Origin of the sequence: Halocatena marina, from assembly GCF_023276375.1 — an archaeon.
Lineage (GTDB): Archaea > Halobacteriota > Halobacteria > Halobacteriales > Haloarculaceae > Halocatena > Halocatena marina.
Map to the genome: position 1 here is coordinate 1 of NZ_JALLPK010000002.1, position 230,686 is coordinate 230,686.

The window sequence follows — 230,686 nt, forward strand, 5'->3', positions numbered from 1 at the left end:
CGAGGTGCGGCGCTTCATTGGCGATGATCTCTGTTGTAGCGAGCCGAACAGCGTTTTCGCTTCCAGGCAGCACGAACACTGGCACGTCACGGGCGATCCCCGCGATTGCACGAGTCGAGACGACACGTGTCCGGACTTCTTCCCACGAGAGCCACCGGAACGCCTCGCCGAATCCCGGCAATTCGCGGTCGAAGAGGTCCCCAACCGCATCCGGTGTGACGTCGTCGACAGTAACACCCGTCCCGCCTGTTGTTATGATGACATCGACATCCTCTCGATCAAGACACTCGCTCACAGTTGTCTTGATCTGGACGTAGTCGTCCGGGACCATTCGACGTGCTGTGACAACGTGCCCCGCGTCGACGAGGATACTGGCGATGACGTCACCACTAGGATCGGGCGGTGCTGTTTCGGCGACATCGCCGCGAGACGTCGACACGGTGACGATAGCCACACCGAGTGGGTCGATACAGTCGTGCCCGTCGGTATCAGTTGTCCGTCGGTCCTCGGTCGATGGGAGTGTAGCGTTCTGGGTCACTAGTGCTCACCGACCACGAGGCGTTGTTTCATCGGGGGTTCGGACCACTCAATTGTCCCTGGGAACGGATTCTCGAACGTATCCCAGTCGTCGTCCATCTCCATTTCTGTCTCCGAGAGGAGGCACTCGTCAAGCGCTTCGGTGAGATGAGATTCGCTCATCCCTGCACCGATGATGACGAGTTTCGTCTCCCGATCACCCCATTGCTCGTCCCAGTGGAGGTCCGACCGCGAATCACGGTATGATTCGCGCTGGAAATCCGGAAGCGTAACCGCCCATCGACCATTGATCTCGACGTGAGTCTGTGTGCCCGCCTGACTTAGGTCGAGGGCGTAGCGCTCGCGTCCAGCGACCCACAGATGTCCTTTCGCGCGGACGATAGAATCGGGAAATGAGCAGAGCCACTCGTGGAACCGCTCGGGATGGAACGGTTGGTGGCGCTCGTAGACGAACGAATCGACACCGAACTCATCGGGCGGGTGGAGGTGGTCGTGTTCGTGGTTGTGCCCGTGTTCGTGATCATGGCCATCTGTCTCTGCGACAACGCTGTGCTCGTGAAGAGCATCGTCTGTGGTGGCGCCGTGATCTGAGGAGATGAGCTGTTTCCAGCGGGCGGCGTTACTCGCCTCGTCCTTGTCGAATCGTCCCGTCCCGAGGATTCGCTCAGGGTCGACGGCACTGTCGGTCGTCCGGATGATGTCTACTCCGGGGTGGAACGTTCGGATGACACGCTCTACCCCTTCACGCTCTGCGTCAGAGACGAGATCGCACTTGTTGAGGACGAGAACATCACAGAACTCGACCTGCTCGGCGAGCAGATCCGAGAGTGGGCGAGCGCCGTCTTCGGTCGGATTGATCGACTCACCGATGACGAACGTCTGGTGGAACTGGTGGGCGTCGACCACGGTGACCGTCGTGTCGAGTTCGTACAGCGACGAGGCCCGTGCAGACGAGACGAACCGCTGTGCAATCGGAACCGGATCACTGATACCCGAGGCTTCGATGACCAGGTAATCGAATTCCTCGTCAAGTGCGAGACGCTGTAGCTCTTGATCCAGTTCGTTTTGCAGTCCACAGCAGATACACCCGTTCGACAGTTCCGTGACACCGCCGTCGTCCATCGAGAGGTCCGAACCACTCTCGATGAGATCGGCGTCAACGTTCACCTCGCCGACGTCGTTGACGAGGACAGCGATGTCGTACTGTTCGCCGCCGACAGTGAGGAGGTGGTTGAGCAGCGTCGTTTTTCCCGCCCCGAGCCCACCACTCAGGATCGTGACCGGAGGTTGGTTCTTGTTGATCGGCATGGATGGATTGTGAATTGAATCAACTAAAATATTAACTATTGCTCATCTGTTGGGAGATACTTAATATAGGGTAATAGTCATGAGTGGAGGTCTGAATGTCGACGTTCTTACTGTGTCCTCAGCGTATTTCGTTTCGACAATCTTCGAGACCAAACTCTCAGAGACGTTATAGGTTGTTGCTCTTGGGCGCTGATTGGTTCGGTATCAGCCCTGTACGTTTCTCTTGTCGAATCTTCACTGTCACCACTGTCGCCAATATCGTGCGCGAAACAGCGCCTGCAGCTGCAACCTCGTGTGCCGGGGAAACGTGTTCGGTGGTAACCACTCACGACTGATTCGATCGGCTGAGTTTGTACAGGACCAGCGAACAAGCGATGAACAGTGTGGCCGTTGAGCTATCTAGGACGACTGGCCACGCGACGACTGGTTCAATGTTGGTCGCGACTACCCACGTGTGCAGGGCAACCATCTCGATCCGCTGAGAAAGCGGCGCGAAATACCGAAGGAGGCTAGCAGTCGTGTTCGCTGCCATCCAGAGCGTGTGTCTGTGCGGTTTCCACATCGTTGGCTTCTGTGAGAAGCGAAATGAGATCAGCTTCCGATACTGGCTGTGCAGTCGCATTCAACCCTGCTTTGCGAGCCACACGAACTGCACTTGGCGGGTGGAGGTTCGCTTCCTTTAGGAGTGCGTCGTCGTAGAACACTTCCCGCGGCGTACCGTCTCCGATAATGTTGCCGTCGGCCATCACACAGACCCGGTCGGCGACTTCGACGGCGAATTCGAGGTCGTGTGTCGAGAGGACGACGCTGATTCCCTCCTCGTAAATCTGCCGGATACGGTCGGCGACCAGTTGCGACCGTTCTGGATCGAGTCCAGCGAGTGGTTCATCCAGCACGACCACGCTCGGTTCGAGGACCAACACACCAGCGAGACCGATGAGGCGTTTCTCGCCACCGCTCAGGTAGTGTGGAATCCGGTCTTCGAGGTGGCTCGCGTCAACGGCCGCGATCGCCTCGCGAGCGCGCTGTTTCGCTTCATCACCGGGGACGCCATAGTTCTGGAGGCCGAACATCACGTCATCGAGGACCGTGGGTGCAACGAGTTGCGTATCAGCGTCTTGAAAGACGAAGCCAACTTCCTTCCGTGCGTGTGCCTTGTTGTCTTCGGTGATCGGGGTGCCGTCGACGACGAGGTCGCCGTCGTCGGGAACGAGTGTCGCGTTCAGGTGTTCGAGCAGTGTCGACTTCCCCGCGCCGTTGCCACCGACGAGCGCGATGACTTCGTCAGGGTAGATGCTGAAGTCGACGTCATGCATTCCGACCGTCCCGTCGGGGTAGGTGTGCGCCTCACACTGGAGATCAATGAGGGGAGGCTCATCTCGGCTCACAGTCCCACCCCGTAGACCACGACCGCCCCGTAGCCAACGACTGCGACGTACGACCCGACCACGATGAGTAGTTCGTGGATCGGTGGCCGCGAGACGTCGCCGTACAGCGTGATGTCACCGTTGTACCCACGGGCTTCCATGGACTTGACGAGCCGTTCGGACTGCTCAATTGCCGACAGCATCGTCATGCCGAGGATTCTCGCGTACAGCCGTTTGTTCGACCAGAACTCAGAGAGGTTCGCTCCCCGAGAGAGCGCGGCTTTCACCAGATCCTCAAGCGTCTCGATCATGACGAAGGTGGTCCGATACGTGAGCAACGCGATCTGGTCGATCGGCCGTGGAAGCATCCGCCCAAGCAGGTATGCGACATCATTGTATTTGGTCGTCATCGACGCCGCCAGCGTGAACGTGACGACGGTGAGTGACCGACAGCTGAGTTCGGCGAAGAGGACGACCCCCGCCCACGTGACCGAGAGCTCACCGAGCGGTGTCGAGAGCGCGCCACCGATCGGCGTCCCCGGTTCGAGAAACGCAAGCGGCCCGGCGACCGAGATGATGAACAGCAGTGGGAGGCTGTACCAGCCAGCGAGCCGACGGTACGGAAGTCCCGCTATTCCGTAGACGAGGAGAACGGCACCATACAGGCCGGCCAGGAGCACGAGTCGGTCGAACACCGTGACCGCGAGGACGAGTGCGCCAACGATGCCGACTTTCGTCCAGGGGTTAACGTGGTGTAGCGGCCCGTCTTGGCGCTCGGCGAACGCCGTGATGAGCCGCGGGTCGGGGACGTGATTCGAGAGTGTCGCCACGGTTACCGTGCCAGACGTTCTCCGTTCCCGGAGCCACCGTAGCGGTCGACGTAGACGTACAATCCGATGCCGAGGACGAGTAGCAGGACGACGAGTCCGCCGAATTCGAGCATCATTCCGCCCTTTCGGATGGGACCGGCCACGACGATGCCGCGGTTGAGATCGATGAGCGCGCCGCCGCTCTGCTGGACGCCACGTTGGAGGGCCTGAGCGGAGCGCTTGGCCCACGGGAGTGCGCCGCCAGTCGAGGTGAACCCCCAGAGGCCGGCAGCGAAACAAACCACGAACAGACCGACGAGCCCGCCGTACTGCTTCCAGCGCTGCATCAGACCGTCACCCCGGTGGACTCCCCGCGAGTGTCACGGTCGGCCAAGCCGACGAGGTCGGGGCGAACCGACGCGAGGAACTGGACGATGAAGCCCGTCAGGATGCCTTCGATGATGGCGACACCGAGATTGAGGCCAACGAGGCCGGCGACAGCAATTGCCAGATCACCACGGGGCAGCGCGCTCCCGTTCACACCACTGATGACGATGACTACACCCATCAGGACCGCTCCCGCCGAGAGGCCGAGTGTTGCCGCACTCGCACTGGCGGGAAAGACGTCCCAGTCCATCCCTATCAGCGTCTTGAACGCGTAGTAGGCGACGATGGCTTCGCTCGCATTGACGAGCGTGTTTGCACCGAGCAGACCGACCGCACCGTGGCCGAGCGCCGCCGAGAAGATGTTCACGACCAGCGCGATGAGCGCCCCAAGCAGCGGCCCGGCGAGAATCCCTACGAGGCCGGTGAGGTTCATGTGGATGCCACCCCAGACTGGAATGTTCAGCTGGAAGATCGCGAAGCTTGCGGCCGCGGCGATTCCAGCAAGCGCGATCTGGTGAGTCTTGATACCGCCTTTCCGGACCCGGTACACCACGCCGCCGATTAGCCCCACGGCAAGCAGGGTCCAAAGAACCAATGCCCACAGCGGGAACGCGCCTTCACCGAGATGAATGTGTGCCATAGTTGGTTTGTCAATTTCGGTGCTGATTATAATAAAGTTACTGTACTGGATCAGAGGAGATAATAACTGTGGGGCAAAATAACGTTATGTATTGATAGAGTGGGGTTAACATGTCTGTCGATGCCAGCGATCTCGTGTTTAGTGCTCGCCGATCTTTGCGTTCATCACATCGACGGGGACGACCGTATATTCGACCGAGATTGACTCATCTGCTCCGCGGATGGTCCCAATGAATCGCAAAGCGTCCTCGTACGCAGCTTCGACGACGAACGTTTCGACACAGCCAGCATTGTCCTCGAGACAGTTGTGTGAGTTCGATCGAATCGACGATTCGAATTCGTGGCGAATGTCCATCATCCGGTGTTCGATCTCCGGTTCGTCGTATCCGAAGACAGCAGTTACTGTCGCCAACACCTGCCGATCCTCGTAATCTGTCTCTTGGTACTCTTCGAGCAGTGACTGGCATGCTTCGCGGATGACCTCACTCCGTCCAGTATAGCCGTATTCTTCCACAAACGTATCGAGATCGTTCCGGAGTCGCTTCGTCATTGAGGAACTCACGATGGGCATATATTAAAAATAGAGTCAGAGATAATAGAGGTGGTGGTATAGAGAATCTCTGTTAATAATCTCCTTGTAAGAGTGTATCAGCGACTAGTGTCATTCGAGCTCCCAAGCTCGTCTCTGATTCGCGCAACGTACTCCACGAAGTCGTGCGCTGTCCGTTCTCGAGGGCGCTTCAGGTCTATGGAGACAGTCGATTGCACTGCTCCTGACTCGGTGTCCATGATGGCTACTCGATCAGCGAGCGTCACTGCCTCGTCGATGTCGTGCGTGACAAACACGACGGTCTGTCCGGTCTGCGTCCAGATATCCAGTAATTCGGTGTGTAGACGGTCGCGGGTTCGCGCGTCGACACTTGCGAACGGCTCGTCCATCAAGAGGATCTCAGGATCGACAGCAAGCGCGCGAGCGATCCCGACGCGCTGTTTCATGCCGCCGGACAGCTCCTTCGGATACGCGCCCTCAAAGCCGTCGAGTCCGACGAGGTCGATCAGTTCCCTGACCCGTGCCTCGCAGTCAGGACAATCACATGCGGGCCGGTCGAGGCCGAATCGGATGTTCCCACGGACGGTTCGCCAGGGGAACAGCGCGTACTCCTGGAAAACCATTCCCCGATCCAGACCCGGGCCAGTAACCGGATTGCTGTCAACCAGAACCGAACCACTGTCTGGCTCATCAAGGCCCGCTATCGTCCGCAGCAGTGTAGTCTTTCCACAGCCCGACGGACCAATCACACAGTAGAACTCGCCCTTTGACACCGAGAACGAGATAGTGTCGAGCACTTGCGTCGATTCGTACGCCTTGCTGACGTTCTGTACACAGATCTTCTCTTTTGACTCTCGATTGGTGGACGACTCCGAACTCATCGCCACACGAGCACCCTCCGTTCGACGAGTCTGAACCCGACGTCCATACAGAGGAACGCCAAGCTAATCAGGAACATGTACGCAACGCTGGTGGCCATCGCGAGGTTGTTCGAGGCGTTAATGATCTCGTAGCCGACGCCCGGTGCGCCGAACAACTCGGCACCGACGACGATCATCCAGCACCGACCGATGCTCGTCCGGAACCCCGTCAACACTTGGGGTGCGGCACTCGGGAGTGCAACGAGTTTCAGCATCGAAAGGTCGCGCTCCACGCCGAGCGTCGACGCCGCGTCGGTCAGTTCGGTCGAGACGCCCTCGACGCCACCGTAGGCTCCGTAGAAGTTGATCCAGAACGCACCGACGAAGACGATGAACGCTGCGCCGGCGTGGTGGATGCCGAACCAGACAATCGCGAAGACGATCCACGCAAGTGGCGGGATCGGCCGGAGCACCCGGGTGAGTGGCCGCAACCAGTCGTCGAGCGCTCCGTTCCATCCCATGGCCAGTCCAAGACTGATCCCACAGCTCGCACCGAGGAGGAGACCGGGAACGTAGTGAAACAACGTCTCTGCGAGGTGTGCGAGCCCGGTCGGTAACACCAGACGTGACCCTAGGGGGACGACGATCGCAGTCGAGGTTGCGAACAGGTCGACAAACGCACGCGCCGAATCGAGCGGCCCCGGCACCAGATAAGACGGCTGGGTCGTTATCGCGCCGATCCACCAGACGAGCAGGAACGCGAGGAGACCGCCCAGTCCGCGCAGACACCGGCGCAGGTCTCCCGTGAAACTCCCGTCGATGACCGTATTGGAACTAGTGTCGATGCGCGTACTCATTACTGGATTGCGTCATAGGGCCCGAATGCGAACAGGTTCTCCGTCGCAAGCGGTTTCTCGATGTTACCGACGTTTGCGACGAACTTACCCATCGTCGCGGCCTGGTCGGTGATTGCGTGCGGGTCCGAGATAAATTCTGACGCCTTCGAGTCCAGTGCGGCCTTCGCGAGACCCTCGCTCACTCCGGAGCCGATCACCGAGGCAGCGTAACGAGCGGCTGCGTTCGGCGAGGCTGTTGTGAACTCGGTTGCCGCGATGTGCTGTTCGACGAGCGATTGCGCGACCTCACTGTCGTCGATCACGTGTTGGCTCGCGAACAGCACCGTGACGGGATGGTTGTCAAGAATGCTGCCGGACCAGACGAGTTCGCCGAAGCCGTCGTTCTGACCGATGATTGTCGCGAACGGTTCCTGGATGATCGTCGCGTCAATGTCACCGGACTGGATCGTTTGAACCGCTTTTGCCGGCGGGACTTTCGACTTATCGATGACAGACTCTATCTTACCGACGTCGAGATCTTCTTGAATCCAGTATCGAAGCACGATATCGGGGACGCTTCCGTCTGGTGGTGCACCGAACCGGACCTTGCGGCCGCGCTCTTCCTCGAAGCGCTCGAACGTGGCTGCCCCCTCCTGTTCGTAGCGAGCGGCGAGTTCGGTCGTTCCCATAACTTTGAAGCCGTTCCTTGAGTTCGCTGCGAGGATACCGGCGTTGGTCCCCTTATCGACGAGGACCATTGCGGGAGTAATGCCGAAAAGCGCGACGTCGACGTCGCCGCTGGCGAATGCCTTGACGACGCTCGGTCCGGAACTGAACCGTTCGATGGAGACATCTGCGGGGACGTTCTCGTAGAAGCCCTTCTGTTCCATCACGTAGTGCTGCATGTTCGGATAGATCGGGACGTATGCAACGGTCAGCGAGTCGAGCGACCCGCCTCCTTGACCGAGACAGCCAGCGATTCCCGTTGCAGCCACCGTGGTTGCGCCTGTGACATGGAGCAATCGTCGGCGCGTGAGTTCGACCATTTGTATTACTAACTCTAAACCCAGTTATAATAATAACTGTGATTTTCCACAGTGGGGTTAATATTAGTGGGTGTTCAAGGATGTGGCTGTTGCTAGAATCGATCCGTACCCAGTCGGAGCGAAGAAATCAGAAGGCACGCATTAGTTCCATTCTCTGAGGTTGTGAATAGCGGGGATCACCGGCTAAATTCGCAGTTCAGTGCGTGAATATCCACTCGGTGTCCGTCCCATCTGGGTTGACGTGGTCTCAACAGAGATCGTTTGGCGCGCGCAAGTACCTGTTGACCCAGTCGTACATCTTCTTCAGCCAACTGAACTAGTATTACTTTTTGTTGTTATTATCGGTCAGTCGGCACAGATGGTGCTCCAGTTCTGCTCCGGAACGGTCGTAACGGTATTTCGATCGTTGTTCCAAGATGCTTGTAAGAAGTGACACACGTAGCTGTACGGCTTGCCATCCTGATGTGGGTAGCGTTCCAGATACAGTCGCGAATTTTCCTTGTAGAAATATTTCTGAGGAGCATCGTAGGCAGCGACTGCCCGTTCGACTGATGTAGAATCATCAGCGTGTTTTGGTCATTTGTGCTAGTCTTTTGTGTCGGTTTACTAAAGAAATTTCATTTCTATCGGTAGTCTGAGAAGCAATACGAAACCTGTTCCTGCCCCAATTTTCTAGAGTACGTTTCGTCGGTTGCGGCACCGATCTCCACGAGGATGCCGTCGTCGGAGCCATCTCTGTCGCGGGACCAACGGTTCGGCTTCAGGAGGTACGTTAGGACAACCTCCGGGAACTGGCCGTCATCGGCGTACGACATCGAACTGCGCCTCGATAATTAGTGATGGATCCGACCGCGAGCGTCCAATGAGTAAAGCTGTAGCGGTTACCGAACAGGATCTACGAAGGTGTACAATAGGTTCGGAACGGCTTCACGACTCTGACACTCCAATGTCATACAACGTTTCTATATATTGGAACAGCTATTTATTCGATAAGATGTATGTCGGTAGTATGGAAAAATCCGCCAAAAATCCTGTCGAAACGACGAAAAAGTCGTTTCGCCTTGTGGAGACCCTCAAGGATTGTGACGAGGCCGGGGTGACAGAACTCGCTGACCGCCTCGGGATGAGCAAGAGTGTCGTCCACAACCATCTGAGCACGCTCCGCGAAGAGGGTTACGTGATCAAACGTGATGGGGTATACACATTGAGCCTCAAATTCCTTGAATTGGGCGGGTATACGCGCAAGCAGATGGACCTCTACCAAGCGGCACGTCCGGAGATCAACCAGTTGGCCAGTAAGTCAGGAGAACTTGTAAATTTATTGACTGAATGTCAAGGGAAGGGTGTCTACCTCTACCGAGCGAAAGGCGACCGTGCAGTCGATCTAAACACCCACACGGGCTTCCGGACGTACCTTCACAGCACGGCCCTAGGAAAGTGCTTATTGGCGAATATGACCGACGAACGTGTCGACGAGATCATCGACGAGCACCACCTCCCGGCGGAGACGGAGAATACGATCACCGACCGAGAGGTGCTCTACGATCGCCTGAATGAGGTTCACGAGCAGGGCTACGCTGTCGACGACGCCGAACGACTAGAGGGGCTACGATGCGTCGCTGCTCCCATTGAGGATACCCAGACAGTGCTCGGAGCGATCAGCGTCTCTGCCCCGATCGGTCGACTCTCTCGGGAAGAAGCCGAGGGCAAGATCAAGGATCTGATTCAGGATGCGGCGAATGTCATCGAACTGAAAGTCCGGTACTGAGCTCCGTTCTATCAAATGAAATCCTCAATCAGATATCCGGAATCCAGCTCGATAGTCTGTCACACTCTCACGTCTGCGGTGGTCGAGGCAATAGGGGGGATCGAACAGTTCTCTGCGGACCAGCATTCGAAATTTTGGAACGCGGAACCCGTCAGGCGACCCGGTTCTTGAGGCTCTCGCCGTTGCGGTACCGTTGTACATTTTCCTTCACGAGATCAGCGATGTCGAGGTGATAGCGATTGGTCGCGGATCCCTTATGTGGCGCGATGATGACGTTTTCGAGGTCCCACAGCGGGGAGTCCTCGAGTAGCGGTTCCTCCTCGAAGACATCGAGCGCCGCACCCGCGATTTTCCCGTCTTCGAGGGCCACGATGAGTGCATCCTGATCGACGATCTGCCCGCGGGCGACGTTGATCAGGTAGGCGTCCTCACGCATTGCGTCGAGTTCCTTGGTGCCGATCAGTCCTTCCGTGGCGGGCGTATGTGGCGTGGCGACGACGACAAACCGCGCGTCCGCGATGGCTGTCTCTAGTTCCGTGGGATCATAGAGCCGTGAGACACCCTTGACGGGATCGTCCGATCGTCGCACACCCACTACGTCCGCGCCGAGAGCGTCGGCTCGCTGGGCGGTCCCGGCGCCGATGGTCCCTAGACCGACCACACAGACCCGTTCTTCCTCGATGGTGAATGGTCGCTCGTAGTCTGGTGTATGCCACTCTGAGTCGTTTTGATGGTCGCGGTAAACGTGCAACAGTCGAGCGAACGAGAGCATGAATCCGACGACCATCTCGCCGACGGTAGCACCGTGAATGCCCGTGCTGTTGGTCAGCGGAACACCCCTTTTCTCGTAGGCGCTGGTGTCGAACTCGTCGTAGCCGGCGCGGGCGCAGTGTACCCACGCGGCGTCGAGAATCTCCGGTCGGGAAGTGTAAGTGATCACTGCGTCACCTTCGCCGTAGGTCTTGCTGTCGCCGACGAGAGCGGTTGGGATCGGGATGTCGTCGAGTGTCTCGACGAATGCCTCTTCGGGGATCACGTTTCCGATGGAGGTGTGGACGTACAGCTGCTCGAGTTCCATACGTTCGGTCATGATGAGGGGTTGTGTACCGGAAGCGATTGAACCTTTTGGAGACGGCAGTGTTCTGTGTGTGCACGCCACGTCGTGGAAGGATTTATGTCGCTCTCGGTAACTGATTTAGATGCGTAGAGAGGGAAGTGTATCTATGGATGTTAATCACGCGATCGTGAACGCATTGCGAGCAGAGGGCGTAGAGTATCTGTTCGGATTCCCCAGCAACCCGTTGTTCGACACGGGGGCAGCTGAGGACGCGGGAATCCGGACAATCGTCACCAGACAGGAACGAACCGCGGTTCACATGGCTGATGCGGTTGGCCGGCTGACTTCCGGCGAGGAGATCGCCAGCTTTGCCTGCCAACACGGGCCCGGCACTGAGAACTCCTTCGGAGGGATTGCACAGGCATTCGGGGAGTCAGCGCCACTGGTCGCGATTCCAGCGGGTTACGACGCCGCGAAGACCGACACCGACCCCAAGTTCAACTCACTAGTAAACTACCAGCAAATCAGCAAATCCTGTGAACAACTCACTGATCCGGGAGCAGTCGACGAGACAATGCGTCGTGCGTTCAGCGCGGCGCGCAACGGGCGTCCGAGACCGGCCGTCGTCGAGGTCCCAAAGGACGTGTTTTACGAGGAGGTGCCTGAATTCGACTACAGCCCCTCGTCGTCCAACCGGTCCGGTTCGGACCCGGCCGTCGTCGAGAGGGTCGCTGATGTGCTCGTTCAGGCAGACCAGCCCGTGATCTACGCTGGTCAGGGAGTCCATTATGCGAAGGGGTGGGATGCACTCCGGGACCTCGCAGAGACCTTGGAGGCGCCCGTTGCGACCAGCCTCAACGGCAAGAGTGCGTTCCCGGAGGATCACCCGCTCTCGCTGGGGGCTGCGAGCAAGAGCGAACCGGGTCAGCTGTCGCACTTCATGCGGGAGGCGGACGTGCTCTTTGGGGTGGGCTGCAGCTTCACCGAGACGGCCTACGGGCTCACTTTCCCTGACCCCGAGGAGACAACGATTGTCCACTCGACGCTCGACCCTACTGATATCGACAAGGACCTCACCTCCGAGCACTCGCTGGTTGGCGACGCCCGACTGACGCTGGAAGCGCTGGTCGAATCCGTCGGAGACCGCGTCGCAGACGACCGCGGTCGCTTTGATGAAGTCGTCGCCGAGATCGAGGAAGTCCGCGAGGAGTGGCTTGCGGAGTGGCTACCGAAGCTTACCACCGACGAGACGCCGATCAACCCCTACCGGGTGATCCACGAACTAACGAATGTTGTCGACGCTGAGGACGCGATCATAACCCACGACGCCGGCAATCCGCGGGACTTTCTGGCGCCGTTCTGGGAGTCGACTGAGCCGCTCTCGTACATCGGCTGGGGAAAGACCACGCAGTTGGGCTATGGACTTGGACTGGCGATGGGTGCAAAGCTCGTCCACCCTGAGAAACTCTGTATTAACCTCTGGGGGGACGGCGCCATCGGCATGACCGGCATGGACTTCGAGACCGCCGCCCGTGAGAACATTCCTATCCTCACAATCCACCTCAACAATTACGAGATGGCGTCCTACGACACCCCTTTCTCCGGGGACTTTGCGGCGGTCGGCGAGGCACTGGGCGGCTATGGCGAGCGTGTCGAGGACCCAGGGGAGATTGCACCGGCTCTTGAACGGGCCATTGAGAAGACTAAGGAGGGAACACCAGCGCTGCTCGAGATCATCACCGCCAAGGAAACCGACCTCTCCCGGCCGGATCTGCAGGAGTAGCGTCGATTTCTACGTTCTCACCACGCTCCGATTTTAGTCAAATAGATCAACCACGCAAAGCCGCGACCGGAGGCGACGGTCCACGATACGAGCATTATTCGGAAAAAGGAGACGCGTCAGAAGAGATTCGAGGCGTAGACGCTTATTTCTCTGAAGATCCCGTTGCCGTACGGGAGTGCGATGTTCATTACGTTCCTGAACGTAAAGAACACAATGGCAGCGACGGCGACACTGAACACGGCCAACTTTCCGAGGTCGCGGTAGCCGATCGTATAGGCGAACACGAACATGAAAAGCGGCGACGCGACGAGAAATCCAACGTGTTCGAGAGACACGAAGAAAACGACCGAGATACCGATTGCTAGCAGGTACTGGCGTTGGTTCTCCGAGAGGTCGAGGTCGCTGCTGTCGAAGCCACCGAGACTGATCGTCTCGCCGTTCTTTTTCGCGCGCCGATACAGAATGACGAAATTAAATAATCCGGACACGAGGATGACGATTAGCGTTGCCCGCGGCCAAAAGGAGGCTCCGGGATCGTACTCGGAGATACGGTTTCCAGCAAACTGCTGGGACACCGCAAAGAATCCCACAGCGAGCAGCATGAACAGGGCGGTGATCCCCATGTCCCGGACCGTACTCGGGGGTGCTTGCTCGCGCAGGGTGGTTTCCTCCTCGTTGGCTGGTCGGTCCTGTTCGCTCATTGTTCCACCCCCGCCAGGCCGAGGCGATCACGGATTCGGTCGCCGAACTGCGTACTGTCCATGATGAGCGGTATTATGAACGTCAAGATTGCCAGAATGATCAATACGGCCGAGATGGGTCGATTGAGAAACACCATCCAGTCTCCTGATGCCTTGGTGAGGCTGCGCCGGAGGCTGGGCTCGGCGAGCGGACCGAGCACGAGGCCGATCACCATCGGTGCCACGGAGTAGTTGTACTTTTCGAGGTAGTATCCAGCAATACCGAAGATCATCATCGTCCAGATGTCGACTACGATGTTTCGGGTAGCGAACGCACCGACGACAGTGAAGACCATAATCAATGTGAGCAGCAACTCACGGGGGATATGACGGACCTGGAGGAACATCCGGACGATCGGCTTATTCATAAGGAGGATCGCCACGTTCGCCATTAACAGTGCGGCAAAGATGGTGTACACCAGCGGCCCTTGTGTCGAGATGAGTGACGGACCGGGTCGAATCCCGTGGAGGATGAACGCCGCCAGGATAACTGCTGTCGTCGCACTGCCAGGGATACCGAGCGTTAACAGCGGCACGAATGCGCCGCTACAGGCTGCGTTGTTCGCCGTTTCGGGCGCGGCTACACCCTCCGGAACGCCGGTTCCGAACTTCTCGCGGACGCGCTTGGGAACAAGTCGCTGGCCAAACGTGTAGCCGAATAGCGCGCCAGTGGTTGCACCAGCGCCGGGCAAGACGCCAATGAGCGTCCCCAGAACTGAGTTGACGCTCAGGATGCGAGAGAACCGTTTGAAGTATCCGAGTGGAGGGAAAATCGACCCCGAGGTCGTATTGTCAAGGTTCGAGTCGTCCCCGGTGCCGATGAGGCTCCCACCGCTTTGGATCTGCTTCAGTACCTCTGAGAAGGCGAACACGCCGAGAATGACTGGAATGAAGTTAATCCCGCTGGCGAGGTAGTTGCTTCCGAAGGTAAACCGAGTCATGCCAGTTAGCGGATCGAATCCGAAAACGCCCAGAAACAACCCCAATGACATCATCATGGTCGCCTTCGTCACGTTGCCAGCACCGATCGTCGAGACAAGCGCGAGTCCGAGCAGGATGACGGCGAAGAACTCCGGGTCTGAGAGCTGGATAGCGAATTCGGCGAGCATCGGTGAGAAGAACGTGAGGATGAGCGTTCCGACGATCCCGCCGAATGCCGACGCGAACACCGCAGTACTGATCGCCTCACGGAGCTTTCCCTGTTGGTTCATCGGATAGCCATCGAGCGTCGTCATGATTGCTTCGGGCGCACCGGGGACTTTAAACAGTATCGCGCTGATTGACCCCGCGTACACCGCGCCCACGTAGATGACCGAGAGCATCATGATGCCCGCCGCGGGTTCCAGAACGTAGGTGATCGGGATCATCAGGACCACTGTCATTGTCCCATTCATCCCCGGAATTGCACCGCTCAACATCCCAAGCGTGATCGCCACCGCAAATAGGAGGAGGTTGAAAGGTGTCAGGATATTCCCGAATCCGGCGAGAAGATTCTCTATGATCATGGTTCCCCATGGACCGTCAGTGGATGGTGTAAAATTGATGCGTGGCAGTGATCCGTCTGGTGGAGCTCGGCTTGTCGCTGTTCGGATCGAATATGATCGGTACTCATGCGTTGTCTCCTGTCATAGGCGGTCGGTATCATTTTCTACAATGGTACTGTATGGATGTAATCGTCTGTTCTACATGTCGGAGTTCAATGGTTTAACGACCTGTTCATAGGTATTGACTTCGTCTTCCATCGTCGCTCGCCACTCGTCGGAGCCCTGGTATCCCTCACGGAGGTACAGCAGCGTTTCCTGTTCGAGTTGCTGGTATGAGTCGGTTTGCATGGCTTTCTGAATGACGTCATCCCAGAACTGAATGGCCGCATCGGGGGTGCCGGATTTCACGTTGAAACCACGCGAGACGCCGTAGGTGACATCCCAACCGTTCTCACTGGTCGTGGGAACGTCCGAGAACTTCTTGAGCTTATCCTTGACGCCGACTAGGATCAGGTTGATGTCACCAGCTTTGTGCTGTTCCTTGAGCTCTTGGATCTCGCCGAATGCGGCGTCTATCTCACCGGAGATTGTGTCGGTACGCATCCGACCCGCGTCTTGGTAGGTCGTGATACTGGTGTTGTTCAGGATGCCCGCTGTGTCGGCCCAGAGGATGGAGAACGCGGCCCCAGTGATCCCACCGACAGCGCCGATCTGAACCTCGTTCCCGTTCTTGGCTTTCTTAACAAGCGAATCGATACTATCGTGTTCAGCAGCGTCCCGACCACTGGTGTAGATCCAGCTGGTGTCGTGTTGAACACGGCAAATGTATCCCCAGTCGTCGAGTGTGAAGTCAGCCTGTCCTGTGGCGATATTCGGTGAGATGGCGTTAGTACTCGGAAAGAGTGTATGACCGTCAGCCGGTTGATTTAACACTCGTCGGGCTGCATTGAGACCGCCTGCGCCAGTAACGTTCTCGAACGTGAACGTAACGTTGATCCCGCGTTCGGACAGCATCTTCTCGGCGGGATTCAGGACGCCACGCGTCATCGTGTCTGTGCCACCGCCAGCCGCCCAGGGAATGATGACCCGAACGTTCCGGGACGGTTCCCAGCCGCTCGCGCCACCACCTTCTGTTGTCTCATTACCGTCGCCGCTCGTACACCCGGCAAGGCCGACGATACTGACGGCTCCTGCTGCTTTGATGAACTTCCGTCGGTTGATGTTGCTAGTCTCTTCACTGGACATTGCTACCGAATAACAGAAGAGTGGTTATCAGGTTTATAGATTATGATTGTATATTGTCACGATGGTCCAAAACTGACCATTGCGGGCCGACATGGAGGCTGTTCAGCGCTACTCGGGCACCTCGTAGTTTCCACTGATCCGTTCGGCGGCGTCGGTCAGCCGCTCCAAATACGTGGTCAGATCCTCGCTGTCGATCGGGTTCCCATGAATCGGCGCAACGTTGTCGATCGGGTACGCCGCGAAGATGTCGTCGAGGGCTGCTCGGAGCTTCTCGGGATCAACGTAGCGCAGCCAGACGAGTTCATCCCGGTGGAATTCGTAGATCTCGTCAGCGGGAATTCCGTCTCGGAACTCAGCGGACGTGTAGCGACACTCGTCGGGCTGGTGACGGTTCCCGAGTCCGTCGGCAGTAAACAGCACGCGGTCCCCGTGGTCGTAGATCCAGGTCGTGTGCGACCGGTCGGCCAGCGGCGGATCGATGAAGCTCAGCGTTCGCCCGAGTACGTCCATCTGCCCGCCGATTTCGCATTTCGTCGCGTCGGGCAGCCCTTGGGACGCTGGCGCCTCCGAGGACGCGACAAGTTCCACGTCGCCGCTCTCAATGTTGAACTCGCCGACGTTCGCCGAGTGGGGATAGTCCGAATGGGAGAGAACGATGGCGTCGATCCCGTCGCCACCGGTCGCTTCGCGGAGCTCAGCGGTGATCTCATCGCGGTGGTAGAACGATCCCGTATCGATCAAGAGGTTGCCTTCCTCAGCAGCAATCAGATACACCGACACGTGGCGGTGACGCCCGCCGATGTCGTAACACTCCTCAATCCAGTGGACGTCGTGGGTGAGTTGGACCGTCACGGTGCTCACCCCAGTGTCCCCGTGCGTCCCTCGGTGGCGATCCGTTCGACGACGGGCTTCATCATTTCCATGTACTCGGCCGGGTCCTCTCTGATCACGTTCCCGTGGGCTGGCGCAATCATTGCAGGACTGAACTCCCGAATGAGACGGTCGATCTCGTCATGGACCGTCTCGACGTCGACGTATTGATACCAGAACATAACTCGTCCGTGAAACACCACGAGTCGATCAGGCGTAATTGGTGCGTCGAGTTCATCGGCGAAGGCCAGCCCCTCGCTCCCGTGGTGGGGGTAGCCCAGCCAATCAACCGGGAACAGCGTGTCCGTCGTCCGCTCGGTCATCCACATGTGCAGCGACGCGTCTGGGAACGTCGCCTCGTGGAACTCAACGGTCCGCTGGCCGAGGTCGATGCGGTCGCCGGCACCAACGTGCGTCGCATCGTCGAGGTGATAGAGCTCATGGGCGTTGCCGTACCGTGGCGCGACCAGTTCCGCCTCCGGATGAGCGTCAAGAATTCGAGCCGTGTTTCCTGCGTGCGGGACGTCCGGGTGCGAGACAACGAGGTAGTCGAGGCTGTTCTCGAGGAGGTCATCGATAGCGTCGAGGATTCGGTCGGTGCTCGCTGGTGAGAGTGTATCGAACAGCAGTGACTGCTCGTCGTCGATTAAGTACGTGTTCTGGGCGATGTGGAGTGTGTCGGACTCGTCGTACCACGGGGGTGGCGAGTCGTCGACGAAGCCACTCCGATCGGTCCCGTTCTCCTGTATCCAGAATAGATCTGGAGCAATCTCTCGAGGCATCCAATACGATTGAACGGACCGGGAACGCTTAAAGTTGTAGGACGCCGACCCCGTCGCCTCTTCTGGCAGTCGTTCCAGCGAGAGAAACGCGCATTCGAATACGGAACCGTCAGGTGAGCGCCGCCGCGAGCGCCTCGACAGGATGGAGGATCCCGTCGTTGTACTCATCGCCCAGTTGCGTGCGACAGGACGCCCCCGGAGCGACGACTTGCTCGCCGTTACTGGCCTCGATCTGATCAAACAGGATCTTCCCGATCGCCCGGCTCATCGAGTAATGTTCGGCCTCGTATCCGAACGAACCAGCCATCCCACAACAGCCGGAGTCCAGCGGGTCGACCCGATAGCCCACCCGTCGTAGCACTCCCACTGCGTGATGGTCTTTCTTGAGCGCCTTCTGGTGGCAGTGGCCGTGGTAAGTGAGGCTCCCCTCGGCGTCGGTCGGGAGATGCTCGACGAGCCGGAAGACGTCAAGATACTCACAGACTCCGTAGGTGTTGGCTGCGACCGTCCTGACAGCCTTGCCGTCCAGCAGATCGGGATAATCCGATTGAAACATTGCCGCGTCGGAGGGTTCGACGACGACGGCGTCCCAGTCATCGGCTAGCCGTGGGGCGAGAATGTCGACGTTGCGCTCGGCGTCAGCGCGGGCCTTCTCGATGAGCCCCTTCGACAATGGCGGCCGACCGCTGCCCCCAGTGCCATCGGGGATCTGTACGTGACAGCCCGCGGCTTCGAGTACTTCGACGGCATTCTTCCCTGCTCCCGGCTTGTTGTAGTTGGTGTAGGTGTCTGGGAACAGCAGCACCTTCCGCTCGGCCTCTTGTGGCGGAACCTGCGGGCCGCCGCGATCCGTGAACCAGTCCACGAGACTCTCACGGTGGAACTTCGGCAGCGATCGCTCGCTGGCAATTCCTCCCAGTCGTTCGAGGGCCGTTCGCCCGCCGGGGATCCTCGTCACCCAGTTCGTCACCGGCGCGAGCGCGCTCCCAACTGCCGAGAGACGATCAATGTGACCGAACGCCCGCGTCCGCAACGAGGTACCGTGGCGCTCGTGGTACGCATTCTCCACCTCGACTTTCAGTTTCGCCATATCGACCTCGCTGGGACAGTCGACAGAGCACCCCTTGCAGCCGATGCACATGTCCATTACCTCGTGCATGAACGCAAGGTCGAACTGCTCGCTCTCGGGGAGATCACCGCTCATCGCCTGGCGCAGCAGATTCGCACGGCCACGGGTCGACTGAATCTCCTCCTGCGAGGCGCGGTAGGTGGGACACATGACGCCGCCCGTCGTCGACTGTCCTCCCCGGCACCCCCCACAGCCGTGACACAACTCGGCCATTCCCTGAAACTCGTTTTCATTGTCCCAGTCGAGTTCAGGCTCGAAGCCTGCGTCGAACTCATAGTCCGGATCGAACCGAAGGTTCTGTGTCATGTCCCAGTCGCCACAGACGCTTCCGGGGTTGAGGAGCCAGTCGGGATCGGCGGCCGTCTTCAGTCCGCGGAACACCTCCCACAGATGCTCACCGTAGAGCTTCCGATTCCACTGGGTCCGCGCGCGCCCATCGCCGTGCTCGCCAGAAACTGAGCCTCCATACTTCACTGCGAGATCAGTCGCCGCGTCAGAAATGGATTCCATGCGCTCGACGCCCTCGGTCTCCTTCGTGTTGATCAGCGGCCTGACGTGGATACAGCCCGGGCCAGCGTGGGCGTAAAACGAGCCGAACGTGTCGTGCTCCTCAAAGACGTTCTGGAAGTCCGCGATGTACTCTGGGAGGTGCTCGGGCGGAACCGCGACATCCTCGATGAACGCGATGTGTTTTGCGTTGGTTGTCCGCGAGAGGAGGATCGGCGTCGAGGCTTTTCGCATCTTCCAGAAGGCCGCCTGCTCGGCCTCTTCGTACGCTTCGAGTCCCTCGAAGGCGATGTCGCCAACCCGGTCGTCGAGCAGTCCTTCCACTTTCTGGCGGGCATCAGCCTCACCTTCAGCGTAGAACTCTACGAGCAAGAACGTGTCTGTTCGCTCGGGGAGGATGCCGACGACATCTTTGAATTCTTCGAGACTCCGTGCGAGGTCTAAGAGAACACCATCGAGGACCTCGACGGCGGCAGGGTCGTGTTCGAGGATAGGACCGACGTCCTCCATCGCCTCGACGAGGCCGTCGTAGGTCAAGAGGCCGATAGCCTTCGTTTCGGGAAGTGGTTCGAGTGACACCTCGGCCTCGGTGACGATCGCCAGCGTTCCCTCGCTCCCGACAATCAGCTTCGCGAGGTTCAGCGTCTCTCGATCGCCGTTGGCGACGGCATGGGCCTGCTCGACGAGGACGTCAAGGTTGTACCCTGAGACGTTGCGCTTGATGCTCGGGAACGCCTCCGCAACGGCCTCACTTTCCTCTTCTATGATTCGCAACGCCTCGGCGTAGAGTCGCTCCTCAAGGTCCCCCTCTGGATCGGCGCGTTCGTAGACTTCGTCTATCGGCGTTTCTCCTAGCCTCGTAACGGTGCTGTCCGCGAGGACTACCTCCAGTTCCTCGACGTACGCGTCGGTCTTGCCGTACTTTAGTGAGTGGGCACCGGTGGTATTGTTGCCGATAGCGCCGCCGAGCGCGCTCCGGTTGGCAGTCGAGGGATCGGGGGCGAACTTCAGTCCGTGTGGAATGAGCGCCTCGTTGAATTCCGCGAGGACTGTCCCCGCCTGTGCCCGGGCGCGGCGACCATCTGGATCGATGGCCAGAACGCTGTCCATATGGCGAGTGAAGTCCAACACAACCGCCTCATTGACGGTCTGGCCCGCTAGGCTCGTCCCTCCACCCCGCGGGAGCACTGGAATGTCCCGGTCGGCACAGTACTCGACGACCGCGCTCACGTCGGCCGTCGAAGTCGGGAAGACGACCCCGATTGGTGTCATCTCGTAGGCGCTGGCGTCGGTCGCGTACAACTGACGGGAGTAGTTGTCGAACCGCACCTGACCGTCAACGAGATCCGCGAGGTCATCGCGCAACTCTGGCCGGACAACCTCTCCCCGGTAATCGTAGTTCGCGCGGTCGTCGCTCGCGGGGTCCTGCTCGGACCCGGAGTCATTCGTAGCCATGTGGATTCTATCTATCACATGAACGAGACGGATCAAAATCCTTCTGCCCATCCAACACCTGTCGCATCGACGTAGGGGTAGACTCATCTCAGGGAGGACTTCCGGTTGACGACCTGCTCTCGAATGACAGTCGCCAGCGGGGACCGAGTTGCCGACGCCGGTCCGCTCAATCTTGGATACGTCGTCGAGCAACCTCCGCAGATCGGCCCTGTACGGTGGACCGCTCCGACGATACCGGCCATTCGACAGCAGTCCTCCATTAGTCATAGTGCCAAGCCACCAACACGCAGGAGATATGCCCGCGGGATCGAACTACTGGTCCTTGAGATACTCCAGCGCGCCCTCGACGTCGATCCGGGCACGCTCGGCTGCCACCCCGCCGTTCCATCGAGCAAAGTGTGGAGCAGTGTCGCCTTCCACGATCGACCGAGCCACCTCGCGGCCATCGAGGCAGGCTCGCCAACGCTCTTCGACAGTTTCGACCCATTCCCGAAGCACACTGTTGTACTCTGTAAACGCACCCTCGATATCGTACCGCGGCCCATAGTGTGCGTACAGCAACGTCTCGACGTCGTACTCTGTCAGCCGGTCCAGCGAGTTGAGATTCTCATCAAGGGCAAAGTTCGGTGGCGGTGTTGTCGGTAGCATGGTTCCGGCAATGTACTCGCCGCACTCATCGCCAGTGAACAGCACTCCGTCGTCGGGACCGTACAGACAGATGTGATGGGGCGCGTGGCCGGCGGTGGCGATCACTTCGAGTGCTCGGTCGCCAAGATCGATGCGCTCGCCGCCACTGAGGGCGTCAAAGCGGCCGTCTGGAATCGGCTGTGCCGTTCCGTAGTCATCTGCGAGTGCGCCAGCGTTCTGTCGGACGCTCGTGAGGAGCTTCGAGAGTTTCGCCTCGTCGCTCAAGAAGTGTGCCCCGATCTCGTGGCAGTGGACGGTCGCTCCCGGACAGCGGTCGGCGAGAAAACCTGCTGCCCCGGCATGATCGAGGTGGATGTGCGTGAGGATGATGTGTTCGACGCTTTCCGGGGCGAGACCAAGTTCATCGAGCCCCGCAAGCAGCCGGTCAGTGGCTGTTGACAGTCCTGGATCGATGACCGTCGGCTCGGTACCATCGATCACGTAGGCGGCCATCCGTTCATCGTGACCGAGCATGCCGGTATCGACGTAGTGCAGATCATCGTGTCCGCGGACGGAATGGATAGTCATTGGAGGTCGGATCTACTCTCGTTGAACGCATCGACCAATGCGTTGCGCTCGCCGGACGCAGACTGCACCCACCGACGCCGAGCTTCGAACTCGTGGGCAGTCTCCGGATTCGGCGCTTTGGCGCTGTCGTTGATCGCACGCTTGGAGTGCTTCACAGTCTCGGTGCTTATCGACCGATTCACGTCGACATCCCGGTTGACGACCACGGTGTCTCGTGCCTCGTTGGAGTCGATCATCCCCGTAAAGACGCGGGTGAGGTTATTATAGACGGCGATGCTGAGCGAGTTATTCGTCGGTAGGCGCTCAGGTGTACCCTCGATGATTCCGTCAGTTGGCGCTTCATCGATGGTCTCGTATGCCTCATTTGCCATACTCTATCAAGCCGAATCTGTTCTTGAAAGCTCACCTAAACAGGAGATAATCTCCGGTATGTGGTCGAGGTTCGAATCGATTGCTTCCGTGCCGGCTCTGCTTTGCTCTTCACTGATTTCTTTGTACCCATTTGCTCACAATCATAGAGGCGGTCTAACGTGCTGATGCTTGCCGTTGTCAACAGCAACTTTCTCGATATCGAGCTTTTCGCGTACAGTTCGTTCATCAACGCTAATGAGATGGCCGATTACGGTATCGAGATGATCGAATTTGAGCGACTCAGTGAGCGTTCAGATGGCTTCGACGAGTCATGTGTCTCGTCTGTTCAACTTCATAGAACGACAATCGACCAGCTGAGTGGACGACGTGAAGGTCTTAATCCGAATGTTAACAGTGGCCTGACCTTTCGGCCGATCGCTGTCTCGCCTTCGTCTCGATCGACCGCTGCGACGGCCGCCATACCGAGAGCGATCACACAATTATTGTGGGCCCGGCGGAGTGCTGAGGGGTGTTGTGGAAATTGGACGGATTCCATGTGTTAGAACGTCTCGTCGTTCTTGACGGTCAACTGATGCTGGGATACGAATCAGCAGACTAACTCGATCGATTGATGATGCCAACACGTGGAATCGATCCAGAGTCGTCTCAAGAAATCACCCCAACGTTCTAATATGTGGAACGGACACCGTCTGGACCGTTGCTCGCGTCCGTCTCTCCTCAGACGGCCTCAAGCGTTCTACTGAACAGAACAGTCAATCGGGCACCGTTTACACTCGTACGCTTGTCACAGGATCATGTAAGATCCGGTTGGACGCTCCTGAGTCCCGTTACACCAGTATTTTCGGAAATCTCCTGCCGCCTGACTGGTTGAACACGGGTGCGAAGGTCTGTTCACTGATTGCGAACGGACGGCTACGAGTCAGTGAAGATAGTTACACGAGACGATCGACCAGTTGCCACAGCAAGTAGAGCAGACAGATAAACACGAAATAGAAAAATCACAGCACGAAGCTTGTGGAAGTCGTCTTCGACTGTGAGCTTAACTATCCTCTTGGTCGGTTCGTATGTCCCCGAATTTATATTCAACAGCGTCGAGAGAGATGCAGTGTTATGGATGTGATCGTCCTATCCCTCACATTTGTACACACAGAATAATCACAGATGTCTAAAAGTAATCACCCATTTTCAGGTGGAGTTACGTGAGTGATACTGACCGCGATATACGCAGAGTCAGATATACGTGTGTTCTGTGTTCCGCTGTGAACCAACTCTTCTCTGTCTGGTAGTATACGCTAGCTATATCGACGGAATTTACAGATTAGTGTTCTAAATCTTTTATTCAATTACTGTCTACTACTGTCGGAAGTTTGCTAAAATATCGCATAGTACGATTACTGTTTGGGGCCAGTTCTTGCAAAGTATCAGACAGAAGTGGTTGATCTGATAGTAGACATCGTGTCATAATCGAAACAGACATCATTATTGACGGATAGCCACTTGTGCTAGTTTGTATGATCAGCCTTTGTCCCCAATTGCTTCAAAAGATTGTACGTTGATGGGTGTGTGATCTCCATGTCTGACACATCTCTCGTCACCGAACTTGTTCTACTATCAATTAGTCATTGAAAATCATCAATATTGAGTGTACATACAATTGATTAAGTTATGACCTAATGAGCAGATATTTTTACTGCAGCCTATCTAAGAGATGTGACCTATGTTAATAACTGTGTGTCTGGCAATCCATGACTCAATTTTATCGGGATTGAGCGAGATAACCAGCAACGAAATTCTAGTCACATGAACACGACAAAGAGGTCAATATAGACGTATGATTGAAAGATTGCATTACCCAACTAAAGTCTGCCAGATGGCTTCTGATGCACAATTACTCAAAATCTATCCTAGTAATCTATCTTTCTCTAAGAGGTGAGCAGGATGAATATATCTGATCAGCGTCAGCTAGTGGAAAAATGTCTAATTTTCTGATAGTTCACCATTTTTGTGCTTCCACATCCCCCACAGAAGAAGAGTGTAGACGCCGGTGAGTACAACTCCCTGAACGACTTCGCCGGCATCAAATCGTAGCAAGACGCTGAAGGCGGCGATTACTGAGAATAAACCGAGCACCCGACGACTTGGCTTTGGCATTCGCTATCAATAGATAGTGTATTGTAATAAGATTGATTGCGCTGATTAACATGCGGTACACCTCTCGGTGAGTCGTCACCCACGTTTCAGGTGAAAGAAAAACTGGTCGGGATCAAAAGGAGTGAACGGATCGGCGTGTCACCGCTCAATCGGCTCAAAGGCAGCGACCCGCTTATTGACGGTCGATTTCTGGCATAGATACTACAAATCAGCCCCGCTTTCTTTTCACGCGTAGTTAAACTTCCGTCTTGAGAGGTCCATCCTTTTGTCCGTAAGCCGGTTATGTACAGTAATGAGTTCAGTCGATACCGCCCAAGAAACCGAGCGCGGCTTCGGGCTCTCAAGTCGTGATGCCCGAATCATCGGCGGAGCGAGCGCACTGATGGGGATCAATGTGTTCTTGATGTACGTTTTCGTCGTGACACCGCTCGCAACCATCAACGAGTACCTGTTCTCGGTGCCAATCATCGGCGTTGCTGTGTACGGTGCGGCGATCATGGCTGGACATCTGCTCGCCGAGCGCGGCGTGAAAGGTGGTGACGTGGGCGTCGCGTTCGTCGGCGTGGTCCTACTGCAGCTCGCGTTTGGCATCTTCGGGGCTGGCGTGCTCTCGTTTGCCCCTCGCGGTGACCAGCCGACGATCCTTGTGGTGACGGCAATCGTTGTGACGCTGCTCACGGCCGTGATCGGGGCGTACGTTTATGCGCGTTCGAAGACGTTCGAATCATGGGGTACGGCCGCCAATGTCGCATTCATCGGCGGAATCATCGCAATCGCCATCGGATCGTTTATCCTGCCACTCCTGCTCACGGTCGGCTTTGTACTCATTTTCCTCGGCTTCCTCCTTCGGTTGGGATGGGAGATCTGGCGAGTGCGCGATCAACGGCGGGCGTCGATCGCGCTTCAGACGATCGGCATCTACATCGCCGTCGCTGGTGTCTTCGTCCATGTATTACAGCTCGTGATGCGAGCGTGGAGCCGTCGCTGAGCGATCATTCAGACAATCCACTTGCGGCTCGATGCCAGTACGAACTGCAATCGAGGTCGACGAGCATGATCAGGAGGGTGGCTCGATCGTATTACTCTCGTCGACAGCGAGAATCTGGCTGAGTGTCCTCTGAACGTCATTTCTCGAATTGGTAGAGAGTGGACGATTGAGTTGCTTGTGTGCTATATGAACGTGTACTGCTGCCCGATTTGAGATCTACAGACGTGAGAGGGACAACCCTGTTATTATCCTTGTGAGATATATTCAAAAATATTGCAAAACATGTTACTCCACATTTATTCTTATTCGATATTGTTTATTACTTGGTAGAAAGCGCTTTGTAAGATGCTGATTATGCTGATGTGAGGGTAGTTGATACTCTCGCTGGAGATAACAGATGTCTGTAACGAGAATAATTACGAGCACGATTGGATCGATTCTTGGCCGCAAAATAGGTGATATACTCGGACAAAAGCTCGAAGCGGCTATTTCATTCCAGAGTACGGACGAATCAGACAAGGAAGAATCTGAAGCCGAAGACGAATCGGACAACGAAGTATCTCTGGAAGAGATGTCGAGATATCTTGATGATATGTCTGATGAAGAACTTCAATTGCTTGCGAATCAGCTCGCTGATGAACTCAACGGACGAGAGTCTGAGTGAATGCGGTGTCAAGTCACCGAAAAGACATTAATTTAATCCTCCTGTATAACTTTGTATAAATGACTGCCACGACACTTGTTCACATTTCTCGCTGCAGATTATTCTCTCCAGTGGTTTCACCATGAGCTCGATGCCGGTATCGCCAGTCCCACTCTTCAAAAATTCCGTATTCAGTCATCGTGGTCATGCCCGCAATCGCTGCCCGAAGTTTGAGCCCGACGAGTGGGATGTCAGCAACGGTGATGACAGCGTCGGCTTCAAGAACAGCTCCGTCACGGAGAATGACGTCGAGAAGGTCGACGACCGCATCATCGTCCCGTTTAGTTGGTTGCATCTTCACTCACCCGTTCGTCTCCGATCGCTGGTGCAAATGTATAAGGTGGCCACGGACCAGTAAAGCGGACCGTAACCCCAGGCTCTGCAGCGACATCGTCGAGTATGTCACCAATCTCCTCCTCGCGGTCTTCATGTGCAAGCAGCGTTAGTCGAGCTAGCTGAGTGGTCATTTGATCGTCTTTATCATCCTCACTGTCTGTGAGGTCAATCGACTGTTGACTGATGTCTCGATCGTGTACTTCATAAACAATGTCTGTGAGACGATCGCAAAGAGCTCTTGCTCGTTCGTCGCACCGGCGGCGCTTCAACACGGTGAGACGCTGGTTGTATTGCTTTTTGAGCAGAAAGTTCGTCCCGCCACCAGCTTCCGACTCGTCCATACGCGTCGTGATTTCTCGGAGTTGCTCGTCTTTCGCTTCGAGACCGTCTTCAAGTTCGTGTTCTTCGATCGTGGCGTCGACGTGATACTCCCAGAAGCCCGAAAGCATATCGAGATGATGGGAGAGCGCGTCCACCTGCTCACGTACCCATTCGCGAACGCGATCGTCGTTCCCCTGAATAATCGTATCGAACCGAAATGGCAGTGGCGTTCCAAAACGTTCGCCTACAGCATCGACCACCTGCTGGTGTTGAAGCAGCCATTTACGAAGGAGATCCACCTCATCAGTATCGTATAAGTCATTGCATTCGTGAACGACTAATCCTACGTCGTCAACGGCGATGAGTTCCGTTGGCTCGTCATCGATACCCGTAACCGAAAAATCGGGCTCTTCATTGGGAATTGATACGGCACAATAGAGGTAGCGACCCTCTTTGATAGTGGCGTCATTCATTCTTGAATAGGCTGTGACCGGGGTGTGGTTGACGCGGGTCGTCGACTTGGTGGACAAGATCGTTGACAAGCCCGTTTAGCTCGCCACGAAGGTCATCGACTGGTCCATCGATTCCCTCGTCGGTTTTCAACCGGTCAATCTCTGCTTCGAGCGAAGCGAGCTGCGCACCAAGGCGTTCTACCTCCTTGTCAGTGAGCATCTCAGACTCCATTCGACGGATTGCTTCGCGCTCCATCGCATCGACCAGCAACTCAACGATCGTTACGACGAGTGTCATGAGGCCGTCGCGTGCGTTCTCGCCGTCGACATTAATCCTCGTCATGGCTCTTCTGCGGATTCGTTCCGTTCGTCGGTGCTCTCAACGTCGTCAAATTCAGACGCCTCGGACTCGTTAGATCGGATTGATGTGATATCGGTGCCCAAGCGTCGCGGTCGGGGTCTCGTCGATACGCCAGAATCAATCCGAGGATAGTTCGTAGTGTACATCTTCTCTCCCGTTTTGAAGTCGTCACGATCCCTGGTGATTGGTGGTGTTTTCAGCCACGGAGCGTGTTCTGTGATCGGCGGTTCGGAAAGCGGTGCAACGGGCGTGCCACCGTCCGCTTCCTGTTCCCGTTCTTGCTCCTGATCTTCGAGTTCAGAAGTCTGGGCTTCCTCGTCTTCGTCGCTCGTTTTGCGAGCGTTGATTGCGTTCTGTCCGGAGGCTTCCGCAACGCATTCCATATCAGTTCCTGTGGGGAATTCGAGACCGTACTTTGCGGCCGTCTCAAACGACGCGAGTGCTGCCCGGAGCTGAATTCCTAAGAGTTCCGTGTCACCAATCGTCACCGCAATGTCGGCATTGATAACGACACCCTTCTCCAGTAGCATCTCGACGATGTCTGCTAAGTCGTTGTGTTTTCGGGTCGGACTACCGCTTCGGCTTCCACGTTGATTAGTCATTGATATCACTTTGGTTACTCATTGGCATCACTTCGATTGATTTCAGTTCGGTCACCGTCGATGCGTCGCTGGTCTTTCGCAGTCGAATATTGTCCCGTCTTAGTGACTGTCGAAATCCGGATAGTTCCCGCAACAACCGACGGGGACAACGATGAGTAGGCTGTTGGATTCGCACGGAGAGTCGGTCGACGACATCGAATAGCTTTTCGGTCCGCTCGTATACATTATTTAATCGAACATTTAGTGAACTTTTTATGAATTCGTTGATTTGATCGATCAGACGCGATTGTATCTGGACTTGAATCGCCTCTGACGAATCGATGATACGATCGCCACCGGACAACGACGAAATTGCAATGTTCACTCGTCGAAACGGGTTTGATAGACAGAGCCGGTCCCTGATAGTCCCAGCTCTGTTCCCTCCGGTCTCTGCTTCGTCCTTAGCTCCATCCAACGTACTTAGTGTTGCTTTGTGTCGCCTCCGTGTTTCTGACAGGCACGAATCACCCACCTGCTCGTTGCTATCGCTTTCACTATCGGCTGGTGTACCGATCCCAATTGAGAACTCGTGACCGACGCGTGCCCATCCGAATTCTCTGTGATCACTATCCACTCCCCGACAGCTTCTATTCTTATTTGTGAGTACCCCGAGTAGGTCATTGAGCAGCGAGTCGATGCTGCTGTCCGGGTAGTCATCGTTCGCCATTACTGTTTTACCTTGACTTTGCCGCTGATCGTCTTGCGGGCCTGTTCTGCGACATCGAGTTGGCGCTCCAATTCGACTCGTCGCTGGTCGTACTCCTCACGTGAGCGTTCGCCGATTTCGTACAGAAGGCGATTTTCCTTGATGTCATCTTGAATCTCGTCAATGTCATACAGTTCGTCGATTGCCGTTGACCGGATGATATCGGCGAGTGTGACGAATGGTCGAAAGAGCAGGTCGTCAATGATGAATGTCATTATTGTGTTCCAATCTCAATATCGATGAAGTTGTACGGTGCCCAAGGGCCGCTATACTGGACGGATAGATGATCGTCGTGTTCTTCAGTGATCTCGTCGATCGCTGCACCGAACGCGGCCTGTTGATCGTGATCGACGAGGTATGATCGATTCATCACGAGACGGTCGCTGAATAGTCCGTTTTCTGCCTCTTGTACGCTCATATCTCTGAGCCGATCAGCGACGTCTTCGCGAATTGCCTCCCGATCGAAGGTGCCATCCTCATTGGCAATGAGTTTCACCCCGAGCTCGACTGTCCCGTCGATCTCGTATAGCGCGCGATTGAACATTCCTCGGCCCCCCCGGAGCACGTTCTTGAGCGTCCGTTCGTCCTTAAATACCATCCCGAAGCGCATCGGAACGACCGTTCGTCTTCCGTCCTCCATGACCGCCCTAAGGACATTGTCGTGCGCACGAAGGTTCTCGTCCGTCTGCTCTGGCTCAAGCGTATCGATATCACTTACGACAGCTGCCAGCGGCCGATGATTAACCGTATACACGCGGTCCGCGCCACCGACGCCGGTAACCTTGAGATTATACTCTTCATTCTCGATAATCCCGTACGCGTAGTAGTGTGAATCGCTCATGATTGACCTTCCTCAATCTACTAGTCGTTGTTTACATTCTCTACAAATCGGGATGCAATAATATGATGCCGGCAAATGAAAGCCCGATTCGAGATTTCTGAAGGCGCTTGTATTTGCCACCCCAAAGCGTAAAAATGGTTACGGAATAAAATTATGAAGAAATGAGTGTGAATACAACAAGCCAATGTCAAAGTCAGCGTCCAGATACGTCGAGCCTTGTCGAGGTTATTGATCGTATCCTTGATAAGGGGGTGGTCATCGATCTCTGGGCACGAGTGTCGATCGTCGGCATCGAGATCCTCACGGTCGAAGCACGGATCGTCGTTGCATCGGTTGATACGTTCCTTCACTATGCAAAGCATATCTCAATACTTGAGGAAGTGTGTGAGTCCGGTGACTTGGAGGATCTCAAAAACCTCGAGATTGGAACGTCGCCGATGGTGCAGTCAGCACCGGACAAATCCGATCCACAGATCGAGCAATCCGAGTCGGAATAAAGGTATGACGATAACCAAGTGGCTGCCCAGATCGAACGCACGGTGTTTCACTCTTCAGTAGTATGACCAGCCAAGTGATTACTGAAGTGTGCTCCACTCAATCATAAAAGACAAACGACGATGACAGCCATCGAGCCGAGCGAACATACGATAGACGAGCTGGAAAACGAGATCGAAACGATCGATGATCCAGATGAGCTCCAGTCGATGTTCAAGGCCGAAGCTGACAACAAGGATCGAAAAGGTGCGAAGGTACTCATCGAGCGTCGACTGAGTGAAGTCGAGGACGGTGAAGAAGAGAGCGAGACGACGACAGATACCGACCCTGGAATGGATGAGTCGGATTTTGCGGACAGAGAAGCAGACCTCATCGCTATTCGCAACCGTGTTAGAGAAGTTGCGGCGGATCTCATCGGCCGTGACCTCGACGGAATTAGTTCGATTCGACGCGAAGAGGACAACTGGACAGTCGTCGTCAATCTCGTCGAGCGTCACTCAGTACCGGACACTCAGGATATCATTGGTCGCTATGAGGTCCACCTCGACTCTGACGGCGAGATTACCGGCTATCACCGGTTGAGTCGGTATCGTCGTAGCTATACTGATTACGAAGGATGGTGCTGACTGATCCGAACCATCCCTTTAGATCCTTCAGTCGGCTCGCTGAGTGCCTGCTAGGCCAGCCTACAGTTAGCCAAATTCCAGAAGATACGAATGAGAGTATACTTTGAATCGCAGTCGACCTTCGGAAACGTTCAGCAACGAGCGCCTCCGACTGGTACCGGCCGAACACAGCGTTGTCCGGTCCTACTGTCGATCCAATGTTTATCTCAGTTGTGCCGATCGTACGGTTACAGACACCCAAACAATAATGATTCCCCCAAACCAACGGTCCGCGAATGACGAACCGAACAGCGAAGACAGTGTGGCCGAAACTGCGACGAAACTTAGATCCACGCTCGATTCCCTGAATAGCGCCGACGATAGAGACGAACGCGAAAGCAACGATGAAGACCACGAATCGGTGGATGAAAACAGTAATACAGAAATGACTGACAAAAGTGATAACGAAGAATCTGAGAATGGAAAACAAATTGAAGACAGTGAGACAAAAAACGAAGGCACAGAGGATGAGGAAAAGTCAAGTGAAACAGACACTGACGAAATCAGCACGGATGAGGCGGAGTTGATCGAAATTCGAGACCATGTCCAAGAGGTAGCGGCTGATCTCATCGGCCGCGACCTTGACGGCATTGCGGCAATACACCGCAACGACAGTACCTGGACGGTCGCAGTTGACGTCGTTGAGCGTCACTCGGTACCGGATACTCAGGACATCATGGGTCGCTACGAGATCCATCTCGGGTCGAATGGTGAGATTCGAGAGTACAACTGCTCGAGTCGGTACCGTCGCGGTGACACCGGATACAATGAATGGTAATCGCATACCACTGAACCGTTCGAAGTGGAAGGGAGTAGTTATGTCTCCTTTGCTTCGTGCTCCTCCAAGGGAAGGAGGGACGTTGGTAAGACTCTGAAGAGGTGAGGATTCACTCTGATTTGTCTCTATTCACCTTCACTGGAATTTATTCGACAATTGGACAATTATAGGCGATGAAATTAATTGGGTGTTGGGTCGTCGAGCACAATGTGAACGCCTGAGACCATTCGCCGTACTCTTCTTTCTCGATATTCGAGGTCCTCCTGTCTCTATGCATCTGGTAGTAAGCATCGAATAGACTCCATTACAAATGTATGTCTGTAACAGCAAGAAACATATACAAATTCTTACCGACGAACCGGATTGAATGAATTAACGAAACAGTCATCGACTGCGTCCACACACGAGCTCAGGTGTCCCTTGAACTGTGTCCGCGGGCTTATTATCTCCATCTACAACGATGAATGCAGGGACAATCCAGAGAGCACGGTCACCACGGGTGATATGAATTCTATGATATCTCGAGCAGTCATGTGCAAGCAAAGAGTACAGACTGAGTAGTAGCGTAGGTTGATCCTGGTAACCCGAAGAATTCGCACGAAGCCAGTTCGTCGTAACGTATATGATGGGAAAGAATACGTGACTGGATGGCATAAGCTGGAGGAATAACTCAACGAAGTGCACAAAGCGCATTGAAACAGTCACCAACAAAGTGGAGAAAACTGCTAATGACAACAGACGACTCCAAAGCAAATCAGGAAGAAAGGGTGAGTGAATGCGAACTTGTCCATATAGCACTCACCGACCTGTTCGAAACCATCGTCGACACAGACGACCGAAACCAGCGACCACGAATCAGAAGCAGAAGTGCACACAGCAGTAATACGATGTACGACTACGAGTTTGTCATCAGTATCGGTCCCCAATCTGCAGAACGCGGCAACACCCCCGAAACACTGTCAGCGTCGGCCAGCACAGACCATGCTGTGACCATTTACTCGATAGATGAAGATTATGAAATCACGCTTGATCTTCCGATCGACAATCTAACCGATCTTTCAACAGGTGTTGATTCAGGCACTCATAATCGGATACGATGGCGAGATCGCATAATGCGTTCCTCTTTATCGCGGCGACCTCGGATTTGGGATACGTTGTTCAACACTAATACACTAAATAACTGTCTCTACAGGAGAGTAGCCAAATGAATAGCTCTAGGTCGAGCGAGGAGATATCTGAGACCGTAGCGAGACTTGAGTCCGCAATTGATTCATTGTCTGATGGTGAAAATAACACGACAGAGAGTGAGGAATCAGACGGACAGTCCGACAGTAACGCTTCCTCCGAATTCATTCGAGGGATTCAACACGGAGTTCAGGATGGACTGTTCGATAGTTTCAGTGACGAAACCGAACCGGCTGAAAGTACACTCTATGAACAGTTTAGTCGGCTACTTGGTGAAATGGTCGTGCGAAAACTCACGGAGCAGATACGAGAAATGCAGAGTTCCGAAAGCGAAGTGAATGCGGACGATCATGTCCTGTCTGCATTGTTAGATCGTGAGGACAGCAAATCGTTTTTTGAAGGATGGGACCTCGACAGCATGTTATCGAAAGATGACAACAAGGATAGTCAGAAAATCATCAAAGAATCCAAAGAATTGCTCGAAACGGTTGACGTCTCAAAGTTGTTTGAATTTATTAATATACGGGAATTGCCTAACGTTATCAATTTTGAGGAAGTCCCGGCAGCGATTGCGAACGCTGATCCCAAGCGAGCGGTCGAACTTAAACACCTGGCGTCACTTATCGAGTTCGATGAGCTCTGGGATGCAGTCGAGATTCGAGAGTTCATGCGGAAAAAAGACGAACTCGAAGACGTTGTGGACAGTAAGGAGAGCGATGAGGAAGGTGGGACAGATGGTTCGTCTCTGACTGATTCACTCGAGCCGTTGAATAGCGGAGGTGGCGAGTTGGGCGAGGAGATGACCCAAGCAATACAGGTGGCCATTCAGTCAAAACTCCGGGATGCTGTCGAGGAATTCCGTAGCTCTGTTCTCGATGCGCGCGAGCAGATAAAACAAGCACGCGACGAGGCACAAGCAACTATCGAGGAGACAACTGGTGGCGGAACGGGCCAACCTTCTTCCCGAAATCCGACCGCCTACTCAACAATGGTCTCGGGCTGGAAGAAGAGCGATTGGTCGTCGGCGAAGGTTTCAACCGTTCCCCACAACGTGCGTCGTTCAAGCGCACCGGGTCATACCCGACTGTATGGCTCGCGATTCGACAAAATGGAGAATGACGATGAATGACATCCTCTCCGGCGCAAACACAAAGAGTCCTCGTGAGGGTATCGCTTGCCGACCCACGAAAGCATCTTGCGGGTTCGTATGCTTCTCATTGGAACGGCAAGAGCGTGGTACCTTCGTCTCGGTCGATCTTCAGTACGCGAACGCAACCGATGAGAGCAAATAGCTGAGTGGCCGCTCTTAACCTCAATTCATCCACCGAGTAAATGACTATTCGTCCGGTGGATCGACGCCTGTTCGGCGCGGTCACATGTGAACACAAGGAGATATGTCATTGTGTCTGCGTCGTCCTCCCTGTGATTTTATTGTCTATTATGTTATACTAATGGGCCAACTATCGCATCGAGGGCTTATTCGAGTGTTTGAATTTTTAAGTGTGGGTGTCGGTAGCGGCTGTATGTCTGTACCGTCTCTCAATCAGAATAATAAACTCAATATTGGATCGACTGCTGTAGAACATCAACATTCAGTATTACATGTTGTTAATGTGTCCGAAACTGCTTTCGATTCATCAGCAAGCGAAACCAAGAGTAGTGAAGCTAGATTAACTCAGAACTCTGATCTTGAATCCCAGATTCATATCGAACCATGAGAAGCAGATATACCTGACGTTTCTACCGGGCAATGAGTTTTACACAGTGGAAATATGGACCGATGCTGAAAAAGCAGGCAGTGATCCGGCTGACTCTGAAAATAATAGAGAATTAGAGGAAACACTCAGTCCTGAGGCATCGGAGTATTCGGAGGCTTGGGGTGTTAACCGTAATATAGTAATAGAGTATGAAACAGTTACAGCAAGTAGATTATCTCTACACTAGCGCTACAGTCAGCCAGGTCGATATGTCATGGATATTTACGACGAAGTTTATGCCGTACTGGTTTCGCTACCTATGTTTATTCAAACTTTTCGAGAAGAGTATACGTGCTATTCACGAATCTAGCAGAAAAATTGCAACTAGCAATACAAGGATCTCAATCTGGAAAGGGACGCAACGCCTCAATTCAGCCAAGGACGTGCGCATCTGCTCATCATGTGCTACCAATGATGGGTATGAATTCAAAGCGGATGTGATCCTTCGATTCCCAATGAAATGGCTGGTTTCAGAGCAGGTAAGCTTCTTCGCCGTCCCAACTACGTGGGGAAATTTAAATGACGCCGAAGAACGAACTCGGGGATATGAACAATGAGGCCGCGAACGAGTCGCTGTCGGACGACTCTCATTCAGCCGCCGCAAAGGCATTTGTCGACCGCGCGCAGTCTCTGTGTGGTGACAAATTCGCTGAGCTGTACGCCTTCGACTCTCCTGGCCGTGGCGAGGTCCACGACCTTACCTACGGTGTGATACTCGAATACGGGTCCGCCGTCGGACTCACCCACTCAAAATCAATATTCGAGCAGTCTCAAGAGCAAGGTAATCCATATTTTCGAAACGTCCTTCGTGAGGCCTGTTCGTATGTCTAAGGATGACGATCCTACCAGAAACGAAGGTCACAGACCAGCTACGACAGGCTCGGTAAGTACTTGCCAACGCCGAAGACGCACAGAGAGCGGAGCTGTTCAATGCGGTCGTCATCTTAAATAATTATGCCCCACTACACACGCTTTGAAACGCTTGAGGACTTCGCGGACTTTTACCGCAGGGAAATAATTCCAGCGCTACGTACAGATCCCGATATTGACGTTGACCCCGACTCCGAGACACCGACGTATCGCTGGCTGAAATCAAACTATTCGGGCTTTGTCGCACGGCTCCGACGTGATCACGACCTCTCTCCCGGCGACTTTTACGACGCTGTTGGCATCCCGCCCACCCCCGACGACGCAGAGGACGCATGGGGAATCGGCCACGAACCAACAATTCAGGGACTTGAGGACTACCTCGAAGAACTCGACCGCGACCGTGGGCGCGCTGGGACTACCGTTGGTCCGCGTCGATCCAGATTGAACACCTACGTCACGGCTTATTGTGACGTAAACGGTACAAACGACCTGTTAACACCGCTGCTCGACGAGACGGCCAAGCCCGACGAGATAGCACGCGTGCGCGACACCTTCCGGGTGCTCGACGAACAGTTGGGCACTCTCGCCTCGAAAAAGAAGTATGTCTCGGCGGTGCAGAACTGGTATACGTTCCTCGAAGAGATGGGGCGCAGTCTCTATAACCCGGCCGAGAATCTTTTGAACCGCTTCGGCTGGGACGAAACGCCGCTCTACGACCATCCTGCACTCTCACGCGAGGACCTCGATGCGCTGCTCGCTGTTGCGAATGCCGATGAGCGGTTTCTTCTGCTCGCACTTGCTGGTTGGGGGTTGCGGCCTGTCGAGGCGTGTGAGCTTCACGTGGACCAGCTGGTACTTGATCCCGGACAAGATGAAGTGCCGTATATCGCATTCGACGCTGGCGAGCGGAAGAACGCCCGCCGAACACGCAATACGGTCGAACTTCTTGTCGGCATCAATGCGATTCACGACCGAATCGACGTGCTCAGCGTGAAGGAAGAGTGGACAGGATACCTTCTGCCAGGTCAGTCGATCCAACGGCCCATGTCGACACAGACCGCACGACGGTGGTTGCGAGATCTTGGTGATCGGGCGAACGTCCGGATTGACGGAGGGCATCCGCTCCCGAAGATGGGACGGCGGACGTGGTACCGTCTCTATCGCCAGCAGCGTCCTTCGATCGAGGCAGGCACCGCTGCAGTCGCGGCCGCACAGGGGAGCCGCGATGCTTCGGTGTCCAAGCGCAATTACCTCGACGAACGAACCCGTCGACAGGCGCGTGCTGACGCAATGCGCGAACTTGTCCAAGCTGAGCTTGCAGAACTCTTCGAGACATACCTCTGAGTAGTCGAAATGCTTACAAGAAATTCATTAGTTGTGGCTATAGCTGATGGCCCTCACGCGATCACGACATAAATGCCGACAAGGCTGCTTCGCCGGATCGTCCGGACGGCGTCATCCAAGCGGGTCATCTGTAATACTAATGTTGCCGCGGTCTTTCTCCTCGCCTAAATTCCCTGGAGAGATGTCGAAATCGAACACGCCTTTCGGGAGGGCGAGCGTCGAGCAGGCATTAGGGACATCAACGACTCCGCTCTGTCGTCCTTCGATGGGGACCGTCCCCAAGATGTGGTAGGCCTGTTGGCCGGTGTATCCGAATTTCTTCAGATAATCGATTGCCTGGAGCGAAGCGCGCCGATACGCGGTGTGCGAGTCGATGTAGTGTTGCTCTCCGTCTTCTGTGACCGAATACCCACAGAAGGTAACGTAGTCTTCGAACGTTGGCCCACGATTCCCCGGCTCGAATATTGGATGATCGACGCCGTGCTTGTCCATGCCATCTTTAATGAGATCAAACTCGAGATCGATGTACGCAGCCATCTCGATTGCCCCACAGAATGAGATTTCACCATCACCCTGAGACGCGTGGAAATCCCCAACACCGAACTTTGCCCCCTCTACGTAGACCGGAAAGTATACTGTGGATCCAATCGAGAGGTCCTTGATATCGTGATTTCCACCGTGCTCACGGGGTGGAACGGTCCGTGCTGCCTCTTCGGCAGCCGCTTCGGCTTCGTCTGCGTCCATCTCACCCATCAGCGCGCCTTCCTTCGTCGGGGGATTCGCCACCGGCGGTTCCGCTTCGCCAGTCGGATGATTCTGGATCGATTCTGGATCCTCTTCGTGTTTGTCGATGAGTGCTTGTTCGCGCTCGTTCCACTCTTCGAGAAGTTCGTGATCTGGAGCACACCCTGCCAATCCGGGATGGATCTTCCCCTGATAGCGGACGTCCGGAATGTGACGAGATGAGACGGTGTAGCCGTCAAGGTCCCAAATCGATTTCGCTGCGTTGGGAAAATGATCAGTGAGGAACCCGCCGCCGTTCTGTTGTGAGAATGTTCCAGTGAATCCAAACTCAGAACGGTCGTTGAGTGGTCCCATGTCGAGGAATTCCACTTTCAGCAAGTCACCAGGTTCAGCACCGTTCACATGAACTGGCCCTGCCAGATAATGCACCTGACTTAGATCTACGTCACGGACCTCGTTTGCGTTGTCGTTGTCTTGAATCTGGCCTCCTGTCCAGTCGAGTGCTTCGAGGCGCATGGGTTCTCCCAATTCGGCCTCAACGACGGCAGGTATGTCCGGATGCCACCGATTGAATGGGTTGGCACCGGGTTGTTCATCAGGCGGACTGTCTACGTCAACTTCGAATGTTACTTCTGGCATAGCTATCTCCGGTCAGTTGACTCCGCGTATATGTTCTCTCCGTCTAAGCTTAATAGTTATGAAAAATATAATTCATTTCATTTTCGAATGGTATTCGGAATTATAACATAGCACATATTCATACGCTGATGGACCTGACCGCTCAGGCCCACGGCCAAAATCCGGCGGCCATCAGATAGCCAGCAGCGCCAGTTAATATACCGACAATTGCCGTGAATCCGCCGATTGATCCGGTGTATTCGGTGCGTTCTAGCCCGAGAAGGATGAAGAACGTGGCCCAAAGTACGGCCCAAATCCACCACAGAACTGCAAGCCCGACATCCCCTGTTTGTAAGACGAGAAACCCGGTGGGAACAGCCACAACGGCCACGAAGGCACAGTACCAGCCGAATGACCGTTGGTCTTCAATCCCTCGATATGCGTTCACCCCGAGCCAGAGATAGGTAAACGAAAAGAGCATCGTTCCAGCTGCTTCGAACGGTGTCCCCGCTGAAGCTTCCCCTCCAAATCCCCACCAGATCACGATTGCGAACGTAATAATTCCGGTGAGGAGATTAAACACGGCGACATCAGAACCGTCGCCGCGTCCAAGTAACCAAATCCCATTAACTATGAGGACCCCCCCGACAAAGAGAAGCCCCATGCCAAGAACGTCATACAACGCCATGTCATTTCACCCTCTGATTTCCATCTTTAGTCATTAACTATGACAAAGGCTTGTAGTGCATTATAATTTTTTATCGTAGTTTGTCGAGAAGCACTCTCTGATGACGAAAAATGGTAGCTGCAGGCGGACGATGAAGCATACTTTCTTATTTCCACTGTCCTTGACGTAGATATGTTCTTCTGCAAGATGCCTATCGATGACGTAATACGAATCTGAAATCGCACAAAAAGTGGGCGCGTCGGGATATTTTCAGTGTTGATGAGGTTCTTTCTTACCTTGGCAGCTACCCACAAGCAGGTAAGCAATACTAATTGGCAAACAAGTCATTACAAACGTATGCTTGTAATGGAAAGCATCGCGTTTTTAGAAACATAGATGCCATCGGGAGGATGAACAGAGGAATTGAATCACCAAATCCTCAGAGTTTCTCTACCACTGCCTCTGTACAGAGGCACTAGCTGTTCACCACCGCAGTAGAGTGACGAAATGTTGGGTGACAAAGTCGATAGGTCTGTGATACAGGTGGTGTCGAACGTGCGTCGGTAGCCAATCATTGGCTGGTGAAACTGTCGGACGCACCAATCTTGGGAGTGTCGTCGAACCGTGGCTGCTATCCTGAGTCTGGTCGCTCAACTCTAGCCCTGTGACCTTCTATCTTGACGGGATATAAAATATCTATAACAAATATAAAACGAATTCAATATATATCTAATTTTTCCTTTTCCACTACGTTAGTTATAGCTATCTATAATTACCCCTGCGTTGTATGTAAACATGTATCATGCCAGAATCAGTGTTTGAGGTTGACGTCGATGCAGATATCGACGAACAGCCCGATCCGATTGTCAACCGCTGGCATCCTGACGTGCCGCCAGCCGCGAGTGTAGCGCCAGGGGAGACATTTAGGGTGGAGCAGTTAGACTGGACGGGGAATCAAGTGAACAACGACGACAGTGCAAACGACATTCGAGATATGCGTCTCGATCCGAACCACCACTTGAGTGGACCGATCGAGGTTAAAGGGGCCGAACCGGGCGACATACTCGTCGTTGATATTCTCGATCTCGGTCCATTCCCGGACAATGAATGGGGTTTTACCGGGATTTTCGACTTGGAGAACGGTGGCGGATTCCTGACTGATCATTTCCCTGAAGCTCGAAAAGTCATCTGGGATTTCGATGGCGTCTACGCGTCGTCCAGACACATCGATGACGTTCGGTTCCCGGGGCTCGCACACCCTGGGATCGTCGGGACCGCACCGTCGCACGAGCTTCTTGATGAGTGGAACGAGCGCGAGCAGGCGCTTATCGATCGAGGGCCTGAAGCAGAGACGGGCGTGAACCACGAAACCCGCGAGGATCAGCCCCCGCTTGCTCTTCCACCCGAGCCAAACGAAGTCTTATTAGGAGATATGCCCGAGGATGAGACAGAAGAAGCCGCCGAAAAGGCCGCTCGAACGATTCCACCGCGTGAGAACGCTGGGAACTGTGATATCAAGAATCTGAGCCGTGGGTCACGAGTCTACATACCAGTGTTCGTCGAGGGGGCCAACTTCATCGTTGGCGATCTCCACTTCTCGCAAGGCGACGGTGAGATCACGTTCTGTGGAGCCATTGAAATGGCTGGTTTCCTCGATCTCCAGGTTGACCTCATTAAGAACGGCGTCGAGAAAATGGGGACCGATTACGCCATGTTCAAGCCAGGCTACCAAGATCCTCACTTTTCAGAGTACGTCGTGTTCGAAGGCTACTCGGTCGATGAGGACGGTACCCAGCACTACAAGAATGCCAACGTTGGCCTTCGACGTGCGTGTCTCGACGCCATCGACTATCTCACAAACTTCGGGTACACGCGTGAGCAGGGATATTTCCTCCTGAGTACGCTGCCTGTCGAAAGCAGGATTGCAGGTATCGTCGATCTCCCGAACACCTGCGTCACCGTGTCGGTTCCACAGGAAGCCTTCGATATCGACATCGACCCAGATACGCTCACCGACGAAGCCGGTGTCTCAGACCGTGGCAGCGTCGCCAAGACATCGTGAGCGTACACCGACACACCCTATCATACTTTCTTGGAATCGTTCATGACGAACATGAGGGGTGGCTGACGATCTTACAAGATGTGTACCAATAGTTTGATCATGGTCCCTGCTCTCGCTGACTACTCGTCTCTCACCTGTATCCACCAAAGATGTTGGTGGACATTCCACTTCCCACTTTGAAGATTCTGCGAGATCGTATACTCATTGCCCTGTGAGTCGACCACCGTGACAGAATAGCGATTTGTGTCGACTATCTCTAATGGTTCATCTTGATCGTTGAACAGCAGCTCATCCCCTATCGAGGCGTCCTCGATACGCTTTGAGAGTGTCGTAGATGAAAGTGCTTCGCGCGCCGTTTCGTCAGTAGGGTCGTTCGAGTCCATCTTCGATCACCTGATGCACGTTTGGTTTGTGGATGAAGAGACCATGTCATTGTTGGTCATCTCTCCGCTCCTGTCGATTCTACACTCTGTGGCAGGAAATGTAAGGATTTCCAAGGGGTAACGAAGGCGGGAATGACTCGAGTGCCCGTGCCATGCTCCCCATCTAATGTCCGATTGCCCATGGATATCCTCCCGTCGATGCGTGGACGGTATCGGAATCATGTTCGTGACCGTGATCGTGATCGTGTTCTTCTCCGTCGACATTGCGATCGGGCGACGCCGCGATGATGTCATCTATACGAATGATTATATTCGATGCCTCCTGAGCACTTGTTATCGCGCGCTGTTTGATTGCGGGAGGCTCCAGTACTCCCGCGGCGACCATGTCCCGGACGTTTCCTGTCAAGACATCAAGTCCGGCGGTGTGGTCGCCTTCATGCTGCCGGGTGCGAAGGTCGATGAGACTGTCGATCGGATCAATTCCTGCGTTCTCCGCGAGTGTTCGGGGAATGACCTCAAGTGAGTCAGCAAACGCCGTAACTGCCAACTGTGATCGCCCACCGACACTCGCAGCGTAATCGCGGAGATCAGCAGCAAGCATAACCTCGGACGCACCCCCACCGGGAAGCACTTCCCTGTGTTCGATAGCCAGTTCGAGCGCAGAGAGACAGTCATCGAGAATCCGCTTCATCTCGTCGTTAACGTGTTCAGTCCCGCCACGGAGGACGATTGAAACTTGTCTCGAATCAGAACCACCCGTAACAATCGCTAGCGCTCGGTCGCCAACTCGGCGGCGCTCGACCATTTCTGCGTGGCCGGTGTCGGTAGTGGTGAGATGAGCAACCGACCCAACGTGCTGAGCGCCGGTTGTGCGCCCGAGTTTGAGCAATTCATCCTTGCGCGTACGCTCGACCGCGAGTATACCTTCACGAGCAAGGAGATACCGGATTGGATCGTCGATGCTCTTTTGACAGAACACAACATCGGCGCCAGCGTCTGCAATCGTCGTAACGTACTCATCGTATATCTGGTCTTCGTATTCGAGCAATGCCGGACGTTGCTCAGGGTCATCGAAGCTGACGGTCCCGAAGGTGGCTGCCTCGATCGTCAGTTGAGCGTCGATGAGCGCGATCGTGGCGTCCGCTATCCGTCGTGGAAACGCCGTGTCTGGAGAGACCAGCGATGTTGACGACCGGTCCATATCGATCACCAGACCGTCAACGACGTTCGAGTCGCGAGGGCCACTGCCAGCTATGGCCTGATGGGTAATATTCCGACGGTCGATACTCTCATCGTGTTCGATCGCTTTCACCGCTTTGACAGCGAGGTCGGCGAGAAACTGTGCATCAGGGTCTTCCCACTTTCCCGTAATGACCGTTCGGGCGATCTCCCTAAGTTGATCGAGATTATCGGTATCGATCTCGATTGTGGCTCGTCGTAGCGTTTCATGCACGCGCTCGGTTGCTACGTGATAGCCATCAGAGATAGTGGTGGGATGAAGCCCCTGTTCGATAAGGTCTGCTGCATTTCCGAGCAGTTCGCCTGTCAAGAGTACAGCAGTCGTGGTTCCATCACCCGTCGCATCCTCCTGGGTTTCGGCCACACGAACCACCATCTCAGCTGTCGGGTGATTGATGTCCATCCGATCGAGGATGCTTGCCCCATCGTTTGTGACGACAATTTGTCCGTCTGAGCTGATTAGCATCTTATCCATACTCTTCGGTCCGAGCGTGGTTCGAATCGTCTCCGCAAGCGCCTGTCCTGCGGAGAAATTGGTGTGTTGGGCATCGTGACCTTTGAGCCGTTCAGCGTTCTCGTTTACTGCCGGATACAGTTGATGTATACTGCCTCTACCCATTGTAACACCTTCTATCTTAACGATGCGGTCTCATAAAAATATACCACACAATCACCTACCGACGAGCAAATGATTGTTGTTGGAATTGCGGTGGAGGCCATAGGTACCTAAGACTGATGAACCCCAGTCGTGGATGCAACTGAAAGCTACGATCAGAATCACAGCCATATTTAATCAATCACCCCGCCCTAATGGACACGTTATGGCTGAGGAGACATCATCAGATATTGAGGACAGCATTGGTCTTTACTTACGTGTCTTGGATATCTTCGGTACGGATTCGTTTGAATCTGATCTGCTAATTGAACAGTTACTCGAAGACGATGTCAGCCACGTCACCGACGGGCACGAGATTGAGCACCATCTGGATGTGTTAGTTGAGCAGGGGGTGCTGAATCGGGGAGATGGACAGTACCGGGTTCGTTGTACTCCGGAAGAGGATCTTTCAACGTGGCGCGAGCGTACCTGCTCGGCAGAGACGATCTACCGGCTGATTCACCAAGCAAAGCGGCAACGGGAGGGTGAGTTAAACGGCAACGCTGTTGAGGTCTTCGAATACAAAGGTGAAGCGTTCGTAAGCATTCTAGCCAACGAAAAAACCACTCTCCCGGATCTCGTGACGACGATGACAGAGCGATTGGGTCAGTCTTCGACGTATGAGGGGATTGTCCTCCGATCGCCGGCTGCCCAGCTTGGGCATGTTCAGCAACTGACCGATAAACTGTGCAATGAAAAGAGAATTGCCGACACTGACCTCTCTTATCACTTTGAAAAAGTGGCCTCCAACATTAGAGGAGAGCACAAGGACGACCTCGAATACCGACTCTACCTTCGAGCAATTCGGTGACGACTCTGCCGACATCGTTAGCTACACGACACCGAAACAGTAACATTTTTAGTGAACGTTTGTTCGGACTGTATGTCGTCTCGTCCAAGCATTATCGAACCCGGAGAATCGACCGACGAAAACATCAACAAGTTGTTGTACGAGTCCGAGGAGGACTGGTATGGCGATGCTGCGTTCTTCGGTGCGATGGCTCATCAGCCGACACTGCTTACGCGGATCGTGTCTCTGTTCGATGCGTTTTCGCAGGGTGAGCACATTGACGCAGAGACCTTGGAACTGATGCGACTCAAGGTTGCGGAGACCCACCAGTGCGCCTACTGCGCAACCGTCCGCACGCAGGACGTGCGCGATGAGGTTGCACCTAAAGAGGCGTCTGTGTTCGGAGAAGTCGATACCGATGCCTTGACGCGGCGTGAGTACCTAGCTGTGCGGCTTGCTGAACAGCTATCAGCGGATCCTCACCGCATGACCGATGGATTTTTCGAAGCACTTGGGGAGGTGTACTCAGACAGAGAAATCATCGAACTCTTGTTATTTGCCAGCATCGAGGTGGGGCTTGATCGCTTTTGTATCGCACTCGCACTCGACACGACCGAACGGAGTCCGTATCCAACTGGACTGGAGTATCCCTTCGAAAACTTCGACTAGAAACGGAGAGTAAACGAATTCGGCGAATGGGGTACACGCACGAATTTATGTGAATCTGATCATCCGAACGTCGACTGTGGCATGGCTTTGTTGTCGAGTTTATCCAAGTAAGCGGACAAGGACCCATGCTAATCCAATCGCCATGATGGCTCCGATAAGAGTTCCCACGCTATTGAGAATCGCCCACGTTCGATTGTCTGTTGTCCAGAGATGGACAGTATCGAACGAAAAGGTTGAGAACGTTGTGAATGATCCACACGCACCCGTTCCGAGAAGCAATATCATCTGCTCATTCGCCCCGATGAACGTGAGTACCGCCAGTACGAAGCTCCCAACGATGTTTACTGTGAACGTTCCGAGAGGAAACGATTCTATATCAACTAATTCGACAACGCCATACCGAAGAAGCGCTCCGATTGTCCCTCCGATCCCGACGAGGTGAGCTGGCTCAATCGGTACCATCTTACTCGACCTCCATCAATCGCGTGACTGCTCGACCGAGGAGGACACCACCGAAACCGAGTACGTAGTTGGCGAGTACGTTTATTCCCATCAAAACTGGTGTAGAAGCGAGTGTCGTCTGGAGCGCAAACGTGCTGTACGTGGTAAACGAGGAGAGAAACCCCGTTGCTGCGACCAGATGTGTTTCGTTGGATAACATATTCGTGTGCATCGCCTCGTACAGCATGAACCCGAGCATGAGACTACCGGTCGCGTTAGCGATTAGGGTTCCCGGAAGACCAGGAAGTACCCCAGCGACAAAATACCGGAGATTCGCTCCCGCAAAACCACCGATTCCGATGAGGACCACCGTTTCCAGCCAAATGAGTGGCGGATCATCTGATATACGCATTGCTATACCTAATGGATAATTCAATATCTGCAAGGCTAGATTTCATACCTATTGTAGACGATTTAATTTACGCACTATTATATTCATTGGATACAGTAGAACAATAATCATGTATGGGATTCGATATAAATCAAGATAGCTGACGAGTTGAGCAAGTGCAGCCACCATTAGATCCAAAAAGAAAAGTACAAAATAGCCATAGGGCATAATTATATATTATTCATATCATGTGGTCCCGTATGGATGGTTATAGGATGGCTGATACAGTAACGGTCTGATACGGACGACTTAGATACGAACCACTGACAACTCTCAAGCAGTTATCCAATACGGGATCAGATGAGATAAAACACAATCATGTAATTTGAACATTAAACCAAAAAAAAAAACAATTAGTATAAATTTCAATGTGATAATTGATATGAGATATGACAATATTGAGTTGCCATCTTCTACATTATCGATTGAACACAATAGATTTTGATGGCGATGTGCTATCTATATTCTGTCCGAATAAATCCACTCGGAAATTTTTCATAAAAATCGGAAAAATATCATATTTATTTCCGGCTACGCTCATCGTCTGATGACAGGTACAATTATGACGGTCTGTGCAATAGCGTACACACATGTCGTCCACGCTCGATCCGCAAGTCGAGGGGTATCTCTACGAATTGTCTGAGCAGGGACTTCCTCCACTCTATCGACTCTCAGTACAAGACGCTCGTGAGACGTACCGAAATCTCAGCATACCTGATGAACCGCCGGACACAGTCGAAGACGTAGCCGAACGAACCGTCTCCGGCCCAGAAGGTAGCATTCCGATTCGGAGCTACACGCCGGAGGGAGATGGTCCCCACCCGGCACTCGTGTTCTTCCATGGTGGTGGTTGGATGCTGGGTGACCTCGAAACCCACGACGCCCTGTGTCGGGCACTCACGAACGCGACCGAGTGCGTCGTGGTCTCCACCGACTACCGCCTCGCACCCGAACATCGATTCCCTGCCCAAATCGAAGATTGTTATGCCGTAACCAACTGGGTTGCGAACAACGCTGAGGCTATCGGCGCGAGACCCGACCGACTGGCAATCGCAGGGGACAGTGCAGGGGCGACCTTGGCTGTGGGTGTCGGATTACTCGCTCGTGACAGAGATGGGCCAGAAATTCACTATCAAGTACTCGCGTATCCAGCCACGAACTACGCATTCGATACGGACTCGTATGAGAGGAACGCACAGGGGTACTTCCTAACACAAAAAGATATGAGACGCTTCTGGGACGGGTACATCCAAGCTGAACTGGATGGAGAACACCCATACGCCTCTCCACTCCGTGCTCAGAATCTGTCGGGCCTTCCGTCCACATTCGTGTTGACGTGTGAATTCGATCCGCTTTGTGACGACGGGTATGAACTAGCAGCGCGTCTCTCTGACGCTGGCGTCCCAACGCACCACACCCATTATGAGGACATGATCCACGGATTCTTGACTATGCTTGTTGACCCAGAACTGGACCGTGCACGAGAAGCCATTAATGAGATCGGAGACAGCGTGCGAACGAAGATACAGTAATCCGGATTTCGGTCTACACAGGTCGCTTCACCTACACTCCTGCGAGTAACGATTCATTGAACTGGCAGGAGCGTTCAGAAGCGGCTTGCAGGACGACGTGTATCTAATTGTAACCAGATCTCTCTGTCGAAGAAATACGTTTTTGTATCCTGGTGCGTATGAACTGCTTACAGTGGCATATATTATCAAGATGGCAAAGCTTGGCCTTGAGATGGAAGCGGGGACAGTGCTCAAGTGGTACGCCGAACCGGGCGAAGAAGTCGCAGAAGGGGACATGCTCGCTGAGGTCGAATCGGAGAAGAGTATTGGGGAGATCGATGCCCGTGAAGACGGAGTCCTCCGGCAGATATACGTCGCGGAGGAAGAATCAGTCCCGCCCGGGACACCGATCGGTATCCTCGCGGCACCCGACGCCGATATTAGCGATCTGAAGACCGAAGCTGAAGCCGAACTTGAAAGCAATGTCCCCGATGCTGTCAGCGCGAAATCGGAGACGAACAACGAACGAGCAGAGCCGACAGCCACAACGACGGCGAGCAACGAAAGAACGGACGAAAATGATGAATCGGTCACAGCGACGACCGTCGATACACAGAGTGATGGACAGAAAGCCTCTCCTCGCGCAAAGAAGCGTGCGGAGGAACTCGGCGTCAACCTCGCCTCCGTCGATGGAACGGGATTCGACGGCGCCATCACTGAGGAAGATGTCGAATCGGCTGCTGAGGGCACATCAGCGACGGGAGCGGCCGAGACTGATGTGGAGCTCACTGCCGAGGAGCGACTGAACAGCTATCGCCGGACTACGGCCGTGGCCGATCCATCTACCGGCGAGACACTTTTCGAAACGATGGAAGCTGTCAAAACGGCCTTCGAGGAGCGAGTCACGATGACTGACGTGCTGGTCGTCGTGGCCTCAGCAGCACTAACTGATCATCCTCTGCTGAACGGGACGTACGCAGAGTCAACTCACCAAGTCCAGCAGACGCAGAACATCGCACTCGTTGCAGACGACGATGGCGAACTACACGAGAGCATCATTGATGATGCTGAGGGGCGGTCACTGACTGAGGTGGTTTCAGCACGTCAACAAATAGATAAGGATGATGAGAATGGCGGGGCCAGAGCAACGTTCACGCTTGCGAACGCTGCTGATACCGACACAGAGGGACGATTGGTGAATCCACCGGCAGTCGCAGCCCTGACCGTCGACGCTACCGGCCAGCGAGCAGTTCCAGTGGACGACGGTGTCAACCTCCAGTCGCTCGTGACAACCAGCCTCACTTACGATACGCGTGCAGTAGGCGAGGACGAGGCACGAGCGTTCCTCGATGCCTTTTTCGAACGAACAAAAGAGGCTTCAGAGCTCGTTTTGAGTTCGTATCGCAAAATGGAGTGACGTGGCAAGGCTGGATTATCGGTCCGTGACCGACGCTTCATCACGAACCAGCACATCAGCGTCGGTGGCTGCACTGAGTGCGCTCTTGATATCGACGAGGCGTGGACCGTCGGCCATTGGCGTCATCTCGACTGTCGCATCGGTGAGTTCAAGTTCTCGCTCACCGTCTGCGCCGACGACTCCGTCAGCGACCTCGAAATGCGCTGGTTCATTCCACGATAGAACGTCGTGATCCTCGACACCGATCGTAGTTGTCATCCCCGGCGCAACGATTGCTCGGACAGTCTGTGAGGCTGTTTTGGGATTTCCGAGTCGGAGCGCGATCCCACCGGGGGTATCCGGTGACAGCGACTCGATACAGCCAGCCACACTACCGAGCCCTATATCCGACGGATGGGCCCGCGAAACGACGCCACCGAGCAGCTCAGTTGGGTCGACGACGGCTCGTGTCCCAATGAACGGTCGGTCGATGATCTCGACCGTCGCCAGCCCTGTGAGCTGTTTTTCACCGTTAACGTCGTCGGCCACGGCATCGATTCGGCCGTGCCGATCGGTCACCGACTCGACATCGACGAGGTTTGCTGCAACGACGGCTGCGGCCGCGCCCGCCACTGTTCCATCGACTGGTGTTGGGACGACATTGTTCGTTCCCGTTGAGACCGAAATGAGAGGCACGTCAGCGAGTTCGAGGGCTACGTCACGACTCGTTCCATCCCCACCAAGGACGACCACCGCGTCGGTATGTTCTCGGAACTGTTCAGCCGCCCGCCGTGTGTCAGTCGCTGACCCCTCTACCGTCATGTCGACAGACTCGATGCTGATACTGTTTGGGGCTTCCCTGACAACGTAGTCTGTAATACCTGTCTTGTCTGGCATCATCGAGACGTGCAAGGGAGCATCCACGAGCGTCATTCCTTCGAGGACACATTCGGCAACGCGGCGTTTCGCGTAGTTGTCGACGACGCTCGCGCCGCCAGTAAGACGGCGAATGTCTCGTCCCGCTGCCGGGTTGACGACCAATCCAATGCGTGCCACGTGTTAGGAGATCCTCTCGATGGCAGCTTGGACGTCCGCACCGTCCGGTAAGACTTCCTGTTCGAGCGGCGGGCTGAACGGCATATGCGTGTCCGGCGTCCCGACGCGCTGGATCGGCGCGTCGAGGCTGAAGAACGCGTTCTCCATGGCCCGCATCCCGATCTCAGCTTGGACTCCATATGAGAGGGGACTCTCGTCAGCCACGACGAGTCGGCCGGTCTTTTCGACGCTCTTGGTGATGGTGTCGGTATCGAGTGGGTACAGTGAACGCGGGTCGATGACCTCGACGTCGACGTCACTCGACAGATCTTCGGCGGCATTCAGCGACTCACTGACGAGTCGCTGTGTCGCGACAACAGTAACGTCCTCACCTTCGCGCTCGATGCTGGCTTCGCCGAGCGGGATGGTGAAATCCTCATCGATTGGGACCTCGCCTTCCTGTTCGTAGATCATCTTGTTTTCAAAGATGAAGACAGGATCGTTAGAGCGAATAGCGGCCTTCGTCAGGCCCTTTGCGCTCGTCGCCGTGCCTGGTGCGACAGCTTTGAGCCCCGGAAAATGCGCAATCCATGTGTGAACAGTGCCAGAGTGCTGGCTTGCGGCACCCATACCACCACCCTCTGTGGTGCGAACGGTGACTGGCATTTCTGTTTTCCCGCCGAACATGTAGCGCATCTTCGCCATCTGGTTCATGATCTGTTCCATCGAGACGCCCATGAAGTCGCTGAACATGAGTTCGACGACCGGGCGGGTTCCGGTTGCAGCCGCACCTGTTGCGGCTCCGACAAAACCAGCTTCGGCAATAGGAGTGTCACGGACCCGCTCTTCGCCGAACTCCTCGAATAGGTCGCCAGTCACTTCGAGGACGCCACCGAAGAGCCCGACGTCCTCACCCATGATATACACGTCTTCATCGCGGCGTAGTTCCTCACGGAGCGCCAGCCGAATGGACTCCCGAACAGTCATCGTCTCGGTCTGTGCTTGTTCGAGATCGGCCTGCGCCGTCATCGTGAATCACCTCCTGGCGTGCCACCGTCGGCACACGATTGGATCGCAAACTGTTCGATCTCGGGGACCGGTTCGGCGAACATGTCTTCGTATGCTTCTTCGGGTGCCGGTAGATCGGCATCTTGAGCGAATTGAATGGCGTTTTGAATGGTTTCTTTGACCTCAATTCGCATTTCCTCAAACTCGTCTTCTGTGAGTTCACCACGGTTAATTAGTCGTTCCTTGAAGATCTCGATGCAGTCATTGTCCTTCCAGCGTTCGATTTCTTCACTATCACGGTAGGGCTGTTCGTCGCCTTCGTAGTGTCCGCGGTAACGGTAGGTCTCTGCTTCGATGAACGTTGGTCCGTCTCCGTTGCGGGCCCGTTTGCGAGCCTCCTCAACGGCTTCAGCGACTGCCGTAATGTCCATCCCGTCGACGGTCACGCCAGGGATGTCATAGGCGTGTGCAGTGTCGCTGAGGTTGTCGACGTTATGCTGTTTCTCAACTGGTGTCGCCTCTCCGTACTGGTTGTTCTCGATGAGGAAAATCGCCGGTAGGTTCCACGTCGAGGCTAGGTTCACTGCCTCGTGGACCTGTCCCTGTGCGACTGCACCATCACCAAGGAATCCCAGCGCGACTTGGTTTCGGTCCTGATAGTCGATTGAGAGCGCAGTCCCCGCTGCCAGCGGCGGTCCGGCACCGACAATACCGTTAGCGCCGAGCATCCCCGCGTCAACGTCGGCGATGTGCATCGATCCGCCTTTGCCGTTACAGTAGCCATCGCGCTTGCCGAACAGCTCAGCCATCATGTACTTGGGATCGAGACCTTTCGCGATACAGTGACCGTGTCCTCGATGGGTACTTGCAATATAGTCGTCTGACTCGAGGGCGGCACAGGTCCCAACACCAACTGCTTCCTCGCCGATGTACAGATGGACGAATCCTGGGATCTCTCCGTCTGCAAAGTACTCACCAGCTGTTGTGTCGAACTCTCGAACGGTCAACATTCGTCGCAGCGCCTCCAATCTGCCGTCTTCTGTCTTAAGTGTGTATCCTGCCATACTGCGCGAGAGAATAACACGCTTAGAGGTGATAATATTACCGATTTTTTATGTAGTATTACTCGGTGGTAGGTCAGCCATAAATGCGGAGAGCCAAACGCGTGGTTTGTGTGTGGAATAGAACCACGTTGGTATACTAATACTCGAGATTTCCCCGAATGATGTTCGCGTATTCCTGAACAATAGGAGGGTATTCTTCGAAAAACACGTCATCATCGAGGCGGTTCGGCGGACCGTACAGCGCGATTCCGCCGAGAATGTTGTCCGTCTTGCTCGTGATCGGAACGCCAATACCTCGCATTCCCTCGAAACACTCCTCGTCGTCAAACGCGTACCCGCGTCGGCGAATACGATCCATTTCATCGAGTAGTGGATCGAGCTCCGTTATCGTGTTCTCTGTTCTCGGATTGAGGCCGTGCTGTTCGACGATGGTCCGGATCTCAAAATCGGATAACTGAGAGAGAATCGCTTTCCCGAACGCTGTCGTATTGAGTCGGGATTTGACGCCCGGATACGTTCGATTGACTTGGAGGCGCTTTACCTTATCTCCTTTTTTCATCGATAATAGGACTCCTAAATTGTCTTCTTTGATCATCAATCCGGCGAATTCGCCTGTTTGTTCGGCCAGTCGCCGAATCTCCGGCTCTGCAACGTTGAACATTCCGTAATTCCGTCGAACTTGGTTACCCATTTTAAGAAACGTCGAACTCACACAGTATCGCTTATCTGATCGCTTTCTAATATAATCGATCTTCTCAAGCGTGTTCATATATTCGTACATAGTACTGAGAGGCATATCGAATTCGTCAGCCATCTCGCTTACAGATGCTGATTTCATCTCGATAAGTCTCTGAACAATCCGATTCGCCCGGCACAAAGATTTGAGGGGTTGCGTTGAAGCCATGATGATATACTAGTAGTTGGACGTAATTATAGTTCCGGATATATCGGAGAAGGGAATATCTAAAACTAGTTCATTAGATTTGGGTAGCATCGAATCAGACTAGATTCGAAATAATCGGAGTGGTCTTAACATGTGAAAGTTCAACAGTGTTCGAATCGACACACCTCTATTTCTATCTCGGCAATATCGAACTCCGATCAAAAAATAGAGTCTACTGAATCCCAGTTGTCGGGAAGTCATGTCGTCGTTCGATAATCCATACTGCTCGGAAAGTCGCTGTTAATTAGTTTGATCCGCCGTCTGGTTCGGGCAGTGACCAGTTCTTCCCGATGACTATAAGTTATATGGTAGCATATATCACTGTGAAGGATCATGGTCGCTTTCGATCAACTCATCACCATTCTACTCGTCGCCTTCTTGAGTTACGCGTTTATCTTTGTTCTCCTGTACCGCTCTGTAACTAACGACGACGAAAAACCAGATGTTTCGTCGACCACGACCCCCCATCCTGACCCCGCTATCCTTCTAGAAAATAGTCCTCGAAAAAGCGGACCTCCTTCGACGATTGAGTGCTGGCACTGCGGGACGGAAAACGACCGTGAATATACTTATTGTAAAAACTGCATTACAGTACTTGCGAGCTATGAGATTCAGTCCTCTTCGATGTGAGATCACGTCAGTCGGTCTCTTTATTGTTCGCAGCCATTCTGAATTGGTGACGTTTTCGAGATTGATACTCACTTGCCGTGCTCTGTGTCTCTGTTGAACTCTTGGCGGAGTTCGTAACGGACACAGACGTGGTCGCCAATTCATTGTCCATTATTCATTGTCCATTGTCGCTATCTCGTGACTATCCAGAACGTGTCAGTAGTTCCGATCTCGCTGGTCCATCATTCGTAGAACACAAGACAGATCAAATCACCGAAGCTGGATTCACGAATGCCGGTCTCGCGTATTTGTGCCAATTCGTCGTTCAGCGTTCCACGATCTGTGATTGTATTTGTTGTCGCTGCAGTGAGACCATGCATTTCAACGATCTCATCGACTCGTTTATAGGTAAATGTGCCATTATCGCTAACTGGTTATTGTACATGTACATTTAATCCAATAACATCAGATAGTCATTATTCACAATGGATCTATCGGAAAACAGATCAACGATAATGAATATCGGTGTATTACAAAGGTAATATTGTAATCTCTCAGAAATCGAAACGGGAGGTGCGTTGTATATATGAGATACACGAACTCTAAATAACACTTCTAATCTGAATAATGAAACCTTGTTCACTACAGCAGAACAGCACGCTTTTTAGCATAACTCCACTCATTATATCGGGACGGTCATTACTCGTGATGCTTAGTTCGCTCCAACAACACGACGTGACAGCATGTTCGGAAAAGATCGTCTCGTCGGGTTGAAGTTGAGGCGATATCGTACGATGTTGGAGACGTTGGGGCAGAACGCTTTCGAATTGAGTGAGTGAACGAAATAGAATTCGTTCGTCAGACGATAACGGCATTCACAACCGGAGAACTCAATTTTGATTTATTCAGATACCTACGTATACACTCGACTAATCCAGTCATCTCTCGTAGGTTTTACTTGGAGATGAAACACCAGTCTGGTATCGAAAGAAGAGAACCATTAAGTCCGATACGGAGGAAAGTCGATCATGAGTGAGTTACGATCCAGCCTAGCGTTCGTGGGAACCTATACCAGCAACGAGAGCGAGGGAATCTACGGATACCGACTCAACAGTGAAGCTGGCGAATTCGAAGCACTGGGGACGACTATGGTCGGCGATAACCCGTCTTTTCTCACGATTCATCCGAGTGGCGAGTTCCTGTACGCGGTCAACGAAACCGACCCGGGAAACGTAGCGGCCTGTGAAGTTGACCAACGCACTGGCGAACTATCGACACTCAACCGTCGCCCAAGCGGCGCGTCCGGACCATGCCACTGCAGTGTGGATGCCACTGGCCAGTTCCTATTGGTAGCTCACTACGGCGGTGGCAGTATCTCCATGCTCCCAATCGAGGACGATGGTCATCTCGGCAATCCTACAGAACTTATCGAACACGATGGCACACATATCGATTCCAGCGATCCGCCCACTCCGCGTCCGCACGCCGCCATACCTGGTCCTGACAATCGTTTCGTATACGTTCCAGATCTCGGATTAGACGAAGTCGTCGTCTACAAACTTGATCTCGAACGAGGGCGGTTGAGTCGCGCTTCAGCTGTGCAAATGAGCGCTGGGACCGGTCCTCGTCATCTCGTCTTCCACCCCAACAACCAAGTGGGATACGTAATCAACGAACCAGATTCGTCGCTCACCATATTAGATCGGGACACACGGACCGGCGAACTCAATTTCGTCGAGAGTCTTCGGACGACTCCGTCTACCTTCGATGGAGAGAATCACTCCGCTGATGTTCACGTTCACCCCTCCGGTCGGTGGGCGTATGGCTCAAATCGGGGTCACGACAGCATCGCCGTGTTTGACATTAAAGACGAGAATGGTCGTCTCGAACCGATGGGGTACGTCTCAACCGGAGGCAAGTATCCCCGGAACATTGCCATTGACCCGACCGGAAGGTTCCTTGTCGCCGAAAATCGACACACCGACGATCTCGTTCTCTTCCAAATAACCGACGAAGGTCATCTCAAAGCGACTGGCGAGAAAACTTTGGTTCCCGATCCCAGTTGCATGCAGTTCTTAGCCGATTCGTCGCCCGAGTGAATAACTACCAGATCACGCAGTCAAAGTCCTTATCGGCGGTCACTGAGCCGCGGTATTTTGTCTTTACACAGGAAGATTGACGGTATCTCACCGTTTCTTTTACTGCATGAGGGAACTTGTTTGTCGTCAGCTTTTCTACGCTTGTCTACTATGAGTTGCTCGTACATCTCCGCTGTGAATGGTTCTCGCTCGTCGACGAGCAGGAGTAACCGTAGCTACGGTACTTCAGCGGTATTGACGACGCGGGTAAATCCCTGCTGTCAAATCACTCATCCGATGTTCTCAGTCAACTCAGTTGATCGAACCGCTTCGTCAGCTCCTAAACGTTCGAGATGGGAATATACCTCGTCTGCGAGTTCTTGATGGCATGTTGATATTTCCATAGAACTACGAAAGATCTCTCACAATTTCTCGCCGATCGAGACCACACTTCCAAATAATGAAGAGATTGGCCCTCCAAATACTACTCGGGATGTATGACAGCATTGTGATTGCTGTGGATGGGAGTGACGAGGCGAGACGAGCAGCACAATATGGTCTCCGACTCGCTCAGGTCTTTGACGCGACCGTTGATGTTCTCTCTGTTGTCGAACGAAAGGCACTCTGGCTCACAGAAACACCTGACGAGAAAACTCAACTGCGAGAGCAAGGGGAGAATGCCCTCACAGAAGTTGGGGAGATCGCATCGGAACTCGGGTATCCTATTAGCACAGAACTGACCGAAGGCAAACCCACTGTCCAAATTAGTGAATATGCGGATGAGCAGGACTCTGACTTGATTGTCCTCGGAAGACAGGGATTGACCGGGCTCGGTCGCCGTCTCTTGGGAGGCGTTACCGAACAGGTCCTCTCTCGAAGTGACGTCCCCGTGCTCGTTGTCCCGGACATAGACCACAAAGGTAAAACGGAAATTGACTATTCCCGAGTTCTCATCACGACGGACGGGAGCAAAAACGCCGAAGTGGCGATCCCCCATGGAATAGAAATCACTCGGCGCTATGATTCGAACGTTCACGTTTTGAACGTCGTGGATCTTCAGGCTGCAGGAGGCGTATTTAATGCGGGGGGACTCGAAAAGGAGTTCATCGAACGGCTCGACGCAAGAGGGCAAGAAGCCGTCGACAGTGTTGCAGACAAAATCGAGGAATCCGACTCAGATCTAACCGTGAAGACTGCCGTCAAGCAGATGGCGTCATTTGAGAGAACCGCTGCCGGTGTCTGTGAGTACGTTGAGGAGAACAAGATTGATTTTATCATAATGGGTTCTCACGGCAGGTCGAATCTTGAGCGTCAACTTCTCGGAAGTGTTGCTTCTACTGTGCTTCGCACCGTTGATGTCCCAGTACTTGTAATAAAGCGAACTGGTTAACTCCAATACGAAAATATTATTTGTGATTTTCAGTAGGAAGGAATAATGTGGGTCACTTCGTTGCTCATTCTCGATGTATGCAATCGTCAGATCCATCGTTATCGCTACTTACTCTTGGTGCGAAGCTGCTGATTTCAACAAGCCAATTCCGGTGGAAGTGTTTTCCCGTACTGGAGGTCAAACCCTAATTGTAATGAATGATGAGATATCGATTGTGACGTCCGAACAAGCTACTAAATCGCTCAATGTATCAGAACGATCCTCATCTATATTCAACTGATAGTGCCATTACTTTTGATTAACTTTGAGATTCGTCCCGTCATCTATTCGCACAGTGTTAATCCACTATTAGTGAAAAGTTAATTATTTATGATTATTGTGAGTAGAGAGAGTTACGGACGAACAACTGTAATTCGTAGTGATCGTTGTCGCTCGTAGTCATACCGAATTGTATTGATATTCACAGAACCGTGCAGCTGGTTATGAAGGGAATTGTCGATCAGTTTGTAGTCGAGACTGGCTTTTGATCATGGGATCTAGATCGAACCGGTAACATCTGAATCTACGCTGAATGTAACCATGACGAATCGGATATTCCTTCATGGCGCTTTTCATCTTCAAACGCAAGCACTCGTTCACGGACAATATCGAGTTCTGTGTGTTGTTCTTCAGCGACAGTGAGGGTGTGTTCAGTCATAGATGAGAGTTCTATTCGTGATTCGAGCACGCGGGGGAGTGAAATAGAAGGAGATTACTGAAACAAAAGCTGTCCAGATCCGTACTGCAAGAGTATGAGGCTGGTAATTGGACAGCAGAGAAAGCGCATGGCACTGAGTAAATCCTACGCCAAAGCGTACCAATATGGGACCAAGCCCGACTGTTATGCGGTTCACGAAAAGAAGGAATTCGCTATGATTAGACAATCTGGACGATGTAATCACTGCAAATTGATGGTGTATATTACTTTCTCTGATGTAACAATCGTACTCGTTAAAATAGATAAGATACTCTCGTAAGTGTCACTGACTAGCTAATAATCCCACCATAGTGGATACCACTATTTGTATTACAGATTCCGTTTTGAGAAATGCAGTAAGTGAGTCTTAATCACCCGTTCCCACCGAAATAGATATTGGGTTGTTCCTAGTGGATAGAGTTGATTGATATTCGTGCATTTCACAGAACTCAATAGTGAGTTGAGATCATTTACAGACAATGGGCTATCGAACTAGTGGATCATTACAATAGTACGGACGTAATGGTGGTCTTGGTTGTTTGTTGAAATATCGTTGTAGACGTTTCAAAGACCAAGAGCTGTATCTGTCCCTGTATACGGGACACATCAAATCTGTCCTACTAACACTCTGTGGTGGAAAATATGACTTTATCTTGGATATAAACACACGAAGGGTTGGATAGAGTGCTAAATAATAGAGTATCTAAGAATATTTTCTCTATAATATATTGGTCGATCTATTCAAATCTGAGGGGTTCCAATTTCTGTCCCATATAGAAGAACAACTCTTAAGATACATCGATCTAATACTTCCTTAATGACATCGGAAAATTCAAACACGCTCAATTCGGTAGAAGCGGCCTGCGATGTATTGGATGGACTTCAAGAACTCGGTGGTGCAGGTGTGACTGAATTAGCAAAGGAGGTTAATTATTCGAAAAGTACAGTTCACAGACAACTTTCAACGTTGTTTGAGAAAGAGTATGTGGTGAAAGACGATGGCGTCTACCGATTAAGTCTACGGTATCTCGATATGGCGGCACATGTCCGCAGTGAAATAGAGAACTATGACGTCATCAAAAAAGAGGTGGACAATCTCGCAGAAGAAACAGGTGAAGTAGCTCAATTCGCTACAGAAGAACACGGTAGAGTGGTATATTTATACAAATCTAAAGGGAAAAGTGGAGTTGAAACTTCTTCAAATGTTGGCACGCGTGAATTTCTACACTCGACGTCACTTGGTAAATCAATACTCGCTCAGATGCCCCGTGATCAAGTTGAATATGTAATAGACCGACATGGTATGCCAACAAAGACGAATAATACAGTAACTGAGTACGAAGAGCTAGTCGATGAGCTTGAAGAAATAGAAGAACGTGGGTACGCGCTCGATAACGAAGAAAATGTAACGGGGCTTCGATGTGTAGCCGCTCCAGTACTTGATGGAGATATAATTCTGGGCTCGGTAAGTGTATCGGGCCCATCACGACGAGTCAAAGGAGACCGCTTCAGAGATGATCTTCCGGAAGCTGTGATTCGAACGGCGAATATCATTCAACTCAATTCTAAATTTTCATAGTACGTCTGTCTCACATAGAGGAACAAAAATAGTATGATGAGTGTGAATGGGCCTGCTAATATATTAGATTATGAATGATTTTGCATACAAGTTTCCGATGTAACGACGTATGCTGCAAAAGAACTCAGAGAGCTTCACGGACGAAATCTCGTTGCAAAATGTGGCCTTAGCTTTTGTGCTCAGACTTGTGCTTTGCTCTAATACGAGGATTGACGACCCGGTCGAGGCCCTGTATGAGCATAATCATCGCCCACGAAAGGAATACCACGGCTAAAATTGGGAACAGTAGCGCGTGGAACTGCGATGGGGTCTCTGCTGCACCAGCTCGATAAGCAAAGTTCATCAGAACACCCCAGTTGGTTCCTTCAAAAGGAAGTATTCCGAGGAAATACAGTGCAACCGAGCTGAAGATGACTTGACGGGAAGTAGAGACAAATCCGACCAAGATGTATGGCAGCAGCTGCGGCGTGATATCCCGAAGCAAGATGCCTGATGTACTGACACCCATGAAACGAGAAGCTTCCACATACGATTCTTCTCGAATAGTAAGTACCTGTGACCGGATTCCACGTGCTTGTCCTGCCCAGGAGTTAATGGAAATAAGAATACCGACAACAACTGGGTTTGTAGGCTCGAAAATAGCTGAGACAACGATGATCAACGGTAACCCTGGGATAGTCATCGCAACGTCAGTAAACATCATTAATATCTCATCAACAATTCCGAGCTTGTATCCGGAGACAATACCAATCGTAGCGCCCACAAGCGTGGCAAAGATTCCTCCTGCTAAAATCATCAGATACATCGTCGGCGCCGAGCTAATAATTGCCGACAACACACTCTGGCCATACTGGTTTGTCCCTAATGGTGCACTCCAGATCTGGAAAGGCGGAATCCATTCCTGTGCATACATATTTGGCTCGTCAATCACGGCGACACCCACTGTTCCCATAAGTGCATATATGGACAGTACGATGAGACTGACGCGAGTACGTAAATCAGACCATGCTACCTTTCCAACCGCGTACAATTCCTCATACCACTCACGTAGTCTATTACGGGTTACGTTGTCATCTCCAGGTCTTTCATTCTCAAATGACGAGAGTGGGAATTCTTTAGTTCCACCGTCTGATACTGCGATCTTGTCGCTTTGGCTTTTTTGTTCAGAAGGCTTCATGGTTACCACCTCCTGAACTGGCACGCGGATCAATGATGCTGTAAGTGAAATCAGCAATCGTGATAGCGATAATGACCGCGAGAGTAATTATTAGAAATCCGCCCATCATAAGTGGGTAGTCTCTGGCGTTGATTGAGCGGAAGAAGTAAAATCCGACACCTGGATATCGGAAAATCTGCTCAAGGATAATCGATCCTCCAAGAATGAAACCAATTTGAATCATCACATTTGTATAAATTGGTAGTACTGCATTGCGAGCTACATATTGGAGTTGGATTCTATTTGATGGGAGACCACGTAGTCGTGCGACACGAATATAATCTTCTCCCAAAACACGGATACTATTTCCTCGCATTCCGAGTGCCCTTCCACCAAACGCAGTGAGCACCACTGAAAGAATCGGTAACGCGGCGTGCCAAAGAACATCAAGGATGTATTCTACGGTGAATCCTGGTTCTATACCCATGGTTGTTCGATCGCCAGACGGGAACAGACCCAAAGTATGGGCAAAGATAACAAGAAGAAAGATACCTGCAATATAGTATGGGACCGAATTCATGGTAACTGATACAGTGCTCAGGATGTAATCTATTTTCGTTCCTTCATAGTAGGCTAAAAACGCTCCAAGTGTTATCGAAATGAATAGGCTAATTAACAATGCAACACCCATAACAAAGAGAGTCCATGGTATTGCTTCAGCATATATCTCTGCGACTGGCCGATTATAGTAGACTGATGTACCAAGATCCAGATGTAGAAGGCCATCAAGGTAATTAATATATTGCTCTGAGAGTGGTCGATCAGGCCTCAATGAGATATATTGCTCTACCATTCGATTGATTTCGTCAGGAGTAGCGGCAGGATTTTGTTTTCTGATTTGTGCCTTCACAAAGTCAGCAGGCCCCCCTGGCATCAGACGAACGAGCACGAATGAGAGAGTAACAACGATATACACCGTCAGCCCCGATCGAAGGACACGCTTTGCATAATAATTCATCTCTTTTTCTCCTTAGCTCTTAAATTCAGTTTTATAACCATATGTATCATATTCCTTACTTGTTTCTATTTTTTGATCGAGTGATGCTTACACGACTCAATCTTGTGTCCTAGTATATATATGTTTATGTAGTCGAGGAGGGTCGAATCATAATAAAAAACAAACACGAATTGGATGGAAATACAGTCGGCATTAATCGTAGTCTAATCAACGCTACTCGGTCTGTATCTGGAAATACAATTGATATAGTCTTACAGCGTAGAACGTCCAGAAATGGACATTCACAATAACAGTGAGGGGAAATATTCAAATAATAGTTTCACTATACGTTAAAGCATAGGATGGATTGCGATGATCTGGTAGAAGTGGCTCTGAACAGACTGCACGAATCTCAAAATGAGGAGCCACACCACCAGTCTTCGAATAACTAGTCTTTAGGCAAACAATGAGTAAGAATCAAAATCTGGCCATGAACGAAGCAGCGACTACCAACCGTACAGACAATGATGTCATTTTCCATGTTAACAATGCCTCTGTAACCTTCGATATGGACCGAGGCGAATCAAAGGTACTCGATGATACCAGTATCGAAGTATATCGAAACGAGATTCTTGGAGTTGTTGGAGAAAGTGGGAGCGGCAAATCAATGCTGGCATCGTCACTGTTGAACGCTATTGTCGAACCTGGCATTTTGAGCGGTGATATAACGTATTATCGAGACGATGGAACGGCTGTTGATCTTCTTGACATAGATGAAGATGAGCTCATGAGCTTGCGATGGGAAGAAATTTCAATGGTTTTCCAAGGTGCAATGAGTTCGTTTAATCCAACGCTCGATATCAGAACGCATTTTGAGGAAACCATCAATGCCCACGGATTTGATATGGCTGATGGAATTGAGCATGCCCATGAACTACTTTCGGATTTATATCTAGATCCGGATCGAGTACTCAATTCATACCCACACGAGCTCAGTGGAGGTATGAAACAACGAGCACTCTTGGCGCTGAGTCTCGTATTAAAGCCAAAAGTGCTCGTTATGGATGAGCCAACTGCTGCACTTGATCTGCTAATGCAGCGATCAATTCTTAGTTTGTTACAGAATCTTCAGCAAAAATATAATCTTACAATTGTATTTATCACGCACGATCTTCCGTTAGTCGCTGGCTTGTGTGATCGACTCGCGGTCATGTATGCATTCGACTTAGTAGAAGTTGGTTCAACTGATGAAATGTTAAAGAATCCAACTCACCCATATACACGCGCACTATTAAGAGCAGTTCCGAATCTGAATGCACCACTTTCAGAGATGCGTCCGATAGAAGGATCCAGCCCGGATCCAGTTAATGTCCCGTCAGGGTGTGCATATCATCCTCGATGTCCAATGGCGGATGAAAGATGCCGTCATGAAGATCCAGATTTCAGAAATGTTGATTCAAGCCATTTGTCCGCGTGCTTCCACTGGGAAAATTCAACGGATGCAGTTCCATCGACGTTCGAAACAGAGGGTGTGGCTGAATCACCCTCTTTTGAAGGAAGTCAGTCCTCTGACCCGCTTGTGTCAGCCCATAACCTTTCGGTTCATTTTGAGAAAAAAGAGGGCGGTATACGGAATATATTTGGGAAATCAGACACCGTCCATGCCGTTGATGGAATCGACTTAGATATATATGAGAATGATGTGGTTGTTTTGGTTGGTGAGAGTGGCTGTGGGAAAACAACGCTTGGAAAGACACTTATCGGTGGTCAACGCCCAACAGATGGCAGTGTTGAGTATCGAAATCAAAACATTTGGGATGCTCGCGATAATAATGGGGAGATAGACATTCCATTTGAGGAAATCAGACAATCATTGCAAATAATCCATCAAGACCCAGGTAGCTCACTCAATCCAAATAAAACTATCATAAAAAGCTTAGAAGTTCCATTGAAGCTATCTGGGCTAGATCTAGGTAAAGAGGAGCGGAGATCAAGAATCCTTTCGCTGCTTGAGTATGTTGGTATGTCGCCGCCAGAAGATTATGGCCAGCGTTATCCACATCAATTGAGCGGTGGAGAAACACAGAGAGTTGCGCTTGTTCGTGCACTGCTAATGAATCCTGATCTGATTCTAGCCGACGAGGCAGTGAGTGCATTGGATGTCTCGCTACGTGTCGAGATGATGGATTTGATGCTAATGCTTCAGGAGCTTTTCAACACATCGTATGTGTTTGTCTCCCATAACCTCTCAAATGCACGTTATATTGCGGGGAAAGCCGATGGCAGGATTGCAGTGATGTATCTCGGCGAAATCGTCGAAATTGGTCCCGCCGAAGAAATAATTAACAATCCGAAACATCCATACACGAACATTCTGAAATGGTCCACAGCAGAATTGGATCCAGAACAGGAAACAGGGGAGCCACCAATTCGTGGCATTGATATTCCAGATCCAGTAGACCCGCCGAGTGGATGTCGTTTCCATACACGCTGTCCAGAGGCTCGAGAGGCTTGTAAAGAAGAGCTTCCGGATATTGATGCAACTTTTGAAGGATCCCATGGTGCAGCATGTTTCCGAGAGTTTGAAGAAGAACACTCTTACTGGAATAGCGAACCACTATCTGACACAAATTCGAATTAATCTAGCTATTAAATATCATGGTTCGTATCAAGTAACACGATTTTGAATTTGTGTCTCGATCCGTAATATCGCTCGGGATATTCTCGAAGTGAATCGTGTAGGTACCACAAAGCTTGGCAGTAATGGCTTGGTGTACGCGAAAAGAACATTAACAAAAATAAGTACGTTGATGTTCGTGATGGAGAGAATGGTAGAACGATATCGAGAACAACGAGGATCCAGAGGGTCTCTGGCATTGAGGCGAGACCAACACAATGGAAGCTAAAAGCGTTCCCAACGTGGCTGTCATTCCGTGTTGAATACATGATAACAAGAACCATACCTATTTCACCCAGATCTTTAATTATTATTTCTACTAAATACAATAAGCAATACTTGCGAGATAGTTAAATATATGTCACTGTAGAATATAGATTAACTATGGAGGATATTAGCAGAAGATCTGTCCTTCGAAAGGTAGGTATCGCTGGTACACTTGGAACTCTCGCCACCACTGGTGCTGCAGCCAAAAAGCGAACTAAATCGGTATCGCAAGCCGATATTACCGTCGGACCAGGGGATTCAATTCAGAGTGCAATCGATCAGGCATATGCAGGAGACACAATACACGTAGAATCTGGTGAGTACCGGGAGAACCTGCAAACGGTACGGAGTGGTCAGTCTGGATCACCAATCACGATTACGGGACCGGCTGATGCAGTGTATATGGGCGGTGGAAACGCTCGTAGCTTCGAAATAAACCATAGCCATATCCACCTTACCGGGCTAACTTTGGATGGGTTACACGATCCGAATAACCCTGGTGACCTCAGTTCCTATCGAGACAAGATGGTTTACGCCGAGCCGACGAGTTCAGAGTATCTTACCAATCTCGTACTTACTCCACACGGAGCCGGCAACACGTTTGGAGAATGTATTCGAGTTGCGATGACAACGGACTCTGAAATTGGGAACTTCGAGGTGATTGGTGCAACTGGTCGCGAACACTACGGACCAGGAAATGTCGAGGGATCCAATGGTGAGGTAGTGTACGTTGGAACTTCACCTTCTCAAATTGACGAATCGCCGCACAATGGAAACCCGGATGAATCAAATAATGTCCACGTACATCACATCGACAACAGCAGTGGTCACGCTCATTCGGAACTCGTAAATACGAAGGAGGGAACGTACGATATCCTAATCGAGTACTGTACTGACAGAGGTACAGAGTACCCAGAAGGAGGGGCAATAAATGTTCAAGGTCAGGAAACGATCGTTCGGTATAATGATCTTCAAGATGGACTAGGGGCAGCCGTTCGACTAGGTTGGTCTACGTCCCATGAAGACGTGCCCGATGCAGGGACTATGAACTCGGTATATTACAACCGATTAACAAACAACGATGGAGACGCTATCAAACTCCCCAAATCAAATGCAGGGGCAAGCGAACAAACCAACCTGTGCGGAAATGAGTTTAACGGAGATACGGATGACACTCCCGGATCTTCGTGTCCAAGTAGCTTGCCAGAAAGTGACCAATGGGGTGCCAATGGATAATTTAGTAAGTCATTCAAGCTGGCGAGACGCTTACTAAATATACTCAGCACGTGGTACGATCAGCAACTAACCAGTCCGAATTTTATTTATATACATAAACAATAATTATAATTTATTGTATATTCATATAGCAGGTTCAATTTTGTGTCCGTCGATACATTTTTATTGGCAGGAAAACATCCATAGATGATGAAGAGCATCCTGATCACAGGTGTCTATGGTAGATGTGGAACCGCACTAATTGACCACCTTCACGATCGAGACGAATACTCATTCACCTACTTCAACCGGTCTGATCGAGATGAAGATCACGACTATGGTGGATACGATACGATAGTGGCTGATATCAATGACTATGATGCAACTCGTTCGGCGTTCGAGGACAAAGATGCGGTCATTCATCTAGCTGCGTATCCGTACGACTTTGGGGATTGGGATGATGTACGTGAGCCAAATATCACTGGTATGTATAATGCATTGGAAGCGGCTAAAGAGGCTGGTGTAGAAGATTTCATTTTTGGATCAACAAACCACGTTATGGGCATGTATGAAGTCGCTAATGCACCGGATATCTATTATCCGGAATCAGATATTCTGATCGATCATACGGATCCAAAGCGACCAGATTCATTCTATGGAGCAACAAAATCCTTCGGTGAAGATTTGGGCCGCTACTATGTGGAGAATTACGAGTATCCCAAACGGTTCTATGCAATCCGCATTTGTAGCGTTCGAATGCCAAAATACGATCATCCATTTGGCGATGCAGAAAAAGGGGCCGACGATGGAGAGTGGGAAAGAGGCAGTATTGAGTATGAAACACAGGTGGCCAGGATGAAAGCGATGTGGCAGTCACGTAGGGATTTTGCTCATCAAGTGGATTGCTGTCTACAGGACGATACTGTCGAGTTTGATATTTTCAGTGGTGTCAGTGATAATGATCGCCGATGGTATGATATCTCCCATGCTCGCGATGTGATTGGCTACGAACCAAAGGACAATGGCGAGACTTGGGATTCACCACCTGAATAGCTGATATTGGTGTCAGCTATTGTTGACGATTAAATTCAGTAGTGGCTATTTCGATCACAGTTATTTTGTGCTGTCTGCTAGTCCCACGGAGTACCATCTCTGGCTGGACTGAAGATATCGATGCCTTGTACTGGCTTATCTGTCCTATTTTCAGATGCATGGGGAATGCCACCTGGAATGACGTATGAATCACCTGCTTCAAAGTCATAGGATTCCCCTTCGAGGATCACGGTGAACGTACCGTGCGTTATAAAGACAGCTTGTTCATTTGGGTGACTGTGTTCCATTGCAGTTGCGCCGGCCTCGAATTGGAAGTGTTGCATGTTCATGTTTTCGCCAGCAACTAACTGGGTGACATACACACCGTCTTCTGGTTCGATAGACTCTTGATCTGGAAGTGATTTACTTTCCACACCATGACGTGTATTTCCCATCAACCTAAAGATACTGGTTATTGAAACGGTTTGTCTAACTCATGAATGGATGGTATTCTATATTTCTAAATTGTACAACTGGCTGTTAAAGAGAGATACCGAATAGTTAAGGGGGAGTATATCCTTGATTAGGCTGTAAATGGCAGTACCATTTGTAAATCTCCCGAGTGGCGATGAGATGCCAATTATTGGTGCCGGTACGTGGGACCTAGAAGGAAACACGGCCCGAGAGTCGGTACGTGCGGCACTTGAAGCTGGCTACACCCACATTGATACCGCAGAGGGATATATGAACGAGGCGGAAATTGGCGATGTGTTAACTGATTATGATCGAGAGGAGCTTTTCCTCACCTCTAAAGTGTTGCCGTCGAACCTAAATTACGAATCCGTACGTGATGCGTGTGATGCTTCGTTAGATCGGCTGGGAACTGATTACTTGGATTTGTACCTGATTCACTGGCCCAATCCAGCAATTTCACTACGAGAAACTCTCCATGCAATGGAACAGCTAGTGAACGAAGGTAAAGTTCGAAATATTGGTGTTTCAAACTTTAGCGTGTATCAGCTCAGTGCTGCACAGCATATCGCAAACATTCCAATTGCCGTAAATCAGATCGAATATCATCCTTGGCTCCAACGACCGGAACTCGTCGAATTCTGTCGAGAAACAGAGACAATTGTTGAAGGAGCTGCACCACTTGCTCGAACAGAGATCCTTAGTGATGATACTGTGGGTGAGCTCGCTGATAAATACGATAAGTCACCAGCTCAAATCGCACTGCGATGGGCTGTTGAACAAGAAGTAGTCGTAATCCCAAAATCAACTTCCACAGATCACATTCGCCAGAATGCCGCTCTGTTCGACTGGGAACTCGAAGAACAAGATCACCAACGATTGAACGAGATAGATCGCAATCAGCCAGTCTACGACACTATCAAGGATTGGACCGGCGATGTCTATGGAATCTCGCCATAGTCCTATCTTCTGATAATTAAGCACTATAGCAGAAATATAGTTTTCAAATTAATTATATAATTATATGAGTAGGATGTTCTATGTTTCTTTATTCTTACTTAGGCTTGGGGAAACCGAAGCGAATCGGCCACGATTGTTGGCGTCCAATTCTCATGTATGCATTTTGATCGACACCGTATTGGTCTTTCTCGAGCCCTCTATCTCCGGATGGGCTTGGCCACTTCCAGTCGTCCGTTGTGAATGGAACTGCTTGATTTCGTACCACGTCGTAAGTTTTGTCTTGGTTCCAGTTATATACCCACGCAAGCTTTTGAATAGACGATTTCTTTTCACTTTCGGAATTAGCTTTGGAAAGATTGGTGAGGACCTGTTTTACATCGACTTCCTTGAGCTTCCCTTCTGGCTTTCCAATTGGTGGGACATCGATTTTGTATTCATTATTATCACTGTCATCATCCCAATTTTTTGGCCAGGCAGTAAGGTGCGCCTCTAAGGCCATATTTGTATTATAGCCATTATATGGGATCGGTGGAACTTGACCCTGCCACCAATGGAGAGCATCGTATTCATGATTGGGAACCGTCTGTCCTTCGTACGTCGTTGATTCCTCGTTGTATATTTTCACCTTTACACCGAAATCCTCCAAGACTTGTTGGAGTGCTTGGCTGCGGCCAGCAAAGTAAGGAGGAGACTTCAGTTCGATCTCAAACCGGTTGTTATCTGGTGTTTGCCACCATTGTCCCTCCTTAGAGAATCCTTCTGCTTTTAAGAGATTTGTTGCCTTTTCTCTATTAACTCGATCTTGAATATTTTCACCCTCGCTAGAGAATTTCATATATTCGCTCTTTCGATCCCCTATCCACTTATCTGTTAAGAAGTTAGACATTCCACAGGGGATATCGGCAGTTTCTAGCATAAATGACCCATACGACTCTCCTTTGAGCATCGTCTGCCGATCAATTGCATGAGCCAACGCCCACCTAACTTTACGATTGTCAAGTGGTTTTCTACGGGTATTCCACACAACCGCACGCCCCGTGTGTCGCAGTTCAACAATCCAATCCATCCAATCGTTCCCATTTTTATCCAATTGTTTCACTTGGGCATTGGTGATTGAAGAGTTTTGAGCTATGTCCGCTTCTTCATTCATCATCGATTGCCACCTTTCCTCTGGTGTATCGATCGGTAGCATGGAAATCTGAGAAGGACCAATATCATCTGACTTAATATACGGGTTCTCATAGTCCTCGTACGGCTCGAGGATCAATCGCGTAGAATTAGAATCTGAATATTTAAATGGTCCACATCCCAGCCCTTGGTCCAGTAGATCACGTCCAGAATATCTATACTGGGTAAGCTCGTTCATTGCTTGCTTTCGTTGGCTATCGTTATTTGCGCTTTCCAGTTTATCAAGATTTTCTTTAAATATATCGTCCCGGTACATCAATCGTTTACCGCCGAACAGAGTTTCTTCCAGAAGTAACGGATCAACCTTCTGAGAAAGCGGAATCTCTACTGTTTTATCTCCAGTAATTTTCACATCACTAATGAAGTCCCAGAGTGGATCTTCAAAGTGCTTCCAAAGACGAAGGTTTCCAGCGAAGTCTTTTGCTTTGTAGTCAGTTCCATCATGCCAAGTGAAATTTTTGAAGATCTCACACTGAACTGTCTCCCCTTTCTTAATCGTGGATGGGATTTCCCAATCATTTAGAGCAACTGGGTACCACTCACCTTCTTGTTGGTGATATCCGGCAATATAATCAAATATTTGATATCGGTGCATGTCGTCAGTACCGCCATTCCATGGGTTGAAATTAATCTCATTAGGAATAACTTCGTCCATAAACATGGTCAGTGTACTCCCACCACTATTACTGCCGTTGCTGGACTGTGAGCAACCAGCCAACCCAGCGATACCAGCTGCACCTACTGCCTTGACTATATCTCGACGACTAAGACTGTAGCGCTGACTAAGTTGTTCTCTGCTATCTTTTACCATACGATGGATTTAGTATGCTGTGTAATAAGGTTTAGGGTTTTATCATTACTCATAACTTCATTCTGGATGTATACACTCAATCTAATGGTGCTGGTTGTCTACATTTACTTATTTAAAAAGTAGCGGAATTTATTTTTTCATAGTATTCGCGTGTCCGTTTCTTATCTTTCTCTGAAAGTTGTACAAGGGGCGAGCGAACAGGTCCACCATGAAATCCTGCAAGTTCCATTCCATACTTAACAGCAGGAACATTGTTAGCTGCAGTGAAGGGATTATTCATCCCCGATTCTTCACGAAGGTCCTCGTATGGTCTTAGTATATCTCGGATATGCCGTGCACGAGCCCAATCTTCATTTCTGATGGCATTCGAGAGTGCCAGTACAGGCTCAGGAGCAAAATTTCCGATTCCAGTCGTATATCCCTCTGCACCCTCAAGAGCAAATGCTGGTGCATACCGTTCTGCAATTCCATTGAGCCAAACGAGATCACCAGTAGTATCTGAAACTGACTGAGTGAAGTCCTTGATGTTATTAACTGCGTATTTAACAGCAATCACATTATTAATAGTTGATAACTCGTCAATTAATTTCCGGGATAACAGTGGTCCACGTTTGTACAAAACAAGTCCAAGGTCAGTGCTTTCGGCCAATTTTGTGTAGTAATCGACCAATCCTTGCTCATGGATGTACGTATGACGAGGGTACATTACCATCGCCGCATCAGCTCCTATCCGTTCATACTCAGAAAGAAGTTCAACAGCTGTTTTCGTGCTACCGCCGACTCCTGCAACCACTGCTGACTCGTCTTGAGTAGCTTCGACATGTGTACCTACCACCTCGATGCGTTCCTGATGCGAGAGAGAGTAGTACTCTCCAGTATTTCCACAAGGAATAAACACCTGTGCACCAGCTCGTTCTAGCGATTGAAGATTTTCATGGAGTTTGCTGTGTTGTATCTTACTTCCATCCTCACCAAATGGTGTTGCAGTCGTGAATGGCACGCCTCGTAGCTGCTGTTTGATATCTCTGTAACCCATTCACTAGTCAATTAGCACGTCTCGTTATAAACATTCTTCAAAGATCTATTTTATATCTATAATTATGAAATTATATAATCATTTTCTTGAATGCCATAGTGAGTGAGTCCAGCGTCACTGGTTACATAGTGTCCACACTGGTCTGGTGTTTGATTTATACATTACTATTCACATCTACATACTGCATATATCCATAAGTTATAGAAATATTCGGCTGTCCCTCTATGTGGGACAGACCCATCGTTTAAATTCTCAACTGTGGTAGATGATATTCTTAGATCGGATTATGACTTTTGGATGGTCTTTACTTCAATATTTTTCCTCGACTGGTTCCAATAGATTTGATTCGTTTGCTGAAACTAATATACACCGTTAGTAATGGTTGAAGAATTACAAATTGAATCTTTGCAGCAACCGTATATTGCACACACTCAGTTAAGTATAAAAACATTCATCCTCATAGTATACTGTGAGTAGTTCATCAATGAGTGATATGGTGTTCTTCTATGTGGAATACGAATAGATTTTTCAGAATCGCACGTGTGAGTCTACTTTCGTATTTAGAAATTCATAATTATAGCAAATAATCATTCATATATACGAATATTGTCTGTATTCGTCGAAGCGCCTGTGTCTTTTGTAGTGGTGGAGTTGATAGATCAGATATACTATCCCACATACCGGAACACTATGGTTTCACAGTTGAATCATAGAATCCTTCGATCTCGGTAAACGTGATACGGAAAAACTGTACTTTCGGAAGGGTCGGTCATTGATTCTCATCCGTGATTCTCATTAAGGTTTGAATCGGTGCCGTTGATAGACAACCCCATCGTCATCGCTTTCCGTGGAGCTGGCATGCATCGGTATCCATCTACTGAGCAATGAAATACCCGTTTTCGAAGCCACCCATCGTACCGTATTCTGCAGTTGGGAGTATCTCTCTGCACGCTCCATCCATAATCGGTAGGCCTACGCATTACTAACGTACGGATGTAATGTTAATATGATCTAACATAATGTGCGCTATTGGCCTCTATCAACCACGAGGTTCAGATTTTGTGTTCGATATAAGACATATTGAGTACAAACACTGGGACGAATTGTAGAGTGCTTAGGACAAAATATACACAACATCGTTTGTCAGAAAATACACTGATATGACATTGTATATCATGTGTAGCTAACGAGTACGGAACAATTCGAGGCTCCCCTGAATTGCCGTACACCTACTCAAAAAGGTAGCGACAAGGAAAAATAGAACTCGATATCGCTTTGACCTCCGGATATTCCTTATTCAATGATATCTACAACCGTAATCAAGATTCACAACGGAACCAAACTCCTTTACGGTACTACTATTGTAATGTCTAATCATCCTACGAATGCGAGGAATTTATTGTTTAATAATACTGGAGAAGTTATTGTTTTACGCTTCTCAGTCCCGTGTATCAGCCTGATATCGTAGTTACTGCCGTGTCATTCCCAATCATTACATGTTCCACATTGTTGTTAGTGCAGTCAATATTACTCGATATAACCAAACGGAGTCATCGATGTAGAATCTGCATCAGACAGGTTCAAACAATAGAAGATTGTCACTCTTTACCCTAAATATTGGTTTACAATACAATTAACACAGGATTTTGTAGACATCACCATCAGAACATTACGACGCTGACTACTAGAGTCATTCAGTTATTCAGACTATCAGTCGATATTGCTGATGATTAGTCCAACTCTTCTAACCGAACCAGTATAGTTGGGATAGTAGTAGTGAAAGGATGGACAAGAGTAGTATATCCCTCTGAATGAATTGAACAGCTATTCTCAGGTGTAGTTAATGTTAAGCTCTATCATATTTGCGGCATTCTTAAGCTTCTCTGGTAGCTCGGTCTGGTAGTAGTCTCCTTGGAGCCGACTCATTGGTCCAGAAATACTGATGGCTCCCTTGACCTCATCGTTCTTATCGATGATCGGAATCGCAACACAACGAAGTCCTTTGAGGCGCTCTTCTTCATCGAATGCGAGACCGGTCTCTCGGACACGGTCCAATCGATCAAGGAGTGCATTGCGGTCCGTAATCGTATTTTCCGTCGTTTGAGGGAGTCCGTGTTGTTCGATAATTTCGTTGACCCGCTCACGCGGCAAGTGTGCTAATATGGCTAATCCGAGCGCCGTGTTGTGGAGATAGACGCGATGGCCAATATAGGAATCCGATGTGACCGCTTGCTCTCCGTTCGCCCGATAGAGGTAAATCCCACGACCGTGTTCTTCGACTAGTAAATTCGCCATCTCACCAGACTCAACTGCGAGCTTTGTTACCTCGTCTTTCGAACTCTGATACAGGCGCTTTTTGTGACGTGCGTATCCACCGAGGTCGAGTAGTCGCAGACCGAGTCGGTATGTGCCTTCTTCATTGATGATGTATCCCTCGTGTTCGAGTGTATTTAGGTAGTTGTGGATACTGCTCTTTGAGAGCGGGAATTCGTCTGTCAACTCTGCTGCTGTTACTTTGTCTCTCTCTTTTATGACTTCCAACATTTGGAATGTGGTTCGGGCGGACTTAATCATCGTTTTATCGGTTAATCCATCCATGAATATGGTATGGTTGGCCAGTTATCTTAAATCTTTGTCCAGCTATCTGGTTCGACTGTAATCCAAGTTCATCACCTCGATCGTGGTCTAGGTGAAATAGTTTGTATCAAGACGCAATCTTGATAACAGCTCCTACAAAACGCTACAGTCGAATAACGCATGAGTTATCGCGCAGGGATCATTGGAACAGGTGGTATTGCTGGCATGGGTATCCTCGGGATGCACGATACGGATGCCATCGGAAAAGAAAAGATTCACGCTAGTCACGCGGGTGGCTACGACGCGACGACGGAGATCGAATTGGTCGCGGTTGCGGATATCGACGAAGAGAACTTGAGAACATTTGGTGAGGCATGGGCCATTCCCTCCGACCGGCAGTACCTTAGCCACGAAGCGATGCTAAGCGAGGAAGATCTTGATGTCGTTTCGGTGTGTACACCATCGTTTCTTCACCACGAGCACGTCGTCAGTGCCGCCCAATCGGATGCAGCTCCCGATGTTATTTGGTGTGAAAAGCCAATCGCTTCGTCGGTTTCTGACGCCGATGAAATGATCGATATCTGTGAAGAGACGAATACGGAACTCGTTGTCAACCACTCGTTCCGATTCACAGACAAACTCCAGCGACTATACACACTCCTTCAAGAAGAGCGACTACTCGGCGAAGTCAACGCCGTCTCGACCCAGTTCCGAATGGAACTGTTACGCAACTCGACCCATCTACTGGATACGCTCGTTTACCTGCTCGACTCTCATGCCGAACTAGTCAGCGGCTATATTTCTGGTGAAAACGAGGCAGTAGACTCACTCGGTGCTGATCACGAAGTCGATGACTCGGCCGGCGGTGGGTTTGCACTGATGAATGATGGGACCTTCACTACCATCGACTGCACCATCCCACGAGCAATTTCATCGATGACACTGCAGTTCATCGGGAGCAAAGGAAAACTCTACATGAACAATGATGATGGTGAGTGGCGCTACTGGCGGCTAGAAGACGGTGAGCACGTCGAAGAGTCTCTACCTGGTATCACCGATGCGTGGACGTGGGAGGATGATTACCAAAATGCGTTTGCCAACGCTGCCAGACATATTCAGTCACTGCTCAAGGGGAACGCAACGAACAGGTCTACAGGCCGTGAAGCACTGCGTTCACTTGAGATCATCATTGGTTTCTACGTCTCTCACTACACCGGAAGTCAGGTCGATATTCCGTTAAATCGTCCACTCCGCCGTGTCGATATCACGTCTTGGTGAATCAGCGATCAGTTAGCTGCTGGAATAAAGATGGTGTCGCTAAAGGGCGTTAGTCGTAAATGTGGACGCTACCAGTTTGGTTGGCGTTGATGTAGTCCCAGTCGTAGTCGACACCGAGACCGGGGCCATCGGGCACCGTGACCATCCCATCGTCGTCGATGGTGTCAATCATATCTGAATACGCCCCATCGTACACTGGCGGTTGGGTGTTCGGACAGTCAGGATGGACCAGTGCGAGTTCATAGTAGTTAGTGTTGCGGATTGCAGCGATACACTGACGTTGGGCGGGCCCGGGTGCGTGAAATTCGACGTCAAGACCGAATCCTTCGGCAACTTTCGCTCGCTTCATCGCGCCAGTGATACCTGCATCATACTCCGGGTCAGCCCGCAGGAAATCCGTCGCTTCGTTGGCTATGAAGTCCGTGGCTGGCTCCAATCCGCGAACATGCTCAGTCTGGAGAATTGGTGTGTCGATTCGCTGACGAAGCTTTCGGTGGGCGTGCTGGGAGACGCCACCATCACGGAATGGGTCCTCGTACCAGTAGAAACCAGCCTCATCGAGCGCGCGACCGAGTGTGAGCGCGTCGCCGAACGTCTCCAGTTCACAGGCCGGGTCATGCATTAGATCCATCGTATCGCCGACGCGTTCACCCAGCAGGAGTGCAGTTTCTACTTCTCGGTCGAGGTCGCGAGACCCTTCGCTTCCACCCCAACCGTGGATCTTGAATGCTCGATATCCCATCTCGTGACATTCCTCGGCGAACGCGGCGAACGATTCGGGCGAGTCCAAGCCACCGTTCTCGTCGCCATGGTAGGTTGAGGCGTAGGCGGGGAATTTCGTGCGGTACGTGCCGAGAAGTTCGTGAATGGGTGCATCATAGTACTTGCCGGCAAAGTCCCATAGCGCGATGTCGATAGGACCGATTCCCATCCGATCGTACTTGCGCAATGCGCGCTTGATCTCACTCCAGTGTTTCTCGCGCTCAAGCGGGTTCTTTCCCACAAGGTAATCCGCGAACATGTTAATTTGGGCCGCGCTAGGAGAATTGCCACCAACGTATTCTCCTGTGATACCCGCATCCGTGTGAACGGTCAAAGCAAACAGCTTGCGCTCTGTGACTTCCCCCGGGTCATACACGAGGTTGAATCCGTGCTGGTCAGTGCCGACGTCGTCTATCGGGTAGGCAAACTCCACCGACTCGATTTTCGTAATTTTCGGTGCCACATCGAGTCTCAGTTACAGCACCGTATTAAATCTCTGTATTTCACCGCAAACGAATCGACTGACTACATCCAGTAGAAACTGTTGAAGTCAGAAGATGGATAGCATTCGACATTATCTAATATAATTTTCATATTATTTATTTACTCTTGGGAAACGTTCATTACCGTTGTATCTAAATGTGGCATGACTATGATTGACGAAGAGAGAAGACGTGCTCTCAGAATGATTGGTGCGGCCGGAATGATTGGACTTGCCGGGTGCGCCGGTGACAGTGGCAACGGGTCTGGTGACAACAACTCCGATGGTTCCAACGATGGGGGCAGCAACAATGGGAATGCGATATCGTGGTGGAATCTCGCTGTTCAAGGTTCCAGCAAAGAGGCTGCCGCAAAGCTTGAAAGCCTATTCGAGGAACAGACGGGAATCGAAGTAGAACAGACGAAGTACGAGAACACACCTTACAAATCCGCAATCTCAAATGCACTCGGGACGAACGAGGCGCCAGACGTGTTCTACATCTGGCCAGGTCCAAATCGGCTCGGCCGATACGTCAGCAATGGGAACGTCATACCACTGGATGGCATCCTTTCCGAAGAGCAACAGAGCGCATACATTCAAGATGCGCTTCTTGGGACTACGTACAAAGAGGGTGATATCCTGTCGTGGCGCGATGAAGGCGGGAAGACGTACGGAGTTCCGTACGATGTGGCAGGCGTTCCGATCTGGTATAACAAGAACGTGCTCAATGATGCTGGCGTTGACCCAAAACGGCTTCAGCACTCGACAGACGTGACATGGAAAGAGTTCCTCAATATCTGTTCGAAGCTGACCGATGCCGGCTATACGGCGATTGAGTGTGGGAACCGAAACCGTTGGACTATCGGTCATTGGATCTCGGCGTTCATGATCAAGGCGGCTGGCGTCGATCACTATTACAACGCAGGATTCGAGTTGGAGAACGCGTCACTGACCGACAAACCATTCCAGACAGCACTCTCACGACTCAAAAAGCTATATGATGACGGATACTTCAATCAGGATATCAACTCACTAAATAACAACGAGGCCGCAGCCCTGTTTTTCAGTGGACAGGCGGGCTTCTGGCACCAAGGGACGTGGGTCAGTGAGCTTATCTCTTCACAGGCTCCCGACGACTTCGCAGGAGTTCCCGACGCCATTGATTATATGTGGTGGCCAGCCTTCCCGGATGTGTATAAAAACAGCAAGAATGAGCGGATAAGTGTCGTGCCCAATTCGACGGTCGCCATCAGTTCTCAGGCTGCCAAACGTGGTGACAAACATTTTGCTAACGTCAAAAAATTCGCCAGCTTCTTCGGTAGCTTGAAAGCTCAGAAAGCGTTCTTCGAAATCACCGGATCACCTGTTACACGTACTGATGTGTATAACGACATTGAGATGTCGAAAAGTCAAAAAACAACCACTGCAACGATTGAGCAACTACAGTCCGCCGACGCAGTCGGGACGGTGTTTGACGTTGCCTACCTACCAGAGACAACAGAGGCATTACTGTCTGGGGGTCAAAATCTGTTCACCGGTACTTCCCCATCGAAGTTGTTACAGAACGTCCAACAAACGAATCGGGAGGCGCTTTCGAACCTTGAGTGAACTATGAGCACCGAAAAATCAAGGAACGACACTCGGTCCTCCGTCTCTTCAGCGCTGCGTTCAACACGAAATGCGTTCGAGAATCATCCGCACTGGCTGTTCCTCTTACCTGCGCTCCTGATTTATCTCCCATTTCTGGTACTACCTGCGCTGGGTATCTTCGGACTGAGTACCTTCCAGTGGTCTGGCTTGGGCACCATGTCGTTCAACGGTGTCGAGAACTTCGTTGCGACCGTCTCAGACCCCATCGTCAGCACATCGTTGTGGCACAACGTGAAGATCGCTTTCTGGAGTCTCATCCTGCAAGCGGGCATTGGATTGGTACTGGCACTCGCAATCTATCGGTTTTCAGATCGCTTTCGACAGTTCTTCCAGGCCGTGTATCTGCTTCCGATGACGCTCATGGCGGTAGCCGTCTCAATGATTTGGGGATATATGTATAACCCATCCTATGGTATTCTGAACTCTGTTATCCAAGAGATCGGCATTGACTGGAACCCGCTATGGCTGGGCAGTCAGAGCCTTGCATTATACGCCATCATCATTGTCGCGACGTGGCAGTGGACAGGATTCCGCGTTGTGCTCTGGCTCGCTGGACTCGACAGTATCGACGAGAGTTTGCTTGAGGCGGCACGTATGGATGGTGCAGGTCCTCTACAGCGGTTTCGTTATATTACGCTGCCGCTTCTCAAGCCGGTGGCCATCTTCATCTCCATCTACACTATTATCGGTTCGTTCAATTCGTTCGTATACATTTGGGTAATGACTCGGGGTGGTCCCGGACACGCGAGCGAAGTAATGGTCACGTGGATTTACAAAAACGCATTTCTTCAGTCGAACTTCGGTCAGGCTGCGGCCATCAGCGTTCTCCTGTTCGTTATCGTCCTCGTCCTTTCATTACTGAATATGCGCCTCGGTGATCGTGAAGCTGGAGGTGTAAATCCATGAGTGTGAACACCGACTATCAGGAAACAGTTCGAGAGGTCATCGTCGAGCTGTTCGAAAATCTCTCGGCCCTGCTTGTGTTTATTGTCGCTGGTGTATTCCTCGTCCCGATACTGCTATTGCTCGTCACGAGCGTCAAATCGAAGACTGAAATCTTCACGGATCCACTGGCGCTACCTCAGGAATTGCAGGTTGAAAATTACGCCAACGCCTGGACGACCGGCGGGTTCGACCACTATTTCATGAACAGCGTCATCGTTGTCTCTGTTGCTCTTGTGCTGATCCTGTTGTTGTCGAGTCTTGCAGCGTACGCACTTGTCCAGTTCGATTTTCCGGCTGACGATTTCCTGCTAGTGTTCTTTCTGGCAGGATTTATGATCCCACCACAGGTGTTGCTTGTTCCGCTCTATACGATCATGAACGCGTTGAACTTGTTGAATACGTACTTCAGCCTCATCTTCGCATACGTTGCGTTCGGGCTTCCATTCTCGGTGTTCCTGTTGCGGCAGTTCTTCGTCACGATTCCGGATACATACGCCGAAGCCGCGCGTATGGATGGTTGTACCGAACTTCAGGTATTCTTTCGAATTTATCTGCCACTATCGATGCCAGCACTGGCTGCTGTCGCTATTTACCAATTCGTTTTTCTTTGGAACGAGTTCCTATATGCGATTATCTTCATCACGGACGATGCGAAACGGACCCTACCAGCCGGTCTTATGGCCTTTCAGGGCCAGTACGCCGGTGATTGGGCGCAACTCGCCGCAGGGATCGTTATCGCTGTGACACCCACGGTGATCTTCTTCTTACTATTCCAACGACAGTTCATGCGCGGTATCTCGATGGGGACAACGAAGGGATAGATCGACGTCGTCCCGTTTTCGACACTTTCCACCTTCATCGTCCATAGATTATAGGACTCGGAATGACTATCGAGACCAATCAACATGATCTGAATATGGATTCACACTCCTCGAGCTATCGTATCGAGTACAAACAGCAGTACGAATCGAATCCTCAAGATGCAACGCGTGAGGAAGTCTTAGAAAAGCTCTCTACAACGGTTATCTGATGGCTACAGTGTGACTGAACGTTGGACTGTTCCCTGACGGTCGGCTCGATCGTAAGAACGGTGAGACGCATCGTGCGATCGGCAACCGTATCGCACGAGAGGGATGTCCCGACTGAGTGGACATCGTTTCCACAGATAGCTGTCTCACTTCCTATTATGATCGCTCCCAACCAGTTGCACCGGTGGATTCTTAGAGACGCACCTTGTGCTACCGGTATGGTCGGTCATACTACATTCGACTACAGCGGTGAATCAGCAATCGTTACCGGCTCAACGAAGGGAATTGGTCGTGGCATCGCAGAAGGACTAGCCGACGCTGGCGCGAACGTCGTCATCAATTCTCGGACGGAAACAGACGTAACCGCAGTTGCCGAGGAACTTGACGAACAAAGCAAGGGCGAAGTAATTGGAATCACGGCGAATATGGCTACCCTCAACGAAATCGAGAATCTCGTTGAAACAGCGATTGACGCGTTCGGCGAGATCGACCTACTGGTCAACAACGCCGCGGTCTGGCCCCGCGAAAAGTCACTCGTTGAGGCACCGATTGAGGACTGGAATTTTGCTATGGATGTGAACGTCAGGGCGCAGTATTACACCGCGAAACTCGTCGCAGCCCACATGATCGAACAGGGCATCGAGGGCTCAATTATCAATCACACTAGTCAGACCGGTGATCGACGAACAGGTCGCCGTGGCTTCTACGGCATCTCGAAGACCGCGATTAACGGACTCACCTGGCGAATGGCCCACGAACTCGCAGATCACGGTATCCGAATGAACGCGATCTCGACAGACGTGACCGAGACGTACCAACTACGCTATGAAGCTGAGATGATCGCCGAGGACGATCCAAATCGGACCCCTGAGGATGTGCTCAGAGAGTGGGGTGCGGCGCGTCCACTCGGTCGACTCGGCCTGCCCGAAGACCTCTCGAATGCGGTGCTGTATCTCGCGAGTGATGCGGCGTCCTACGTCGTTGGCACGATCCTCCGGGTTAGCGGTGGCGGTAATTTGGAGTGATTCGATGCGATTTATCGATACGCACACGCACGCGTGGGGAGCAGATACCGAAGAGCTTCCGTGGCAAGCCGAGGTCTTGCCACCCGGATGGGATGGTCCATACACGAGCCGCGATCTGATCACGGATATGGATGCAGTTGGCGTCGACGAAAGTGTTGTCGTTACGACCCCGCTGTACGGCCGCGGCGTACGCGCTAACGAGTACACGATGCGAGCCATCGAGGCTTTCCCTAACCGACTATGGGGTGTCGGTCTCATAGACTTTTTTCAGGACGATCCTGAGCAGGTGTGCGCGGACATCCGTCGGGTCGTCGGTCACGATAGGATGTTAGGGGTGCGCATGCACGCCTGTCTTGAATACGAAGCGTACCCATCAGAACTGAATCGAACAGCGGACTGGATCCGTGACGATACGCTCGAAACTGTTTGGGAGGAAGCCGCAGCGCTCGATACGTCTGTGTTTATATTCCCGAAGGCAGCGCAACTGCCAATGATCAAAACGATCGCCGAGGAGCATCCAACTGTCCAAATCGTCGTCGATCACATGGCGTTCCCAGATGAGACGACCGCGTCGGATACAAGCCCATGGAATGGCTTTGAATCTGTGGCTGAGTGTGAGAACGTTGCTGTCAAAGTGAGTTCCTTACCGCGCTCGGCCGAACGCGAATGGCCGTATGAGGATCTGCACAGCTACGTCCACAACCTTGTCGATTGGTTCGGTCCCGAACGATTGATGCTCGGTTCAGATTATCCGTGGATGAACGACTGGGCGCGGTACGAGGACTGTCTGTCGTGGATCGAAGAGACGTCGTTCCTCTCAGCACGGGATATTGCGTATCTCTCACACCGGACGTTCGAACGCATCCACGAGATGTGATTCGAGCAGGTGAATGAACTGATGAGAGAGTAAACATAACCTTCTTTAGCGACCCCGTCATTGGAAATGGTATGTTTTCGGACACTGAACGAGCGGTGTATATCCAGCATATTGATCCCGAGCAGAGAGAGGAATATCTTGAAGCACACAATACCGTCCCCGATGGGGTATCGCAGGCGATGAAACGAGGGGGCGTCACCGAGTTCGAACTGTACGTTCGGGATGACATCGCCGTCTGTATTCTTGAGGCTGAAGACATTGATGCGTACCTTGAGAGCATCGATGATGACGAATCGGTAGAGGAGTGGGAGCGGTACGTCGCCCAATTCAAGCACGAAGGCGTCAATGTAGACGATGATGACGAACCGATTCCGTTCATGGAGTGTATTTGGACACTCTCAGATGATGCATCAGTGTAGCATGGAACAAGATTTATCATCGACTAGTGTAACTCCTTTGCTATGGGTGATCTTGAGATAGCGAACCTGACTAAACGGTTTAGTGTTGACTCGGAGACAGCGCTCGTTGCTGTTGACGATCTCTCGATTTCAATCGAAGACGGCGAATTTCTCGTTCTCGTTGGTCCATCCGGCTGTGGGAAATCGACAACGTTGCGCTGTATCGCCGGTCTCGAATCGGCGACTGAAGGTACCATCTTACTCGATGGGACAGACATCACGCACCAACGCTCGCGCAACCGAGACATCGCAATGGTGTTCCAGAACTACGCGCTGTACCCTCACATGTCCTCGCGCAAAAACATCGGATTCGGGCTAAAGATGGGGACGGACTTATCCAACGACGATATCAACGAGCGCACCGAACAAACTGCCGCGATGATGGGTATCGAGCAGCTGCTCGAAAAGAAACCCGGTGAACTCTCTGGTGGGCAACAACAACGTGTTGCCCTTGGTCGTGCAATCGTCAGAGATCCAGAGCTCTTCTTGATGGACGAGCCGCTGTCGAATCTGGACGCGAAACTCCGCACCCAGATGCGAACCGAGTTACAGAATTTGCAGTCTGATCTCGACGTAACGACAATCTATGTGACACACGATCAAACTGAGGCGATGACGATGGGTGATCGGATCGCTGTTCTCAATGACGGCGAGCTTCAACAGGTCGGGACGCCCCTAGAGTGTTATCACCTCCCCGCCAACCGCTTCGTCGCTGGGTTTATCGGATCACCATCGATGAACTTCTTCGATGTTACTACAGACCGGGATGCGAGAATGCTGGTCTCTGATGAGTTCGGATACTCTCTCAATGCGGCTACGATGGAAACCATCGCCAATGGCACGGAAGTCCTCACACTTGGTATCCGTCCCGAAGATATTCGTGTCGCCGCGAGCGATGATGAGAATGTCCTTACCGTGAAGGTAGATGTTGTTGAACCACTGGGCGATCAGTCGTTCGTCTACTTTACCGTCGGCGGCCAGACGTACACAGCGAGCATCGACGGAGAGGAGTACATTCGAGAAGGAACCGAAATCGATGTCGTGTTTCCTCAGAACCGGATTCATCTTTTCGACAGACAGACCGGTGAGGCGATCAAAAACCGTGAACCACCTGAGGCGGCTCAAGCAGAAGCGGCTGAGTTTCAGGGTTCATCTTCGTTCGCCGTCGGGCAAAGCACCGACTAGACCGTCTCAGCACTAGCGCGTATTTTCAATGCCGTCTATTCGGACCGCGTACGCGTGGTCGTGATCTGGTCGCTCTGGGAGTTCGATCGCGAGTTGATCGTCTACGAGAGTGGCAGTGAGTGAACGCTTTCCATCACCGGTTAGTAGTGTCACATCCGGGGCTTCAGCGAGGTCGGCGTGTGCAGGCACGGAGAGAGACAGCGTATCACCGGGCCAGTCGAGTGCAATCGCATAGAGGACACCGCTGCGGTGTGTATAGCGCACCGCTGTGTCACTCTTGTCATCTTCGGCGATAGTCCATGGACGCGACTCAAAAATCGCCTCACCGTTCACATCGAGCCAGTTGCCGAGTGCTTGGAGACGATTCTTCTGGATCTCTGGGATTGTCCCGTCAGCTTTCGGACCGACGTTGATGAGGAGATTACCATTTTTCGAGACGATATCAACAAACGAGTGGATCAACTCCTTTCGTGAGAGATGATCCTCCTCTCCTTCGGCCGCGTTGTAGCCGAATGAGTGACCGATACCGCGAGTGCCCTCCCACGGCTCGTCACGGATCTCGTCGAACGTCGCATATTCCGGCGTAACGAAGTCGCCGTGGGTGTCTTCAGACTCGTTATTTTCGATATCGATAGTTGGGCCAATAGTGTCAGTCGAAGCGCGGTCGTTGACAGCGACTTCCTTGCCCCGCGTGACAGCGCGATTGTAGTAATCGGCGATCAGCTCTTGAGCGTGTAAATGCTTGCCTTCGGCTTTGGGAACATCGAACCAGAGTAAGTCAGGATCGTACTTACGAATCAACTCCCGGTGTTTGGCATTCATGAAGTCGACGTACTCCGACCCCGGTCCTCCCTCTCCATCGCCCGGACCACCCTTCTCGTAATCGGGGTGACCGAACTGGCCGTCGAAGCCAGGTTGATAGTAGTTGTAGTTTGCGTGGTACGATGCGGCAAACCGGAGTCCTTGATCACGAACAGCCTCAGCGAGATCTCCGACGAGGTCGCGCTCAGGCCCCATCTCAACGGCATTGTATTTCGTATAATGAGTATCCCACAACGGGAACCCGTCGTGGTGTTCGCCCGTGAGAACGACGTAGCCGGCTCCGATGTCATCAAAGAGCGATGCCCACCCATCAGGGTCCCAGTTCTCAGCCGTGAAGTTTTCGATGAAGTCGGCATACTCAACCTCCTCACCGTACGTCTCCTCGTGGTACTCCTTCGTTGGTGAACCCTCTTCGTACATGTAGTAAGGGTACCACTCGGCGTACGGTGAGGCGTTTTCACCGCCAATCTCGGCACCGGTGGGTGCCCACGCCGGGACTGAATAGATGCCCCAGTGGATGAAGATACCTAATTTTGCATCACTGAACCACTTCGGTAGCTCATGAGAGCCTAATGACTCCCATGTCGGCTCGTATTCCGACATATGGTGACAGTCTACACAACAAACAAAATAGCTTTCGTTCGTATTCCTCTGTAATTTCGAATCAATCCCCGACATCTGTTGTGGCGGGACAGCCAACTCGGCATACATCCCGAATGTAGTCATATTCGAGGCGATAGGGGAATTTTCGTGACCTGCGGTTGTGTAACTGCCACAACGGAGTCATTGCGTTCACGACTGGATAGCTACTACCAGAAATCAAATCGATGGATATAGCGACGCATTTGTTTGTGAAGAATGTCGATAACCCATCAAAAATGAGTACTCATGTAATGTAGGAGTTTGAGTGGTGGTATGTGAATTAACAACGTGATGAAAAGGTTGCATAGCAGATATGGTGTCTATAACTGTGAACAATGCGAAACTGTCTCTATTTGTGCTGATTCGAGAATATATGCCTCTATTTTATGCACTCATAATATTGTAATCTACATCGTTAGTGTATTTAGTGTTATTTAGATAATTTCTTGTTCTTTGTGCATCTGAGGTCCTTGTTTCAAGAATGAGTTAGTATTTTTGATCTTTATGTCGAAAATTCTCTTCGAAAGACACAGCAGACGGATCTCGTTCACTCACACTCACCGTAACAGAGGGACCGTTCATCGCTGTTTTCACGCGAGATTCTACACGGTTGAATGAACGACCAGTAGATAGAGGGACACCGAACTCCACAAACCAGTCTGTAGCAGATAGATCTCCCCGTTATGATCGAAAAAGCTGCATCTCACTGGTGGCTGTCTCCAGAAACAGTGGACGGCGGTCGTATACCCACATACTCTCGAAGGTCGACAACGAACACAGCTCACGTGCTGATTCATTTTCACCGTTAGGAGAGTGACTTGCGATCGATCCTAGCCACTGAAGCAGGATGAGCAATTCTCAGTTGAATCGTGGCCCCGGAGTGCAATCGACCGTTACACCGCCATCCAAAGTTTCCGTTCCGAGACGTTCGATGAGCACACACCGAACGGAGGACGTGCTCATGAATCAGACGTCGATAGCGAGAACAGCGTGCCCCACCGTTTGAAAACAGTCGCTGGTGACATACGTCCCGTCCTCAGAATTCAATTTACGTGTCAGTATTCATTCGAGTCTCTGTACAGCGGATTGGCAACGGTTCCGTGCCCTTTCACCTTCGGCCGTGTACTGAGATCCTCGTATCCGTGGTCGATGATCCGGTTGCGGTTGAGACAGTGTTTGGTGAACCGTGGTTTGAAGAGGTCAAACAACTCAAACCGGTCGGCCAACTCGGGGAACTGCGACTGGTATCGCTCGACCGACTCACGTACGGCCTCCCAAAAGCGCTCTTCGGAGAATCCGTGTCGACGAGCGAGCGTATCAGAGATGTATCGGAATACGCCGACGAACAGCGTGCCGAAGATATGCTGACACAGCGGCTCCGGTGGGAGCTGGTGGAGGATGTGGTGCTTATACCGATCGTCGTCACGGAGATCACTCGGGAGGATATCAACGAGTTCCGGTAGGTCACGGTCGGTAACTGCAACCTCATCTACGAAGTCCTTCACTGCGACACGCGTAGGGATCCCGTCTTTGTGTACAAGTACTACGTTCGTTCCGTGGGGCATGAACACCGTCCCGTACCGGTAGAGGTAGTGCAACAGCGGATGGAGTAGCGTGTCAAACAGTTGGCTGAGCCATTCCTCCAACGATAGGCCTGACCGATCCACCAATTTCGTTATCAGTGGAACGCCATCGAAGTCATCATGGAGCAGGGCCGCCAGCGTCAACGGCTCTTCGTCCTCCTGTGTCATCGATGCGACACTCTCCCGCCAGACACAGCCGAGTAGCTCGTGGAACTGGTACGGTGCATCATCGAATGACCGAAACTCCGAGTGTTCGTAGTTGACACTCGCGATCTCCCCGGGGAGCAGGAGATCGCACTCCGTTGTGAGGAACTCGTCACCGTCACGAACGGCTTTGATGAACGCCGTCACCCGTGGAGCAGCCTCGGCCTGTTCACCGAGGATACCGCGGTAGACATTGGTGTTCAGTACACGAATCGGGAGCTTGACGTGGTGTTTCGAGTGGTCAGTGACGTTTGAGAACGTGCGGATAGACTGCTGGGGGAGGTACTCGTTCGGTCCTTCCCCGAGCGGGACGATCGATCCAGCGGCGATGTCTCCGGCGAACAGTTGGACAATGCTGTCGTTCCACTGCCAGTCATGGACCGGAAGGAAGGAGTACTGACTAGGGTTGTATCCATCATCAGTCAGTTTCGTCCGGAAGCGGTCGTACGTCGCTCCCAGCTCCGTACGGAGCAATTCATCCTCACTCAGCCCCTCAACGGAGGAGAACGTTGCCCGATCATGGTCGACCGCGATCCACGAGAGCGAGCGGGGCTGCTTTGATTCGGGAGCGTATCGGAGATAGTCGTCGTAACCGAATCCAACCCGTCCCTTGTTGTAGGTGAACCATGGGTGTCCTTCCATCTCACCTTCAACTTCCGCGTACGGGAGATCGAGTATCGAAGCGTCATCGTCCTTCTTCGCCTTCCGCGCACGGATGTGGGCGTCTGCGACGAGTGTGTTTCGGTATTCCCGGACGAGGTGTGCGGCTGTCGTGGCGTCGACCCCCATGTACTCGCGCGCTTCGAGCAGGAACCGGAGCGGGTCGACGGCTTCGGTCCATTCCCCGAGTCTGTCTGCTTTCTCGTGTTTTGTTTCGGGATCGGTGCGGCGGAGAATCGAATTCTTACGGACTCGGTAGCTGTCCAGCGGTCGGTGCTGTGCGTCGAACTGGTACTCGACACCGTCCCCGAGTCGAAGCCGGAAACGGATCCACGATTCGCCAACCTCCGAGTCTTCAGCGTCAACCTGATCGATCGCCGATGGAACGATGATGTCCTCATATGCAAACTCCGCGATGACTTTCTTGAGCAACCTCCGATTGACTACTCTCCAGTTCTCAGCAGTGAGTGCGTTGCGTAGCGCCTCCACATTTTTCATCAGTTCTCTACCCCGGTTGTGGTACGATGATCTCGGAAAACGGTTGACCGTCGGTCAGAACGGAAATTACCATGTTGCCACTGCAAACACGGTGCTCGACCGAGAGACCCTTGTACAGCATCTGACGGGTCGTTCCGAGTGTAAGTACTACACCACATACTTTTAGGCCAGCCTAAAGATACATAAGTTGATCGGAATCGTGGCGACGATAGCCCTCATTCACTGGTCCGGGTCGGATTATCGGTTGGTGATAATGGAGACGACTTCGTAATAGTTTAGGTGCACCTAAACAATTTCCGGGCCGAAGAACGATGTCGGAACAATGCACGATAGGCGACGCGTGCCGTGACGCGGGTGTAGATCTTGTCAGACTAGTGTTCGTTACTCAGAGTGGAGCGATTCGAGCTCACTCAGTTGATCGTTCAAAGGTCGAGTCGGCGGTTTCGAAAGGAGTGACTCTCTCACAGCTTGTTCAGTCGTACAACGCTCTTGGACTACGCGATAAGTCCGGCCGGTTCGACGCGGCTGGTGAGGTCAGGCTTCTTCCAGATCCTGATACCTTCCGATCGCTTCCGTATGCGAAGCGGACCGGAGCGATGCTCTGTGACCTCCAGACGCTCGACGGTGATTCGTGGTCGGTCGATCCTCGTTCGTCGCTGCGCGCGTTGTGTGAGAGCCTTGATATCGAGGGACTCACCCCCAAAGTTGCGTTCGAGAGCGAGTTCCATCTTTTCCAAGAAGACGACGGCGAAGTCGAGCGTGTAGACCACAGGGGAGCGTATTCGACCGGGAGCACACGAGAAACGCACGAGACAATTCTCTCGATGATCGATGCGCTCAAATCACAAGGAATCCCTGTGGAGAAGTACTATCCGGAGTACGCAGCCGGAAAACACGAGATCGTCACGGGCCCCCGATCGGGAGTCAGTGCCGCTGACCAGCACGTTATCCTTCGAGAGACGGTCGATAGCGTCGCCCGGACAGGTGGATATCGGGCGACGTTCCTTCCCAAACCGTTCGACCACTCGACGAATGGTTGTCATATTCATCTCTCGCTGTGGGATGACGACAATGTACTGTATGACGCTGAGTGTGACGACCTTAGCGACATTGGACGACAGTTCACCGCTGGGTTGCTCGAACACGCGCCAGCACTCGTTGCGCTCACCGCCGCGACCGCCAACTCGTACGCGCGGCTGCAGCCACAGATCGGTGCGGCCGCGTTCACATGCTGGGGCCACGGAAACCGCGAGGCACTTGTCCGCGTTCCAGCTCCAGATCCCGACGACGGTGCCTCGACCCGATTGGAGTTCCGGGCAGCCGACAATACCACAAATCCGTACCTAGGGTTACTCGGATTGCTTGCGGCTGGAAAGGACGGAATTGATCGGGAGCTCGAACCGCGAGCACCAGTCACTGTCGATCCAGGAAACCTTTCACCGAGCGAACGGGCAGACCGGGGAATAGAACGACTTCCACGGACGCTAGGAGACGCACTCGATGCACTCGAAGCAGATTCTGTATTGATGGACGCACTGGGAACGGATCTCGCTGAAACATACCTTGAAGTCAAGCGGAGTCACTGGGAAGCGTTCACCGAGAGCGCACTGTCCTGGGAACGCGATCGACTGCGGAGCGTGTACTAACGTGCACTCGTCCATTCCAGACAGTCCGTTGTCATCAGTTCCGCGTGCGGTGCTGGCCGTCGTGCTCAGCACATTTTTCCTCGGATTCGGCGGGGGTGTCGTCTTTCCGATCCTCCCGAACCTCGGGACTGTTCTCGGTCTCTCGTCGTTTACCGTTGGGCTCGTACTCAGCGCCAACCGTATCGTCAGGTTAGTAACGAACGCACCATCCGGGACAGTTGTTGACCGACTTGGAACGAGAGGTCCGTTTCTGGTCGGTGTCTTCCTCGAGACCGCTGCAACGTTCGGGTACGTGATCGGGATCGAATCACCGACTCCCGCAGGATGGTTCATCGGTGCGCGAGTCCTCTGGGGACTCGGGAGTGCGTTTGTGCTGGCGACTGCGTATACCATCGCTGCAGATGTAAGCAATGACGACACTAGGGGAACGAACATGAGCGTCGTACGCGGAGCGACCTCGCTCGGATTTCCAGCTGGAATGGCGCTCGGTGGGGTTATCAGCGAGTTGTACGGTCCGGTAACGGCGTTTGAATCCATGGCTGTGCTTTCGGTTCTCGCGTGTCTGATCTCGTACCGTGAGATACCTGAGACACACGCCGACAGCCGGTCAGAAAGCGTCGGTCTCCGGGATATCTATCTCGGACTCCCGGCGATCGCTGCGGGCGGAGCGAACTTCGGTCTCTTATTCACATACAGCGGCATCGTCTTTGCGACGTTGGTCTCGTATCTCGATACGACGACTGCTGCCTCGGTCGCGGTCGGTCCTCAGGGTACATCGGGCGTGCTGATCGGCGTCAGCGTCCTGACTGGCTCAGTGTTCGCAGTCATCGGGGGACGTCTCAGTGACGTGCTTGCGCGTCGCCTCCCATTTGTTGTCGGCTGTCTCGGCGTTACGTCCATCGGCGTTATCGTGCTGTCGGTCGCGAACTCATTTCCTCTCCTCGTAACCGCCGTCGTTCTACTGGGAGTCGGTCAGGGTGGCGCTGGAGGACCGCTTCTGTCGCTTCTCGGCGATCTTACTCCCAACTCAGACATGGGTCGGGCCACGGGGACCTACAACACCTTCGGCGACCTCGGGGCGAGCACCGGACTATTGATCTCTCTCCCGGTCGCGAACGCTATCGGGTTCGATTCGTTGTACCGGCTTGCCGCTGTTGTCCCTATCATCGCCGCCGTGGTGGTTATCTTCGGTGTTGCAAATATCGAGGAGACGGCGCCGGTGTCGGATGCTCGCGCGTAATTGTTTGAGGTCTCGTCATTTTGTATTAGGACTCGGACGCCCAGTTCTGTGAGTTGAGTCTCCGTACGGTCAGGCAAAAGGTACACACCATCCCCATCGAATAACCGCATACGCTCGTCGAATCGCGGTGTCATCCTATTCTACGATTCCTATTGATCACCTCTCACGCGGTTGTGACTCGATCTGAATATCTGATATTAATTGAAAATCATTTTTCTTCTACGATCTTGCGTCTCATTCGTTCATTATCGTGGTTATTCTAATATTCCAACCTTCAAAGAGTAAATAATATGATATATGAGTGCTCGTGTAGTAGATGTCCCATTTGTAGGCCAGTGCTTACAAACGTAGTGAAATTTGAACTATTCCTCAAGGAGGCCCTTCATGTAGCCAACTGCGAAGAGTTTGCCCTTGATGTGATAGCCGGGAATGGAGTTGTCTTCGTCGGCCATCGTTGGAACGTGGTCCGGGCGAATGGGACCGTCGAAGCCGACGTCGCGATAGGCATCCATCGCGGCTTGCATGTCGGTTGGGCCGTCGTCGTGCCAGGTTTCGACGAAGTCAGTTGCGGGCCCGTCGACATCGCGGAAATGGACGAAGTTGATACGCTCTCCGAACCGCTGGATTGTATCTGGGATGTCAACACCCATGGCCGAAAAGTTTCCCTGACAGAATGTGATCCCATTGTGCGGTGAGTCGACAAGGTCGAGTACCCGTTCGTACGCCTCCGGACTATTGACGATTCGGGGCATCCCTCGGATATCCGAAATTGGTGGATCGTCTGGGTGTAGCCCGAGATACACACCCGCGTCCTCGGCGACAGGGACGACGCGTTTGAGGAAGTACTCAAGATTCTCCCACAAATCCTCCCGAGCGGTGTTCTCTGCAACGGCTGGCGTCGGTCCTTGGCGCATCTGTTTGTCATCGTACGCACTCGTGAACGAATCACCGCGACTGGGTGTCGTGACGGAGGTGCGCGCCCAACGGAATCCTGCCATCCAATCATAACAAACGACATCGACGCCGAGTTTGCCCAGATTCCGGATCAGTGTACAAAAACGCTCTATCTCCTCGTCACGACCGTCGAGACCAAGCCGTGTCTCATCGGTTACCGGCACACTTCCTTCAAAGGCAGCTGGTTCGATACCATGGTCACGATACCGGTTGACGATGCGCAGCAGTTCGTCGTACCTGTAGGGACGTGAGCCGTCTCCAATCTCCAGTGAGTGGAAGACAGCGTGATTTACACCGGCTTGTTTCGCGAGCGTCCATCGGTCATCTGGGTCTGGCGGAAGCACGAGCGAGATATTCATATCTTGAACTCGACATACCTATTCGAGTGTGGACTCTTAGGGTTTGCTATCCCACCAAGCGGCGTGGGAGAAATCGGTGCTGCCACAGATGGTGTCATCAATCATCTGTATGTCATCGTCAATGGACCACCGTATCAAGATTCACATCGACTGACCGATGTTCCGATAGTCACGATATCACACTCTGAGAATTAGCAGACATCACCCTAATAGATAGCCAAGATATTGTTGCCATTAGAGAGGATATTTGAAATGATTGAAAGCTGACTGTAAAATTCCGTTACAAGCGTACCATCGTAACTGAACGTGACCGCGTTCATAGCGTCGCAGTGGTCGAGAGTCTGGACACCGTTGACAAAAATATGGTGGGCACAGTAGTAATAATCACCATGAGATACTACGCTCAGTCGATATCATCAGAATGGCCTTGGTATCTCATGCAATAATATTCGTATTTTTAGACATCATATTATTGTAATCACATAATATTTACACACTTTCAATTGATGAAATGCCTATAGAAGATTCAATCGTCGTATGATTATCTTGTCATCTAATATAGAACTATGCGTATTACTCGACTCAAAGTCGTTTTTAACCACAACTTCGTACTCAAATAGAATCAGTTCGTGGATAAAATGAAGAATGGGCTTTCACCGATAGGTATGATACGATTTAGAATCAGTTTATCTATTTCTGTCCAAAAAATGGCGGATAGATATTATAGAAAATGATATTTCGCATTCGTGCGCGTTGAATACAGGTACGGTACTGCGTCAGTTACCGTTTCTTTGGACACTCATCGTTCATCGAATTGCTTCCAAGTTTTCGTGAGTAACAGATTACTACGAATTGTAATTTGTTCACTCAACAGATCCAAGACTGCAGTCTCTTGATAATGAAAATACCGTACTTCACGAGAGTACATTAAAATTCACCCTGACACTTTTGACTACCCTCATAATCCATGTTTATCCTATGTTTTTAACATATAACTAAAAACAGAAGTATTATGCCCTTCTGTTTTATCTACTATTTATGATTGGAAAGCGTCCCTCGATTTCCAAAAAGAGTATAGCTCGATTACTGGTAGGGCTCATGATTCTATCCTTGCTGACCCCTATCGCGCTCGCTGCAATGTCACACACAAATGCCAAAGTAGCTAGTAACGATAATCTTCGAAAGACAGCACAAAATGTCACATTTATTTCAACACAAGGTGGATCACTTCATGTTTACGATCATGCAGGATCTCTCGTTGCAGTCCATACGGACTCAAAAGAGGTGATATGGGAACATGATAAGTACCGTCGCTACATGGACATTGACCCGATTGGACAGAACCGTATATTGTTCGTTGCAGGTGAGCGAGATGGCGATGACTTCCAACGGGTTGCCGTTTTGATGAACTGGCGCAACGGGACAGTATTAGAAAAGTTCAATGTTTCAAAAGACCTTCACGACATTGATCGTCTTGGCCCACACCGGTATGCGGTCGCTGACAAGCACCACAATCGGATCTACGTATATGATTCTCAAACGAACAAAACCACGTGGGAATACGATCTCGAATCCCATTTCTCACCTTCTGCAGGTAGAGGGATTAAAAGTGCAGACTATTCCCACCTCAATGACATCGATCTTGCCGACAACGGTTCGTCATTCGTCATTAGTCCACGAAACTTCGACCGCGTCGTCCAAATTGATCGAAAATCGAAAGATATCGAATGGACTCTCGGCAAGGAAGATGCATACGACATACTCAACGAACAACACAATCCTTTGATCCTACAACAAGAGCCACTCACAGTGCTCGTTGCTGATAGTGCGAATGACCGGATCGTTGAATATCAGCGAAAGAACGAGGAGTGGGAAATCGTCTGGGGGTATCGTGACGGTCTGAATTGGCCACGTGATGCCGACCGACTCCCGAACGGAAACACATTGATCGGAGACTCACTCAACGACCGTGCGATCGTTGTTACTCCAGATAGGAAGGTAGTGTGGGAATTTCAGATTGAACGTGGTGTGTACGATGTTGAACGGCTCCCGTACGGGGATGAATCCGTCGGCCCGACGATGGCAAGCCAACAAGACAAATTTGATGGGACAATTCAATCAGATAGACAACAGGCTTCGAATTCGATTATCTCTCAACTCGATAAGTCATACAAAAAGACATTTCAGATAGTGACCTGGATTCTGCCGGACTGGATCACTCTCAAAGAGTATGGCTATTTCCTCAGCTCAACACTATTGGTGGTTGGTTGGGCAACAACTGAATTCGTACTCGCCTTCCCTGCTAACAAATTCAGGCGCAATGGTTCCGTAACGAAAGTTCGTAGTGCTATACAAAATCTCCGCTTAGACAAGTTGCGTTCTGTCTTCGGGGTTATTGGAGTGATTGTAGGGCTAGGTCTAATCGCACTCCTCCCGATATCAGGCAGCGAAACCACTCTATACCTTGGCTTAGGAACCCTGTCGTTGGCCCTTGGTAGTTCTGCGTGTGACTTTTTCCGAACAGTGCTACCTAATCGGGTAGTTGTTGTGCTCAAAGGAAGTGTCTTCACCGGCACTCTCGCTGTCGCATTAGTACTACTTGCACTTTCGATGGTTCGTTCAGAGTTCCTGTTACAAGCCAGTATGGCCTTTCTGCTGCTTTTAGCTACTCTCGACGTATTGTAGCTACACTTCTAAATTATTACTCAAAAATACATACGCCATCTGCTACCTACTAAACGGTTAAATGTGTTAGATGTTGGCTGCTAAATAGAGATTTCTGCCGTATCGGAATTCGCCCGCAAGAGTCCGTCCGAGACAATCTCTCGACAGTGTTACCAAAAGTATCTTTCTTAGGATTAATCACGATACTCATCAAGAATCCAGTCGTATTCCCTAACGAATGTTTCAGGTTCCATATAGAATGCATTCTGAACTTCTTCGAGACGCTGTCTCTTTTCGATGCCATCAAGCAGGAGACAGCCAATTCGATAAGGCAGTCGTGATCCACCAAATATCCTACTCATCAACGTCTCACGCGCTACAGACGCCTCCTGAAGCGTTTCGCGGAAGGAATCGTATTCCTGAACGAACTGTCGTAGTTGCGGTTCTTCCGATAACACACGGTAGTCTTCACAGATCAAATGATTATGCTTTCCCGCATTTCCATCAGACTTCCGGAGTTTCAGTGGGGTGTACGTAGCGTAGCCCTCAGAATGAACTAGCGTATAGAATATCGTCTGTTGGTTCTCTCGTGAGTTTAGCGTGTCTAGTCCCAATTCGGTTGAGAAGTTGTGGACCCGATCATAGAGGACATGGGAACTCTCGTGGATCGCCGTATAGAGTAACTGACGTGGCTGCTGGAGAAATAGCGGCTCGTTGAGGTTCACATAAGCGCCTTGTTGTAATCCGATTCCCAACTCGTATTCAATAGCCAGAAAGAGAGAAAGATTCGAGACGTTCTCATCTGGAGTGATGCGTTTGAGCTGTTGGTCAACTTGTTCAGTCCAGTCTGATTCGTTAGCGTGAATGTGATCCATCAACTGGATAATGTCTTCCCGATTATCCTCCAGATTTTCACCGGTAGAGAAGGCAGTCTGATTTTCAGTCATTGCTTCTGTGATATCTTCACGGGAGAGATCTCTACCGAGGAGCTCTGCATGGGTGCGTGCAATTTCGTATGTCGGATGGTTCCAGATCTCTGAAAGCGGAATCGCATCATCAACGTAAGAAATAAACTGTTTGGCAGCGGAATAGTCTATTTCCATGCCTTACACGTTCATAGTGAAGACTGAAACAATTTTGTCTATTCTAAGTCTAATGATAAATATTGAAAATTTCTTGATCAGAGATCCTCAATGAATGATTAGGCTAACAAATTTCTCTACCACACACTCGTACGCTAACTGACAGTGTTATGGAAAAGTAACTCAAATCTATATCGGATAGCAAGCTCCAGTCAATACGAAATTTCCTACGGATGTTGTGGCAATATGATAAATCAATCTTTAACCACAAATTTGAGATGCGACGCTCGTTCCAAAGAGTTTGACACAGTTCAAATGATCTAACTACACAACAAGATTTTCACCCAACTGTCCAAATGAAAATTAAAACAGTAGAAATAGACACTCGTATCTAAGCAAGAATAGATAAACATATGTTGTTTCACTCTCTCGTTGCGGTCCACAATTCGCCACAGTGAAGTATTCTATTTCAAGTAGCTTACTCGCTTACTAATTAATAGTAGTCCATTGATGAACGTCTATTAGTCGTTAGTTGCATAATTAGTATTCAAAACTTCTTAGTTAGAGGTTGTGACGGGATGAAACAACAACCATAGGTGATATTGTATACTCGAATTATTGTAATTTCCCTTCTGCGTTTTATGCATTCTGCGAGAATAGGTGAGTGATTACTTCTAGATAAGATAGCCGTCTTTGATTAATGGAATATTTAGCGAAGTGAGGTACTATTCATACTGAGACATACAGTGCGGTAATATGTTAGCCGTGACCACCAGTGGTTGAGCATAGTATTTACCTGAGCAAAACCGTTTTTGGAAATACATAATCTGACTGCCAGAGAGTGCATGCTCTTAGTCAAATCAGATATTACAGTAGTACGTATGTAATATGCGTGTTTGTGGTGATTGAGGTCGCCCGTTATCGAAATATCGCTCTGTCAAATTTCCGACGCTATGTACGCGTAAATGTGGTACGAATTCTCGAAATGATAGCGTCATTCATCAATGTGAGCGTTGTTGGCCCCATGTGTTTTATAACTGACTAACTTAAAACACTGACTCTGATCAGTACACAATGTGAAGTCATACTAACTACAATCCAGTAATAGTAATATTCATTCGGTAATACAAAATATTGACGCACAAATGATAATAATGGTCATATCACAGTCAATTCTTTCGTGAAACTGAATCAGTTTGTAGAATAACTGAATTGAGTTTCTGAATAGCGGATATCGTTGCGTATTCCGACAAGGTTCACGTGTAGGTGATATTCAATTCAATAACATTTGCCACACTCTTGAGTGTGGCTGGGAGATCTTCTCGGTATCGCTCACCTTGGAAGCGACTAGTCGGACCGGAGACGCTTATTGCTCCCTCTATCGTGTCGTTATTGTTGACAATGGGAACCGCAACACAGCGAAGACCTTTCACGCGTGCCTCGTCGTCGAAGGCGGCATCCTCTTCTCGGATACGCTCGAGTCGTGCAAAGAGGTCGTCCCGGTCTGTGATGGTGTTCTCTGTTGTCTCTGGCATCCCGTGCTGATCGATGATTTCGTTGACACGGTCGGAGGGAAGATGCGCGAGAATGGCATTCCCGAGTGCAGTGTTGTGCAGGTAGACACGCTGACCGATGTACGAATCTGTCTTGACAGCATCTGCTCCATGGGCACGGTGAAGATATATTCCTCGTCCGTGTTGCTCGACAAGCAGGTTCGCCAGTTCACCAGTCTCCTCAGCCAACGCGGTTACTTCGTCCTTTGCGATGTCGTATATTCGCTCCCGATGCCGGGCCTGCCCACCGAGGTCGAGCAGTCTCAGTCCGATCCGGTAGGTCTTATCCTCTTTCACGACGTATCCGTCCTGTTCAAGTGTGCTTAGGTAGTTGTGAATACTACTCTTTGAGAGATCGAAAGCATCGGTCAGTTCCGTTACTGTCGCTTCGTGGCGCTGTTTTAGCTCTTCGAGGATAGCGAAGGTTGTCTGGGCTGTCTTGACGGCATTGGAACTCTGCTGATTAGACATAGACGACAACACATGTTCGACAATAATAAATCTATTCCAGTCTACCCGCCATGCTGTTCAGTAACACTGAAGCGAACGATGCAGACCGACGTTGTTTGAGGATTCATGCTGTACACACCTCGTTTGGGAGAGCTTGGAGGCGACGCCGCGACGATTACTCGACGTTTCACATGTGTAAGTTCGATGTCGAGACAGGTGAGCCAATCGAACACCGCGACAAGCGCGGCACGAACTACGACTCAGAGTCGTGTTGAGCTCGCGGGCAGGCGTGGGCGGTGTACGGGTTCCCGCTTGCCTATCGTTACTCGGGCAATGAGGCGTTCTGCAAGATGGGTCGAAACGTCACCGAATACTATCTTGACAACCTTCCGGAGGACCACGTCCCACGGTGGGACTGTGGCGCCCCAGAAAATCACACCCGAGACAGCGCTTCGGCGGCAATCGCGGCGTCGGGGCTGATTGAACTGGCGTCCTGCCTTCCCGCGGGTGATCCCGATCGTCAGGATACCAGAACGCCTCGCTGACGATGCTGGACTCGCTTGGCCAGAACGATACGACCGAGGGTGAGGACTCCGAAGCAGTGCTCCGCGAAGCACAATACGCCCACGACCGCGAAGATTCGAACAACGCAGTCATTTGGGGTGACTATTTCTACTATGAGGCGTTAACGCGAGCGACTCGCAGTTGGGAACCGTACTGGTAAACGACTCGGCACGGTTTCTGAGCTTTTTAGTGTAATCGTTGCCGCCGTATGCTCTCAATCATGCCGTTCAGATAGCCAACCGTCAGCGAGCGGCCGTTCCTGCCGTCGGTTTCCTCGACGATCTGCGGTACATGATCGGGGATAATGACACCCTCAAACCCAACTTCGAACAAAAGCTCGAGAATCTCGTACGTATCAAAGTTCCCTTCCGGGTCATCAACAAACGTTTCGGTGAACGCAGGTACAGTCCCAATGACATCACGAAAGTGGATATAGAACAGTTCATCGCGTCCGCCAAAGTAGCGAATAACCTCATCGAGATCTTCACCCATTTCTGACCAGCAACCAAGGCAGAATTCGAGACCATGGTACTCACTTGGCTCGATGTCCATCGCGCGCTTGAAACTATCGAAGTCACGGAACAACTGTGGCAGCCCACGAAGCTCCTCTACTGGCGGGTCATTCGGATGGAGGCACATCTTCAAACCGTTTTCTTCTGCAACAGGGAGAAGCTCCGTCACAAAGTACTCGTAGTTCTCCCAGAGTTCTGCCTCTGTGTACTCACGGTCCAGAATGAGGCCATTCTCAACAGCATCAAGGTGGAACTGACGGCCAGATGCGCCGCCACGAACTGGCGATCGTCCCGTGCTATAGACTGTACCAGGATTGAAATGATAGCCGAAGATCGGGATGCCAGCATCGGCCATGTTCCGGAGGGTGTTTTTCATATGCTCAATTTGTTCTTCTCTTCCTTCTTTCCCAAGCATAACCTTATCGTAGAAACTCTTAGGAACGTTCTCGATGGCGTGGAGCCGGAGCCCAGCGTCCGCTACTCGCTCTCGCAACTCGAGAAGCCCCTCGTAGCTAAATTCCTTCGTGCCGGTCAGTGGGTGGTCATCAGCCGTAGCGTCTTCGTAATCGTATTCATAGAAGTTGAAAATGACGTCGTTGACACCAATTTGTTTGAGAAACCGAAGATACTCGGGGTCTGGTTTGCGGAGCTGACCGACGCCGACGCGCATCGGTAGTTCATTCCATTCCGCTCTCATCAGCTGTGCTTGCGAGTCGTTAGACATGAACAGCACAAATCATCGGCGTTCATTAAGGCTTCCTATTCCTGCCGTTAATAGTAGTTCACAATACTCCTCACGTGTGCTGTGGCTGCCAACCGAGCAACGATTGGGCTTTTTCAATATCGACAAACGACCGGTGTCCTGGTAGTGGCTCCGTCAGCTCGGCGTCTGGATAATGTCCCTTGACGATATCCTCACCCAGTACATCGAGGGTAGTCACGTGCCACAGCCCACCGTTCATGGCTGGCAAAATCGGCTCCAACGGCTTTCCGAGTGACGCAAGCTGGCGTCGTCGAGATGAATGTATGAAAATACCTCGCTGCGGCCGTCAGGTGCCGGAATCGTCCCAGTATGTACGATGGCATCGGCATCACTCTCGGCTACTGCATCAGAGATATTTCTTGCATCGAGAGCTCGATAAACTCCGAGAGAATCGCTTTCCCGTGACGCCGTTACCACCAGTAACTACAATCTTGACTACCACCTCCGCCGATGATTTTTCTAAAATAAATGCTAATAAACATTCGTGGCCAGTGCTGGATCGGAATACCTTGTTTCTCGCCCTTAGTTTTGGCTGCTGTAAGCCCCACAGCTCATTTTTTAAAAAGTAATTGTCTATATTGACTAATGTTTTACACACAAATTGAAGTATAGGGACACGATAATAACGATTGCATGCCAAACAGTAACGGGCATGGCGATTGGTATCGCCGAACAGTACTCGGAATCATCTCGTCAGCAGCCGTTCCAGCCGTTTTCTCCGGAATCGGTGGAGCTGATGCACCACAGAATCAACTCGATCGCGCACCGCGGAAACCGATGAAGGGTGGATCGAACGCCCTGGATAGTATAAACTTCGGAAATCCCGGATCAGAATCGAGGCACGATCTTAGAGTGGGAACGAGTGAAACAGTGAGGGGCAAGGAAGGTCGATCGGCACGACGATTATTACCCCTCAATGCTCCTGAGCACCAACTGGGGTCGATGTCATTTACCCTCAGGTGTGATTCTGAGTACCGGACGTATCTAACGCTGAAGTTCAAGTCGAATCCAGATAACTTCAAACGGTTGTTCCTATTTGATGGCACGGAGATGATTGGCTACATGGAGCCGGGGGTCGGATGGCCCTCACTTGATATGGGATCACAGCCAGGTTCATTTGGTGCTATCTCAACTCATGGGGAATTTTGGTACGCGACTCATCGGCTTCCGGGCTATCTCACTGAGGATTCCGATGAGGTAGAGCTACGGATTGTGAGTTGGGACGGAGAACAGCCGAGCCAGAATATCTACCGCGCATACACACACACTGATCCGTATCTTCAACCGCCAGCAAACGATAAGCGTGGCGGGCAGTTCGAACTCGGACCAATCCGGGATGTGTCGGCCGAAAGTCAGATCGAACCGGTCGTCGAACAGATCGACGAACTCGTTCGAGAAGGCCAACAAAAGAGCACAATCTCCCCGCGAGGTGCACTTGGTCTAGCAATGGCTGCTCAGCGTGACTGGATCGACGCGGTCGATACAGATGCAGTCTTCGAGACTGTTCGGAAAACAGTAGACGACTGGGCGATCAGACAGGCAAAGAGTGCACCTCACGAGGTTGTTCATCGTGGATGGGAAGAGCACGGCAGATTTGCGAGATCGATAACGCTTCTCTGGGAGGATTTCGAGGAGCACGACGCCTTCAGGCAGAAACTCGAGGGGCACCCTGCCGGCGAGATTACGCGACGAGATGCCTACGTACAGTTCTTCGGTGAAGGACTCGACTGGCGTTCGAAGAGTCGCCGCGAAGTCACGAACCAGATCATGTTCGTGACGATTGCACTCGTGCGCATGAACTCGGTACTGAAGAAGCTCGATTCCGATCGGACACGATCTCAGGAGACAGTCGACCGGTGGATCGACGAAGCGATAGGTCTGACCAGCCTGACTGTCACCGATGACGAGACACTGCCAGTCAGCCAGTTCTACGAGAGCTTTGCATCGTGGTCCGACTACGACCCCGAGGCGGACGGCGAAGTGAAGTATATGCCGTGGTTCGAATCTGGAAGCTATCACACCGTCAGCGAGAAGGGGTTAGCCAAGGAACCCGACCACGTTGCTCACTATGGCGAACTCGCGCTCAGCCTTATCGTCAAACTGTATCACGAGACCGGTCTCGAACGCGTCCACGAGCGAGCGATTGAGGCTTCCCAAGCCCGCGCCCCGTTCCGCTTGCTAGTCAACGACGCCGAGACTGGAAATCGATGGGCCGCGGCTGAGGGAACGGTTGGAGTCCGGAACGTTGAGCATCCTGGAATGGCTGGTCACCTCCGTGGATATGGGTTCAAACCGCTGTTTCACGCGCTCAAATTAGGAGATCCTGTTTCTGTTCGATTCGGAAAGTTGGCGATAGACCACAATGTCGCCGGCTCTATGAATCAGTGGTGGTTCGACGTCTGGGGCGTTGGTTCACTAGAGCGGTGGATTCATCGGGTCGAAGGATACCGGGCAGTGCAGGAGATGGATGACTCGTCGTACCGCACACCGATGCACCGCGATCGATTCGCGTGGGCTGATGAGGACTTGGGCACGGTCAGCATCACTGATGGCTCGAATCGGGTGTTTGCGAATCTCGGGTACGGGGGCGCTACTAACCTCCACGATTGGGGAGTAAACAGTATGGCACGAATCCATCACCACAATCCCGATGTGGACCGCGTCCTCAATATCGATCTGACACGAGCTGAGTTCCCGACGACGGGAGCGACCTGGTCACGGCCGAATCAGTTGCTGTTCTCCGGTGAGTTCATGGACGTCAAAATGACCGAAGAAGAACGCACTCGTCGTCTTCCTGACGATGGCGAGGTCGTGATCGATCAGGCGATGGCTGGCGAACCAGTTCCGCAGGCGTCCAGTCCAGGCAGCGAGCCGTGGCCGCTTGCAGATGACGATGACGAATACGATCCGATCGATTATTACAAGCGAACACCGGATCCCCGCGTCGGAATGGGTATCCACTACCGCGAGTGCCGTTATGGGCCGTACCTCATCGGAATGAACTCATCGGGTGCACCTGAACGCGGCTTTGGTGAAGGATCGGCGTACGAACTAGAACTTCCGGACGGCGTCTCGACGGCTACTGACCTTATGACCGGCGAGACCGTCTCGGGGGAGTCGGTTCCTGTCCCACCACGATCTACGAGGATTCTCAAGTTGGATCACCGTAAGCCGAAGGATCGACAGGACTAGCAATCTGGATTGACAGACGTCGGCCGGATGATGTAGCTTCCCGTAGATGATAGCGCCAACCTGACGCTGTTCGTTCACACCATACGAACCTTCTCACGGGAGGTGGCAACATCCGTGCACTCGGTTTGTCTTGCAGTAGTCGGGGTCCGAGAGTACACCCACTCACGGTGGTCTCGTCAATCAAGCTGTTGGAGAGTTTGAACGAAAAACGGTCGTACTCGTAGATATCGATTACAGCAATTCAATGCGTGTGTGTATCACCTCGGAATTCCGAATCCGTGTCGTGATACATCACGCACTCTATACTCAAGCAGCCAGCTCGGGTCCGCGTACTACTCACTCACTACTGTGTTGATGAGTGTCCCGATCCCCTCTATCTCTGCCTCAGTGGTCTGACCTGGTTCGAGTACCTCAACGGGATCGCGGAAGATGCCGACGCCGCCAGGCGTCCCTGTTGAGATGACATCCCCTACCTCAAGTGTCATCGCCTGACTAATGTACGAGACGAGTTCGCCGACGTCGAAGATGAATTCGGTTGTGTTTGACGATTGCTTAACTTCACCGTCGACGCGAAGTTCGACATCGACGCTGTTGGGATCAAACTCTTCGTCGGCGACCAAGACAGGTCCCATCGGCGCAAACGTGTCATAGCTTTTCCCACGGAAGAACTGTCCATCGACATTCTGTGCATGTCGGCCGCTCACGTCGTTGATCACTGTATATCCGGCGACGTAATCGTAGGCGTCTCCCTCAGAGACGTCCTTGCAGCGCTTCCCGATGACAACGCCAAGCTCAACCTCGTAATCAACCTGCTCCTCGCCGTCAGGATCCGGATGGATGATTGGATCTCCCGGATTGGTAACTGACGTCGCGGCTTTGCCGAACAGCATCGGCTGCTCAGGGGTCTCTTTATTTTGTTCCTCAGCGTGATCGTGATAATTGAGGCCACAGCAAATGATCTTGCCAGGTTGTGGAACTGGAGCAAGCAGCGAGACCTGCTCGGCATCGATCTGTGGCAATGAGCCGTGCTCGACGAGCGTCTTGAGCTTTGAACGGTAGTCAGGCGACGACATGTCGATTAGAGTCGGCGTTCCTTCGGGGAGACCTGAGAGTGTATGGATAATCGCTCCCTGTTTAATGCCCCACGAAGGATCAGAACCATCGGTGTATCGAACGAATTGCATCATATTGACAAGCGCGGTTCTCCGACTTAACGTTTGAGAAAGTATTCTGATGAGAGTATGCTCGATTCGACAGACACGTTTATAATACAACTGTCCCATCAGTACAGTATGCAATCAGAACAGTCCGAGGGTGCGGCGAATCACCTCTCGGTACCGGAGAAGACGGTGGTCGAAGCGTGTGGTGACCCACCACTCCCAGAACTGGGCGTCATCGAACAGGTGTGGGACACCGACCCGATCTCACCAGAAGACACCGGTGACATTGCGTCCCGAGCCGTTCGGGAACTGTCATTCGAGAATATTCCCGATGGGGGCGAAATCGCACTCGGCGTTGGCAGCCGCGGCATCGCGAATCTCTCGACGATCGTTGCAGGCGTCGTCACAGAGGTTTCGGACGCTGGCTATGAGCCGTTCGTCTTCCCAGCAATGGGGAGCCACGGCGGCGCGACAGATGAGGGACAGCGGGGAATGCTAAATGAACTCGGCGTGACCGAGGAGATCATCGGGTGCGAGATCCGTTCGAGTATGGATGTCGTCGAGGTTGGCAGGACACCAAATCGTGACGTCCCGGTCGTCGCCGATGCCAACGCGGTCGACGCCGATGCCATCATCCCGATCAATCGTGTCAAGCCCCACACCGACTTTGATGGCACTGTTGAGAGTGGTCTCTCGAAGATGCTCGTCATCGGCATGGGAAAACAGCGCGGCGCTCAGATCGCGCACAAGTGGGCCGTCGACTGGTCGTTCCAGCGAATGATCCCGGAGATTACAGAGCTGCTCCTCGACTCGCTTCCCATCGTTGGCGGGGTCGCTATCGTTGAGGATCAGTATGACGACACGACGCTGATTGAGGGTGTTCCACCGAGTGGCTTTCTCGATCGAGAGGCCGAGCTGCTGGAAACCGCCTATAACATCATGCCGACCTTCCCGTTCGACGAACTCGATATCGTCGTGTTTGACCGACAGGGCAAAGAGATCAGCGGGCAGGGTATCGACACGAACGTCATCGGCAGGCGCGTATTCTCGATCAATGAACCTGCCCCGGAAAAGCCCGATATCAAACGGATCTACACTCGGGGGCTAACAGAGAAGACGCATGGTAACGCGATGGGTGTCGGCTCTGCCGACATTATCCACGAAGACATCGTGGCTGAACTCAACGCCCAAACGTCGCTGATCAACGCCCTTACCGCTAGCACGATCCGCGGCGTGCGGCTCCCACCAGTCGTAGAGACCGACCGCGCTGGTCTTGTTGCCGCGCTCTCGACCATCGGTGTCGTCGAAAGTGACACCGTCCGTCTAGTGCGCGCGGCGGACTCGATGCATCTCCACCAGCTGTACGCCTCTCCGGCGCTTGTTGCGGAAGCCCGCGAGCGGGATGATCTCAGAGTTGTCGAAGAACCGCAACCGATCGAGTTCGAGAATGGACAGTTTGCGAAACCATCTCTCGTAGACTAAGTCATTTCCTTCGCAAGCGGTTTTCCGCCATCCGTTTTCTGGACTCCCACAGCTATTAGCCCCGAGCATTCCAACGGTCGGACAATGTGTATGGCCACTCTCACCTTCGACGCTGGCCGTTGAACAAGTTCGCAACACAAACGCCACAAACCCAGACGAGCCAATCCTCCAGAAAGCGCAGACGAGTTTCAGGCGTGGCAGGACACTGTCAGTGAAGAACTCCGAGACGTGCTCGGCTTAACTACAATCGAACGGACATGCGGCGGGGAGCCATCGTTCTAACTGCTCGACGTCGAACAGCGATCAGGATTCGAACAGCAGAAGTGGATTGCACGTACGGAACCGGAGTTTACCGTACCCTTCTACGTTCTACCCCCAGAGAATCGGGAGCCACCGTACCCAACCGTATTCACCGTGCACGGACACACCGAGCTCGGCAAGGAGCTCGCTATCGGTCGTTCAAAAACAGCAGTCCAGCGCTCTCTCCGATCGGTTCGCCGTTGTCGCCCCGTGCTGCTACTTCTGCACCTACGAAGATTCGATTCTGGCTATCGAGCACTGCGAATGTAACTCGTGTCTGGGCTCCTTGACATCGGTGAGATGTGGACCATCGGTGGTCTCGTCGTGCCGAGACCACTCACGATCGTTGCGGGCAGAGAGGACCGGTTATTTCCAATCGATAGCACACGCCGTGCATACGAGGAGCTCGTTGATCTGTACGAGGTCGTCGATGGGGACGATCGTTGCTCACTGTTACATTGGTGAGAATGGACACCAATTCTACGGTGACGGCGTGTGGCCGGCTTTTCGTGACCATCTCTAGAAAGCGTGGGGAAATCATCATCTACAGTATCCATAGCAATCGAATGGTTGTGGACGTTAACCACAGAATGCAACGTGAGGTCCAGAAAGCTCCAATAAAAAGACGTAGGGAGTATATTCAGGAATTCATTTCTGGAGCGTCCTCGGCTTCTGAGATCGGCTCACCGTCCCAGTACTCGTGGCTCTCATCCACGCGGTAGCAGGCAGCTTGGTGAGCTCCCCCATTACCCTCCCCTATGAGTTCAGGACTTTCGGTCTTACAGGTTTCGCGGGCTTCGGGACAGCGCGTATGGAACCGGCACCCACTCGGTGGGTTGACTGGATCTGGGATGTCCACCGATCGTAGCGGGAGATCGCTGTCTTCCTCCGAATTCAGATCCGGTGTCGCCCACCGGAGTGCTTTGGTGTAGGGATGTTGAGGATTGTGAATGATCTGCTCTGGTGGACCGATCTCAACGATCTGTCCGAGATACATGACGGCGATGCGACCTCCGGCCATCTCAGCGAGATACCGCGCATTCGAGAGGTCGTGACTGATGAATACATAGGAGGTGTTGAACGTATCTTGGAGGTCAAGGAACAGATCCATCATGTCCACGCGAAGTGAGACGTCAAGCGCACTGATCGCCTCATCGGCAAGAATAACGTGTGGATTCATCAGCAGTGCACGCACGAGTGCGACACGCTGTGTCTCACCACCGCTGAGTTGATGGGGATAGCGGCCCGCATAATCATCAGGTGGAGACATTCCGACAGTTTCGAGCATTCCGTAGATGTGATTCTGACGCTCCTCCCGTGAGAGATCCGGTCGATACTTCTTCAGTGGGAGCGAGAGGCTGGAGATCACCTTTTTGTTGGGATTCAACGAGCTCCCGGGATCCTGATGAATGATCTGAAGTGATCTCCGGATCTGCTTGAAGGGAACTTCGATCTCACCTTTTCTGTCTTTTGCGTCCCAGATGTCCTGTCCGCGATAGCGTATGTTCCCCTCAGTCGGGCGCTGCAGACCGATGACAGACTTTCCAAGCGTCGTTTTGCCACAGCCAGACTCTCCTACGAGTGCGATGACATCGTTTTCCTCGATGTCGAACGAGACGCCGTCAACAGCGTGAACCGTTTGGGGATCCTTGAACAGATCGAACACTCCTGTTTCTTCTTCGAAATGAATCGACACGTCATCGACCGAAATGACTGGTTCAGACTCGTTGTCTACATTCGCGTCGCCGGATGAAGTCTGAGCTGTCGTTTTTAAAGTCGACTCCGTGACAGCCTTCGAAGCATCGTTCGTCTCTAAGTGGCTCAGCGGAATTTCATCAACGGCCTGCTCCCGATGGTGGCACGCGACAGCGTGGCCATCGCCCATATCGTAGTAGGGCAGGCTCTGTTCGATGCATTCCTCAGTCGCTAGGTCGCATCGGGGATGATACGAACATCCGTCGGGAACAGCGACAGGATCGGGTGCTGAGCCTTCGATCGGGCGCATCTCGTCTGGCGGCGCGTTGAGATTCGGCGTTGCGTTCAGTAGTGCCCGAGTATACGGATGCCCAGCACCATCAATGAGATCTTCGGTTGGCCCAACCTCGACGAAATCGAACGCGTAGAGGACTGCAACTCGGTCACATAGCTCCGCAACCAGTGGAAGGTCGTGAGTGATGAAAACGAGCGTGAGATCGTGTTTTTCTTTCAACTCTGATAACAAGTTAATGATTGACTGCTGCATGAGGAGATCGAGTGCTGCAGTCGGCTCGTCCATCACCAGTACGCGCGGTTCCAGCACGAGACTGAGCGCGATGAGTGCCCGCTGACGCATTCCTCCGCTCAGTTCGTGTGGGTAGGAGTCGAGGATCCGCTCCGGCTCGAGATAAAGGTCGGATAGCAGTTCGTGGGCTCGCTCTAATCCACCGTCTACATCGTAGTCGTGGGCTTTCAACGTCTCCTCGAAGTGGCCACGAATCTGCATCGTCGGGTTGAACGAACTCATTGCTCCCTGAAACACCATCGAAATCTCCTCCCAACGGAGCTGTTTTAGCTCTTCGGTTGAGACGTTCAACAGATCGACGGCTTCATCGGCTGATGGGTGGTACGTTATTGAGCCCGACAGTTGCCCTGGATTGACAATTGCATCGAGGAGCGCGGAGGCGAACATCGACTTGCCGCTCCCGCTCTCACCGACGATTCCTAACACTTCCTGTCGTTGGATGTCGATGGAGACGGAATCGAGCACTCGTGATTCGCCGCGTTCCATACCGAAACTAACCGTGATGTCTCGGACTTCGAATATCGGATCTGAGACAGCATTACCTACAGGACCGGATTCACGCTCTAGAGACATAATCTCTCACTATAGCATTCTCTGGTACTTCACCGATATATTACTTTTGCTGTTCACACCGAGACAAGACGAGTTGGTTGCTAGTCGAAAACGATCTCCGGTGAAGTGACTGGGACCGAACGGCTGTCACGCTATCTGATCCAACGACGCCGACAATTAGTTCACCGGCGCCCCAGGAGCAGATTCTTCGGACTCGTTTGGTTCGTTTTCCTCGTGATCTTTGTGACGCGCACGGATCCGTGGGTTGAAGATCCGATCCAATCCTTGCGCGAGGAGAATCATCCCAATGGTAAGGATCACAATCACGATCATTGGCTCTAGAAGCCAGTAGTAGAGTGACGATGTGTACATTGTGCCTCCTTGGTAGGCGTTGTCCATAATGACACCCCAGTTGTAGTTCGAGTACGGCAGAACGCCAAGGAAGTACAACGCCACCGAACTGAAGATAATCGAGCGGGCGTTGTACGCGATGTTGACCGTGATGTAGGACATCAGATTCGGCAGGATGTCTCGCCCGATGATTGATGACAGCGAGAATCCCATTACGCGACTGGACTCTACATATTCAATATCTCTCAGCGAGAGTACCTCTGACCGGATGGTTCGTGCGAGACCTGCCCAGATGTTAACCGACAAAATGAGACCGATCACGTAGGGGCTCTCGGGTTCGAAAACCGCAGCAAGCACGATGAGAAGCGGCAATCCGGGCAGCGCGATCATAATGTCGGACAGTGTCATGAGTCCTCGGTCGATGGTTCCACCGATGTACCCCGAAAGCGTACCGATGACGGTGGCCAGCATTGTCGCGAACATCGTACCGGCGAAAATCATCTTGAACATCGGCGGAATAGAATACACAAGTAGCCCGAGAAGGTCTTGGCCCTGTGGGTTAGTTCCAAGGATGTGGTTCAAGTTCTCGAACGGGGGGAGCCTTCGTGGTCCCTGTCCGACGCTCGGTTCGGGAACCAGCCAGATGCCAACTGTCCCAAATAGCAGGTACACTGCTACAATCACGATTCCGACGCGGGCTCGCCAGTCACTCCAAAGTGTACTGGCCATGGCGCGTCCCTCAATACGGAGGCTGTCGACCCAATTGTACTCTGTCGTCTCACCCGACGTTTCCACTGAGAACACCGATTCAGCATCTGCTTCCATATCAGAATGGCTGATTGTCGACTCGGAGCTGTCGGTCGATTTGAAAACCCCTCGAGTCCACCGGGCGAGCTTACTCATCGACTCACGCAAGGAGAATGAGGCGTGGGCCTCATCTGTTGTCTTCGCGCGTGGGTCGATCCAGCCGTACGTCAGATCAGCAATAAGAATCGCCAGCGTGACTGCGACCGTGATGATTACGAAGGCGCCCATCATTAGAGGGTAATCCCGTGAAACAATTCCCTGGTACATGTAGTACCCGACGCCTTCATAGAGGAAGATTCGCTCAAGGATCACAGCCCCCCCGAACATGAATCCGATGGAGATCATCAGGTTCGTGTACATCGGTAGCACTGAATTCCAGACGACGTACCGCGACGAAATGCGGTTGCTTGAGAGACCACGGAGTCGAGCAACCCGAAGGTAATCTTCGCCGAGAATACTAATACTGTTACCGCGCATTCGGACTGCAACGCCACCGGCGGCAGTCAAGATGAACGAGATCGCTGGAAGTGTGGCGTACCAGAGCACGTTCACAACGAACATTGGATCGAGCCCTGGATCAATGCTGTGTGTTCCCCGAGTTGGAAACAGACTGTACTGGTACCCCAGAACGTAAAGGAATATGAGCGCGACGACGTAGTACGGGATAGAGTTGAGTGTTATTGATAGCGTAGTCCCAACTGAATCGAACGTAGATCGCTCGCGGTAGGCCATGACCGCGCCGAGGAAAATACCGATAGCGTAGGAAATGAAAATGGCTATCGACATGACTAGCAACGTCCACGGTAAGGCATTGAGGAGTAAGTCTCCGATCGGTTCGCGAAGGAACAGCGATGTTCCCATATCTCCCTGTGAGAGATTGACGAGGTAATCGATGTACTGTTGCCACAGCGGCTTATCGAAATCCGTGTTGAAATACTGTTTGGCTAGTTCGCCGATGTTCCCCGGATCCCGTCCCGTCTGTGCGTACTGCGCCCGAAGGTACGCCTCCGGTCCGCCCGGAATCTGCCTGATCAGTGCGAAGGTTAGTGTGATAACTGCCCATATTGTAAAGACAGTCTGTAGTATCCGCTTGCTAAATCGCCTCATGGATTCATCAGCGAGGGCAGATAGTAAAAATGTATTGGAAATACAACCACCGATCGTCGTTACACGGCGCTAAACGCTTAATCGATGAGCAGGTATTAAAAACAGACAACGAGCGCCTATCCAAATAGATCAAGTTTTATAAAGGGGGCCTGTGAAAGAGACATGTGGGTTTGCTTACGCAAAAAGCGTAGCTGTCAGCCCATCTGCGGCAGTCATGAACATACAGGGAAATGATGTCACGCCGCCTAGTACCGACCTCAACTATACACATGAGCACAGAATGACATACAAAGCAGGTATCATCGGGTCTGGAGGCATCGCTGGAATGGGGATCCTCGGCATGCACGACGAGGACGCTATCGGTAAGGAAAAAATCGACGCGAGCCACGCAGGCGGCTACGCGAGCGCAGATGAGATTGAACTCATCGCGGTCGCCGACGTTGACGAAGAGACCCTCGCTACATTCGGTGAGGCGTGGGATATCCCGTCGAGTCGCCAGTACGTGGGTCACGAGCGGATGCTCGAATCAGAGGATCTCGACATTGTGTCGATCTGTACTCCGTCGTTCCTTCACGCTGAGCACACGATAGATGCGGCGAGATCCGCTGCAGATCCAGACGTGATCTGGTGTGAGAAGCCGATCGCGTCGGAGGTCGCTGCGGCGGAGCGGATGGTCGAGGTGTGCGATGAGACAAACACCGAACTGGTCATCAACCATTCGTTCCGATTCACTAACAAGCTGCAGCGGCTCTGCGATCTCATCCGTACGGAGAACCTTCTCGGCGAGGTAAAATCGGTTAGTACGCAGTACCGGATGGAACTGCTCCGGAACTCGACGCACGTGCTTGACACATTGGTGTATCTCCTCGACGCTCGTGCTGACCGCGTATGCGGATATGTCAACGGAGAGAACGAAGCGGCTGATACCCTCGACGCCGATCGCTCCGTCGATGACGCTGGTGGGGGGGGCCACGTTATAATGGACGACGATACGTTCGTTACCGTCGATTGTACGATCCCTCGGGACGTTTCATCGATGACGTTGAGTTTCATCGGAACAGAAGGAAAACTCTATCTCAACAATGACGACGGCGAATGGCGTTACTGGGACTTTGAAGACGGCGAACACGTCGAGAAACCGCTCCCAGGCATCGACGGTGCCTGGACGTGGGAAGACGATTACAAGGGCTCGTTCATGAACGCTGCACACCACGTTCAGGATCTACTCAACGGCGAGTCAGAGAATTACTCGACGGGTCAAGAGGCGATCCGATCGCTGGAGATCATCGTCGGGTTTTACCTCTCACATTACACTGGAGGGACGATCGATATCCCCCTCGATCGTCCACTCCGTGAGACGGGAATAACGTCTTGGTAATCTGCGGTAGAACAATAGCTGGCCTTCTCGGGGTACCGATACTGTATTCATTGTACGATTGATGATTTACACTACCGCCGAAACACGGATTCGAAAGCCGCTACGGTCAGTTCGGTGGCAAACACTACACTTCAATTGAATCTATGCAGGTGATATTGACCATCGCACTGAGTGGAAAAAATCGAAACTGAGTGAGTATACTACTCAGTTGGCTTGTGAAAGTTCACCTTGCTCCATAAGCCAAGCCGGGATATCATCGTAGCCAAATACACTCGCGTCACGCTTTGGCCAGTTCCAGCCGTCCGTGTTGTAGAAGTAAACCGCTCCCGTCATGACGGTCGGAATCTCCGGCAGCGTGACGTTCGTCACCCAGGCGAGCTTTCGGACATTCTGAATCATTTCCGGCTCAGTGGATGCAGTGAGGATTGAATCGAGCATGTCTTGGATGTTCACTGTCTCTTCTTTCCCATCCATGTTACCGACCGGAGGAACTGAGACTTCGTCGGGATACTGCATTGATCCTCCAGTGAATCCGACGAAATTTCGATCCATTCCAAAGTAGGGATTTGCCCCACCCGCATCCCACCACTCGACAACGAGATCGTAGGAGCCCTCGGGGAACTGAGCGAAAAAGTTCCCAGGCTCGACAACTTGTACGTCAGTCTTGATGCCGAAATTACTCAGTTGACCCGCAATCGTCTTAGCGACTGGCGTAAACGGAGGTGAATCAAACACCGAGATCGTCGGTGAGAACGGTTTACCATCAGGCCGGTGCCACGTGTTGCCGTTCTGACTAAAACCGGCGGACTTGAGCAACGACGTTGCCTCTTCTGAGGAGTCGTACACGTTGAGATTACCTTTGATGGGTTCACCCATGTACCGATCCATCAGACTTTCGGCGAATGTGTACGTCGAGGGGACAGGCGTGGCGATATGTTCTCCGAGTGTTTCGACGACACCCTGACCGTTGACGATGTGAGCGAACGCCTGTTTGACCTCGCGTTTCCCATAAATATCGTGCTGGTGATTGCAGATGAGTGCGGGGCCGCCCGAGTCGTCTCCAGTTACTTCGAGCGCCTTCCAACCGGAGGGTGGTGATTCGACTGCAGAGGCTGTTGGATTATTGTGTTGGAATCCGGTCACATTGTTACTTCTTGCCGCTGGGACGAGGTCATTCTCGTTCATCCGCGGCATCACGATTTTGTCGAAATTGACGTTATCGGAGTCGGGGTGATCCTCAAAGAGTGAGAATGTGAACTCAGTCCCCGATGTCTTCTCGATTTGCCAGAGACCATTCCCAACCACGTCTTGGTATTCAACAGTGAAATCGAGCAATTCAGACGTCACCGATTTCCGCTCGGAATCGGTTGCTGCGTTGTCCCAGTCCGTAACGAACTTTCCGTAGACGCTCGTCGGCGTCCAAAGAGAAGCAGTACCGGTTGCACCGGCGTAGAATATCTGCATTATGGCAAGCTGCTTGTTAAACTCGCCGCTCAATTTGACTTCGACAGTGTGCTTGTCAGTTTGGTTAATCTTCTCGAAGAGTGATTCTGGATTGTTTTGGGTCAGTTGCGGATCACCACCGGCAAGCATCGCAATCTTAAACTGTGTCACGACATCTTCTGCTGTCACCGGATCTCCGTTGTGCCATTTCCGTCCATCTTTGATGCTGAACGTCAGCGTGGATCCATCGACAGAGGGTTCGTCGATGAGGTTGTAAATAATCTCGTCAGTTTCGATGTTGTAGTTCAGATACGACTCGTAGATCAGACTCGGGATAATCCACGGATCATAGTCTGATCCCGCAGCCAAGTTTCCCTGAATCGTGTTGTAATCCTGTGTGTTCGGTATACGGAACGGTGACGACGACGATCCTCCGGAATCACTACTACAACCAGCCAAACTAGCCATCCCACCGGCAACCAGACCACCACCGACGAGTCGCATCATCTCTCGGCGTCTAATCTCAAGAGTACTGCTGTGCGAATCCATACGCTTGGATTGTAAGTACTCTATATATAACACTCCCAAGGGGAAATAATTGCCATATTACTCGATTCTGACAATCAAAGAGTATTATGAAGTGAGTTCGAGCGAACAGAGCAGTACTACATCAGGCCGTGGCAATCATTGTAGCCACGGTGCGCCTTCACGTTCGACAAACCGCTCTGTTCGGTTTATGTTGTTAATTCGTTCAACATCTTCGGTATCAAGATTCACGTCCGTTGCGTGGAAGTTGTCGCGGATATGGTCATCACTCGATGCTTTAGGGATGACGCGGACGTTGTCCTTCGAGAGAAGCCAAGCAAGGCTGACTTGGGCCTCGCTGATACCGTGTTTCTCTGAGATGTCCTGAATTTCAGGCACATCGAAAACGTTCCCTCGTGCGAGCGGCGAGTAGGCTACAAGATACTGGTCGTGCGCTTGTGCGTCGGCAAGCAGTTCGTCTTGCTGAAGCAGGGGATGCATTTCGACCTGATGGGCGAACAGATCTGACTCTAATTCGTCGCGGGCTTCATCAAGCAACTCGACAGAAAAGTTACTGAGACCAACGTGGTTGATTAGATCGCTATCGACGAGCTCGTCGAACGCAGGTATCGTCTCGGTGGGATCGTAATTACCGACGGGCCAGTGCACGTAGAGCATATCGAGATAATCGAGGCCAAGTCGGTCGAGGCTGACCTCCAGACCCTCGATGACCTCCTCATGAGCAAGCCCGAATTTCTCTGCGTGGACCTTTGTTGCCACGAATACTTCGTCTCGTTGAACGTCAGCCGCGGCGATGCCCTCTCCGACCACCGTCTCATTGCCGTAGAACTGTGCAGTGTCAATATGTCGATATCCCATTTCGAGTGCAGCTTTGACACTGTTCACACAGTCTTCTGGGTCAGTGTTCTGCCACGTTCCAAGCCCAATCGCTGGTAACTGGCTCATACACGATGAATTCTGCTAAGATACCATATCTCTTTGGTTCTCGTCAGGTGCATCGAAGACGTAGAGCACTACGGCAGTCGGAAACAGTACTATCAGTAGAATAGCGATATTGAGTTGGACGACGTAGTAGGATGCGGTCTCTCCGTCCAGCAGCAGCAGGACTATCAGGGACAGCGTGAGAAGGCCAAGCTCAACAGCGAAAGCGTACCGAAGGATTGGCAGTGAATTTTTGATAATAGAGCGTAGTTCTTCCGTGAATACCGAAGATTTATCGCTGTTTTCATCCATGGCTATATTCGCTCCGTCGTAGATGATAGTTCCATCGGTAGATTTGCGTTGGTGAATATCGTCCAATACCACAGCCATAGTGAATAACATTCACTATTTTAGGCGGGGTTTCCGGTTATCATGCAGGGCGCATGGCGACACTACGACACTGCTAAGGATACGGTATTGCGCTGTCCGAGGAAACGTGAGAATTAGCGAATTTTCTGGCCGAAAAGCACAACAGAGATGCCTGTTCACACCGTGCCATAGAGAGATGCAGTCAATACGGAATCGTACATCTGCCGCCACGATACCTCGTTTGAGAGTGTAAGGGCATCTTTCTTTGCGCGCGCAGATAACCATATTTGTATAGTCTCTCAGCGATGATGGAGAACACCCCACTGGCAGAAACGACTTCTTCACTCAATTCAAGCGTCTCCGATCCGACGAGTCGTTTCGGACGCCGGCGATTCTGAGAGGACTTGCTGTAACACGCACCATCGTAGCTACCGTTATTGAACTGAATATCACCGATACGAGAACTGTATAAATGTACACAATAGTATCTGCTTTTCCAAAGATAGTATCCAGCTATTCTCTAAGGTATTTCAGTTTGACGAGATTAGTAATCATATCTCAGATACTCTCATCATTTGTATAGCGATATTCTGTATTTCTCCCTGTATAGAAAGCTTAGCTGAATATGCGTCAGTATCGCGTATCGAAACCTATTGGCCAGAATCACTATTTCACGAGTAGAAGGTGTGAGATAAGTAGTTACTGTATGAAATAGCGGACAAATAATACAAAACCATCCACATATAGAAACGATGTGAAAGTACAGTCAAGTGAATCTATTCCTATCCGGACCATCACCGCACAATCAGTGCAAATACGATTAACACACAGTGATATTTTATTCTATTGATATCTACAGCAATAATCCAGTAACCGTCAATTTCAGATGAAGTTGATAGTGCTAAAAGCTTCGTACTGAATATGAATAGTAACGCTGCTGGCCTTCTTTTCAATCACCTCAATTTCGCAAGGCTGGCTGCATTATCATATTACACCCGTACGACTGTAATGTTTGTATCTTGGCCCGAATTGTGTGAAAGAATTACTGAACAAAGAGTGCGATATATCTCACGGACACAAGGCTCCAGGGGGATTAGTTCCATGATAGAATCTAATGTAGTGGTTATTAGCCCAATGATTGTACTGTCGTAACAGAAGATGGCTGCCTCTTTGCAGCTATCGTAGTCACGAACAGCGGTGATAGTGGAACAGAAATTGCAGTATCGAATAACGGTTCCCTCATCAAGTTAGGTACATGGTCGCCAGACAACAACTAACATCCATTAATCGCACAATAATATTCACACATTGAACAGTACTTCCTGATACATTTACTACCAATCTATAAGATTAAGAATATCATTGTCTAATTGTCATTATAATCGATAGGCTATGAATATAGTTTATTTCCCATATAAAAGTATTCAAATGTTAAATAAATCTTGATATTATTGGGAAATTTGGATATCCCTACGATACTGTTGCTAATTCGTTTACACCGCAATGTTGGCAACAGACCTAGATTAGATAGCAATCATATGAATCTCATATGGTATATCTGGTCCTACGCAACAAGTACGATCATAGACGAATTCAATCTTTTCTGAACAATAATGGCAGTTGTGCGCCATTCAGTTGATCCGATCGGTGTTCAGCTGTTTAACAAGGAAAGATAATCAGATCTCGCTCTCAGTCGTCGGGACGAAGGAGCGATCGGATATGATCAGCGTTGTTCCGTACAACTGGCAAGAGGAGTGATATCAGAGCCAGTAACAGGATGAAGAGGGTGAACGGCTTCGTGAAGACTGCAACGACAGATCCATCCGAAATAGCCAACGCGCGCCGAAGGTTCGATTCGGCAATAGGGCCAAGGATGAGACCAAGTACCATCGGTGCGAGTGGGTAGTTGTCGGCGCGCATCGCGTAGCCGAGAACGCCTGCACCGAGCATGACCCAAACATCGAACACGTTTCCTCGGAGAGCATATGCACCGATCACACAGAGGAGAAAGATAACCGGCCACAGATATCGGGACGGGAAGTCGATGAGCCGCGCCCAGTACTGAGCCCCGACGAGACCGAATACGAGGATGAATATGTAAACAACGAAGAATCCAACGAAGATGGCGTAGACCAAAGCCGGTTCGTCCTGGAACAGCCCTGGACCTGGACGAATACCATGAACCATAAGCGCACCAATGAGAATGGCGGTCACTGAATCACCAGGGATACCTAACGTGAGCGTTGGGATGAGTGCACCCCCTGTGCTCGCGTTGTTCCCCGACTCGGCTGCCGCAACGCCGTGAACGTTTCCGTCACCGAATGACGGACCTTTCTCCTCCACCCAGCGCTTGGCCTCGTTGTACGTCACGAAGGAGGCGATGTCACCGCCGGCACCTGGTATGGCCCCAATGAAAGAGCCGACGACGCTCGAACCGACGGCAACACCACTGATATTACGGATATCACGTACGCTGGGAATGACACCACTCACGTTTTGTTCAATGCTCGTCTCATCGAGACCGTTCTGATAACGATTGAGACCTTCGGCAATACCAAACAGGCCGATCATCACTGCAATGAACTCGATTCCTGACGTGAGCATCTCGACACCGAACGAGAATCGAGGGAAGCCGAGCATCGGGTCAAGTCCGACAGTCGCTAACAGCATTCCCAGAAGGCCGGAGATGAATCCTTTAATCAGGGAGTCGCCGCTGACACTAGCGATGATGGTGAGTCCGAAAAATGCGAGCGCAAAGTACTCCGAAGAACCGAACTCCAGCGCAATAGCCGCAATCTGAGGCGAAAACAGAGCGAGAAAGACGACACTGACGGCACCACCAACGAATGAGGCGACAGTCGCGATGGAGATCGCTCGTCCCGCCTGACCGCGCTCAGAGAGGGGAAATCCATCGAACACCGTTGCGGCTGCACTCGGAGTTCCTGGTGTACGGATGAGAATAGCTGGTATGGAACCAGCGTAAAGCGCACCGCCGTAGATGCCGAGTAGGAGCATCATTCCTTCAACAGGTTGCATCCCAAACGTGAACGAGACCAGCACCGCGACAGTCATCGTGGCGGTCATTCCCGGTAGCGATCCCATCGTGATACCAACGATCACTCCAACAGAGATGAGTGTGAGTGCGAATGGCTGAAAAACGAGAGTCGCCCCCTGCACTATATTTCCGATGATACTCATGATATTCCCCCAACAACTAGTGCAAGCGACGGTAGCAGGCGTGAGACAGGAAGAATGCCGCTTTCAGGAAGCGGTACATGAAGGAACTCCACAAAAATATAGTGGAGGACGAGACTCACTGCAATAGAGACGGGAACGATGGTGAGATACGATTGAGCACCTGAGTACCGCATCAACGCAATCAGAAAGACCATTGAGCCGACGAGGAATCCAAAGAGCGGCATTGTGAGCACGAACGCCGCAGAAAGCATAATGGGGATCACCACCCTGCTGATCCCCGTCAGCGTCACGCTATAGGATGTGTTTGCATCATCTAGAACGCTTTTCACGAATTGAATGACAGCGAGGATCGAAATACCTGCGGCGATGAGTTGTGGGAAGAATCCTGCACCAGGCGCGTTCGTCGGTCCAGACGGGAACGGCTTACTTGCCAGATAGACGCCAAGAGAAAACAGGATGAGAAGCACAGCTGCTATCTCATCCGTTCGCGTGAGTTTGGCAGTCATCGTAGCTACTTCGAGATGTCGAGCTGCTCGATTATCTTTTTGAACCGGTCATACTCGGAGGACAGGAACGTGCCGTACTCATCTGGGCCGCGGTAAACCTGTCCGAACCCGTTCTTCGTCATGAAGGATTTGAATGCATCTGAATCATAAACAGACTTATAAGTGTCATGAAGTGTCGAGGTTCGATCATCCGATGTCTCAGACGGAACCGAGAGCCCGCGCCACGCCCCCAATGTAAAGTCAAACCCAGATTCTTTGAGCGTCGGTACTTCCGGGAACAGATCGATTCGCTCTCTTCCCATGATAGACAACACTTTTAGTGGGCCGTCTTTGACTTGAGGGGCCACTTCAGCCGGACTCGCTGCCGTGGCCTGAACCTCGCCGTTGATGACTGCTTTCGTTGCCGGTGAACCGCCGTCATACCCGATGTGCTTAATGTCGATATTGGCCTCCTGAGCAAATCCAGCTGCTGAGAGGTGCCAGATGGAGCCGGTTCCCGAATTCGATACCTTGATTGTTCCGGGATTATCCTTCGCGTGCGTGACGAACTCTTGTATCGTTCCGTATGGCGCGTCCTCACGAACGGTGATCGACGCTGGGTCGAAATTGTACTGCATCACGGGCTTTAGCGCCTTTGGTGTTATATCCGAGACGCCGAGGTGCGAGATAATGCAGAGTTCAACCGTCGTAATACCGACAGTGTACCCGTTTGGATCAGCGTCTGCCACACTGTTGAAACCAACGCTTCCAGTGCCCCCTGTCTTGTTCGTCACATAGAATGATTTATCGAGATGGTTGCCAGCCAATTCAGCGATCTTCCGACTGGTTCGGTCTGTACCACCGCCTGCTGCCCACGGACAGACCATCTCGATCTTCTGGCTCGGAAACTGCTGTTCCTCTCCCAGTTGGCCCTCTAGCTGGTCAGTGCAGCCAGCGATGCTAATAATCCCCGCTCCAGCCATAGTCTGTACGAAGCGTCGTCTTGTGATTTCATCGTATGCCATGATTTTGAAGTGGTTCACGATCACTTTCGCACTCAATGTACAAATTTGTGTTATGTATATGACCGTATCCCACTGTTCTATTCTGTCAGTTGATGGCAACCAATAAGAGTTTTTTGGTAAGTTAGGTTCGGATAATATACGATACATACTGCATTAATCATTGTTATGCATAGATTGTAAAAGTTGGATTACGAGGAGACGCAATAGAATAAGTATATGATATATCGAGGAGTAAGAACATGAATGACGAACATTTCGACGTGGAAATGAATATCGGAGGATTCAGCCGGCTTCCAAACATACCGTGCTGGTCATCGTTCGTCAATTCACCATTGTCGAATAGAGGGATACGTTTTAGTATTATGTCTACGAGAACATTAATATGGGAAAACCACACATGCAGATAATACCAGTGCCCGATGACGTAAAGAAGCCAATCAAGTCAACTGAAACTGTGTTCTCTATCATCGAATACATAGCTGAGAACAACGGTGCTGGGGTAACGGAGCTCGCAAGTCAAATTAACAAGGCGAAAAGTACTGTCCACAATCATCTCCGGACACTAGAAATGAACGAGTATGTTGTCAAAAAAGACGATCAGTATGTGCTCGGATACCGATTTCTGACTCTCGGTGGAAAAGCACGTAGGCGTTCAGCCCTGTTCGAAATCGCAAAACCGGAGATTAATTGGCTCGTCGAGGAAACCGGAGAGTCAGCGTGTGTAGCGACAGAGGAGTACGGGAAAGTCGTCTATCTGTACCAAGCACGAGGAGAACAAGCGGTCACGACTGATTCTCAGACCGGAACTAGGGTGTTACCACACAGTACAGCACTCGGCAAGGCGATACTCTCACACTACCCGAAGGAGGAAGTTGAAGCATTGTTGGAAACACATGGTCTTCCGCAGCGCACGGAGAACACTCACACAACGCGTGAAGAACTGTTTTCGGAGCTTAAAATCATCCGTGAACAAGGATATGCGTTCGATGATGAGGAACGTATCGAAGGATTACGGTGTGTTGCTGCACCGATTACAGATGGGGAAAATGTGTGGGGTGCCTTGAGTGTCTCAGGACCTGCGAAACGTCTTCAGGGCGATTGGTATCGTGAAGAATTGCCTGAATTGATCCGTCGGGCAGTCCGGGTTGTCGAGATCAATCTCACTTATTCATAATCACTCGGGGTAAGAGATAATACCTATATTCTTGACTATAAAATTAAATATGTGATGTGTGGATGTCGTTTATGATGATAGATCTATAAGTCACTAGTATGATGTAGTGCGAGTGGTAATGTTGGATTACTTATACGCAGTCGATGTCAAACAAATCCTCAGACTCATCGATGGTTTCTACAATTGAACCGTACACAGAGAATAACCTCCATTAATTCTATTCACACGAATGAGCAACACTGTGTCGACTGTTCTCGTCTGAAGAACAGATTAATCTGTGTCGTAGGTATGATAGAGATTACAACACTACGTCTGTAATGGCGGGCACTCTGAGCGCACAGATTACCGTGTTAATTTGATGGATCAATCGTAGCGCTGAGAAACACAACAACGGATTACTCTCATCATGTGATTTCAAATACTAATGATTGGGATCTAATAGTCGTCGGAAAAGCTCCGGTGCTAATCGTGAGTCTCAAGTCGATATTCGAGGAATAGTCTCTGTCGGACCTTCAGTAATTCGTGGAAAAGAATGAAGATGGCAAGTGTAACTGTTTATATCGTTCTCCTCTCGAGAACAAACTTTATACTCCGTCAGAGTATGTCACTAGCATGAAAACAGGCAGTTCACGAAAGATCGAAGCGGTCCAGAACACATGTCGTATTATCGAGTGTCTTCGGAACTCAGGCGGTGCAGGAGTCACGGAGATATCGAACGAACTCGATTTCGCAAAGAGTGCCGTGCACGGGCACCTGATGACGTTATGTGATGAGGGATACGTCGTTAAGAACGGCCATACGTACAGCTTGAGTCTTCGGTTCCTCGAAATCTCAGAGGAAGTGAAGTCTGAAATTGTTGATCACAAAATCGTCAAGGAAGAGGTGATGCATCTCGCAGAGGAGACAGGTGAAGTCGTCCATTTTGGAGTCGAAGAAGAGGGACGTATTGTTTATCTCTCGAAGGCTCGTGGCGAAGTCGCTGTAGAGACTGCATCGCGTATTGGCAGTCGAATGCCAATACACTCGACATCGCTCGGAAAGGCTATTCTAGCTGAATTCCCGGCTGAACGGAGCAGACAGGTCATCAAGCGCCACGAACTTTCTAAAAAGACTTCTCAAACAATCACTGACTCCAAACGCCTCCAAGAAAATATCAAAAAGACGCATCAACGAGGATATGCGATTGACGATGAAGAGAACATTCGTGGCGTCCGTTGTATTGGTGTGGCCGTTTCTGGGCCAGACACCGATGTGATGGGTGCACTGAGCATTTCGGGCCCGTCGAAACGGATGACCGATGAACGAATGAAGACTGAACTTTACGAACTGATCGCTCAGGCAGCCAACGTCATCGAAGTCAACTCTCGGTACTCCTGACGGCCACACATCTCCACTGTAACTGGATGTATTCCCTCTGTCATTTCTGACAATCGACTCGATCCCGGAGGCTACTCGTCAAGTTTGCTACGCTCTGCGATTCCGTTCTCCTCTGGAGAATTGCTTCGCCCAACTATTTCAATCAAAACATTAGATTTCTTCAGCTTGTCGGAGTCTAATATCCACAACAACAAACACTGAAGATACACTTGAGGCTGCTGCGGCCGTTCATACCACGCGAAAGAAGGAACCATCTAGGAGCGTACTGTGGGCTAAAGCAAACTAGCGACCAACTTGTCCTTGAAGAGGGCAATTGCAATCGGGAGCCGGCGACGAAGTTCGGCAATCGATCTCGAATTCGACGTCTCTTTTGGTGGCTGCAAGCGGTCTTCGGCAGACGATTATAGTCCCTGAATTCGTGTAGGAGATAGCTATCAGTAACGACACGATCCGATTGAAGATCTATGGAGAATGGTTCTGGACGATGGGTTTATAAACTACTACATTGATTTCTCTCTTGATGCAGTTGTCAGTAGATGTAGTCAAAGAACGTCTACGGGGGGTCGCAGCTGGACTTCTTACACCGTTCAACGAAAGTGGTGCAATTGAGTATTGGAAGATTGAGGAAAACGCACAGTCACTGTACGATAGCGGTATACGCTCGTTTCTTGCCGCTGCCAATATCAGTGAATATCACTCACTCACAACGAGCGAACGCGTTGCGGTAACAAAAGCAAGTGTGAGCGCGCTTCCGTCCGATGTGTGCATACTTGCCGGTGTCGGCGGTTGTACAAAGGATGCTCAAGAACTGATTCGTGACTACGACCGTCTTGGGGTCGATGCGCATATGATCATGCCTCCGGATCACACGTATATTCACGAACAGGGACTGTTGGACTACTTCGATGGTCTGGCATCTGTTACTGACTCGCCGTTCGTACCATACATCCGTGCGTTCGATCCGTCTGTCGACTTTTTGTCCGATCTTACTTATATCGAAAATGTAGTGGGAATCAAATACGCAATAAAAGATCCGGTCAAACTTGGATCCGCTGTCACCGCAGGTTCCAATGACGTCGTCTGGGTCGATGGACTCGCAGAGCCGTATGCAATCAGCTTCTGGGGAGAAGGTGTTGAAGGTTTCTCTGCAGGCGTTAGCAACTTCCGTCCCGAAGTCGGACTTGAATTATACGATGCACTCGTGGCCGAGGACTGGAAGCGTGCTCGGGAGCTGAGGGATATCTGTTTACCCTATCAGAATTTCCGTGATCAAACCGGTCAGGACAATACAATTGACGGGGCTATCAGTGTTCCCGCAGTCAAGAAAGGGCTTGAACTCGCTGGACTCCACGGAGGAGAGGTCCGAGAACCAATACGCTCACTTTCGTCAGAGGATGAGGCTGAAGCTGAAGAACTATACTGGCAGCTAGACGACGATATCAACCGTCTCATCGAATGACGACTCACGTTGCCAGTACACCGATGCAGTTTGACTTCTCTGTGAACGCTGCCAGCGATATCTCACAATATGACGAACCCATCATCGGATTCCGAACAGAGATTATCGATGTTTACGCGGATACAGAAGAGGATGATCACACAGGCGATCTCTCGTTGGTTGAGCGTATCGGCGACCGAGTATTGGCGACTATCGACCGTCCGTCTGGAGAAATACGGGCTACAGTCCCCGCTAACAATGCGTTGGATGAAGGAAATGCGATATCGTTTTCCTTTGACTATTCAGAGTTGCATGTTTTCGACGACCAAACTGAAGAGGCCCTCGCCCGAGGGACCAACCCCTCCTCAGACGTGTGATACAGTCGAAATGATATTCTTCTAATATCCTTACTCAGCATTCTGTGGATCTCGTGAAGCCAATTCATTCGGTACACTCGATTTATTCAGACCGAGTGATCGACCAATGTGGAGAATTTGTGTAAATCGTTGATGCAGGAAAGAAGACATCAATCAATGCGATTCGCTAACGGTTTCTTGGACAGCCACCGATCATAGTTATCGAAGAACAACCGAGCGAACCGAGTGGGAAAGTCCTGAGAACGTCCACCTATGTGCGGTGTAACAACGGTATCCTCACGGTCCCAGAGCTTCGAGTCCGGCGCGAGAGGCTCGTCCTCGAATACATCTAGACCAGCACCACTGATCTTCCCATCCGCTAAAGCTGTAACCAGCGCGTCCTGATCAACGACTGATCCCCGCGCTACGTTAATAACGACTGCTGAATCTGGTAATGCGGTGAAAACCTCCGCGTCGATAGCGTGGTGAGTTTCATCAGTGAGTGGAACCGTTAGAATGAGTATGTCCGTATCTGGGAGAAGGTCAGAGATACATTCAGTGGAAACGACGTGGTCGCTGGTAAGAGTTCCCGAATATATCGATGGCGTCTGTTTGACACCGAACACTTCGAACCCGAACGCCTGTGCTCGTCGAGCGACAGACTCTCCGATATTACCAAGGCCGAAAACAGTCATTTGCTTGCCCTCCCAATGCCACGTATCTGCGCCCACAGTTCGATCCCACTCTCGTTGACGCTGTTGGTCGAAGGTTACACCGAGTTTCCGCGAGAGAGCGAACATCAATGCGAATGTGTGCTCGCTCATGACTGAGTCATGTAGGGTTGCGGCGTTGGTGAACGCTACACCGCGATCGGTGAGTTCATCGACTGGGAACTTATCGTATCCGATGCTCGTTGCTTGTACCCAATTCCCTATCGATAGATACTCGACGAAGCCGTCTGACCAGCCGCTTGGATTCGTGATCAAGATATCTGCATCGTCAAGGTGGTTTCGAACTGCTGATTCTGATTCAGCTGCGACCACAGTTAAGTCGTTGGCTGAATCATGGACGGTACTTGCAATTGGAGTATCGTGATAGATGACTGCTGTGGGCATCTCTCGGAATACGGTCCGGATACACAGGTAATAAATGCATTCAGGTAACCTGACCCAGACACTGTGGAGGGACACAGAGAGTTGAGTAGTTATATTATCTCTTAGAAATAACGAGCCGCTATGGACGTACTCCGTACAGCGATTTGGGTATCTGACCTCGAAACGACAAAGACATTCTACTGTGATGGTATCGGTCTCGAATTCTCCCGTGAGTTCACAACAGACGACGTCAGAAACTACTTCGTAGCAGGTGAAGGCGGGACGGAGATCCAATTCAAGTACGATCCCAACCACGATGTTACCGTCGAACGCGACGGGGTCGACCATCTCGCAGTTGGAGTCGACAGTGTCGAAGAGACAGTTGATCACCTCGCTAGCGAACGAGGGGCCGAAGTTCTCAAACCTCCAACGTTGCTTGAGAAGATTGGGTCAACCATCGCGTTTGTCACGGATCCAGACGGCTACGCAATCGAACTGATACAGCGCTCATGAGTGAGCATTAGTGGAGATGGTCGGTAAGAGAACGCGTAGCTGTCTTCGATAATATTTTTCAAATAGAATATGTATCAATATTCGAAACGGCAAAGTGTGTCTCGAGATCCGTGACCAGTGAAGTATTTTTTGGTGATACAGCTGACGAATAAACTGGTAGCTCTGGTGAGATAGAATTCGTAGTCTGTCACGAATCCCCCACCTAGTACTCATAGTAGTTAGGTGTCGAACCGGCTACGTTCGAGGAAATGATAACGTCTGAGGGATTTTACAGTAATCCTTGCAGTCACTACTTGGAATTAGTCACATCGAGATCTCTGTCACGTGATAACCCGGTCATCGAAGCTGAAATGAATGATATTTCCAAAGTAGTAATAAAACTTGGGTTGTAGTTGATCGTACTGAGTGATGGAGCACGGGATGTAGTCTTGTTACTGATGCCACTGAACAAAAGAATCAGTCGTATGATGTAGTAGTACAGAAGTATTTACTCATATAGATTGATATTGATCATTATACAAGTGTATTTCACATGAACGTTAATAGGGCAGTTTGGGGTCAAAATAACATTATCACCGTGACAAGTGGTATGGTAACGGTAAAGACTAATCGGCAATTGTCTCTGATTCGATCACATTCTCTGTGTGCTGATCTTCACTAAGGACCATCATTCTCGGTGCCTTTGTGCAATACTAACCAATAACGACTGGTTGATCGAGGATATCACGAGTGACGTCGACGATTCAGAATAGCAGTCTGATGTGTAGTCATCATTCAGACGCGGATCTGTTTACTTCAATCCATTGCGCTTGGTTTGTTCTAACTTCTGGCGAACAGCGACTATATCAGCAGAATCACGTTACATAACGCTGGTACTGCGCTCGGTGAACAAAATCCGATTGATGCCAGTGCACTCACGGTATGATAGTAATGCAAAATATGCTTAGAAGCAACTGATCACCCCACTCGTTAAAGCCATCATCGATACTATCAATCTTGTTTGATGATAATATTGCGTGGTCAGTTCTAAATCGGCTACACTACTGAACAAGATTTCAACGATAGAGTACGTCGTTTTCATCACCTACGGCTCACTTCCTGAACGTCTCATTGATGTCCATCTAGACCAAGTAATCGATCAACCGTCGCAGCGATAACAAGTAGAGAAACGCTAAGTAAAAATTACAGCACGATAGTTGAGTAGGTCGTCTTCGCCACAAACCGATTGACCAGTCTGGACCCGTCTTCAATCTCTGGGTGGTCATTATTGACGCTCATACACTCCTCAATAATGCTACACACCGACCGCACGACACGACAGCGTTCGCGCTCCCTCTCAATCGACCCGCCAATGACTTCGTTACAAGAGAAACAATGAATCTATTGCTACTTGCTCTGACCGAGATGAAATCTACGCCCGTACAAAGCAGTCTCGGCAGAGCTTACCCGCAGCTGGCGGCAAATTCTCGCCCACCCTCATCTCTGAAATGATAAATGGGCTTGGATTATTTTACTTTGCTTGATTTTTGATCAAGTCACCGACGGATAGGTGATGTGTCGTGAGTTGTTGGATGATATATAGTGCAATAATAACGATCGCCCCTGTATATTGAACGGTCGAGCTGGGGTAGACCATTGTGAGGATACCTGCTACGAAGAATAATGCTCCGACAACCATCTGCTTCCACTTGCTGTATCCAAATCGATAGTTGATACCGTGGATAATGCTGAGTCCACCAAGCAAAATAAGTAGCCCCGTAAACAGTGCTTCGGAACCAAGCGATCCAGAGACAATCACTGGATGGTAGATGAACGAGAACGGTAATACGAACAGGGGAGCAGCAACCTTGATCGCTTCATAACACGTGTCGACAAAGTCAGCGTCCGCAATTCCAGCAGCGACAGCCGCACACGTTGCTATTGGTGGTGTGAGACCTGAGAGAATCGCACCGTAGAACACGAAGAAATGTGCGCCGAGTTCAGGAACGAGGAACTGATTCACGAGGGTTGGTGCTACAAGCAGTGCCACAACCGTGTACGCAGCGGTTGTTGGCATCCCGAGTCCAAGAAGGATGCAGATCACCATCGAGACCAAAACTGCGACAAGCATCACACCTCCTGAGATATCCATCATGGAGAGGGTGAGGATTCCGGGAACGCCTGTAGTCATCAAAATCTCAACAACACCATTAATTGCTGCAAGGATGATAGCAATTGGTGCTGTAATAATTGCTCCGCGTCGGAAACCAGACAACGTGTCAGAGAGTGTTTCTTCGGTCGTGGTGGAGACAGATTCCATTGAGCGAGATTCAAATGCCGCATGAATGATGGGGAATAAAATTCCCGTAGTTAGCATCGTAAGAGCGGTATAGAGCGCGGAGGTCATCACCGTCAACTGAATTATCCCAAGTGTGTATACCAACACTAAGAATGGGATGATGAACTTGACCACGTCGACGAGTGTGTCTTGGCGAGAGCGGTCTTCCAATTCATCTAGAACCTCATCAACATCGATTGCGTCTAGCTGATTGCTCGCAATGTAATGGACCGCGATGACGATACAAACCATCATTATTGTTGCAGGAATAAGCCCCGCTGTAATGACGGTAACATAGCTGATCCCGAGAAGTGACGCCATAATGAATGCACCAGCGCCCATCACGGGAGGTAGCACTTGACCAGTCGTCGAGGCAACGGCTTCGATACCGCCTGCCGTTGAAGGCTTAATGCCGTTCTCCTTCATCATTGGGATAGTGAATGATCCCGTCATACCGGCATTCGCTGTCTGCGATCCGTTGATTGAACCGATGACAGCGCTCGCCACAACAGCAGTCTGGGCAACTCCAGAATCAATATACTTAGATGTCCGAACTGCTCCGCGGAAAATCAGGTCGAAAGCTCCGTAGCTTTCTAACAGACCTGCGTAGAGCAGAAACAGAGCGATCCATGCCGCAACTAGTTGGGTCAAGAATCCGTAGAGTCCGGTTATATCCAATACCAAGAGGAGAAGAAGGCGACTATAACTCAATCCACTGTGACCTAACAGTCCCGGAATCAAGTTTCCAAAGTAGCCGTACAACAACGCACCGATGAGAATAGTAAGAAACGTTCTTCCAAACGATCGCCAAGAGAGGTAAATCACAACTGCGACGAAAGCGGCTGCCAGTAGGTATTCGTGTGACAGGGCGTAGCCAACTCTGTCTACGTGGAGTTCCTTGAAATTCAGATTTACATAGGTTGTAATAACAATAGTTACTAACAGAGATAACAATAACAACACTGCGTCAATGTACTCCCCTTTAGCAACGACATCTTCTAATTCACTAAGAATATACACACCGATTGCACCAGCGATGAATAACACACCGTATTGTGCCCTTGGCATTGAAACCGTGTAAGCGTAGAATATGACTAACGCCCACATCGCCAAGGAAGAAAGTAACAATGTGCTCCCGACTTTTTCTTCGAGGTTTATCGACTCCAATCGCTGGATACGTCTTGCTACCATGTTCCATCATGATTGTGGAATCAAACAATATAAATTACTTATGGTATTGATTCGCATATGGCGAAATCACTCAGGATCGATTGGGTTCAATAGAAACGAACAGAGAGAATATTGATACTCAAGATTCAAGCAAAAATCGACTGCTTCACTCGTCGCGTGATTCTCAAAATTCCTCACTCTATGAACTACCGTCAGATCCTGTCGCGACACATGTTTACTTGAGCAGGCGATTTTCGAGGTCTCCTACAACATCCGACGTTGTTGAGTTGCCCCCAATGTCTGGAGTCCGTGGTCCATTCGCATCCGCCAATTGTTCAGAGACTCCATCCCAAAGGGCCTTGGAGATCTCTTCCTCGTTGAGGTGCTCAAACATCAAAGATATTGATAACACCATTCCAATCGGGTTCGCGATCCCTTCACCCATGATGTCGAAGGCACTCCCGTGAACCGGTTCAAACATAGACGGATACTCTCCAGTTGGGTTGATATTCGTCGAGGGAGCAATCCCAAGGCTTCCAGAGATGATTCCACCAATATCAGTGAGAATGTCACCGAACAGATTCGAAGCGACAACGACATCGAACTCGTCAGGCCGACGGACAAAATCCATGCTCCCAGCATCAACAAGCAAACGCTCTACCTCTATGTTTGGATACTCCTCGCCAATCTCGGAGACTACCTCATCCCAAAAGACCATTCCGTAAGCTTGAGCGTTTGATTTCGTGATGTTCGTGACCTTCCCTCGTCGTTCTGTTGCGGCTTCGAAAGCAGCTCGAACGATTGCCTCTGTTCCTTCACGAGTATAGACTGCAGATTGGACCGCAACCTCATTCTCAAAACCTCGGTGTTCACGTCCACCGACATCAGCGTATTCCCCCTCGGTGTTTTGGCGATACACTACTAGATCGATATCTCCTCCAGAGTATCCTCGGAGAGGACTTTGAACTCCTTCGAAAAGGTAGGATGGCCGTTTGCAGATGTGTTGGTTGAATCCTTTCGTGATTGGAAGCCGAAGATTGCGTAACGTAACGTGATCCGGAACATCAGGATGACCAACAGCCCCGAGAAGAATTGAGTCGAATTTCTCAAGCGTATCCAAACCATCGTCAGGCATGAGTGTCCCTTTATCCAAATAGCGTTCACTTCCCCAGTCAAATCGAGTTGTTTGGATGTCAACCCCATATTTCTCAGCGAGATTGATCAGGAGTGGCTCGGTCGAATCAGTAACTCCGTTTCCGATACCATCCCCTGGAATTATAGCTATGTCATACGACATGAATTCGAATGATGTTCTACCCTTATAAAAGCATTTTGGTGTACTTTTCATATTGTTTTGGTCAATTCAATTGAACATGGATTCGCATAACCACACCATTGAACCTGAATGAACATCATTGAGAGACAGACATCTTCTGCCGTATGACCTTTCTCTCAAAATCTCTCGGCACACCCAAACATTGCTGCGCTAATTCTTCTCAGATAGATCCAAACACATAGCGAAGAACTCAGGAGGAATATAATAAATAGGAAGATTTATCATGTATGTACCTGAACGTCCGGAGCGGATGTCTGAGAAAACCAATACGCAGACTAGACGGAGTGTGCTCAAAGGAACAGTAGGAATCGGTATGGTCGCTATTTCAGGCTGCTTAGGCGGAGGCGGTTCCGGCGACGGTTCTGGTGGCGGATCATACCAACTACGAATGGGTGGATCCTCTCAGGGAAGTACCGCATTCAATTCAATGCAAGCATTCGCTCGAGCACTAAACGAACATAGTGACTCGTTGCGGATGACTGTCGAGCAGACGCAGGGAAACGTTGCCAATATGTATCAATACGATCAAGGCAAAATCCCATCGATAGCCACAGACAATAATACGATTAGCAAAGCAGTGGGCAAAAAGGGGCGTTTCAAGAAAGAACCTGTCAAGAACATCGGCTACCAGTCGTTCCGGTTCAACGGACTCGATATCTTTTGGGTAGCCGTTGAGGGTTCAGGGATAAAATCCACTGATGACTTCCCCGGAAAGACGGTCTACCCGATTCAACCTGGTTTCGGGACACGGCTTCTTACAGAAGAGGTAATGCGCGAAGCCGGCATGTGGGAAAGAGTCAAAACCATCAACGTCAACACGAGCGATATTCCCGGAGCAATTGAAGAAGGAAGGGTGGATGCCGCTGCAGTTTATGGGTCCAATCGGGTTGAACTGACTGGGTGGGCGAAACAAATCGATGCAAGAAACGATGTCCATCTCGTTAAGGTAGGAGATAGCTTCAAACAAGCAATCAAAAACGTCGGCGGAGCACGACTGGCTGAAATTGATCCCTACGGATGGAACCAAGAAGTCACAAAGGTAACCAACAAAATCGTTAGCTGGAATCTCGATTTACAGTGTCTGCTTGGACCAGAGGTTCCTGCAGACGCAGCCCGTGAATTCGCTCGCGTTAGCCACGAACACGGTAACACGATCAGGGAGGCCGATAAAACGTACGCAGACCATTCAGATCCAAAAGATATGGCCACTGCCATCATTCCTGAACATCCTGTTCATCAGGGCGTCGCTGAGTTCTACAAGGACAAGGGTGTCTGGAATGATTCTTGGAAAGTTGGCGAAGCTGAGAAGTAAGACCGTTTCGGCTCTTTTCTACCTCATCTGTTTTGCTGAGTATGAACGTTCAACAGAATAGTGCAGTAGTATAGATGGGATAAAGTCCCACATTGTAGAACGGATCAACTCATAGTTGAAAATCCGGCGATTCCTCAGACAGAGGTCCACTCTTGAAGAAAAATTCAATGATAGTATGTGATAGTGAGAATTCGAATCAAAATATCATGATCTATTCATACTATCGGTAATACTCTGGGAGGGACAACCTACATCATCTCCTCAGGAGGGCCAATAGATGTTCCATATAACGAAACATTTTAAGTCGTCAACGAGTGTGTAGACAATAGTGACATACGAACGATGAAAACGACACAAAAGATGTTCCGAATTGTCGAAGAGCTCCGAAAACGAAACGGGGCCAGAGTTACAGAATTGGCAACTGCGCTTGATTTACCGAAAAGCACGATCCATCGATACCTCAAGACGCTCGAAGAGCTAGAATATGTGACGAAGGCAGGAGACATCTATCATATCGGCTCAAGATTCCTTTACATTGGTACGGCTGTAAACCACCGGGAAGATGCATATGCACATATTGAGCCAAAAATCAAGGAGCTTGCTACAGAGACAGATGAGCGGGCTCAGTTCATGATTGAAGAGCACGGGTACATGGTCTACGTCTACCGTGAAACGGGCGAACATGCAGTACAGACTAATACACAGCTTGGAAAACGAATGCCGATTCACGCAACGTCTGGTGGCAAAGCGATCCTCGCCGAAATGACAGACAAGAAGGTAATAGCCATCATAGAACGACACGGGTTAGCCAAGATCACCAACAACACAATTACTGACGAAGAGGCGCTCTACGACGAGTTACAACAGATCAGAGATCAGGCCGTCAGTTATAACGACCAAGAGTACATCAATGGCTTACGATCTGTTTCAGTTCCAGTTCTCAAACCAAACGGACAGCCCTTAGGCGCGATTGGAATTTCTGGACCCCTGAACCGATTCAAAGGAGAATTTTACAACCAAGAGCTACCAGACAAGCTTCTTGGAGTAGTAAATGAAATTGAGCTGAATATGAAATACGCCTGAATATACTTCAATATGAATTGGTTTTCCATTGAGAACGCATCCATCATACAGTTACAATAGTAACGTTGTAATCGGGAATCTAATAAAATGACTATGAGTATCATGTTCCATCTCGTGGAACACTATATATGATCGGCTCACACTTCGATATCATTAGTTGCGCTGGACTTTCCGAGTTCTCAGTGGCTATGTGCCACATTATTTGCCAAATTCACTAAGTGAATCAGTCCTAAACAAGGATACAATCGCTACTCTACAGACAGAGTTTAGGATAATAGTAGAAAGACGGACAACAATATTGGAATCAGTGCGTTCCACATGTTGGGATATTATATGTTAACCAGAAAACGCTACACGTGGAGCGTCTTGACCACCTACTGATTACCGATTACGATTACTCGAAGATCATTAACATTCGTACCAGTCGGCCCTGTTTTGAGAAGAGACCCAGCAGCATCGAGAGTAGAGTAGACATCATGATCAGTTAATGCTTGCTGAGCTGCGGCCCGATCGTCAATCGTACAAGTGTCACTGAATGCGCCAGCGGCGTCGGTATTACCGTCAATGCCATCAGTGTCAACACACCCAACAACGATAGATGGAGCGTCGAGTTCGATTGCCGCACTCAACACGAACTCTTGGTTCGGTCCGCCCTCACCATCACCGGTGACAGTAACTGTCGTTTCACCGCCAGATATCAGAACTGCGGGAGGACTGACGGGGGTCCCGGTCGCAAATATTTCCTCAGCAATACTGACGTGGACTTTCGCTACTTCGATAGCTTCACCGCGAATGTGAGACGAGAGAATCAGCGGTTCGTAACCTTCCTCGAGAGCAACATCACTCGCCGCTTCGAGTGCTGTGAAATTGTCAGCTAATACATGAGTGTTGATGTCTTCGAAAATGCTGCTCTCACTGGGAGTTTCTTGAACATCTCCTTCGTCCCCTCGTAAAAGATGGTCACGTACGGCAGCTGACGTTTCAATGTTGTACCGGTCAATAACCTCACGTGCATCATCGTACGTCGTCTCATCTGGAGAGATTGGGCCACTAGCGATTGCTCCTAAATTGTTACCGACGACATCACTAAACACGAGACTGATGGTCTTCGCGGGGGAAGATACGCCTGCAAGTTTCCCGCCTTTGATATCTGAAAGATGTTTCCGAACCGTGTTGATCTCCGTTATCGTAGCACCGGCTCTGAGTAATTTTTCAGTTGTCGTCTGAAGATCAGTAAGCCCGAGAGATCCTGCGGGTGCCGGTAGAAGCGCACTTCCTCCACCAGTGATAATAGCTATAATGAGATCATTCTCGGAGGCAGTCGATGCCAATTGAAGAACCTGTCTAGTACCGTCTACCGCAGTCTCATTCGGAATAGGGTGGTTTCCTTTGATGCACTCGATCGTCGACAATGGAACCGGATCATCGGTGACAACAATACCGTCATCGATTCGGCCGTTCAAGCGCTTTTCGAGCGCGGCAGCTACCTGTCCAGCCGCGTTGCCACCGCCCAGAACGAGAATGCGATCATACTCGTCTATATCGTACTCTATCCCATCGATTATTAGCATTCCTCCATCCATCGTGATCGCTTTGTTAACGACTGACTTTGGATGAGTTGCACTAATACCAGCATTCAAGCAGTCAAGTGCGAGTCTGTGTTCAGGTGACTCTGTAAGAGTATCTCTATTCTCAAACATCAGTAGATATCCTCATCTAAGAAATTAAAAATGCATTGGATCTACGTTGCTAGCGAGACTTCAGATCAAGGAGGCAAGTAATGAATGATTTGGGCGTATAATTACGGAAGGCGTTATACTACAGCCTATCAGTGAAATAGTGCCAGTAGTAATAATCATTGTATATTTTATAATATGAAGATATGACATCCCTCATCAGATCCCCATCTTTTAGATAGTGGTTAGGCTAGTCACTACTATGAGAAGTGCAAAGATTATCTGTACACTGGGACCTGCATCGAACGAGCAGAAAACAATTAGAAAGCTTGTCGCAGCTGGTATGTCCGTCGCACGGTTGAACGCGAGTCATGGCAGCCGGGAGGATCGTGCAGAGTTGGTAGACTACGTTCGAAGAGTCGACGAAGAACAAAAGGAATCTGTCGCGGTTATGCTTGACACGAAAGGACCTGAGATCCGGACTGCACCGCTATCACACGATGAAACGGTGAGACTTGAGACTGGCTCAAAAATCAGCTTCATTGAAGATGAGGAAATATCTCCAGAGACTGTCGGGCTTTCTGTTTCGATTGATGCCGCCCAACCGGGTGATCAAATCTTACTCGATGACGGACTGATTGAGACAACTGTCCTCAAGCGCGAGGGTGATACGATTCGAGCGCGGGTCGACACTGGTGGCGAACTCGGCGGACGTAAGGGTGTTAACGTACCGGGTGCTGATCTCAATCTCGACGTTGTTACTAAAAAAGATCATGAGGATCTCGAATTAGCCGTCCAGAAGAACGTCGACTTTGTCGCAGCGAGTTTCGTTCGGGATGCCGAAGACGTCTATGAAGTCAGCAAAGTTATCGAAGACTACGGTGCCGAAATTCCGATCATCGCTAAGATTGAGCGTGCTGGGGCAGTCGAGAACATAGATGAAATTATCGATGCCGCCTATGGGATCATGGTCGCACGTGGAGATCTCGGTGTGGAATGTCCGATGGAGACGGTTCCAGTAGTCCAAAAGCGGATTATCCGAAAGTGTCGAGAGGCGGGGAAGCCGGTCATCACAGCAACAGAGATGCTTGATTCAATGGTCCACTTCCGGCGGCCGACACGTGCCGAAGCCTCGGACGTCGCAAATGCTGTCCTTGACGGTACTGACGCAGTCATGTTGTCGGCCGAAACCGCAGTAGGTGACCACCCCGTTGCTGTGGTATCGATGATGGATAGCATTATTCGTGAAGTAGAACGCTCTGATGAATACATCGAATTACTCGAACAGCGTATTCCACTATCGACCGAAGCAAAGACAGATGCGCTTGCTCGTTCGGCGCGGTATTTAGCTCGGGATACCGATGCAGATGCGGTTATCGCTGCTACTGAATCTGGCTATACGGCACGAAAGACAGCGAAATATCGTCCCTCTGTTCCCGTCGTTGCCTCAACTCCAAACCAAGCAGTTCGTCGTCAGCTCGCACTGACATGGGGAGTAACGCCATTGTACGCCCCTGTCTCAGATCAGAGCGCTGATGCCGTCGTTGAGAAGGCGGTTCAGGCTGCACTGGATGCGAATGTCGTTGATGGAGGTGACACTGTCGTCGTCCTATGTGGGATGATGACTAATCTTGAAGGAGCGAATACAACCAATATGCTGAAAGTTCATGTGGCAGCAGAGGCACTGACGACTGGTCGAGTCGTTGTCGGTGGGCAAGTCACCAACCCAATTGTTCATCTGTCTGACGGGGACCTTTCAAACATCCCCGACGGTGCGATCCTCGCAGTGTCGAGTGATTTCGACGAAGAGCTCACTGGAGATACAGACCTGATCGGTGGTATTGTCAGTGCCAATCGAGGTATCACGGGATATATGGCAATAATCGCACGAGAGTTGGAAATTCCAATGATTAGTGGAGCAGATATTAGAAATATCGTAGACGGAAGCACCGTCACTCTCGACGCTGAGCGTGGTGTTGTCTACAGCGACGAATTCGTTGAACACACCTAATTGGCAGCGATCGGCTACAAGCAGCTTACCTCGTGGGCCTTGTTTAGGTGCCGGAGAAAACGACTTACTTCGGTGAGTTAACCGATTGCAAAGTCAGAACTGAGCTGTGTCCTTTTTCGCCCCTTCCAACTCGCGAATTATCTCGTAACTATAGTGAAGCGCGCTATCTCTGGCGATCGTTTACCTCATTGTGAATACCTCCATACTTCGGGCGGATAGATCAGGACAGAATTGATTAGCTAGTAGATCAACAATCGCAGCAGCATTCACGGATCAGCAGCAATAACGACAATCTGGTTCTGTTGATCCGAAGGATTCAACAGCACTTCCGTAGTGGTATCGATAGTATCGTGAGTTGTCCACGTGGCTGTTTCGGTGGTAAGATATCGAAGATGGTACGAGGCCTCCTCGAGATCTAACGTAACTTCGCTACCCGTCGGGAAATATACAACGTATGATTTTCCTGGATTAGCAATACAGTACGCCTCGTTGGGGACAGCGTCGACTAACAAGTCTTGATGCGGTGTCAGGCTACAAAGATCAACCATCTCTTCGATCATTCGAACCGATCGGATATGTGTCAGTGCTCGCTTGCTCCCACCGATGCCCCACGTGTCTTCATTTCCAGCGACTTGTCGATGGAATCGACACGCAGCGCATCCGCCGAGTATATTCTGCCAGAACCACCGAATCGCTTGTTCTGCGTCGCCAGCGACATCATTTCCGTCATTATATCCACCGTAGATTTTCACATTGTTGAATGGACGTGGGCCGATAGCGTCCGCCACTTCTGAGCGCCACGCTTGGAGGTTATCCCAGTGGTCTTGACCGCTCGCCCCTGCAACGTTTTGATTATGTTGAGATACTTCGACGTACGAGAACGTCTCGGGATGCTCAATGACCTTTCTGACGGAATCCTCTGGCGTCAGATTCATGTTGGCGATGTTGACGTGACTGCCGTGCTCCTTTGCTCGGTTTAACACGTGTTCGGCCCAGTGTCGTTCCCACTCGATTCCGGCCCATCCCTCGTTGGTGATGTTGTAAATGACGTTCTCGTACTTGAGCGTGTAGCTGAGGATTCTGTCCACGAATCGCTTTTGATGAGTGAGAACAGCGTCATTACTCTCTTCGACTGTGCGAAAAAATGCGATGTGGTCCTGCCAATCACTGGTGCCCGTCGTAGGAAGTGTGTCTGAAGGTAGTGTATCGTTGTTACTTGGGTTCCAAGCATGGTCATTCCATCTAGAGCCGGCAAAGTCGTGTTGATCCCAGAGTGTCAACTCGACGATGACCTCACGCTCGGAAGTTTCGTCAAGGAAGTTAGAAAGTCGATCCCAGTACAAGTTATTCCATCGGTGAAGATCATACATTCCGTTATTATCTTTCTCGAACGGTGAGACGTCGTTTTCTTTGCGGCCAGACATAGTATTTCGAACGAAATTCCCACCTGCTTTCACGAGATCATCAAGATGAGCCTGTAGTCGGTTGTCAGTCCACTGAAAAAGATTGTCTTTATCTGTCCCTCCTAAGAGCAGGATTGGCTCATCGTTGTACGACCAGTACCATCGATTTTTAGGACTCGGTTGGATTCGATTACCCATACCCAGATTGTCATATAGAGAGAAGATAAAATGTTCGATGGGCATAGCATCATTACCAGGCAGGGGATACAAAGGTGGAGTCAGGGTGTTATTCTGCGTCTATGGGAGACCCTTGATTGTAAATTAGATGGGGGCGAGTGGGATTCAATATGCATCAGTACTGCACCACTTACCCTATATTATTATTCCTAGAGTAACATTTTCGTTAGTAGATACATTCAATCGTGTCATAAGCCGATGTGGAATACGTCAGTAGGAACAAACACTCCACGATACAGGAATACTTGCAATTATTTCTGTAAAACTTCGTTTTGTGGAGTCCTACATCAGAAGAAGAATAAATCCACTAATAGTAATAAACCCATCAATTACGTCTAATTACTTTTATTTATTTGACGGATACAATCCGATCAATGTCACTAACCTCAACAATTCGAACAAGGGTTGGTTGGTGAGATCAGTCGCCTGATGAGCAAATAACTACCACGCAATAATTCGACAATGCGATGCACAAGTTCAAAGCCAGAGGAAAATAGGAAGCACGCCATATCAGTATTCAAAGGAGATCCTGAAACATATACTTCTTTTGAACATTCCAAAGAGTGAGTGCTGGCTGATGAAGCGAACAATATGATCTAAATCGAGTAAATAATACAAAATTGGTTGGATTCGAGACGGGAGATGAGTTTCCAGTTGCTATCGATTCGAAAGCATAGGTATCTATCCCTGCATTGGGCCCAGCGTTCGTACCTTCCGACATCACGAAGATAATGAGGCAGCCTAACGAGCTTTCTCCTTATGCTGCTCTCGTAAATTCATCAGAACTACAGAAGTGTTACTTTTTGCGGAGATGATACGATCAACTGCGGCCTATGACTCGTTCAGAACCACTGCAGCACTGACGAGGGACTTGAAGGCACTCTCGTCGATTTCGTCTCCCTCGTGGATATCGATGGCGCGACTGACGTTGGCATGCAGGCTGGCGTTGAAGAGGCCCGCTGGATCCTCAAGAGATGCGCCGCTGGCAAAGGTCAGTTTCACCTTCTTTTTGTAGGTCTCACCAGTGCAGATGGTACCGTTGTGAGACCACACCGGGACTCCATCTGGATTCGACGGCTTTCTCCATTTCACCTCCTCGACCACTTCTGGATCGGTTTCTTTGATGAGGCGACGAACTCGGGAGAGCACCTCGCCTTGCCAGTCGGGAAGTTCGTTGATTCTCGCGTCGATCTGTTCGGAGATCGACTCACGATTGGCCTTCTCGGCACCGGCCCGGTCGATGAACACTTCGAGCCGGGGTTCAGCCACGCCTGTCTTCTCCGCTAGCGAGGCCGCATCACCGTCGGCCAACTGCTCTACAGTCGTAATGTCTGCACCTTCGAATTTCTCCTCAGTGGCAGGCCCGATGCCTTCAATTGATTTCAGGCTCATATCTCTCAAAAAGATAGTGAATTATGCCTCCACCTGATCGGCGAGATTTTCGAGAGCTGCGTCCCATCTGGCAGTTGCCTGATCGACGCCGCCACCTTGTGGGGCCTCCTCGCACAGCATCGTGACTTCAGTTCCGTTAGGAACATCATCGAAGGTAACCGCGAGCGTATACCTGGCAGCTTCACCCATCTGTTCGACCCACGACTCATCAGTAAAGACAATTTTCTCAGGTTTCCTGAGCTCATCGAATGTCCCGTTGAATGTATGGGACATTGGCTCTGTTTGCTCGGTTACGCCCTGATTGTTGATTCGGAACGTCCCGCCCTCTTCAGGCTCTACTTCCTCAACTTCGGCTTCGAACCCCGGTGGAGAGATCCAAGCCGCGAGATCCTCTGGAGAGAGGAATGCGTCAAACACCCGTTCACGCGGCGCCTCAATCACCCGGTTGACGGTGAAGCTTCGTTGATCGTTCTCTGCGGAGTCTGTCATAGATTCCTCCAGTCGGTGGCTACGTAGATCATGATTGGTCGTTTTCGAGATGGACACCCAATGTGTCGAAGCGATCCTTCCAGAAGAGACGGTATCGGAGTAACCAACTGAACGCGACGCTCAGCGGCGTAGCGTCAAGGTGACACCGGCAGACCTGACTATCCGTTTCGATCGTAACGAGACCAGCATCCTCCAGCTTGCGTACGTGTTTTGAGACCGCTGTAAGTGACACGTCGTGAGGGTCTGCTACCCCACTTACAGGCACTTGACCGCCAGCTAACTGATCGATAATCGCTCGTCGGATTGGGTGAGCGAGTGCTCTGAAGATCTCGTTCAACTCGATCTCGTCTGACACTCGTTCAACCATCTAGCTTAACCATCGTCAGAAGCCCATTTAACCTTTTCGTTGAATATGAAATTTCTCTACGTATCCCTGTTCGGTTGCAAAACTCATCGATACTTCTCTGACATTCATAGAGACCCCATTTTTGTCTTTGATTCAATGCTACGCCAGTTCAATTGGTACTATTTCCGTGTTTATACTCAGTTAAGAAAACCGGAGTTGCTGGTGGTGGTCTATTTTAGAAGACACTCATAGAGAGTGTTCAATAGAGTACACTAAATGACACAAACCCGGCAATGAAAAATAATACCATTCCAATAAGTGCATGCACGGTTGAAGAGAGATTTGTGGCCCCAGACACAACCTCAAACAGCACGTAGTGTGCGCCGAGGGCTGCGATTATGGCGACTCCCACACAGAGGGCTACTTTCCCCCAATTCTGATCTGGGTACGACTCGGTTTCATTCGTAGGTTCTGCGTTCAGACTAGTTTCTTTTGACATAATATCATTATCTGTCGATGGATATTCAACCATCTGGTTGAATGGAAGCTCCTCAACAGCTTAAATCTTTTGTCGATCTAATCATGATATCTGTTGTGCTTCATTACTAGCTCGGTTCGGGAGACTCTGTGTCACAGAGATACTATGTCTTCGAATCGCTGTTTCCGTGCGTGGAATGTCGGTGTATCTCCCAACCCCAATATTTTCATATCGATACCGGGGTATCGCTACATCGATTGAGTAGAACACTATCGATTCGTGGGAAAAAGACTGCTGCTCGTGCTGTGTATGGTTAGAACGAGAGTACCAGGTAACTCGTAACGAAGAGCCCGGCGATGAAGTAGATCGTTGGCCCAACTGATCTCCAGAGGGGATCGTCAACCCGGAAGAGATGCGTCAGGATAGCTCCGATCATCGTAGCGGCGATTAGCAATCCACCAATGACAGCGAGAATGGGCGCAAACACAATCCCGACGAGTAATCCAAGACCTCCAATCAGTTCGATGCCACCAGTAACAAATCGGAACCACTCTGGATAGTCATACCGCTCAAAGTCCTTTTTTGCGAAATCTATACCGATTATCTTCACGCTGCCCGCACCCACCATGAGGAGTCCAAGCAGTCCTTGCACGATGGGAAGGGCTGTTTCAATAGTGCTCATCGATATTCTCGGCTAATCTTGTACGCTTCTTACGGACGTTTGTTCACCTTGTTCAGTCTTCGTCTCTGACCGGGCAATCGCGCACAGCCCGTCGGATTCAATTTCGAGCGGAATATTGATGAGGGTAGTGAAGTTTTGCATCGCATTCAGCACTGTGATTTCGACGATCTCTCGATCGTTGAAATGCGTGCGGAGTTCTTCGAACGTGGCATCGGAGACGGTCTTTTGGCGCGTGATTTCCTCTGCATACGCCAACGCTGCGCGCTCCCGTTCAGTGAAGAGGGGGCTCGTCTGATACTCCGCGAGCGCGTTAAACTTCTCCATCTCGAGATCCTCTCGGATTGCCTCCGACTGTGTGAAGTCCACACAAAAGCCACACTCGTTGGTTTTCGAAACGAGCGTCCCGACCATGAGCTTGAGCTCAGGCTCGAGCTGAATCTTATTCGTATGGAACTTCTGGAACGCCCGATTTACTCCCAACAATCCTGGCACGCGCGCCACTACGACCTTCAGCGGGGTCATTGCCGTGCCGAACTTCCGGCGCATCATCCAGTAGACGAACCGCATTCTAATCCCATCAGGCTCCTCAATTGGGTCGAGTCTCATCGAGATGTGAGTACGGGAGCACGGACGATGGATGTTCGCTGCAACATGTTCCATACAATCGCTACTCACACGCATCCCGAGCGAAGAACCCAATGCTCCGATCCGACAGCTTCGGAGATGTTCAGCAGAACCGTACTCCGACGTTTTTTATTACGAACTATGAGGGACCCCATCCTACCTTCAAATCACTCAACTGGTTCTGCGAAAAATTCCTTGACGACTGTCCCTTCAGCGCTGTGGAGTACTCTGCTCGCCGTCGATTTGCCAACATCGAGTTCGTCCGCAAGATCGGTGAGCGTACAGTTTCGGGGGCTGTCGTAATAGCCACGCTGGAGGGCCTCGACCATGAAATGTCGTTGGCGGCTGGTCAACAGATCGGTCGGCTGGGGCGATTGTGTGACAGACACGACCTCATAGGTGTGGCCAGAGTCTTCAAACTCGGCTCTGAGCTGCGACAGCCGCTCATGTGAGGTTGTCAGATCATAAATTATCCACCCATCACGAAGGATAAGCGGAAATCGAAGTGTGACAAGGTTACCGGAGGCCAAGACTGCGCGAACTGGTGGTGGTATGAACGGCATCTCATACTGAATCAGAACGGACTGTTCGTCTGTGTGGAGCACGTCATAGGTAATCGGGGCATTATCGAAAGCGCGAAGGACAGCGGTATGATTTTTTGCTGGAGACTCGAACGCGACACGAACTCCACCATCTGTGGGGAAGATAGCGGGTATTCGGAACTCCTCATTAGGATGGTCGGTTGAAAACTCGACGAATTGCTCCGGGAGCTTGATTCGAAATTTGGCACGAGGCATACATCTCCCCGTTCGATCACTGGTTACTTCTATTTTGATACGAATATATTGTCCAATCGGTGCTTAATGAGCATAGAGCTTAACCAAGTACTGCCGTGAGCGAGCGGTGGTTTCATTCTGAGAGCCTCCGTTGCCTTCACTATTGCTCGATAGCGTTATCTCCACGGGAGAACAAACACGACGACACAATTTGATCGTATCCAAACATTGTTTATACAGTGCCTGTGATTTTTGTGGCTGCTATGATGCATTTACTCGCTCTAGCACCGTTCTTTCTGTTTATTCTCCCAAGCATCGTCTATGTGGATACGAGTCGTCGTGATCTTTCGAGACGGTCAGTTTGGTCGTGGACGATTGGCGTTGGTTCTGCCAGCACCATATCATTTCATCTCCTTGTATTTAAATTCAATGCTGGATTCATTGATTTATATTACCATATCCATGGAGGTAGCCCAGATCTTATGCCTGCCACCACAACAAATCTCCTATATTGGAATTTTGAATTGTATTTAGTCTTGTGTGCATTATTACTACTATTGTATGGTGTTGGGAGCCGATTTGGTCCATTAAAATCACAAAAGACTGCGTAATTGTATAGACGCTAGGTGTAATACAAGATCAACCAAATTAGATTATCGCAGACTCAGCACTCGGTATTCCGTGAACGTACCGTATTCCGTAGATAGAACGGTTACATTCGTCATGAGTCCTGTGCTAGTATACAAATAACTCACTGCTAACAGCGACTGGCTACCATTTTTTCCGTGCACAACGAATCTATCGTAACGATTTTGGAGTAGTACTTCGACAGCCGATCAAATAATATATATTAACTCGACTAACGGCGTATATCCTCCCCGATCCCCAGAACAGATACATCCATTGCTGTAACCATCAGTGTACTTGGACATTATGAATATCTAACAATAACTGATCATGATGGACCGCGGAAGAAGCAGCCAGCATTGATTTTAATTGATCAATACATTAACAAGATTTTCTAGGGTTTGATACGGCAAGGTATTTCAATATAATGGCCAGAATTATCACGAAGCATTGATATATAGTTAAATATATACAGTAAGGAAGTGGTTAACGCAAACAATAATTTTGCAGGTGACTGGCGCAAAGCAGAACAGGAACTCGAAGTTAAGGATGATCCGACATATGAAATGTCTACGCTCGGTCGGTTATTCGAGGGAGCAGCCAGCCGTTATAGTGACGTAGAGGCCCAGCTCTATAAGGGGGGTGTGTATAACCGCTCGTTAGTATCTGCTGGCGTAATCGATCCCTCGCCTCCCGAACGGTATTCGTCGATCACATACGGTGAGATGCAGCACATCGTTCACAATCTTGCGGCGGGCTTTCGTGACCTTGGCATCGAACCGGGGGACCGAGTGGGTATTTTTTCGAGTACGCGTATGGAATGGGCGCAGGTCGATTTTGCACTGCAAATCTGTGGTGCCGTCGTGACGACAGTGTACGCCGGCTCCTCACCGGAGCAGGCTCGATATCTCCTCAACGATCCTGACGCCACAGCAGTCATTGTCGAAAACGAGACGCTTTTAGAGCACGTGATTGCTGTTGAAGACGAACTCGACCTCTCGTTTGTCGTTTCAATAGACGATCTTACACGGTATATTGGCCGAAGAAATACCATTACACTTGGAGAGGTTTACAGAAGAAGTGACGACATAGTGTGGCCGCTGACACTCGAACGGTGGCTCGATTTCCGGGATGTCGACGATCTTGCGAGCATTATCTACACGTCCGGAACGACAGGCAAACCGAAAGGCGTCGAGCTTACCCATCGACAGTTCAGATCGAACGTCAACCAGGTCAGAAAGCGGCTCGGACCACGACCCGACAAACCAGCTGACATGCCTGTTTTCGACCCGAGCATGACATCGGTTTCGTTCCTTCCGTTGGCCCACGTGTTCGAACGCACTGCCGGTCATTATCTCATGTTCGCGTCCGGAGTAACCGTTGCGTATGCCGAATCGGCAGATACCGTGGCTAACGACTTCAGGATCGTCCAGCCAAATCTAGCAACGAGCGTTCCTCGTGTCTACGAACGTATCTACAATAGCATGCAAAAGCAATCGAATGAATCGTCGATCAAAAAACGAATCTTCGACTGGGCGGTCAGGATCGCCCGCGAAGAAGCCAGATCCGACACCCACAGTCGGATTCACCGGCTCAAGCACTTGGTTGCCGATCGATTGGTCTACAGCAACGTGAAAGAACAGTTGGGTGGGAATATCGATATGTTCATCAGTGGTGGTGGAAGCCTCTCGAAGGATCTCGCCGAACTGTTCATGGGAATGGGTCTCCCAATCGCAGAGGGATACGGCCTCACGGAGACCGCCCCCGTTGTGAGTGTGAATCCAATCGAAGATATTCGGCCAGGCACGCTCGGACCACCGCTGACCGGTGTGGAGGTCGCATTCGATGAGTCTACAGTCAACGAAGGGCAAAAACATCGTGCCTCGGGGACAATTGGGGAATTATTGGTTCGTGGACCGAATGTGACTGAGAAGTATTGGAAGAATCCAGAAGCCACGGAAGCAGCATTCACCGAGGGTTGGATGCACACTGGAGACATCGTCGAACAGACAGAAGACGGCTATCTCATCTTCCACGACCGACTCAAGCAAATTCTTGTTCTTTCGACTGGTGAGAACGTCGCACCCGTCCCGATTGAAGATGCATTCTCTACCAGCAACCGAGTTAAGCAGATAATGGTCATTGGTGACAACGAGGAGTTCGTCAGCGCACTCATTGTCCCAGATTTCGACGCGATCGAACAGTGGGCTACTGAGAGACAAATCAACCTCCCCAATAATCGTACCGCAATTTGCCATAATTCGAATGTTAATAAATGGATTTTAGAAGATGTTAATATAGTCAATAACCAGTTCGAATACGACGAACAGATAAAAGTGTTCGAACTTGTAACCGAAGAGTGGACACCGGAAAACGATCTTCTTACACCGTCGATGAAGAAAAAGCGCCGAAACATTCTGGAACGCTACGCCGGACAGATTGATCAAATATATGCTGGGACTCAATCAGTTCAATTAGTGCCGCGTTAAGGGGCACCAAAATCATGCTGGCCGCCATAATCACAGGCACGCGCGGCCAGAAGACGGATACAAAATTATACAGATAGTCAGGTGCCGAGTTTTTATTGTCCTTTAGGACGGAGTTTTATGCCTGTGAACAGAAGAACTTCGGCGAATACGTTCGAGTTAGTTACTCTGTCGGATGAGTTGGTCATCAGAGGCTTGGAAGGGCATGATTGAACTATATGCTTTTCGAGATCATCATATGGATGATAAAGTTGACGAGTCGGCGAAGATAGTGGATTCTCACATCGGCCAATCGATGATTCGTGAGTTCGTTACCGTCCACGATTCGACGATCGGTGATGATTGTGAGATGTACGAACGTTCATCAATCAAAAAGTGTCGAATTGGTGATGATGTCGTCATCAATGCCGGAAATTTTATCGAAAACGTTGAAATCGGCAACGAAGTTCAAATTGGCCCGAACAGCAGCATTGTCGGAGTCACACACAATCTCGGGGAGACAGGAATGGAACTCCACAATGATGTGTTTGAGCGGATAATTTTACATTCTGGGACGTTTGTCGGTGCTAGAGCGGTTATAATGCCTGGTGTTGAAATCGGTAGCGATACAGTCATCTCTGCAGGAGCGATCGTTACAGAAGATATCGGTGAGAGAAAAATTGTCGTCGGTTCGCCACCGACTCAGCAGGTCATCGATCTCTCAGATTGGATTTAGCTGACAGTCCTACACTTTCGCTTGGTGGACGGTAACGACACAACAAGGTATGATAGAGACATGATGTGTATTCAGGACGATTCTTGAAACTAATGAGAGCCCGAGAATCTCAACGAAACTACTGTACAAGTATTAATTGTTCGAGAAGACACAGAGTACGCTGATGAGTTTCATGTACTCTACGGAAACGTCCTCTCGAAACTTCTACTGATCGTGGTGACCGCCCTTCTCGTGTTAAGTCTCGGTACGTAACTGGCACACTAGTAACAGTCGGTCTACTCGGTGTTGTTGGCGTCCTCAACGCGTTTGATCTCGTTTTCGGTGAGATTGCATATGCGTTCTCACCCATACATCGAGTACAACTGTCCAGTAGACGGTTGGCTGTCGTGACTCATTCATTCTGCAAAGACGGTTCAGATCCGTTGCATCGATAGCCGCCAGTTACCGAACATGTTCGACTCAACGATCACTATAGCTGCCCTCGTTTGATGCACTGTGGAATCATCAACTATTGAATCATCGGAGAACCAAGCAGATGATCAGACTCGATGGGGAGAGGTCATTTCTCGCAAACGGACGATGCGCGCGCTGCTAGGCGTAGAGGGCATATCATTCGTCCTTGCCGCTATAATTCACGCAGGGATGCTCGTTCAGGGATATGCGCATCGAGAGGCGATGATCGCCGAGAGCGTAATTGGTGCTGTGCTGCTCGTTGGAGTAACGATAACGTGGATCCGTCCACATGTGACGTTTTCCATCGCTGTTGTCGTGCAAGGGTTCGCACTCTTGGTGTCACTCATCGGAGCGTGGACGATCATCGTCGGGGTCGGTCCTCGCACGGTCCCGGACATCGTCTACCATGGTATCATTATCGTCGTGCTGATAGTTGGCCTTGGAGTAGCATGGCGAGCACGCGGAACTGAATCAGAATGAGTAATGGAGTAAATACGTTGTGAGAGTAAACGATGGATTAGCACGCCAAGCTGTGGTTCGAAGTGACTGGTAGATCTATTGAAATCTCTGCAACGTGGATACTGTATTTGTAAGTAACTATTGGAGAAGATACGTATCCGCTCTGTCTGATAGCACATATCAATAAGCGACTGTGGTTTGGACGAATCAACACGTGGCTGTGTATCACATATTAATATCCATGATATAGGACAATTAATAAACTCACGAGGCCTATTACCACTAGCATGCGATAAAACCACCTTTCGGTTGTAGGATCATCTATAATCTTACTAGTGGCGATACCGACGATTAGCGATACAATTAGTACGAGTAATTGTAAGAGCAACGACTGGAGATTCATATACGTTACAGGATAATCAGATACTTATAATTCACCTGAGGTTGAGAAGGAACAATTTCTAATGCGTGGCGTCTCTCGAGATCTGGCTCGTCAGTCCAAATTTCTCAGGTAGCTGTGCACGATGAATCCATTTAGCCGACTTCTGATCCCATCGTCTCACGACGCATTTTCAGGACTTGCAGTGATAGTCGTCAGCCGGCGTCAGAACGTAATTTCGAGATATCCCACAGATACGCTTAGATCACCTGATACGCGAATGATCGGTGCATCTTTGATATAATTCTGAGATTCAATCGGTAATCTTTAAAATTATGTATCATACAGTAAGAGTGTGCCGTTTACGCTCTACCACCTCGGTCCAGTACTAGTGTTTGGCCTTCCGTTTCGCAATCGGATTGATCTTGCGACACTCTGCATCGCCAGTGTGGTCCTCGATACGTGGCCAGCACTCGTGTTGTTCGGAGTATTACCAGGTCCGTATCACTGGATCTGGCACACATATCTGGGAGCAGCTGTCATCACTGGTATGCTCACGGGTGGGATCGTGCTCGGTGCACGCCGATTCCCAACACAATTTGACCGGTTTCGAATTGGCCAGAGAAAACGCACAGAGATTGCCAGTACCGCTCTCGTGGGTACATGGCTCCATGTCACGTTCGACAGTATCACACATCCGACGATGAATCCGTTTACTCCAGTAGTCGGCAATCCATTCTCAGTCTACCTTTCCCCCATGTATTTAACTCTTTTTTGTGATATTACCCTCATAATCGGCCTTGCTTGGCTCGTGATGCTGTATACGATCAATACACGATCCGCAGAAGAGACCTCACGAACGCCGTCCAGCACGTCCTCAGATGGGTTGGTTGCGGTTGGGCCTCTACAATTGATGAGCAGCTCTATCAGACACCGGCTGATTGGAACCATCATTGTCTTCATCAGCGTTGGTGTGCTTCTGCTGGTTGATCCAACGCACACCGTCATCCGAAGTGTCACATGGAGTGTTGCCGGTGGAGTCATGCTGTTCAACGGACTGTACCTCACCGGAATTCGATTCCAGTGGACCGATTGAATTGCTCGACAGTGGCGGGTCGGATCGCTACACCGGGAGACGTTCGATATGAACGGATTAAGGGAACAGACAGGCAACGACATCAATGCCAGCGACGTTCAGGAAAACGGGGACCAAGACCGGGAGCAGGGCAGCGATCAACGAATAAACGCCGCCTTTCGCTTGGCGACGACCATACGCGGGTGCTGCATCTGTCCGTCGCACGCCGTCGCTGCCAACCAGTTCGGTTGATCCAGCGTTGTCAAGCCCAACCATCATCCGAAGCAGTCCCTTCAATATGAAGTACATCGAGATCAGTCCCAACCCAACTGTCAGAAGTTGTGCGAGATTGAACGTCCCCGAACACAAGACTTGTCCAGCTTCCGAGACGCCGACCTGCGCTACCACCGGCGTTGCCCCCAGTGGTAAAAGCAGTCCTGCTGTAAGGAATAATGAGGCAAACAGATCATGCCGACCGGGCTGAAACACTCTCCAGCGAAGAGCGCGCCAGCAACACAAAAATCCTGTTCTCAGTGTCGTAAGACAGTCAATGATGCTAGATTGAATCATATGATTTTCTTTTTTAGTTAATAGAAAAATCTACCGAAAAATATTGAGATAAGTAAAATGGAGTTGATCGGAGAGGTTCAGCGAGTGATCCCTCGCTAGGAGGACACCGAATACACCACGGAGAATCCTCCGAACAGCGTTTCGATAACGAGGAGAAGGAAGCCCACGACGACCATCGTCGTACAGCTCCGGGAGACCGAACACTGGTGCTGATTCTGGTGACAGCAAGAGCATGAGTACGCCGAACATCCCACCGAATACGTTCACTGAGAACTCAAACGAGAATTCCAGCCACTTCGCTGAGATTCCCAGAGTAGTCACTCGACAACCGTCACGTCGAACTTCCCTCGCCAGCGGTATCGCCGGCCGCCCCAGACGAATGTCCGACGGACGAGCCCATACAGAATGAGAGGAACGAACATGAATAGCGCTGGGAAAGCCAACATAGCAGTCCACCGGCGGACGCCCAGAATCTCATTGACAGCGAAATGTAGCACCGTCAGTACCGTCACAGCAAGGAGCGGGGCCAAGAGCGCACTTGCGAGCACGAGTAGTGAGACGAGACACGTCCCTGCGATGGCAATGGGGAAATGCCATTTGAGAATCTGGGTCCACCGGACCGGGCGTTCGACCGCCTCCCGGATGGTTCCCCCGATATGGACATTGTGTGTCCGTTCAACCGTCGTCACCTCGAGATACTCCATGAGGAGTCCGTCGTCGCTGACAGTCTGTCGCAGTTCATCGAGAAACGTGGTCTCGTCGATGTCGTTTCGTTCGAATACGACCGCGCCGCCCCAGATTTGGTTGCCGAGGTAGAGGGGAAGTGAGCCAGTAGAAGCGTACAACGGTTCGAGCAGTATCGACAGAGGATCACACCCAACGAAGTACGGCACCTCCGATACCGGCCCATGGTCCTCGTAGTCAGCGTTGAGGGTCGCCAGCCAGTCCGGAGGGTGGTGAAAATCGTCGTCCGTCCAGACGAGACGGTCGTAACGCGCGGCCTCCATCCCAGCAGCGATCGCGTTGGCCTTCCCCGAACAGCGCTCTGGTTCACCGGCAGCGATGAATCTGACTCCCTCGGGGATGTTGTCCCGCTCGGTGACGGGATCGTTTGCGCCGTCGTGAATGATTAACAGCTCGTCGTTCTCGAGCTGGGCGGCCAACTCTGTGCAGGCGTCGGTCCACGTTGTGGTCGGTAAGAGGACGCTCGTCGGGTAGTCGGGCATTGCGACTAGAACTTCTCGTTCGGGGGCGGTGAGCCCGCTGCCGGCGATCCATGGATCCTTATGATCAACGGCTTTCGGGTATCATCGCTTGCACATCAACCACCAGGACACTCGTGCCGTTACTCCGAATTTTTAACCGTTCCTTCAGTCATTCTTCGCCAGAGGAACGGGAATCGCCGGGTAAGCGAGAGACCAATTCTCGTCGTCATATCGGGCGTGATCACCGGCTCAGTCGAATAAATCTTTTCGGCCAACGTGCGGCCGACTTCCTCGGGTTCGACCGTCATCCACTCTGGATACTCAAGCTCGGCAGTCATTCCCGTGTTCGTCGACGGTGGAATCATCAACGTACACGAGACGTCTGTGTCCCGGAGTTCTAGCCGGAGTGAGCGGACAAACGCCTTGATGGCACCTTTCGTCGCGGAATACCCGGTCAGGCCAGCGTGCCCGGTGTCCGCCGTTCCAGAGCACATGTTGTGGATGATTCCGGTCTCTTGCGCTCGCATGTGCGGGAGGACCGCCCGAATTAGTCGCTGATAGCCGAAGAAGTTGACCTCGAACTCACGACGAGTGTCGGCTGGTGAGCGCTCCTGAAAGAAACCGACCCGAGCGACACCTGCGTTGTTGACGAGGATGTCGATTCGACCCCATTGCCCAATAATTTCGTCCACTGCCGTGTTCACGTCGTCGGTGTCGGTGACATCGCACTCGTAGTATCGAACGCGAGCGGACAGATCGTCGTGGACGTCGAGAACGTTGTCACCGTTTATATCGAGGACGGCAATCTGACGGTTGTCCTCGGCTAGGGCTGTCAGCAGGTGAAAGCCGATTCCATCGTTCGCACCAGTGAGGACGATAACCTCCTCATCAGTCGGCGTCGTCATACGCTGGATCGTGTCCGAATGGTGCTGAACGACGATCGTCGATATCCACGGGCTGGATTCGTCCGCTGTCTGTAACGGTTCACACGGCCCAGAGAACGGTCAACGAAGCGATTTTGGGAGGCAAACCAATGACGGACGTCTAACCGATGGGAGCGGGTTTGGCCATCTGCTGGGCGTTCGATGTTTCCGTGAGCGACCCCAGCGCGAGGGCACTGTTCACGATCGGTCAACTCCCAATGAGTGCCGAGTGAGATTGCTCGCTTGGCTCCGGTGTTGGGACCGGCATCCGCTGTCTTTGCGATCGCGTATACGAAATCCATTGGTTATCACTCCTCACTCAGGTGCGATGAGTGTGCTGCCGGTGATCCACGAACACTTTTAGTCACTGACTTCAGGGATGGCGTCCCATCAAGGCGCATGCGCTATGTCACCGTCGTGGCTTATCCCGACGAGAAGGGAATTAACCAGCTCGACCGACGGATCAACGAACTCGGCCTCGAGTACCGGGCCATCCACCGCATGGAACTTCTCGACGACGACACCGTTGCGATGTTTGCCGAGGGACGCGGCGACATTGAGGGACTCCGACAGATTCTGTCTGAATCGTCTGGAGTTCACGAGTTCTCGATCACTGGCGACGATGACGGGTTCTTCTCCTATTCGCACTATGTGGCGGACGACCTGACCCGGATGCTCATGGAAGACCGACGCAAGTCGTCCTACTTGATCGACATGCCGGTCGAATACACTGACGGCGGGCTCCGGGTGACATACATCGGAACGGAGGCAGCCTTCACTACTGCACTCTCCGAACAGCCAGAGGGAGTCAGGATCAAGATCGAACGGACCGGTCCGTACACACCCGGATCTCGCCACGTCGTCTCACAGTTAACCGAGCGCCAGCGCGAGGTGCTCCGAGCGGCAATCGATCTCGGCTACTACGAGGAGCCTCGCAAAACGACTCACGACGAGATCGCGGCGGCGATCGGGCTCTCCGAGACGACCGTTGGTGAGCACCTCCGGAAGATTGAGGCGACCGTATTCTCGTCACTCCACGTCGGTGCTACCGATCGCTGAAGCGACCAACCTCAGTTTTGATACGGTGAGCGACACAGCCCGATTCATCTAACAATCTATCAACGGCAACAGAACCAGAATATACACAACGGATCCCATCACCATTGCTTCTATGCCACAAACCGTTGATGAGCTCCGAAACGAAATTCGACGCGCCGTCGGAAGACACGAGCGGATTGAGTCGACAGCGTTCACTAAAGAAGCTCTTGCTGCACTCTGTACCACCGTAAGCTACGATATCGATACGAACAGTCTGCCAGCGAAACCACAGATGCGGGCTGGTATTCTCTGGAAAATCGGTGAGTTGGACGATGACGATCCAGACAAGACTGCGCGGCCCTTCCGGAAAGCAGAACTCGAAGCGATCGCAGCTGCGTTAGCTGAATTATAAGATACTACGCCTCCCTCCTTAGCGACCGGTGGAGGGAAGATATGGAATCCGTCTGGTGATTTCCGTTCAATTCGACAGACGTGCGATCGCACCGATTGAACAAGAGAATACGATGCTCACCACATCGCGTCCGTCGTCCAAACTACACAAAGCGTGCGGGTGAGGAAGAGTGGTGGTCACGACTCATATTCTTCCTCTCGTGTGCTCCGTGGAAATTTCACTAGAATGCTAATTCCTCAGTTATGCAATCAGAGCGTCTTTCTCTCACACTGCGGCGTGAGCAACACGTTTACTCGGGGATAGCATGGTCTAAACGTTGAAAGCGAGCTTCCCACTAATCTGTACAATCCGTCGGCTGCCAGCACCGATGACGAACGCTCCGACACCCATACCGACGAAAAACAGGGTAATACTGAGGGTTCCAGTCAGAGTAATCGGATAACTAATCGGACCTAGACTAGCATCGATCAGCATTGCGATGATTCCTCCGAATGCGAATGCAACAGTCATCAATGCACTCACGAGCAGTCCGTCGTTGAGGTAGGCATTGAGCGTCGCCACACCGAGTGCGATCACCACAGGACCGACCATAAACGGAAAAGTGTCCGGGAGCCCACCGAGCACGACAGCAGAGTACACCACAGCACTGAACAGAAAGAGAACTGCTGCGAGCTTGGAGAATTGTCGAGAACGATACTGGTCACGACCGACGAGAGCGGGAGAACCAATGATATTCATAGCAATATTCTCTGAATGCTATCGTAAATATTTGTTGTTTTATATGAGATAGATTCTGTGTATGGAATGTGATGCGTTCCTTCGTTTTATCTGCCAGGTTAGTACTTAGGCCACAGTACAACGAGACTTGATCGAGAGGGCAGTGACGATTATCTCCAATGACCCAATACAGTTAGGTTACATCATCCGGCCAAGATCGAAGTCGTTCAGGAACGAATACCGAAGAGTCTCTCTCCGATATATCAGGGTAATAACGACCGTTTCTCGATATCGATGGTGACCTTCGGATAGAACTCAATCCAGTCCTCGGCGTTCCCTGTCCGGTAGGTGAGCGGAGTCTCATCGAAAAATCCCCGGAGCGTATATGTCCCAGGACCAGAGAGTCGGTCTCCCTGAACATCGTATTGTTCGGTGATTGATTTGTCTGCATCTAGTGAACGAACGAGTAGTTCGTCATCGATGCGCGCACCAGTTGCCGACACTTCAACCCGATCTGTCTTGGCGTACTGATCCGATACGAGGAGGAGGCTCATCGGTCCATACTCACCAGACGGTGCCAGTCCAAAGAGGCCCAGTGGCCAGATGCCAGTATTCCTGACACTGACTGCCTTGTCCCCGGTATTTCGTAGCGTAACATCGAGCCGGGCGCTGCTGTCGATTGTTGCGGCAGCATCTGCGATTGTCAGATCGAGTGAGAGTGGCCCTGTCGTGTCGGCGACAGTGACGTTGGTGATGGTGTACTCAGTGCTGCCCATACATCCCGCGAGGCTCGCCACTGTTGCGGTTGCCAGCCCGAGGAAGTGGCGACGCCTCATCGTGTCACCTCCCCTGTGCGGATTGAGTCGTCTGTAAGCTCAACGAAGATGTCCTCCACCGTTGCATTGGCCGTAAGATCGAGTCGATCTCGAAGATCGGCCAGCGTCCCTTCCTCGACAAGTTGGCCCTGATGGAGAATGCCAACGCGGTCACAGACCAGTCCGACCTGTCCAAGGACGTGACTGGAGAAGAATACTGTGGCGCCACGCTCTGTCTCGGATTCGATGATATCACGGATGAGCGCCACACCGTGAGGATCGAGTCCGGTAAACGGTTCATCGAGAATCAGGAGATCTGGCTGTCCGACAAGGCTCATTGCGAGTGCGAGGCGTTGCTCCATTCCCTGTGAGAACTCATCCGCCGGCTGATTGATAGCATCGGAAAGCCCGACTCGTTCAAGCAGTGCTCTGGGATCGTCGTTGGTCTTCTTCGTGTCGATCACTAGCCGGAGGTGACGACGGGCCGAAAGATCACTGTAGGTATCGAATCGATCGGGGAGAATGCCAACACGCTGATGACAGGCAACGACGTCATTCCACGGATCGTAGCCGAGAACCTGTGCTGTCCCATCGGTCGGCTTAGTGTAGTTCATCAGTAGATTAATCGTCGTCGACTTGCCAGCGCCGTTAGGGCCGAGAAAGCCGTACACCTCACCCTGGTCAACAGTTACACTGAGGTCGTTGAGAGCAACAGTGCTCCCGTACCGTTTCGTAAGGCCGTCAGTCTGGATGGCTGGTGGTGTCACACTAAGTCCCTCCGTTCGAAGTGATAGCGAGCGAGTCCGAGCGGTACAATAAGCCAGAGCAACAAGACGACAAGTCCCGATATCTCGTGCAAGTAGAGTGGGACCGCATCCGCCTCGAATGTTGCCTCGACGACGTACACGTTGACACCTATCCTAGGTTGAAGCTTCATGATCACAGAATCGTAGCCTGCACCCGAATTTCCGACACCGAGAAGCCAGTTCGTGAGGACCCGGTACGCTCTCCCGGGGGAGATCCTGAGCAGTGCGAACAGCAACCCGTCAGCCGATGTGTTGAAGGTGTCGGCTGCTCGTCCAGACAGGTTGCTGTAAATCATTCCCGAAGTGGTCTTCCAGAAAATCGTCAGCACGAGATAAACGATACCGACGATGATACCGGTCGCACGGACTGTGCTTGATGTCACTGCCGAGACAGCTGTAGCGACAGCGACGAGTACGACGATATACAGAGCTGTCGCAAGGAGTATGGCGAGGAACAGAAGTGGTGAAAAGAGACCGAACCGAACGAGACCGATGAGACCCAGGACGACTGCGGCCGCCGTAACAGGAATCGTAATTCCGGCACTTCGCCCGAGAACCTTACCAACGAGGACGTCAGTTCGTGTGAGCGGCAGTCCAAGGGTGAACTTTATGCTTCCCGATGTTCGCTCACCAACGATCGACTGGTAGCTCAATAAGAGAACACCCAGCGGAAGCAAATACGAGCCAGCGATCTGAACGAATCCGGCTGTTATGTCCGGACCCAGTCCATCCCATCCGGCGTAGCTTGGCCGATAACCCCAGAGAACGAGGAGAACGGCGAGCGCCCAAGGTCCTTTTGCGGTGAGGAGTGTTCGTGCTTCTTTTCGTGCGAGCGGAAACCACCGTGGAGGGTCCATATTACCCGTATGTACCACTGGCCAATAGTGGTGGCTATATCGACGCCTGCGATGTACCGGTGTGACGTGATTGATGGATTCGAAGATGAGCCGTGAGGGCAGAACGAACGGCATTGAAGATCATACCGAGGGCATCACCGAGTTTGCGCAGCATGCCGGTCGCCACAAGGGAGTAGGCTGTCGCCTCGAAACGGTCGTGTCACGCCGATCTTTTGGCGTTACTATTCCCTCGCGTCCGACAGAGTAGCCTCAATAAACGACTCCCAAATCGAATTCAGTCATTACAGCGCTAACACCGTAACGTATAGATCTTCGGTGTATGACCATATAGTCGGTTGGTATTGGCCCATGATGATGGCTCATCGGGTAGGAATGCTATGCCTTCGACGAAGGCTAATTGATGAACACTGACCGTCGGAAGTACGTTTACTGGGGCCGGCTTCGCCGTCGTCGCGTACTCGCGAGGACTAACACTCCAAAAGACAGCAACAGACGAGTCATCTGATCACTCATACATCAACCATCATTTCCTTTCACCGACGACTATTCATGTCCGGTAGTATAACAATTAAATACGCGATATATGCAGACCGATCAGAGCCGAACGTGGAATCAGTCTCCTGTAGCATCGTTTGTCAGTGGGGCAGTCCTCTTCTCAGGTATTGATGTTGCAATACCGTACGTGTTAGAAGGTCTCCGTGCTCCTCTTATCTTGAACTATGGAATAAGTATTCCACAGTGGATACTATTTGTCGGAGCAGCAATCGCTCTCGCCCTGATATACCTCCGACTGGGCGTGCCAATCGTACGATCGCGGGTCGGTGAACTGCTTTCCCAACGGGCAATCATCCTACAGACAGTAGTAGGCATACCTCTCCTGCTAGCGCTGGTGTATCTCATTGAGTTCGGGATGCTCCTTTCGATTCAGACAGTACACCTCGGAGTACTACGACCGCAATGGATCATTCGTTATCTCGCGTGGACGACGCACCTCGACGTCGTTTTCGGTGTTTGGGGTGGGCTCATGCTCCATTGGATCCGACACCAGAGTCGCTCATCAGGACCGCACACACAAAATCCGCCAAGAGACCGCCAGTGAGACAATGACCGGTGTGTCGATTTCAATGAATCGATTATCTCAAACGTATTTACACGAGATTGTGAGCACTCTCTCGTCGGAATCCACGGACGCACAAGCGAGAATTAGGGCGTTTCATCAATCGCTCCGATCTCAAATCAGACGACTGAATCCAACCATCACCGATGAGTCACACTGTTGCCTTATGTAACAAAGACGGTGTGTTCCCACCAATTTATTACATAAGGAACTATCACACAAATACGACAAAATCTGGTTACTCTGATGCGGTCACTATCGAATTAGAAGTGTACAGGCGACGGTCGTAGAAAATGTAGAACTGAATAAGAGAGTTATTTCCACACCTGTATGATTGAGTAGAATATGGCTAACGCCATAGAAACGATTCGTGAGGAGACAGAAGTCTTGGCGTTCGATCCGTGGGATACGCTCTCAACCTCTCAATTGCCATGAGAATCCGTATGGTGACTGGAGCCAGCAACCAGACATCATTGTCGACACTGATGAACTGGCCGACGTGCTAAACCCCCTGAAGGCGTCAGTAGCGAAAGAAATCCCCATCCACTCACCTGTATCGATGTGTATATCTGGATTTCTTTTGCAGATACAGAAGTCTACTGCTCTAACCAGATCATGCAGAGCAGCTCTAGATCACGAAGACCGGTAGATCGTCCTCGGTATCGGGATAGTTATCGACATCGTAGATGAGACCGACATCACGACCGGGAGACTGTCCGGATAGTACCCATCACTGAGTGACAGTGTCAATAATAAATATGTATTGTGACCCACTCTCAACAGCTAGTGGCTCGTCTCCAGCGATTTTTCAATCTCGTATTGGCAAGTATTATTTACATCGAAAAGGACAGTTTCGTTAATGACTCCCTCCAGACGTCGATTTCTCGAAGTATCCGGGCTCGCGCTCGCTGGATCGATCGGTAGCATGTTCGTTACCGATGGCGAAGCGTCCCGTTCTACCTCCACATACGAGTGGCCGATGACGCGCTGTGATCCTGCTGGAACAGGTCATCATCCCGAAGCGTCGGGACCGAAAGAAGGCGTTGATATCGCCTGGAAACACGATACGACAGACTGGTTTCTTGGAACTTCCCCACCGATTCGTCAAGCGAATACGATCTATGCCGTTGGTAACGGTCTGCTCGCACTCGACAGCAAAACGGGAGTGCAGCAGTTCGGACGTCGCGGTCCCTATCAGTCAAGTCCAGCACGAGCTCGGACTTCGATGTACAACACCGACACGCTCGCAGTGACTGCACCGTCTGGCGTCTTTGGGCTGAACACCGGCGGTGGATTCAGTATCCCGGTGCTAAACGAGTCTCTTGGTGTCGAGCGATGGGCAAAAAATGGTCCCTTGCCACCTAGCATTGGTTTCTTTGGCCCAGCGGACTCAATATCTCCAGTCGCTGCTCGTGGAACAATCTACACTCCACTCCCAGGGACGAATTCAGTTGTGGCACTCGATCCGAACAACGGGGAGATCTTGTGGCGTCGGACACATCACAAGGACGACGCGGTGAGCACCGAGTTCAACCGACCTGCCGTGAAAGACGGCGTCGTCTTCGTTACAAACTGGCCCTATCAGGTGACTGCGTACCACGCTGATACCGGCGAGCAACACTGGCAACGCGAACTCGATGAACAGATGCTCCATCCGCCGGTCGCAACCGAGGACGGTGTCGTCGTCCCGTCTCGAAGCAAGGTCTATTTGCTCGACGCTTCCGACGGGACAGTTCTGTGGAAACGCACTCTAGACGGAAATGCTGTTGAAAGCACCCCGGCGGTGGCCAACAAGACGATCTTTGTCGCCGATGAACGGGAGTCGCTCCACGCACTCGATCTCACGACAGGGAAGCCGCTGTGGACGACACCGTTCAATGGTCCGACAGCACCAGTCGTCGCTGACGGCATTGTATATGCGGTTCGATCAGCATTCTCCCTCGTCGCAATCGATGCCACATCGGGCGAGAAACGGTTTGAATATCAGCCGTCGCAAGTCCCGTTGTCGTCACCAATCGTCGGTGACGGCGTGCTCTATGCTGCCAACCGAAATCGTGTAATTGCCTTGGAGGAAGCGAAATGACGACGGAATCAAACGACGGAACGAACACAGATCCTGCGATGAAACATCCGAATACGTCGCTGCGGGTCCGAGATATTCTGAAAACCACCGGAATGCGCATTCGTCAGGATCCCGTTCTCTGTGCGCCGTTCGCAATTGTCGGGCTTCTCGTCTCAGTCGCCGACTGGCTCCGCAAGCAAGATCCACTCCCAGTGACGACACCCAACTGGTTCGAACAGACACTCACTGTCCAATACTCAATCTTTCCGATGGAGACCGCACGCACAGTCAGACGGATCGATGCACTATTCGACCTCCGACTTCCGTACTTTCTCGGTGCCGTCACGCTCGAACTTCTCGTTTTGCTGTCGGTCGGCGTCGCCGGCTGGATGACAATCACGCGTGCGTTAGATGGCGAGCGTCGTCTCGATTCGCTCATCAGATATCTTGGTATTCTGTCGATGATGGTTGTCTTCGCTCGTTTACTGGGGTCCCCAACTCTCAATATCGGTAGTTTGCCGCTCGGAGCACTGGTGCTCTTCGTCGTCGCGCTGGTATTGATTCGTCTATTTCTCTTTCCAGGACTGCTCGCCGCTGGCTATCAGTTCACGACGGCACTCAAGAAAAGCGTGCGAACGTCTCAGGGAAAACAATGGACCCTATTCTGGCTCATCGTCATTATTGGACTCGCGTCAGGGGGATTAGCACACGTTCCAATCGCAGGTGGCTTTTTGAGTGCGGCCGTCGTGGCACCGATCCACGCCATCTCGCTTGCCATTCTGATCCAACATGATGAACGATACGAGTAGTGCAGTAACGGCTGGTCTATAAAGCGATTGAATCGCCTGACAACACAGGTATTCTTTTCCAGTAAACAGCGATCGGATGTGGATGAATGGTCGTAAAAAACGAGAGACGAATATTCAAAGAAGAAACAGGCGCTCCTTCGGTCGGTACAACTCAGCAACAGTTCGTGATCGCCTGCCCGCTCAAGGAAGTAGCCAACCGACGCTTGATGAACAAGACGAGAATCCACCTCCACCAGAGTCCTTGAGTGTTATACTGTGTTCCTGTTCTCGTACAGTGCACGTCTTGATATCCGTCTTGATGTGGGTCTCATTATTCTCGAGATCTTCGACAATGTAGACCGTAACGTTCCCTGGTGTCCACCCGTCGATCGTCGTCGTCGCCTCATCACCAGGATCGATGGTAATTCGCTGCGTCGGAATTTCATCGTCAGTCAGTGTAACATTCCGGAATCCGTCTGGCCAAACCAACTGCGAGAGTGTTGCGAGCCGCCGTTCGCCATCGATCGTCGTGACTGCGAAATTCATGAGTAACGCAGATTGCCTGTCTTCGACGGTGTATGCAGTCACTCGGTGCGTCGTGTCATCTTTGTTTGTAACGGTCAGTGTCGGTGGCGCGTCGATCGCTTCACCGGCGGCCAGAGAGAAGCCGCCGAGGAGGATGAGAACGACGAGGAGGGCAGTCGTTCGTCGAGATGCCATACTGGTACTAAATAGGCATCACAGAAATAATACACACATCCCTATTGTGCAACCGACATCGGATACAGAGACACAAGAGAAGCTTGCTAGAATAATATTAAAAGACGAGTATACTTTAGATGAGCCTATTCTCCAACCCTCAGAAGAGTGTTCTATCTTCTATCACACCCGTCTCGATTTCGTCAGCGGTCCGTGACGACGGCCGCCAAAGGTGTACAGCCAGAGCAAAATGAGCCCGATCAGATAGGCACCAACCACTGGCAATGAGAAGATGAGCATCCCGAAGACACCCCCGGGGGCAGCGACCGCGATAACGCCGATGATGATGACCACTGCCTCACGCCAGTGCTTGATGATCAATCGGTACGGAAGGAATCCGCCGCGGTGGAGGAACAACAGCGTCGTCGGGATCGTCGCGAGCAATCCGATGCCAATAGTCGTAAAGAACACCAGCCAGCCAGCAGAATTGATCTGGTATTTAATCAGCATATTCGCCTGAATCGCATCGTACGCGAGCCACGAGATGATAGTCGGAGCGACCACTGCATAGCCAAGGACACTCCCGGCGAGCAGGACAATGAGCGAGGTGAACGACCACATGAACAGGATACCACGACCGCCACCAGCTCGGCTGCCCACAAGGCCGCGCTCTGCCAGCGCTGGCCACGCGTAGTAGAGGATCGCCGGCAGCGTAGTCGCCAGCGCGATGACCGCCGCGAGTTTAACGTCGAAGACGAGTGCTTCGACAGGGTGTAAGGCGACGACACCGACTTGGTCGGCACGAACTCCAGCAGGCAAGCGACTCAGGAAGTCCTCTTTCAGGATGGTTAGTCCACCCTTATACAGAGCGGTGAAAATCACACCCATGACGAGCATGAACAGACCGACAATCCGGAACATCTTCGAGGTGAGACTGCCGAGGATGAACTGGATATCGTAGAAGTAACCACCAATATCGTCTTCAGAGCGTTCGTTGTCCGTGAACGCGTTGACCATTCCCGTCGTGGTCTCTGTGACGACATCGCCGGCATTACTTTCAGCAGACTCGTTCGGCCCCGGTTGAGGAGCAGGAGGACGATTGGCAGGCGTACCGCCGTGACCGCTATCATTAACGGCAGCGGCACCAGCCTCGGTTGGATTACCCGAATACTCCTGTGCGGCGTCGAATCGATTAAGGATTGCTTGCGCTTTCTCGGGATCGTTCGCATCCATCGCCGCGCCCGCGTGTCCGAGTGCTTCGTCCTCGGTCATGGCAGTGAACGCTTCAGCTGGGGCGACAGCGATACTATTCGCGTCGAGGCGCGAGAGATCGAGTGAACTCGGATCACCCGTGCTCGCTGGCGAAGGTCCCGAATCAGTCGGATCGATCGTCCGGAATAATTGGATCAGAAATACGACAGCAGCGACAAAGGACCCAATCGTCACACCAAACACGATTGTAGCGGGTTCGCGTGGGAGTGCAAAGAGCCACTCAACGGACGGGAGCTCCGGTGCATTGTACGGGAGTTGTTGGAGATAGGCATTTGCACGAGCCCCGTATCCAAGGACAACACCTTGGTACGCGAGCATCCCCGTTAGAAGCGCACTGCTGAGGATGATATGTCCGTTCTTGTAAGCAATGAGAGGGAGACCGAATTCGTCACTCGAATACTTGATTGTGATGACGAACCTCGATAGAAAAAGACTGAATACGTAGAGCGAAAGGAGTGGAATCGCCATCAGAATCTGGGTGAACGGGTCGGGTGGTGAAAAGAGAGCACCAAGAACGAATATGATCACGACCGCATACCGCCACTTATCACGGAAGATTTCGTAGCGGACAACTTCAGTATACGTGAGCAATGACATAACGAGTGGGAGTTCCGCAGCTGACCCGATGGCTAACGATAGAAGCGCTAAAAAGCGAAACCAACTGACAAACGAGTAATGTGCTTCGAGGCCGGATTGGGCTGTATTCGAGCTGAGAAACTCGAATAGTAGCGGGAAGAATAGATAGTACGAGTAGGCCATTCCTGCGAGAAAGAGCAGGAGGACGGTGAGTCCGAGAACTACGAGCTTCCAGCGAGAAATAGACTTTTTTGGGAATAGCCCGCGCGCCCTGAGCGCATCACGGGAGACATAAAAAAGAACAGGAATTGCTACAAGTATACCACATATAAGTGACACCTTCGTCTGTAGGAGAACAACATCGAACGCGGTGATAGCATTAACAGATGCTTCCTCGGGTAAGGCTCGTTCTTTGAGGTAATCAAAACCCCATTTTCGAAGGATTTGGAACGTACCCATAAATCCGAGAACGAAGACGATAAACACCTTTTGAAGCTGTGATTGTGCTTCTGAAAGAATATCGCCCACGGCGGCACGACCGTTATCCACAGTCTTGAGGGTGTTCTCGTTAATCACGCTTGCCATAGGTCGTGTAAATCAGAGATGATTGTTTATCTTTTGTTTTTCATCCCGGTGCCCTCGTGTGATCTATACACGAAACCACCGATTAAATTTCATATACATAGTTACGCATATATTAATTAAATTATCACATACCTCTGATAGAGATAACCAGCACTCTAGTTCCCATCAGAAAATTTTAATATAGCTTCGATTACCCTCACATCGTTGTCGATTCCCTCGACGAGCATGTGTGGATTTCGTCCAGCACTTTGAGTAACAACTTAGTTTATGGAACAACCAATTATAAATAAAATATGTACCTATCTTAATAACATATGGGCCGAAAGACGACTTCTGTCACAGATCCAACCCATGAATTCGGAGAGAGCAGGACAATCAGATTAAATTACCATCCGACCATATATCCAAATTCTGTCACTACAGTTCTCGTCACCGCCATAGATGAGATGAACATGGACACAGAGCACATCGCTGAGTACACCAGTCTTTTTGAGGGGAGTGAGATCAAATGTCGAACATAGCCGTCCCGTCAACAATTCCGACGCTCTACCGGACGCTCGCGTCGCTGGACTCCTACGAACCGTCACCTGAAACTAATCGGCTATTCAGTCGTCTCGTCACTCTTGTGCTCTCAGATAACGGTTCGATCGATCTAGAGGAAACAGCTATCAACAATCTTCGGACAATCTGTGCAACTGCAGAGTACCGTCTCGAACGTCACTGGAGTGGCCGCATCGTTGAAAGCGACGACCCACAGACGACACTTGCACAGTTTCCGTACATCGAGAATTACCAACGGCTCGCAGTGATGGAACATGAGGGACTAGTAGAGACAGGGGCGTCAGTACCAGATCATACGGCGTTCGTAGGGGGTGGACCATTACCGCTCTCGGCGCTGTACCTCGCCAACCACGGTTGGTCTGGGACGATCATCGATCACAACCCAGAGGCTGTCGCGCTCGCACGAGCACTTATATCGGCGCTTGAAACCGATCTGTCGATCCATCTCGCTGACGGTGCTGTAGTGGATTACGCCGACTACGACCTCATTCACGTGGCCGCCCTCGTCGGCGGCACCGAGGGGGATGGCGTATTCGATCAGATCGAGGCGACAGCAGACACCGGATCGGTTCTACTTGCTAGGTCGGCCCACGGTCGTCGTCAACTCCTCTATCCACCGCTTCCCGACGATACGTTCGACCGTTTTCATCACCGCCAGACGGTTCGACCGCCAGACGGTATTATCAACTCGGCGGTGTACTTTCAGGTGTGAGCGACTCGACGGCAGCGTATAGTCACTCATCGTAAGAGCCCAATCATTCTTCGAGCGTCTGAAACGCATCGACCCGCATGCAAAATGTCTTCTGAATAAAGCCGCGTTTCAATTGGATTGTTTTGTGCGCCGGATTTGCGTGCTCTCCGGATCGTCGCCAGATGATTGTCCATCCGTCGTCGACGAATTCGTGGACGTCGGCGACAGTGAGGACGACCGTTTCAATCAATGTCTCCATCCACTCAATGGCTGCTGCTTCAGCTTTTCCCCGACACGCATGCTGTGATACTGTATCGGTACTTTCCCATCCATCCGAATGCCGCGTCTTCTCGACGATCACGACCCATTTGTCTTTGCCCGAAAATTCCTGTCGCTCGACGATGACGGAAATAGTAATCTCATCGAAGAGGAGGTGATCCTTCGATTCCCAATGAAAAGGCTGGCTTTTCGATTCCGCGTCATCTTTCCGTCGAAAATGTCGCACGTCCGTCATCGCAGGAACTCAACAATTGTGAAGGAGTATTATAATACTTACTGTGCAGTGATGGTTGTAGGGATCATTCTCCGATCCTTCTTTGGATCGACAGCAACGTGCTGTTGCTGACCCGTCACGAACGTAAAGGGTTTGTTTGATTTGTTTGAGACGGGCGCGAATGATCCTGTTTCTGTGTTACTATCCATCATACTTTAATCATCCGACAGTTGCAATACTCTAGTGCTATCTATTAGAAATGTATTTAACAATGATACATTGGTGCAGCGGATCAACTGATGAAGATGGTTTAGTTTACCATCGATGTGTGGCACCCTCAGCTACCACTATCTGTATAGGGAATATCTCCACGTAGGAAAATGCTCGCGAGAACAGCAAACATTCACCGAAACCAACAGACAGCTCTTCGTATGGCCCACACCAAATAGGTCGAGTCGTAACTATATCGCTCTCAGAGAGGGAGCCATTGGGTGGTAAACCCAGTTATATTGAAATGCCATCGATACTCCGGCCCATGCTGACTAATGCGCAGCTCGAGGACGAAATCGAAACACGAGCGCACCGATTGAATCTCTGGTGATACGAATGCGTACGGAAGCAGGAACTGCCCCATCCCATCGTGCTGTACAATAACATCACAGATCTTCTCCAGTACAGTAGTCACCCGTTCAAGATTATTCATATCGATGTAAGGCCGCAATGAGTCGAAACAGACGCGTAGCTCGGCCGGAGCGAAGCCATCGTGGGATTGTTCAAGCTCGTCGAGAGTTCGAAGAAGTGCTGTGTGAATCCCATCGAGTGATCCAGTCACAGTTGATAGCATCGCATCGGTCTCCGGGGGAGATGGACGTGGCACAGCAGATCGAACTGAATCATCGGTCGAGAAAACATGGGCTTGTTGTTCTGGTATCTGTGAATCTACTAATCGATCAAGAGCCGTCTGTGTTGGGCGGTCCGTGAGCACAAAAAGTACCGCTCGCTCCCGTGTCGCGTCGCCAAGCAAACACGCACTCATCACATCACGGATACGGTCTGGAACCGTCCCACACACGAGCAGATTCATTCCCGTCTGCTTGAGACGATTGAATTCAGACCGCAAGGCGATTGTGCCATCCGCTGCCGCCGAGACGCGATATCCATGGAAGAGAAACTCAACGGTACCCTCCTGTCGTGGTGTACCGTCTACTGTCGGCTGAAACAGGGCATTTAGCGCAGTTGGATTGATGACCTCGTGCAATCCCTGGTGGAGCTCTATTGGATCGATGTCGCTCGCTCGAGAAACACTCATAACAACCTCCCTACTCAGTGGCTGATCAGACTGTGACGTGTACTGAAACGTCTGAGAGGACGATTCAGGAGCCACATCTGCTTCTGTATCAGTACCGTTCAGGAGCATCAATCTCGGCTAAGGGTATACCCAAGTAAAAACATATTCAAAACACATTACCGCCTAGTATTTGGTCCACCATATTAATAATTATTTCAGATAACGTGACGGTGGGACACACGTGAGGAGACGATTCGACAAAATAGCACTCAGGGATCGCTCGGCCGATTCGATAATGGGATAGAAACCAGTGACAAGACGATCATAACTCATTTTTAAATTGTTGAGATAACATAATAGAGTGATGAACAAATTAATAATACTGTCTTTGTAATTGGTATTCTGTGACGGGTGAAAATTCCAATAAAGATGGAGAAGATGGTGCGGCGAAAAATCCGTGGACACTCGACAGACGAACTGTCCTACAACTCGGCGGCGCAGGTATTGCTAGCTTCGGGATGCTGGGAACGAGCTCGAACGTTGTCAGCGCAACAACGAATTGTGCCGATGGACCATTCGAGCGTGCGTACAGTGGTGAAACGATCTCATTGAGCGAGTTGTCATCTGACGAGACCCCAGACACAGACGATACCGCGAACGCAAGCCTGTCATCGAGTCCCCTCAATCCTCTGAGTGAGGACGAACGAGAGTCGAGACGCGCCGCGGTCCGAGGACAAAGACCGCCAACGGACGCACAGCAAGCCGACATGGAAGTACAGCGACCGAACGGAGATAGACTACGAGTCGGCGCCGAGTACGACGGAGTAAACGCAGAAGGAACCCGTGGGGGCGTGCCGTCAGATTCGCAGATCGCTACGAACGAAGAAAAACACATCCACGCACTCAACAGGCAAGTCGCTGTTTTCGATAAAGAGTCCGGCGAGCAACAACTGAAAGTCCAACTCGAAGACATCTGGGAGTCGGTTATTCCCGAACCGGATGGCGGGTTCGTCTCTGGGTCCCCATTCGTGTTCGATCCACGAGCGCGCTATGATCGCAATGAAGACCGATTTATCATTGCTGCGGTGCAGTTCCAGCAAGGCATTGCAGAAGACGGGAGTGTCATCGATCGCGAAGAGATTGAGGAAGGAGCAGACAAACCTGGTCTCGGCGAAGACGAAGACGCGAGCACTGCTGAAGAAAGTACTCCCGATCCTCGGCCTCCAAAGGGCTATTTCGTCGTCGCGGTCTCTGCAACTGATGATCCGACCGGAGAGTGGCACGTCTATCGGCTCCCGCCCGAAAACGCGGACGGTCCGGACAACCTCGGACTTGTCGACTATCCAACATTAGGTCTCGACCGCGATGCGATCTATCTGACGCAGAACTTTTTCCCCAACGACGGCAGCGACGTTCGGGTGTCGATGGTCACCCTCGACAAGGAAGCAATGTACGACGGTGAAGCGATCACTGCTCACCACTTCGACAACTTGGACAACCCGACCGACGACTATCTGGATTTCACCGTCCAACCAGCGCTTCAGCCATTCTCGGGTGGAAGTGATGGGACGTACTACATGGTAAATAGCGTGTTCCCAAAGACTCAGGAGACACCTCTAGCCAGTACACTCACCTTCTGGGAGGTGACTGATCCGATCGATGATCCCTCACTCGAATGCTTCATTGTAGAGGTTGATCCCTACACCAGTCCACCGAACGCTCGGCAACCAGATTCCGATACGTTCATCGACCCTGTCGGCCGCCGACTGATGAACGCCGACTACAACGCAGAGACGGGGTCGCTCTGGACGGCTCACGCTACCGCCATTGACTGGAGCGGCGACGGGACGCTCGTATCGGCTATCCGGTGGTATGAAATTGATACTGAATCGAGATCACTCGTCCAGAGCGGGATCTATGGTGAACCTGGGCATTCGTATTTCCTCCCAACGATTGGCTCGAACGATGACACCACGATCATCGCTCACAACGTAAGCGGCCCCAATACCTTTCCGCGGATGGACGTCGCAGGGCGGACCGAAGGCTTCGTTCAGAATCAACTCGAAGATGCGGTGGTCATCGAAGCAGGCAAATCGCGCTACGATTACGGCGAGGGGATGGATGTGATGCGTTGGGGGGACTATAACGGAATCTCGGTCGATCCTCAGACCGGTCACTTCTGGACGGTGAGTCAGTATTCGCCCGATATCAACATCCCACCAGAGGCCGAACGCCGAGATCCGTACCACACTCGTATCGCAGAAGTGTCCTTCGATTGGTGGTTTGATCACGATCAATGAGACGGTTCTGATGGGGTCGCGCTCACCTGACGACGCTCTGTAACAGGCGGAGCGCTCACCAATCGGAGCGAGTGCCTGATCATGGCGCTCGATGACCGAAATCTGTGGCGGGACAGTGACCAACTTCGAGTACTCATCAAAAGAAGCGATGGATAGCCCACCATCATTGATAGTATCAGACGAAAGTTAACTCAGAGACAAACTGACAAAGGAGGTTGAAGGGAGATTTATGTGGGTTCGAAGGACAACATTTGGCATGCGCCGAACTCTCATCCTCGCGCTCATCTGTTTGCTCGCGCTTGCAGGGTGTAGCTCGTTCGCTGGGGAAGGATCAAGCGCTGCATCGACAGCGAATAAACCGATAACGTCGACCGAAGCAACGATAGAATCTACGTCATCACCTTCACTTCCGTCGACTGCGACGGCTCCACCAGGAGCCGAGATGCCACTGGGAACAACCGATCGTACGGAACGGCGAGCGTTCGTCACACGCGTGATCGACGGCGACACGGTGAAAGTCGAGTTTGCTGAGGGTGGCACCGATACCGTAGAGCTTGTCGGCGTCGACACACCCGAAATGACGCCTGATACCGTGCGCCCCGGTGAGTATGAGGGTATCCCAGACAACCAGGCCGGACGAGATCATCTCTCCAATTGGGGCCAGCGAGTCGAACAGTTCGCTGTTGATGAACTCACGGAGGCGTCGGTTCGTGTGATCTTCGATTCGAAGACTGACCGGCGTGATCCAAACGGGCATCGACTCGCGTATATCTACGTCGGTGATGTGAACTTCAATCGTGCACTCCTTGACGGAGGTTATGCCCGCGTAGATGACTCGTTGTTCTCACTGCGCGAGGAGTTCGAGAGCACTGAATCACACGCACGATCGAACGATACCGGCTTGTGGGCATTTCAGGATTGAATCATATTTCCTCCTCTCGATTAGTGGTCTGGCCAACGATTGGATCCGAGAGACGTACTGAGACGAATAGTAAATCTCAGAGTGGTGCTCAAACGACTGTTTTCACAGCAAACAACCGTCGTACTACCCGTGTCGATGCTCGCAAGCCAGTTGTCCCTAATCGGTATGTACGAAGCGTCTCTCAACCGAATAGGCAGCATAAATTATTTAACCAATATGTTTAATATGGCGCAGAGCATACGATTAACCAGATGGTTGAACAACCGCCAGACGACCTGGATCTCGACTCGGTCTTTCAGGCGCTGGCACATCCCATCCGCCGAGATATCCTCGAACAGCTCGCCGGCGGTCCCGAGAGCGTCAGTGAGCTGGCCGAACCCTACGATGTCTCGTTGGCTGCGGTTTCCAAGCATCTACGAGTGCTTGAGGATGCGGGCTTACTCGATGTCGAGAAAGACGGCCGGGTTCGCCGTTGCCACCTCGACGCTGCGCCCCTGAGCGAGGCGTTTGGATGGCTCACACGATACCGCATCTTCTGGGAAGACCGGTTTGACGCGTTGGCCGACCATCTGGAGACCGAAGACCAATGACAGACAACGCTATCGACGAAACCAGAACCAACGTGACAGACACGACCCTCACCCTCCGCCGGACGTTCGACGCGCCACGAGAGCGCGTTTGGCGAGCGTTCACAGATCCAGACGAACTCGAACAATGGTTCGTGCCCGAGGGTATGTCAGCGGAGGTTCATTCCCACGAACTCAAGCCTGGCGGCTCAATGTCCATCGTCTGGACGGACGGAGAGCATCGTATCGACAACGAGGGATACTACATCGAGGTTGTCGAGAATGAACGACTCGTTTCTGGCGAGGAAACCGAGGTGGGAGAGCTTCGTCTGACCTACGAATTTCGGGAAGTCGAGGATGGTACGGAAGTTATCATTACACAGGTATTTCCAGAGGAGATCCCCAATGGTGCTGCCGATGGCTGGGCGGGCATACTCGAAAATCTTGCGGAGATAGTCGAGGGAGCTGTAGCAGAACACACCCAGACCGAGGAACAGAGCGTGACCGTAAATCGCGTCATCGGAGCCCCACCCGAGCGGGTCTACAACGCATTCGTCGATCCAGACGAACTCGCCGTGTGGCTTCCGCCGGAAGGCTTCTCCTGTGAGGTTCACGAGTTCGACGCCTCGGAAGGTGGGACGTTTCGTATGTCGTTTACTGCCGATAGTGAGGAGCTGGAACCGTATGCCAGAACATTCCACAGGACGTACGAGGAACTGACGCCGAACGAGCGAATCGTTTACACTGAATCGTTCGAATCCGACGACCTGGGAATGGCAGGCGAGATGACGACTACGGTCACCTTCGAGGACGATCCCGATGGGACCGACCTCACCGTTCGTCAGACGGGAATGCCAGAGAAGATCTCACCAGAGAATGCTGAGGAGGGCTGGACTGACTCGCTCGGTAATCTTGCAAAGCTAGCGGAAGATGCATGAACAAAATCGAAACCGACGAGACGAGTGTAACGATCCACCGCATATTTGGCGCTTCACGCGAGCGCGTGTGGGAAGCGTGGACTGATCCCAAACAGGTGGCTCAATGGTGGGGACCGGACGGTGTCACCAATACCGTCGAAAAGATGAACGTGCGACCGGGCGGCATCTGGCGGTTCATCATGCACGGCCCTGACGGCGTCGATCATCACAACAAGTTTGTCTACGACGAAGTCGTGGAATCTGAGCGTCTGGTCTACACCCACCCTCCGAACGAAGCGAATGGCTTTCTGGGGTTTCAGGTGACAGTGACCTTCAACGAGTACGACAACGATAAGACCAATCTCACATTCCGGATGTGCTTCGAGTCGGCTGCTGAACGCGAAAAGCTGGAAGCGTTCGGAGGGACAGAGGCAGCAAACCAGACCCTGAGCCGTCTCGCCGATCACCTGACAAAGGGTGACAACAGCGGAGAAAGCTAATATGGGTATCGTCACTGTGGATGTGTCCATGTCGCTGGATGGATTCATCGCCGGACCGAATGATAGCCAAGAGAATCCTATCGGCGACAACGGCGAGCGGATCCACGAGTGGGTGTTCGATCTGGCAAGTTGGCGAGAGCGGCAAGGTCTCGACGGTGGGGCGAGCAATCGAGACTCCAAAATCGTCGCGGAATCGTTCGAAAACGTTGAGGCTGCCGTTATGGGGCGACGAATGTTCGACAACGACGACGGACCGTGGGGGGATGACCCCTTTGCGGGCCATTGGGGCGACGACCCACCCTTCGGCATCCCAGTCTTCGTCCTCACACACCACACGCGGGAACCGCTCGAAATGGATAACGGAACGACGTTCCACTTCGTCACAAGCAGTATCGAACGCGCTCTCGAACGGGCGAAACAGGCCGCAGGCAACGGCGATGTTGAGATCGTCGGTGGCGCAAACGTTATCCAGCAGTTCGTTGAAGCCGGCCACGTCGACGAGATTCAGATTCACATCTCACCCGTGCTTCTTGGCGGCGGGATTCGATTGTTTGACTCACTCGAATCAGCGCCGATCGACCTAAATCGAACGAGCGCTGTGGCGTCTCCCGATGTCACCCACCTTCGGTTCGAAGTCATACCTCAGAAATAATTTGAATACTGTGATTTGCTCCACTGTCACCCATTAGTCGGGGAGGTTACAGAGACGCGATCGAAGTTGTTCGCTGTTCTCGCTTACGGAGATCTACAGATCACTGTTCGAGACTGAGATTCGATGCAAGAACAACTGATACAGCCGGTTACGGGTAGTGAGTGATACACCAACTCGTACGTGGACCATCACAGAAGACATTTATCCAATCAAGCGAGATCATATGTAATGGTATTATTTAATATGCATATACTTACAACACTCAAACAGCACTTCACAACTACTCCCTCTGTCGCCCCGCCTCCCTACGAATGCCAAGGATGTGAATCACGGTTTGGTACTCAGCACCAGGTCTGTCCAGTGTGTGAAGGGTACACGATTGAGCGAACCGAATGGCCACATCTCGATTAGTGAGACGCCACCGCTAACGAACGGCTGGTGCCGCTGAACTAGGTGATCTGCTTTGAGCAGGAGGGGTAACGTAACCAATCAAAGGTTGTGCTCGTGCGTTTACGCGTCTGATAGAACATTTCAGGACTCGTAAGCGAGTGTATATGTTGTAGTGTGCTGTCTCGTCTGCAGAATTGTTTTCGATTGATTGAATGCCATTTATTCAGGTAAAATCGGGACACAGAATGCATACTCTACAGTCAGTACGTTGGAGTTGGAAGAGGACGTACTTTCAAAATCATTAGAGATCGTGATATGAACTCCAATAGGAATCATCAGCTCATGCGCTCCATCCTACCCACGTAGCTCCACCCAACCCAAGTAATGAGAATTCCCACGATCGAGGCTATTATACCGATGATCGTCCACTCCACTGACGTTCCAGTGACTGGTTCACAGTCTTTGATGCACAAAATGGGGTCTATCTGGATTATTCCAAGTCCTTGCGACAACCACAGCACACCGAGAAGCGACACGACGGCCCCGAAAATCGTCAACATCGCCGCTTTCGCATTCATGTTTCAGTTTTCCTCACTGGCGTGGCAGTTCCGCGCACGAAGGGTTTAGACGGGCTAACGCCGATGCTCAGCGTTTCGATCTCATCGAAATCGAAGGGACCAGCTGCGATCCAGTCGTCCGTTCGACGGTTGAGATGGCAGCCGTTGACGATCCGTTTCCAGAGCGGTGTCACCGCATCCTGAACGTAGCCCCGCAGACCCCCCGATCGAACGTGTTCGAGAAACCGGAATTCTCCATCCGGCTTTACAACACGGTGGACTTCCGTTAGTGCGCGAGAAGGATCCTGTACCGTACAAAATACCGCAGAAGCGATAATCACGTCGAATGTATCGTCCGCATAGGGCAGGGATTCAGCCCGACCTGATCGTAGGTGCACGTCCAGACCGTGCGTACTGGCCGTTCGTTTCGCTTGCCTGCGCCTGTGGGGATCCGGCTCGATTGCGTGCAGGTGGAGTGCTGGCCCACGCTGGACTGCAGTTCGCAGGTATGGGAACATTGCACCTTTCCCAGCCCCGAGATCTAGGATCACCCCTTCGAGATCATGCGAGAGATATCGCCGATGTTCAGTTAGATCAAAGCGCTCAGAGAGCGCAGCAATGCTCGGCCGATCGGACGTTTCAGATCCTGTTTCCGTCCGGTTCGTGTCGCTCTTTTCGTCATTCGTGCCCGGCATGGGTTGGTGAGAGAGACGTTCCACTCGTGCATGGGAATAGCCCCATACATCTGAGGCAGGTTTAAATACGTATTCAGCATACGTTCTCTTTGATGCACCGTCGCCTGCGACAGACGCAGCTAAATCAACTCGCTACTACACGTGTCCGAAGACAGTTGTCTCAGACACAATGGACACGAGAAACAGAGTAATAGTATGAGGTATATTACGTTCGTCATTCCTCAGGTCGACGATGAACGCTGTTCGAACGGAGACTGCGATAATCCAGCAGTGAACAGTGAAGCGATTCAGTATATCAATCTCTTGGATGACGGAACTGGCGTCGGACTGTATCAACTCCGTGGTGACGCCGAACAGGGCGTGGAAGTATTAGAAGCGAATCAAGACGTACTCGCTTGCGAAGTGTCTGGGGCATCGGACGGACTTGTCTATGTCCATTTTCGAGCAAATACCCTCATGACCGATCTCCTCAGTCTACTCCGACAGTATGAGATCGTTGTGGACTGGCCGATGGAATACACCGATCAGAGCGGGCTTCGGATAACTATGCTTGGCGAGGACAAGAAGATCCGAGAGGCAATCACAGGACTCCCCGACGATATTCAAATCACGCTCGAAGGGATCGGTGAGTATCACCCAGATATGCGCCAGGTTGCGTCGCTACTAACGGAACGCCAGCAAGAAATGTTAGAACTAGCGATCAACGAGGGCTATTACGAGATGCCACGGCGTGCAACCCTCAGCGACCTTGCAGAGAACGTGAATATCTCTGCGGGGACGGTTGGTGAGCACCTGCGAAAAGTCGAAACGAAGGTTCTCATGGAAATCGTATGATACCGATGTTGCTCTACGAAACCGTCGGTCCAACAATTCCTACTGAACTGATAATCGACAGCAGATCGGCCATACGCGATCATGATCGAACTGTCTCGACGTTTTGAATTTCTCGGTGTTCGAAAGTGAGAATGAACTACCGTAATAGTAACAAGTCTGGGAGCTGTGTACAGAGGAGGTCATCACAGATTTTGTGCTCGAATCACATTTAACTCATCCTCTGTAACATTTTCGCGCCACTGTGATTGTGAGATACTGTACAGATGTAAGTCCCGAGGATTATCGAAATCGCCCGGAGGAAGTCCATTTCGAAGGATACCATCGTACTGACCGCCGTACGTATCCACGTACTTCTCGATGGAGCGTTCCGACTGTTCGTTATCTGGTTCATGTCCAATACTCACAAGATCAAGATCGAGCCGTTCAAAGGCGACGTACAGCATCACCCCGGCTCGTTCAGCCGAATATCCACGCCCCCAGAACGGTTCCCGGATCCAAATTCCGAAGGAAGCCTTCCGTTTCTCCCATTCGAGCCACAGTTCGCCAACACCGACGAATTCGTCCTCAGATTTAGAGTTAATAGCGTAAGTTGCACGTTCATAAGATTCCCACGTTTCTTCACTTTTTTCGATCGCGTTGATCGTTTCCCTCGGTGTCGCGTGTGGTTTTTCGCCCAGAGAACGCATTACAGCATTCATCTCTCCAGAGCGATGATACTCGTAGAGATCAAGGGCACTGACCGACTCGTGGAGTGGTTCGTATCGTAATCGGTCACTCTCTATGTGTGTGGGGAAGAGATTCGAGGGCATGTTCAAGAGTAGTCTACTGATACTTTTTCACAACGAAAGCTCATTCGGATTTCTTTCGCGGTCGGTCACTGTTACGCAGTGAAGGAAATTCGCCCATTGTCCAGTACGACTACTGAAGTTGATTTTCGCTGGAGAGCTTCAGTAAAACTTAGTAGAAAAAATGCAGCTTATTGCGAACCGCTGTCGCTTTTTGTTTGATGTATTTCTCGGTAGCCACGAGGGATTTTGTTCCAAATCCGGGGTTGAGTATTCGCTGTGCTGCCAGCTGTCCGGATGTAGCGTTGTTACCCGCACCTGGCCACGTTGCTGCACCAATCATGTAGAGGTTCTCAATAGGCATTCGATACGTCGACCACCCTGGAAACGGCCGCCAGAGGAAGTTTTGTCGAAGATGATGGCTTCCAGTGACGCTATCACCACCATGTAAATTCGGGTTATTGCGCTCTAAGTCCACTGGTGAGAGAACGGCTCGTTCTCGAACTAGCTCTCGAACATCTGGTGCATACGCCTCTAATTTATCGATGACGCGATCCGCAACGGGTGTTTTGGCATCGTCCCAGTTAGTTGCCTCAATCTCGTGGGCAGCATCGCCCTCAATCGTGCTTGGCAATGTCCGTACCTGAATCCAGAGAATCTCTCCAGTATCGGGCGTCCGGCTCGGGTCGACTGCGGTTGTCTGTCCAACGACTAAAAACGGACTTTTCGGTATCAGTCCGTTCAGTGAGTCAGTATACGTCTCAGCTAGATCCTCGACATAGGGGGCAATGTGCACATACGCGAATTCATCGATGTCGTCCGGTCCATTCCACTCGGGAAGATCATCGAGTGCAAGATGAATCATCATCGTCCCTGGTCCGTATTCGTAGCCATCAACATACGCTTCGAACCGATTCGGTAGCGAGTGGTGTGAGAGAAGGTCGTCGAATAAGACTGTTGGCGTGAGGTTGCCGATAACAGCCGTCCGAGCACCGATACGGTCGCCTGAGGCGATTTCAACGCCGATGGCACGATCATCGTCGGTCACCACCTGTGTTACCTCGGCGTTCGTCCAAACCTCGCCCCCAGCTTCCCGAAGGACGCCTGCTAGCGCCTCAACAATACTTGAGGCGCCACCAGTCGCAACTGAGACACCCGCTTCCAAATCCGAAAACGATTCGACAAACGGAAACATTCCGCCTCCGGAGACGTCCGGACCGAAATCGAGATGCATCCCCCAGCAGGCCATCAGCGCACGTGCTTCGGGCGTCTCGAAATATTCGGTTCCGAGCTCACGAGTCGAGCTGAGAACGATTCGAATATCAGCAAGGATTTTATCGATACTCGTATTGTGGAGAGCTGTTGCCATCGCACGGACAGCACTAGCGGAAGGGAGTGACACCTCATAGAGCGGGAGCAGCGTTCGTTGGAAATGACCAAATTGGTCGTGGAGTTCCTGCCAGCCTTCTGCATCAGCGACACTGTGATTTCTAAGTTCCTCGTTCGTCCGGTCGGTATCGCTATAGATACGCAGAGCAGAACCATCGGGGAACACGTTACAGAACGGCTTTTCTGTGGTGGAAAATTCGAGTCCGTGCGCTGCTAATTCGTCGCCGTAGTCATCGTAAACCGACGATTGAAGAAACAGATTCTGATTCGTCGAATAGACATCGTGAATGAATCCTGGTTCGGTCAGCTCGGCGCTTCGCACTGCACCACCGATCGTGGCGTTTCGTTCGACAACGAGCGGCTGTATACCATTCGTAGCAAGATAGAGTGCACAGGTGAGACCATTATGTCCTGCACCGATCACCACAGCATCGTATCTCGTGTCAAACTGAGCTGTCATAACCAGATCGTACTATATAACCACCGAACAGGCGTTAAGCCTGATGGTTAGAAATTAATGATATTTTTTCGATACTACTTAATCAGAGTAATGGCGCGGTCGAGAGGTGGAAATGAAACACGGCAGCGCGGCTTTACGAACCCCACGATATAGACCGTTTTTAATATCTTTTATAACAAGAAATCTTGATCTCTACACGCAACAACTATCCCCATCTAACCATACTATAATCCAATACACACCTATTATGAATAATTGCTATCATGATTGGGAGATGTATCCCTCCGTGTTGGCTTTTGGCGGTGGGATTTTCATTATCGCTCTCGTTAACATTGTTTCCAATATCGCTATGAGTGCCATATATACGCCACTCGCTAAGAATCACGGGATATATTTGTCGTTCTGGATACGAGTGATCGTTTCAGCACTCGTCATCGCCGGTATGTACTCTGCAGTGGGTGTTTCGTTGGTACGGTCGTGGTTCGGTGAGCCATTTTCTCGATCGGTGATCATACCACAGATGCTATTGGGACCCCCTATCCTAGCGTATCTGGTACTTCTTGTAGCGGTCGGCATCGGCTCTCTCACTCAGCTAGTAGTCATTGGCGAGATTAGACTGAGCTATGGCTACCTCATCCTGATCTGGAGCTTGATCCCAGCAGCATTCGTGGGTATTTGGGGTGGGTTGATACTCAGTTGGCTCCTACGACGGAGTCCGCTCATAAGCGAATGAGACGTTTCGCACAGTCCATCTCAATAAAATAGTTGAGCTGGTGCTGTGCTCAGATGTAACTCGAGGCAGCTACGCCTCCGATAAGACAAGCCAGCAATCCGCCATACCAAATGAAATGAACCGGGCTAATTGGGTCTATGCCAATTTCGATACCCACCATTCCAATAACATAGGCACCTATGCCTCCAATGATATAGTTGCTCAGCTGAATATCAGTTGCTCGTCCGAATACTGCCCCAAGAATGATGGAGAGCAAGAAGAGTGCTATCGTTAATATCGTTCCTCCCCCAAATTTGTCAAATATCTTCGCCCAATAGTTACCGCGTGGTGGCCACAGAATAAGTCCAGCGACGGTCGTGAATATGATGCTTCCAACGATTTCTTTGATATGGTGAGTCATGTATTGTTCTGAACTGCTAACTCCTATTACGATCTTCTTGCTATGTTATCTCAAAGACGAAGCAAGTAAACATTTGAGGATGTTTTTGAATAGCTGTTCACCGCTGATTGCTACTACACAGTTGAGAACGGCCCCCACTCGTCCGAATTAGTTAACAACTCACATTATCTGTAGGGAAGTCGCTGCTGGCTGGTGATCGAGATTTCACTTTTGCGTCGCTAGGTGAATAGTTATGTCAGTCTCCTGCATCCCTTAGAGCGAAGAACTGCTCATCTATGTCACTAGATAACATAAACGTCCTCTTCGTTGCTGGATTTGGGCCTATTGTTCAGGACGATGCTGCGAGTCGGGAACTGTACGCCGAACTCCTGAACATTTCCTTCGAAGAAGACAACGGGTATCTGCACACGACAGAGTTACCAGGAGCCAGATATTTTGCCCTTTGGCCGCTGTCGCAGGCGGCCGAGTCCTGCTTTGGCCATGCTAGCTGGCCGAGCGATATACCGACTCCACAGGGATGGATTGAGTTCGATGTAGAGGATATCGAAGCGGCAACAGCCACGTTAGAAGCAGAAGGCTATCATCTCCTTGTTACTGCCCGAGAAGAGCCATGGGGACAGACTGTGACTCGTTTGATTGGACCGAATGGGTTGTTGATAGGAATAACACACACTCCTTGGATGAGAGAGACGGAATAAGAACTGAATTCCAGAATCAGAGAACTCCTTCATTTCCCAGTCCGGCGAGTTTTGTCATCACTATCACATACCTCGGCGACAGTGAGTGCTTGTGCGCGAAATCGCGACAATCGGGATGCGAAGGGAGACTGTGGCGCACCAATTGGCAATCACAGCGGTCACGAACGTCTGCACGCTCACCAACTGGTCTCACTGAGATATCGTAGACGAGCTATCTCTAGTTATAAGATATTCTACACAATAGAATGACCTAGGCAGATGATGTCGTGGATGTACGCTCCAATAGCAGTGGGTAACCATCGGCCAGCGTTAATTTGCAACTGAGTATAACAATACATTGTTTTTGAACATAGACATAAAACGATTCCCTGCTGAGTAAGGAATATGACGTCGTGGAAGGGTGAAAACTTTCTCAGGTCCCACAATCCAGCAATAGAGGCAATCACATCCGAAGAACGAAGAATGATTCTTGATGCGCTTCTCACTCAGTCACCGCTTACCGAGGGGGCCCTTGTAGAATTTCTCGCAACGTCTGAGAAGGAGAGAGAATCTGATTCCCCAACGAGAGAGGCACTTCAAATAGATCTGTTCCATACCAATCTCCCTACTCTGAAGGCTACCGATCTAATCGCTTGGGATCAAAGCAAGGAGACAGTTGAAACGACAAATCATCCGGCACTTACTGATCCACGATTCTCCAAAATTCTCAAGCTAGATTCTGATGGGTTAAACACGGCTCTACGGGGGATTTCTCACGAATACCGACGAATTGCTCTTACTATTCTCAGAGACAAACACGAGCCGATATCCCGGGACACGCTAGCAAGAGAGATTGCTCAGCGCTGTGAAACACAGACAGTTCCAGAGACAGCGATGATCGAAGAAGTCGCCATTTCACTCCACCACACCCATTTCCCGAAGCTTTGCGAGATGAACCTCATTACGTACGACGCAGACACCGAGCGGGCTTCGTACACAGCAAACCAGACACTTGAAGAAGTGTTCAAAATCATCTACGATCCAGACCAAAGTATCGTCGATAAGTATGAAGGGTTCCTGCGTGGACTTCAGGAAACCTATCCACAACCAGGACAGGATCGCCGTACCCTAGCTGAGTGGCCTTTCTGGGGGGAATTCCACTATGGTTAATCCTCCAGGTTTTTGGTCGTTTGTCATCACAAATATAGGATTTGTGATAGTTAGTTGCTTGTTGACTGGATTGAGCTTTCTTGCCTATCGTATGAGCAACGGTCAGCAATCGTATGCGATCGCCACCGTCGGATTTGGATGTATTCTTCTGGGTGGTGCCACAGAACTAGTGGTCATATACTTGTTCGTTCCCGACTTCGTTCTGACCGGAACAGAATTTCTATACTTACAGGCTAGCGAAAATGTCCTGACTGCGTCTGGATTAGGATTTCTCTTCTATGCAATCACAAGGCACACGACAGATTCATCGAAGCGGCCATATGCATCATCGACTGATGAAGAAGACGTCTGGATGGCAGAGGATCTGTACGACGATTGAGGCATGTTTCATAGTGGTATGATCGCGTACAATAATCGGTGCCGAATCTCTCTACACCATACCAACGTTGTAAAAGCGTGGGAGTGAAAGGGCTGCTCAACGAGCGAAAATATAACGGATGTGATCAAATGATCATGACGAGATATTGATGATAGGTAGGTTTCTGTGCAAATTGTGTCGTCAAAGCTGATTCAACTGCAGACGATCGCCAGAATCACCTCGGTCGGACTGGTGCAGTCATTCGACGATATTGATCAGTTCATTAACGGCAAAGAGGTTTCACGCACTAGTATAGTGGTCAATTATCAACACATTACCCCCACTTGATGAGTTCGCTTCCCGATCGGTCGCTCAACCCCTAATTCGACGAATATCCGTCGGACAGCAGTCGGTGGCACCCACAATCACTATCAGTGTTAGGCGAATTAGTTGTTCGTCGAGTATGGTTTTCCTCACGGATCGTGATGCTCCTCGATGGCCAATTGAGCGACGACGTGATCAAGCCGTCTCTCACTGTACCAATCGGTGAAAATAGCTTCCTCAGTGGCCAACTTGACTCGTTTTCTATCACGATCACTGCAATTTGTTATCGCTGAGACTGTCAGCACCCGTTCGATGGTATGAACGGCGCAGTTGCTGGCACCTATCTCGACAGCGGATTCATCGTCCTCAATACGCAGTAATTACAGAATATCGGAAACAAGTATAGTTGAGGGTCGAATGGGAGGGATATGGACGTTTTGTCTGCGCTCTCTGAGCAGTTTCCGGATCATCCACCGACCTGGAACGATATTGTGATAGCTGTGATAGCAATTTCGTGGGTGCCTCTCTATCGCACTGATTTGGAGGAAATTTCGTGGGCGATGGCAATGGGCGGCTTCGTTGCGTTTTTCGTCATACGCGGCCCGGTAGCAAATTCACCGATCGGAATGCGACTCGGGAGTTGGTGGAAAGCGATTGGACTTCGTGGTCGAGCAGTCGGTATTATCCTCTACGCCGTCGGTGTTTGGATTACGAGTCAGTTTATCTATATCTCGGTGACTCTGGTCAGTAGCATCGTCGCAGGGGGCATGCTTGCGATTGCTGTCTTCGTCTTTCTCCATGTGCTCTCTGCCAGAGAAGTGTCTGGGTGGGTGTAGACCTACAACATATTATCCTTGGCACTCACACTCGAGGAGTGCAAAAACATCGATTACGCCCGATCACGCACGTAGTGCAATTGTCACCAATGACAGCCCGTGTGCGGAGCCAGTTCATTGGCAGTGTGCGTGCTCGGGTCCCCGCGCAATCGTGTGGAGTGGCTCTGTTAAAATTCTCTTCTTTATATTCTTACCATGGTAGAACTACTGGTCACTCTACGTGTAAGCCGATCAAATTTTAACCGGCAGGTCAGACCGGGGAAGAATCACCCGTTTGTAGAAGACAACATAGGTGAATGTGACGAAAAGATACAGTCCACTTGTCAACAGGGATGGCCAGTCCAGAACAAAAATCAAAAACACGGCCCAGAACCCGCCCACCACAACACCACCCAGCGAAAGGATGTGCAGCCCCTCTTTCGACTGAACCTGCAAGTCGCTCCCAGTCGTCAGCCGAATGCCAATCACTCCGCCTGTGAGAGACGCCCATGTGAGGATTGGGAGCCCACCCACCGTCCCGACGGTTGCTGGCAACTGCCGGGAAGAGCTAACGAGTATTGCCCAACCGACCAAACCAAGTGCAGCCCACGCAATACTCCGCAAGAGCTCTTCCCGGAGGATCAACCGGACTCGTGGATGCTGTAGGAACGCACGGAGTGGGTTCTCTGTACCGGCCGACTCCCCCAGCGCTCGTTTTCCCTCCGGTGAAAGCGGCCACTTCGACTCCGGATAATGGATATAATAGAGAGTCAACGAGTCAGAAAACATTTCTGTTGCAATAATTCCGTGTTCCTCCAGTTCGTTCAATCGGTTGCGGACGGTAACCTTCGAGACGTCTGGCTTGATCCGTTGTTGAATTTGCTGTAGTGAAAAGAACGGTCGATCGGTCTGTTGCATCGTCTCGATGACGTGTCGGTGTGTGAGCTTCGTATTCACTCTCCTGTCTTCCGGCAATTGCTTAGAGATCCACGGAGGGAGTGACATCTGTTGTCTACGAGCTGTTAAAGGGGTATGAACGCGTCGGGTTGTAGGGTTTTTGTTTTCCAGAGGTTGCACATACAGGCTGTGGCTCCGTGTTTACCAAACGATCCTACTGATCATTCGTTCTAGAGGTGCTGTCTCCAGTAGGCGGTTACGCTGTCATTTTAGCGGTAACGGCGCCCGGTATCACGAACCAGTACCAGAGAATAGTGATAACGGTCACCCCGACGTACGCGACAGTTACCCACAGAGCAGAATACTCACCTGCTGTGACGAGGGACACTGCGCCGACACCGCCAAGCATGGTTCCGAAAAGGAGACTCATCACTAGACCGGCCGGCGTCTGAACCTGCAACTCTGCAGATGTCGCAGCACGAATTCCGATCGCACCCGTCGTCAGCAATGCCCACGTGAGTGCAGGCAGTCCGAAGACCGTCAGAGCCGTCGCGTCCAACCACGCTACCTCTGAAATCACGAGGGGCCATCCAACAATTCCGAGGCCGATCCACGCGATGCTTCGTAACAATTCCTCTCGTATGATGCGCCGTCGTTGTGGCTGCATATCTACAGGTCAATCGAGGATTTCTGCTCGTAAAGCAACGGTGAGAATTTTGCGTTTGGATAGTGGGATTTTCCAGCCTGAAAACGAACTTTGCGTCCGCAAAGGTGGGCACTGAGACTTTTCGTTGAGTACACTCTCGTCTTTGTTCAACCGACTGGGATCCGTCTCGATTGGCAATACTGGACTGCTGACGGTTGCATGTTCGCTGCTCGGAATTCAATCTCCATCCAGACGGTATTGTACTGCTCGCTTGTCAGCATCCCATCACCAACTAGTTATAAATAACATACATCAGATACGATAAGAACAGATCAATGGGTATATGCTTCGTAGATGGTAGTATTGCAGTGTATTAATGGTTGAAAAACTTGAGCAATCTGCAACTAATACGATAAATATTTCTCGACGAGATACGCTGAAACGTCTGGGCGTCGCCGGTGCCGTCTTGACTGCGCCGGTCCGCGCTGTGGCCGCTGATGCTGATCAGACCAGAACGATACGCCCAGACTCAAGCGGTTACGACGCTCTGGACGAAGTTGCGGTGACGATAACCGAAAGTGGAAACACTCGTGTCGATATATCCGGAACAAGAAGCACCGATATGCGGGAGACGAAGGGGTTCCGCACCCAGCTGGTTAACATTCAGACCAACGATGGGCGATTGACTCCACAACTGGCCAGCGCCACTGTCGTCGAACTCCCCTCGTCAAAGCTCCCCAAGCAAAAGACAGACCAACCGGGAACGAGTTCGAACGCTGACAGCGGTTCCGGTACTGCCTCTTCCGACGGTAGCGACAGCAACGAAAGCGACAAACAGGGCGGTGTTTGGGCTCGGACAGAAGACCCAATCGACATTACGCTTACCCAGACGGATCACTGGATCGAGTGGACAACCGCTGATGGAGACGTCGACTGGGTGAATTGGAACTGGAAAGCCGAGTGGCACAGCGTCGAATCCCCACCAGCACCACCGAGTCGTGGCAAAGACACGTCCATCTGGAAGCCTAGTGACTACGGCCACTGTTACACGGATTTCGAAGGCAATGCTGTCGAGAGCAAAGCCTCCGCAGACTACTACAATTGGACGTGGGGTCACGATAAGAACAAGACAACGACTCATCACCGCATCATCGTCGAGGGCAATCCTGACGGATCGCTTGATTGGCAAACGAGCCACTGGCACACCGGAGAAGACGCGATGTTACTCCACGTTGATGTTGGGATCCACGGTGACGATCGATAGTCGCTAATTCTGTATTGATCAGGAGAGTAGTCGCCAGAGATGGCGAAGAATAGTGGCTGTAAGAGCAGCTATGAAATAGAACCATACACCGCTAAGAGCAAAGAACCAAGGTGTACCGAGGAATCCGGATGGCAGCATCGGAGTTGTGATCGCAGTGAAGCCGATGAGAACAAAGTATCCGGGGACTGCAAGCAGTGACGTTATTGATGATTCGATCGCTGCTGCGAGACCGAAGGGGACGATAAGGAGGAGAAAAATGACCAATATATCGGGTCGCAGTAGCCATCGTCTGAACCAACTCTCAGAGTCAGATTTCGGTCCCTTCTGTATCATTGGAAACTCCTGTGTTATCTCACAATTTGAGCCTTATTAAATTGGATATGAGCTGTCTTGGGATCCTGAACAGAAATCTTGACTGAATGTACAGTAGACATGCTGACCGATAACAAATAAAAATTTACACAACCAACATATTGTTTAGGTTATATAGAATATTCATTGCCGAATTAAGTAGTCTTAATATGCAAAAGCAACTACGCTCCGATGATGAGTAAGTCTAACCAAGACTGGTGGCCGAATCGTCTCGATGTATCGATTCTCAACCAGAATGTTCGCCAGTTCGATCCGGCGGATGAAGAGTTCGACTATGCCGAAGAGTTTGAGAAACTCGATCTCGACGAGGTGAAAGCGGATATCGAAGAGGTGATGACGACGTCGCAGGACTGGTGGCCGGCTGACTATGGTCACTACGGGCCATTAATGATCCGGATGGCGTGGCACAGCGCTGGCACATATCGCATCAGCGACGGTCGTGGCGGCGCGTCCCGTGCCGGACAGCGCTTCGCACCGCTCAACAGCTGGCCCGACAACGCGAACCTCGATAAGGCACGTCGGCTGCTCTGGCCGGTCAAGGAGAAATACGGCCGTAAACTCTCGTGGGCAGACCTAATCGTCCTCACCGGGAACGTCGCTCTGGAGTCGATGGGCTTCGAGACGTTCGGCTTCGCTGGTGGACGCGAGGACGCCTTCGAACCCGACAAGGCCGTCGACTGGGGTCCCGAAGATGAGATGGAAACGACCTCTCCCGAGCGCTTCGATGAAGACGGTACCCTCGAGGATCCGCTTGGAAACTCCGTTATGGGTCTTATCTACGTGAATCCAGAAGGACCATACGGTGACCCGGATGTCGAGGGATCGGCGCACAACATCCGCCAGACCTTCAGCCAGATGGCGATGAACGACGAGGAGACAGCTGCACTCATCGCCGGCGGCCACACGTTCGGGAAAGTACACGGCGCTGATGACCCTGAAAATCTTGGGCCTGAGCCTGAAGCGGCTCCGATCGAAAAACAAGGCCTTGGCTGGGAGAACGACTTCGAGTCCGGCAAAGGGGCTGATACGATTACCGGTGGCATAGAAGGCCCATGGAACAGCGCACCAACCAAATGGGACATGGGTTACATCGACAATCTGCTCGATTACGAGTGGGAGTCACACAAGGGTCCCGGCGGTGCATGGCAGTGGAAGCCAAAGAACGAGGAGGCACACGACACCGTGCCGGACGCCCACGATCAATCGGAGATGGTCGATCCCATGATGCTGACGACGGACATCGCCCTAAAACGGGATCCAGACTATCGAGAGATCCTTGAGCGCTTCCAAGAAAATCCTGCGGAGTTCCAAGAGGCATTCTCGAAAGCGTGGTATAAACTGATCCACCGCGATATGGGTCCCCCAGAACGGTTCCTCGGTCCGGAAGTTCCTGACGAGGTGATGGTCTGGCAGGATCCCGTCCCCGACGCCGACCACGGTCAGATCGACGATGAGGACATCAAGGTACTCAAAGAGAAGCTTCTTGAGTCGGAACTATCCGTCTCGCAACTTGTCAGGACCGCCTGGGCCTCGGCGTCGACGTATCGTGACAGCGATAAACGTGGCGGTGCGAATGGGTCCCGGATCCGCCTCAGACCGCAGCGTGACTGGGAAGTCAACAACCCCGAGGAGCTGGAGACGGTACTCGAAACCCTAGAAGGAATCAAAGAGGAGTTCAACGACTCGCGCTCGGATGGTACTCAGATCTCGCTCGCTGATCTGATTGTGCTTGGCGGCAACGCGGCCATCGAACAGGCAGCAGCCGATGCCGGCTACGATGTGGACGTCCCGTTCGAACTGGGACGGACGGACGCCTCCCAGGAGTGGACTGACGTCGAATCCTTCGAGGCGCTCAAACCCGAAGCGGATGGGTTCAGGAACTACCGCAGCGAGGAGGCCGACCGACCAGCTGAAGAGATGCTGGTCGATCGGTCGGAGCTCATGAATCTGACGGCACCCGAGATGACAGTGCTGGTCGGCGGCATGCGGGCACTGGGCGCGAACTACGACGGATCGAATCTCGGCGTCTTCACCGACCGACCGGGAACGCTAACGAACGACTTCTTCTCAGCCCTTCTCGGAATGGAAACAGAGTGGGAACCGGTCTCCGAAGAAGAACAGGTGTTCGAAGGACGCGATCGTGAGACGGGGGAACTCAAGCATAAGGGATCCCGCGTGGACCTCATCTTCGGGTCGAACGCCCAGCTTCGAGCTATCGCGGAAGTCTACGGAGCTGAAGACGGCGAGGAGAAGTTCGTACACGACTTCATCGAAGCATGGCACAAAGTCATGAGTCTCGACAGGTTCGATCTCAAATAAGCTGAACGACACGCTTCCGGACAGCGGTCAGAACAGTGTAGCAACGTTTTACGCGATTGTGTTGTCGGGTCGTTTGGAACGTCTCGAAATACTCCTCTCTACCGAGTTTCGACTGCCACGAGTGTCTGAATGACGACTCTGAATGTGACAGCTGACTATCTGATAACCGTCACCAGGAGGAATCAGCTCGAAGAAGCAAGGAATAGACTCAGCAAAGAGGGCCGGACTGTTATTGCAGAAGGGGATCGAACCACAGATCCACGAGTTCGTGTAATAACTGGGATAATAGTGGTAATCAATGGATGGAATATGAATATTTGCTAACAACCGAGGCCCTCTGCGTTCGTTTGAGAATACTTTGGCACCGTTACTAAGGGCCGCTGAGTGATTAATCCATCACGCAATCTACCCTGATTACACCCAGCAAGATGGTGGTTGCCCGTCACCCATGATTCATATACTGTCCGGTGAAACTAGTACTATGGACCGACGGCAGGTCTTGGCAGGGTTCGTTGCCACCCTTACTCTCGGCTCCGGTTGTCTTGGCATATTTGAGAACGAAAGCACAGAGGATTCCTCTACAGAGACAGCAGGGGGTGAATCTCCAACGGCCATCGCAACGCCGATGTCATCAGAACCGACCGAGACCGAGACGGACCAGCCACCGACCAACACACCATCGTCCCACACAACGAAATCGACTGGAACGTCAACTGGATCGACGCTCATTGATCCAACAAATCTCACGACGTACACCAGTGATAGCGCTTCGTACAGCATCAAGTATCCCGCCAACTGGCGAAACACCAGCTCTGGTGAAGACACTGTCAGCTTTACTGCTCCAGACAATCCGGCTCGCATGCTAGTGCGGACGGAACACGGCGTTCCGAATACTGTGCCTCGCGAGACGATTATCGAGACCGCAATCCAGCAAGCTAAACAGATATACTCCCTCGATCAAGCTACTCGTATAGACCAGAAGGAGGTAACGCTGCCCAACGACATCCCAGCCACGGTAGTCAATATGCGGGTACGCCGATCGTCCTCTGAGCTACTACGAGGAACATTCCTCGTTGCACACGTCGATGACACCGTCTATATCGTAGGAGTCATCGTTCCAAAGCGTGATCTCACACCCTCCGTCAAGCAGGCGATGCATACGATCGTCACGTCACTCACAATTCAGGGTAGTCAATCAGCTATCAGCTCACCGCGATGAGACCGATCACATCCTACGACATCGAACCACCATATCACTTCACTAACTTCTTTTCGGAGTTCGAACTTCGACAGCGAGAGAAGACGTCGTGGTATCGAATAGTGTAGGGTGCAGCAGGCTGATAGTGCCACTCGCTGTTCACGGTTTGTCACAATAGATTACGCGAAGTGGGGAGAGCCGACACCGCTCAGCAAGAACCCGTGGTGATACACTCGGATGGCTACTCACACGATCAGCCGATGCCAGAGAGGGGGCCGTGTGATCGTGGGTTGCTCAGCGTGGGCAGCTCGGGCATCACCAATTACATCGACGTGGAGTAGTCCATTCAAGTTTATCCCCTAACTCAGCTTTCTATCGATAGTATCGTAACTATCTCGGCTAACAGCATTGAGCCCATTGTCGCCGCTGGACGGTTCGTAGACCTGTACCCAGCCATCGCTACTGCTGGTGACGGTATACGCGTTGTACTCGATCGCCTTCGTTCCCGGATCGAATGTGATGACATCCAACTCGACTAATGTCGGGATGTTGCTGTCGTCGTTCGTTTCATAGTTGTGGAGAAACGTGAAACCGGACGACCGAAGCGTTCGAAGGGGCTGGGACAATCCTGTTTGCCAACGTTCAATCGTGATATGAGAATCCATCACAAATCCGCACAATCGTTATCATCATTCATCGAGATTCTTAGACAAGAATGACACGTGATTGGGTGATTGATGAGCACCAGCATGCAGGTGAGGAACATCTTGATCCAGAACAGGTAGCTCGGTACGACAAAAAACTTCCATTCGATCCAATCCCGGAACTTGAGCGTCTCGTAGATTACGGGCTTACTGAAGATGAGACGATTATCGATTTCGGCACCGGAACGGGCGTCTTCCCGCTCGCTGCTGCAGAATACTGTGATCAGGTTATAGCAATTGACATCTCTGAATCGATGTTAGATGTGGCCCGAGAGAAAGCCGACGATGAGGGCGTCCGCAACGTCGAATTCGTCCACGACGGGCTCGTGAGTTACGAACACGAGGGAGATCCTGCCTCATTTGCGTTCTCGAAGAACGTATTCCATCACCTACCTGACTTTTGGAAAGTTGAGGCTCTCAAAACCGTTGGAGACACTCTCGAACCGGGTGGTATCTTCCGATTGCACGACCTCGTCTATTCGTTTGATCTGAGAGACAGTACTGAGGAGATCAAGGCCTGGCTCGAAGCGAGAAAGTCAACTGCGTTTACCGAGGAAGAGCTCTACAACCACTTCCGCGAGGAGTTCAGTACGTACGACTTCCTGTTCGAATCGATGCTACGAGAGACGGGCTTCAAGATACTCGACTCGACGTATCAGGAGAGTTTCTATGCAGCATATACCTGTGAGTGGCGAGGAGATTCTCACTAGCAATTCCGTCATGGCAAAATTGCTCGGCTTGTATTTAATTCCACAATTATTACTGGGATGGAAGAGGCAGCCATGTACCCGGCAAAATGCACCGAGTGTATTGGAAAGACAGCAACAGACCTATTTTTCGAAGTTGTGATACACGCTCGATATCAGGTGGCTGTGATCATCGGGCCAGATATGCGTGTTCATTTACTGATGCTCTCAACACGTTCAGCAATTTATCGTTCTGTTTTATGATCCGGCTTCAGTTGTATCGAGAGATGAGTTTAGCAAATAGCCCAGAATAGTGAACTTCTGAGACGGTGGCGTCGGTGAATCCCCGTGAAAACGCTCGCACGACGATTACAATCGATACACCCGGCCAGAAAACCTATTATGTGCTTGTTGAATTGGTGCTTATGAAACAACAAGATCCGTCAGCCAGACGTGGCAAATGTATTGGCCGGCGGATATTTCTCGCAGGAATGACTGCCGGAGTAGTTGGTCTCGGTTCACTTCATTCACCCTCGATTAAAGATGCCCTCGCACAGTCGACTTCATCTCAGACCGTTGGTTGGCCGCAGTATCGGGCCAACAGCAGTCGATCGGGTGTCGTTGCGGATCGACACGTCCCGACATCGAACGTCACGCCGAAATGGCCGCTGAAGAAGCAGAACGTTGGGCAACCAGTCGCTGATGAGGACACGATTTATCTGACGAGCGAAACGCTCACCCGCGAAAATCCACAGCTACAGGCTATTTCTCGTGCGGATGGTTCAGTTCGCTGGCAAACAGGTCTTACCGATGATACCCTGGCGAGTAGCCGATCCATCCCTCCGGCCGTTATCGATGGGACGGTTTATTTTAGTAATGGAACACGAACCCGTGCGTTCGACGCCGAAACCGGAACGGAGCAATGGAACAGTCCTCATGGCGGGACCTGGCTCGTGGTTTCGAACGGTCGGCTCTATCTCCAAGGCGCCAACAATGCATTCGTTACACTGGATAGTTCCGATGGGTCAGTCGTATGGGAGGGTCTCAGCGGTGTGAACGATAAGTTTCTCACGTGGAAACACGCAGTTGCTGACGAGACTCTCTACGTAGGGCTAATAGAGCGATCCGGGGATGCACCATCGGAAGTCCGAGCGCTCGACAGTACGACGGGCGATTCCCAGTGGAAAACCACAATCGATGCTGATTATCCGGAGATAGCTGCAACGAAGCAGGGAGTGATCGTTGCCACTAATACTGTCTTGTATTCATTGGATCCAGCCTCTGGCACGGTTCGTTGGCAGCAACAGGGCGGCCCACTCGATCGAGGAGAGGCTCGTTACGTATCCACGCCTGTGATTCACGAGGATATGGTGTATGCAGCGGTCGACGGCACATTCTTCGCGTTTAATATTGAGACAGGAACGAAGCAATGGACAACAGATGGGGTCTCTGAGACAACCCTTGTCGGGGATCGTCTCTATGGCTTGCGTGGATCGACTCTTGTCGGTCTTGACGTCACGACTGGCCAGCAACAGACCGAGTATCGGTATTCTGGTGATGGACGAATCGATACGTTCGTTCCACTGGACGGGATGCTCCTCGCCAGATTGTATCGGAAATTCGATGGTTATCGAGAGTTTCCCATCCCAGGGTGGCCCCTCCTCGTTTTGTCGGAAGATGAGTCTAGGTCCACCGAGGACGACGATTCGGATGCTACTGACGAAGCGACCGAAACACAGACACAAACGCCCACGAGCACGCCCTCCGAGCCGACACTACACATCAGAACGGAGACGGCAACGCAAACGACGCCAACTTCGACCCGCACGGATCCTCATACACAGACAACCACGTCATCCCAGACGACATCTACTTTGACCCAATCGACCTCGACTGAAGCAGCGACCACAACGGCATCCGCAGAGCGTACACCATCAGCCGAGAACCCGACCACGACTGACGGCCCCGGCTTCGGTGTGTTGTCCACTCTTGCAGCTGCCGGTGTCGGGCTGTGGGGCTATCGCCGCCGCGAGTAACATCACTCGGCGGAATTGCTGTTCGAGATTACCAACGTTCCCGTGCGCAAATTAGCAGAAACGAGCAGAACCTCGTCTATATCCCCACTGTATTGCCAGAATCACGTACAAGACTACCAGTACTCAGTGTCGTTCCTATCAGAATACAGACAATCTCTGACTCAGTCTCCGTTCTGCTTCACACCCAATTTCACATTCGTATAGAATCATGTGATAGTTGGCCAACCGTCACACGAGCACTCAGTACGTGGGTCATGATATGACACCTCTCGGAACACCTATACAGGTGTGGCCACAAGCTTTGATCGTAATGTCGAAAGGTACGGTTGATTTCTTCAACGACACAGGCGGTTACGGGTTTATTTCCACTGAGGACGCGGACGATGATGTCTTCTTTCACATGGAGGATATTGGCGGCGCGGATCTCGAAGAAGGAACGGACGTCGAATTTGAGATCGAGCAGGCCCCCAAAGGGCCACGGGCGACCAATCTCACCCGCCAGTAGAATCCCTTTCTGCTGAGCTCCCTAGTTGCACGAATTACTAGCTTCATACGATTTTTATGAACGACCACAGCTCACCGAGAGTGGCGACCACGTAATCGTGTTTAATTCCAGTGTGGGTTCCTCCCGCGTCAGGATTTTCCTGCTGACCAGCGAGCACGCTGAGAGATTATGGCAGGGTAGCGTTCGCAACTTAGTATGTTTGGAGCGCGGAAAGATTCAAATACTGGCCAGTCGCAGTAATATCATCAATCCAAACACTTCGTTAATCGACTTGCGGATAAGAATTTCTGCTTTTGCTGCGGTCTACTGCATGTTTTGCTCACTCATACCCATTGTACTCTACAACGAAGGAAGTCGATAATTTTGTTATTAGTTTTTTAGTGAGGTGAACGTAAGATGTAGCTTAACCCGTGAATAGTCGTTTCTCTACCAGTAGGAGAGTGTAGTTGACGTTGGTCAATGTCGTGCGTATGTGTAGAAACACCAATTAGCCAATAGTGGTGGTGAGTATCACGGTTGTACAGAAATATGAAACCAGTTCATAGAATAGGAGATTTCCGAGACGGTAGCGAGCGTCGGTGACCAACCCGCGAAAACGCCCACACGACGCGTGCAATCGACACAACCGGCCACAAAACCTATTATGCACTTGTCGAGTTATCGATATGCTTCCGAGAGCCTCCCGTCATCTCATGGTCTGCGGGAGTTCTCGCAATAGAAATATACTACTATGATTGGAAAACGACTGGTTGTTTGGATGGTGTCAGCCCTCCTCGTCGTCTCCGTTATCGGAGCGAGTGGCGTTCCCGCCAGCGTGCTGGCTACTGATGGCTCGGATGGCAATGACAGTCGGACGACCGCCACAGCCATCGATGTCGGGAAGACCGCGACTGGAACGATCGAACCGGATGATGTCGATTGGCACGCCGTTGAGGTTGAATCTGGGAAGAGTATCTTCGCCAATCTCACCCTCACGACGGAGAATGAGGAAGACCTCAAATTCGAACTCTACAACCCGGACGGTGAGCGGATCGGCGAAGGTCCTGCTGACCTGATGGTCCCTGGCTATCATACCATGCGAATGGTCACGGGTGGGACTGCGACGGGTGGTGACATCGCCGAGCTGTCTGGGACCTACTACGTCCGGGTACAACCCGTCGGTAATGAGTTCAGCGAACCGACCGATTATGAGTTAGCCGTCGAGACGACGGAGCTCGATGGAAACGACCCGAACGAGCAACCGAACACGGCCACTCAGATCGACCAGGACGCGACGATCGCCGGCGTGCTGAGCGGCTCTGACCGAGATACGTACGCGATCGACCTCGAAAAAGGGGAGACGATCACCGTCTCTGCTGAGTACGACGGGAGATTTAGCCCGTACACATACCTCGTCGGGCCGAACGCGAGCGACGTAATGCTTGATTCATACTCCGATACGGACTACGCTATCGCACGTCAAACGATTGGGGGAGACCACGAGTTCACCTACACGGCGATGACGACCGGGACGCACTTCCTCCGCGTCAATCCGAACATAGAGAGTTCGACGATCAACACGTTCAACGAGAAGGCGTCGTACGAGGTCTCCGTTAACGTCTCTGGATCCACCGAGGACGACAATTCGGATTCCACTGACGAAGCCACCGAAACACCGGCACAAACCACCACGCCCTCTGAGACGACACTTCAAACCCGAACAGACACGACACCGCAAACGACACCGACTACAACCTTTACGGACTCTCATTCACAGACGACATCTACTTTGACCCAATCGACCTCGACCGAAGCAACGACCACAACGGCATCCGCAGAGCGCTCCCCACCATCCAAGGACAAGGAGTCAACCGCAACAGATGGTCCTGGCTTTGGTGTGTTGTCCACTCTTGCAGCTGCCGGTGTCGGGCTGTGGGGCTATCGCCGCCGCGAGTAACATCACTCAGCGGAATTGCTGTTCGAGATTACCAACGTTCCCGTGCGCAAAATAGTAGCAGCGAGCAGAACCTCGTCTACGTCTTCACCGTATCGCCAGAATCACGTACAGGACCACCAGCACCCAGTATCGTTCATATCAAAATGTGGACAATCTCTGACTCAGTCTCTGTTCTGCTTCACTACTAAAATCAGTATTACGAAACAACAGAAATTCTGGCCTACCTTCGACTGATACACAGACAGCAGAGGAGTGTCTTTCTACAGTGGCCTGTGCTAGTAGAAGATACGGTGAAATACAGTGTCGCAGTCGATACCAGACGGTGATTTCGTTCTGTTCATCTCGACGTTCAAAGACCTGTATTGTCCGTTTCCCACATCCATCGATCACCGTTGCAGACGATTTTTCTGACATCCAATGACTATTTGTATATTGAGATATGATGACTGAAGTATGAAAATAACATCTACGGTCTGGATAATCTGGGGTCTCGAATTGATGATATTATTACTCGGTACTGTGGTGTGTTATGCAGCAAACGTTGAAGGAATAATTACATTCACCAATTCTCTTCTACTCTACATCATCATTATGTTGATGATTATTGTACTAGATGCAAATTTACTCGGACGAGAAGGACTCATACACAAGTTTTCAGAATGAGCTCGACTACCTAACAGATTGCCTGAATGGTATGCTGAAATCATCCAGGTCAATTTGTTATGCATAGATAAACACGTAATTAGCCATCAGCGGCGGTGAGTTTCACGGTTGTAAGGGTACGTAAGATCATGTCTTCATTGCTCTATCTGTCGTTGGTTGATTAATCTTTCACCGCTTCGTTGTCCGTGCTCCTATCGTTCATCTACAGACTAACACTGATACCAATGACTTCTGAGAGTTCACCTTTCCGCATACTCATGAGACGGCTACGCGAGTGATTCACAGGCCTGACCGTCACCATCTCCATCAAGACGATACGGATCTTCGCTTGGAGTGTGGGCTTCGAAAAACGCCTGCGCTTCTTGTTGGGTGTTGAAATCTGAACAGCTGACGTCAGCAGGGGTAGCAGGCTCCTGCATAGCGGTGGACTGGTTCGTCTGTTCAAAACTCCAAACGCCGCGATTCGCTGCTCGTGCCTCCTGCTCGGCCTGTCCAAACGCTCCACGAAAGGAAAAAGATGAATCGTAGCGACGAGCATAGCCCTGACTGATAAGCTTGTAGTTGAAATTCGTCTCACCAACGTAGATATATGCCAAGAGCCGCCCGAAGCTCCCGCGTTGGTCCGCTTCCGGATCAGTGACAATCTGAACCTGCTGCTCGGCCAATTCATCTTCGGCAAACGATTTCGCTCTCTCACCCCAGTTCAGCAACCAGTCCCGTCCACGAATCGTGTCTGGAATTCCCGCGTATTCTGTTGGATTCTCATTCGAGGCTATCGTCTCGGGCGTGTCAACCCCGAGTAATCGAATCGTATCCTGTTCACCGTTTGTAAACGTCACCTCCATCGTATCGCCATCGACGACACGTGTGACAGTCGCTGTTCGCGTGGTTCCACCGTCGGGAGGCGGGAGAGACGATTCTCCAGTCGCCGCCGGCGTTGCTGTCCCTCCGCCTCCCGGTGCAGTGTCTCCAGCACAGCCACTGAGTAGTGAAATGATAACCAAAACGAGAAGAGCCCATTTACGTTCACCCATATAGAGAGTATAATATACATTTGACCTCAGGGTGCTAAAATCATTTCCATATACCTCAACTCAATTTTCTGTTTGAGAATTTCAATATTATGAGTTATCAAATCAGTTTGTGAAGATGTTATGTGTTTTATGTCATAGCAACCAGACGAAGCATCGTCTCCGAATTAACGTTCAGTCAGAAGAAATTCGCCTGATGACGTTGTTTTCATATACACTGTATGGTATAGAATGGTGGTGTGGATTACCAATGACTTAACCGTGCTTGCCTCGTAGATGAGTCGTGAGTGAGGAAACAGGGCGTCGGAATCTCCGTATGCCCAGTGATAATGAGGTATTCGCGGTCGTGACCGAACATCTCGGTGGCAACCACGTCCGTCTGCGTTGCGAGGATAGCAAAATGCGATTGGGACGGATTCCCGGTCGGATGAAGTACCGCATCTGGATCGACAAGGACGATGTCGTCCTCGCCGAACCCTGGGACTGGCAAGACGAGAAAGCCACTATTGAGTGGCGATATACGGATCAAGACGCAGATCAACTCCGAAATGAGGGTCACATCTAGTGACACATCGAACCGGTTGAGATTTCCCGTATGTTCTACATCCTGCCGATATCTACCGATATCCGTAGATAGCGTACTAGACGTTCGATAGATCAACCCCTTACAACATAGGGTTCGGTGAATCACTGGATAGTGGTAAGTATCGGGGACTGTTCTCTTGATGGTGTGACCGAGTATGTCGACAGCAGTAGCGTTAGTAGAAACCCTTTCGCTTTCGTGAGCTATTGTAAGGAGATCTAGTATAGTAGTAGACCCTGTATCCGTATCAATGGCTGTTCGTGTTCTCCACTACTCTGAGTCAGGGAATGCTACAACGGCCCTGATACATGGCTCAATTGATTTGCTTTGTTCAGACAGCGCCTGGTGTGAGTGGTGACCCATCTGATGAAAATGTTGATATTAATTCAGTATCAATCAGAACAAAACTGTGAGTTTGATTGAGAACATAGAGAGGACTGTCGAAGAAGCGTATGCCGCCGAGAGTAACGTCTTTGGATACGGTAGCTGGAGTCACCACATCACGCAGGTCGTAGAAAATGCCCGCATGCTCGCTCCACATTTCGACGCTGACAGAGAGATCGTCGTTCTTGGTGCGTTGCTCCACGATTATGCGAGTATCGTGGATGAATCACTCTACGAGGAGCATCACATCCACGGACCACGCGTGGCCGAACAACTTCTCAAACAACACGACTACCCAAGCGAACGAATCGAGCGAGTGAAGCGCTGTATCGCAGGGCATCGTGGGAGCATCGAGACTGCGCCTGACACCAAAGAGGGCGTCTGTCTCGCAAGTGCTGACGGAATAGCTCACATCCAACAGCCTCACTCACTACTCTATCTCGCCTACGTTCAACAGGAGATGGATATTGACGAAGGGGCCGACTGGGTACGCACAAAACTCGAACGAAGTTGGCAAAAAATCGATCCAACCGTTCAGAAGATGGTCGAAGACCAGTGCGAAGCCGCTCGTCTCTTTCTTGCTGTTGATACACCGCGTTGAATATGAGCTGTTTCAGAGAGGCGGTCACGAACACAAGAAATCATCGGCAAATCTACGAGGACGGCCCAAAGGTGACTTCTCTTGTCTTCTACAAACTGAATTTGGAATCACGGCAGTGTGGGTGTCAGTATCGTTTTATACGTCCCTCGTGATGCGTGTTCTACGATGCGTGAGGACATCCGATCGATCGCCCACTCCTACTTTCGAGCTGGGATGAGTCCCGCCCACGACTGGCAGCACGTACAGCGAGTTGAAACGACCGCCGACAGACTTGCGACCGACTATCCTGATGCAGATGCACACCGGATTCAGCTCTCGGCGTTGCTGCACGATATTGGGCGGGCAAAAGAGGATCGAGGCGATATCGAAGATCACGCTGCGTGGGGCGCAGACGAAAGCGCACGAATCCTCCGCGAGTACAATGTATCTGAAGAAACGATTGGTGCCGTCAGCCACTGTATCCAGGCCCACCGCTATTCGAACCACGTCACACCCGAGACGATCGAAGCGAAGATCATCAGTGATGCAGACAATCTCGACGCCTTAGGTGCCGTCGGGATCGCACGGTGCTTTGCTTATGGCGGTGAGCAGGGCTTGGCGATCCATGACCCGTCACTTCCGCCCGAGGAAGACTCATCCTCGGCTGGGAAAACGCAATTCAATCATCTCCATAAGAAAATCCTCGATCTCCCGAATCGAATGTACACTGATGTCGGAAGGGAGCTTGCTGAGGAACGGAGTGCGTTCGTCAAGGAGTTTACGCAGCGATTCGAACGAGAAGCGACTGGAACGATATAGCGAGGATTTCAACTGATGAATGCTGTGTTTTTCGATCTGGATGGAACGCTTATCGACTACAAGATCTCATTCGAGGAGCTCTACAACACGGCATTGCGTGAACTCGATGTCGAGCCATCTGGCAAAGCGGCGTTTAGTGAGGCGTTCTTCGATGTTCTAGGAGAAGTTGACGATCCGTTTGCGGCAGCGATTACACAGACTGAAGTCGACGTTAACCCGACGGCGTTCAGCGACGCCCTCGTGAGGGCGGAGATCGAGCACACCCACGAGAAGGCTGGTGTACGATCACTTCTACAGGCGCTTGACGGGAGGTACTCTCTCGGGATCCTCACGAATGGAGTTGGGCGCGTCCAACGGACAAAACTCGACGCTGTGGATCTCACAGATTGGTTCGATGCGATTGTTATTTCGAGTGAGGTCGGAGCTCAAAAGCCAGAGCCAGGGATCTTCCGCGCTGCAGAAAACATTCTCCCAGCCGACGACTACGTGTTCATCGCTGATTCGTTGGACCGAGATGTTCGGCCGGCAGTCGAATACGGCTGGCACGGCATCTTCTTCGGAGATGAAAGCCCTGCTGATGTAGTGGATGTACAGCGGCTCGCAGACGTGAATGACGTACTGGATCGCAGAGAGTGGTCCTCTTGACTGTTGGGGGTGCTCTCGTGCTGCTTCTGGCTCCCTCTCAAGAGAACTGGCGTTGGAGAGGGTTCCTACTGTTTTACCACTTGAGCTACTCTCCCACACAGATCGACACGTATGCCAACAGGTGAAATTCGTGAGGCCGTCACAGCCGATGCGAGTGACCTCGCGACGGTCTATCAGAGCGCGTATCGCGAGAATCGTGAGCGTGGATTCCCTGCGAAGGCGGAATCCGTCAACGAATGTGCCGTCGCAGAGTGGATCGACGAGTATCGGGTGTACGTCACCACTGTCGCCGTCGACAGTGGCGGTGTTCGTCTCGAAGAGACTGCCGCAGAACGAGTGAAGCTCAGCCGTCTCGGCGTCCACGACCAGTGGAAGGGCAAAGGCGTCGGGAATCGATTAATCGAGCACGCCGAGAACGCGATGCGAGGTTCGGGATACGCTACGATCTGGCTGACGACACCCCAAGACCATCCGTACCTTCCCGAGGTGTATCGCCGGCGAGGATACGAGAAGACAGGGCTGTATCCACTAGAATATCGGAGGTACGACGAAATCGTTATGGAAAAACAGCTGTGAGCGCTATCTACGTGGCAGCGAGCGACAGACCATCTGGCACGGCTGTTTTGCTTCATTGTTGCCGTACGCTTGCACCTTACAAATCGTCGTGTAACATCTTCGTAACGCGTTCTCGGAGGGTCGTTGCGGCCTCCTCACGCTGTTCGTTGGTCACGTCGAAGGCAGCACCAACCTGATTGAACCAATCTTCGAAGTTGAGCATTGCGTTGAGAGCCACGAATATCGCATAGCACTCACGATTCTCGTGAAACTGTTCGACGATCCGGGAAGAGCCGGCTTCGAAATAGCCATCGAGCATAGCCGAGCGAATCGTCTCCTGACGATCTGGAACATCCGGAATAAACGTCCAGTGACCCCCCGCTAGGCTGTGTTCGACAAACGCGAGATCGTAGGCCGGCGTCGCAGCGACACAGAACTCCCAATCGAGTAAGCCAGTTACGGCACTCGTTTCCGGATCGAGGAGAACGTTGTCCAGTGACTGATCGATACGAGCGATGACCGGTTCGAATTCACCGGACAGACTATCGATCTGTGCGTCAAGGACTGGTCGGACCACCGGAGCTAGGTCCCCAAACTGGGTCTCAGTTAGCCAGGTGCATTTCTGGTCACACTCGGCTGTTAGATACTCAGTCCAGGAATGGATGGGATTCTGGACGACGAGTTGCTCAATCGTGGTACGAGGGCATTCCCCGTCGAGCGTCTCGTCAGCGTCGATATCGACAAATCCGTACGCCTCGACCGCGTCGAGGGCGTGGAGCATCGCGAGGTGTCGTCCCGTCGAATGGGCGAGTCGTTCGATGGCAGTCTCCGAGAACGTAGCCAGCATGGTTCGGTTGTAATTCGCTCCGGGAAGCGTTGTTGAGACGAACAATGGCGTCGACAGGTGCTCGTCGTCGTCGACGACTCCCAGAACTTCCGGAACTGGCAGTGACGTGTGAGCAGCAAGAATCGCGAGTGTCCGGGCCTCGTCGCCACAGGTTGGCGACTTCTCCGGTGGTGTTGCCTTGAGAACGCACTGCTGGCGTCCTGACTGCATCACGATGTCGAGGTGGTAGACAATGTGATGTCCGTCGACGGCGGGCGTTGCGTTCTGCACTTCCCATGAGGGGTCGATGCGTCGTACTATCTCCGTGATCGTCTTATCTTGAATCGTTCGGTCGTAGTTCATAATGAAGTGCTGTTCGTATCACGGCGTCTCGCCAGTGCATGCGCGTTCAGCCGGATCACAGTGTATGTCCATGAGTGGGTTGGGCGATGTGAGGTTGTGCGCGGACCGTCGGTCGAATGGTGAACAGCTCGCTGACTGTTCGAGTATGAGATCGAGAGAAGACCGCCGGAGACGACACTATTGAAGCCGGTATCCGACGGAAACCGGAGCCGAAGATTCGTCGATAACAGTATCGGTGACCGATTGACGCTCGGAATCTTCGGCCGGGTAAGAACCAGCCGTCTGTCCAGCTATTCTTCACGAGAGCGATGCGTCCAGTCGGGTCTTTCACCCGGGCTGAGGCCGTAATTGCAGTGCCATCGATCGCCCACTCCTGAAGTGATTCGAGTTTTGGTACTGGGAGTTGCAGTGTTTGCTGGATACGCGGGGCCTCGGGGGCAATGTGGCGCGGATAGGGCATCTGACATTCATTAAGTGAACACAGCACTCTCCTAAATGGTTGTCCGCTCGGCGTGATGCTACGTCGCTCATTCGTCTATGAAGGCGTTTCGAACGTGACTTCCAATATACCTATTTCTGTCTCGATATATTGTATGAAGATATACAACATTGTTCGCTCCATTTCACCAACAGAATAGCCACCAGTATAGTCAGTGTCTCGTTGTTCGATTATATTAGATAGATCTCATGAAAGATGGGACAAAGCATATACCATATTGATAAAATGTAGAGGATATGTACACCCGCCGCCGTTTTCTCACTGGAGCCGGTGCCGTTGGTCTCACGAGTGTGGCTGGCTGTCTCGGTGACTTTGAGATATACTATACTGGACAGGAGCAGCCACAGACGAAGTGGTGGCCACAACCTCAATTCGATGGACTCGCCACGAGCTACAATCCCAAGCAGGTTGGTCCTCGAACCGACGTGAGTGAGCGCTGGACGCTCGATATCTCCGGGCCGGCTGCACGTCCGGTGGTTGCTGATGGGCTTGCATTCCTTCCGACGATAGATGCCGTTCGTGCTGTCGATGCTCGGACGGGGAAGGAGCAGTGGCGAGAGAGCGGTGACGGTCCACCACTGTGGCTACAAGCGGTACTCTGGAACGACGGGCGCCTCTATGTTGCCCAGACCCAATCACCTGGCCTGATAGCACTCGATGCGGCGACTGGCAAGCGCCAGTGGCAGTTTGATGCTGACCAGTCGGGGATCTCTGCCCTCGTTATTGATTCGGAGAGCTCGGAACTGTTCGCTGGAGATGATAAGGGCAACATCTACAAGCTCGATCCGGTGACGGGCGAGCAACGATGGCATCATCAGTTCTTTGGCCCGATCAGCACGTTCGCCATCGGGGCACGTCCTTTCCTCCTCGTCGGAACCGAAGGAGGTGAGGTGTATGCGGTATCCAGAATCGATGGCCGAGGATATTGGCGACGGAAATTCCCCGGCCAGATCAGTGCACTCGCAACAATGGATGGGAGTTACAACGGAGCGGGTGCGTTCGTTAGCGTTTTCGGTGGGCCAACGTTTGGTATCAATCCCGATCAGACAGGGACCTCTGTGTGGGAAACGGATGTGTCGGGGGTAGAGTCGTTTGTCGTTGCTGGCCGGCGGGTGTTCGCAGCTGGTCAACGGCTCGTCTCCCTTGATCTCGGCTCCGGAAAGCAGCAGTGGTCGGGTGGGAAAACGAGCCAGTGTGGGCCAGCTGCTGCGGGCGAGACAGTGTACGCAGCGTCTGAATCCAAGGTGTCGGCGTACAAATCCGGGGGCGGAACTGGCATTGGTAACGTTCGGTTGGCTACAAAACGCTGGTCGTATTCTGTCGAGGGGCGGCCACAGCAAGGGCTCGCAGTCGCTGACGGTGCGGTCTTCGTTCTTACAGAAAAGAGTGAGAATACGACACCGAAAGCGTATGCACTCGAAGAAGCGTAGTGTCTCCGCCGTCGTGCTGACTAACTCGCTTATAGCTTGTCGGTTAGTCTTTCATCGCTGCTGCAAACAACCGAAGGTTTGTGCCGAAGTTCCTCACAAGCGCTCGAGGAAACCCTTTCCGTGCGCCGGCGAGCGCATCATCAAGTGTTGTGCTCGCATCCTCGAACACGCCCGTCCCGTGGCCGAACAAAATTCTCTCGGGGTCAAACCTGTCGAACGTTTTGCGAGGTGGGAACAGACGGACTCCCAACTGTACCCTAATGCGTTCGTCGCCGACTGGATATGCCGAGCCAGACGAGAGCAAGTCAGGAACAATACGTGTGCCATCCGTCTCGCGGTACGCAATCGCCTCTTGGAGAGCGACAGTGGTTCAACACGAGTGATGTCAAATCCGAGGGGATCCAGAACCATCTCTTCACGCACCGGTGGGGCGTCAACGTGGTCCGGGATGTAGTCCATCCCACCGGAGAATGTGGACAGATTGTTTTGCGCCGAAGCACAGAGCCCGTGTGGTTTCTTTGGTCGGAGGAATCACGGCAGGAGATCATCCGGAAGGTATTGCGAGCAGTCAACCGGAATCGCATCCCATGCGGCCTGAATAGCTTGATATCCCGTCCATCCTTCTCCTCGGAGCATCTCAGCACTGGCCTGACAAAACTCCTCTACAGTACACGCTCCTGCATCGAGCAATAGATAGAGCAAAAACGTGGGAGCAACGGCCTTACCGCTCGTCTCGCCTGCGTCGTCGAACACCTTGTTGATAGACCGACGCCCGTGCTTGTCCATCAAGATCGCAAACCTGTACAGCTCGATATTCTGTTCGACCTCGGTCAATACCGATGTTTCCCCGGCGTCCTTCCCGTGAGGTCGCGGAACACACGGAACCGTCGTAAACGATCCGTTTTCATCATCGTCGAATGGTTCGAGCGCACTCTTACTCCCTTCATGAAGCCAGCGTTCTCTCGTCCCCTGAGGTGCATACTCAGACCTTTCCCGGCTATGGCGATTGAGTTCATGGTGACAGACGTTCGTCGTCGTCAGTTGTAGATTCTCTGTGACCTGAGGCCAAAGACTCGTGTTCGCTACAGCGATCAAGGCATCTGTATCAACAACAACCGGATGGCGAACATCATCGTCCACCATCCTCACTCCTGAAACACTCCGGTCGTATCAAGCTCCGCAGCCTCCTCAAAGGATTTCCGCTCGCGCTCAATTTCTTCCACGGCATCACCAAGGAGGATCTCTGCTACGTCTTCGGAAAGTTCTCTTTGCTTGTATCGCTGGTGGAGAGCGATTTTCTCCTCATCCGAAAGCGTTTCTCGAAGCTTCTCCTGAAGACCCCGGCGAGCAAGCTCACTGATATTGATTCCCCCGAGACGCATCTGATCGACGACCTGTGACGCCTCCTTCTCGGCTTTCCCTCGGAACTGTATTTTGTCGTTGTCGACCGCCATTCTTAGCTCCTCGTTCGCTCTCTACGGATATAGTTGTTGTGACGTGCCATCCGTGTCATCACAACCTTTCTGCAGTGAATATCTGGATGCGTCACGGCTGCGCCTGTGTGGTCTAGATCGAATGTTTGCTCAAGCCAATCGTGGTTTTCAACGATTTGCGTTCCAGACGGGAGTCGATCACGTATCATCTATCCACTCTCATACCTCTCCACTATGCCCACAGTGTTCCCTTGTACAACTCTTATCCACGTCGTAATACCGAAATGTTGTACGAGACCGTAGCGATCTGTGGGTTTCCGCCAGCCGAGCACAGGTCAGTGTTGGGGCCTCTCGCAATCTCTAACACGTGAGAACAGATGAAATCTGGTGTTCAGAGCGCAGCAGTGACGCACCGCTCTGGGACAGAAGCCCCTGTCCGATCATTCCCCAGAGATAATGTCCGCTCGATCGTCGTCTCAAAGATCTCCCATACCGTGAACAGGCTATTTACGTAACCAACCCTATATACGTGATTTGAGAGAAGTTCGCAGACGACGGAGAAGACTCATGGTGTATTCCTGGATGCTCTTGTGAGCTTGAAGAGTTCGTCCGGAGGACGGAACTGACATGTTGTGGAGTCGGTGAGGACCCTTCTCTGGTATAGCATGCCTCACACAATCTTATACTCGCCGGTGCGCAACCTCGCGGCATGAGCGACGACGGGTCGGACGTGGATACTGACCGCCTCAGATCGTTCCTCACAGAGCAGCTCGATGAACGCGTTGTCGATACAGCAGTCTGAGAGGAAGGGTTGAATCGCGTGATTCGGGTTGTGACTGTCGACGACCCGCAGGCGTACGTGGTGCGCCAGCCCATTAAGGACCGAGACGACCACGGATTCACCGATATCACGACCGAACATGCAGTACTGGAACGGCTCGAACTCACCGATGTGCGGCGCCACGGGCAGTGTATCTCTGCGAGGACGAATCGGTGCTCGGAGGACCCTTCTCAGTAATCGAGTATCTCACGGGTGAGAGCATCCACTGGGACGACCCGCTACCGGACGGATATCGCGACACTCGATCCCGAACTCAAGTAGGAAATCAACTGATAGACACGCTTTCGGACTTACACTCCGTGGATACTGAGCGGTTCACGGGCGTCTGTGAGCGAGTACGACTGCGGGCGCAGATCGATCAGACTGTTGCCCAGTTGGAGGGAGCAACGAGCGCGACCGGGCACGATTTCGGAACGCTGTGGCAAGTTGCTGAGTGGTTGCAAGACAATATCCCGGATCGGTCATTCAAATGTAGAATCTACCAGACACGCATCCCCTGTTCAGCACACACTCGCTAAATTATCAGCAGCTGATGATTGTAGCAGAACCCTCCGAAATGTCGTCTCATCGTGTCTTGTACTACCACAATCAGAAGGTGACATAGAACGATTCTTACAGATAACGTACGTAAGATGATCTCTAAATCACCAGTACAATAGTTCTACGTACTGCAATCCACCACGAATTTCAGCAGAGATATCTGCACCGTTAGTTCGGAAGCGGCGGCCAGGTTGTTGCCACCGTTTCCTGAATGAGGTGGGTCTGAGCGCGACGTAGTCGCTCAGAGACCGAGGATGCAGAGATATCTAACTCTGCGGCGATATCATTCAGGGAAGCTTGACGTGGAATCTCAAAATAGCCCAGTTCATAGGCCGTTCGGAGCGCTTCGTGTTGTCGATCAGTTAGCCCATTGCCCGGTGGTTCAGGCTCACCATCACGGGTGAGACGGTGCAATCGAAAGGTGGCATTACGCTGCCAGAACGATGCGAACGTATTGAACGCTTCTCGGGTGGCGAACCATCCAGTCTGTCGCCACCCGTCTGGTTCCACCTCAATCCGTTCGATAGTGGCCTCAGCCGTAGCAAGCGCCTCAAGCCCTGCGAGATCATCGATGTGATCACCGAGTTGTTCTTCGAAGCTGAGTGCGGGGAACACCTGATACCGACGAGTATCTCCGGCTTGTCCGATGAGAGTCCATTCCCCAACATCGACGGCATCAGCAAGGGCGTTCTCAATTGCAGTCTGGGATTCTCCGGTCACGGTGGCGAGAAACAAAGGCCGATTGCCGTGATTAAACTGTAGATCAAGCACAAGTGTCACCGCAGGCACTGCACCAGCAACCGTAACCAGCGGGAGACCATCGCAATGAATCCCAAATTCAGCGACAAGACCCATACGTTAGCATCTTTATCGATGGTAATGTGAACATCGAACGAATCGTTTACACTGATACAGTCTGTGTGAAATCTCTCCGTTCGACTTCGAGCTATCTGTCGGTATCAGCGTCATCTCACCCTATCCCGGCGAGTGGCGTCCAGTCTCCAGACACTGTCCCATTTAAATCACCCCATCACTGAGAGAATGGCTTAGCCCAGTCGTCCGCAAACACGGAAAGACATGCAGACGACACAGTCAGCAGATGGCATGGAAGTAGGCTACGAACGACACGGCGATGGCCGGCCTCTGATTCTCCTCCACGGAGGGATGGCTCCTCGGGAGTACTGGAATCCGATTATGCCTCACTTTGAAGAGTACACCACTATTGTCCCCCAGCGGCCGGGGTTCGGCACCTGCCTCGACAGTCCAATGGAGACAAGCGCTGCTGAGGTACTGGAACGTGAGACGGAATATGTACGAGCACTGGTTGATGATGTAGATGGCGTTCCTGTCCTGTTTGGCCATTCCTACGGCGCACTCACCGGAATTGAGGCTGCAACGGATGCAGAGATCGGAGCAGTTGTCGCCTACGAACCGGCGATCCTCCCTGACGAATTTCGTGAGGAGGCTGATCTTGCTGATCATATGGCAGCCCTCATCGAGGCAGGCGAACGCCATGAAGCGGTCAAGCGCTACATCGAGCAGGTTCTCCACCCGGAGGGAATTGACAACCTCGACGCATGGTTGGCAGAGTGGCCACTCTGGCCGGAGTGTGTGGATCTCGCCGACGAGGTTGTCCGGATGAATCGTGCGGTCGAGCGGTACCGACTTCCTGATCATCTCAGCGTTGCTGCTCCTGTGCTCGTACTGACCGGCACCAGCGGTCCTGACTTCCTCCGCGAAAGCGCCCACGCTGTCCACGAGGCACTTCCACACAGTCGCTTCGTTGAGTTCGATGGTCTCAGCCACAGTGGGCCCAGCGAAGCACCAGCACTGATTTCGTCGGAAGTCAAATCGTTCCTCTCTGAATAGTCGGTAGCGGTCAGGAGCGTTTACGACTTGCGCGGACGAGTATCGTTGTGTCTGGGATATAATCTCCCATCCCCGACATTCCCAGTGGCGGAGCTGTCATTCCACATTTCGACTTGTTCGGTTGCTGGCGGTACAATTATATAACTGTTCACTGAACAATAACACAATACGAGGCCTCAGGATGACCGTTTCCACTCTCTTCTAAGTGAGAGCGATCCCGTTCAGGGACCGCGAATATCGCAGTGTAGTCCTCAGAGCGGTGTATGTACCGCTTGTTCCGATTATCAATCCATCAATAAACAATGAGTCACTTTCAGACACGAGAACATATCGCCGATCAGCACAAGTGGAACCCCGAAGCGATCTTTCACGACGAGAAGACATGGGAGAGAGCTGCTGACCGCGTCCAGTCGCGGCTTACCGACCTGTGCACCGACGATATAACGCGAAATCCTGCGACTCTTGCAGAGACGCTTGACACGTTCTTCGATATCAAAGCTGAATTCGAGCGTGTCGATGTCTATGCCACCTTACATTCGTTGATAGACACAACAGACGAGCGAGCCCAAGAACGCTCTGGGCGCGTTGACGATCTCCGGTCGACGCTTGAAACCAATCGTTCGAGCATCGAGACGGCGATCCAGCGGACTAACGCGGAACGCATTGAAACGATGCTTGCAGAGTCGGAAGCTCTCTCACAGTACGGCCAGTACCTCTGCAATCTCACTTGCCAAGCAGAGCATACTGCCGACGCTGCTGCTGAAGCGGTGATTTCGACGCTCACGCCCGTACTTGGTGGAAATCAGACGTATGAGACGCTGCTGAACGCAGATCTCTCGTTTCCATCGCTGGAGAAACCGAACGGTGAACAGGTCGATATAACACTGAATAATCGCGAGACACTGCTCCGTTCCCATGATAGACCGTTTCGCCAGACCGTTCACGAACAGTTCTACGACACATTGAATGAGTACCGCCACACGATCGCCGCAACCTTCGACAAACACGTCGAAACTGCAGTCCGAACGGCGGATATTCGGGGCTACGACTCTTCACTTGCGGCCGCGCTTGCCGCCGAAAACGTCCCTGCCGAGGTGTACAAGACGCTTATCGAGGTTATTTCGACCAATCTCGATCCACTGCACGAACACCTGCAGTACAAACGCAAACGACTGGGGGTTGACGTGCTTCGACCCTGGGACCTCAACGTTCGATTAGTTGCTGAAGACGCGACCGTTCCGTATGAGCGGGCAAAGGAACTCGTTGTTGAAGCTGTTGCGCCGCTTGGTGAGGCGTATCAATCGCGACTCGCTCGAGGATTTGAATCTGGGTGGGTCGATGTCTATGAGACATCCAGCAAAATCGCCGGTGCTGGAACCATTCCTGCATACAGCACGGAACCGTATATTTTCCTGAACTATCAGAACGACGTGAACTGGTTGTTTGGACTCGCACACGAAGCGGGCCACGCAATGCACGCCGCCCTCACGAGTGAGACACAGCCGATCGTGTACGGGGAGTTCGACTGGTTTATCTCGGAGGTGCCGAGCACGGTGATGGAGGCGTTACTCGTACACCACATCTTGGAAACCGTCGAGGACACCGCACTCCACCGAACGGTGCTCGATATGTGGCTCGAACGCTTCCGTGATCTGCTCTACCGGCGAACGCGATACGCCATCTGTGAGCAACAGATGCACAGCCATGTCGGCGACGGTGGACAACTCACTCCCGACCGACTTGATCAGTTTATCACCGACGGTTGGGCGAGAATCAACGCACCCGTGAGTGTAGATGAGCGTATCGCTGGAGAGTGGATGCAAGCGAAGTATCTCAACATGTGGATGCCGTTCTATGTCTATCAGTATGCGACGGGATTCAGTGCCGCCCTCTCACTGGTAACTGCGATCCGCGAGGAATGGGACGGTGGATCATCCGGTGAGATGGCCAGCCGATATCTTCACTTTCTGCGCAGCGGTTCGAGCGAGTATCCGCTGGCGTTGCTTTCGGAGATAGGTGTCGATCTTCGTTCAAAGAAGCCATTCGAACAGGCTGTTAATGCGTATCACGACGCGCTTGCGGAGTACACAGTACTGGACCAGCCATAGATAGCTGCATCCATTGGAAAGATTTAGAATGTAGACATTTGGTGGACTATCACTTCATGGGCCACCGAGATCGATGCATGCAAACATAACGCCGCTTGGCTTGTTTCGTTAGTAGACTGTACCAGAAATAGCGAGGCTCGATCTTGAATATCGCCTCGCAGCTGGCGGCCTCGCCACGGTTGCCACGAGCCACTTCGATCGGGAGCCGACTCGCTTTGGTCGTCACCACGTCTAAGAGATTACTACGCTCGTCGACAATCTGTGATGTCAGTCCCCACGCACCGAGCAGGCCATCATGAGCGACAGTACGCATGATACCGTCAATGACCACACTCAGTGTGGGTTCACCGTCGCTTCCGTAGCCATAAACCGAATATCGGCGTACCGTCTTTGAAACCGATCTACGTTTGGATGCGTCGTTCACACCTCGATGGTAGCATTCTTGATAGCGGCTGTTTGTGTTTGATGCCACTCGACGTCGTTCCACATCCCGCGAAACTGCGGGCCACAGAAGTTGCTCGTTGAGATGGCCGCCCATCGTCCCGTTTCGGCTGCCTTCTGCGTGCCGACTGCACAGAGTTCCTTGATCCAGTCCCAGTTCAATCCAGGCCAATCCTTGTAGTGGATGAGCGCCCACGACTCAGTGGTCGTAAGTGGAAGCCCGATCGTTCGAGACCACTCGGCAACTGCGTCGATTTCAGCTTCGAGCGTTGAGTGCCAGCGACTTGGATTCGCTTTGTAACGACGTTGCCCCTGCTTTTCGATCCACACGTAGTGCTCGGCGGAATCGATATCGTGTGACCAATCGAAGAAGTCGCTGGTGTTCATCAGCCAGAGGTGCGTATCTATGAGGTCCATCTCCGGCTCTGGCTCGCGTCCCCACGACTTGCCTGGGCCGGCGGTTTCGGAGAAACAGTACGCTTGCTCGGGATAGGCACTCCGGACGGACGCGATCGACTCGGTGATCCAGCGACGAGCCGCAGGAGCGCGACGGCGTGTGTGGTGGTCGTCGTCGGGATTGTTGAAGTAGGGCGCCCACATGGAAAGTGGAAATTCGTTACAGAGATCGACCCAAGCGACGGTGTCGAGCAATCCTGTGTCTGCGATGCTATCCAGTGTCTCGATCCATACCGAGGCGAGATCCGCTGGCTGGTGGATTCCTCGCCGTACGTTCGTCGTATCTTCCCGAAACCACGACGACAGTGCGACCGCGACATCTCGATCTGCGCATGCTGTGATGAATTCAGTGAGTGCCGGAAACACCTCGACGTGACAGGTTGTAGGCGCGCCCCACTCGCTGGCTTCGAACGCTGGCGGGAGTGTCCACTCGTGGGTTGGGTCGGCTGACACTAGATGTGGGTAGGCATCGATGCGAACGGCGTCGTAGCCTCGTGTGATCAGTTCGTCAAGAGCGGTGTCCCAATCACTGTACCCGCCCCCCTCGTAGCGACGCTCAAGCCACGAAAAATCCCACATGGCAATCGCGTACGGTGTGTCCCGGTCGGTGACGTTCATACCGGAGTCGTCGGCCAGTTGGACCGTATTGATTTCCCTGCTGTGTGATAGTATAACAAGCGAGCCGATCGGTAGCATACGGTGATCTCCGATTCTGATGGAGACCTGTTTTGCACGAATCTTCCTTTATTGCTGTTATGGGACTTTTTACGGGTTCCTCGCTCGCAGTGTTGTTGTCTCTATGAGACAGATATATGTCAGTCGAGAAACTCGCAATAGCATGGACTCATCTCCGCTCACCGCCACTGATACGACACTTATCGAACACGCAAGCGAGATCAACGAACGGGCGTTCGACCCGGACTTTTTCGATGGTGCCCATATCGTTGCTGCGGCTATCAGAACCACTAATGGAGATATGTTCAGCGGAGTGAGTCTCCCCGCCAATACCGGTCGAGCCTCTACCTGTGGAGAACCAGTCGCCATCGGGTCGGCGATCGCTGCTGGGAATCGGTACGACCAAATTGAAACATGCGTGGCTGTCGAGCATCCGATGCCGTACAAAGAGATCGATGAACCGAGCGTTATTCCTCCGTGTGGCACCTGCCGGGAATTACTCGCTGACTATGGGGAGGATATCCGGATTATTGTCCCTGTTGATGGGGAAAACCGGGGTGCTCGTGCCATTGACCTCCTTCCGACGCGAACGTGGTAACCGCGGCAGACGGAGCAGTCTCTGAAACAGTATGAGTCAGATCACCGCTACTGCTGAAAAGCGATAGTTTACTACTCGTCTCTACTACGTCTCTGTATCCATCGCTGTAAGTGAGAGTTCCACTACGATTTTAACAGGTACATCGATATATCGATGGCTACGACGACACCCTCGAAACGGGCTGTCTACCGGATAATCGCTGAGCACCCGAACTATCACTGGCCATACTACCGCATTCCGAACACCGAGTGTACAGCCACCGATCTCGAGGCGCTCGGCGTGAGGCGATCCCAGAACAGTCAACGTTCTGGCTTCCGTCACAATCGCACCACGACCTACGCACAGATCGGTCGAAGGGTCACGGAGGAAGTCCGCTGGTGCTTATGAGATTATGGAGCGCCAGTTCATGCTGAATCCACAGCGTGATCCGTACAACTTTGAGAAAGGAACTGTCATCCAATCCCGTATCGCCTTTGGCGATGATCTTGCTGAGGAGCGTTAATATCATACATCGATAGAAGATAATTAGCACTGTTGTGGAGACACGAATTGATGAGTTAGAGACAGAAGACGAATGGATAGCTGCGTTTCCAGTACTGATGCAGCTCTGGAAAGATACCCCCCGTGAATTCACACAGAGTTCGTTTCTTGCGCTCCTTCACGAATTGCAGGAGACGGAGGGATATCGATTATTTGGTCTGTTCGTAGATGAGTCCCTTGTTGCTGTCGCTGGTGTTTCCATCCGAATGAGTGCATGGTACGGACGGTATCTGTGGGTATACGACCTCGTGACCGAGAGAGCTCATCGTTCGAACGGATACGGAAACGAGCTAGTATCGTTTCTGAAGCAGTGGGCGAAAGACCAGAGCTGTGAAACAATTGCTCTTGCATCTGCACTCGGAAGAGAGGATGCACACGAATTCTACATGGATGGCAATATGGAACAATCAAGCTACGTCTTTCGACAAACACTCGACTGATGCGCAAAACAAAGCTGTGGATCGGTGTATCGTGGAGTCTCCTTATGACGGACTCGGGGTTTGGACGTGAGAGAGGTAGGATGCGAGATCAGTCGACGAGAGCATCCCAATTACACCTTCGGTGTCGTCAACGACTGGCAGGTGGTGAAATCCGTGTTCGAGCATGACATCTGCAGCGTCACGGATAGAATCCTGCACTGTCGCCGTAATCACGTCTGTAGACATGTAGGTGTCGACAGGCGTCTCGTCTTTCGGTCGCCGTTCGGCGACGACTTTGACGAAATCAGTTGTCGTTAGTATCCCCTCGAGTTGATTATCGCCATCAACGACGAGAACTGAGCCAACATCACTGGAGAGCATTTTTTGTGCTGCCTCTTCGACGAGCGTGTCCGGTGGGACTGTGTATAGAGTAGTGGACATGAGTCGCCCAACGAAAATATCGTCCATGATTGATGATATCACGCATCACATATAAGTATACCTGCTATCTGATCTTTCTCTGCTCACACCGAACAACGTCACGTGAAAATCAGTGTATATTACTGCGCTACATTCCCACTCAACACGATAGTAGTCTCGCCCTTGTTAGACTTCTGGCGAGCCATTCTCCGTCGTGAGTCTCCTGACTGTCACGAGGATACGTTTTCAGAAAAATTCCGGTAACCGTACGTGACTACCTCTTCAGAGATCGCGTGCTTGGACGGTTTTCCGGTTGTTCTCGTCCGCACGCCGTGCTGCATCCGCAAGAATCTCGTGGACCTCCTCATCGAGGGCGTCGTAGAAGTCGCCCGAGACGTTGCCGTCGATCGCGTCTTTGACCGCTGCTTTGACAATGAGATCTGCCATATCTGTATGCCTCCAGGCACTGGGCGTTAAAACTGGTGGTTTCGTCGTCCAACAATGGATCACGTCTGCTCCACGATGGCCTCGGCGACCGTGTCCTCCATCTCACTCACCGTCAGGGCTGGCACGGCGTTACCTGCTACTACGGGAATAGGAGATGACGATTGTCGGCGGTTTTAGTCAGTTCATGAGTTGTGTTCCCAAAGCCACAGTCACACTCGATCGTTTGTTCGTGCCCGTCGAGCGGGAGCGAATTTTTGAACCACTTCCCGCAGTTATACCACTGACCTTCTACAATCGTGTGATTACTTTTGATTGTATCATACATTGTTGTTGAGTCACGTGATTCTGTTTTGGTTGTGTAGTGTCATCCAGTTCGGCTTCGAACGCTTCGCTCAGTATTCTCTCACAGATTTATTGCGTGTATGTCACTGCTTTGCCACTACACCCATATATATCTGTTAATAGAAATTTTGGGTTTATCTTTAACTATCCTAATTTATTGATATAGAGATATTCAGAAAATCTGTTAGAACTGAGAATGGTCTCCCAGTTCCACGCGTTAGCTGATTCGGACGTTTGCGGAGCCACTGCGGTCTGTAAACCCATCCTCTTCGATGTTACCATGTGCGTAGCATCGACGCTGTACATCAAGGTCTGATCACCGTTCGTGCTGTCGTCGTTGTGTCGAGAGAGAAGGTACGCGATGACTCCGATAGACGTGAGGACGAGCAGCCAGAACAGCGGCCACGGTATCCGAATCCCCTCCCAGTCTCCACCATTCTAAGAACCGCCTCCCTGTCTCATTGATTGAGCGCGTGCCAGTGACGTCATTCCTCTACTGTCATTTACGAATAATAGTTCTCTACATTAAGATTTATAATAATCGATAATAAACGCACAGCGTAGTGATCAACAGGAATGAGTTCGGTGGAAACTGAGAGAATCAATCCAGCATACCATAAACAAGACGGATACGATACCACGAACGATAAGTATCCACCCGATTGGAATGCTCGCAGCAAGGCCGTGCGAAAACGCGATGACTACATCTGCCAGGATTGTGGTGTGAAAAGCGGATATCACACGCCGTATGGAGAAGGCGTTACGCTCGATGTCCATCACATCACGTTCCTCAGTGATGGGGGGTCAAATCGGTTTGACAACCTCACCACTCTGTGTGTTGATTGTCACAATGATCGCCACGAGCACGATATCACAGAGGGAAGAGATGTTACCACACAGACCCCCAGCGGCCCGCTGGTGTGGTTCCGGCAGTTGGTGCGGTATTCTCTCGGCAGTGTGGGCGTTCTCCTTCTCCACACGATTGCTCTCTCTCTTCTGGTGACGCAGCCGACAGGAGAGCCGCTGTATTTCGCTGGTGGTGGATATATCGTGCTCCTTACTGTCGCTGGGGTGCTTCGAACCAAGCAGACAGCCATACTGTATGCGCTCGCGGGGTGTATCGGAATGGCACTCATGCAGGTGCCGTTTGTGGTTGCGATCATCCCTGTGTCTCGGGTCATACTCGTCTGCTCTACATGGATTCCAGCGTTGCTTACTGGCATCTGGTGGTGGCATCAGCGCAAGTGAATTGATATCCTCCCCATCCTTGAGGGTGGAGGTTCTCGAACGATTACCCGATATATTAGTTGTTAGATCATTTCCTCAGCCGTTTGAGCGTATCGATACACTCGAGCAGGGCTCTTCCGTTATGATAGGCCCCTTTGTAGACCGCCCCTTTTCGTCCAACTGGTTCGAGGTCGTCAGTAATTCCGGAGTGCCACTCGCCGTGATCGTCGTCGATGTGGTACTGTCGAATGAACTCCCATGTCTGCTCAAAGACGTCGAAATACTGAGTGTCGCCTGTATGCTCGTACATTCGTAGCGCACTGGTCATACACTCTGCTTGCACCCACCACGCCTTGATGCGGAAACTGGCCGGTTCGTCGAACCCACCGTAAAAGTAGAACCCACCGTAGTCCTCGTCGTAACCGTACTCCAACGAGTACTCCCACAGCGTCTCGAACAGTTCGGAGAAAATCGAAGTTGAGATGTTGAGTGCAGCTGCTGCTTCCATCACCAGCCACACCCCCTCCAGATCATGTCCATAAGAGACGATACGGAACTCTTCGTCGTCCTGTAATGGTGTCCAATCGGGAGCATGTTTGTCTGTGCAGAAACGTCTCCCCGTTCTGTAAACAGTATTAGTGACAATGGTCAGCAGTTCGTGGAGACGCTGTCGTCCCCTTTCGGTCTTGAATGCTTCGTAGTAGGTCGTGAATGCCTCCATGAGATGGAGATGTGTGTTCGTCAGTTTGAGGGTCGGATCGAGCACGGCGTCACCGGATTCTTTTGGCGACCAGTCTGGTTCGATGTTCTGGAGGTAGGTTCGTCCCTCTGTGATCGGTGTCCAATCCGGCGTGAAGTACTCCACATAGCCACCGAACGCCTCATCTTTCGCGTGCTCGTCCATCAGATCAACGAGTTCGTGAGCGTACTTTGCGGCTCTGTCGTCGTCGAGCGACCGAGCGTACTCCGAGAGTGCGTACAGTCCGAACGATTGTCCGTAGAGGTGTTTGTTGGGCTTTGAAACCGTACCGTTGCGTTCAACCTCCCAGTAAAATCCACCGTGTGCCTTGTCCCACATGTCTTCGAGCAAGAACTCAAGGCCATGTTCGGCGAGGTCAGCGTACTCTTGACCGAACCCTTCACCAGCGAGCCGGGCATTCAGCCAGACCATCCGGGCTTGCGTGACTATCTGTTTGTTCCCGTTGCCTGCAAATTCGCCCGTCTTATCGTAACTGGTGATGAACCCACCATACTCGGTGTCGACCGACCGGGGAAACCAGAAATCGAGAACATTTTCGGTTAGGTCGTCTTTTAACTGTTCGAGATGTTGCTGGCTCTTGGCACGTGGCTCTGTTTGCATGTGCAGTGACGGTTTCAACGTCGGTAGTAATAAGACTGCTTCCGAGAGGACGTCGATGAGAGATATCGGAGAAGTTCTGTCGAGAACGAGAGATTTCTCCAGAGTGGCCGGGTCGTGGTATAGCTCGTAACTCCCGTCAGGAGTTGTCGAACAGCGCAATGCTGTTTGCATCGTCCTGGTCGGTTAACTTTCGGTAGGCGATCTCCGTCTCTAGCCGAGGGCCTGCGACGTAGTAGATGTAGCAGCTTCCAGCGTCATCTTTGATAAAGAACGGACCAGCAACCCCTCCGTCGTCTTGCGAGACGGGAGACATGATTTCTCCTACGTAGTTCTCTTTGTCGATGTTCTGACCGCACTCCATCGCGTAAATGTTGTCGGAGGTTGCGTGAAATGCGACGAGGTAATCCCCATTGTACTTGAAGAAAAAGGGATTCGAAACGTTCCCGTCGTGCTGAGGTTGTGGCGTCACGACTTCGTTCTGATCGACGGTCCAATTCTTCGCATCGTCCGATGTTGCGAGGCGGATGTGGCGTGTGCCTCCCTGATTATCCATGAAGAACATTGTATAGCTATTGTTCCGGTCAGGAATCGAATAGTCATACACGCGTGCGTACGACGCCTCGGAAGAATTCGACATCATGGAGGTGTCGATGGCGACACCACCGTAGTCGAACGTAACACCATCACCACCGCTACAGTGCCACCAACGCGTCTTGTCGTTGTCACCGTGTGCATACAGTAGCACCTTACCGTACTCTTCGGCGTAGAGTGCGTATGGTGAGGAGATGTGCGAGGCGTTGTATTCAGAAACGTCGATAATCGGATTGTCTGCATACTCCGTCCACGAGTTGGTATCGAGCGTGTCCGAATAGAAGAGTGCAACACCAACCGTGTCACCGTCCTTGGTTTGGCTATTCCCGTGCGGAGCGGTGTACAGATGGTATTTTCCTAGCGGATTGTCGATGTTCGACGTTTCGATGATTGATGGGAAAATCCACTCATCACCAGGGGAGTAGCTAGGGGATGCGGGGTCGAACGCGAGTCCCAGGTAGTCGTACTGTATATCTGTTACGGAGCCTGTATCGACACCGAGGTCGGCAGACCCCGGGGTGGCGTATAGCTCACTAACCTCCGAGGAACTCAACCCTCTAGAGTAAATTCTGAGTTCGTCGATTCTCCCCTTCCAGTATCCATGGTTGTCGTTCGCATTCGCCTCGTCCGTTCCGACCTGAATTACGTTCTCCGAGTCAAAGCTTCCGCTCGTAGCGACACTGTCAACCTCAGTACCGTCGACGTATAGTTTGAGGAAGCTTCCATCGTATGTCACCGCCAGATGAATCCAGCTCCCCGTCGTCGGTGAGCCGCCAGTGACTTTTTCTATCGTTCCACCGGTTCGTGCGGCAAAGGCCCAGACGTCGTCGCCAACGTCGTAGTAAAGCACGATACTTCCTCCGTCCCAGTCTCCTAAGATAGCACGATCTTCAGTCAGACTATCGGCGTTCACCCACACGGAATACGACCCTGCCGAGAGTCTTGAGAGGACGTGTGGCACGTCGATGCTGTCATCAATTCCGTCGAATAGAAAACAACTGTTCGAGACACCAGTGGCACCCGCCGATGCCCCATTCACGGTTCCGTCGTTTCCGTTCCCGGACGAGTCGACCGGCGATGCATCGTCGAATTCGTAGAACGATTCAAGCGACGTACTGTACCCTGCCACCGTACCAGTGAACAAAGCATCTAGTCCAAAACTCGCGACGCCAACCGAACCGATCGCTTTCATTGCTGTTCTTCTATCGAGCTTCCAATGTTCGTCCATGTACAATCTCTTGACTACTGCCGGTAGTCGTATTTAGGGTATTTGAGATTAACATATATAATTATCGTTTAAAACGTCTATTCCGCACATTCGAACGTCGAGAGTTGTCCATATCGGGATCGCCGTAGAGAACACAGTAGCTGTGAGCGCCTATTAACGTGGATTTCCAACAGACGACAGCTCATCGTTCGAATTCCATCATGTCGAATGAAACCAATCATATTCCTACAATTACAGTAATAAGCGTGTAACGAATGGCGTAAGCGTTCTAATACGCGGAAGAGCTATCGATAACGTATCATAGGTGGGTGTCACACGAACCATTATCTATTTATTCCATCCGATAAAGTGTGCTATTGATGGACACAGGACCGAACATCCTCCTTGTGATGGCTGACCAGCATCGAGGCGACGCTGTGGGTGCTGATCCTCACTGCCCAACAGACACGCATGGATACCCCTTCGTTCACACACCGCAACTGAACAACCTAGTTGAACGTGGTGCGCTCTTCTCACGTGCGTACGTTCCAGCACCGATCTGCGTCCCCGCCCGTCAATCGCTTTGGTCTGGACAGACGCCCGCAACGATTGGATCGACGAATTGGTACGGTCATCCGTGGGAGTTCGAACACACGCTCGCAGGAGAGTTGACTGACGCGGGGTACCAGACACATCTGGTCGGCAAGACGCACTCTCAACCGCGGGGAAACCACGTCGGGTTCGAACGGATGGGCCCGACGCACGTCGGTGCCTCACTCCGTGACGACGACTATGCCGAATGGCTCCACAACAAGAGCGGTGGACAGTACGACAAACACACTGGTGGGCTTGAATCTAATACATGGACCGCAAGACCGTCACACGTTCCAGAGCACGAGCACCCGACAACGTGGACGACGTCTCAGGCACTGAACTTTCTTGAGAATCGCGACGAAGACCGTCCGTTCTTTCTGACTGTCTCGTATCAGCGCCCGCACCCACCGTTCGACCCTCCGTCAGCATTTTGGGAGATGTACATTGACCGAGACCTCCCCGAACCAGTGGTTGGAGAGTGGGTAGAGGAAATGTTTGGTGATGAGATACCCACATATCCGCCAACGGATGCGTGGATAGCCGATCTGTCCCCGCACGAAATCGATCGTGCACGCGCCGCATACTACGGTCTCATCACACAGATCGACTTTCAACTCACACGCTTGTTCGAATCGATGTGGCGCGAACACGGTGTCCTCGACGACACCCTCATACTATACACGTCGGATCACGGAGAGATGCTCGGTGACCACCACCTTTGGCGGAAAGGATTCCCATTCGAGGGATCGACCCGAGTCCCGCTGTTGCTGCAGTTCCCAACCAGCATGGACTACCCGACAGAACAGATTATCGACAGACCGGTTGGTCTCGAAGATGTAATGCCGACCATCTTAGCGGCTGCCGGTATCGACATTCCCGAGACGGTCGAAGGCCGAAGTGTGCTGTCGCTCATCGAAGATCCAACCGCTGATTGGCGCCCCTACTACCACGGGGAACTCGGGCCTTCTTGGACGCCGAAGGACGCGACACAGTATCTCATCGATGAACAGTACAAATATGCGTGGAACCCCTACAACGGTGACGAGTTCCTCTTTGATATCGGATCTGACCGACAAGAGAGATGTAACCTCGCTGAATCCTCAGACCATACCGAGATAGTGAGCACGTATCGGTCGAAGATGGCACGTCATCTTGCGCATCGTCCAGAGGGGTTCAGTGACGGAGAGTCACTTCACCAAGTGGGACTCGATGCATGGGAGGGTATGGAAACACCGTAGTTGAACGCCTAAGCGGGTCGTTCAACCAAATACTACTATCGCCGCCAGTACTGTATATTGAGTGCAATCTCATCCGATGCTCGACGAGCGAGGTCAGGTATTTCTTTTGTGAATCTGTCCCCTTCGAGTCTCGTCGCTGGGCCTGCGATGTCGATAGCACCGATGACCTCATCAGAATGCTTATCGATGACTGGCGCAGCGACGCCGCGAACACCAGCTAATCGTTCCTGATCGTCGAATGCGATTCCCTCTGTACGAATGTTTTGAAGCTCTGTCAGCAGTGTCTCGCGATCCGTGATTGTGTTGTTCGTCAGCGGTCTGATTCCTTCGTTGAGGACGGCTTCGATTTCTTCCTCGCTCATATGGGCAAGCAAAGCCTTGCCTCCGGACGTGCAGTAGAGATGCATCGAAAGACCGAGGTGAGCGTCGGTCGTTACCGACCGATCACTCTCGGCGATGTAACATTTTACCGCACGACCTTGCTCGGCGACGACGAGTGAGACACGTTCTTCGATCTGCCTAGCGACCTCATCGACAGTCGAACGACCGATGTGAAACAGTGGGTTGCGCCCACGGTTGTACGACGCAAGGTCGAACAGGTGGAGACTGATGTGGAATTCGCCGTTTTCCTGTATGACGTATCCCTCCTGACGAAACGTCGAGAGATGGCGGTGGATCGTCGACTTCGCAAAGTCAAGTTTCTCGTCGAGTTCGACGAGCGTTGCACCTTCACACTCCCGTATCGCCTCGAGAATCGTCACACCCGTCTCAAGAGCCGACACGGGATTTGCTGCGATATGGCTTGTCATACACCCTATATAAATCCCATCCGTAATAATCATTCCGCCATTTCGAACGCCAACGAGACATCTCGTCCTACGACGAGAAGGGGGTCTACAAAATGATGATTTCCGAGGATCAGCGAGAGATGCTACACCACGCGGTGTCGAACTCGTAGAGTACTGCGTATTTCACTGTCTCTTTCGTGCCGGCTGAGAAAGCTCAGTGACTAGTCCGAAGGAGAGCTCAGTATCTCGGGACAGTCGAAGAGCGGAGACGTCTCAAATCGGCTCTCGAGTAGTGCGAAACAGAACCCGTTAGCGGCTGCTTCGTGAATGGCCTTTGGTCGGCTGTCGATGCCGAGGAACGATTCAGCGACATTGCGCCATCGTTGCGTTTGTGGTAAATCGATTTCAGACAGATCGACGAGACAGTGGCCGAGTTCGTGTGCAAGTGTCGCTTCGATGAGTTGGCACACTGGAACGTCGTTTGCAGTGGCGACATCCCGAATCTGTTCACGATAGAGGGTGATTGTCCCGTCACGATACGTGCCGAGGAGAACCAATGAATCCAGTCCATTCCAGTCGTCTTCGATCACGTCGATGTCACTCACGGTTGCGAGAACGTCCGGATTGGACGTTCCGTGTTCATCGGACACCGTAGTCGCGCAAGTTCGACCGCAGACCCAGGCCCGACGCTCGTGAGACGAATTGAATCCGGCTTGCGTCGCGCCCGATGCTCTCATGGGCGTTCGCCGATGATGAGCAGCTCTTGATCAGACTGTACGTTCTTGAGTTCGATGTCGACGAGCGATTGAATCTGGTCACGTCCCGACATTCCGCTCACGTCGAGTATCTGATTGCCGTGACAGATGTAGATATTGGGCAGCCGAGTCGTCGAGCCACTGTAGACAGATTCCTTGTCCAAGACGCGCTCAAGTGAGCGCTCTAACGACGCTTTCTTCGTCGAATACACCGACGCATCCTGAAGCTTGAGTTTGACGACGCCGGTGTCGTCAACCACCGAGAGGAGCGTTTTCTCTTTGGTGAGTAAGCCGAAAAACCTTGAACGCTCCTCGGAGGCCTGATATACGAACAATCCACCAGTCGTGGCGGCTTCTTCAACTGAATCATCGGGGACGTCGAGACTTGTTGCAGCGACAGTTCGACGATCGCTCTCTTCTACGTCTGCTTGTCCCATTTCACGAGTCTGCAGTTCAGTCGATCCTTCTGCCTCGACTCGAAGCAGATTCTCCGAGTCGTCGTACTCGATTGTCGTCTCGATGGTATCCTGGTTGGCACCCATACCAACAACGGAGTCGATTGCTTCCTCGCGGATGCGTTCTATCTGCTCCTCGGACGGGTTCATCACGTTCCGTTCAACGACATCGCGAACCATGGCGAGTCCGACTCCGACGGTACTCGCAATCTCGTGGTTCTCTGCGAGTCGTGTCCTGTACTCAGTCGCCTCCCCAAGGTAGGGGATGAGTGCTCCGCACCCACCACCGCCTCCCACCACCTCAAGCAGGGCAGGATCGAGATCGTACTCTTCGATTACGTCTTCGATGACTGGTACGACTTTCGCGATACTCACGTCAAGGATTTCACGAGCAGCCGTCTCGACATCCACACCAAGTTCGTCTGCGAGGGGTTCGAACGCTTTGTTAGCGGCCTTCGGATTCCCTGCGGCGTAGTCGTCTTCGTCGATCAATCCCAAGAGATTCGACGCTCCGCTTGGAGTAAGCGCATACATCTTGCCGGTCGCGGTTTTGATTCCGACGTACTCTGGGTCGCCCTCCTTCGGCGTTATCCAGACCAGTTCTGGGTCTACTATGTCTTCAGGGTCGGCAAATGCAGCGTACGGGAGATCGGCGATGTGTGCGCTCCGTGGCCCTGACTGAACCACCTCTCCGTCCTCGACGCGAATCATCGAACCCCCTGCCACACCCTCGGTTCGGATGTCGAGTGTCCTCAGGAACGTGGAGTGACCGCCTATTTCGGCCGATTTCCACTTCGGTTGCCCTTTCTCGATAACACTGATGTCGCTGCTTGTCCCCCCGACGTCGATAAAGATGCCATCGGTCACATTCTCGTACATGAGCGCACCCGCAACACCCGCTGCAGGTCCAGAGAGTATCGTCTGAATCGGGCGACTGCGCATCTCGTCGATACCCATCACCCCACCGTCCGAGCGCATGATCATCGGAGGCGTGTCGATACCGAAGTTCTCGATACTCTCTCCAGTTGCCGTCGATGTCTCGACCATACGTGGAAGGATGCTCGCGTTGACAACTGCGGTTCGTGTTCGGATTTTGAGACCGTATCGCTTCGAAACGACGTTCGATCCGATGGCGGGGATCCCGGACTCTTGGGATATGGTCTGGGCCTGCTCTTCGATCCTCGGGTCGTCGACACTGAAGGCCTGGCTCGCTACTACTGCCCCAACATCGGTTTCTTCGAACGAACCGAGCAAGTCTCGGATCTCTCGTTCGTCAACACCGTTCTTTATATTACAGAATCTGTGTTCGGTCGTGATTGCTTGCCCATCGTCGAGGTCGATGTCGCCGACGTTTGTTTCAGTACGGGCGCGACGCCCTTGAATGCCTTTCCCAAGGCCGAGTATCCCGACTTTTGCGACGTCTCCTTCAAGGAGTGCGTTCGTCGCCTGCGTTGTGCCGTGTGCGATAAAGACGACATCGTCCGGAGACACTGAGAGCGACTCTAAGAGGCTCGACGTCGCTTCGACGATACCAGCAGCAACGCCGATGTCAGCGTCGTGTGTGGTGGGAACTTTGACCTGCTCAAGGACGTCAAACGTCTCGCTATCTATCGCGACTGCGTCGGTGAACGTTCCGCCAACGTCAATACCGACTCTGATCGAGGCCATTACTATCACCTTGGAAAGAAAATATAAATAATTATCGTTCAAGAAATCGCTATTCACACGAGCAGTGCACCCGCATCGCACGGGCAACTACACCAGCAGTTGGAGACCGACGAACAGGATCGACTGATGAAACGGCTCGATACGACCACGAAGTCACATACCGAAGAGGTAAACAGACATTCCGACACCTGCCGCAGCGATCACCCAAATGTATGGGAGGATGTGCTTCGTGATGTCGTTGACATTTACTTCCAGTTCCTCGGCGGACCAAGCGTTGTGCGTGTTCGTCGGATCACCAGGCGCTTGTACTCGAAGTGCGCTAATCGCCGTCGTGGTGATGAGTTGCGGGTTGATACCGATTGCAGCCATCACACCGATGATTCCACTTCCGAGACCCCAAATATTCAGTGGCCCACGGTACAATGCCAGCGGTGCCAGTAGCGAGAACATTCCTGCGTATAGAATCATGTTCTCGGGAACGATTTGCATGAGCAACGGCTCCATCGTCGACGAGATGGGATCCGCAAACACGGCTTTGAGCAGCCATCCGATAACCACCATCAGTGCAATTGCAGGGGCGACCTGCTTGATACCGTCGTGGAAGCTTTGCGTGATGAGTCGCAACGTATCGCCGAAGTTCTTTATCCCCTTCAATCCGGGCTGGCTGAAGACAGCAGCGTACACGATGCCGACGATAAATGCTGCATAGACGTTCATCACGTCACCGATGACGAGTGCAACTGGAATCAGTGGTGCGGCAAGTGCGTATTTCGGGGTCGATGAGGAGAAGTCATCCTGGTTGGATTGTGCGAGCGTCATGTTGAGCGCCGGTTTGCGAACCTGCATGAACACATAGATGATGCCCACTACGAAGGCGATGCCTGCGACGGGAAGTGCCCAGACGATGACGCTGTCCAGTGAGATGCCAGTGACTTCTTGATAGAACACCCAGTTGCTCGGGTTGAGCATCACACCGTTTCCGTACGCGAGAAGCGTGATTGCGCCGGCGATTTTCTTCGGGAAGCCGACGCTGATGAGAATGGGGAAAATAATCGTGCCCATCAAGATGAACGCGCCGAGACCACTGATACTGGTTGAAGCGATAACGACCGCGGTGTACAGGGCGACGGCCATAACGAATGGACTGTCACCCCCAAGCTCTGCTGCGGATTTAACAATATCCTCAAGTATTCCCTGTTTCTCGGCCAGAACACCCAGTGTCCCTCCAAACGCGGCTGCGACCATCGCGGACGCGAGCCTCGTCGAGCCACCCTGGATGACATCTGTTAGTATCGTTTGCGGTGTTAGTCCGCCAGCTATACTTATTGCAATCGCCATTCCCCCGAGTGCGACGAATGTCGGCACCACCTCTAACATCATCAGTCCACCGAAGATGATGAATGCGGCTATAATACCTAACGCGGCAATCTCTACCATGATTTTGAAACCTGACCACAAGTTACTGACAGGGGTATAAATAAGTTTCTTAAGAATGATCATGTTCACAGGTACTGTTTCGTTTTTTCTCAAGAAGTGATGTCACCTTCTCCCCGTGAAAAAATTTAAATCATGGTTGTTCGTAGAGTCAGTAACGCTGGTCTAAGAGTGCATAGCACACTGCCCAGCACGTAGCCACGAATAAATGACTCGTACACACTCAGCCGTCGTTCTCGGCGGCACACCCGGCGGAATCGCATCTGCAATCAGGGCTGCTCGTGAAGGCCACGACACGTTGTTGCTCACGTACAATCAGCATCTCGGTGGAATGATGACTGGAGGGTTGAGTTACACTGATACAATGATGAAAAAGCCGCGAGCACCGCTGTTTGCGGAGTTTCGTGCCGAGGTGAGGGAGCATTATCGCTCCGAGTTTGGGGTCGAATCTTCCGATTACGATGCCTGCGAAGATGGATACATCTCCGAACCGCACGTCGCCGAAACCATCTTCGAGGCACTCATTGAGGGAGAGTCGAACCTCGAAGTCCGGCGAGGATACTACCCGACTCACGTCGAACGGAACGGAAGGACTATCAAATCGCTCACTGTCTCCTCATTCGACGACGACGAAACGCTGACCGTCGAGGCACCCGTCTTTATCGAGGCCACCTATGAAGGCGACCTGCTCGCAACCGCTGGCGTATCGTATCGTCTCGGGAGAGAGAGCCGGTCGGAGTACAACGAGCAGTTCGCCGGGGAGCTGTACACTCGTACCCGTGGTGACCGGTACTATCCACAGGAGGCTATCGGCGAAGGTGTCGACTCTACGGCTTCCGATAAGAGACGTGGTCCCCTCGATACACCCACAGAGCAACAACAGGGCAAACTCGATCTCATTCCTCATCCTGCGGGAATTTCGGAACTGTATCCGAAAAGTACGGGAGTCGGTGATAATCGAATACAAGCATACAGCTATCGCCTCTGTCTGACCAACAACCCATCGAAGCGGGTCATGCCGAGTCAGCCCGAGGTGTACGATCCCGATGATTTTCAAGACTCACTGGAAGAAGTCAAACGAGTAGGTCTTCGGGCGTTTCTCAGGCTCCGCCACCTTCCGAATGACAAAGCAGACATGAATACCGCAGACCTGCCTGGAGAGAATTACGAATACCCAGAGGGTGACTGGGAGACTCGAGACGAGATTGCCGCCCGCCATCGGTCGCACGTCCTTGGACTCCTCTACTTCCTCCAGCACGACGATGCGGTCCCAGACGACATCCAAGCAGAAGCCAACGAGTGGGGACTCGCCGCAGATGAATTCGTTGATAACAATTACTTCCCGTTCCAACTGTACATTCGAGAGGCACGGCGACTAGATGGCAGATACACCTTCACCGAAAACGACGCCAGATACGCACCCAACCTTGACCGCCCGCCGATCCATCACGACAGTATCGCGGTGGCCGAGTATCCACTGGACTCGCACGCGTGCAAACCCGAACGGCAAGCCGGTAGTCACCCAGAAGGTCACTTTTTCGCCTCACAGGTAACGCGACCCGCCCATGTGCCGTATCGAACCGTTCTTCCAAAAGAGGTTGATAACTTACTCGTCACAGTACCCTTGTCTGCCTCTCACGTGGGCTACGGCTCTCTCAGACTCGAACCGACGTGGCTCCACATCGGCGAGTCGGTAGGCTTTGCGGCGGCAATCGCACTGAACACCGGAACGGCGCCAGCCGAGATCTCCGTCAACCAACTCCAGCAAACGCTGGCCGGAAATGAGGTCATGTTGTCGTTCTTCAACGACCACGACGTGACCGACGAGGAAGCATGGGCACCTGCCCTCCAGTACCTCGGGACGCGTGGATTCTTCGAGTCGTTCGATGCTAAACCCACTGAACCGCTAACAAAAAATATCGCAGCGGAGTGGGCGAGGACTACCGTGGCGCTGCTGGTTGACGAACTCGATGACCCAACTCGGCGGGCGAGGGCGCTGGCCGACCTCTCTGACTCGGCTCCGGTGACCAGCGGGGAATTCGCAAACCAGCTGGAGTCAATGGTTGACTACGCTTGTACATCCGCTGACGTCCAGCGGGTCAGAGCAGAGTTTGAATTCGATCAAGATACTCCACTCCTCCGCGGTGAGGCGTGCAGATTCATATATCGGCTGTTGTCCGGTTCTTAGACACCTTCTTTTTATCAACAGTTGGTGCTCACCGCGAGCGGCGGTGCTGTCTCGTATCAGGGAGCATTCAACGGTGCGAAAGAGGATTCGATAATGCGGAATGTCATCAGTCGAAGATAGCCAATGACCGACTGTTGGCAGCAAGAGCGTTGGAAATGAATGATGTGATAGCACTCGGTATGGGGGATCCACAGCCTCTTTCCCCACATATTTATTCACCAACATTTTATATGTTCACCATATATTCCGTATTATCGAATGAGAATGTGGATGCGAATGACCTGTCCAAAGATCATGGCTGTGAGTAGAGCTTTACAAAAGTACTATTGTAATTTCTGTCTACGCCTGGATTTGAATTCCCTGCTTTTACTCTGTCTCGGCAGTATCTATTTGAGCATTTACTAACCAAACAATGCATTTTATAGCACGATAAATCAGTCCGATCTATCTGATCCGAAGTTAATGGCTGTTGTTCTTTGCAGAAATCGTTTTAGATATGCCTATTCGTACTCTCATGTCCGAGTAAGTGAGCATATATCATAGTACCATAGGTGAAATTCCTGATTTCACATTTCTCCGAGACTAATTTCGTGATGCGGGATTTGCTAAGTCGAGCAGTTGCTGCGTAATCGGTTGTGTGTTATTGGTTCGCTTCGGAAAGGTAGGAATCCAATCCACAGTGATCGAACTGCCTCATCCTTGAACTGTAAGGCTAATTTGACAATCATAATCTTTGATCCGCTTCTTTCATTGTGAGGTCTCTCGTGAGTAAGGTACAGACAGGGGGAGTAGAGAGAGGAATCGATCAGCGGGCTCCCCTGCGTTCGAAAGACAGTTTTTGCTCTCTGATCAAAATTGACGTGACTGGCCGGTGTGACTCTGCTTTCACCACAACGGTTTCGGTGTGGCCGCAACTCGAGATGTAAATCGACTTGAATCTGGTATCGCTCGACTAAATCAGATCATTGGAGTATTGGTTCGACTTAGTGATTATCAAGGAGACCTCGTTTAGATGGATTCAAGAAGATCCCACATCCAATTTCTAACATCTACTTACTTGAACGCCACAGCCCTTGCTCACTGTTGAGCTACAGAAAACCAGAATATCGTGGAAATATTCGCCTCATTGCTCGTCCTGATTCTTTTCCATCCTCACGATTTTATCTAAATGAAATATGATGCCGTAAGCCCGAAAACGAAGAATAGATCCTGTATCCAATCCAATTTCTAATCGAGGGTGCTATATCTTGTAGGTCACTAACCTGTAGCATCTGCATCAAAAATTTGATTTAACCAAAAAGGTATTAAACGCCATTATTTAAACATCCCAACGGTAGATCAGACAATACGAACATATTTTATTGGATTATCAGTCAAACTGTTGTAGTGATATAGAACAAATATGGACATTCTGACGGCATATTCACCCCTCAGCATTGGTTTCAACGTTAACAGTCTCGTTGTCTCCTCGGGTGTCTCTGGCACGATGGTGACTACGACCGTTGGTGCCGCGAGTTTGAGACAATATCGGGACGCAACAAGCTCAGAAACGACAATACAAGCTCTGTTTCTGGGCAAAGTCGGTGGCCACAGCGGGTTGGATGAAGAGTAGACGATGCTACGGAGCGGCTGATCAATGTCTGATAGAATCACCTGATCAGGCCGATATCACGATCCTCCGGCAAAACGTCTCATTGTGGCGATTCTCCGTATGGTTGAGATCGTGACCGCTGCGTGGTGTCTTGGAACCACTCACAACGTCATTGTATCAAGAGCGTGATGTCGGAGTAGGTTGTACCGCTGTTCGATAAAAACTCACTCGTCGGCGTTATCAGGAACAGGTTCAGCCACGACAACGTTGCCCTTACTCGTCACCGTCACGCGCATGCCGCGATAACGAAAACGCACTTGCCCGATACAGGCATGGCTGGTCTCCTCGACTGGCCGCCCGAAGAACAGGTCTTCGAGTGCCGAGACAGGGACAGCGTCAATCAGTGGCGGTGCGGTAATCGTCGTGACGTCAACATCCTCGGCAGCGGCGACGGTTTCGATAATCGTCTCCACGAGTTCAGTGTTACCGTTCCACTCAAATGAGCGCTCTGCGACGGGCTGCCACTCGCTTGTCTTATTACCATCTGCGAGCGGGCGAGTACTGTCGGATTCGTCAGCACGAATATCTCTCATCACGCTCACCGAGAGACGTTTCCGTGACCGATTGGGAGATTGGCAATGATCGTAGCGCTATCGACATCGTGGTCGTTCGCGACTGCGTGCTCGATGGCTGCTGCACTTCGGTCGGCCACCGCGTCCTCTCGGGCGACCCAGTCGCACACTAAACATTGGCTGCTTACCAACCTATTCACGACTAAAGGGTGGGCAGGAACTGCAAAAAATATGTTGTGAGGATTAGAGTGAACGATTGAGCGAGCGAGCACGA

The 230,686-nt window shown here is 51.7% G+C and carries 206 protein-coding genes and 2 pseudogenes; 94 read left to right on the forward strand and 114 right to left on the reverse strand.

What is annotated here, in order from left to right:
- From MW898_RS18665 to MW898_RS18720, 12 genes are all read right to left on the reverse strand, one after another.
- On the reverse strand, positions 1–538 hold a 538-nt coding region (locus MW898_RS18665; RefSeq protein ID WP_248909819.1), incomplete at its 3' end, for a MogA/MoaB family molybdenum cofactor biosynthesis protein.
- Positions 538–1,845 (reverse strand): CobW family GTP-binding protein, encoded by a 1,308-nt coding sequence (locus MW898_RS18670; protein WP_248909820.1) that lies wholly within the window; start codon positions 1,843–1,845, stop codon positions 538–540. The genes MW898_RS18670 and MW898_RS18665, both read right to left, overlap by 1 nt.
- A 325-nt stretch (positions 1,846–2,170) precedes the next feature.
- Positions 2,171–2,377, reverse strand: a complete 207-nt coding sequence (locus MW898_RS18675; protein ID WP_248909821.1) for a hypothetical protein — start codon at positions 2,375–2,377, stop codon at positions 2,171–2,173.
- The gene (locus MW898_RS18680) at positions 2,355–3,161 is read right to left on the reverse strand and encodes an energy-coupling factor ABC transporter ATP-binding protein (protein WP_277999944.1); all 807 of its coding nucleotides are present in this window, start codon (positions 3,159–3,161) and stop codon (positions 2,355–2,357) included. The genes MW898_RS18675 and MW898_RS18680 overlap by 23 nt, the downstream gene beginning before the upstream one ends.
- 68 nt (positions 3,162–3,229) lie before the next feature.
- Entirely contained in the window at positions 3,230–4,042 is an 813-nt protein-coding gene (locus MW898_RS18685) for an energy-coupling factor transporter transmembrane component T family protein (protein WP_248909823.1), read from the reverse strand.
- Positions 4,043–4,044: 2 nt separating this feature from the next.
- The gene (locus tag MW898_RS18690; protein ID WP_248909824.1) at positions 4,045–4,368 is read right to left on the reverse strand and encodes a cobalamin transport operon protein; all 324 of its coding nucleotides are present in this window, start codon (positions 4,366–4,368) and stop codon (positions 4,045–4,047) included.
- Positions 4,368–5,048: an energy-coupling factor ABC transporter permease gene (locus MW898_RS18695; protein ID WP_248909825.1), complete on the reverse strand. Its 681-nt coding sequence runs from the start codon at positions 5,046–5,048 to the stop codon at positions 4,368–4,370. Before MW898_RS18695 ends, MW898_RS18690 begins: the two co-directional genes overlap by 1 nt.
- 138 nt (positions 5,049–5,186) lie before the next feature.
- A complete protein-coding gene (locus MW898_RS18700; RefSeq protein ID WP_264556333.1) occupies positions 5,187–5,597 on the reverse strand; it encodes a CopG family ribbon-helix-helix protein in 411 nt (136 codons plus the stop codon).
- Positions 5,598–5,695: 98 nt separating this feature from the next.
- A complete protein-coding gene (locus MW898_RS18705) occupies positions 5,696–6,484 on the reverse strand; it encodes an ABC transporter ATP-binding protein (RefSeq protein WP_248909827.1) in 789 nt (262 codons plus the stop codon).
- Positions 6,475–7,314, reverse strand: coding sequence for an ABC transporter permease (locus tag MW898_RS18710; protein ID WP_248909828.1), 840 nt, complete (start codon positions 7,312–7,314; stop codon positions 6,475–6,477). The genes MW898_RS18705 and MW898_RS18710 overlap by 10 nt, the downstream gene beginning before the upstream one ends.
- Positions 7,314–8,339, reverse strand: a complete 1,026-nt coding sequence (locus tag MW898_RS18715) for an ABC transporter substrate-binding protein (protein WP_248909829.1) — start codon at positions 8,337–8,339, stop codon at positions 7,314–7,316. The genes MW898_RS18710 and MW898_RS18715 overlap by 1 nt, the downstream gene beginning before the upstream one ends.
- Positions 8,340–8,962: 623 nt before the next feature.
- Positions 8,963–9,154 carry a hypothetical protein gene (locus MW898_RS18720; protein ID WP_248909830.1) on the reverse strand — a complete coding sequence of 64 codons (192 nt, stop codon included), beginning with the start codon at positions 9,152–9,154 and terminating at the stop codon, positions 8,963–8,965.
- 194 nt (positions 9,155–9,348) lie between these two features.
- Between MW898_RS18720 and MW898_RS18725 the strand changes: the two genes are divergently transcribed.
- Positions 9,349–10,107, forward strand: a complete 759-nt coding sequence (locus MW898_RS18725; RefSeq protein WP_248909831.1) for an IclR family transcriptional regulator — start codon at positions 9,349–9,351, stop codon at positions 10,105–10,107.
- Between the two features lie 151 nt (positions 10,108–10,258).
- Here the strand turns inward: MW898_RS18725 and ddh are convergent, their stop codons facing one another.
- Complete coding sequence (gene ddh, locus MW898_RS18730; protein ID WP_277999933.1) at positions 10,259–11,197, reverse strand: D-2-hydroxyacid dehydrogenase; 939 nt, start codon at positions 11,195–11,197, stop codon at positions 10,259–10,261.
- Positions 11,198–11,330: 133 nt separating this feature from the next.
- Between ddh and MW898_RS18735 the strand changes: the two genes are divergently transcribed.
- Positions 11,331–12,947: a thiamine pyrophosphate-requiring protein gene (locus MW898_RS18735; RefSeq protein ID WP_373689890.1), complete on the forward strand. Its 1,617-nt coding sequence runs from the start codon at positions 11,331–11,333 to the stop codon at positions 12,945–12,947.
- A gap of 116 nt (positions 12,948–13,063) precedes the next feature.
- Here the strand turns inward: MW898_RS18735 and MW898_RS18740 are convergent, their stop codons facing one another.
- From MW898_RS18740 to MW898_RS18780, 9 genes are all read right to left on the reverse strand, one after another.
- Complete coding sequence (locus tag MW898_RS18740) at positions 13,064–13,648, reverse strand: tripartite tricarboxylate transporter TctB family protein (protein ID WP_248909833.1); 585 nt, start codon at positions 13,646–13,648, stop codon at positions 13,064–13,066.
- Positions 13,645–15,192 (reverse strand): tripartite tricarboxylate transporter permease, encoded by a 1,548-nt coding sequence (locus MW898_RS18745; RefSeq protein WP_248909834.1) that lies wholly within the window; start codon positions 15,190–15,192, stop codon positions 13,645–13,647. The genes MW898_RS18740 and MW898_RS18745 overlap by 4 nt, the downstream gene beginning before the upstream one ends.
- Before the next feature lie 177 nt (positions 15,193–15,369).
- On the reverse strand, positions 15,370–16,416 hold the full coding sequence (locus tag MW898_RS18750; protein WP_248909835.1) for a Bug family tripartite tricarboxylate transporter substrate binding protein: 1,047 nt from the start codon (positions 16,414–16,416) through the stop codon (positions 15,370–15,372).
- A gap of 108 nt (positions 16,417–16,524) precedes the next feature.
- Positions 16,525–17,277 (reverse strand): MBL fold metallo-hydrolase, encoded by a 753-nt coding sequence (locus MW898_RS18755; protein ID WP_248909836.1) that lies wholly within the window; start codon positions 17,275–17,277, stop codon positions 16,525–16,527.
- On the reverse strand, positions 17,274–18,236 hold the full coding sequence (locus tag MW898_RS18760; RefSeq protein WP_248909837.1) for an MBL fold metallo-hydrolase: 963 nt from the start codon (positions 18,234–18,236) through the stop codon (positions 17,274–17,276). Before MW898_RS18760 ends, MW898_RS18755 begins: the two co-directional genes overlap by 4 nt.
- On the reverse strand, positions 18,178–21,159 hold the full coding sequence (locus tag MW898_RS18765; RefSeq protein ID WP_248909838.1) for an FAD-binding and (Fe-S)-binding domain-containing protein: 2,982 nt from the start codon (positions 21,157–21,159) through the stop codon (positions 18,178–18,180). Before MW898_RS18765 ends, MW898_RS18760 begins: the two co-directional genes overlap by 59 nt.
- Before the next feature lie 312 nt (positions 21,160–21,471).
- Positions 21,472–22,374, reverse strand: a complete 903-nt coding sequence (locus tag MW898_RS18770) for an MBL fold metallo-hydrolase (RefSeq protein ID WP_248909839.1) — start codon at positions 22,372–22,374, stop codon at positions 21,472–21,474.
- Positions 22,371–22,745 (reverse strand): hypothetical protein, encoded by a 375-nt coding sequence (locus tag MW898_RS18775; protein ID WP_248909840.1) that lies wholly within the window; start codon positions 22,743–22,745, stop codon positions 22,371–22,373. The genes MW898_RS18770 and MW898_RS18775 overlap by 4 nt, the downstream gene beginning before the upstream one ends.
- Positions 22,746–24,723: 1,978 nt before the next feature.
- Complete coding sequence (locus MW898_RS18780) at positions 24,724–24,897, reverse strand: hypothetical protein (protein WP_248909841.1); 174 nt, start codon at positions 24,895–24,897, stop codon at positions 24,724–24,726.
- A 292-nt stretch (positions 24,898–25,189) separates the two neighbouring features.
- Here MW898_RS18780 and MW898_RS18785 point away from each other — a divergent pair, with 292 nt between their 5' ends.
- Both MW898_RS18785 and MW898_RS18790 read left to right on the forward strand, forming a co-directional pair.
- A complete protein-coding gene (locus tag MW898_RS18785; protein WP_248909842.1) occupies positions 25,190–25,885 on the forward strand; it encodes a hypothetical protein in 696 nt (231 codons plus the stop codon).
- Between the two features lie 397 nt (positions 25,886–26,282).
- Entirely contained in the window at positions 26,283–26,549 is a 267-nt protein-coding gene (locus tag MW898_RS18790; RefSeq protein ID WP_248909843.1) for a hypothetical protein, read from the forward strand.
- Between the two features lie 79 nt (positions 26,550–26,628).
- Here MW898_RS18790 and gvpM read toward each other — a convergent pair whose 3' ends face one another.
- The 6 genes from gvpM to MW898_RS18820 form a co-directional block, all read right to left on the reverse strand.
- Complete coding sequence (gene gvpM / locus MW898_RS18795; RefSeq protein WP_248909844.1) at positions 26,629–26,883, reverse strand: gas vesicle protein GvpM; 255 nt, start codon at positions 26,881–26,883, stop codon at positions 26,629–26,631.
- Positions 26,870–27,718 (reverse strand): gas vesicle protein GvpL, encoded by an 849-nt coding sequence (gene gvpL, locus MW898_RS18800; protein ID WP_248909845.1) that lies wholly within the window; start codon positions 27,716–27,718, stop codon positions 26,870–26,872. The genes gvpM and gvpL overlap by 14 nt, the downstream gene beginning before the upstream one ends.
- A complete protein-coding gene (locus MW898_RS18805; RefSeq protein ID WP_248909846.1) occupies positions 27,711–28,040 on the reverse strand; it encodes a gas vesicle protein K in 330 nt (109 codons plus the stop codon). Before MW898_RS18805 ends, gvpL begins: the two co-directional genes overlap by 8 nt.
- Positions 28,037–28,660, reverse strand: a complete 624-nt coding sequence (gene gvpJ / locus MW898_RS25705; protein ID WP_277999934.1) for a gas vesicle protein GvpJ — start codon at positions 28,658–28,660, stop codon at positions 28,037–28,039. Before gvpJ ends, MW898_RS18805 begins: the two co-directional genes overlap by 4 nt.
- Before the next feature lie 705 nt (positions 28,661–29,365).
- Positions 29,366–29,620 carry a gas vesicle protein GvpG gene (gvpG, locus tag MW898_RS18815; RefSeq protein ID WP_248909847.1) on the reverse strand — a complete coding sequence of 85 codons (255 nt, stop codon included), beginning with the start codon at positions 29,618–29,620 and terminating at the stop codon, positions 29,366–29,368.
- Positions 29,620–30,246, reverse strand: coding sequence for a GvpL/GvpF family gas vesicle protein (locus MW898_RS18820; protein ID WP_248909848.1), 627 nt, complete (start codon positions 30,244–30,246; stop codon positions 29,620–29,622). Before MW898_RS18820 ends, gvpG begins: the two co-directional genes overlap by 1 nt.
- A 167-nt stretch (positions 30,247–30,413) precedes the next feature.
- Between MW898_RS18820 and gvpA the strand changes: the two genes are divergently transcribed.
- The 7 genes from gvpA to MW898_RS18855 all read left to right on the forward strand — a co-directional run bounded on the left by gvpA (position 30,414) and on the right by MW898_RS18855 (position 37,340).
- Positions 30,414–30,743 carry a gas vesicle protein GvpA gene (gene gvpA, locus MW898_RS18825; RefSeq protein ID WP_248909849.1) on the forward strand — a complete coding sequence of 110 codons (330 nt, stop codon included), beginning with the start codon at positions 30,414–30,416 and terminating at the stop codon, positions 30,741–30,743.
- Positions 30,744–30,863: 120 nt separating this feature from the next.
- Complete coding sequence (locus MW898_RS18830) at positions 30,864–31,367, forward strand: gas vesicle protein GvpO (protein ID WP_248909850.1); 504 nt, start codon at positions 30,864–30,866, stop codon at positions 31,365–31,367.
- Positions 31,368–31,470: 103 nt separating this feature from the next.
- On the forward strand, positions 31,471–32,184 hold the full coding sequence (gene gvpO / locus MW898_RS25710; RefSeq protein ID WP_277999936.1) for a gas vesicle protein GvpO: 714 nt from the start codon (positions 31,471–31,473) through the stop codon (positions 32,182–32,184).
- 1,204 nt (positions 32,185–33,388) lie between these two features.
- A complete protein-coding gene (locus MW898_RS18840; RefSeq protein WP_248909851.1) occupies positions 33,389–34,498 on the forward strand; it encodes a hypothetical protein in 1,110 nt (369 codons plus the stop codon).
- Entirely contained in the window at positions 34,491–34,661 is a 171-nt protein-coding gene (locus MW898_RS18845) for a hypothetical protein (RefSeq protein WP_248909852.1), read from the forward strand. The genes MW898_RS18840 and MW898_RS18845 overlap by 8 nt, the downstream gene beginning before the upstream one ends.
- A 984-nt stretch (positions 34,662–35,645) precedes the next feature.
- Positions 35,646–35,957 (forward strand): nucleotidyltransferase domain-containing protein, encoded by a 312-nt coding sequence (locus tag MW898_RS18850; RefSeq protein ID WP_248909853.1) that lies wholly within the window; start codon positions 35,646–35,648, stop codon positions 35,955–35,957.
- Between the two features lie 123 nt (positions 35,958–36,080).
- Entirely contained in the window at positions 36,081–37,340 is a 1,260-nt protein-coding gene (locus MW898_RS18855; protein ID WP_248909854.1) for a site-specific integrase, read from the forward strand.
- Positions 37,341–37,451: 111 nt separating this feature from the next.
- Here the strand turns inward: MW898_RS18855 and fmdA (MW898_RS18860) are convergent, their stop codons facing one another.
- Positions 37,452–38,723 carry a formamidase gene (gene fmdA, locus MW898_RS18860; protein ID WP_248909855.1) on the reverse strand — a complete coding sequence of 424 codons (1,272 nt, stop codon included), beginning with the start codon at positions 38,721–38,723 and terminating at the stop codon, positions 37,452–37,454.
- A gap of 142 nt (positions 38,724–38,865) precedes the next feature.
- Entirely contained in the window at positions 38,866–39,390 is a 525-nt protein-coding gene (locus MW898_RS18865; protein ID WP_248909856.1) for an AmiS/UreI family transporter, read from the reverse strand.
- A 781-nt stretch (positions 39,391–40,171) separates the two neighbouring features.
- Here MW898_RS18865 and fmdA (MW898_RS18870) point away from each other — a divergent pair.
- The gene (gene fmdA, locus MW898_RS18870) at positions 40,172–41,431 is read left to right on the forward strand and encodes a formamidase (protein WP_248909857.1); all 1,260 of its coding nucleotides are present in this window, start codon (positions 40,172–40,174) and stop codon (positions 41,429–41,431) included.
- Positions 41,432–41,550: 119 nt separating this feature from the next.
- Here fmdA (MW898_RS18870) and MW898_RS18875 read toward each other — a convergent pair whose 3' ends face one another.
- Complete coding sequence (locus MW898_RS18875) at positions 41,551–41,814, reverse strand: hypothetical protein (protein WP_248909858.1); 264 nt, start codon at positions 41,812–41,814, stop codon at positions 41,551–41,553.
- Between the two features lie 163 nt (positions 41,815–41,977).
- Positions 41,978–43,672, reverse strand: a complete 1,695-nt coding sequence (gene thsA / locus MW898_RS18880) for a thermosome subunit alpha (protein ID WP_248909859.1) — start codon at positions 43,670–43,672, stop codon at positions 41,978–41,980.
- A gap of 202 nt (positions 43,673–43,874) precedes the next feature.
- On the opposite strand from thsA, the gene MW898_RS18885 reads away from it, so the two are divergent.
- Together MW898_RS18885 and MW898_RS18890 are read left to right on the forward strand one after the other, a co-directional pair.
- Positions 43,875–44,519 (forward strand): hypothetical protein, encoded by a 645-nt coding sequence (locus tag MW898_RS18885; protein WP_248909860.1) that lies wholly within the window; start codon positions 43,875–43,877, stop codon positions 44,517–44,519.
- Positions 44,520–44,591: 72 nt separating this feature from the next.
- Positions 44,592–45,167, forward strand: coding sequence for a carboxymuconolactone decarboxylase family protein (locus MW898_RS18890; RefSeq protein ID WP_248909861.1), 576 nt, complete (start codon positions 44,592–44,594; stop codon positions 45,165–45,167).
- A 99-nt stretch (positions 45,168–45,266) separates the two neighbouring features.
- Here MW898_RS18890 and crcB read toward each other — a convergent pair whose 3' ends face one another.
- Positions 45,267–45,629 (reverse strand): fluoride efflux transporter CrcB, encoded by a 363-nt coding sequence (gene crcB, locus MW898_RS18895; protein WP_248909862.1) that lies wholly within the window; start codon positions 45,627–45,629, stop codon positions 45,267–45,269.
- A 1-nt stretch (position 45,630) separates the two neighbouring features.
- Entirely contained in the window at positions 45,631–46,014 is a 384-nt protein-coding gene (locus tag MW898_RS18900; RefSeq protein ID WP_248910225.1) for a fluoride efflux transporter FluC, read from the reverse strand.
- Positions 46,015–46,649: 635 nt separating this feature from the next.
- Here MW898_RS18900 and lipP1 point away from each other — a divergent pair.
- Both lipP1 and MW898_RS18910 read left to right on the forward strand, forming a co-directional pair.
- Positions 46,650–47,591, forward strand: a complete 942-nt coding sequence (gene lipP1 / locus MW898_RS18905; protein ID WP_248909863.1) for a LipP1 family hormone-sensitive lipase — start codon at positions 46,650–46,652, stop codon at positions 47,589–47,591.
- 172 nt (positions 47,592–47,763) lie between these two features.
- Complete coding sequence (locus MW898_RS18910) at positions 47,764–48,987, forward strand: 2-oxo acid dehydrogenase subunit E2 (RefSeq protein WP_248909864.1); 1,224 nt, start codon at positions 47,764–47,766, stop codon at positions 48,985–48,987.
- A gap of 15 nt (positions 48,988–49,002) precedes the next feature.
- Here the strand turns inward: MW898_RS18910 and MW898_RS18915 are convergent, their stop codons facing one another.
- The 5 genes and pseudogenes from MW898_RS18915 to MW898_RS26225 all read right to left on the reverse strand — a co-directional run.
- The gene (locus MW898_RS18915) at positions 49,003–50,022 is read right to left on the reverse strand and encodes an NAD(+)/NADH kinase (RefSeq protein ID WP_248909865.1); all 1,020 of its coding nucleotides are present in this window, start codon (positions 50,020–50,022) and stop codon (positions 49,003–49,005) included.
- 3 nt (positions 50,023–50,025) lie between these two features.
- Positions 50,026–51,030 (reverse strand): alpha-ketoacid dehydrogenase subunit beta, encoded by a 1,005-nt coding sequence (locus MW898_RS18920; protein WP_248909866.1) that lies wholly within the window; start codon positions 51,028–51,030, stop codon positions 50,026–50,028.
- On the reverse strand, positions 51,027–52,073 hold the full coding sequence (locus MW898_RS18925; RefSeq protein ID WP_248909867.1) for a thiamine pyrophosphate-dependent dehydrogenase E1 component subunit alpha: 1,047 nt from the start codon (positions 52,071–52,073) through the stop codon (positions 51,027–51,029). Before MW898_RS18925 ends, MW898_RS18920 begins: the two co-directional genes overlap by 4 nt.
- A 136-nt stretch (positions 52,074–52,209) precedes the next feature.
- Positions 52,210–52,764, reverse strand: coding sequence for an IclR family transcriptional regulator (locus tag MW898_RS18930; protein WP_248909868.1), 555 nt, complete (start codon positions 52,762–52,764; stop codon positions 52,210–52,212).
- 51 nt (positions 52,765–52,815) lie between these two features.
- Positions 52,816–52,977 (reverse strand): annotated as a pseudogene (locus MW898_RS26225) (helix-turn-helix domain-containing protein); the annotation flags it as partial.
- 372 nt (positions 52,978–53,349) lie between these two features.
- Here MW898_RS26225 and MW898_RS26515 point away from each other — a divergent pair.
- Positions 53,350–53,646, forward strand: a complete 297-nt coding sequence (locus MW898_RS26515) for a DUF7577 domain-containing protein (RefSeq protein ID WP_438268377.1) — start codon at positions 53,350–53,352, stop codon at positions 53,644–53,646.
- A gap of 221 nt (positions 53,647–53,867) precedes the next feature.
- Here MW898_RS26515 and MW898_RS18935 read toward each other — a convergent pair whose 3' ends face one another.
- A complete protein-coding gene (locus tag MW898_RS18935; protein ID WP_248909869.1) occupies positions 53,868–54,005 on the reverse strand; it encodes an IclR family transcriptional regulator C-terminal domain-containing protein in 138 nt (45 codons plus the stop codon).
- A gap of 648 nt (positions 54,006–54,653) precedes the next feature.
- On the opposite strand from MW898_RS18935, the gene MW898_RS18940 reads away from it, so the two are divergent.
- Positions 54,654–55,724: a lactonase family protein gene (locus MW898_RS18940; protein WP_248909870.1), complete on the forward strand. Its 1,071-nt coding sequence runs from the start codon at positions 54,654–54,656 to the stop codon at positions 55,722–55,724.
- Between the two features lie 472 nt (positions 55,725–56,196).
- The gene (locus MW898_RS18945) at positions 56,197–57,093 is read left to right on the forward strand and encodes a universal stress protein (protein WP_248910226.1); all 897 of its coding nucleotides are present in this window, start codon (positions 56,197–56,199) and stop codon (positions 57,091–57,093) included.
- A 562-nt stretch (positions 57,094–57,655) separates the two neighbouring features.
- Here MW898_RS18945 and MW898_RS25715 read toward each other — a convergent pair.
- Positions 57,656–57,790, reverse strand: coding sequence for a hypothetical protein (locus MW898_RS25715; RefSeq protein WP_264556314.1), 135 nt, complete (start codon positions 57,788–57,790; stop codon positions 57,656–57,658).
- 856 nt (positions 57,791–58,646) lie between these two features.
- Here MW898_RS25715 and MW898_RS18950 point away from each other — a divergent pair.
- On the forward strand, positions 58,647–59,408 hold the full coding sequence (locus MW898_RS18950) for an IclR family transcriptional regulator (RefSeq protein ID WP_248909871.1): 762 nt from the start codon (positions 58,647–58,649) through the stop codon (positions 59,406–59,408).
- Positions 59,409–59,574: 166 nt separating this feature from the next.
- Here MW898_RS18950 and MW898_RS18955 read toward each other — a convergent pair whose 3' ends face one another.
- Together MW898_RS18955 and MW898_RS18960 are read right to left on the reverse strand one after the other, a co-directional pair.
- Positions 59,575–60,585, reverse strand: coding sequence for an ABC transporter permease (locus MW898_RS18955; RefSeq protein WP_248909872.1), 1,011 nt, complete (start codon positions 60,583–60,585; stop codon positions 59,575–59,577).
- A complete protein-coding gene (locus MW898_RS18960) occupies positions 60,572–61,582 on the reverse strand; it encodes an ABC transporter permease (protein WP_248909873.1) in 1,011 nt (336 codons plus the stop codon). The genes MW898_RS18955 and MW898_RS18960 overlap by 14 nt, the downstream gene beginning before the upstream one ends.
- Positions 61,583–62,027: 445 nt before the next feature.
- Here MW898_RS18960 and MW898_RS18965 point away from each other — a divergent pair, with 445 nt between their 5' ends.
- The 3 genes from MW898_RS18965 to MW898_RS18975 all read left to right on the forward strand — a co-directional run bounded on the left by MW898_RS18965 (position 62,028) and on the right by MW898_RS18975 (position 66,773).
- Positions 62,028–64,202 (forward strand): ABC transporter ATP-binding protein, encoded by a 2,175-nt coding sequence (locus tag MW898_RS18965; RefSeq protein WP_248909874.1) that lies wholly within the window; start codon positions 62,028–62,030, stop codon positions 64,200–64,202.
- A gap of 420 nt (positions 64,203–64,622) precedes the next feature.
- A complete protein-coding gene (locus MW898_RS18970) occupies positions 64,623–65,741 on the forward strand; it encodes a right-handed parallel beta-helix repeat-containing protein (protein WP_248909875.1) in 1,119 nt (372 codons plus the stop codon).
- 189 nt (positions 65,742–65,930) lie between these two features.
- Positions 65,931–66,773, forward strand: a complete 843-nt coding sequence (locus tag MW898_RS18975; RefSeq protein ID WP_248909876.1) for an NAD-dependent epimerase/dehydratase family protein — start codon at positions 65,931–65,933, stop codon at positions 66,771–66,773.
- A 77-nt stretch (positions 66,774–66,850) separates the two neighbouring features.
- Here the strand turns inward: MW898_RS18975 and MW898_RS18980 are convergent, their stop codons facing one another.
- Positions 66,851–67,186, reverse strand: coding sequence for a cupin domain-containing protein (locus tag MW898_RS18980; RefSeq protein ID WP_248909877.1), 336 nt, complete (start codon positions 67,184–67,186; stop codon positions 66,851–66,853).
- Between the two features lie 160 nt (positions 67,187–67,346).
- Here MW898_RS18980 and MW898_RS18985 point away from each other — a divergent pair, with 160 nt between their 5' ends.
- Positions 67,347–68,183, forward strand: a complete 837-nt coding sequence (locus MW898_RS18985) for an aldo/keto reductase (protein WP_248909878.1) — start codon at positions 67,347–67,349, stop codon at positions 68,181–68,183.
- A 94-nt stretch (positions 68,184–68,277) separates the two neighbouring features.
- On the opposite strand, the gene MW898_RS18990 is transcribed toward MW898_RS18985, so the two are convergent.
- The 3 genes from MW898_RS18990 to MW898_RS19000 all read right to left on the reverse strand — a co-directional run bounded on the left by MW898_RS18990 (position 68,278) and on the right by MW898_RS19000 (position 73,762).
- Positions 68,278–70,182 carry an ABC transporter substrate-binding protein gene (locus MW898_RS18990; protein WP_248909879.1) on the reverse strand — a complete coding sequence of 635 codons (1,905 nt, stop codon included), beginning with the start codon at positions 70,180–70,182 and terminating at the stop codon, positions 68,278–68,280.
- Between the two features lie 112 nt (positions 70,183–70,294).
- Positions 70,295–71,218, reverse strand: coding sequence for a dihydrodipicolinate synthase family protein (locus tag MW898_RS18995; protein WP_248909880.1), 924 nt, complete (start codon positions 71,216–71,218; stop codon positions 70,295–70,297).
- Between the two features lie 1,830 nt (positions 71,219–73,048).
- Entirely contained in the window at positions 73,049–73,762 is a 714-nt protein-coding gene (locus MW898_RS19000) for an IclR family transcriptional regulator (RefSeq protein ID WP_248909881.1), read from the reverse strand.
- A gap of 213 nt (positions 73,763–73,975) precedes the next feature.
- Between MW898_RS19000 and MW898_RS19005 the strand changes: the two genes are divergently transcribed.
- Entirely contained in the window at positions 73,976–75,073 is a 1,098-nt protein-coding gene (locus MW898_RS19005; RefSeq protein WP_248909882.1) for a Gfo/Idh/MocA family protein, read from the forward strand.
- A 49-nt stretch (positions 75,074–75,122) separates the two neighbouring features.
- Here the strand turns inward: MW898_RS19005 and MW898_RS19010 are convergent, their stop codons facing one another.
- Positions 75,123–76,298 carry an enolase C-terminal domain-like protein gene (locus MW898_RS19010; RefSeq protein WP_248909883.1) on the reverse strand — a complete coding sequence of 392 codons (1,176 nt, stop codon included), beginning with the start codon at positions 76,296–76,298 and terminating at the stop codon, positions 75,123–75,125.
- A gap of 189 nt (positions 76,299–76,487) precedes the next feature.
- Here MW898_RS19010 and MW898_RS19015 point away from each other — a divergent pair, with 189 nt between their 5' ends.
- From MW898_RS19015 to MW898_RS19045, 7 genes are all read left to right on the forward strand, one after another.
- Positions 76,488–77,924: an ABC transporter substrate-binding protein gene (locus MW898_RS19015; protein ID WP_248909884.1), complete on the forward strand. Its 1,437-nt coding sequence runs from the start codon at positions 76,488–76,490 to the stop codon at positions 77,922–77,924.
- 3 nt (positions 77,925–77,927) lie between these two features.
- Positions 77,928–78,872 carry a carbohydrate ABC transporter permease gene (locus MW898_RS19020; protein ID WP_248909885.1) on the forward strand — a complete coding sequence of 315 codons (945 nt, stop codon included), beginning with the start codon at positions 77,928–77,930 and terminating at the stop codon, positions 78,870–78,872.
- Entirely contained in the window at positions 78,869–79,732 is an 864-nt protein-coding gene (locus tag MW898_RS19025) for a carbohydrate ABC transporter permease (RefSeq protein ID WP_248909886.1), read from the forward strand. The genes MW898_RS19020 and MW898_RS19025 overlap by 4 nt, the downstream gene beginning before the upstream one ends.
- Before the next feature lie 425 nt (positions 79,733–80,157).
- A complete protein-coding gene (locus MW898_RS19030) occupies positions 80,158–80,964 on the forward strand; it encodes an SDR family NAD(P)-dependent oxidoreductase (RefSeq protein WP_248909887.1) in 807 nt (268 codons plus the stop codon).
- 4 nt (positions 80,965–80,968) lie between these two features.
- Positions 80,969–81,841: an amidohydrolase family protein gene (locus MW898_RS19035; protein WP_248909888.1), complete on the forward strand. Its 873-nt coding sequence runs from the start codon at positions 80,969–80,971 to the stop codon at positions 81,839–81,841.
- A 71-nt stretch (positions 81,842–81,912) separates the two neighbouring features.
- Positions 81,913–82,260 carry an L-rhamnose mutarotase gene (locus MW898_RS19040; RefSeq protein ID WP_248909889.1) on the forward strand — a complete coding sequence of 116 codons (348 nt, stop codon included), beginning with the start codon at positions 81,913–81,915 and terminating at the stop codon, positions 82,258–82,260.
- 42 nt (positions 82,261–82,302) lie between these two features.
- Complete coding sequence (locus MW898_RS19045; protein WP_248909890.1) at positions 82,303–83,484, forward strand: ABC transporter ATP-binding protein; 1,182 nt, start codon at positions 82,303–82,305, stop codon at positions 83,482–83,484.
- Between the two features lie 12 nt (positions 83,485–83,496).
- On the opposite strand, the gene MW898_RS19050 is transcribed toward MW898_RS19045, so the two are convergent.
- Together MW898_RS19050 and MW898_RS19055 are read right to left on the reverse strand one after the other, a co-directional pair.
- The gene (locus MW898_RS19050; RefSeq protein ID WP_248909891.1) at positions 83,497–84,909 is read right to left on the reverse strand and encodes an alpha-L-fucosidase; all 1,413 of its coding nucleotides are present in this window, start codon (positions 84,907–84,909) and stop codon (positions 83,497–83,499) included.
- Between the two features lie 1,094 nt (positions 84,910–86,003).
- Complete coding sequence (locus tag MW898_RS19055) at positions 86,004–87,893, reverse strand: IucA/IucC family protein (RefSeq protein ID WP_248909892.1); 1,890 nt, start codon at positions 87,891–87,893, stop codon at positions 86,004–86,006.
- Between the two features lie 311 nt (positions 87,894–88,204).
- On the opposite strand from MW898_RS19055, the gene glnA2 reads away from it, so the two are divergent.
- Entirely contained in the window at positions 88,205–89,539 is a 1,335-nt protein-coding gene (gene glnA2, locus MW898_RS19060; RefSeq protein ID WP_248909893.1) for a gamma-glutamylputrescine synthetase, read from the forward strand.
- A gap of 1 nt (position 89,540) precedes the next feature.
- Positions 89,541–90,779, forward strand: coding sequence for an MFS transporter (locus MW898_RS19065; protein WP_248909894.1), 1,239 nt, complete (start codon positions 89,541–89,543; stop codon positions 90,777–90,779).
- Between the two features lie 362 nt (positions 90,780–91,141).
- On the opposite strand, the gene MW898_RS19070 is transcribed toward MW898_RS19065, so the two are convergent.
- Complete coding sequence (locus MW898_RS19070) at positions 91,142–92,092, reverse strand: mannonate dehydratase (protein ID WP_248909895.1); 951 nt, start codon at positions 92,090–92,092, stop codon at positions 91,142–91,144.
- A gap of 1,317 nt (positions 92,093–93,409) precedes the next feature.
- Here MW898_RS19070 and MW898_RS19075 point away from each other — a divergent pair.
- Positions 93,410–94,777 (forward strand): aryl-sulfate sulfotransferase, encoded by a 1,368-nt coding sequence (locus MW898_RS19075; protein WP_373689887.1) that lies wholly within the window; start codon positions 93,410–93,412, stop codon positions 94,775–94,777.
- Between the two features lie 173 nt (positions 94,778–94,950).
- Here the strand turns inward: MW898_RS19075 and MW898_RS19080 are convergent, their stop codons facing one another.
- Both MW898_RS19080 and MW898_RS19085 read right to left on the reverse strand, forming a co-directional pair.
- Positions 94,951–95,859, reverse strand: coding sequence for a hypothetical protein (locus tag MW898_RS19080; protein ID WP_248909896.1), 909 nt, complete (start codon positions 95,857–95,859; stop codon positions 94,951–94,953).
- A gap of 1,235 nt (positions 95,860–97,094) precedes the next feature.
- The gene (locus tag MW898_RS19085) at positions 97,095–97,862 is read right to left on the reverse strand and encodes an IclR family transcriptional regulator (RefSeq protein ID WP_248909897.1); all 768 of its coding nucleotides are present in this window, start codon (positions 97,860–97,862) and stop codon (positions 97,095–97,097) included.
- A gap of 275 nt (positions 97,863–98,137) precedes the next feature.
- Here MW898_RS19085 and MW898_RS19090 point away from each other — a divergent pair, with 275 nt between their 5' ends.
- Both MW898_RS19090 and MW898_RS19095 read left to right on the forward strand, forming a co-directional pair.
- Positions 98,138–98,386 (forward strand): hypothetical protein, encoded by a 249-nt coding sequence (locus tag MW898_RS19090; RefSeq protein ID WP_248909898.1) that lies wholly within the window; start codon positions 98,138–98,140, stop codon positions 98,384–98,386.
- A 2-nt stretch (positions 98,387–98,388) separates the two neighbouring features.
- Positions 98,389–98,565, forward strand: a complete 177-nt coding sequence (locus MW898_RS19095; RefSeq protein ID WP_248909899.1) for a hypothetical protein — start codon at positions 98,389–98,391, stop codon at positions 98,563–98,565.
- Positions 98,566–98,591: 26 nt separating this feature from the next.
- Here MW898_RS19095 and MW898_RS19100 read toward each other — a convergent pair whose 3' ends face one another.
- A complete protein-coding gene (locus tag MW898_RS19100; RefSeq protein ID WP_248909900.1) occupies positions 98,592–99,641 on the reverse strand; it encodes a mannonate dehydratase in 1,050 nt (349 codons plus the stop codon).
- Positions 99,642–99,711: 70 nt separating this feature from the next.
- On the reverse strand, positions 99,712–99,858 hold the full coding sequence (locus MW898_RS19105) for a hypothetical protein (protein ID WP_248909901.1): 147 nt from the start codon (positions 99,856–99,858) through the stop codon (positions 99,712–99,714).
- 455 nt (positions 99,859–100,313) lie between these two features.
- Between MW898_RS19105 and MW898_RS19110 the strand changes: the two genes are divergently transcribed.
- A complete protein-coding gene (locus MW898_RS19110) occupies positions 100,314–102,872 on the forward strand; it encodes a hypothetical protein (RefSeq protein WP_248909902.1) in 2,559 nt (852 codons plus the stop codon).
- Between the two features lie 332 nt (positions 102,873–103,204).
- Here the strand turns inward: MW898_RS19110 and MW898_RS19115 are convergent, their stop codons facing one another.
- Positions 103,205–104,056 carry a fumarylacetoacetate hydrolase family protein gene (locus tag MW898_RS19115; RefSeq protein WP_248909903.1) on the reverse strand — a complete coding sequence of 284 codons (852 nt, stop codon included), beginning with the start codon at positions 104,054–104,056 and terminating at the stop codon, positions 103,205–103,207.
- 108 nt (positions 104,057–104,164) lie between these two features.
- On the opposite strand from MW898_RS19115, the gene MW898_RS19120 reads away from it, so the two are divergent.
- The 3 genes and pseudogenes from MW898_RS19120 to MW898_RS19125 all read left to right on the forward strand — a co-directional run bounded on the left by MW898_RS19120 (position 104,165) and on the right by MW898_RS19125 (position 106,279).
- Positions 104,165–105,514, forward strand: a complete 1,350-nt coding sequence (locus MW898_RS19120; RefSeq protein WP_248909904.1) for a nickel pincer cofactor-dependent isomerase, group 22 — start codon at positions 104,165–104,167, stop codon at positions 105,512–105,514.
- Positions 105,515–105,841: 327 nt separating this feature from the next.
- Positions 105,842–105,934, forward strand: a pseudogene (locus tag MW898_RS26230) (hypothetical protein); the annotation flags it as partial.
- 153 nt (positions 105,935–106,087) lie between these two features.
- Positions 106,088–106,279 (forward strand): D-(-)-3-hydroxybutyrate oligomer hydrolase, encoded by a 192-nt coding sequence (locus MW898_RS19125; RefSeq protein ID WP_248909905.1) that lies wholly within the window; start codon positions 106,088–106,090, stop codon positions 106,277–106,279.
- A gap of 175 nt (positions 106,280–106,454) precedes the next feature.
- Here MW898_RS19125 and MW898_RS19130 read toward each other — a convergent pair whose 3' ends face one another.
- Together MW898_RS19130 and MW898_RS19135 are read right to left on the reverse strand one after the other, a co-directional pair.
- Positions 106,455–108,668 (reverse strand): ABC transporter ATP-binding protein, encoded by a 2,214-nt coding sequence (locus MW898_RS19130; RefSeq protein WP_248909906.1) that lies wholly within the window; start codon positions 108,666–108,668, stop codon positions 106,455–106,457.
- 156 nt (positions 108,669–108,824) lie between these two features.
- Entirely contained in the window at positions 108,825–110,912 is a 2,088-nt protein-coding gene (locus tag MW898_RS19135) for an ABC transporter permease subunit (protein ID WP_248909907.1), read from the reverse strand.
- Positions 110,913–111,192: 280 nt separating this feature from the next.
- On the opposite strand from MW898_RS19135, the gene MW898_RS19140 reads away from it, so the two are divergent.
- Entirely contained in the window at positions 111,193–112,290 is a 1,098-nt protein-coding gene (locus MW898_RS19140) for a Gfo/Idh/MocA family protein (protein WP_248909908.1), read from the forward strand.
- Between the two features lie 204 nt (positions 112,291–112,494).
- Here MW898_RS19140 and MW898_RS19145 read toward each other — a convergent pair whose 3' ends face one another.
- The 6 genes from MW898_RS19145 to MW898_RS19170 form a co-directional block, all read right to left on the reverse strand.
- Positions 112,495–114,282, reverse strand: a complete 1,788-nt coding sequence (locus MW898_RS19145) for an ABC transporter substrate-binding protein (RefSeq protein ID WP_248909909.1) — start codon at positions 114,280–114,282, stop codon at positions 112,495–112,497.
- A 135-nt stretch (positions 114,283–114,417) separates the two neighbouring features.
- The gene (locus MW898_RS19150; RefSeq protein ID WP_248909910.1) at positions 114,418–115,224 is read right to left on the reverse strand and encodes an aldo/keto reductase; all 807 of its coding nucleotides are present in this window, start codon (positions 115,222–115,224) and stop codon (positions 114,418–114,420) included.
- Positions 115,225–115,239: 15 nt separating this feature from the next.
- Positions 115,240–115,512, reverse strand: coding sequence for a hypothetical protein (locus MW898_RS19155; RefSeq protein WP_248909911.1), 273 nt, complete (start codon positions 115,510–115,512; stop codon positions 115,240–115,242).
- 1,746 nt (positions 115,513–117,258) lie between these two features.
- Positions 117,259–118,767, reverse strand: coding sequence for a tripartite tricarboxylate transporter permease (locus MW898_RS19160; RefSeq protein WP_248909912.1), 1,509 nt, complete (start codon positions 118,765–118,767; stop codon positions 117,259–117,261).
- Positions 118,764–119,273, reverse strand: coding sequence for a tripartite tricarboxylate transporter TctB family protein (locus MW898_RS19165; RefSeq protein ID WP_248909913.1), 510 nt, complete (start codon positions 119,271–119,273; stop codon positions 118,764–118,766). The genes MW898_RS19160 and MW898_RS19165 overlap by 4 nt, the downstream gene beginning before the upstream one ends.
- Positions 119,274–119,278: 5 nt before the next feature.
- Positions 119,279–120,235: a Bug family tripartite tricarboxylate transporter substrate binding protein gene (locus tag MW898_RS19170; RefSeq protein ID WP_248909914.1), complete on the reverse strand. Its 957-nt coding sequence runs from the start codon at positions 120,233–120,235 to the stop codon at positions 119,279–119,281.
- Between the two features lie 454 nt (positions 120,236–120,689).
- On the opposite strand from MW898_RS19170, the gene MW898_RS19175 reads away from it, so the two are divergent.
- The 4 genes from MW898_RS19175 to MW898_RS19190 all read left to right on the forward strand — a co-directional run bounded on the left by MW898_RS19175 (position 120,690) and on the right by MW898_RS19190 (position 124,643).
- A complete protein-coding gene (locus MW898_RS19175) occupies positions 120,690–121,451 on the forward strand; it encodes an IclR family transcriptional regulator (protein ID WP_373689891.1) in 762 nt (253 codons plus the stop codon).
- A 612-nt stretch (positions 121,452–122,063) separates the two neighbouring features.
- On the forward strand, positions 122,064–122,828 hold the full coding sequence (locus tag MW898_RS19180; protein WP_248909916.1) for an IclR family transcriptional regulator: 765 nt from the start codon (positions 122,064–122,066) through the stop codon (positions 122,826–122,828).
- 520 nt (positions 122,829–123,348) lie between these two features.
- Entirely contained in the window at positions 123,349–124,287 is a 939-nt protein-coding gene (locus MW898_RS19185) for a dihydrodipicolinate synthase family protein (RefSeq protein WP_248909917.1), read from the forward strand.
- Positions 124,284–124,643, forward strand: coding sequence for a P-loop NTPase family protein (locus MW898_RS19190; protein WP_248909918.1), 360 nt, complete (start codon positions 124,284–124,286; stop codon positions 124,641–124,643). Before MW898_RS19185 ends, MW898_RS19190 begins: the two co-directional genes overlap by 4 nt.
- A 149-nt stretch (positions 124,644–124,792) precedes the next feature.
- On the opposite strand, the gene MW898_RS19195 is transcribed toward MW898_RS19190, so the two are convergent.
- Positions 124,793–125,737 carry a D-2-hydroxyacid dehydrogenase gene (locus MW898_RS19195; RefSeq protein ID WP_248909919.1) on the reverse strand — a complete coding sequence of 315 codons (945 nt, stop codon included), beginning with the start codon at positions 125,735–125,737 and terminating at the stop codon, positions 124,793–124,795.
- Positions 125,738–125,857: 120 nt separating this feature from the next.
- On the opposite strand from MW898_RS19195, the gene MW898_RS19200 reads away from it, so the two are divergent.
- Entirely contained in the window at positions 125,858–126,229 is a 372-nt protein-coding gene (locus MW898_RS19200) for a VOC family protein (protein ID WP_248909920.1), read from the forward strand.
- 1,510 nt (positions 126,230–127,739) lie between these two features.
- Here MW898_RS19200 and MW898_RS19205 read toward each other — a convergent pair.
- Together MW898_RS19205 and MW898_RS19210 are read right to left on the reverse strand one after the other, a co-directional pair.
- On the reverse strand, positions 127,740–129,713 hold the full coding sequence (locus MW898_RS19205; protein ID WP_373689892.1) for a TRAP transporter permease: 1,974 nt from the start codon (positions 129,711–129,713) through the stop codon (positions 127,740–127,742).
- A gap of 238 nt (positions 129,714–129,951) precedes the next feature.
- Complete coding sequence (locus MW898_RS19210) at positions 129,952–131,013, reverse strand: isocitrate/isopropylmalate dehydrogenase family protein (RefSeq protein WP_248909922.1); 1,062 nt, start codon at positions 131,011–131,013, stop codon at positions 129,952–129,954.
- Between the two features lie 289 nt (positions 131,014–131,302).
- Here MW898_RS19210 and MW898_RS19215 point away from each other — a divergent pair, with 289 nt between their 5' ends.
- Both MW898_RS19215 and MW898_RS19220 read left to right on the forward strand, forming a co-directional pair.
- A complete protein-coding gene (locus MW898_RS19215; RefSeq protein WP_248909923.1) occupies positions 131,303–132,364 on the forward strand; it encodes a TAXI family TRAP transporter solute-binding subunit in 1,062 nt (353 codons plus the stop codon).
- A gap of 360 nt (positions 132,365–132,724) precedes the next feature.
- Positions 132,725–133,447 carry an IclR family transcriptional regulator gene (locus tag MW898_RS19220; protein WP_248909924.1) on the forward strand — a complete coding sequence of 241 codons (723 nt, stop codon included), beginning with the start codon at positions 132,725–132,727 and terminating at the stop codon, positions 133,445–133,447.
- Between the two features lie 374 nt (positions 133,448–133,821).
- Here MW898_RS19220 and MW898_RS19225 read toward each other — a convergent pair whose 3' ends face one another.
- Positions 133,822–135,147, reverse strand: coding sequence for a glycerate kinase type-2 family protein (locus MW898_RS19225; protein WP_248909925.1), 1,326 nt, complete (start codon positions 135,145–135,147; stop codon positions 133,822–133,824).
- 238 nt (positions 135,148–135,385) lie between these two features.
- Here MW898_RS19225 and pyk point away from each other — a divergent pair, with 238 nt between their 5' ends.
- The gene (pyk, locus tag MW898_RS19230) at positions 135,386–137,134 is read left to right on the forward strand and encodes a pyruvate kinase (RefSeq protein WP_248909926.1); all 1,749 of its coding nucleotides are present in this window, start codon (positions 135,386–135,388) and stop codon (positions 137,132–137,134) included.
- 266 nt (positions 137,135–137,400) lie between these two features.
- Here pyk and MW898_RS19235 read toward each other — a convergent pair whose 3' ends face one another.
- From MW898_RS19235 to MW898_RS19270, 8 genes are all read right to left on the reverse strand, one after another.
- Positions 137,401–138,735 (reverse strand): DUF6298 domain-containing protein, encoded by a 1,335-nt coding sequence (locus tag MW898_RS19235; protein WP_248909927.1) that lies wholly within the window; start codon positions 138,733–138,735, stop codon positions 137,401–137,403.
- 870 nt (positions 138,736–139,605) lie between these two features.
- Positions 139,606–140,166 carry a DUF1801 domain-containing protein gene (locus MW898_RS19240; RefSeq protein ID WP_248909928.1) on the reverse strand — a complete coding sequence of 187 codons (561 nt, stop codon included), beginning with the start codon at positions 140,164–140,166 and terminating at the stop codon, positions 139,606–139,608.
- A 21-nt stretch (positions 140,167–140,187) separates the two neighbouring features.
- Positions 140,188–140,655 (reverse strand): SRPBCC domain-containing protein, encoded by a 468-nt coding sequence (locus MW898_RS19245; protein ID WP_248909929.1) that lies wholly within the window; start codon positions 140,653–140,655, stop codon positions 140,188–140,190.
- A gap of 28 nt (positions 140,656–140,683) precedes the next feature.
- Positions 140,684–141,022 (reverse strand): ArsR/SmtB family transcription factor, encoded by a 339-nt coding sequence (locus MW898_RS19250; protein ID WP_248909930.1) that lies wholly within the window; start codon positions 141,020–141,022, stop codon positions 140,684–140,686.
- Between the two features lie 238 nt (positions 141,023–141,260).
- Entirely contained in the window at positions 141,261–141,533 is a 273-nt protein-coding gene (locus MW898_RS19255) for a hypothetical protein (protein ID WP_248909931.1), read from the reverse strand.
- A 259-nt stretch (positions 141,534–141,792) separates the two neighbouring features.
- A complete protein-coding gene (locus tag MW898_RS19260) occupies positions 141,793–142,161 on the reverse strand; it encodes a DoxX family protein (protein ID WP_248909932.1) in 369 nt (122 codons plus the stop codon).
- A gap of 12 nt (positions 142,162–142,173) precedes the next feature.
- A complete protein-coding gene (locus tag MW898_RS19265) occupies positions 142,174–142,767 on the reverse strand; it encodes a carboxymuconolactone decarboxylase family protein (RefSeq protein ID WP_248909933.1) in 594 nt (197 codons plus the stop codon).
- Between the two features lie 185 nt (positions 142,768–142,952).
- Positions 142,953–143,582, reverse strand: a complete 630-nt coding sequence (locus tag MW898_RS19270) for a helix-turn-helix domain-containing protein (RefSeq protein ID WP_248909934.1) — start codon at positions 143,580–143,582, stop codon at positions 142,953–142,955.
- A 1,172-nt stretch (positions 143,583–144,754) separates the two neighbouring features.
- Here MW898_RS19270 and MW898_RS19275 point away from each other — a divergent pair.
- The 4 genes from MW898_RS19275 to MW898_RS19290 all read left to right on the forward strand — a co-directional run bounded on the left by MW898_RS19275 (position 144,755) and on the right by MW898_RS19290 (position 149,776).
- Positions 144,755–146,677, forward strand: a complete 1,923-nt coding sequence (locus tag MW898_RS19275; RefSeq protein ID WP_277999949.1) for an AMP-dependent synthetase/ligase — start codon at positions 144,755–144,757, stop codon at positions 146,675–146,677.
- Positions 146,678–146,912: 235 nt separating this feature from the next.
- Positions 146,913–147,389 carry an acyltransferase gene (locus tag MW898_RS19280; protein WP_248909936.1) on the forward strand — a complete coding sequence of 159 codons (477 nt, stop codon included), beginning with the start codon at positions 146,913–146,915 and terminating at the stop codon, positions 147,387–147,389.
- Between the two features lie 495 nt (positions 147,390–147,884).
- A complete protein-coding gene (locus MW898_RS19285; RefSeq protein ID WP_248909937.1) occupies positions 147,885–148,322 on the forward strand; it encodes a hypothetical protein in 438 nt (145 codons plus the stop codon).
- Positions 148,323–149,035: 713 nt separating this feature from the next.
- Complete coding sequence (locus MW898_RS19290; RefSeq protein WP_248909938.1) at positions 149,036–149,776, forward strand: hypothetical protein; 741 nt, start codon at positions 149,036–149,038, stop codon at positions 149,774–149,776.
- A 57-nt stretch (positions 149,777–149,833) separates the two neighbouring features.
- Here MW898_RS19290 and MW898_RS19295 read toward each other — a convergent pair whose 3' ends face one another.
- The 3 genes from MW898_RS19295 to MW898_RS19305 all read right to left on the reverse strand — a co-directional run bounded on the left by MW898_RS19295 (position 149,834) and on the right by MW898_RS19305 (position 152,435).
- On the reverse strand, positions 149,834–150,244 hold the full coding sequence (locus tag MW898_RS19295; RefSeq protein ID WP_248909939.1) for a hypothetical protein: 411 nt from the start codon (positions 150,242–150,244) through the stop codon (positions 149,834–149,836).
- A gap of 398 nt (positions 150,245–150,642) precedes the next feature.
- Positions 150,643–151,551, reverse strand: a complete 909-nt coding sequence (locus tag MW898_RS19300; RefSeq protein ID WP_248909940.1) for a glycosyltransferase — start codon at positions 151,549–151,551, stop codon at positions 150,643–150,645.
- 119 nt (positions 151,552–151,670) lie between these two features.
- On the reverse strand, positions 151,671–152,435 hold the full coding sequence (locus tag MW898_RS19305; RefSeq protein ID WP_248909941.1) for an SDR family NAD(P)-dependent oxidoreductase: 765 nt from the start codon (positions 152,433–152,435) through the stop codon (positions 151,671–151,673).
- A 240-nt stretch (positions 152,436–152,675) separates the two neighbouring features.
- Here MW898_RS19305 and MW898_RS26035 point away from each other — a divergent pair, with 240 nt between their 5' ends.
- Both MW898_RS26035 and MW898_RS19315 read left to right on the forward strand, forming a co-directional pair.
- The gene (locus MW898_RS26035; protein ID WP_248909942.1) at positions 152,676–153,512 is read left to right on the forward strand and encodes a helix-turn-helix domain-containing protein; all 837 of its coding nucleotides are present in this window, start codon (positions 152,676–152,678) and stop codon (positions 153,510–153,512) included.
- Positions 153,513–153,624: 112 nt separating this feature from the next.
- A complete protein-coding gene (locus MW898_RS19315; protein ID WP_248909943.1) occupies positions 153,625–153,903 on the forward strand; it encodes a hypothetical protein in 279 nt (92 codons plus the stop codon).
- Between the two features lie 309 nt (positions 153,904–154,212).
- Here MW898_RS19315 and MW898_RS19320 read toward each other — a convergent pair whose 3' ends face one another.
- From MW898_RS19320 to MW898_RS19335, 4 genes are all read right to left on the reverse strand, one after another.
- A complete protein-coding gene (locus MW898_RS19320) occupies positions 154,213–154,641 on the reverse strand; it encodes a hypothetical protein (RefSeq protein WP_248909944.1) in 429 nt (142 codons plus the stop codon).
- A gap of 242 nt (positions 154,642–154,883) precedes the next feature.
- Entirely contained in the window at positions 154,884–155,456 is a 573-nt protein-coding gene (locus MW898_RS19325; protein WP_248909945.1) for a DUF8130 domain-containing protein, read from the reverse strand.
- Positions 155,453–156,202: an ABC transporter ATP-binding protein gene (locus MW898_RS19330; RefSeq protein WP_248909946.1), complete on the reverse strand. Its 750-nt coding sequence runs from the start codon at positions 156,200–156,202 to the stop codon at positions 155,453–155,455. Before MW898_RS19330 ends, MW898_RS19325 begins: the two co-directional genes overlap by 4 nt.
- Entirely contained in the window at positions 156,199–157,098 is a 900-nt protein-coding gene (locus tag MW898_RS19335) for an ABC transporter permease subunit (protein ID WP_248909947.1), read from the reverse strand. The genes MW898_RS19330 and MW898_RS19335 overlap by 4 nt, the downstream gene beginning before the upstream one ends.
- Before the next feature lie 73 nt (positions 157,099–157,171).
- Here MW898_RS19335 and MW898_RS19340 point away from each other — a divergent pair, with 73 nt between their 5' ends.
- The 4 genes from MW898_RS19340 to MW898_RS19355 all read left to right on the forward strand — a co-directional run bounded on the left by MW898_RS19340 (position 157,172) and on the right by MW898_RS19355 (position 161,086).
- Complete coding sequence (locus tag MW898_RS19340) at positions 157,172–157,345, forward strand: hypothetical protein (RefSeq protein ID WP_248909948.1); 174 nt, start codon at positions 157,172–157,174, stop codon at positions 157,343–157,345.
- 336 nt (positions 157,346–157,681) lie between these two features.
- The gene (locus tag MW898_RS19345) at positions 157,682–158,197 is read left to right on the forward strand and encodes a hypothetical protein (RefSeq protein ID WP_248909949.1); all 516 of its coding nucleotides are present in this window, start codon (positions 157,682–157,684) and stop codon (positions 158,195–158,197) included.
- Between the two features lie 997 nt (positions 158,198–159,194).
- Complete coding sequence (locus tag MW898_RS19350; RefSeq protein ID WP_373689893.1) at positions 159,195–160,298, forward strand: PQQ-binding-like beta-propeller repeat protein; 1,104 nt, start codon at positions 159,195–159,197, stop codon at positions 160,296–160,298.
- Positions 160,295–161,086 (forward strand): hypothetical protein, encoded by a 792-nt coding sequence (locus MW898_RS19355; RefSeq protein ID WP_248909951.1) that lies wholly within the window; start codon positions 160,295–160,297, stop codon positions 161,084–161,086. The genes MW898_RS19350 and MW898_RS19355 overlap by 4 nt, the downstream gene beginning before the upstream one ends.
- Before the next feature lie 180 nt (positions 161,087–161,266).
- Here the strand turns inward: MW898_RS19355 and MW898_RS19360 are convergent, their stop codons facing one another.
- Together MW898_RS19360 and MW898_RS19365 are read right to left on the reverse strand one after the other, a co-directional pair.
- Positions 161,267–161,785, reverse strand: coding sequence for a hypothetical protein (locus MW898_RS19360; protein ID WP_248909952.1), 519 nt, complete (start codon positions 161,783–161,785; stop codon positions 161,267–161,269).
- Positions 161,786–161,947: 162 nt separating this feature from the next.
- The gene (locus MW898_RS19365) at positions 161,948–164,197 is read right to left on the reverse strand and encodes a twin-arginine translocase subunit TatC (protein ID WP_248909953.1); all 2,250 of its coding nucleotides are present in this window, start codon (positions 164,195–164,197) and stop codon (positions 161,948–161,950) included.
- 508 nt (positions 164,198–164,705) lie between these two features.
- Between MW898_RS19365 and MW898_RS19370 the strand changes: the two genes are divergently transcribed.
- On the forward strand, positions 164,706–165,470 hold the full coding sequence (locus MW898_RS19370; RefSeq protein WP_248909954.1) for a nicotianamine synthase family protein: 765 nt from the start codon (positions 164,706–164,708) through the stop codon (positions 165,468–165,470).
- 43 nt (positions 165,471–165,513) lie between these two features.
- Here the strand turns inward: MW898_RS19370 and MW898_RS19375 are convergent, their stop codons facing one another.
- The 3 genes from MW898_RS19375 to MW898_RS19385 all read right to left on the reverse strand — a co-directional run bounded on the left by MW898_RS19375 (position 165,514) and on the right by MW898_RS19385 (position 167,359).
- Positions 165,514–165,963, reverse strand: coding sequence for a hypothetical protein (locus MW898_RS19375; RefSeq protein ID WP_248909955.1), 450 nt, complete (start codon positions 165,961–165,963; stop codon positions 165,514–165,516).
- A gap of 38 nt (positions 165,964–166,001) precedes the next feature.
- Positions 166,002–166,151, reverse strand: coding sequence for a hypothetical protein (locus MW898_RS19380; RefSeq protein WP_248909956.1), 150 nt, complete (start codon positions 166,149–166,151; stop codon positions 166,002–166,004).
- Between the two features lie 263 nt (positions 166,152–166,414).
- Positions 166,415–167,359, reverse strand: a complete 945-nt coding sequence (locus MW898_RS19385; protein WP_277999939.1) for a DUF7504 family protein — start codon at positions 167,357–167,359, stop codon at positions 166,415–166,417.
- 275 nt (positions 167,360–167,634) lie between these two features.
- Here MW898_RS19385 and MW898_RS19390 point away from each other — a divergent pair, with 275 nt between their 5' ends.
- The 6 genes from MW898_RS19390 (at position 167,635) to MW898_RS19415 (ending at position 173,087) form a co-directional block, all read left to right on the forward strand.
- Entirely contained in the window at positions 167,635–169,530 is a 1,896-nt protein-coding gene (locus tag MW898_RS19390; protein ID WP_248909958.1) for a hypothetical protein, read from the forward strand.
- Positions 169,531–169,786: 256 nt separating this feature from the next.
- Positions 169,787–170,452: a thermonuclease family protein gene (locus MW898_RS19395; protein WP_248909959.1), complete on the forward strand. Its 666-nt coding sequence runs from the start codon at positions 169,787–169,789 to the stop codon at positions 170,450–170,452.
- A gap of 251 nt (positions 170,453–170,703) precedes the next feature.
- Positions 170,704–171,042, forward strand: a complete 339-nt coding sequence (locus MW898_RS19400) for an ArsR/SmtB family transcription factor (protein WP_248909960.1) — start codon at positions 170,704–170,706, stop codon at positions 171,040–171,042.
- The gene (locus tag MW898_RS19405; RefSeq protein ID WP_248909961.1) at positions 171,039–171,956 is read left to right on the forward strand and encodes an SRPBCC family protein; all 918 of its coding nucleotides are present in this window, start codon (positions 171,039–171,041) and stop codon (positions 171,954–171,956) included. Before MW898_RS19400 ends, MW898_RS19405 begins: the two co-directional genes overlap by 4 nt.
- On the forward strand, positions 171,953–172,435 hold the full coding sequence (locus tag MW898_RS19410) for an SRPBCC family protein (RefSeq protein WP_248909962.1): 483 nt from the start codon (positions 171,953–171,955) through the stop codon (positions 172,433–172,435). The genes MW898_RS19405 and MW898_RS19410 overlap by 4 nt, the downstream gene beginning before the upstream one ends.
- A 1-nt stretch (position 172,436) precedes the next feature.
- The gene (locus tag MW898_RS19415; RefSeq protein ID WP_248909963.1) at positions 172,437–173,087 is read left to right on the forward strand and encodes a dihydrofolate reductase family protein; all 651 of its coding nucleotides are present in this window, start codon (positions 172,437–172,439) and stop codon (positions 173,085–173,087) included.
- A 964-nt stretch (positions 173,088–174,051) separates the two neighbouring features.
- On the opposite strand, the gene MW898_RS19420 is transcribed toward MW898_RS19415, so the two are convergent.
- Positions 174,052–174,729, reverse strand: a complete 678-nt coding sequence (locus tag MW898_RS19420) for a class I SAM-dependent methyltransferase (protein ID WP_248909964.1) — start codon at positions 174,727–174,729, stop codon at positions 174,052–174,054.
- A gap of 195 nt (positions 174,730–174,924) precedes the next feature.
- Between MW898_RS19420 and MW898_RS19425 the strand changes: the two genes are divergently transcribed.
- Complete coding sequence (locus MW898_RS19425) at positions 174,925–175,563, forward strand: helix-turn-helix domain-containing protein (protein ID WP_248909965.1); 639 nt, start codon at positions 174,925–174,927, stop codon at positions 175,561–175,563.
- 182 nt (positions 175,564–175,745) lie between these two features.
- Here MW898_RS19425 and MW898_RS19430 read toward each other — a convergent pair whose 3' ends face one another.
- From MW898_RS19430 to MW898_RS19440, 3 genes are all read right to left on the reverse strand, one after another.
- A complete protein-coding gene (locus MW898_RS19430; RefSeq protein WP_248909966.1) occupies positions 175,746–176,372 on the reverse strand; it encodes a GNAT family N-acetyltransferase in 627 nt (208 codons plus the stop codon).
- 148 nt (positions 176,373–176,520) lie between these two features.
- Positions 176,521–178,197 (reverse strand): phytoene desaturase family protein, encoded by a 1,677-nt coding sequence (locus MW898_RS19435; RefSeq protein ID WP_248909967.1) that lies wholly within the window; start codon positions 178,195–178,197, stop codon positions 176,521–176,523.
- Positions 178,198–178,979: 782 nt separating this feature from the next.
- Positions 178,980–179,330, reverse strand: coding sequence for a hypothetical protein (locus MW898_RS19440; protein ID WP_248909968.1), 351 nt, complete (start codon positions 179,328–179,330; stop codon positions 178,980–178,982).
- A gap of 275 nt (positions 179,331–179,605) precedes the next feature.
- On the opposite strand from MW898_RS19440, the gene MW898_RS19445 reads away from it, so the two are divergent.
- The 4 genes from MW898_RS19445 (at position 179,606) to MW898_RS19460 (ending at position 182,695) form a co-directional block, all read left to right on the forward strand.
- The gene (locus MW898_RS19445) at positions 179,606–180,028 is read left to right on the forward strand and encodes a VOC family protein (protein WP_248909969.1); all 423 of its coding nucleotides are present in this window, start codon (positions 179,606–179,608) and stop codon (positions 180,026–180,028) included.
- Positions 180,029–180,412: 384 nt separating this feature from the next.
- On the forward strand, positions 180,413–181,177 hold the full coding sequence (locus MW898_RS19450; protein WP_248909970.1) for a DUF7344 domain-containing protein: 765 nt from the start codon (positions 180,413–180,415) through the stop codon (positions 181,175–181,177).
- Positions 181,178–181,268: 91 nt separating this feature from the next.
- Positions 181,269–181,556 (forward strand): hypothetical protein, encoded by a 288-nt coding sequence (locus MW898_RS19455; protein ID WP_248909971.1) that lies wholly within the window; start codon positions 181,269–181,271, stop codon positions 181,554–181,556.
- A gap of 731 nt (positions 181,557–182,287) precedes the next feature.
- A complete protein-coding gene (locus MW898_RS19460) occupies positions 182,288–182,695 on the forward strand; it encodes a hypothetical protein (RefSeq protein WP_248909972.1) in 408 nt (135 codons plus the stop codon).
- 231 nt (positions 182,696–182,926) lie between these two features.
- Here the strand turns inward: MW898_RS19460 and MW898_RS19465 are convergent, their stop codons facing one another.
- Together MW898_RS19465 and MW898_RS19470 are read right to left on the reverse strand one after the other, a co-directional pair.
- Complete coding sequence (locus MW898_RS19465; protein ID WP_248909973.1) at positions 182,927–183,631, reverse strand: helix-turn-helix domain-containing protein; 705 nt, start codon at positions 183,629–183,631, stop codon at positions 182,927–182,929.
- A gap of 196 nt (positions 183,632–183,827) precedes the next feature.
- Positions 183,828–184,238: a hypothetical protein gene (locus tag MW898_RS19470; protein ID WP_248909974.1), complete on the reverse strand. Its 411-nt coding sequence runs from the start codon at positions 184,236–184,238 to the stop codon at positions 183,828–183,830.
- Between the two features lie 355 nt (positions 184,239–184,593).
- Between MW898_RS19470 and MW898_RS19475 the strand changes: the two genes are divergently transcribed.
- Positions 184,594–185,481, forward strand: coding sequence for a hypothetical protein (locus MW898_RS19475; RefSeq protein WP_248909975.1), 888 nt, complete (start codon positions 184,594–184,596; stop codon positions 185,479–185,481).
- Between the two features lie 18 nt (positions 185,482–185,499).
- On the opposite strand, the gene MW898_RS19480 is transcribed toward MW898_RS19475, so the two are convergent.
- Positions 185,500–185,814 carry a hypothetical protein gene (locus tag MW898_RS19480; protein WP_248909976.1) on the reverse strand — a complete coding sequence of 105 codons (315 nt, stop codon included), beginning with the start codon at positions 185,812–185,814 and terminating at the stop codon, positions 185,500–185,502.
- 213 nt (positions 185,815–186,027) lie between these two features.
- Here MW898_RS19480 and katG point away from each other — a divergent pair, with 213 nt between their 5' ends.
- Entirely contained in the window at positions 186,028–188,172 is a 2,145-nt protein-coding gene (katG, locus tag MW898_RS19485; RefSeq protein ID WP_248909977.1) for a catalase/peroxidase HPI, read from the forward strand.
- 481 nt (positions 188,173–188,653) lie between these two features.
- Positions 188,654–189,391 (forward strand): hypothetical protein, encoded by a 738-nt coding sequence (locus MW898_RS19490; protein WP_248909978.1) that lies wholly within the window; start codon positions 188,654–188,656, stop codon positions 189,389–189,391.
- 338 nt (positions 189,392–189,729) lie between these two features.
- Here MW898_RS19490 and MW898_RS19495 read toward each other — a convergent pair whose 3' ends face one another.
- Complete coding sequence (locus MW898_RS19495) at positions 189,730–190,035, reverse strand: hypothetical protein (RefSeq protein ID WP_248909979.1); 306 nt, start codon at positions 190,033–190,035, stop codon at positions 189,730–189,732.
- 50 nt (positions 190,036–190,085) lie between these two features.
- Between MW898_RS19495 and MW898_RS19500 the strand changes: the two genes are divergently transcribed.
- The 4 genes from MW898_RS19500 (at position 190,086) to MW898_RS19515 (ending at position 195,237) form a co-directional block, all read left to right on the forward strand.
- Complete coding sequence (locus MW898_RS19500; RefSeq protein ID WP_248909980.1) at positions 190,086–190,784, forward strand: class I SAM-dependent methyltransferase; 699 nt, start codon at positions 190,086–190,088, stop codon at positions 190,782–190,784.
- 401 nt (positions 190,785–191,185) lie between these two features.
- On the forward strand, positions 191,186–192,796 hold the full coding sequence (locus MW898_RS19505) for a PQQ-binding-like beta-propeller repeat protein (RefSeq protein WP_248909981.1): 1,611 nt from the start codon (positions 191,186–191,188) through the stop codon (positions 192,794–192,796).
- Between the two features lie 310 nt (positions 192,797–193,106).
- Positions 193,107–193,301, forward strand: coding sequence for a cold-shock protein (locus tag MW898_RS19510; protein ID WP_248909982.1), 195 nt, complete (start codon positions 193,107–193,109; stop codon positions 193,299–193,301).
- A gap of 757 nt (positions 193,302–194,058) precedes the next feature.
- A complete protein-coding gene (locus tag MW898_RS19515) occupies positions 194,059–195,237 on the forward strand; it encodes a hypothetical protein (protein ID WP_248909983.1) in 1,179 nt (392 codons plus the stop codon).
- Between the two features lie 929 nt (positions 195,238–196,166).
- On the opposite strand, the gene MW898_RS19520 is transcribed toward MW898_RS19515, so the two are convergent.
- Entirely contained in the window at positions 196,167–196,934 is a 768-nt protein-coding gene (locus MW898_RS19520) for a thermonuclease family protein (protein ID WP_248909984.1), read from the reverse strand.
- A gap of 280 nt (positions 196,935–197,214) precedes the next feature.
- Between MW898_RS19520 and MW898_RS19525 the strand changes: the two genes are divergently transcribed.
- The 5 genes from MW898_RS19525 to MW898_RS19545 all read left to right on the forward strand — a co-directional run bounded on the left by MW898_RS19525 (position 197,215) and on the right by MW898_RS19545 (position 200,518).
- Entirely contained in the window at positions 197,215–197,496 is a 282-nt protein-coding gene (locus tag MW898_RS19525) for a translation initiation factor eIF-1A (protein ID WP_264556495.1), read from the forward strand.
- Between the two features lie 427 nt (positions 197,497–197,923).
- Entirely contained in the window at positions 197,924–198,499 is a 576-nt protein-coding gene (locus tag MW898_RS19530; RefSeq protein WP_248909985.1) for an HD domain-containing protein, read from the forward strand.
- A gap of 165 nt (positions 198,500–198,664) precedes the next feature.
- Positions 198,665–199,297 carry an HD domain-containing protein gene (locus tag MW898_RS19535; protein ID WP_248909986.1) on the forward strand — a complete coding sequence of 211 codons (633 nt, stop codon included), beginning with the start codon at positions 198,665–198,667 and terminating at the stop codon, positions 199,295–199,297.
- Between the two features lie 15 nt (positions 199,298–199,312).
- A complete protein-coding gene (locus MW898_RS19540; protein WP_248909987.1) occupies positions 199,313–199,942 on the forward strand; it encodes an HAD family hydrolase in 630 nt (209 codons plus the stop codon).
- A 111-nt stretch (positions 199,943–200,053) separates the two neighbouring features.
- Complete coding sequence (locus tag MW898_RS19545) at positions 200,054–200,518, forward strand: GNAT family N-acetyltransferase (RefSeq protein ID WP_248909988.1); 465 nt, start codon at positions 200,054–200,056, stop codon at positions 200,516–200,518.
- A 76-nt stretch (positions 200,519–200,594) separates the two neighbouring features.
- Here the strand turns inward: MW898_RS19545 and MW898_RS19550 are convergent, their stop codons facing one another.
- The gene (locus MW898_RS19550) at positions 200,595–201,686 is read right to left on the reverse strand and encodes a phosphotransferase family protein (protein ID WP_248909989.1); all 1,092 of its coding nucleotides are present in this window, start codon (positions 201,684–201,686) and stop codon (positions 200,595–200,597) included.
- Positions 201,687–202,421: 735 nt separating this feature from the next.
- Here MW898_RS19550 and MW898_RS19555 point away from each other — a divergent pair.
- Entirely contained in the window at positions 202,422–203,615 is a 1,194-nt protein-coding gene (locus tag MW898_RS19555) for an outer membrane protein assembly factor BamB family protein (protein ID WP_248909990.1), read from the forward strand.
- A gap of 43 nt (positions 203,616–203,658) precedes the next feature.
- Here the strand turns inward: MW898_RS19555 and MW898_RS19560 are convergent, their stop codons facing one another.
- From MW898_RS19560 to MW898_RS19575, 4 genes are all read right to left on the reverse strand, one after another.
- Complete coding sequence (locus tag MW898_RS19560) at positions 203,659–203,919, reverse strand: hypothetical protein (protein WP_248909991.1); 261 nt, start codon at positions 203,917–203,919, stop codon at positions 203,659–203,661.
- A 227-nt stretch (positions 203,920–204,146) separates the two neighbouring features.
- Complete coding sequence (locus MW898_RS19565; protein WP_248909992.1) at positions 204,147–204,758, reverse strand: hypothetical protein; 612 nt, start codon at positions 204,756–204,758, stop codon at positions 204,147–204,149.
- 2 nt (positions 204,759–204,760) lie between these two features.
- Positions 204,761–205,069 carry a DUF8065 family protein gene (locus tag MW898_RS19570; protein ID WP_248909993.1) on the reverse strand — a complete coding sequence of 103 codons (309 nt, stop codon included), beginning with the start codon at positions 205,067–205,069 and terminating at the stop codon, positions 204,761–204,763.
- Between the two features lie 649 nt (positions 205,070–205,718).
- Positions 205,719–206,012: a hypothetical protein gene (locus MW898_RS19575; RefSeq protein ID WP_248909994.1), complete on the reverse strand. Its 294-nt coding sequence runs from the start codon at positions 206,010–206,012 to the stop codon at positions 205,719–205,721.
- A gap of 29 nt (positions 206,013–206,041) precedes the next feature.
- Here MW898_RS19575 and MW898_RS19580 point away from each other — a divergent pair, with 29 nt between their 5' ends.
- Positions 206,042–206,407, forward strand: coding sequence for a phosphotransferase (locus MW898_RS19580; RefSeq protein ID WP_248909995.1), 366 nt, complete (start codon positions 206,042–206,044; stop codon positions 206,405–206,407).
- Between the two features lie 190 nt (positions 206,408–206,597).
- On the opposite strand, the gene MW898_RS19585 is transcribed toward MW898_RS19580, so the two are convergent.
- The gene (locus MW898_RS19585) at positions 206,598–207,284 is read right to left on the reverse strand and encodes a helix-turn-helix domain-containing protein (protein ID WP_248909996.1); all 687 of its coding nucleotides are present in this window, start codon (positions 207,282–207,284) and stop codon (positions 206,598–206,600) included.
- Between the two features lie 222 nt (positions 207,285–207,506).
- On the opposite strand from MW898_RS19585, the gene MW898_RS19590 reads away from it, so the two are divergent.
- Together MW898_RS19590 and MW898_RS19595 are read left to right on the forward strand one after the other, a co-directional pair.
- The gene (locus tag MW898_RS19590) at positions 207,507–208,298 is read left to right on the forward strand and encodes an alpha/beta fold hydrolase (RefSeq protein ID WP_248909997.1); all 792 of its coding nucleotides are present in this window, start codon (positions 207,507–207,509) and stop codon (positions 208,296–208,298) included.
- Between the two features lie 302 nt (positions 208,299–208,600).
- Positions 208,601–210,406: a M3 family oligoendopeptidase gene (locus MW898_RS19595; protein WP_248909998.1), complete on the forward strand. Its 1,806-nt coding sequence runs from the start codon at positions 208,601–208,603 to the stop codon at positions 210,404–210,406.
- A 49-nt stretch (positions 210,407–210,455) separates the two neighbouring features.
- Here MW898_RS19595 and MW898_RS19600 read toward each other — a convergent pair whose 3' ends face one another.
- Positions 210,456–210,830 (reverse strand): DUF1152 domain-containing protein, encoded by a 375-nt coding sequence (locus MW898_RS19600; protein ID WP_248909999.1) that lies wholly within the window; start codon positions 210,828–210,830, stop codon positions 210,456–210,458.
- A complete protein-coding gene (locus tag MW898_RS19605) occupies positions 210,827–211,999 on the reverse strand; it encodes a cellulase-like family protein (RefSeq protein WP_248910000.1) in 1,173 nt (390 codons plus the stop codon). Before MW898_RS19605 ends, MW898_RS19600 begins: the two co-directional genes overlap by 4 nt.
- A 142-nt stretch (positions 212,000–212,141) precedes the next feature.
- On the opposite strand from MW898_RS19605, the gene MW898_RS19610 reads away from it, so the two are divergent.
- The 3 genes from MW898_RS19610 to MW898_RS19620 all read left to right on the forward strand — a co-directional run bounded on the left by MW898_RS19610 (position 212,142) and on the right by MW898_RS19620 (position 213,556).
- Positions 212,142–212,576, forward strand: coding sequence for a cytidine/deoxycytidylate deaminase family protein (locus MW898_RS19610; RefSeq protein WP_248910001.1), 435 nt, complete (start codon positions 212,142–212,144; stop codon positions 212,574–212,576).
- Between the two features lie 153 nt (positions 212,577–212,729).
- Positions 212,730–212,963, forward strand: coding sequence for a hypothetical protein (locus MW898_RS19615; RefSeq protein WP_248910002.1), 234 nt, complete (start codon positions 212,730–212,732; stop codon positions 212,961–212,963).
- 149 nt (positions 212,964–213,112) lie between these two features.
- Complete coding sequence (locus MW898_RS19620) at positions 213,113–213,556, forward strand: GNAT family N-acetyltransferase (RefSeq protein WP_248910003.1); 444 nt, start codon at positions 213,113–213,115, stop codon at positions 213,554–213,556.
- Between the two features lie 42 nt (positions 213,557–213,598).
- On the opposite strand, the gene MW898_RS19625 is transcribed toward MW898_RS19620, so the two are convergent.
- Together MW898_RS19625 and MW898_RS19630 are read right to left on the reverse strand one after the other, a co-directional pair.
- Positions 213,599–214,003: a CBS domain-containing protein gene (locus MW898_RS19625; RefSeq protein ID WP_248910004.1), complete on the reverse strand. Its 405-nt coding sequence runs from the start codon at positions 214,001–214,003 to the stop codon at positions 213,599–213,601.
- Positions 214,004–214,237: 234 nt separating this feature from the next.
- A complete protein-coding gene (locus tag MW898_RS19630; protein WP_248910005.1) occupies positions 214,238–214,402 on the reverse strand; it encodes a DUF1931 domain-containing protein in 165 nt (54 codons plus the stop codon).
- 927 nt (positions 214,403–215,329) lie between these two features.
- Here MW898_RS19630 and MW898_RS19635 point away from each other — a divergent pair.
- Entirely contained in the window at positions 215,330–215,992 is a 663-nt protein-coding gene (locus MW898_RS19635) for an HNH endonuclease (protein ID WP_248910006.1), read from the forward strand.
- A 67-nt stretch (positions 215,993–216,059) separates the two neighbouring features.
- Here the strand turns inward: MW898_RS19635 and MW898_RS19640 are convergent, their stop codons facing one another.
- Together MW898_RS19640 and MW898_RS19645 are read right to left on the reverse strand one after the other, a co-directional pair.
- On the reverse strand, positions 216,060–217,331 hold the full coding sequence (locus tag MW898_RS19640) for an AGE family epimerase/isomerase (RefSeq protein WP_248910007.1): 1,272 nt from the start codon (positions 217,329–217,331) through the stop codon (positions 216,060–216,062).
- A 136-nt stretch (positions 217,332–217,467) separates the two neighbouring features.
- Entirely contained in the window at positions 217,468–219,150 is a 1,683-nt protein-coding gene (locus MW898_RS19645; protein ID WP_248910008.1) for a LamG domain-containing protein, read from the reverse strand.
- Between the two features lie 359 nt (positions 219,151–219,509).
- On the opposite strand from MW898_RS19645, the gene MW898_RS19650 reads away from it, so the two are divergent.
- Entirely contained in the window at positions 219,510–220,961 is a 1,452-nt protein-coding gene (locus tag MW898_RS19650; RefSeq protein WP_248910009.1) for a sulfatase-like hydrolase/transferase, read from the forward strand.
- Positions 220,962–220,996: 35 nt separating this feature from the next.
- Here MW898_RS19650 and MW898_RS19655 read toward each other — a convergent pair whose 3' ends face one another.
- The 4 genes from MW898_RS19655 to MW898_RS19670 form a co-directional block, all read right to left on the reverse strand.
- A complete protein-coding gene (locus MW898_RS19655) occupies positions 220,997–221,770 on the reverse strand; it encodes an IclR family transcriptional regulator (protein WP_248910010.1) in 774 nt (257 codons plus the stop codon).
- 200 nt (positions 221,771–221,970) lie between these two features.
- Positions 221,971–222,486, reverse strand: a complete 516-nt coding sequence (locus MW898_RS19660; protein WP_248910011.1) for a metallopeptidase family protein — start codon at positions 222,484–222,486, stop codon at positions 221,971–221,973.
- Positions 222,483–224,627 carry a hydantoinase/oxoprolinase family protein gene (locus tag MW898_RS19665; RefSeq protein WP_248910012.1) on the reverse strand — a complete coding sequence of 715 codons (2,145 nt, stop codon included), beginning with the start codon at positions 224,625–224,627 and terminating at the stop codon, positions 222,483–222,485. Before MW898_RS19665 ends, MW898_RS19660 begins: the two co-directional genes overlap by 4 nt.
- Positions 224,628–224,780: 153 nt before the next feature.
- On the reverse strand, positions 224,781–226,064 hold the full coding sequence (locus MW898_RS19670) for a transporter permease (protein ID WP_248910013.1): 1,284 nt from the start codon (positions 226,062–226,064) through the stop codon (positions 224,781–224,783).
- Between the two features lie 205 nt (positions 226,065–226,269).
- Between MW898_RS19670 and MW898_RS19675 the strand changes: the two genes are divergently transcribed.
- Entirely contained in the window at positions 226,270–228,249 is a 1,980-nt protein-coding gene (locus MW898_RS19675; protein WP_248910014.1) for an FAD-dependent oxidoreductase, read from the forward strand.
- Positions 228,250–230,064: 1,815 nt separating this feature from the next.
- Here MW898_RS19675 and MW898_RS19680 read toward each other — a convergent pair.
- Complete coding sequence (locus MW898_RS19680; RefSeq protein WP_248910015.1) at positions 230,065–230,433, reverse strand: HalOD1 output domain-containing protein; 369 nt, start codon at positions 230,431–230,433, stop codon at positions 230,065–230,067.
- Positions 230,434–230,686: the final 253 nt, after the last annotated feature.

Bases quoted from the DNA above. Each gene is read 5' to 3' on its own strand.
- MW898_RS18790 (WP_248909843.1), top strand. From the start codon at position 26,283: ATGTCTGTAACGAGAATAATTACGAGCACGATTGGATCGATTCTTGGC.
- crcB (WP_248909862.1), bottom strand. From the start codon at position 45,629: ATGGTACCGATTGAGCCAGCTCACCTCGTCGGGATCGGAGGGACAATC.
- MW898_RS18775 (WP_248909840.1), bottom strand. From the start codon at position 22,745: ATGGCAAATGAGGCATACGAGACCATCGATGAAGCGCCAACTGACGGA.
- MW898_RS19220 (WP_248909924.1), top strand. From the start codon at position 132,725: ATGTTCCGAATTGTCGAAGAGCTCCGAAAACGAAACGGGGCCAGAGTT.
- MW898_RS19615 (WP_248910002.1), top strand. From the start codon at position 212,730: ATGGCTACGACGACACCCTCGAAACGGGCTGTCTACCGGATAATCGCT.
- katG (WP_248909977.1), top strand. From the start codon at position 186,028: ATGAGTAAGTCTAACCAAGACTGGTGGCCGAATCGTCTCGATGTATCG.
- MW898_RS18955 (WP_248909872.1), bottom strand. From the start codon at position 60,585: ATGAAGCCTTCTGAACAAAAAAGCCAAAGCGACAAGATCGCAGTATCA.
- MW898_RS19115 (WP_248909903.1), bottom strand. From the start codon at position 104,056: ATGCAATTCGTTCGATACACCGATGGTTCTGATCCTTCGTGGGGCATT.
- MW898_RS19170 (WP_248909914.1), bottom strand. From the start codon at position 120,235: ATGGCTGGAGCGGGGATTATTAGCATCGCTGGCTGCACTGACCAGCTA.
- MW898_RS18770 (WP_248909839.1), bottom strand. From the start codon at position 22,374: ATGACTATCCATTCCGTCCGCGGACACGATGATCTGCACTACGTCGAT.
- MW898_RS18720 (WP_248909830.1), bottom strand. From the start codon at position 9,154: ATGTCGTACGCCGATGACGGCCAGTTCCCGGAGGTTGTCCTAACGTAC.
- MW898_RS19070 (WP_248909895.1), bottom strand. From the start codon at position 92,092: ATGAATATCTCGCTCGTGCTTCCGCCAGACCCAGATGACCGATGGACG.
- MW898_RS19215 (WP_248909923.1), top strand. From the start codon at position 131,303: ATGTCTGAGAAAACCAATACGCAGACTAGACGGAGTGTGCTCAAAGGA.
- MW898_RS19645 (WP_248910008.1), bottom strand. From the start codon at position 219,150: ATGGACGAACATTGGAAGCTCGATAGAAGAACAGCAATGAAAGCGATC.
- MW898_RS19565 (WP_248909992.1), bottom strand. From the start codon at position 204,758: ATGGTGGACGATGATGTTCGCCATCCGGTTGTTGTTGATACAGATGCC.
- MW898_RS19235 (WP_248909927.1), bottom strand. From the start codon at position 138,735: ATGGGTAATCGAATCCAACCGAGTCCTAAAAATCGATGGTACTGGTCG.
- MW898_RS18745 (WP_248909834.1), bottom strand. From the start codon at position 15,192: ATGATCATAGAGAATCTTCTCGCCGGATTCGGGAATATCCTGACACCT.
- MW898_RS19005 (WP_248909882.1), top strand. From the start codon at position 73,976: ATGAGTTATCGCGCAGGGATCATTGGAACAGGTGGTATTGCTGGCATG.
- gvpJ (WP_277999934.1), bottom strand. From the start codon at position 28,660: ATGACTAATCAACGTGGAAGCCGAAGCGGTAGTCCGACCCGAAAACAC.
- MW898_RS18940 (WP_248909870.1), top strand. From the start codon at position 54,654: ATGAGTGAGTTACGATCCAGCCTAGCGTTCGTGGGAACCTATACCAGC.
- MW898_RS19025 (WP_248909886.1), top strand. From the start codon at position 78,869: ATGAGTGTGAACACCGACTATCAGGAAACAGTTCGAGAGGTCATCGTC.
- MW898_RS19445 (WP_248909969.1), top strand. From the start codon at position 179,606: ATGTCACTAGATAACATAAACGTCCTCTTCGTTGCTGGATTTGGGCCT.
- MW898_RS18930 (WP_248909868.1), bottom strand. From the start codon at position 52,764: ATGGGTAACCAAGTTCGACGGAATTACGGAATGTTCAACGTTGCAGAG.
- MW898_RS19555 (WP_248909990.1), top strand. From the start codon at position 202,422: ATGTACACCCGCCGCCGTTTTCTCACTGGAGCCGGTGCCGTTGGTCTC.
- MW898_RS18695 (WP_248909825.1), bottom strand. From the start codon at position 5,048: ATGGCACACATTCATCTCGGTGAAGGCGCGTTCCCGCTGTGGGCATTG.
- MW898_RS19325 (WP_248909945.1), bottom strand. From the start codon at position 155,456: ATGAGGCGTCGCCACTTCCTCGGGCTGGCAACCGCAACAGTGGCGAGC.
- MW898_RS19080 (WP_248909896.1), bottom strand. From the start codon at position 95,859: ATGGAAATAGACTATTCCGCTGCCAAACAGTTTATTTCTTACGTTGAT.
- MW898_RS18750 (WP_248909835.1), bottom strand. From the start codon at position 16,416: ATGTCCAGTGAAGAGACTAGCAACATCAACCGACGGAAGTTCATCAAA.
- MW898_RS19020 (WP_248909885.1), top strand. From the start codon at position 77,928: ATGAGCACCGAAAAATCAAGGAACGACACTCGGTCCTCCGTCTCTTCA.
- MW898_RS19410 (WP_248909962.1), top strand. From the start codon at position 171,953: ATGAACAAAATCGAAACCGACGAGACGAGTGTAACGATCCACCGCATA.
- MW898_RS19365 (WP_248909953.1), bottom strand. From the start codon at position 164,197: ATGGCAAGCGTGATTAACGAGAACACCCTCAAGACTGTGGATAACGGT.
- MW898_RS19240 (WP_248909928.1), bottom strand. From the start codon at position 140,166: ATGAGCCTGAAATCAATTGAAGGCATCGGGCCTGCCACTGAGGAGAAA.
- MW898_RS19095 (WP_248909899.1), top strand. From the start codon at position 98,389: ATGCTGGACTCGCTTGGCCAGAACGATACGACCGAGGGTGAGGACTCC.
- MW898_RS19195 (WP_248909919.1), bottom strand. From the start codon at position 125,737: ATGCCCACAGCAGTCATCTATCACGATACTCCAATTGCAAGTACCGTC.
- MW898_RS18760 (WP_248909837.1), bottom strand. From the start codon at position 18,236: ATGAGTACAACGACGGGATCCTCCATCCTGTCGAGGCGCTCGCGGCGG.
- MW898_RS19420 (WP_248909964.1), bottom strand. From the start codon at position 174,729: ATGCCGGGCACGAATGACGAAAAGAGCGACACGAACCGGACGGAAACA.
- MW898_RS19590 (WP_248909997.1), top strand. From the start codon at position 207,507: ATGCAGACGACACAGTCAGCAGATGGCATGGAAGTAGGCTACGAACGA.
- MW898_RS18990 (WP_248909879.1), bottom strand. From the start codon at position 70,182: ATGGTAAAAGATAGCAGAGAACAACTTAGTCAGCGCTACAGTCTTAGT.
- MW898_RS19350 (WP_373689893.1), top strand. From the start codon at position 159,195: ATGACGCGCTGTGATCCTGCTGGAACAGGTCATCATCCCGAAGCGTCG.
- MW898_RS19030 (WP_248909887.1), top strand. From the start codon at position 80,158: ATGGTCGGTCATACTACATTCGACTACAGCGGTGAATCAGCAATCGTT.
- MW898_RS18935 (WP_248909869.1), bottom strand. From the start codon at position 54,005: ATGCATGGTCTCACTGCAGCGACAACAAATACAATCACAGATCGTGGA.
- fmdA (WP_248909857.1), top strand. From the start codon at position 40,172: ATGCCAGAATCAGTGTTTGAGGTTGACGTCGATGCAGATATCGACGAA.
- MW898_RS19440 (WP_248909968.1), bottom strand. From the start codon at position 179,330: ATGACTCACCATATCAAAGAAATCGTTGGAAGCATCATATTCACGACC.
- MW898_RS18765 (WP_248909838.1), bottom strand. From the start codon at position 21,159: ATGGCTACGAATGACTCCGGGTCCGAGCAGGACCCCGCGAGCGACGAC.
- MW898_RS19660 (WP_248910011.1), bottom strand. From the start codon at position 222,486: ATGAGAGCATCGGGCGCGACGCAAGCCGGATTCAATTCGTCTCACGAG.
- MW898_RS18985 (WP_248909878.1), top strand. From the start codon at position 67,347: ATGGCAGTACCATTTGTAAATCTCCCGAGTGGCGATGAGATGCCAATT.
- MW898_RS19605 (WP_248910000.1), bottom strand. From the start codon at position 211,999: ATGCTACCGATCGGCTCGCTTGTTATACTATCACACAGCAGGGAAATC.
- MW898_RS19155 (WP_248909911.1), bottom strand. From the start codon at position 115,512: ATGGATGAAAACAGCGATAAATCTTCGGTATTCACGGAAGAACTACGC.
- MW898_RS19415 (WP_248909963.1), top strand. From the start codon at position 172,437: ATGGGTATCGTCACTGTGGATGTGTCCATGTCGCTGGATGGATTCATC.
- MW898_RS18890 (WP_248909861.1), top strand. From the start codon at position 44,592: ATGTCGTCTCGTCCAAGCATTATCGAACCCGGAGAATCGACCGACGAA.
- MW898_RS19180 (WP_248909916.1), top strand. From the start codon at position 122,064: ATGAAAACAGGCAGTTCACGAAAGATCGAAGCGGTCCAGAACACATGT.
- MW898_RS18820 (WP_248909848.1), bottom strand. From the start codon at position 30,246: ATGAGCGATTCACACTACTACGCGTACGGGATTATCGAGAATGAAGAG.
- MW898_RS19000 (WP_248909881.1), bottom strand. From the start codon at position 73,762: ATGTTGGAAGTCATAAAAGAGAGAGACAAAGTAACAGCAGCAGAGTTG.
- MW898_RS18865 (WP_248909856.1), bottom strand. From the start codon at position 39,390: ATGGCGTTGTATGACGTTCTTGGCATGGGGCTTCTCTTTGTCGGGGGG.
- MW898_RS19165 (WP_248909913.1), bottom strand. From the start codon at position 119,273: ATGACTGCCAAACTCACGCGAACGGATGAGATAGCAGCTGTGCTTCTC.
- MW898_RS19135 (WP_248909907.1), bottom strand. From the start codon at position 110,912: ATGAGGCGATTTAGCAAGCGGATACTACAGACTGTCTTTACAATATGG.
- MW898_RS18965 (WP_248909874.1), top strand. From the start codon at position 62,028: ATGAGTAAGAATCAAAATCTGGCCATGAACGAAGCAGCGACTACCAAC.
- MW898_RS19260 (WP_248909932.1), bottom strand. From the start codon at position 142,161: ATGAGCACTATTGAAACAGCCCTTCCCATCGTGCAAGGACTGCTTGGA.
- MW898_RS18840 (WP_248909851.1), top strand. From the start codon at position 33,389: ATGAATAGCTCTAGGTCGAGCGAGGAGATATCTGAGACCGTAGCGAGA.
- lipP1 (WP_248909863.1), top strand. From the start codon at position 46,650: ATGTCGTCCACGCTCGATCCGCAAGTCGAGGGGTATCTCTACGAATTG.
- MW898_RS19625 (WP_248910004.1), bottom strand. From the start codon at position 214,003: ATGGACGATATTTTCGTTGGGCGACTCATGTCCACTACTCTATACACA.
- MW898_RS19400 (WP_248909960.1), top strand. From the start codon at position 170,704: ATGGTTGAACAACCGCCAGACGACCTGGATCTCGACTCGGTCTTTCAG.
- glnA2 (WP_248909893.1), top strand. From the start codon at position 88,205: ATGTCGGAACAATGCACGATAGGCGACGCGTGCCGTGACGCGGGTGTA.
- MW898_RS19185 (WP_248909917.1), top strand. From the start codon at position 123,349: ATGCAGTTGTCAGTAGATGTAGTCAAAGAACGTCTACGGGGGGTCGCA.
- MW898_RS19450 (WP_248909970.1), top strand. From the start codon at position 180,413: ATGACGTCGTGGAAGGGTGAAAACTTTCTCAGGTCCCACAATCCAGCA.
- MW898_RS19470 (WP_248909974.1), bottom strand. From the start codon at position 184,238: ATGCAGCCACAACGACGGCGCATCATACGAGAGGAATTGTTACGAAGC.
- MW898_RS19515 (WP_248909983.1), top strand. From the start codon at position 194,059: ATGGTGTCAGCCCTCCTCGTCGTCTCCGTTATCGGAGCGAGTGGCGTT.
- MW898_RS19075 (WP_373689887.1), top strand. From the start codon at position 93,410: ATGGACATTGACCCGATTGGACAGAACCGTATATTGTTCGTTGCAGGT.
- MW898_RS19500 (WP_248909980.1), top strand. From the start codon at position 190,086: ATGACACGTGATTGGGTGATTGATGAGCACCAGCATGCAGGTGAGGAA.
- MW898_RS19045 (WP_248909890.1), top strand. From the start codon at position 82,303: ATGGGTGATCTTGAGATAGCGAACCTGACTAAACGGTTTAGTGTTGAC.
- MW898_RS19100 (WP_248909900.1), bottom strand. From the start codon at position 99,641: ATGTCTAACGACTCGCAAGCACAGCTGATGAGAGCGGAATGGAATGAA.
- MW898_RS19570 (WP_248909993.1), bottom strand. From the start codon at position 205,069: ATGGCGGTCGACAACGACAAAATACAGTTCCGAGGGAAAGCCGAGAAG.
- MW898_RS19035 (WP_248909888.1), top strand. From the start codon at position 80,969: ATGCGATTTATCGATACGCACACGCACGCGTGGGGAGCAGATACCGAA.
- fmdA (WP_248909855.1), bottom strand. From the start codon at position 38,723: ATGCCAGAAGTAACATTCGAAGTTGACGTAGACAGTCCGCCTGATGAA.
- MW898_RS19050 (WP_248909891.1), bottom strand. From the start codon at position 84,909: ATGTCGGAATACGAGCCGACATGGGAGTCATTAGGCTCTCATGAGCTA.
- MW898_RS19395 (WP_248909959.1), top strand. From the start codon at position 169,787: ATGCGCCGAACTCTCATCCTCGCGCTCATCTGTTTGCTCGCGCTTGCA.
- MW898_RS19355 (WP_248909951.1), top strand. From the start codon at position 160,295: ATGACGACGGAATCAAACGACGGAACGAACACAGATCCTGCGATGAAA.
- gvpL (WP_248909845.1), bottom strand. From the start codon at position 27,718: ATGAATGACGCCACTATCAAAGAGGGTCGCTACCTCTATTGTGCCGTA.
- MW898_RS19270 (WP_248909934.1), bottom strand. From the start codon at position 143,582: ATGCCTCGTGCCAAATTTCGAATCAAGCTCCCGGAGCAATTCGTCGAG.
- MW898_RS18850 (WP_248909853.1), top strand. From the start codon at position 35,646: ATGACGCCGAAGAACGAACTCGGGGATATGAACAATGAGGCCGCGAAC.
- MW898_RS19430 (WP_248909966.1), bottom strand. From the start codon at position 176,372: ATGCCCTCGAATCTCTTCCCCACACACATAGAGAGTGACCGATTACGA.
- MW898_RS19250 (WP_248909930.1), bottom strand. From the start codon at position 141,022: ATGGTTGAACGAGTGTCAGACGAGATCGAGTTGAACGAGATCTTCAGA.
- MW898_RS19360 (WP_248909952.1), bottom strand. From the start codon at position 161,785: ATGGCATCTCGACGAACGACTGCCCTCCTCGTCGTTCTCATCCTCCTC.
- MW898_RS19385 (WP_277999939.1), bottom strand. From the start codon at position 167,359: ATGCTCCTGAACGGTACTGATACAGAAGCAGATGTGGCTCCTGAATCG.
- MW898_RS19610 (WP_248910001.1), top strand. From the start codon at position 212,142: ATGGACTCATCTCCGCTCACCGCCACTGATACGACACTTATCGAACAC.
- MW898_RS19435 (WP_248909967.1), bottom strand. From the start codon at position 178,197: ATGACAGCTCAGTTTGACACGAGATACGATGCTGTGGTGATCGGTGCA.
- MW898_RS19370 (WP_248909954.1), top strand. From the start codon at position 164,706: ATGTCGAACATAGCCGTCCCGTCAACAATTCCGACGCTCTACCGGACG.
- MW898_RS19490 (WP_248909978.1), top strand. From the start codon at position 188,654: ATGGACCGACGGCAGGTCTTGGCAGGGTTCGTTGCCACCCTTACTCTC.
- MW898_RS19495 (WP_248909979.1), bottom strand. From the start codon at position 190,035: ATGGATTCTCATATCACGATTGAACGTTGGCAAACAGGATTGTCCCAG.
- MW898_RS19140 (WP_248909908.1), top strand. From the start codon at position 111,193: ATGACATACAAAGCAGGTATCATCGGGTCTGGAGGCATCGCTGGAATG.
- MW898_RS18715 (WP_248909829.1), bottom strand. From the start codon at position 8,339: ATGGTCGAACTCACGCGCCGACGATTGCTCCATGTCACAGGCGCAACC.
- ddh (WP_277999933.1), bottom strand. From the start codon at position 11,197: ATGACCGAACGTATGGAACTCGAGCAGCTGTACGTCCACACCTCCATC.
- MW898_RS19520 (WP_248909984.1), bottom strand. From the start codon at position 196,934: ATGGGTGAACGTAAATGGGCTCTTCTCGTTTTGGTTATCATTTCACTA.
- MW898_RS18920 (WP_248909866.1), bottom strand. From the start codon at position 51,030: ATGACGGCGCAGGCCGATCTCGAACAAGCACAGACCGAGACGATGACT.
- MW898_RS18670 (WP_248909820.1), bottom strand. From the start codon at position 1,845: ATGCCGATCAACAAGAACCAACCTCCGGTCACGATCCTGAGTGGTGGG.
- MW898_RS18725 (WP_248909831.1), top strand. From the start codon at position 9,349: ATGGAAAAATCCGCCAAAAATCCTGTCGAAACGACGAAAAAGTCGTTT.
- MW898_RS19245 (WP_248909929.1), bottom strand. From the start codon at position 140,655: ATGACAGACTCCGCAGAGAACGATCAACGAAGCTTCACCGTCAACCGG.
- MW898_RS18710 (WP_248909828.1), bottom strand. From the start codon at position 7,314: ATGAGTACGCGCATCGACACTAGTTCCAATACGGTCATCGACGGGAGT.
- MW898_RS18960 (WP_248909873.1), bottom strand. From the start codon at position 61,582: ATGAATTATTATGCAAAGCGTGTCCTTCGATCGGGGCTGACGGTGTAT.
- MW898_RS18885 (WP_248909860.1), top strand. From the start codon at position 43,875: ATGGCTGAGGAGACATCATCAGATATTGAGGACAGCATTGGTCTTTAC.
- MW898_RS19200 (WP_248909920.1), top strand. From the start codon at position 125,858: ATGGACGTACTCCGTACAGCGATTTGGGTATCTGACCTCGAAACGACA.
- MW898_RS19405 (WP_248909961.1), top strand. From the start codon at position 171,039: ATGACAGACAACGCTATCGACGAAACCAGAACCAACGTGACAGACACG.
- MW898_RS19640 (WP_248910007.1), bottom strand. From the start codon at position 217,331: ATGCAAACAGAGCCACGTGCCAAGAGCCAGCAACATCTCGAACAGTTA.
- MW898_RS18680 (WP_277999944.1), bottom strand. From the start codon at position 3,161: ATGCATGACGTCGACTTCAGCATCTACCCTGACGAAGTCATCGCGCTC.
- MW898_RS18950 (WP_248909871.1), top strand. From the start codon at position 58,647: ATGACATCGGAAAATTCAAACACGCTCAATTCGGTAGAAGCGGCCTGC.
- MW898_RS19300 (WP_248909940.1), bottom strand. From the start codon at position 151,551: ATGCCCGACTACCCGACGAGCGTCCTCTTACCGACCACAACGTGGACC.
- MW898_RS19160 (WP_248909912.1), bottom strand. From the start codon at position 118,767: ATGAGTATCATCGGAAATATAGTGCAGGGGGCGACTCTCGTTTTTCAG.
- MW898_RS19145 (WP_248909909.1), bottom strand. From the start codon at position 114,282: ATGGATTCGCACAGCAGTACTCTTGAGATTAGACGCCGAGAGATGATG.
- MW898_RS18925 (WP_248909867.1), bottom strand. From the start codon at position 52,073: ATGGCAGGATACACACTTAAGACAGAAGACGGCAGATTGGAGGCGCTG.
- MW898_RS19675 (WP_248910014.1), top strand. From the start codon at position 226,270: ATGACTCGTACACACTCAGCCGTCGTTCTCGGCGGCACACCCGGCGGA.
- MW898_RS19505 (WP_248909981.1), top strand. From the start codon at position 191,186: ATGAAACAACAAGATCCGTCAGCCAGACGTGGCAAATGTATTGGCCGG.
- MW898_RS19280 (WP_248909936.1), top strand. From the start codon at position 146,913: ATGGATGATAAAGTTGACGAGTCGGCGAAGATAGTGGATTCTCACATC.
- MW898_RS19535 (WP_248909986.1), top strand. From the start codon at position 198,665: ATGCGTGAGGACATCCGATCGATCGCCCACTCCTACTTTCGAGCTGGG.
- MW898_RS19345 (WP_248909949.1), top strand. From the start codon at position 157,682: ATGCAGACCGATCAGAGCCGAACGTGGAATCAGTCTCCTGTAGCATCG.
- MW898_RS18975 (WP_248909876.1), top strand. From the start codon at position 65,931: ATGAAGAGCATCCTGATCACAGGTGTCTATGGTAGATGTGGAACCGCA.
- MW898_RS18805 (WP_248909846.1), bottom strand. From the start codon at position 28,040: ATGACGAGGATTAATGTCGACGGCGAGAACGCACGCGACGGCCTCATG.
- MW898_RS18690 (WP_248909824.1), bottom strand. From the start codon at position 4,368: ATGCAGCGCTGGAAGCAGTACGGCGGGCTCGTCGGTCTGTTCGTGGTT.
- MW898_RS19585 (WP_248909996.1), bottom strand. From the start codon at position 207,284: ATGGGTCTTGTCGCTGAATTTGGGATTCATTGCGATGGTCTCCCGCTG.
- MW898_RS19665 (WP_248910012.1), bottom strand. From the start codon at position 224,627: ATGGCCTCGATCAGAGTCGGTATTGACGTTGGCGGAACGTTCACCGAC.
- MW898_RS19655 (WP_248910010.1), bottom strand. From the start codon at position 221,770: ATGACAAGCCATATCGCAGCAAATCCCGTGTCGGCTCTTGAGACGGGT.
- MW898_RS19455 (WP_248909971.1), top strand. From the start codon at position 181,269: ATGAGCAACGGTCAGCAATCGTATGCGATCGCCACCGTCGGATTTGGA.
- MW898_RS19040 (WP_248909889.1), top strand. From the start codon at position 81,913: ATGTTTTCGGACACTGAACGAGCGGTGTATATCCAGCATATTGATCCC.
- MW898_RS19480 (WP_248909976.1), bottom strand. From the start codon at position 185,814: ATGATACAGAAGGGACCGAAATCTGACTCTGAGAGTTGGTTCAGACGA.
- MW898_RS19015 (WP_248909884.1), top strand. From the start codon at position 76,488: ATGATTGACGAAGAGAGAAGACGTGCTCTCAGAATGATTGGTGCGGCC.
- MW898_RS18735 (WP_373689890.1), top strand. From the start codon at position 11,331: ATGGATGTTAATCACGCGATCGTGAACGCATTGCGAGCAGAGGGCGTA.
- MW898_RS18675 (WP_248909821.1), bottom strand. From the start codon at position 2,377: ATGGCAGCGAACACGACTGCTAGCCTCCTTCGGTATTTCGCGCCGCTT.
- MW898_RS19425 (WP_248909965.1), top strand. From the start codon at position 174,925: ATGAGGTATATTACGTTCGTCATTCCTCAGGTCGACGATGAACGCTGT.
- MW898_RS19315 (WP_248909943.1), top strand. From the start codon at position 153,625: ATGCCACAAACCGTTGATGAGCTCCGAAACGAAATTCGACGCGCCGTC.
- MW898_RS18780 (WP_248909841.1), bottom strand. From the start codon at position 24,897: ATGCCAAAGCCAAGTCGTCGGGTGCTCGGTTTATTCTCAGTAATCGCC.
- MW898_RS19550 (WP_248909989.1), bottom strand. From the start codon at position 201,686: ATGAACTACGACCGAACGATTCAAGATAAGACGATCACGGAGATAGTA.
- MW898_RS19190 (WP_248909918.1), top strand. From the start codon at position 124,284: ATGACGACTCACGTTGCCAGTACACCGATGCAGTTTGACTTCTCTGTG.
- MW898_RS18995 (WP_248909880.1), bottom strand. From the start codon at position 71,218: ATGGGTTACAGAGATATCAAACAGCAGCTACGAGGCGTGCCATTCACG.
- MW898_RS18970 (WP_248909875.1), top strand. From the start codon at position 64,623: ATGGAGGATATTAGCAGAAGATCTGTCCTTCGAAAGGTAGGTATCGCT.
- MW898_RS19305 (WP_248909941.1), bottom strand. From the start codon at position 152,435: ATGACGACGCCGACTGATGAGGAGGTTATCGTCCTCACTGGTGCGAAC.
- MW898_RS19320 (WP_248909944.1), bottom strand. From the start codon at position 154,641: ATGAATATCATTGGTTCTCCCGCTCTCGTCGGTCGTGACCAGTATCGT.
- thsA (WP_248909859.1), bottom strand. From the start codon at position 43,672: ATGGGTAGAGGCAGTATACATCAACTGTATCCGGCAGTAAACGAGAAC.
- MW898_RS25715 (WP_264556314.1), bottom strand. From the start codon at position 57,790: ATGACTGAACACACCCTCACTGTCGCTGAAGAACAACACACAGAACTC.
- MW898_RS19210 (WP_248909922.1), bottom strand. From the start codon at position 131,013: ATGTCGTATGACATAGCTATAATTCCAGGGGATGGTATCGGAAACGGA.
- MW898_RS19595 (WP_248909998.1), top strand. From the start codon at position 208,601: ATGAGTCACTTTCAGACACGAGAACATATCGCCGATCAGCACAAGTGG.
- MW898_RS19510 (WP_248909982.1), top strand. From the start codon at position 193,107: ATGTCGAAAGGTACGGTTGATTTCTTCAACGACACAGGCGGTTACGGG.
- MW898_RS18855 (WP_248909854.1), top strand. From the start codon at position 36,081: ATGCCCCACTACACACGCTTTGAAACGCTTGAGGACTTCGCGGACTTT.
- MW898_RS19540 (WP_248909987.1), top strand. From the start codon at position 199,313: ATGAATGCTGTGTTTTTCGATCTGGATGGAACGCTTATCGACTACAAG.
- MW898_RS18785 (WP_248909842.1), top strand. From the start codon at position 25,190: ATGAGTTCAGTCGATACCGCCCAAGAAACCGAGCGCGGCTTCGGGCTC.
- MW898_RS19670 (WP_248910013.1), bottom strand. From the start codon at position 226,064: ATGGTAGAGATTGCCGCGTTAGGTATTATAGCCGCATTCATCATCTTC.
- MW898_RS18830 (WP_248909850.1), top strand. From the start codon at position 30,864: ATGACAGCCATCGAGCCGAGCGAACATACGATAGACGAGCTGGAAAAC.
- MW898_RS18845 (WP_248909852.1), top strand. From the start codon at position 34,491: ATGAATGACATCCTCTCCGGCGCAAACACAAAGAGTCCTCGTGAGGGT.
- MW898_RS19110 (WP_248909902.1), top strand. From the start codon at position 100,314: ATGCCAAACAGTAACGGGCATGGCGATTGGTATCGCCGAACAGTACTC.
- MW898_RS19335 (WP_248909947.1), bottom strand. From the start codon at position 157,098: ATGGACCCTCCACGGTGGTTTCCGCTCGCACGAAAAGAAGCACGAACA.
- gvpM (WP_248909844.1), bottom strand. From the start codon at position 26,883: ATGCAACCAACTAAACGGGACGATGATGCGGTCGTCGACCTTCTCGAC.
- MW898_RS19055 (WP_248909892.1), bottom strand. From the start codon at position 87,893: ATGAAAAATGTGGAGGCGCTACGCAACGCACTCACTGCTGAGAACTGG.
- MW898_RS19085 (WP_248909897.1), bottom strand. From the start codon at position 97,862: ATGTCTAATCAGCAGAGTTCCAATGCCGTCAAGACAGCCCAGACAACC.
- MW898_RS18875 (WP_248909858.1), bottom strand. From the start codon at position 41,814: ATGGACTCGAACGACCCTACTGACGAAACGGCGCGCGAAGCACTTTCA.
- MW898_RS19150 (WP_248909910.1), bottom strand. From the start codon at position 115,224: ATGAGCCAGTTACCAGCGATTGGGCTTGGAACGTGGCAGAACACTGAC.
- MW898_RS19380 (WP_248909956.1), bottom strand. From the start codon at position 166,151: ATGGATAGTAACACAGAAACAGGATCATTCGCGCCCGTCTCAAACAAA.
- MW898_RS19460 (WP_248909972.1), top strand. From the start codon at position 182,288: ATGGACGTTTTGTCTGCGCTCTCTGAGCAGTTTCCGGATCATCCACCG.
- MW898_RS19630 (WP_248910005.1), bottom strand. From the start codon at position 214,402: ATGGCAGATCTCATTGTCAAAGCAGCGGTCAAAGACGCGATCGACGGC.
- MW898_RS19475 (WP_248909975.1), top strand. From the start codon at position 184,594: ATGGTTGAAAAACTTGAGCAATCTGCAACTAATACGATAAATATTTCT.
- pyk (WP_248909926.1), top strand. From the start codon at position 135,386: ATGAGAAGTGCAAAGATTATCTGTACACTGGGACCTGCATCGAACGAG.
- MW898_RS19225 (WP_248909925.1), bottom strand. From the start codon at position 135,147: ATGTTTGAGAATAGAGATACTCTTACAGAGTCACCTGAACACAGACTC.
- MW898_RS19130 (WP_248909906.1), bottom strand. From the start codon at position 108,668: ATGTCTCTAGAGCGTGAATCCGGTCCTGTAGGTAATGCTGTCTCAGAT.
- MW898_RS19255 (WP_248909931.1), bottom strand. From the start codon at position 141,533: ATGGTTGAATATCCATCGACAGATAATGATATTATGTCAAAAGAAACT.
- MW898_RS19265 (WP_248909933.1), bottom strand. From the start codon at position 142,767: ATGAGACTCGACCCAATTGAGGAGCCTGATGGGATTAGAATGCGGTTC.
- MW898_RS18945 (WP_248910226.1), top strand. From the start codon at position 56,197: ATGTATGACAGCATTGTGATTGCTGTGGATGGGAGTGACGAGGCGAGA.
- MW898_RS19680 (WP_248910015.1), bottom strand. From the start codon at position 230,433: ATGAGAGATATTCGTGCTGACGAATCCGACAGTACTCGCCCGCTCGCA.
- MW898_RS19340 (WP_248909948.1), top strand. From the start codon at position 157,172: ATGGATTCGAAGATGAGCCGTGAGGGCAGAACGAACGGCATTGAAGAT.
- MW898_RS19375 (WP_248909955.1), bottom strand. From the start codon at position 165,963: ATGACGGACGTGCGACATTTTCGACGGAAAGATGACGCGGAATCGAAA.
- MW898_RS18740 (WP_248909833.1), bottom strand. From the start codon at position 13,648: ATGAGCGAACAGGACCGACCAGCCAACGAGGAGGAAACCACCCTGCGC.
- MW898_RS19120 (WP_248909904.1), top strand. From the start codon at position 104,165: ATGCAATCAGAACAGTCCGAGGGTGCGGCGAATCACCTCTCGGTACCG.
- MW898_RS19545 (WP_248909988.1), top strand. From the start codon at position 200,054: ATGCCAACAGGTGAAATTCGTGAGGCCGTCACAGCCGATGCGAGTGAC.
- MW898_RS19650 (WP_248910009.1), top strand. From the start codon at position 219,510: ATGGACACAGGACCGAACATCCTCCTTGTGATGGCTGACCAGCATCGA.
- MW898_RS18700 (WP_264556333.1), bottom strand. From the start codon at position 5,597: ATGACGAAGCGACTCCGGAACGATCTCGATACGTTTGTGGAAGAATAC.
- gvpG (WP_248909847.1), bottom strand. From the start codon at position 29,620: ATGACATTCATCATTGACGACCTGCTCTTTCGACCATTCGTCACACTC.
- MW898_RS19275 (WP_277999949.1), top strand. From the start codon at position 144,755: ATGTCTACGCTCGGTCGGTTATTCGAGGGAGCAGCCAGCCGTTATAGT.
- MW898_RS26515 (WP_438268377.1), top strand. From the start codon at position 53,350: ATGGTCGCTTTCGATCAACTCATCACCATTCTACTCGTCGCCTTCTTG.